Below are 209,381 nucleotides of genomic sequence, written 5' to 3'. Positions count from 1 at the left end.
TCTTTTTCAAGGCATATTAACAGTAAGGAGAACCATGAAATGCTACTTCAAATCTTTATTAGGGGAAAGATTTTGAAAAGCTTAACATACATCTATTTTTACATAAATGTAATATATAGTGAATTGATAATGTTTATACTTACTATTACTAATATTCAATTAAGATAGTTAACGCTATGTGTATAGTGTTAATGAACGTTTAATGCAGTATACATTTAAAAATATGAGTAAATAATAAATTGTCTTACAAATATCTTGTTTTTTAATACTTATATCTATAACGTTTATCAAGATGAAAATTAACACATGGATGGCTTTAGGATTTACGTTGGTTGTAATAGAAAAAGGTATTAAGGCAGGATATGACTTTTACAAACATGATTACTATGGTGTCAGTTGGAGTTTAGCTATCATTGTCTATTGCATATATGAGATGAAAAATTATCATATTGAAACAAATAAATAGCCGCAAAAAAATAAGGTTTTAGTAGGCGAAATGCTTATTAAAATATACAATAAAGAATGGGGAAAAGTGTATTAGTTTTAGAAATTTGAGTTGAAAAGCGGCTAACAAAAGCTAAGAGTGATTAGAGCATTCATAGATGTAATAAAAAGAGGTTAACCCAAGTAGCTATTCAGCTATATTTGAGGCAACCTTCTTTTTATATTTATTTGTAAAATCCCTGTCACTCTTCTCGGTATTCTTCAGCTAAGTGAGAGGGATATGATGAAATAGGAGGACCAATCTTAAAGTGGGCTAAATTGGTCTTTGAAATTGCTATACAGTTCTTTAATAAATAAAGTTTTTGTAATATATCTTTATCTATTGGATGAAGCATGTGATTTGTCATAATGAAATAATTGTTATGATAAATAAATACTTTTCCTTCAGGGAGGATTGTTTGATTGGATAAATTCGGATGAATAGGTGGTCCATCTGAAAATTGATCTAAACTATTTTGTGAAACTTTAATAATTTCTTGAGCTGTAAATTTAAATTTGCGAAATGCTATCGTGTTAATGAAAAGACGTTTTTGATTATTTTCTATATAAAACAACTCTTTTTTTTCGTTTTGTACAACCCGTAAATTTGGAATTGATTCTGCAAGGGTTATGGGGGGACCTTCTGTATATTTGTAGATGAATGGATCGGGGATTAAGACAATTTCATTTTGATTATATTTGAAGTAGGAAATCATGTCTTTTGAAATGAGCCTACGTTTAAAATTATCAATCAAAAATACTTCACCTTGTGAATTACTAAACAAAATACCATTTAAATCTTTTGAAGGGAGGTTAGCATATAGGTTTTGGAAAGAAAATGGTGTCTTAAAAGTAATATCGAGCACTTTGCTAATAGGATAAAAAGGTTGGAATGTATTTAGGCGTTTCCAAAACATTGCATCTCCAACAAACCAATATATAGGGTTTGTATCCCAATATTCGCAATATTTTTCATAAACCTGTAATAATATTCTTCTAGTATGCATAACTGAACAGTGATCTACAACATTTGCAGCTGTATATAAAATTTTTGAAGCTTCTCTCACAAATTCATGTATAGGCTGTAGGTTGTAATCAACATATTTTACGTATTGAGAAGAGTACACTACATCTATTTCAGGATGTTTTTCTAAGAAAGATAACATTTCAGCTAATCTATTTGGAAGATACATAGTATCATCCGTTAAATAACAAATATAATCTCCATGGGTTAATGGAAGTGCCTCATTGATAAGAGTTGCATATCTTGTGGTTTTATATCTCTCATTATCTTGTATAATACTATTTTTATAATTAATTCGAGGATCATCTAAATAATTTTTTATAATATTTATAGTTTCCGGACAGGAGTTATCATCCATAATAAAAAGTTCCCATTCTTTATAAGTTTGCATTAGGACACTTTCAATAACTTGATTAATTAATGTTGGTTTATTGTAGCTAGTAAGGATAATTGATATTAGGGGTTGCAAAGTCTTCACCTCTTTTGAGAATATTGAATGTGGTTTTTCTAGTGAAATCTAATAATTAAACCTGTATTGATACTTTCTTATTTATACTTGAATAGTTTATTACTTTGTAATAGATCTGGTATGGATTATAGTGGAGTGGAAAAATACATGCTGCTATAAATTTTAATAGATATATAAATCTTTTTAAAAATTATCGGAACGGATTGTCCTTCTTGTTTATATAATAACGTAACTGTTTTTGTATTTGTTGATAAGGAGGAGAGGGAGATTTGCCTAAAATTTCAGTTATAATGACAAGTTACAATAAGCCTACGTTTGTTGAAAAATCAATATTAAGTGTATTAAACCAAACTTTTCAAGATTTTGAACTTTTTATTATGGATGATGATTCTAATGAAATGACCCAGAAGGTTATTCGATCATTCATAAATAAGGAAAATGTACATTTTTATAAAAGTAATGTGGCTCATATTTCTGAACGCACAAAAAAAGTCAGATATGCGGCTTTAATTAATGAGGCACTTAAGCAGGCGAAAGGGGAATATATAACTTATATTACAGATGATAATCAATATGAAAAAGAACGCCTTAAAAAGATGTCTAGTTATCTTGATGAGAATAAAGAGGTTCAAATTATTTATTCTGCATCAAAAACGATTCATGTAGATGAATCAGATTTACCTATTAAAACGGTTGAAAGACCTGCTAAAAAAATTACGAATAATGCCCCATGTTCAATTGATCATTGTTCTATTATGCATAGAGCCTCTGTTTTACCAATTCTTGAAAAAAGGTGGAATTCTTACTGGGATGAAGATCCTCAGTTTTATCGGATAGGAGATGCCCGCTTTTTTTGGAGATTAAATCACTATTGGGATTTTTATCCCTTAGATGAAATTTTAGATATTAATTATATTACTCCTCATTCAATACATGCGCAGTTATTTGCCGAAGAAAAAAATGAATTTGTACAATTATTACCACCACAAAGAACATGTAAAGAATTAAGAGAAGACCTAAGAAGAAAAAGAGGGTGAAAAATTGAGTGATATTTATTTGAAAAATTACTGGTTATTAAATCTAGAGTATATAAATGTTTTTTCAGAGTTAAAGCATTATAATATTCCTTTACCATTACTGAGTAATTTTTATCAATATTTAGATGCAGATGTAAAAAATAAAATGAAAGAAAATAATTTTTATAAGCAACTGTCAATCGAGCCCATAGAGGAAATGCAGTTACAGTTAGAGTTTGAAAAAATAATGTCTTCATTTCAATCAAAAATAAAAAGCAAGAATCGAAATGGAACAATTCTCCTAAATTCAGATTATCTCCGTTTTTCAGTAAGTAACTTTACTCACTTTAACCCAAATCAAACAAAGATATTAACAAGATCAAAAAAGACAGAACTTTATGGTCTTCCTACAATTTGTGCACCAGATTATATAAATAAAGCCTCTAATAATGCACATGTTTTTATAGAAAAAGCTAAAGAAATCTTTTTAAAGTTTAATAAGCACCCACTATTTTCAAACATGTTTTTTCAAAAAAAATTAATTAGTGATCTCCCTATCATGATTGAGAAACTTAATATGGCCTATTTCATTTTTAAAGAACAAGATATTTCTGGTGTGATTGTTGGTACTACGGAAGATATAGCAAGTCGAGCTCTTACTTTTCTTTCTAGAAGTGAGGGGATACCAAGTTATTGTCTGCAGCATGGTGCAATAATGGGAGAAGAGGCATACTTTCCGGTTTTTGCAACAAAGCAGGTCGTATATGGAAAATATGAACAAGATTGGTACCTTCAAAGAGGAGGCAGTGAATCTCAAATTGAGATTTTAGGGCACCCCAGATATGATGAAATCTTCAATAGGACATATATGGATAAGAAGGAGCTTTTTAAAACATTAAAAATAGATCCCACTACAAAAGTGATTTTTATTGCAACCCAGCCATTTAAAACTTCATTTTATACTGAACTGACAGAAAAATTAGTGAAAGACAAAAAAATTACGGTTATTATAAAGCCACATCCTTGGGAAAAAGGACGTAACCTAGTGGGAGAATACATTAAGTTAAGTAACTTATATCCTAATGTTAAATATATAACAAATGAAGTAAATATGTATGATGTTATTTTACATGCAAATCTTGTGGTTATCTCAAATTCAACAGTAGGGTTAGAAGCAATGTTATTAGATATACCTGTAGTTGTTTATAAATCGCTATTAGAAGATAGAGATTATAAATATTACGATACACTAGATGGGCTTGTAAATCACTCTATTGAGGATTTGCTTAGCACGGTTGAAAAGGTTTTAAATGATTCTTCACAATCAAGTCTAGCGAAAGAATTAAGAAGAAAATTTATTAATGAAAACTATCCGCAAGAAGCATGCACGAAAAGATTAATAAATTTAATTCAAAGTGAAAAAGATTGAGCCCATCATCACTTATTTTTTTGGAAGTAAGGGATTCCTAAAACAACATCATATCCTCAGATTTCAATAAACAATATGAAACATAAATTTGTAATAAAAATGTATGTTTCAATATGCAAAAAGCTAGTTTATCTCTCACTTAATTGTTTGCCAATAGAATTACACCAGAATTAAGGAGAGATTGTTCTTGGCTCAAAGTAACTTTATAAGAGGAGGTATACATTTCTATGTTTTTTAAAGGTAAAAACGTTTTAATTATTGGTGGAACAGGAACAATTGGAAAAAGCATTCTTTCTAAAGTTCTACAGGAAAAGCCAAAAGTGGTAAGGGTTTTTAGTAGAAGTGAATATAATCAATTTTTATTACAAGAAGAATTCAGGGATGAAAATCAAAATATTCGTTATTTAATTGGGGATATTCGCAATTATGATCGAGTGTTTAGTGCGATGGAAAATATTGATTATGTGTTTCATGTGGCCGCAATGAAGCATGTTTCTTTTTGTGAATATAATCCGTTTGAAGCAGTTTTGACCAATATTTTTGGAACACAAAATGTAATAAAAGCGGCAATTGCTCAGAAAGTAAAAAAGGTGATTTTTACAAGTTCTGATAAAGCAATTTCACCAACAAATAATTACGGTGCAACAAAATTGACTGCTGAGAGATTGATTACGTCAGCGGAATATTCAAAAGGTTCAAGTGAAACGATATTTGCCAGTGTTCGTTTCGGAAATGTTATGGGGTCAAGAGGCTCTGTCATTCCTTTATTTGAAAATCAAATTAAACAAAACCAAAAAATAACCGTAACGGACCTTAGTATGAGTAGATTTATGATGACACTGAACCAAGCTACTATGTTAACAATTGAAGCGATGAAAATAGCAAAGGGTGGTGAAACTTTTATATTAAAAATGCCAGTTATTTTATTAAACCATTTAAGTGAAGTGATGATAGAAGAAGTCACAAAGTTATATGGGTTGCCCAAGGAGAATATTAAAATTGAAGAAATTGGGTTAAAACCTGGTGAAAAAATGTATGAAGAACTTATGACACATGATGAATCTTTACAGGCTTTTGAATTACCAGATATGTTTATCATTCCTAGCCCATTAAAAAAGGGTACCCAATATGAAAATGCAAAAAGGGCGAAGGCAGGATTTTACCGTTCTGATCATCAAAATGCAATTACAAAAGAAGAGCTTAGAAATTTAATATTAAACCAGCAACTACTAACAGGAGGGGATAAACTATGAAAATATTAGTAACTGGTGGTGCGGGTTTTATTGGTAGGTGGGTTGTAAAGAGATTATTGCAGGATAAGCATGAAGTATGGATAATAGACAACTTAGCAAATTCAACTACTGTAAATATTACCGAGTTTGCACACGATCTAAATTTAAAGCAATGCATTCAAGGAGATATTAAAGATAAAAAGTTAATTGCTCAATTATTTGAAAATAATTCATTTGACCTTTGTTATCATTTAGCAGCGAGTATTAATGTTCAAGATAGTATAGATGATGCTAGAACAACTTTTGAAAATGATACAATAGGTACTTTTAATTTGTTAGAACAATGCCTTAAGTATCATGTCAAAATGGTCTTTATGAGTACTTGTATGGTTTATGATAAAGCTACTAATATACAAGGGATATCAGAATTAGATCCGATTAAACCAGCTTCTCCATATGCTGGATCAAAAATTGCTGCTGAAAACATGGTTTTATCTTACTATTATGCTTATAAGCTACCTGTAGTGGTTATTCGCCCATTTAATACGTATGGCCCATTTCAGAAAACAGGTGGTGAAGGTGGGGTCGTTGCTATTTTTATAAATAATAAATTAGATAATGTACCACTAAATATTTATGGGGATGGAAAACAAACGAGAGACCTTTTATACGTTGAAGATTGTGCGGATTTTGTTGTGGCAGCAGGATACTCTGCAAAAGCAAATGGTCATATTATCAACGCTGGAACAGGACAAGATATATCCATTAATAAATTAGCAGAATTGATTTCGGGAAATCAAGTAAGTATTCATCATATAACTCATATCCATCCACAAAGTGAAATTCAAAAATTATTATGTAACTATGAAAAGGCAAAAACAATATTAAACTGGGAGCCGAAAGTTTCTTTAGAAGATGGAGTTATTAAAACAGAAGAGTGGATCAAATCTTTAAAAATTGCCCCTAAGGAGAAAAAGTGATGGTAAAGAAAATTCTTGCTATACACGGAGGAAAGCCTGTTAGAGAAACATATTTACCATATGGTCAGCAACAAATTGATGAACATGACATTCAGGCGGTTGTAGATATATTAAAAGGGGATTTTTTAACGACAGGCCCAACGATTCAACAGTTTGAGAAGTCTATTGCGAAATATGTGGGAGCAAAATATGCTGTTTCTTTTTCAAATGGCACAGCTGCATTGCATGCTGCCTGCTATGCAGCTGGCATAACTGAGGGAGATGAGGTAATTACAACTCCAATGACATTTGTAGCAAGTGCAAATTGTATTTTATACCAGGGTGGAAAGCCGGTCTTCGCCGATATTGACAATGAAACATATAACATTAGTCCTAAATCAATAGAGGAAAAGATTACAAACAAAACAAAAGCCATCATTCCCGTACACTTTACTGGGCAGCCTGTAGAGTTAGATGCAATACAAAAAATAGCAAAAAAAAATAATTTGATTATCATTGAAGATGCAGCCCACGCATTAGGAGCCACATATAAAAATAAAAAGATTGGTTCTATTGGTGATATGACAATGTTTAGTTTCCATCCGGTGAAACATATTACTACCGGAGAGGGTGGAGTAATTACCACAAATAATCCTCTGTTTTATGAAAAACTTGTTCAATTCCGTACGCATGGAATTGAAAGGAATCCTCAAAAACTCCTTGAAAATCATGGGCCTTGGTATTATGAAATGCAATTCTTAGGTTACAACTACAGATTAACGGATATACAAGCTGCTCTTGGTTTATCACAGTTAAGTAAATTAGACTCTTTTATTAAGATTCGAAAGAAATATGTAGACATCTATAATAAAGGATTTAGTTGTTTATCTGAAATCACAGTACCAAAGCAATTGCCTCAAACCGATTCAAGTTGGCACCTTTATATTTTTCGTTTAAATACTAAATTATTAAAATGTAATCGAAAAGAAATTTACGAGGCATTACAAAGAGAAAATATCGGTGTGAATGTGCACTATATACCCGTACATTTACAACCGTTTTATCAAAAGTTAGGATATGGAAAAGGTATTTGTCCACAAGCAGAAAACGTATATGAGGAAATTATTACGCTACCTCTATTTCCTAAAATGACGGAAGCTGATGTGTGGGATGTAATAAAGGCAGTAAGAAAAGTTCTTTCGTTTTATAGAGTTGCTAAAAATTAAATGAAAGGGGTGTTATTAAAATTGCAAAACCAAAAATTATTAAGAGCAGTTACAAAAGTTGATATTAGAAAAGGAGAGATTATTACAACTAATAAAGTAACTATGGAATTAGATGTTGTAGAAAATGCGCTGAACGAGCTTGAAGCAGAGGGATTATTACCTCAGGTAGCTCTATATAATTTGTCTGCAGGTACCCCATTAACAAAAGAGGTTATTGAGCCTCCAAAGGTAGTAATAATTGTACTTTGCCGGTTAAAATCTACTAGGTTACCTTTAAAGGCGATATTGCCAATACACGGAGTTCCTTCCATTGAACGATGTCTTATAAATACATTAGCTATTCAAGGAAAACACCAGATCATACTTGCTACTTCAGATATTACGCAAGATGACCCTTTGGAAAAATTTAATTTAGACGGGAAAGTTAAGATTTTCAGAGGTGATCCAGAAAATACTGCTGATCGCATGTTCCAAGCTGCAAAACAAGAAAATGCAAACATAGTCATACGGATTACAGGGGATTGCCCAGCTGTGTCACCAGAAATTAATACTTTTTTACTAGATGAACATTTAAAAAGCGGTGCAGATTATACACAGGCAGAGTTAAGTACGTTACCTGTCGGAACAGCAGGCGATATTTTTACATTAGAGGCAATCGAACGACTACTACAAACCCCAAAACCTTTAACCTATGCAGAATACCTTCCGTTTTATTTTATAAATAATCCACACTTATTCCGCGTCAATATAGTAAAACTCCCTCCATCATTTTGCTATCCTTCTTGGAGGTTAACATTAGATGAACAACCAGATTTAGATTTGTTCAATGAACTTTATAAAGGTCTGAATGTAAAATCTAAACCATTATTTTTTCATCAAATAAAAGATTACATCTTTCGAAATCCTGAACTTATTGAAATTAATAGTCATGTGAAATTGAAATGGGCAAATCAACAATCTTTAGTAGATGAGCTAAATAGAGAAACGATATTATAAATTATTAAATTGTAGTGCTTTTAGTGAGGAGGGAGTATTTTGCTTGAGAAAAAAATTGCCTTTCGCGCCGACGCATCTATTGAAATAGGTACCGGTCATATTATGCGTTGTTTAACATTGGCCCATGAGTTACGGAATAAAGGTGCTCAAGTATATTTCATTTGTCGTAAGCTGCAAGGTGATTTACATCAATATATTTTAAATAAGGGATTTCATGTGTTTGTATTAGATGGAGATGGTGAGAATACGAATTTCTTAAGGACAGAACACGGGAGTTATTTAAATTGGCTAAAATATCATTGGTTTGTTGATGCACAGCAGACCAACGATATTTTATCGCAACTTCCCAACTTTGATTGGTTAATTGTTGATCATTATGGATTAGATAATAAGTGGGAGTCTGCTTTAAGAAAAAATGTAAGAAAAATAATGGTAATCGATGATCTTGCAAATCGAATGCACGACTGTGATTTGTTACTAGACCAAAATTTATACAATAACCTTAATGACCGCTATAAAGATTTAATACCAGAGCATTCATTAGTAAAACTGGGACCTAAATATGCTATATTACGGCCAGAATTTCATGCCGCTAATAAATTTTCACGAAAAAGGACAGGAGAAATTGAAAGGATCTTTATTTTTTTTGGTGGACATGATGTAACAAATGAGACATTAAAAACGTTAAGAGCCTTACAAAATATAGATAAAGATAACTTAAAAATAGACGTTGTGGTAGGAAGCCAAAATCCGCATAAAGAGGAGATTCAAACTTATTGTAAGAGTGTTTCTAACGCTTCGTTTTATTGTCAAATAGAGAACATGGAAGAGTTTCTCATACGAGCGGATTTAGGGATAGGAGCTGGGGGCACAACCACATGGGAACGATGCTTTCTTGGATTACCTTCTATAACAATTACAACTGCCCAAAATCAAATTGAAGTAACCAAGACTGTAGCGAAGGTTGGAGCTACATGGAATATTGGTACAGCTGAAAGTGTTTCGGATAAAGCAATTACGAAATGTCTAAACAAACTTTTATCAGATTATAAAATAGTGAAAGAAATGTCTAATAAAGCTCTTTCTATACAGTGTGCGAGTAATTCAAATGAAATAGCAAAACTTATTTTAGGAGGATAGTATGTTAAATATTAGGGATTTTCAATTGGAAAGGTTAGAAAAGAAAGATTTAGAACTTATTTTACAGTGGCGGAATACAAAAGAAATTCGCTCGGTTATGTATGAAGATCATCAAATAACAATAGACGAACATTTAAAGTGGTATGAAAAACTAGTAGTGGATGATACAAAAGTTGCAAGATTATTAACATATAAAGAAAAACCAATTGGATTTGTTAATTTTACAAAAATAGATAAATTGGATCGGACTTGTTATTGGGGATTTTATATAGGTGAAAAACAAAGCGTAAAACGTGCTGGAACGGTATTAGGTTTATTAGCATTAGACTATATTTTTGAAAAAAAAGACATACACAAAGTGTGTGCAGAAATAATAGAATCAAACCGTATTAGTTTAAATTTCCATCAGAGATTTGGGTTCCAAGAAGATGGAAGATATGAAAACTATATTTACAGGGATAATGATTATATTGATGTTATTACAATGGCCCTGTCTCATGAACAATGGGCGGAAAGGAAAGAAGCAATAAAAAAAGAACTTGAAGGTGAAAAAGATGAGTAATGTATATATCAGAGGTAGAGAGATTGGCAATAGCTTGCCACCATTTATTATTGCAGAAATGTCAGGGAATCATAATCAATCATTAGATAGGGCGTTGCAAATTGTAGAGGCAGCTGCGGAGGCTGGGGCACAAGGATTTAAAATTCAAACATATACACCAGATACAATGACTTTAAATATAGAAAATGGTGATTTTTTAATTCATGATACAAAAAGCTTATGGAAAGGTAAATCACTTTATCATTTATATAAAGAAGCTTATACACCATGGGAGTGGCATAAACCCATTTTTGATCGCTGTATAGAGTTAGGGATGGTACCATTTAGTACGCCGTTTGATGAAACAGCTGTAGACTTTCTAGAGTCATTAAATGTTTCTTGTTATAAAATCGCATCTTTTGAAAATACTGATATTCCCCTCATACGTAAAGTAGCAGCAACAGGAAAACCAATAATCATTTCGACAGGTATGGCTTCGATTGCTGAACTAGATGAAGCAGTAAGAGCTGCGAGAGAAGAGGGATGTAAAGAATTAATTCTATTAAAATGTACAAGTACGTATCCTGCATCTCCAAAATCTACAAACATAGTTACCATACCTCATATGAAGGAGTTATTTAAGTGTGAGGTAGGTTTATCTGATCATACACTTGGAGTAGGGGTATCAGTAGCGAGTGTTGCCTTTGGGGCAACAGTAATTGAGAAACATTTAACGCTCTCGAGATCGGATGGAGGAGTTGACGCTGATTTTTCAATGGAACCAGCTGAATTTAAATTATTAGTAAGCGAAACTGAAAAAGCATGGGAATCTTTGGGGAATGTATATTATGGCCCTACTGATATAGAAAAAGATTCGTTAAAATTTAGAAGATCATTATATGTAGTAGAAAACATAAAAGCGGGAGAAGTCTTTACAAATGAGAATATTAAAGCTATTAGACCAGGGAATGGTTTATTGCCAAAACACTTATCCAAAATTATCGGAAAAAAAGCGAGTAAGGATATTAAAAAAGGTACACCTATTTCGTGGGATTTAATTGGATACTGAGGAAATTAGAGCATTTATAGAGGGATTTATAACAAAAATGCTATTTTAGTAGAGAATAAATTTTAAAGGGACATTTAATAACTGAAGGTACCTTTATATTACTATTAGTGGAATATGGATACCATATGTTGGGTGTTGAGAAATAAAAAATTCATTCGGCACAACAAAGCAGTCAGCGAAGTTAGCTAACCACCTGTTGAACAAAAGGAAATTAGGCCCTGCAAGTAATAGATGTGTAACCTAAAGTTACATTTATAGTGTAAACAAGATTGCATATGGTATACGAAATTGTATGTAATAAAAATTTCATTTTGTAGAAATAAAAAAGGCAATCGTCGCCGAATCGCCTTTTGATAAAACAGAGCACTTTCAAACATAATGTATTCGAAGTCTTACGATATGTGTAAATAAAGGAGCAGCTAGTAAAAGCTAACTGCTCAATACAGAAAAGAGAAGAACTACAGGGACGGTTAAATTCGCCTATCTTTATTATTGACGGAATGTTTAGTTTTATTCTGATAAACCTAAAAAGAGCACATTTAAAAAGTGCTCTTTAAGGAAAAAGTGAGATATCTCGAAGTAAATTAGGGTTTTTTACTTGGAAATAATATATGATTAATTCATCATAATGTTACTTCTTGTTTATCTATGAACATTATCTGTAGAACGAATAGATTAATTTGAAAAAATCCCCTTGTGCACCTATATGCAGAAGGGGATTTTTATTTTAATGAAGGTGTGATTGTAAAATAGTCGTTATAAAATGGATTCTCTCATGAAAAGTATGCTGGGTAATAATTTTTGTATGAATTTTTCCGACCATTAATTCTTTTAAAATCGTATCATTCAAATGAAGAGATACTTTATTTAAACAGTCTTCAAAGCTGTTATAGGATATAATTTCATCTTTATTGAAGAAAGATGAAAGGTCAGGTTTTTCTTCAATAATTTGAAATCCTTGGCAAGCTGCAATATCAAAGGTACGATTATTAATAGTATTATTTTTCACTCTATTTTTATTTTTATTCTGTGGAAATAGATGACTACGATGAGGATTTAATATAAGACTAGCGTTATTATAATAGAGAGCAACTTCTTGAGGTGGAATCCATTCTTCTATAATCTTAATTCTTCGGTGATTCTTCCATTTTTTTAATAACTTATTTCTCCAGTGCTTACCAATAATGGTATAGTGATAAGGGGTTTTTTCCAAAAGAAACTGTATCAATTTCACACGGATTGGATAAGGATATCCAATGAACAAAACTTCACTTTTATATTTTGGATTTTTTAGACTAGGTTTAAATACATCTATATTAGTTGCTAATGGTAAGTGATATACATTGATATATCCTAAAGCTGTGTAATATTTAAGTGCTTCGCTATCAATAGTAAATATAAAATCAAAGTTATTTAATAGAAGAAGCGAAGTATCTATATAAAATGGATCCTCAGTTAACCAGACAGCTAATTTAATGTTCCTTTTTTTAAAATAATGAATTGCTTTTTGTGGTAGATGATTCCCTAATAAGGTGAATACAATATCAGGATGAAATGTTGCCGTAATGAAATCCAATTGTTCGAGTAATTCACACGGCTGTACTACTAACCATTCAAAATTTTGATCGATAAATGCTCTCTGTATGCTTTGATCTAAATATTGATAGATTTTTGAGTAACCAGAAGTAATGTATAAGAGTTTCATATTTCAATCCCTGCTTTAGGTTTAAAATATATTATGAGATAAACGTAACACTTTCTATTTCTTTACAACTGATCTTAGTAATACTTGTAGTAGGAGGAGTAACTGAATTTTCCTCTTCTAATGTGACAATACAAGTATTAGGATTGAAATTTGTAAAAATAGCAGGTCCAATAATATTTCCAGATTTACCAGTAACAGTAACGACTTCGCCTGGTTGTAAATTTTTAAAAATACTACATACTCCACCTGAACAACCAAATAAATTGCATAAGAACAAATTTATCCCTCCTTTAAACAATATACTATATCATATGAAAGTTTGTAGAACGATGTGTAGACAAGTAACCTTTAGAAGAGAAAAAATTGAAATTAAAGCAATTTATTGAAACAATATAATGGTATATTTTGGGGTAAGTTGATTAGATTTTTCATGAAAAAAGACATTCATTAGAATGTCTTAAATATGGATTAAGCTCGAACCATCTGAATCATCTTAAGGAGTGGCTAAAGTAACACTTTCAATATCTTCACAACTTATAAATATAGTATTGGTAGAAGAGGGGGTAATCACATCTTCTTCAACTAAAACCACCGCACAAGTATTCGGAATGAATTGCGAAAAAGTAGCAGGCCCAATAATTTGACCCGATCTAGTAGTAACTGTAACAACTGTTCCCACTGGCCATACAGAGAATATAACACAAGCTAAACCTTCACATGCTGCCATATTAAACCCTCCTAACTCTAAGTATTAATAATGTATTAAATTCCAAACATTTTATAGTGTATGTGATAGTAATGTGAAGTGTTTGGACTAATAGAAGTCTTATCCCTTCATAATCAATTTGATAACTATTAAACCAATACAAAGGCTTAAAAATACAATATGGTTAGAAGGTTTATATGTAACTATTTTTAAAAGGGCTTGTTAAGGGGAAATAAATGTTTTAAAAATGTGGCAAAAAATTGAACAAAAGCGTTATCTAAAAAAGAACACAAATCAGTGCTCTTAGAAAGTAGACTATATGGTTTTTGGATTAGTATATAATATCATATGCTAGTTTCTTTTAAGTGTGTAAATAAAATTAAATAAAAAGAACCAAAATACATATGTGCTCCATAAAAAGGTGACAGCTCACAAGGACTAATTTGCAAGCTGAATATAGATGCCAATCCAACTAATATATGCATTTTCCCATGCAGAGTTAAAAGATTCTATTATTTTCTCCGATAGAAGTACCCTTTCTCAAAAATTGAGTTTAATAGTGAAAGTGAAGCTCTAAAGAGCTTGAAATAATAAGCAGAAGGAGAATGGTTTTCAACCAATTATTTATCGTAACAAATAGGGGTTGGATGAGTTATTGCCAATTTTCACCCCAAAGCTTAAGCAGAGTTTTTAATAGAGGGAGTTCTTAATTGTTTTGTAATATAATGGGCTCCTATCCGAGGAGCTTTTTTTATTACAATTTAACAATTTCATGTACCGTAATTATTAATAATAAAATCAAATATCTACAACAAAGGGATTCAGTTAAAGCTAGGTCAAACTAGGCTACAGTACTACATTAATATATAATGCATAAAAAGCTTATATTCATCTTTTTTCTTACCGTAGGTAAATAATGTAATTTTATAATAAGTGTTTACACAGCAGCTCAATTATTATATATACCGACTGCTCACATTATTGAGGGACTGGAAAAACAACAAAGACGTTCTCAAATGCATGTATAGATATTTATAATAAAGATTCAAAAAAGAATAGGTAATATAGCTATTGGAATAAGATTGTTTTTGTCTATCTCCTGAAAAGGAAGATGGACAAACCATACCAAAGAAACTTGCATTTCATTATCTATAGAAGTGTAATGTCATTAAAGTGAGATAGAATACAGGCTAATATTGAGAAATGTAAAGTTTGTAGAGTTTGAAACAAATTAAAGAAGTAACATAAGGGATTTAAGCATATAGTAATGTCGACGGATAACGTTAACGGAATATTCTTTTTAATAAGACAAAATAATAGTATTTTTATCTTATAATATTGTTACTACGATGAAATAAGGCTAATAATTAGTTAACTTAAAAATTAAATTCAGATAGGAAGAGGATAATGAAGACCAGAGATAATTATAAAATTATTGTGATTGGCGCTGGGACTGCAGGACTATCTTCTACTGCACATTTGTTACGAAATGTACCCCTATTGAAAGAAAGTATAGCTATTATTGATTCATCTAAAAAACATTACTTCCAACCATTATGGAGTTTAGTTGGGGGAGGAATTGTTTCAAAGGAATGTACGATGCGTGATCAAGAAACACTTATTCCAAAAGGAGCAACGTGGATTCCTAAAAGTGTTATTAAGTTGTTTCCAGATCAAAATAAGATACTTTTAGATGATGGAATGCTACTTGAATATGAGATTCTTATTGTGGCAGCCGGTATACAAATAAATTGGGGTGGTATTAAAGGCTTAAAGGAGTCTATTGGGACTAATGGGGTTTGTAGCAATTATTCTTATAAATATGTTGATTCTACTTGGAAAGAAATCGAAAAATTCAAAGGAGGAAATGCGATTTTTACCCACCCCAATACTCCTATTAAATGTGGTGGCGCCCCACAAAAAATTATGTATTTAGCAGAAGAGTATTTTTGTAATAGCGGTTTGAAAAATAGAAGTAAAGTAATGTTTTATTCTGCGAACGCTAACATATTTCAGGTACCGCGTTATGCTGAAACATTAGAAAAAGTACTAGAAAGAAAGCAAATTATAACGAACTATAATAAAAACTTAGTAGAAATTATCGCTGAAAAGAGAGAAGCAATTTTTGAAGATACGCAAACACTGAAACGAGAAACAGTACCATATAGTATGATACATGTTGTTCCACCAATGGGGCCACCTAATTTTATTAAAGAGAGTGAGATAAGTGATCATCAAGGCTGGGTTAATATAAGTCCTTATACATTGCAGCATGTACAATATAAGAATATTTTTGGACTTGGAGATTGTACCAATTTACCTACATCTAAAACTGGAGCGGCAATTCGAAAACAAATACCTGTTTTAAAACAAAATATTTTGGACGTACTTAATGGAAGAGACTTGCAGGCTAATTATGATGGGTATACATCCTGTCCGATTGTTACAGGATATAAAAGTCTTATACTCGCTGAATTTAACTATGAACATGAGCCTCAAGAAACGTTTCCGTTTAATCAAGCGAAAGAACGGTATAGTATGTTTTTACTTAAAAGGTATATGTTGCCCTATATGTATTGGAATTTAATGTTGAAAGGGATTCTATAAGGAAAGATAGAGAGTTGTTGTAACAACCGAGAAGTAATTTGAAATAAGCATTTGGAGGGAATAGCTATGCTTTTAAAATATTTTTATGATGAAAAATTAGCTCATGCTTCCTATTTAGTCGGTTGTCAGAAGGAAGGCGTAGCAATTGTTATTGATCCCAGCCGCTATATAGAACAATATGTAGAATTTGCTAAGAAAGAGGGATTGGAAGTAATTGCTGCGGCTGAGACTCATATTCATGCAGATTTTCTATCTGGGTCTAGAGAACTTTCCCTTCTTTTTAATGCAAATTTATATGTATCAGATGAAGGAGATGGTGATTGGAAATATCAAAATCTTAACGAGGGCCGATACAATTTGGTTAGAGAGGGAACAGAGTTTAAGGTTGGTCATATAAAATTCAATGTCATTCATACCCCAGGGCATACGCCTGAAAGTATTTCCTTTTTAGTAACCGATACAACTCAAAATAATTATACGAATGATAAACCGATAGGAATATTCACAGGTGATTTTATATTTGTAGGAGATATAGGTAGACCTGACTTATTAGAAATTGCTGTTGGTATTAAAGATACCGCAAAAATAGGAGCGAAACAATTATTTGATTCTATACAAAAAATAAAAATACTCCCCGATTATTTGCAAATATGGCCATCACATGGTGCAGGAAGTGCATGTGGAAAAGCATTACGAGCAATTCCAACTTCCACATTAGGTTATGAAAAGATGTTTAATTGGGCGTTTCAGAGTAATGATGAAGATAATTTTATATCGAATGTATTAACGGGACAGCCAGAGCCTCCAAAGTATTTTCCATTAATGAAGTATTTAAATAAGTATGGTCCACCAACTCGTAAGAAGAGAGAGATTACTGCTATTTATATAATAGAAGAACTTCAAGAAGTGATGAGGGGTGTTCAGCAAATAGTTGATATAAGGGATGTAGAGTGTTTTGCTGCTGGCCACATCGAGAAGTCAATTAACATACCGTATAACAATTCTTTCACAACTTGGTGTGGGGGGATATTAGATTATAAAAAAGAAACTTTAATAATTTTAGATGCGGAAAATGTTAAAGTGGAGGAAGTTATTAGAGACTTTGAGTCCATTGGCTTAGATAATATTATTGCTTTTGCACCTTCAAAGGTAATTCAAAGATTCCATAGTTTAGAGATTTATAAGGAAAAAACATCAAATGAATTATATCCGTTAATAAAAGATGGAAGTGTAAAAGTTATCGATGTGCGTAGTAAAAAAGAGTGGGATGAAGGACATCTTCATGATGCAATACACATTACTTTAGGTAATTTACTTGAACGGCTAGATGATGTACCGAAAAATTGTCCAATAGTTTTACAATGTCGAACGGGGTTACGCTCCGCTATAGCAGCTAGCATTTTACAAAAAGCTGATATAAAGAAAGTAGTTAATTTAAAGGGGGGATTTCTTGCGTGGAAAAAAGAAGGGCTCCCCTATACAACATGTAATCAAGAGATTTGAAATATATCAAAAGAGTCAAGGGGATAAATAATAAAATTCAATTGCTATCAGTATGGGATATATAAACTAAAAATGATTTATTAAAGCCGCATTAAACGATAAAATTAAGCACAAATATGCTAATGTGTATCTATTCTATCAAAGTAAATAAATAAGGTATTCGAACGAACTCAAAAAGCCGAAACCCCTTAACTTAGGAATTTCGGCTTTGATGTTAAATCATGGAGTTGCTATAGAAATGGTATCTGGCATGTTTACTGCAATAGAGTTATAAGTTCTTAAATCCCTTAAATTAGAAACTTGTTCTTGATTACCGTAGTTAAATTGTTGCCCTTTTAAAAGAACTGGTTAGATAAAAAAGAAAAATCTATTGGTTAGCATTTAACCGAAAGATTTTTCTTTGAATTAGCGTCTTTTTCATAATAATTATTGAGGAAGGGAAATTCGACTGAGAAATGCTGTCAAATAAAAGAATCGGCTAATCTAATTTCTAATGGTCCCAGTATCTTTTATTTTGACGTGTGTTTTTACAGTTATTTTAGCCTCTGCTAACGCTTGCAACCAATCACCTTTTAGTTTTTTCCACTCGTTATATTGAAAAGCTCTAGCATATAACGATAATCCGATAGGATCAATTTTATTCTTTTGTAATTCATACAACATATTTTGTAATTTCTTATTAATTTCTTTTTGAACCTCATTTTCTAAATTATGTATGTTTTTTTTATTATCATAATGCTCCTTAATTAAATGTGCATTAGTTTTTTCTATTACAGCTACATTAGCGTTTATATCGAAATTAAATACAAACTTTCCTTTTTGAAAATTAACCTCTATTTTCCTAGTCGCATTCTGTATTAATATAGAAGTGTTTGGTTTTTGGCTGGATTTTTTAGGTGGAAGCACAAGGTGTAGTATCATCCGGCCTTTATTTTTGGGCTTATTTAAAAGATTGAAGAACTTAACATTTTTTTTAGGGATACGGCTTAAATATTTACCTTGTCGATCTAAAAGTGCAATTCCTACTGTGTCGATTTCATTCATTGTTTTTTTGATAATTGGAACAGTTTGTGTCATTCCTTCTTCATTTTTTTCTCTCATTAATTGTTGAATCGTGGAAGAAACGGATTGATTATTTTGAATGGAGGATTCGATTACACTACTTATGTAAGATGGTAGTGATGGTTTATCGGGCTTATTAATTGTGAAAATTTCTTCTACAGGTCCATCAACAAGTACTACTTTAGCATTAATGGTGGCGTAAGGATCACGGTAAGAAGAATCAAGCTCCTGCATCCAATTTGCTTCTTGGGCCAATTTTTTCCCAATTAAAATGATTTCAGCTTTTGAGGCTGTCATATAGCCCGTTAACTTCGTATCTATTTTACTGAATCCATTATATACAGTGGATGCCTGCGCCCATTGCTCTATAGTACTTCTTTGCTGTTTATGATGAAAGAGTGGTATGCTTGTGCCCACTTTTATATCTCCATTAGAAGTTCTATCTAAGGCGATTAACAGGATTAATGAAACCTGTTCAAGAGGGATTCTTTGACTACAACCGATTAAACATACACAACAAGTTACAATCCATATCCATTTTCGAATCAAAGTTGTTTCCTCCTAGTTAACCAAGTGAAAAGAATGCTGTATGCGAAAAAAAAGATTGGTAATAGAATAAAGAAAATGATATTTAAGATATCCATAAGAGAATATATAAACAAATATTGATCTACGTCGGGATTTAGAAAAATAAATAAGCCGACTATTAAAAACATAAAACTAACGAGCACCCAATTGCGAGCATTTTTTTGAAAAAAAATGGTTACAGATTCAAAACTGAAAAATAAATACGGATATATTGTAGTAGAAAATACAATCAAATAGTAAGCGATATATATAATTTCTAATCGTTCTATGAATGAAAAACGAACCCCTTTTAACAAATGAAATACTGGCCAAATTACGTCTTTTATCCCCTCCGGACTAAAGTATATATAAGAAAGAATAGTCACATATAGATAGAAAAACATGGTTCCAGTATTCGCTATTAGTATTCCTTTTAGGGCTTTTTGTTTTTTTTGTAAGAACGGATAAATAAAATATGCAATTTCTAAGCCGGCATAAGGGGTAATTGTTTCTTTTGTTGCCTTTACAATAGGGGATATGCCATCTTTAAAAATAGGTAGTAGGTGTAAAGGATTGTAGTTACTCTTTAATGAAAACAGAAGAAATAGTGGCATCCAAGCAGTGAAGAAGAAAACAAGCATAGAATAACTAGTAAGAGCCCTTATCCCACTCAATGATAAAATAATAAAAGGCAATAGTAATAATATGGCGATTTGATAAACAGGAGTGGAAGGGAATATCCACACTTTTATAATGTCAGTTGCCTTTAATAAAGTATTAAAACCAGCAAAAAATAGATAAAAGGCATATAAAAGAAGAAAAATTGTTCCTAGCCATTTACCAAAGTATGCTTTTAAAATCTGTGAGAAACTTTTGCTAGGACTTTTTTGTAACATTAATACAATAAATACGCCAATTATAGAAGTAACCATCCATCCCAGAATGATAGAAATCCAGCCATCTGTGCCAGCGGTAGTAGCAAGTGGGCTTGGCATAATTAACATACCTGATGCAAGTTGCAGTGAATGGATGAAAACAATAAATTCAAATAAAGTTATGTTTTGAAATTTAAGATTCCCCATGCGAACCACCTTCTTTTTTCTTTTTTTGTTTCGGCTGTCCTGTACTCGAGCGGGTGGTGATCATAGAAATAGGAAATCTTACAAAAGAATCTTTTAACTCTTGGAGACGAAATGGTGCTATTGGCAATCCGTATGGTGAACCATAGGAAGTTAATGAAACAAAATGAGCAAATAAGAGCATTAATCCACTAACAATACCTACAATCCCATAAAAATAGGCCAATAACATCATTGGAAAACGAATAAGCCGAATACAACTTGATAAATCATAATTAGAAACAATAAATGATGCAATGGCGGTAATAGATACGATAATAACCATAACGTTACTCACAAGACCAGCTTGAACAGCCGCCTGCCCAATTACAATCCCTCCAACAATTCCAATTGTTTGTCCAATTGGTTGTGGTAAGCGAATACCAGCTTCACGTAGCATTTCTAGTGTGATTTCCATTATAAAAGCTTCCAATAAAGGAGAGAAAGGGACTTTAACTCTTGACGTTGCAATAGAAGTGTATAGATCTAAAGGAATGATTTCAAAATGAAAAGAGACTATAGCAATATAAATTGCAGGTAAAAAAATAGCTATAATAAATCCTGCAAATCGTAATAAGCGAAAAAATGATGCAATGAGCCAATGTATATTATAATCATCTGGAGTCTGAAAAAATCCAATTAAATTCATTGGGACAATCATCGCACCAGGAGATCTATCAATTAACACTGCTACTTTTCCATCAAGTATATGATTAGAAATGGCATCAGGGCGTTCACTTAAATAAGCCTGTGGAAAAGGAGTCCAATTTTGATCCTTTGTAAAATTAGATAGTTCTCCAATGCTCAATATCGCATCCGTTTTAATTTTACAGATTCTAGTTTCTATTTCTTGGACCACATCTTCGTTTGCTACATCCCCTAAGTAAATTAAATAGACTAAAGAAGTGGCGCGTTCTCCAATTGTCAATTTTTTAATTTTCAATTCAGTAGAAGGAATATATCGACGAATTAAGCCTATGTTTTTTGTGGCATTCTCAATAAACCCATCATGTGAGCCTTTAATAGTAACTTCTGAAATTGGTTCTTGAATCGCTCTCTCTGCCCAACCTTTTGTATTTATTAGAAGGGACCTCTTTTCTCCTTCCATAAACAGTACACATTGTCCCTCAAGTAATCCTTCTTTAATTTCATTCCACGTATGTACTATTTTGGTATGAGTAGCAATAATATTAGAATTAAATATTTGGCTGTCCTCATTCACTTCTTGTAATAATGGTGTAACAACATTTCCTTTTAATGCAACACCATCTGTAAGGCCTTCAAAATAATATAGTAAAATATTCGTGTTTGTTTTTAATTGCAAAGGATGTTCGATTAAATCTGCACTAATATTAAAGATGTTATCTAATGTATTTTTAAGTTCTTTTAAGTTACTTGTTTGGATTTTTTCAATGGTTTTATCTGTCTTTGTTTCTAGGGTCTTTTCATTTAAGGACAAAATTGACACCTCTTTAATATATAACGATTAGTTGTAGTTATTATTTTTATATGTTTGAATTTTATTCACTAATTTAAACGGATTGAGATCAAGAATAACTAAAATTGAACTACTATATTATAAATTCAATAATTGAGAGTAAAAAAGTAGATGTAATTTGTGTAGAAATCTAAGTATCAAGATAGAAGTGAAATTTGAATGATTATAATAAAAAAGAACCCTTGATAGGTTCTTTTTAATAGTTGGTAAATATGTTGTCAACAATAGATGGCGATAAAGGTAGTAATTTAGATGTCTTTATGTTATTCAGCTGAATTTTGTAGGAAGAATTATTTTTTCATACCTCAATGCTCAATAAAAAAGGACATTTCATTTATTTGGGTGTTTTAGTGTATTTGAATTTTGCACGCTAACAAATTTTGTTTAGGGACAAAATGTGAAGTTTTATTCTGAAATAACAGAAAGTTAATGCGGCAAAATTCCTATTGGTAATTTGGATAGGTATCAAATATTCCTTTGGCCTTATTTTCTTGATATGACCGTACGTTTATATGTTTCTAAGGGAAAGAAATATTTTCATTTTTATTACCATCTATTGTTTGATTAAGATGGTAACACGAAAATGAAACGTTTACAACCAGAAAATAAAGAAAAAATATTAAAATACGACTTTTTTCGACAAATATTCCTATAAAACGTTTTGTAGGAATTAGAAATAACTAAATTAGTAATAATAGCTTAATATATTAAAGTGAAATTCAATGAATAAGAGTCCAAAGGCATGAATTTAAATGATAAAGTTATAATTTTCTTTTTTGAACTGTAAGTGTTTTACAAGCATAGTTAAACTTTAATCCAACTAGCATTTCTTCCTTTTGTCACTAGCTTAATATGGCCAAACAATTGCAAGGAATTTAAAGCCTTACTGATTGTACTCTCTGCTATGTCTGGATATGTGTTACGAATACACTCCTTAGTAAAGGGTTGTTTTTGTTTAAGTATAAAATCCTGAATTCTCTCCACTTTAGTATGCTTACATATAGAATCTAGAACTGTATTATGAAGATCTTTGTACGCCTCTAATATAATAGTTAAAAACGTTTTTAACCAAAAGCTACTATTATGTTCCTCGCAGTACCAATTTACCGAAGATTTATAAATCGAATTGTAATATTCAGATTCATTTTTCTTAATGTATTTATCCAGACATACATATTTTACAAATGTATTTCCACTCTTAATTAATAGCAATTGCATTAACATAAGTGCCAATCTGCCGTTACCCTGATTAAAAGGAACTATGCAATAAAAATTAAATATAAAACGAGCTATTAATAAAAGTGAATGATAGCCCTTACTAGAATTTAATGAGTTATATTGATCACATAATTGTTCCATTACTTGTGGAATAAGCTCATGTGGAAGAATGCGGTAACTATTTAAGTGCATTCCGTTTTCAGGAATACCTGGAATAGTAAACGGTTTTTCGCGCCATTTGGCACTGTCAGAGGTAAGGTAATGTATTAATTGAAAATGTAATTCCTGTATAGTCTCTGGATTGATTAATAAATCACAGGAATTCTTATGTACAAAAGTAAGTGTTTGATAAAAACAAAAGATAGCATCTTCCGAAATATTTTGAGGTACTATATCATCTAAAATAAGTTCTTTTAATCTTTTATTTGGGACTTTTATATCTTCATAGGTAGTAGTAAAGTTTTTTATGTAATGAAGTGGTATGGTTTTTTCTAAGCTAGTAAATATATCAGGATTTTGTTCCTGATAAGCAGCTAATTTTCCTTTTAATTCACTAATTTCACTGATTATATTTAATAGTCTCCTTTTTAATTCAATATTTTTATACTTGTCATCGAAAAAATTTCTCATTTTTATTCCCCCTGTACCCCCTTAACATGCTGTTACATAAATCTTTCCATTCTAAAGATAGTTTACAACATTATTTTGAAATAACAATATATTTATTTTGATTTTGAACTTATTTTAGAATCAAAATTGTTATTTAAATTTGATTAACGAGTTAGAACTTATGATTAATCATGTTTGAATAAAGAATGAATATACACAGATAGAAAATATAGTTTGACGTAAATTCCTTTTTATGAATTTACGAGATGAAAATATAATTTTAGAATTATTATTAGTGTAGTTTGCTGTATGATTGCTGGGAATTTACTAGAAAGTAACTAATTTTCACAAATAAAATAAAGAAATCTTAAAGAGGAATCAATAGGATCTAATTTGAATAGGCATAATCCTAACATTAAATGTGTAAATGTACAATAATTAAATGAAAAAAATATGAAAATATCGACTTTTTTCGACAAAATAAATTAGATAGAAAAACAATCTAATGTAAGAAAATTGTTGCTTTAGATGGTCTCTGCATTTCATAAATTAATATTGAAGGAATTATCAAATGATTTTTACGAGTAATAAAAGAGTAGATATATAGATTAAATTGTGACAATTATAAAGTTAGTATTCTCCATTTTCATTATTTAATTTAACAAATTTAATAATAGCAAGGTAACTTTTCTATATTTAATATAAGTATTTGATGGGTTATGCTCATAAAAAGTGTCATTTTCTATATATCCATGTAGCATTTAGTACTTGTATTGCGAAATATTTTGACATAAGTTAATTTAAATATTAGGTACAGAAACATTTTAAGGAAAAGAGTCAGTATAAAAGTACCCTGAAAAACGTTTCACCCTAAAAACGTTTTTCCTCAAGAGGTTTTCTCAGGAGCACTAAAGGTTTTTAATTTGTTTCTGTGCCTTATTAGATAAAAATAATATAATAAGTTATTTAGAAAAGGTGAAAAATTCCCCCATTATAAAGAACCTTTCATATCACTTAACGTCCGTATGGTCTAGTTAAAGTAGGAATTTAAAGAAAAGGAAAGGGCTAGATCTAGTTATAATTAGTGCAATAAATAGGGGGCTACTCAAATTTTTTTGTTTGATTTGGTAGGAGTAATATTTACGTTTGTTGGACTAGGTGTATTAAAGTGCATACCTTTTTGATTCAACCGATGAGGCGCTAATCAAGGATTTAATCATCTAGAATTTAGAAAGGTTAAATGTGGAACTGAAGTCTCTACTAAATTAGTAGAGACTAAAACAATCCCCTTAAATTGAACTATTCACTACTTAACGTCCTGTTAGATTGTTTGAAGTGTTAGTAGGAAAATCTAAAAATAAAAAAGGATATTCTACTCTTCTTTTATGTATATAAAACAAAGTGTAAGGTAAGTTCCAGATCCAAAGTGTTTTATTTAATATTCATTCAATCTCATGCGTACTACTTTTATTTTCTTAAGAGCATGTATTTGCGTGGATGCTCTTAAGAGAATAAAATGTCTAAAAAAATAAGTATAAGCATACATTTTAAAAATTGATATATCGTATATTATAAAAAACTCATTGTTCTTCAAATAACAAACAATACAATGTGAATGAAACTCTTAGAAGAATTTATATATAGAATTCACCTTAACTTAAAAACCACATTTTATGCAAAATTATATTTGCTGCTATAGAAGGGTGGGGGTTAACATGACCAAAACTGGGTGTAGGTTCGTATTCCTTGTAAAATAAGTGATTCTTTACTGTTTTCTCTAGTTGTATCTATTAATGATTCATCAGGCTTCCTTCCAGTGGAAGGGACATAAGTTGTTACTATCCTTGGAAATATATTAATAAACACCCATTCAAATTTATCGATATTTCTATTTCCAAATTCTAACGTTTCAATTGGCTTAATTGTATTTTCTCTATCAAAAAATTTTATTATGTAAAACCTTTTTGAGAGGTCACTACTATGTTCAATAGTCCAAATTAAATTTTCCATTTTCTTGATTTGCAACAAGTCCATTTCCAAAAATCCTTTCATACATAAATATAGCGAATGTTCCTATTCTATACTAAATATTTTTAAATTTAAATAGTTATCTTATACGATAGAATAAAAAGAAGTTAATACTCTAAAATTTATCTGAGAAAAGGACACACCTACGCATACATATGCTATAGGTGTGTCCTTTTTTAGTTGTTTATAAGTTTCCTACAGAGTTATTATGAAGTAAAGTTTCAACAGTTTCACCATAGTGAAGTGAGATTTATTTAAACCGTATATTAAGTTAATATGAATCGTATATTGGAATTGTACAATATGTGTGTAAGGCGTTTCTGGAATTATATTATTTTGAAAATATAAACTTCAATATACCAAAAAGTAAGAATATTAAACCGTAATCGATATTTGGATTTTTTGTGAATCTTTATTGGTTTTTTATAAACTCTTTACTACATAATGTTACAAAATAGAATTAATTTGCTTAATTTAGCCCCATATCAGGTTAATAAATAAACTAAATGTGTTTATGTTATTGAACTATTAATATATTAGTAGGTGATTTGTTCGTTTATCCCTATATTGCTATTATATTAGTGTAAACAATATATTGGGGGGACAAGTATGAATTTGAAATTAACATCTAAGTTAGAAAGATTAAGAAAAAGTAAAAAAGGAATTGGTGCTTGTGTTTTAGCTGCAGGAGTGACGGCAATTACAATGATTCCTCAAAGTGCATATGCACATGGGTTTGTTGAAAAGCCGAGTAGTCGTGCTGCTTTATGTAGTCAGAATTATGGAGCATTAAATTTAAATTGTGGAAATGTAATGTACGAACCTCAAAGTCTAGAAGCACCTAAAGGATTCCCAGATGGTGGACCGATTGATGGGAAAATTGCTTCGGCAGGAGGACTGTTTGGAGGGACTCTTGACCAACAAACATCAAATCACTGGTTCAAAAACACAATAAAGGGGGGAGCAAATACATTTACATGGAAATACACAGCGGCACATTCTACAAGTAAATGGCATTATTACATTACAAAAAAGGGATGGGATCCTAATAAACCATTAACACGTGCTGAGTTAGAACCAATTGGAACTGTGAACCATGACGGTTCGGCCGCATCAAATAATTTAACACATACAATTAATGTACCAACTGATCGAAATGGTTATCATGTTATTTTAGCTGTATGGGATGTAGCAGATACGTCAAATGCGTTTTATAACGTAATTGATGTAAATTTAGTAAATAATGAAACTCCCGACACAGTAGCTCCAAGTCAACCAACGGGATTAAATGCGTCTAAAGTATCTGCCAATAGTGTTGAACTAACATGGAAGGCCTCTACTGATAATATAGGCGTAAAAGAATATCAAGTGTTACGTAATGGAGAAGTAATTGGGACGGTACCAGGTACAACTTTTACTGATAAAAAACTAAAAGCAAATACGGAATATACCTATACAATAAAGGCATTAGACGCTGCTGGAAACATATCAAAAGAAAGTGAAAAACTAAAGGCTAAGACAACAAATGAAATTCCAGATAAAGAGGCTCCGACTCAACCAAAAGGATTACATAGTATGAGTACAACAGCGACAACTGTTAATTTGATGTGGAGTCCGTCTGAAGATAATGTAGGTGTTGACCATTATATTGTATATAGAGAAAGCGCTGGGGTTATGAATAAAATTGGGGCAGCTGATAATACATCATTTATGGATAAAGATTTGAAGGCTAATACATCGTATAAGTATGTAGTGACGGCGGTTGATTTAGCTGGAAATGAATCTAGTAGAAGTGATGTTTTGAATGTAACAACAAAGTCAGGGGATTCCACATATGAAAAATGGGATGCAAGAAAGGCATATACTAAAGGTGATAGAGTAGTACATGAGGGAAAAGTGTATGAAGCGGTTCAAGATTATCAAGGGAACGGCGACTCAAATTGGATTTTTGCCCTATCACTTTGGAAGCCAGTTTTGAATAAATGATAAGCTGGAAAAGGTAGTTAACATTTTGGGATTTCTTTTTGAAAATTCAAGGTCGTTCCAAATACAGATTATCTAATGGTTTAAATGATATGTGAGTAAATTTAATCACCATCTTAATGTTTACGTAATGAAATCAAAAAAGAACTCCAATGGTATTCCATCAAAAAGGAATTCCATTGGGATTCTTTATTTTTTTAATTTGTAATAGCGTATATTTTCACTGTGAATTTGTTAGTGGCACCAATTGGACTTGCAATATAATATTTAGTATTTGTGTAGGCTTCAGTCCTAGATCCATGTGAAATATTTTTCCAAAGAGTAGAATCTGTACCTAGGGAAACGTCGATCATTACATTGAAAGAAATAGAAGAAGGATAATCTTTTTCTGAAGGTTCAATAACCCATTTTAATTCCTTAGTACCTACAGGTAAACTATCAATTTTAAAGTTTTGACTGGATCGGTTTTTTTGTCCGGATAAAGGACTAGATTCGGATGAAATCTGCGAAATTAATACTTCTTTTTCATTCGAATGTATACCATTTAATTTAATGATACTATCAATTAAACCTGGCCCAGGAAAATCAGCTGCGATGATACCAGAATGTTTAATTCCACCTTGTTGCAAGAGTTCGGTCCCAAGTGTATTCATACCACCATAATATACTTGTCCATTTTTATCGCGGGGGAAATCACTCCACGCATTAGTGAAATTCGTTTGAATCAACTTAGGATTACTATCAGTATTTCTGTTCTCTTTTCCACTTGCAACAAACCATGGATATACATTATTTAAAAATGCAGCTGCACCACCTGTACCGCTAAAATGGTTGAGATATATTTTTCCATTATTAAAGTTAGTATTTGCATTTTGTAGATGGGTTTTTACCGCATTCCATTTTCCATATATTTCGTCTGGACCGCTTCCAATTTCAAATTTATCTTGTATATTCAAACTTTCGTAATCAACACCGTAATATTGAGAGGATGTAAAGTTTTGTAAGATTACAATTTTACCCCGGATATCTCCTAAAGTAGGGTTGTTTCTATCTGTAGTTGGTACGGAATTAGGGTCCCAAAAATATGAAGCATTAACGTTTTTATATTTTAAAAATATCTCCTCAAATGATAGTGATCCACTTTCAGGAGTAGTTTCTTCTTTTAAGCGCATTAAAATTGTTTCTGTCGGATAATCTTTTAAAAATTGAATTGCCTCTTTTAATACATCTTCAAACACTGCTTTTTGATTTGCAATACCATGGTACATTGCAAAAGAATCTTTTACACGTTTAACACGCATATCTACATATCGAATTCCAGAGTTTAATTGTTGGGGTAGACTCATAGTTTGATTTCTTGTCAAATTTTCATCAAGAAAACTTGCGCCATGTAAAGCCATTGTACCGTGAGTCCCTGGAATAGATAATTCACTTAATTTTATTGAATTTGCTACTTTCGACATCCAAGCTGGATTTTGATAGCCTATATTGGATTCATAGGAATAACCGGGATGACTATCAGCAAAAATAGTAGATGGTGTACTTAAACTTACTAGTGTAAAACAAGTAAGGATGCTAATTTTAAAGAAGTTGTTCATTTTATCTCTCCTGACCTTTAAACAATAGTTAAAATAAGATGGTTTTTTACTATATTTATTGTTGTCATTCTTTAAATAATGAATTGTTGTATTTGAAAAAAATTAAAAAATAGGAGGTGTAAGTTATTTGAGACTTTAATAATTTGTTGTAATGAATTGTACCTAATAGTCAAACGGATTCTTAAAGAATCGAAGTATGGACTCGAAAAAACAACCTTTTATCGTATTGTATACAAACAAAACAGAAGCCTTAAAAAAGACTTCTATTTTATGACATATAATGAATGATAAGCTGGTTAACAAATCAAGATAATGTGACTGAGTGGTAAAAATCTATTAATAGCTGTTTCAGAATTTCTTATAACAAGGCTACTTAGGAAAAGTGGATCTCTACAATGCTAATAAAAATTTAAAAATTCTATTCATTAAAACTTAAACTAACTACAGTTGCGATAGATTGGGCTGCATGTTCCCAGCTGCCATCTATAACTTTCCCAATCTGCTGACCAAGTGCATTTAAATCATTTGGATTAACTGGGATCCCATTATAAGCAGCAAGAATTGATAAAAGTGGAGCAGCAAATGGTGTCCAACCACCTCTATCAATATTAAATACAGGCTTATCTATTACCTTTCCATCTTGCACTGTAAACTCATAATAAAATTGATCATCTGGACGAAAACTTAAATGATGAGAAATTTGTCCCTTAACATATGTTTTACCGCCACCTAAATTTACTACTTCAATTGGTTTTACATTAAATTCATGCTCAAATACTTTAATTTTTTTAACTTCTGGACCATTTAAGGCAGCCTTAACCGCTGTTTCCAAATTATTTTGTGCGAATGGTTGAATACTCATTTGTACCTCTTTTTGTTGGATAGGAGCCTCTTTTTCTGCAGCAAACACCGATGTAGTCGGTAGTGCACCTGTAGCTAATGTAGCTGCAAGTGCTGTCGTCATCATGATTTTTCTTTTCATCTTCATAGTTTTCTTCCTCCCTTAAAGTAATGATATATAATTTTTTAAAGACTGACATGGGGCAATATTTTATTTCATAATGCACGCAAAAACTAGGTTAAGAATTATGTCAGAAAATCAAAATTAATTATATATTCATTTACAATGATATCTATCTACACATGTTTTTTCAATTTTCTAACAAATGGCACAATAATAACTTTTCATAAGGTAATTTAGTGTTTCAATTCTCTCTATGCACGTTTTAAACAAATTAAAATCGGAGTGGTAATAATATATTTACAAGCAAATGTCGTATATAATTTGAGAAAAGTACACAATTTTTTTATAAAAAACTATAGGAATTATCGTTATATCGTTATCAAACTAAGTAAGATAAATAATAATATGATGAAGAGCTTCCAGTGATTCGCTATAAATTCACTGAAAAATGAGCATGACATCATACACTCATGCACGACAACTAGGATATCAAAGCTCCACTTTATAGCGAATGAGCTAATACGAATGAGATTGAAAAATTTTATTAGTGGCGTATAAAACTATAACAAATACTACAAATCAATTAAAAAATTTCAGTTATTCTGAATGCGAAGGGCACGTAATATTTATTGTGAACTGTAGTACTGATCAAGATTTTAGGAGGAAATATGAACAAAAAGACTAAAAGAATCATATTACTTATTAGTATTTTAGTAAGTTTTAGTATCTTTTTATATTCACAAAACAATTTAATAAGTATAATTGAAGTTAATATAACATCTAATAAAATCCCCTCTTCTTTTAAAGGTTTTAAAATTCTACAAATTTCAGATTTACATAATAAAAAATTTGGCGACAATCAAGAAACTTTAATTCAAAAAGTAAAAAGCATAAATCCAGATATTATTGCTATTACGGGTGATCTAATTGACAGTAAATCATACGATGCAGAAGTTAGTCTGGAATTAATACGAGGGCTTGTAAAGGAGTATCCTATATATTTTGTGACAGGAAACCATGAAAAATGGTCAGGAAAATATAATGATTTAGAGAAAGAGTTGAAGCAACATCATGTTACTGTTTTAAGAAATGAACATGTAAGTATTCAAATAGGGGGACAAGACATACATATACTTGGTATTGATGATCCGGAATTTGTTACTGGAAACCGTGATGAAGGAAATGTTGTAAAAGATGAAATTATAAAAGCGAAATTTGAAATGCAGCCGGATACATATAATGTATTACTATCCCATAGGCCTGAATTTTTAACAGAGTATGCTGATGAGCAAATAGATTTAGTGTTATCAGGGCATGCTCATGGAGGGCAAGTTAGATTGCCATTTATCGGAGGTTTAGTTGCGCCAAATCAAGGGATTCTCCCTACATATACAGCCGGTTTATATGAAAAACAAAATACGTCTATGGTAGTAAATAGAGGACTAGGTAATAGTATCATACCGCAAAGGATTTTCAATAGACCAGAACTTGTAGTCGTACAGTTAAATTGAACTGTACGATTTTTTGTATAGAAAAATAAGCCATATGTAATTTATACAAGTTAACATTACAATTTTGTTAAAAATTTTCTACGTTACATAAAGTAACAAAATTTGACCCAGAGAGTTTGTTATAGTGTAAATAATCAAAAAACTTAAAAATTAGTCGAGTGAAAAGTGTGATAAGTAATTCATGAAAAAACTTAAAGGGGTGTACACATGCATAAAGAATATGAAATTGAAGAGTATACGGCGATTGAGGAACAAATACATTATTATTGTAAATGTTTATTAGTAAGTCATCCTGATCAAATTATAAAGTATTTAGAAAAAAGGTTAGAAAAATATGCAGAAACATTACAATATGCCCATTTATATCCCGACACAGTTATATTACCGTTACAGCAATTAGTTATCGAATATTCTTTAGATGTAGCTAGAATTAGAAAATATATGAATTTAAAAACGTAAAATGAAATATATAATTTAAATGAAACAGAGTCGACTTTAAGAAATGATATTCTAATGTCGACTCTGTTTCATTGTTTAAGATTGAAAATACATACTAATCAATGAATTTTGACATATAATTACGCAAGAGTAAAATGAAAGTGAGTACTCACTCATTTTTGAAAAGGAGGAAGAATACGTGCAGCAACCTGCCATTATTTTACGGACTGTATCAAAAAGTTTTGGAAAAAAAGAAGTAATACACAATCTTTCATTGCAAGTTGAAAAAGCAGAGATATTTGGTTTAGTTGGGCCTTCAGGTTCAGGGAAAACGACTCTTATTAAATTGATTGCAGGTATTAATGAGGCAACAGAAGGTGAAGTGCTTGTTTACAACACGAACATGCCTAATTTAAATGAAATGAAAAGAATTGGTTATATGGCTCAGGCTGATGCATTATACGAAGAGCTATCAGCATATGAAAATGCAGATTTTATTGCAACGATGTATGGATTAAAGGGAAAACATAAAAAAGAAAGAATCGAAGAGGTTTTTGACCTTGTACAATTATCACAACATATAAGACAGCAAGTGCAGCATTTTTCAGGTGGGATGAAGAAGCGTTTATCATTAGCGATAGCACTCCTTCATGAACCTGAAATATTAATTTTAGATGAGCCAACAGTGGGGATAGATCCACTTCTTAGAAAAACAATCTGGGAAAAATTTTATGATTTGAAAAAGAAAGGCACAACTATTATTGTAACGACGCACATTATGGATGAAGCTGAGTTTTGTGAGCGTCTAGGGTTGATTAGAGAAGGAAAGCTAGTTGCGACTGGAATACCTGAAGAATTGAAAAAACGGGTATCATCAGGACGGATTGAAGATGTCTTTTTGTTGGAAGAGGTGGCCCTATCATGAGAGTTACTGGTGTAATCATTCGTATTATTCGCCAATTTTTTCGAGATAAACGTTCGTTAGCGATGATGTTTGGGGCACCCATGTTATTACTTTGGTTATTGTCTCTAGTGTTTACACAAAAAGACTATGTACCGCATATCGCTGTAGTTGATGTGCCTGCTCCTATTGTAAAAACAATGAAAACTCAAGAAGCCTCAATTTATGAATACGGCAAAGAGAAAGCAATTTCAGAGTTAGAACTGCAAAAGGTAGATGCAATAATTTATTTAGAGAATGGGAAAATGAATCTTTTATTAGAAGGAAGTGATTCATCAAAAAATCGTGCTGTACTTCAAGTTTTACAAAAGAGTTCAGAAAAGAATGATGTATCAGTTATGAAGCCTGAAGTAAATTACTTACATGGCTCTAAAGACTTTACAATGTTTGATGGGCTTGGTCCCGTATTGATTGGTTTCTTTACATTTTTCTTTGTATTTATATTGTCTGGAGTTTCCTTTGTTAGAGAACGTTTAAGTGGTACATTAGAGAGGTTATTGTCCACTCCAGTGAGAAGATGGGAAATAGTTGTAGGATATATTATTGGTTTTGGAATCTTTGCATTTATACAATCAATTATAATCGTGAATTTTTCAGTTTATATTTTAGACTTGTATGTAGCTGGCTCCATATGGCTAACGCTACTTATTACATGCATGCTTTCTTTAACGGCATTAACTTTAGGGACGTTTTTATCAGCATACGCAAATAATGAATTTCAAATGATCCAGTTCATACCGCTTGTCATTGTGCCACAAATTTTCTTTTCTGGGTTGTTTCCAATCGAATCTATGAATAAGTGGCTACAAATGTTAGGGAAATTATTTCCACTCACATATGGAGCTGACGCAATGAGACAAGTGATGATTCGAAATCAAGGATTTACAGAGATCGCATTAGATCTTACTGTATTACTACTTTTTTCTCTATTATTTGCAATAGGGAATGTATTTGCATTAAAGAAACATCGGAAAATATAATGATGATACAAAGGGGCATTGTAGATGAAGAAGGATTGGCTGGATGAATTAATTGCCGCAACTAATACGGATAAACGAAATGAACGTCAAATGCGTATTTTAGAGGCAGCTGTTGATATGTTTGGAGAAAAAGGATATGCATCAACTTCTACAAGTGAAATTGCAAAGCGTGCTGGTGTAGCGGAAGGAACAATCTTCCGCTACTATAAAACGAAAAAAGATTTATTGTTAGCGGTCGTCATGCCGACATTAACAAAGTTTGCTGCGCCATTTTTCGTACAAGCCTTCGCAAAGGAAATATTTAAATCGGAGTATGAATCATATGAAGGGCTTCTAAGAGTTGTTATTCATAATAGATTTGAATTTGCAAAAAAGCATTTTCCAATGATAAAAATATTAATTCAAGAAGTGCCATTTCAGCCAGAATTAAAAAATGAAATACAACATTTAGTAGAAACAGAATTACTTTCACATTTTAAAAAGTTAATTGTAAAGTTTCAAGAGGAAGGGGAGATTATTGAAATACCGCCATCTTCTGTATTACGTCTTACTTTATCAGCTGTATTAGGTTTACTATTAACAAGGTTTTTATTATTGCCTGAAGAAAAATGGGATGATGAAGTGGAAATTGAAAATACGATTCAATTTATATTGTACGGATTAACACCACGGAGGTAATGTGATGCGCCAATTTGCTAAACCGAAAATTATTGTAAGTAAATGTTTAGAATTTGATGCCTGTCGTTATAATGCAGAGATGATTCCAGATGTAACAATACGAAATTTGCAACCATTTGTTACATTTCTCCCGGTTTGTCCAGAAGTAGAAATTGGTTTAGGAGTACCTCGCGAAACGATACGAATGGTAGAAGAAAATGGCGTAAATAGACTTGTGCAACCGTCGACACGAGAAGATGTAACTGAAAAAATGGAGCAATTTTCAAATGACTTTTTACAAACGATATCCGATGTGGATGGTTTTATTTTAAAGAATCGTGCGCCAAGTTGTGGTACGCGCGATGTGAAAATTTATTCTGGTTTTGAAAAAGCGCCAGTAAAAGGAAAGGGATCTGGCTTATTTGGCGGAGCAGTAATAAAAAAATTTTCGCATCTTCCAATTGAAGAAGAGGGTAGATTGTCGAATTTTATTATTAGAGAACATTTCTTTACAAGACTGTTTACAATCGCGCATTACAAAATGATTAAACATACTAAAAACATAAAAGAACTCGTATCATTTCAATCAGACTATAAGTATTTATTTATGGCATATAATCAAGTGAAACAAAAAGAATTAGGGCGTATTATTGCAAATCAAAAAAATGAAACGATTGAAGTTGTATTTGATAAGTATGAGAAGACTTTATATGAATTATTTATGCGCACCCCCCGCTATACATCGAATGTAAATGTATGTGAGCATATTTTTGGATATTTTAAAACAAAGTTGAAAAAACAAGAAAAAGATCATTTTTTAGATTTGATACAAAAGTATATAGAAAAGAAAGTCCCGCTTAGTAGCTTACTTACAATTTTAAAATCATGGGCCATTCGATTTGACGATAAGTATTTATTAAGACAAACATATTTTGAACCATACCCTGAAGCTTTAGTAGAAATTTCGGATTCGGGAAAAGGTAGAGATTATTAAACAATAAATTACATAATTCGACACAAAACTTCCTATGTTGTTGTAGAACAATGTAGGAATTTTTTTGTGCATTGGTACAGAATCTGTTTTAAAATTAAGTTATGACAGAATTGTAGAAATTATCTAACTAATATTCGTGTCTTTTAAGAAGCAATGTTTGTAGTAGAAACTCGCACGCTGTCGAAACTCAATATTCGATAAGGGGTGTGTAGCGGAATGGAATTTACTCTAACTCGCGAAAAACAAATGATTAAAGAAATGGTACGTGACTTTGCTGAAAAGGAAATCGCACCGAAAGCTGTGTATTATGACAAAACTGCGGAGTTTCCATATGAAACATTTCAAAAAATGGGCGAACTAGGATTATTAGGTATCCCATTCCCTGAAGAGTATGGAGGTTCAGGTGGCGATACTGTATCGTACGCGTTAGCAGTTGAAGAAATTGGTCGTGCTTGTGGTGGGACAGGATTAAGTTACGCTGCAACAATTTCATTAGGTGCTTCTCCAATTTATTATTTCGGTACAGAAGAACAAAAACAGAAATATTTAGTTCCAATGGCGTCAGGTAAAACATTAGGTGCTTTCGGATTAACTGAGCCGAACGCTGGATCTGATGCAGGCGGCACACAAACGAAAGCTGTATTAGATGGAGATGAATATGTTATTAGTGGTGAAAAGTGTTGGATTACAAATGCAGAGTATGCAAATACAATTATTGTAACCGCTATCAATGGTGTTGAAGATAATGGTAGAAAACGTATTTCGGCATTTATCGTACCGACTACAAGTGAAGGATTAACGATCTCAAGTCCTTACGATAAGATGGGTGTTCGTGCTTCTAATACATGTGAAATCGTACTTGATGGTGTACGTGTACCGAAAGAAAATATTCTTGGTGATGTAAATAAAGGATTTAAACAATTCTTATATACACTTGATGGAGGACGTATTTCAATCGCAGCATTAGCAGTAGGTATTGCACAATCTGCATTTGAACGTGCGCTGCAATATGCGAAAGAACGTCAACAATTTGGAAAGTCAATCTCTAATTTCCAAGCGATTCAATTTAAATTAGCTGATATGGCGACTGAAGTAGAACTTGCACGTAATTTAGTACATAAAGCGGCTTGGTTAAAAGATAATGATAAACCTTTCGGTAAAGAAGCGGCTATGGCAAAGTTATTTGCATCTGAGGCGGCTAGTCGTATTGCAAATCAAGCGGTACAAATTCATGGTGGATACGGCTATATGCGTGAATATGAAGTGGAACGACATATTCGTGATGCAAAACTATTAGAAATTGGTGAAGGAACTTCTGAAATTCAACGTCTCGTAATTGCAAGACATTTAGGATGTAGATAAAAAGGAGGAATCACTATGTTTCAAAAAATATTAATTGCTAATCGCGGGGAAATCGCAGTTCGTATTATGAAAACTTGTCAAAAACTTGGCATTCGCACTGTTGCTATTTATTCTGAGGCTGATGAAAATGCCCTACATGTAAAAATGGCAAATGAAGCTTACTTAGTAGGTGGACCGCGTGTCCAAGAAAGCTATTTAAACCTTGAAAAAATTATTGAAATAGCTAAGAAGACAAATGCTGAAGCAATCCATCCGGGATATGGATTATTATCAGAGAATCCATCCTTTCCGGTTCGCTGTAGAGAAGAAGGAATTGTATTTATCGGTCCATCTGAAGAAATTATTACGAAGATGGGAAGTAAAATCGAATCTCGTATTGCAATGCAAGCTGCAGATGTCCCAGTAGTTCCAGGTATTACTACAAATATTGAAACTGCCGAAGAAGCAATTGAAATTGCAAAACAAATTGGTTATCCATTAATGCTGAAGGCATCCGCAGGCGGCGGAGGCATTGGAATGCAGTTGATGGAAACTGAGCAAACGCTCACCAAAGCATTTGAAAGTAACAAAACAAGAGCACAAAACTTCTTCGGTAACGGAGAAATGTATTTAGAGCGCTATATTGCAGATGCACATCATATTGAAATTCAGCTTTTAGCAGATACACATGGTAACACAGTGTATTTATGGGAGCGTGAATGTTCCGTGCAGCGCCGAAATCAGAAAGTAATTGAAGAAGCACCTTCACCATTTTTAGATGAAGGTACGCGAAAGGCGATGGGAGAAGTTGCTGTACAAGCTGCTAAAGCTCTAGGCTATACAAATGCAGGTACAGTTGAGTTTCTTGTAGATGATCAGAAGAACTTTTATTTCTTAGAGATGAATACGAGATTACAAGTAGAGCATCCAGTTACAGAAGAAATTACTGGTTTAGATCTTGTAGAACAACAACTTTTAATTGCATACGGTGAGAAACTATCATTTACACAAGATGATGTAAAACGTAGTGGTCATGCCATTGAGGCACGTATTTATGCAGAGGATCCGAAAACTTTCTTCCCATCACCTGGGAAAATTACAGATTTAACGCTTCCATCAAATGTACGTATTGATCACTTTTTGGAGAATCAAGTCACGATTACACCTTTCTACGATCCAATGATTGCGAAAGTCATTGCTCATGGTGAAACTCGTGAAGAAGCAATTTCAAAATTACATGATGCTTTAGAAGAATTAAAAGTAGAAGGTATTAAAACAAACACGCCAATGCTACTTCAAGTATTGGAAGACGATGTGTTTAAAAGTGGTATTTATACAACGGGTTTTGTAACGAAACAACTTGTTAAAAAATAAGATTTAACAATATTAAGGGGGAAAAAATGATGACGAAGGTTTATGCATCGATGGCAGGAAATGTATGGAAGATTGTTGTAGGAGTAGGAGATACAGTAGAGGAAGAGCAGGATGTCGTCATTTTGGAATCTATGAAAATGGAAATTCCAATCATTTCAGAAGAAGCTGGCACAGTTATGAAAATTAATGTGCAAGAAGGCGATTTTGTAAATGAAGGAGATGTATTACTAGAGATTGAATAGGGAGATATAGGGGGAAGCGAATTGAAACTACCTAATTTTGCTGTCATTAAAGAAGTCGGGCCACGTGATGGCTTACAAAATGAAAAAAAGATTGTTGGCACAAAAGATAAAGTAAAATGGATTCAACTACTTACAGAGGCGGGATTATCGTATGTTGAAGTTTCCTCATTCGTTCACCCTAAATGGGTCCCTGCATTAGCAGATGCAAATGATGTGTTTTCTGAGCTGAAAAGGGATCCCAATGTTACTTATGCAGCGCTTGTTCCAAATCAAAATGGTTTGGAACGAGCTTTTTTGCAAAATGTAGATGAGGTGAATGTTTTTTTATCAGCAAGTGAATCTCATAATAAAAGTAATATTAATAAATCAATTAAAGAAGCATTAGTTGTAATTGAAGATATAACAAAACAGGCATTATTCGAAGGGAAAAAGGTAAGAGGCTATGTTTCTACTGTATTTGGCTGTCCTTATGAAGGAGATATAAGTGCCACAGCAGTTGACGAATTATGTAATCAACTATTTTCATACGGCATTTATGAAGTATCTCTTGGTGACACGATTGGTGTAGCGAATCCGTTACAAGTAGAGCAAGTTTTAGAACATTTATTGAAGAAATATGATGCTTCGCAGTTTGCAATGCACTTCCATAATACGTATGGAATGGCTCTGGCCAATGTAGTTAAGTCATTAGAATATGGTATTACAACATTTGATAGTTCTTGTGGTGGTCTTGGGGGCTGTCCATATGCACCAGGAGCATCAGGCAATGTTGCAACCGATGACTTAGTTCATATGCTCCATAAGTTAGGAGTCCAGACGAATATTGATGAAGAAAAGTTATTGAGAGCAAGTCAATTTATTCAAAGTAAATTAAATATTCAATTACCGAGTCATGTGTATAGAGCGCTTCAACATAAAACGATAAGTAGGTGAGAAGATGCTACAACTACAAAACATTTCAGTTAATTATGTAACACCTCACGTTGTAAAGATTTCGTTATATCGTGAGAGACAAGCAAACTCATTATCTTTAGCGTTATTAGAAGAGTTACAAAACATATTAACTCAAATAAGTGAAGAGTCCAATACTCGTGTAGTTATTTTAACAGGTGCTGGTGAAAAAGCGTTTTGTGCTGGTGCTGATTTAAAAGAACGTGCTGGTATGAATGAGGAACAAGTTCGCCATGCTGTTAGTATGATTCGCACTACTATGGAGATGGTTGAACAATTACCACAGCCAGTTATTGCTGCTATAAACGGAATCGCCCTTGGTGGCGGTACGGAATTAAGTTTAGCTTGTGATTTTAGAATTGCGGCTGAATCTGCAAGTCTTGGACTTACTGAAACTACACTTGCAATTATACCAGGAGCAGGTGGTACGCAGCGTTTACCAAGATTAATTGGTGTTGGTAGAGCGAAAGAATTAATTTATACAGGCAGACGTATTTCAGCGCAAGAAGCAAAAGAATATGGTTTAGTAGAATTTGTTGTACCAGCTCATTTACTTGAAGAGAAAGCGATTGAAATAGCAGAGAAAATTGCTAGTAATGGTCCTATTGCTGTTCGATTAGCAAAAGAAGCAATTTCAAACGGTATTCAAGTTGATTTACATACCGGATTACAAATGGAAAAACAAGCGTATGAAGGTGTAATCCATACGAAAGATAGATTAGAAGGATTACAAGCATTCAAGGAAAAACGCACACCAATGTATAAGGGGGAGTAAATATGTTAGACCAAAAACAACAATCGAATACATTTGAAGAACGAGTTGAAACGATTAAACAAGGCGGCGCACCAAAGTATCACGAACAAAACAAAGAAAAAGGAAAACTATTCGTTCGAGATCGCTTAGCTCTTTTATTTGATAATGGTGAATATGTAGAAGATGCATTATTTGCAAATTGTGAACAAACAGGATTACCTGCTGATGGTGTTATAACGGCAACGGGTAAAATACATGGTCGTACTGCATGCGTAATGGCAAATGATTCAACCGTAAAGGCTGGATCATGGGGTGCACGTACAGTTGAAAAGATTTTACGTATTCAAGAAACGGCAGAAAAATTACGTGTTCCGTTATTTTATTTAGTTGACTCTGCTGGAGCGCGTATTACAGATCAAGTAGAAATGTTCCCAGGGCGCCGCGGTGCAGGAAGAATCTTCTACAATCAAGTGAAATTATCAGGTAAAGTTCCTCAAGTATGCTTATTATTTGGACCTTCGGCAGCTGGTGGCGCATATATTCCAGCTTTTTGTGACATTGTTATGATGGTAGAAGGAAATGCATCTATGTACTTAGGTTCTCCTCGTATGGCGGAGATGGTTATCGGCGAGAAGGTAACTTTAGAGGAGATGGGCGGAGCTCGTATGCATTGCTCTGTATCAGGATGCGGAGATGTTTTATGTAAAACAGAAGAAGATGCGATTACACAAGCAAGACAATACATTTCATATTTTCCAAACAACTACTTAGAGAAGACTCCATTGGTTACACCTCAAGAACCGAAACAATTCGAAAAAACGTTAGAACAAATCATTCCAGAAAATCAAAATGCTCCTTTCAATATGAAAGATCTCATTAATAGAGTTATTGATGAAGGTTCTTTCTATGAAGTGAAAAAATTATTTGCTCAAGAACTAATTACAGGCTTGGCACGTATTGATGGTAAGCCAGTTGGTATTATTGCAAATCAACCGCGTATGAAAGGCGGCGTATTATTCCACGATTCAGCGGATAAAGCAGCGAAGTTTATTAATTTATGTGATGCATATCATATTCCGTTGTTATTCCTTGCAGATGTACCTGGATTTATGATTGGTACAAAAGTAGAGCGTGCTGGTATTATTCGTCATGGTGCAAAGATGATTTCTGCAATGAGTGAAGCAACTGTACCGAAAATTTCTATCGTTGTTCGTAAAGCATACGGTGCTGGTTTATATGCAATGGCAGGTCCAGCCTTTGAACCAGATTGCTGCCTAGCATTACCGACAGCTTCTATTGCAGTAATGGGTCCAGAAGCGGCAGTCAATGCTGTATATGCAAATAAGATTGCAGCTTTACCAGAAGAAGAGCGTAATAGCTTCATTGCTGAAAAACGCGAAGAGTATAAGAAAGATATTGATATTTACCATTTGGCATCAGAGATGGTCATTGATGGTATTGTTCATCCAAACAATTTAAGAGAAGAGTTAAAAGGACGATTCGAAATGTATATGAGTAAATATCAAGTATTTACAGATCGTAAACATCCTGTTTATCCAGTTTAAAAGCCCTATTTAGGGCTTTCTTGCTCAAAAAGTCAAGGAGGGGAAAACATTGAAACAAGCAGTTTGGTTTCCAACAGAAGAGTATAAAGAAAAAACGCGTTTATATGGTTGGATGAAATCATTGGGCTATGAAGATTATGAAACGTTTTATAATAAATCTATTGAAGAAACAGATTGGTTTTGGGGAGAAGCTGAGAAAGCGGTTGGTTACCAATGGATGAAGCCTTATACAGAAGTGCTAGATTTAGAAAATGGTACACCGTTTGCACAGTGGTATAATGGCGGAACATGTAACGTTGTAGAATCAGTTTTATCACGCTGGCTTGCAGATGATGAAACAAGAACGCAACCAGCACTACAGTACGAGGGAGAAAATGGAACTTCAAAATCATTTACATATGAAGATCTTGACAACTGGGTAAGTCGCGTTGCAAACGGTTTGAAACATGCGGGTATTGAAAAAGGTGACCGTGTAACAATTTATATGCCGATGATTCCAGAAACAGTTGTTGCAATGTTAGCTGTTATGAAAATCGGAGCAATTATTTCACCAATATTCTCAGGATTTGCGTCTGATGCAGTCATGACTCGTGTACAAGCGGCAGGATCAAAAATGATCATTACTGCAGATGGTTTTTCACGCCGAGGTAAAGTTGTTTCATTAAAAGACGAAGTAGATAAAGCTTGCGAACATTGTCCAACTGTTGAAAAAGTTGTTATTGTTCGTCATGCAGGAAATGATTTTACACCACATAATTATGATTTCCCATGGAGTGCACTAGAAAAAGAAAAACCATTTACACATGCTGAAGAGATGAATAGTGATGATCCGTTAATGCTCATTTATACATCAGGTACAACTGGGAAACCGAAAGGAACAGTACATACACATGCTGGTTTCCCTTTGAAATCTGCATTTGATGCAGGATTTGGAATGAACATCAAACAAGGTGACCGCGTATTATGGGTAACTGATATGGGCTGGATGATGGGACCGTTTTTACTATTCGGCTCTCTCATTAATGGAGCAACGATGGTTATGTACGAAGGTGTTCCAGATTTCCCAGAAGCAGATCGTTTATGGGAGACCGTTGATAAATATGAAATTACACATCTCGGTATATCACCAACATTAATTCGTGCGTTAATGGCAAAGGGTGATGAGTATGTAAATAAACATTCGCTCAAGAGTTTAGAAGTATTCGCATCAACAGGTGAACCTTGGAATCCAGATCCTTGGATGTGGCTATTTGAAACAGTTGGAAAAAATAATGTACCAATTTGTAACTATTCAGGCGGAACTGAAATTTCTGGTGGGATTTTCGGAAACGTCCTTATTAAACCGATTGCACCGATTAGTTTTAACGCATCTTTACCAGGAATGGCAGCGGTTGTGCTCAATGATCAAGGCAATCCAATTCGTGATGAAGTTGGAGAATTATGTTTAGAGAAACCTTGGGTTGGTATGACGAAAAGTTTCTGGGAAGACGATGAGCGTTATGTGAACACGTATTGGTCACGTTTTGAAAATAAATGGGTTCATGGTGACTGGGTGATTTATGATGGTGAGCAATATATTATTACAGGACGCTCAGATGATACGTTAAACATTGCTGGAAAACGTATTGGACCTGCAGAATATGAATCTATTCTTGTTAAGCATAATGATGTCATAGAAGCTGCCGCGATTGGTGTACCTGATGATGTAAAAGGTGAAGTTTGTCATTGTTTTGTAGTATTAAGGGACAATGTAACATTCACAGGAGAGTTAAAGAAAGAATTAATGAGTTTAGTAAACTCTCATATCGGAAAAGCATTGTGTCCAAAAGATATTCACGTTGTAGAAGATTTACCAAAAACACGTAATTCTAAAGTAATGCGACGCGTCATTAAAGCTGCTTACTTAGGAAAAGAATTAGGGGATTTATCATCACTTGTAAATCCTGAAGTAGTTCCATTTATTCAGGGGTTACAGTCTAGTAAACTATAAAATTACGAATGAGCTCTATGTAAATAGAGCTCATTTTTAATGTTTACAAAAAGGTAAGAGAGAAAAAGTAAATTTGAAGTTAAAAAATCTACTATTAGTGTTAAGTATGTCTGTTTGTTTTTAGTTTTTATCAAAATAGGATACTGTTGCATATCTATCCAATGGAGTAATTGAATTTTGTTAAGAATGAAAATTTAGTGAAGAAAAAAGTAATGAATAAAAGGAGAAATCCCTGGGGGACAGGGATTCAATAAAGGAGATATCATTGTCGTTCAATGTCGAAATTTGGCGTATTCGACAAATTAATATTATCACGAATTTTCAGGAGATTGTGATAGTGGATGTGTCAAAAATGTGTACGGGTTCCATATAAAAGTGTTAATTAAATAGGAAAAGGGAAAAGAATTAAGTTCACTCGTTCTTAAGATTTTTCCCTTTTAAATTTACTGCTTGTTCGTTGTTCTATATACATCTGAAATTGGTAAATCGTCGCCATGTAAAGCTTGAGTACTGTCCTTTTTGTTTGAATCATGTGCCTCCTGAGATGTTTCTTGCATTTGCTCTTGGGCTTTACTAGGGGTATTCAGCGCATCCGATGACACATAATCAAGTTGTTGACTTAATAGATTTTTTTTATCCATGTTATGTAGCTCCTTTTTGAATTTAGATATAAAAACGAAGTGTTTTTAAATAGTTACGTGGGTATTATGTATCTTTGAATGGAATTATATACATAAACTATATTGAGAATTTAACTAATTATAAAAATCACTTGTGATGACAAGTTTAAGAAATATAAAGATCATTAGTTCTTAATAAAAGCTTTATTTTAGTAGGGTGTTTCGAAATTTCATTTGAAAGGAACATCCCAATGATAAGATGAGCACTGTAAATCAGTGCTCATCTTATCAGAAATTGCTTAGTACTTAAAGATAAAACCATTACGGACAATTCACAATGGTAATAGTGACGCTAGCCATTGTTCCAGGAGAATCAAGAAGTGAAGCAGTAACGGTTACTGTTCCAGGCCCATTAGCGGCTAGAAATACAGCGGTAAAGTTACCTGAAGCATTTGTAATGACAGCAAGAGGAACCATGAAAGCAAGAGAAGGATTACTAAATGAAAAACTGACCACTACTCCTGGAGTAGGACTACCGTTTACTAATACTTGACCCGAAAAAAATAAAGTATTATTTCCTTGAGTGGATACACATGTCGTGGTTTCGTTAGAAGTCAAAGTAATAGATGCAGGCCCAGCAGGAAGATTAAATCCAGTTGGTCCAGTTGATCCAGTTGATCCAGTTGATCCAGTTGGTCCGGTTGGTCCGGTTGAACCCGTAGCTCCTGTAGAACCGGTGGGACCAGTAGGGAATTGAAAGGGTTGAACAGGTGGAAGTGTAGGTCCAATAGAACCCGGATTAAGTGCAGCAAAAGATAAAAACTCGTCCATTATTTATCACCTCTAAAAATCGTATTACTAATAGTAAATGTAATGATAGAGCAAAGTGAAATGGACAAGCGGTTGTATTTTAATAAATTAAACAAAATTTTTATTTGATAGAAAGAGAGATTAGTACGATTCCTTTAGAAATTAAATATAAAAAGGCGAGTATTTTCAAATCGCCTTTTGGGTAATGCAGTGTAATTTTATTCAGTTATTTGAAAAATAGTTTCATTCGGTTTGGAAAATCCATACAGTTTCCTTGCGAATTTTAAAATTTCTTCTTCACTATCTGTTAAAGTTTTAACATCATTTTTAAGGGAATGACCATCCTTCTTTAAAGAAGATAATTTTTGTTGCTCCGTATTAAGCGTGATTTGTTTTTCTTTAATCATTTCTTGTTGGTTATTAAGAGAATATTGAAGGACAAAAATTATAGGTAATATTAAAACCAAAATAGTTATAATACGGCGTCTTGTTTTTTTATTACTACCTTGTTGGGTGTTAGGGTTCACTTGCTGTGAGGGTATATTAGGATTTGATTGTTGGGATGATACTTTTGGGATGTTTCCCATTAAAAGGCCTCCATTACTGATTGTAGAATTTAAACTATTTAAAAGTATTATAAATGTTCAATAAGGATTTTAGAAGATATTTTAATATAGGTGAGTTTTGTAAAGTTTAAACAAAATTTTTATTTAAATAAAAGAACTCCCGATTGTCCGCGGGCTCCTAAGGGAAATCGTCAAATAATGAAGTACTCGACTAATTAATGATATCATGAATTTTTTGGTAAAAACACTGGTAAATTCATCCGAATTAATGAGAGCATCATTTGAAACAAAAACGCTATTTTAATAGGGAGGGGAATAATGATGATGCCATGGGACAAGCGAGTATACATTGTATCAAGGTGATCATTTTATTACAGAGGGGACAATTTTTGAGGTTAGTGAAAAGGCGAATAAATCATTATATTGGCTTCGGTGCATGTTAGTTCCAAGCTATGAAAAAGTGTGCGGTAATAGTACAAAGCGACTTTGGTTGATTCGGATAGATGATGACGAAGAATGATGTGAAAATTTCATTTCGTAGAGAAATAAGGTGATTAAGGATGGGCATAGAATATGCCATACTTGTATTAAAAAAGAGCAGAATTTAGCCTATATATAAAGATGTTGGAATTGTTCTAAAGGGGGGAATATCTGAAATATAAATAATTGAGGGGAGTGAACTAATAATGGAAACTAGTACTTTTTTAGGATTGTTTTGGGGATGGGTAACGGTTATTGTATCGGGAATACTTTTCGTACGACCATCGGTACTACGTGAATTGAAAAAATTAGTGGTTGAAGACAGAGGATTTGGTATTATGTATGGTTTTCTATCGATTTTCCTAGGGTTAGGTAGTGTAATCCTACATAATGTATGGGTATTCAACTGGCAGGGGTTCCTAACGTTTATTGCATGGCTTGCATTATTAAAGGGAATCTACATAATTGTATATCCTGAACCTTCCAAGAAAACAGACTTTGAAGTAAGGGTACTATCTACACGTATAGCGCTCGCTATCATTGGCGTCTTGGCTTTATGGATGCTTATAGTAATCTATATAAAATAATCTTTTTCTAATAAGGAAGTTAATAAAATATGAGAAAATTCCATTATAATACTAATTTTAGAATGTTGCATTGCGAAATGGTCAGAAATTCTTGCTTACAAATCGTCCATTCCCTAATTTACATGCTCAAAAATTTATAGGAGCATTAGAATTTGCGAGTATTCGGGATTTTGGTGTATGTGGTCTTTTAGTTAGACAAAATGGTGCGTACATTTTTAAAACTCATAGACGGCTGGTTGAATCTTGGCGAAGAGCAATAGATTAAATACGATTCTTTTATGTGAAGTTCGATAAAAAAGTACAGTAGATTCATCTATTGGAGGAAAACGTGGTGTTTCTAAAAGAAATAATTTATGTTTCTATGATTCACCAACTTGGCAGGATAAAGACGTTGCTGGTTCTGTTAATGTATGATTAGAGTTTGTTATTGATGCAAAAGTAAGTGTTAAAGGAACACTACAATACAAGGTGCACAATAGCAAAGGAAAAACATACTGCTGTAAATAAGCTTATTTGTATGTGAAGTAATTAAAGAGTCGATTTATAAGAGTCAGCTTATTTTTCAATACTCCACTCAACTAGTAATTATAGATGCCAGTTTAAATCTCTACGTGTTAATATATAAAAAGCTGACTATATTTAGTCAGCTTTTTATATATTCTAGTATTTATCGGTCCCAAAAGACATATTCTTTCCTTTAATTTGACATTTAATATATTACCAATGTTTTCTTTTACAATGACAACAAATAAAGAAACATTTACAGCGACACTTATTTCGTTTAGAACGCCAATCATCATCACAATGGTGTTGTTCTTTAGATTTCCACCAATCATCATTGCAATGCTTTTCTTTAGAACGCCAATCATCATCACAATGGTGCTGTTCTTTAGATTTCCACCAGTCATCACAACAATGCTTTTTCTTAGAACTCCAGCAATCATTTTTCCAGGACATTTTTTATACCTCCCTTCAATTAGGGTTCATATTATTCTATGTTTTAGTAAAAAAATGGCTTGTTTATTAACCTATTATTTTACCTTTATATGATAGAGTGCTTTCTACTAAATATAGAATTCATACAAACTATGCTTAATTTTCAAAAGGTAGTGGAGAGAACTGCTGGTTATGATATTAATCAACAAACACTTGTTGAAGAAAACGTTCTGATTTTAAATAATATCTTATTTTGGAGTACGCTTTTTTTAATGTATATTTCACAACAGCAAAGGCAAAACATACTATATTACTGCAAACAAAGCCTATGTATATGTGAAGTAATAGGAAAAGCTGGTCCCTCTTAAAGGAGCCGGCTTATTAAAAAAAACAGGTTCGTTTGAGAAAGAGGTTGTCTAAATTTTAAATTCAGCAGAATTAAATCCAAGTCCAATCATTAAACAGGCCTTTAATTGTTAGAGGTCCGTTTTGTTATTAATAAAGAAAAGAATGTTATTGTCGTTGAAAGCACGTTTATACTAATAATGCTACATATTTGGAGTATTTGAATTGAGTATTCATACAGTAGTATATTCGTCTTTAATATATATATAAAAGTTTAGTACAAGTGTTTGTTTTTTTGTTTCTATGCTTTTGTCTCGTACACTTTTAAGCTATTGGACATACTTTACTAATAGAAATGATTAGGGGGTGAGGATTTGGGTTCTCGATTTAATAATTGTAGAAAAAAATGTACGTGTAAACATGATGATTGTTGGGATGTTTTTGAAGAGTGTAAAAAAGAACAGCATGAGAAATGTGACAGCTCTTGTGTACAAGGAATTAGAGACGAACTTAAAAAATTAATTAATAAAACAGTGCGAATTAACACTGAAGGACGTACTTATATAGGTACTGTTTCTTCTGTAACTTGCGATGTTGTTAAGCTGGCTGCTATTCCTGGTTCAGTTGCAGCAATTATATCTCTTTGTAAAATTGAAGCGATTTTACCACCTGCTACAACTGTTGTTGATGAGTTTGATTTTAACGGTGTTGACGTAGCAAATAAAGAGTAATTATGCTTTATTGATGCTAAGCCATTCTTATGAATGGCTTTTTATTTTGTTTAAAAGGGAATATATTTTTCATATAGAAATAAATTTGAAGGTGTATAAAAGGTTGTGTGAAAGGAGAATGAGAGTGATCAAGCTGAAACAATTTACAAGAACTGATTTCAAACAATTAATAAATTGGATTGATTGCGAAGAATTTTTAATACAGTGGTCAGGAAATGTATTTACATACCCTTTACATGAACAACAATTAGAAAAATATATTGAATGCAAAAATACGCTTGCATTTAAAGTAATAGATGAAGAGACTATAAAAGTAATTGGTCATATTTCACTTGGGCAAATTGACAATATAAATAAATCTGCAAGAATTGGAAAAGTGTTAGTTGGTGATACGAAAATGCGAGGGCGTTCTATAGGGAAACATATGATAAAAGCAGTATTACAAATTGCATTTAAAGAATTAAAACTACATAGAGTAACTCTTGGTGTTTATGATTTTAATACGTCGGCCATCTCATGTTATGAAAAAATAGGATTTGTAAAAGAAAGTTTATTAAGAGAATCCAAAAAAGTAGGAGAAACATATTGGAATTTATGGGAAATGAGTATGTTAGAATATGAATGGAGTGATAAAAAATAATAGTTTTTTATAATTATGTTATGTCAATTAAAAGGGGTATGGTGGGAAGTTATGAATAAAAATACTAAAGTAATTTCAGTTGCAGCTGTTTCAGGAGGAGGTAAAACTACTGTTACAGAAAGTTTAACTCACAAGTTAATGAATTCAAAAGCACTATATTTTGATAGCTATGACTTTGATAATTGTCCTGCTGATATTTGTAAATGGATTGATGATGGAGCAAATTATGATGAATGGTTACTTACACCATTAATTAAGGATATTCAGCATCTGTTACAAAATAGTTATCTAGATTATATTATTGTAGATTATCCTTTTGCATACCTAAATAGTGAAATGCGACAATTCATTGATGTAACCATATTTATCGACACACCTTTAGATATTGCGATGGCTAGAAGAATTTTGCGAGATTTTAAGGAAGATACAATGAGTGAAATACAAAATAATTTAAAACACTATATAACATATGCTAGAAAAGCATATTTAGAGGCACTTCATACCGTAAAGCCAAATTCAGATATTGTTTTGGATGGATCTTTATCTGTCGATGAAATAATTAATCAAATTTTAGAGTCACTTAATCGGAGAGAAGTAATCGTCAATGGTTAAATGTATAGAGGAATATGTACAAGTTGATGATTTTAAAATGTATTCAAAAGTATTCCAAGGAAAGCAGTTGCAACCTGTTATTATAATGGAGGCAGGCTATGGCGATTATTCAAAGACATGGGATCATATCGCTAAAGAGTTGACGGAATATGGGACGGTACTTACATATGATCGAGCGGGCGTAGGAAAAAGTGGGAAGAGTTCCAAGAGACGTATTAGTTCTGAAATGGTAAAAGATTTAAGGTGTTGCTTGGCGCAATTACAATTGAAACCACCTTATATTTTTGTAGGACATTCTTTTGGCGGTATAAATGCACGTTTATTTGCGACTTTTTATCCCGAAGATATGTTGGGAATCGTTTTGGTTGATTCGACACCGGAAAATTATAAAGAAGATTTTCTGCCAATCATGTCTCCAGAATTTCAAGAAGCTTACTATAAACAGTTTGTATATGAAAGTTCTTATGAAGAGTTTACATTTAGTTTAAGTGAAGTAGATAGACATTGTAAATCAATGAATGATATTCCACTTGTCGTGTTAGCTGCTGGTAAAAAAACTTTTTATTCGCAAGCTGCACAACTGAAGTGGTTACAGTTGCAAGAAGAATTATTACGATTATCATACAATCATAAATTTGTAATTGCAGAACAAAGCGGTCACTATATTCAAAAAGATGAACCATATTATGTAATAGATGCGGTTAAGTGGATTGTTGAGGTAGGGGAGAGATAAATATGTACACGTTATTTCAATACAATTGGCAAGTAAGAGATGATTGGTTTAAGTGGTGTGAACAACTTTCAGAGAAAGAATTACTCCGCAAGCGTGTAGGTGGTGTTGGGAGTGTTTTAGAAACATTATTCCATATTGTCGATGTTGAGTACAGCTGGATTAGTGCGCTTCAAGGAAAAGAAGATAATGAACCGCAGTTTAAAGATTATCAATCCATCCAAAAAGTGAAAGCGTTATCTAATTTATATATACGAGAATTAGAAGATTTTTTACAGTTGTGGTCATTTAGCCTAGAATGTAAGATATTAAAAGCTTCGTGGACAGATAAAACATATACATACGGTGAAGTTTTAAGACATGTAATTGTACATGAAATTCACCATATCGGTCAGCTATCTATATGGGCGAGAGAATTAAATCTTCAGCCTGTTTCAGCGAATTTAATTGGAAGAGGACTATAGATTTAGAAACCGGCTTGCACTGTGAATGCAAGCCGGTTTTTATATATAAGAAGATTTCTTAGTTGAAATCCTCGGATTTTTTCTGACGTATATGTAAAAACATTAAAATTGTAATAATGAAGAAAATCAATAATGTTTGTATAATCAAATTTTTAAACTGAAGTAAAACTGTCCACGATGTAACAGTATCTTTAAAAGCTTGGAGTGCAGAGTACGAGGAAGGATCAAAACCATACTGTAGTAATTTTTTTGTTTCAATAAAAGTACTGTTTTCATCGTCGGCGTCTAATATTACTGAAATAAGTCTAGTATCTCCTCGTTTTGCTGTACTGACAAAACTATAATTACCATTAGTTGAAAAACTAGTTTGTAAGCCATCAACACCTTGGAGTTTAATGTTTTTATTAAGGGAATAAATCATTTTATTTGTGTTGAAAACTTTTGAGTCTTTGAAGGTAAATTGGTAAGAGGTTAGTTTCGTAATGTTCAATACATTAGGAAAGTCTTTTACTAATTGTGTTGCTAGTTTAGCTACGTCTATAGCTGTTGTAGTTGATTGTTTATTTGTATCGTTATTCATTCCAGTAGCATTTAGAAACGGGGATGGTTGTGATAACTTTAGTTGTTTTGCTTTCTCATTCATTACAAGTGTAAAGTTATCTTCGTTTCCAGCAATCTGTTCTGCAAGGGCAAGTGCGGAACGATTATTCCCTGTCAAAAACAATGCATGAAGTAAATCACGAACTGTCGTTTTATCTTTCGAAGTTACTTGTATAGGGCTCGTTTCTGCTCGGAAAACTTCGTTATTTATTTTTACTAATTCATCTAACTGTATTTTCCCTTCATTCAGCTGCTCCATTGCGATATACTCTGTCATTAATTTAGATAAAGTAGCTGATTGTATAGGAATTTCTTCATTTTTTTTATAAACAACTTCACCTGAATTAGCATCTATTAAAATAGCTGATTTAGCTTGAATAATTGGACCATTTACATAAAGGTAAAAATATAAAACGATAAGTGCTGTAATAACAAAAGATAATAATAAAATTGTGAATTTTTTCAAGAATTGCATAAGCGATCCTCCTACTATGACATCAATAATAGTATTGTAAAAAAGAATGCTTAATTAGGAAGAAAGAAAAGGTAAAGAATTTCTAAAGAATTATAAAGGATTATTTAATTTTGGATATTGATGGAAAATAAAAGGTTCAATTTCTTATATGATAAGAAATTGAACCTAAAATTAAATTGTATTAACATTTATATGGTTGTAGTTTTATAGTGAAAGTTGTTCTTTTCTCATCACTATATACTTCAATTGTTCCTTTATGCAATTCGACAATACTTTTTGCAATTGCCAATCCGAGTCCAGATCCACCAGTGTTTGTCGAGCGCGATTTCTCCACGCGATAAAAACGTTCAAAAATATGAGGTAAATCGGTACTCGGAATAGGCTGGCCGTAATTTGTAATATCAATTGCAATCATATTATTACTTTCGTAAGCAGTAATATCAATATACTCACCATCGCTACCATAAGCGATAGCATTAATAATTAGATTTTCAAATACGCGAACTAATTTATCACCATCAGCTAATACCATGAGTTTTTGAGATGGAAAAGAAGGTCGACATTCTATATTAGCTTCTTGAACCTGTATGCGGAATTGAACAGTTAATTGTCCAAGTAGCTCTACAATATCAATAGGAGCAGAAAATAAACTTAACTCTTTATTTTGAACACGTGTATATTCAAACAAATCATTCATTAATGCATTAAGACGGGTTACTTTATCGTAAATGACTTGTATGTAATAGCGTAATTCCACTTCATCTCTATAATTATCATGGTGGATTAAATTCACGTATCCAACTATAGAGGTAAGAGGAGTACGTAAATCATGCGATACATTTGTAATAAGTTCACTTTTAGCTTGTTCCGCCTGTCTTTCTTCATCAATTGAGACTTTCAATTGTTCAACAATTTGATTAACACCGGTCGCTAACTCTTCCAGATAATTATGATGTACGATAGAAATTTTATGATTGAAGTTTCCATCTGCAATATAACGAATCTCTTCTATCATTTTTTTAATACAAGTTTCATAGTAAAGCTTTCTTTCATGACGATAAAAAATGTATAGGTAGGATGAAAAAATAGAAAATAAAAACAAATAAGATACAATCATCATCCAGAGAGATTCTTTTATTCCTTTATATTTTTCATATCCAAAAATTCTAATGAATTCTTTGCCGAGTTCGCTTAATGTAAGTGAACTTTCAATTACACTTGTAACAAGACGATATATTATTAATTCAGTAATAGGAGTAAGTGTGATGGCTAACATAAACCAAAAAATCAACTTCCATTTTGGGATATCTTTTAATATATCAAATGCTTCATTTCTCAATTTTATAGCCTACTCCCCAAACAGTATGAATAAACTTCTCTCCATTCATTCCTGTTTCAAGTTTATCCCGTAAATTACTAATGTGGACCATTACAGTTTTATTTGAGCCATAACCATCTTCATTCCAAACGCGTTCAAAAATTTCTTCGGAACTAAATACTCTTCCGGTATTACTCGCAAGTAAATATAAAATATCAAATTCAATAGATGTAAGTTTAATATATTCTCCATTTACTTTAACAGTATGATTATGTTTGTGTATTTCAGCAGAACGAATACGAATAATACCATCTTCATTTTTGGAGGAAGTGGCATTTTGGAAAGATGATCTTCGTAACAAAGCTTTCACTCTAGCTACTAATTCTAATGGATTGAATGGCTTAATCATATAATCATCTGCACCTGTCATAAGACCTAATATTTTATCCATATCTTCGGCTTTTGCACTCAGCATAAGAATAGGTACAGTATTATTCTCACGAACTTCCTGGCAAACTTCTAATCCGTTTCGTTTTGGCATCATTATATCCAAAACCATAAGGTCAACTTCATATGTAGAAATCATTTGCAATGCCTCATCGCCATCGTATGCTTTATAAATGTTATAGCCTTCATTTCGCAAATAAACAGCAAGTAACTCAACAATTTCTTTATCATCATCAATAATTAATATGTTTTTCTTCATTATGTAGTTCCTTTCCTAACAAATCATTAACATTACTATAATATCAAACATTTATGTATTTTGTAGCCATGATTCCACATAAAATTTCATGTAACGTATAAAAAAGGGATTAAAACATTCATAACGAATACAAATAAAAAGGATATTTAAATACAACGTTATATTGAATGTTTGGAAGAAGGGGGACTTATGATGTTATATAAAGATATTTATTCATTTACTCCGACTGGAAAAATTGAAAATAATATAAAAGTTTTTCTATTAAAATACAATAAAGAACTTACATATAAGCATTCAATTCGGGTAGCAAATGAAGCCCAGAAAATTGTGATTAAGTATCATGAAAACGAGGAAAAGGCAGCAATGGCAGCATATTTACATGATATTAGTGCAATCTTTCCGAATGAAGAGCGGGTTGCAGTTGCTGAACAATTTGGAATAGAGATATTACTAGAAGAACGAGAATTCCCGATGATTATTCATCAAAAATTGTCGAAAATAATTGCAAAAGAGATATTTAAAGTGGAAGATGAAGAAATTTTAAATGCAATTAATTGTCATACTACACTACGTAAGCATGCAACGAAGATGGATTTAGTGTTATTTGTTGCTGATAAAATAGAGTGGGATCATAATGGGACACCACCTTATTTAGTAGAAGTAAAAAAAGGATTAGAAAAATCTTTAGAACATGGTGCTTTTTCATATATTTCATATTTGTGGGATAGAAGAGACACGTTGAAAGTTTTACATCCGTGGCTAGATGATGCATATTGGCAGTTAAAAAAAATTGTAGAGTAGAAAGGGTATAAGAATGCAATTAAAAGAATATATGAATCAAACATTTCCTGGAGTTACATTAGTACCACATATATACTTTCAGTGGAAAAATCATTTGCATTTTCATTTTGGGAAAGGGAAATGTCCAAATGTCGAAATGTCGAAAGAACCGACGATGTAAATATGGAATACTTCACTCAACTATATACATATAATAAATACTTATTTGAAGATATATTTTCAAAAGAAGATGAAGTGTTTTTAGTAATAAATGTTTATCGATTTAAAAAGGAAAACGTGAAAAATTCGCAGAAAATAAATGTATATAATCGATTTATTAAAAAGAGGGATTTAAAGTTCCAAATAAGACAAGAAACAGTACCTTTTCTATTTGAAGATGAAGAAGCTAATTTATATTGTACATATCAACTTTCGTTAAAATGTTTTGCTAGCGATATAAAGTATAAACCGCTTATTCAAGCTGCGAATCATGAAGATTTTCCAGGTCTTAATCCTCGTTTTGGACGTAAGGAAGAGATTTCTTATCCAGATGTATTTCTCATAAATGCAACGAAAGATATTATCATGTTTGTTTATGATGATAGAGGATGTGAAGTAATTGCGAAGAATAAAGAAACAATACGAAATTTATATGAGAAATATAAAGAGTGGATTCCAGATTATGAACGAGAAAGTATAGATAACTTATTTACATGACAACAATGGGGGAAGTGAAGCGTGTAATGAAACGTATTGCAATCGTAGCCGCATGGGAACCAGAACTTACGTATTTGCATCAATATTATCCAAGTGAACGCATTGAAAAAAGAGCAGCTTGGGAATTTCATTTTCATTATATCAATGATCTGGAAATTATTTCTGTTATAACTGGAGTTGGGAAAGTAAGCTGTGCTAGTTGTGCGCAATTATTAATTAGTGAATTTCAGCCAGATGAGTTGTTTATGACAGGTATATGTGGAAGTCTATCAAATAAGGTGAAAAATGGACATATTGTAGTAGCCCTTAATGCAATACAACACGACGTTACTGCTGCTGGTTCGGGGGAAGATGTTTTTAATTTATATAATGGTAGAACAGCACCTATTGAAACAACAAAGTCACTTGTAAGAAGAATAAAAAAGATACGATCTTATGATCCGATTCATTATGGTACATTTTTATCTGGAGATCAACGTATCCGTAGTTCAGAAATGAGATATTTACTCCATACTGTATATGGAGCATTGGCGGTTGATCAAGAAGTGGCAGCTTTTGCTTATGTGTGTCAAATCAATAAAAAACCTTTTCTCATTTTAAAAGCTGCTTCAGATCAAGCAAATGATAAAACGAAAGAGGAACAAAAAATCTTTAAAATGTTAGCGTGTGAACGAGCGTGCGAGCATTTAATTGCTTTTTTACGTGTGTATGAGATTAATGTAGTAAATAATAGATAGTAAGAGGGATTAATATTGGAAAGTACAAATAAAATAGCTATTCTGGGTGCAAACGGGAAAGCTGGGAAATTCCTTGTAAACGAAGCATTAGAAAAGGGATATCAAGTAAAAATATTAACAAGAAATTCTAATAATATGACGATAACTAATGAAAATTTAGAGACTATTATTGGAGATGCACGTGATTTTTCTTCAATACGTGAATTACTTCAAGGGTGTCAAGCTGTAATTAATGCGGTAGGTCAACCAAAAAATGAATCTTATATTTTTAGCACAGTAACAAAGCATATTTTAGAAGCAATGAAAGAGTTTGAAATAAAACGATATATTCTAATTTCTGGTGGTTCTTTAGATGTTACAGAAGATCAAAAGGGAATTGTAAATAAAATAGGAGCTACCTTGTTTAAAGCATTTTTATCAAAGATGATGCAAGATAAATATAAAGAATTGCAAACTATTCAAGGTAGTGATGTAGATTGGACAATTGTTAGATTACCATTTGTTATGGAAGGGAAGAGCATTGGAAATATAAAGGAGAGTTTAGTAGATATGCCAGGAATCAAAATTCAAAATAGTGATATTGCACCATTTGTGATAAAACAAATTAACAGTGAGAGATATGTAGGGAAGTGCCCGTTTATTTCAAATTAAATGGTTTAATTAAAAGTTAAAGAATGATGGGTAGATTGGCACTAGTACATTTTACGTATTTGAATGCTAAGTTTAACACGAGTAAGTGGGGGAGAATTTTATATGATTCAATACAAAAGATGCAGTGAAGTAAGTATAGATTTAGTGTATGAAGCTTTTAAAGATGGATTTTCAGATTACATTATTAAAATGGAAGTTTCAAAAGAAGATTTTATAAAAAGGTTTTTGGGACCAGAAGGGAATTCACTAAAACATTCCTTTCTTGCTTTAGACGGTAACAAATCTGTTGGTGTAATACTTGGCGGGATAAAGGATTATGAAAACATAAAAACAATGCGTTGTGGAACATTAGCGGTTCATCCTAATTACCGCGGTATTGGTGTGAGTCAAAAATTATTTGAACTGCATAAGGAAGAGGCGCTTCAAAATGAGTGTAAGCAACTTTTTCTTGAAGTCATTGTAGGCAATGACCGAGCGATTCATTTTTATACGAAATTAGGCTATGAAAAAGTGTACGATCTATCTTATTATAATTTAAAAGATATGACTAAAATAATAAATAAAGATTGTAAGGAAATTGAAGTAAAACAATTAGAATTTCCAGCTTTTAAAGTTGAAATTCAGAAATGGTTACACTTCCATATAAATTGGCAAAATGATATGGATTATATCGAAAAAACAAATAATACATTTTACGGTGCATATGTCGATAATGATTTAAAGGGTTCAATATGTATGAATGAACAAGGTAAAATTAGTTTTATATTCGTAGACAAAGACTATAGAAATCGTAGTATTGGATCAAAATTATTACAAGTAGCAAGAGAAAACTTACATGTATCAAGTTTATCAATTGGGTTTCCAAACAACAATTTACTGGAAGGGTTTTTAAAGAAAACTGGATTTGAAAAGAATTCATTAGCACAATATGAAATGTATGTATTGTTATAAAAAGCGAAAGGAGTCATTATTTCGCTTTTTATTTTTGTGCTATATTGATATTTTATTTTGTATAATATTCTTTTTTTATGTAAAATAGATAGGATGGGAGGGGATGAAATGAATAATGGATTAAAGTTTAAGATTTTTGAATTACATTGTTTCGTTCAAAAGACTTATTCTGATATTAAAATAGCATGTGATATTGCCATTTATCAAGAAAACACTTCTAAATATTTAATTTCATTAGGGTTTTTAAATAAATCATATATGACTTATATAGAAGCAAAAAGATTTTATCGTGAAAATGAAGAACTTATAAGTGTAGAATTTGATAATTTCTTTGATACATATGATAAATTAGAACAAGAATTAAAAAAAGTTATTTCAACTGAAGATAAGAATCCTTCATTGCTACATAACAGGCTTGATCAGTTTCAGCAAAAAGTTGAAAATATAAATGACCTAATAAAAGTATTGCAAAATGCTCGTTAAAGAATACTTTTTCTTTTTCATATAGAAAGTATGTATTAAAAATATATTAGGGATATGACATATTGAAGAGGTGACTTTTGTTGATTACAGAAGTCATCTTTTTATAATACAGTTTTGCGTAATGTGATGTACTTTTTATTTTTTCTATTTTTGATAGGAATACATTGAAGCAGTTTCATATTTTAGGAAATTATACGAGGAAAATAAAATGAAGAATAAAAAAGAAATAGCTATAGTTGCATTAACAACAGGGTTAGTTTTAACAAGTGTAACACCATATGGAATAGCTTATGCAGAAGAAACGGGTCAAATGCAAGTTGAAATTCATGAGGATTCGTTCCGTACAGGTGCACTTACACAACCATCACAAAAGATGCCTGAGAACGTAGTGAAAGATGCACTTAAGGAAAAGGCGGAGCATGCTTTGTCTCCAAAACAAGTTAGTGGGGACAAAGGAGTAGATTACAAAGTTGTTCAAAAACGTGCTTCTTATGATGGGACTACACTTGTGCGTATGCAACAAATATATGAAGGTAAAGAAGTATATGGACACCAATTGACTGCCCATGTAGATAAAAAGGGTATTATTAAAAGTATTTCAGGAGAAAGTGCACAAAATTTAACACAGGTAGATTTAAAGAACACTAGTACTTTCTCAAAAGAAGAAGCAAAACAATATATTTATACGAAATACGGGAACGATATTAAATTTATTTCTGAACCAGAAGTTAAGGAAGTTATTTTTGTTACTGAAAATAATGGGCAGGCTAGCAATGCATATCAAGTTACATTTGCTGCTGCAACACCAAACTATGTAACTGGAACTTATTTAGTGAATGCTCATAATGGTGATATGTTGAAAAATATGGTGCAAGAGTCAGATTTAAAAGTAAGTGAAGAGCATGTTGAAGCTATTAAGGAGAGTAAAAAAAGCAATTTTAAATCATTAACCGGAACTGGAAAAGATGATTTAGGTATAACTCGTACATTCGGTATTTCTGAACAAAGTAACGGGAAATATGCGCTTGCTGATTACACAAGGGGGCAAGGAATTGAGACGTACGATGTAAATTATAGAGATATTACTTTAGAAGGTAAATATTATCCTGGTATATTAGCAACTAGCACTTCAACAACATTTAATGATCCAAAAGCGGTAAGTGCTCATTTCTTAGCAACAAACGTATATGATTTTTATAAAGACAAATATAAGCGTAATAGTTTTGATAATAAGGGGAAAAAAGTAGTTTCAGTTGTACATGCATGGGATTCTGGAGAAATAGATGATCCTAAAAATTGGGGAAATGCATTTAGTGCTAATGTTAACAATGTTAGTATGCTTATATATGGTGATCCAATGGTTAGAGCGTTTGATATAGCGGGCCATGAATTTACACATGCGGTTACATCTAGCGAATCTAATCTTGAATTTTTCGGAGAATCTGGAGCAATTAACGAGGCATTATCTGATATTATGGGAACGGCTATTGAGAAATATATAAATAATGGAGAATTTAATTGGACAATAGGAGAACAAACTGGATCAGCTCTTCGTAATATGAAAAATCCATCTGCAGTCAAATTTTTTAATGGAGTACCGTATCCAGATGATTATAGCAAATACAGTGATTTAAACGGAGAAGATAATGAGGGCGTTCATTTCAACTCAAGTATTATTAATAAAGTCGCGTATTTAATTGCACAAGGTGGCACTCATAACGGTGTAACTGTAAATGGTATTGGTGAAGATAAAATGTTTGATATTTTCTATTATGCAAATACTGATGAATTGAACATGACTTCTAATTTCTCTGAATTAAGATTAGCGTGTCTTAAAGTTGCAACAAACAAATATGGAGCGAACTCAATTGAGATTGAAGCGGTTCAAAAAGCTTTTGATGCAGCAAAAATTAAAGGAACAGTGAAAGAAAACGAAAAAAACGCAGAAAACGAAATCCCAGAGCTAACTGTACCGTTTACAATTACACTGCGTATAGGTGATACGTTTGACCCGATGAGTAACGTAAAAGCTGTTGATAAAGAAGATGGTGATTTAACAAATAAAGTAAAACATAAAGGCGATGTAGATACTTCTAAACCAGGTACATACATTGTGGACTACTCGGTCGTTGACTCTCAAGGGGGACATACAGCGGCTACACAGACTGTAATTGTAGAGGGAAATGGAGAAACATTAGATTTAAACCCTACATTAACAGTGCCTACTGCAGCGACAATTCATGTAGGAGATTCATTCGATCCAATGGCAAAGGTATTAGCTATTGATAAAGAAGACGGCGACCTTACTTCTAAAGTAAAAGTTAATGGTGAAGTAGATAGCACTAAAGCCGGTACTTACGTATTAACGTACATAGTTACAGATTCTAAAGGTCATAAAGTAACTGCGGAACAAACTGTAACGGTCAAAGTTAGAGATGAAGTTAAAAATGAAATACCAATACTAAAAGTACCTGCTACAACTACAATTACTGAGGGGGATCAATTCGATCCAATGGTAGGAGTATCAGCTACTGATAAGGAAAACGGTGACCTTACTTCTAAAGTAGTTTATGAAGGAGATGTAGATCCCTCTAAAGCTGGTACTTTTAAAATAATATATAGTGTCACAGATTCTGTAGGTAATGAGATACATGCAATACAAAAAGTATTAGTGAAGGATAAAGATACTAGCAAAGCTAAAGGTCTTACTAATAACAGTAATATCCCGAACAGCATTAATTCTGATAAAAAAGAATCTACATATAAAGAGCTTCCCAACACGGGTGCAAGTGAAACGAACAGTACAGCAATGGGCATATGGATGATTATTGTCAGTACAGTACTCACTTTGGTTCGCAAATTTAGAAAGATATAAAAATAATAGTAGGGATTATTTCTCACACAATAATTATTAGATGAATTTTTTACTTAATAAGATTTTAGTATTTAAGTAGTGTATTTGGCTTCTATAAAACTTTGTGCCTGGACACTGTTTTGCCTACAGACCTACATTACATATAAAACACGTTACTATTCTCATTCAAATAAAAGAATAGTAACGTGTTTTTTTGATTTAAAAATAGCCTAAATTCAAAAGGCCATGAGTGTGGAAGTAATTCTAATCTGCCATTGATAAGTTACTAAAAACACTTTGTTTTAATGAAAGTTTAACTCTATATGACAACATGAGATTTTCGGTATTTACCAGGTGTTTCGTTAGTGAATTTTTTAAAAATTTTAGTAAAATAGCTTTGATCACTAAAGTTGAGCGAAGCACATATGTCTGATAAGGGATAGGTTGTGAAAGTTAATAACTTTTTTGCTTCTTCGATTCGTTCACGTTGAATGTACTCAATTAATGAAATACCGACTTCTTTTTTGAATAATATAGATAAATAATCTGAATTTACGTTTGCAAATTTAGCAAGTTGTTTAACAGATATTTGATTGTAAATATTTTCAAAAATATAGTTTTTGCAAATAGCGATTGTCTTTGAGTGCTTCTGTACTTTTTGTGCTTTTACACAGTCTGCAAAAGTACAGAAAACATTTCTTAATAAATCCCAAACAGATTGTGTGTCTTTTAAATCCTCTGTCTTTTGAATGTGTAGATCGTAAATCTTGTAAGCGATCCCGGAAGGAAGTCCTCCTTTTATAGCATATCTAGTAGCAAGTGTGATGGATGAAATACAAATGTTTTTATGACGTCTTAATTGATGAAATGAAGATAAGGATGAAAGAGTCTCTTGTTGGAATTCGTAATAATATTTGAGTGCGCTTTCTTTATCCCCGTTTTCTATAGCTCCAAGTAGTTGGTTCTCTATATACAAATTATGACAGATAGATTCGTTTTTTTGCATTGAAATATATACATCCTCGTTTAAGATACTGCTATGACTTACATGAAATGAGTCACTGTTATTTGAAAAGGTACTTACATCTGAATTTTTTTTATAGAGAATATTATAGAACAATATTGCTATATTTACAAAGAAATTTTGATCTTTGACTGACAATGAAAAATAATGGTCTCTTGTTCTTTTATAATTCGAAATAAAATTAAGGTTACTATCCGTTTTACTTGTAGAAAAATTTACATGTGTCAAGGGCCCAATAATAACAGTACCGTTCACTATATAATGGCTCTTTATGTGAATTAAAATGAAGTGCCCTAAATATTGGTGAATTCTGAAGATAGGCGAATTAAATGAATCATTTTTTTGAAAAAGCACATGTAACTGTTCTATTTTTGATTTATAGAACGAATGTGAATCATCTTTTGATGTAAATTCTAAAAGAATATTTTTGTTACAATCTAAAAAACAAACTGGAATTTCAAAAGATTGGAAAAACATATTACAAATGTACTCTATCTCAACTAGACTGAGCTTTTTAGTCATATTATTCCTCCTTACAGTTGTGTGTAATAGTTGAATGTTTATATATTCCCTTTTTTCATAATAAGTAGAAACGGAAAAACTTTATCTATAAAAATTATAAACTTCTAAGAATAATACCATAATTTAACATGGTTAGCACATATTATTTGAATATACAGGTAATAGTTTTAGGGGGGAACGTAAAATATGAATTGTCACACTTATTCGTTGTTCATTGCTTATATGTATCAAAAATGATTAAGATTGGATTTTAAATAGGGATAGGAAGGGAGAGATTAATGAATTGAAGTTAAGTAATTAATGTGAATTTTCGATAGAAGTTAATATGTAACGATTTTCGAAGTAGAGATATAAGTGTAATTCAGGGGGAAAACTACATATATCATACGGAGAGACAACGTAATAATAGAAAATAAGAAGAGTGAATAAGTGATTGTAAACAATGGATTGTTGGACGACTATGTTTTAGGTTACTCGTTTAAATCTGGTACTTGGCACACTATTGCTTTTAAGAGGGTAATAGTAATAAAGAGATTTTTAAAATGATAGAAGTAGTAAAGGGGATAAGAGAAATGAAAAAAATATTTAGTGTGCTTTTAGTATTTTTCTTAACATTTTCTACATGGTCTAGTGTATTAGTAAAGGCAGCTTCACCATCCAAAGGTACTTTAACGATTCATAAATATGAACAAGAAAAAGAAAAAGAAAAAGATGGCGCACCGGGGCTAGAAGGTGATGGCTCTGCAAATCAAGAGGTACCAACAAATGCGAAACCGTTAAAAGGTGTAACGTTTGAAGTGAAAAGGGTTGCATCGTTTGAAAAAATTTCAAACGATGGGAAAATCGTGAAAGAAGATGTGAAGCCTATAATGGGAGCAACTCCAACTCAAGTAGTAACAGATAATAACGGACAAGCTGTATTAAAAGATCTTCCGCTAGGACGTTATGAAGTGAAAGAAGTGGCAGGACCTCCGCATGTTAACCTAAATCCAAATACGTATACAGTGGATATTCCATTAACGAATAAAGAGGGTAAAGTGCTAAACTATGATGTTCATATGTATCCGAAAAATGAGATTAAACGTGGTGCAGTTGATTTAGTAAAGACTGGTGCAAATGAAAAAGCATTAGCAGGTGCAGTATTCTCTTTATTTAAAAAAGATGGTACAGAAGTGAAAAAAGAGTTAGTAACAGATGGTAAAGGGCATATTCGCGTGCAAGGATTAGAGTATGGGGAATACTATTTCCAAGAGACAAAAGCGCCGAAAGGGTATGTACTAGATCCGACTAAACACGAGTTTTTTATAAAGAACTCCGGAACTATTAACGAAGATGGAACAATTACTTCTGGTACAGTAGTTAAAGTAGAAGTGCAAAACTATGAAGAACCAAATATTGATAAAAAGATTAACGGGGATTTGGAAGCGTTACCAATTAATCCGTTAACTAATTACAATTATGATATCAAAACATTAATTCCAGAAGACATTAAAGAATACAAAAAATATGTAGTAACAGATACTTTAGACAATCGTTTAATGATTCAAGGAAAACCAGTCGTGAAAATTGATGGAACGGAAGTAAATGCAAGTATTGTAGAGGTAGCTGTAGAAGGCCAAAAAGTAACAGCTACAGTAAAAGATTTCACAAAGTTAGATGGTAAAAAAGAATTTCATTTACAAATTAAATCACAAGTAAAAGAAGGAGTACTATCTGGTTCGGAAATTTTAAATACAGCAAAAATTGATTTTATAAATAAAAATGATGTAATTGGAGAAAAGGAATCTAAACCTGTAGTTGTTGTTCCGACAACTGGAATTATCGAGTTAACAAAAGTTGATGGTGCTGATAAGAAGAAATTAAAAGGTGCGGAGTTTGTACTTAAAGATAAAAATGGAAAAATAGTTGTTGTGGCAGGTAAAGAAGTCACAGGTGTATCAGATGAAAATGGTGTTATTAAATGGACTAACATTCCGTATGGAGACTATCAAATTTTTGAAACGAAAGCACCAACTTATAAAAAAGAAGATGGTACAACAGCTTCATATCAATTATTAAAGGACCCTATTGATGTAAAGATTAGCGAAAATAATCAAACGGTTAAATTATCGATTGAAAATAATAAAAGTGGATGGGTTCTTCCTGTAACGGGTGGTATCGGAACGACTCTATTTACTGTACTAGGCCTTGCGTTAATGGCTACAGCGGCATTTGTTTTCTTTAGAAAAAAGTTTGCTAATAATTAAGGTTTTAGGAACATGTAACCAAGTGATGTGAAAAGGGGAGAAGCAAAATGCTCCCCTCTTTTCAATATTTTAGTATATGCAGAGGTGGAAATATGAAACGAAATCTTGTTTTAGGAGGTATTTTTTTATTTGGATTAGCTATTTTTTTATATCCTACTATTAGTAATTGGTTGGCGACTCGTGCACATTATTCTGAGATTAGCTCCTACGATAAGAAGATCAAAGCACTACAAAAGAAAGAAGTTGAACGTAGGGAAAAAGAAGCAACCGAATATAATAAACAAGTTCAAACTTCCATGAAAACATTTGCAGATCCATTTTCTGAAGAAAAAAATAATCATCATCAAGCGTATGTCGATGCGTTAAATTTAGGTGATGTAATGGGGTATATTGAAATATCGAAAATTAATATAAAACTGCCAATCTATCAAGGGACCTCTGAGGAAGTTTTGAGTCGCGGGGTAGGTCATTTAGATTATTCTTCACTTCCGGCAGGTGGAGAAAATACGCACACTATTTTAACAGGGCATCGTGGTTTACCATCAGCAAAATTATTTACAGATTTAGATAAATTGAGTGAAGGAGATCTTTTTTATATTCATTCTTTAGACAAAATTCTTGCTTATAAAGTAGATCAAATTAAAGTAGTGTTACCACACGAAACGGACGATTTGAAAATTGTGGAAAATAAAGATTATATAACATTAATTACATGTACGCCTTATGGAGTAAATACAAATAGATTACTGGTTCGAGGTGAGCGTGTGGAGTTTAACGAGAAAGTAAAACAAAAAATGCGTAAAGAGATATTTATGTTTAATAAGTGGACCGTAGTAGTCTTAATCCTATTATTCTGTGTGTTACTAGTCGCAATTTATAAGAAAAAATTAACTCGATAGAATGAAGTTATTTATCCTGTATTAATGGGCAGTGGGACCGAAAATCCAGAGATAAGCAAAGAAGGTATATAGGGGATGAAGTAAATCCTCACGGAAAAAAGTTTCACTTTATTCGACTGTAGAAAAAATACGGTAAAGGTGGGAACAAAGGAATTGAGGTTACGATTAAAGTTGGTAAGTATTCATTTTATGGTTTTGTTAATGTTATGTGTAAGTTTTGTCGTATATGCACCAAAAGAAGCATATGGATCCACGACTAACTTAGAAGGTCTAGGGGATATATCGCGTTATAATGCTGTTGTCTTTGGTAACCATATAGCAGTAGGTGGAGACATTGAAGGAGCAATTGCAGTTCAAGGTGATATGGATGCATCTGGTTATACAATTGTAGGTGCAGCAGCGGGAACATCTAATATAGTTGGGGAAAAATGGGATGATGAGGGATATCCATCCTTGTTATTGTCTGGAAAATTTAAAAAATCAAGAGAGGAATCTTTTATCATTCAAAATGGAATAGTCGTAATGACAAAAGAGAGTGATCCAGATCGTATCATACAATCTTCTTATGATCGTATCGTTTATAAAGAAAAACTAGAAATTGACGCGAAATTTAATGAATTTCACAACATAGTGAACCAAGTCAGTAAAAATGCAGGTCAATATAAAACGAATACCCCAATTCCAAATATGAGTTATGGAATTGGAAAAGATATAAACAATCCTAATATTTATGTTTCATCAGAATTGGTAGGGAAAATCAATTTAGATATAAGAGATGTCTTTTTACCTAATGCTAAAGGAAAAGATTTTATCGTTATGTATTCAGATGCAAAAGAGGTTACATTTAAAAATGGTGCTATCTTATATGACACGAACAATATTGGTAGGGCTACAGATATAATTCCTACATCACAACCCTATTCTCCTAATTCACCGTTCACTGAGTTATACGGGAAGGTGATTTGGGTTTTTCCTAATGCAAAAAAAATCACAACAGAGGGATATGGTGTCGTTGGGAGTGTGTTTGCTCCAAATGCTGTATTAGAAACAAAAGGCGGTTCGATTAATGGACAAGCATTTGTCGGTGCAGTACAACAAACTGGTGGATTTGAATTTCACAATTTCAAATTTAATTGGCAACATTGGTACAAGCCTAGTACAGGAAAAGTAAAGATAAAAAAAGTAGATAGTAATAATGATAATAAAGAATTGATGGGGGCAAAGTTTCATATTGAAGATTCAAATAAAAAAGTAGTTGGTGAGTTAGTAACAGATGGACAAGGAGAAGCGATATCAAAGGAATTACCAATAGGTAACTATACCCTAGTGGAAGTAGAAGCACCTAAAGGTTATGAATTATTAAAAGATAAAATAGCTGTAAAAGTAGAAAAAGATGTAGTAGTAGAAATTAAAATAGGGAATAAGAAATTACCAGATCCAATGGGGAAAATGAAGTTAGTAAAAGTAGATACGAGCGATAAAAATAAAAAGCTAGCAGGAGCAAAGTTTCATATTGAAGATTCAAATAAAGAAGTAGTTGGTGAGTTAGTAACAGATGGACAAGGAGAAGCGATATCAAAAGAATTGCCAATAGGTAACTATACCCTAGTGGAAGTAGAAGCACCTAAAGGTTACGAATTATTAAAAGATAAAATAGCTGTAAAAATAGAAAAAGATGCAGTAGTAGAAATTAAAATAGGGAATAAGAAATTACCAGACCCGACTGGGCAATTTGAAATTGAGAAAGTTGATGATAAGGATATTAATTTAAAACTAAAAGGTGCTGTATTTCAAGTATTAGATAAAGAAGGTAAAGAAGTTACTAGATTAACAACGGATGAAAAAGGAAAGGTGATTTCCAACCAGTTAGTAATTGGAAAGTATACGGTTAAAGAAATAAAAGCGCCAAACGGATATATGTTACTTAGAGATCCAATAGAAATAGAAATTACAGAAGCGGTAAGGACACAAAAACTAACAGTGAAAAATGTGAAAAATAATTGGGTAATTCCTAATACTGGTGGCAGCGGAACAACAAGTTTTTACGTGACTGGTTTTGTGCTAATGTTTGGTGTGCTATATTTCTGTAAGAAAAATCGTTACATTAGATAGTTTTTAGGGGATGAGTTCGGCATTGTACTAGATTCATGCTACTAAATTTGTTGAAGAAGGAAGGATAATAGTAAACATAGAATATATTAATAATTAAAATGTTTACGAGGTGAAAGTGATGGCAATAAAACAAGATGAAATTAAAGTAGTAGTCGGAGCTGGGGTGTTTAATAATAATCCAGGTTGGATACAAACGCAAGAAGATGAACTTAATTTACTAGATAAAGTTACGTGGGAAGAAAGATTTGAATACAATTCTATTTCAGCTATTTTAGCTGAGCATGTATGGGAACACCTTACGTTTGAAGAAGGTGTAAGGGCAGCAGAAATTTGTTATGAATTTTTAAAGCCAGCAGGGCACATTCGGTGCGGTGTTCCTGATGCATTTTTCCGAGACGAAGCATACCAAAATATAGTTCAAATAGGCGGACCTGGTCCGAAAGATCATCCAGCAGCAAGTCATAAAATTGTTCATAATTATAAAACATTAACGAAAATGTTTGAAACTGCTGGATTTGAGGTAGTTTTACTTGAATATTGTGATGAAAATGGTCAGTTTTATTACAACGAATGGGATGCAAATGACGGTGTTATTTTCCGTTCGAAAAGGTATGATTCTAGAAATAAAGGTGATAAACTTGGTTTTCCATCTTTAATTGTTGATGCGATTAAATGATAAATTTTTCAAGCAAGTAATTATAAAAAGCAGAAAGTGTTCTTTCTGCTTTTTATTTTGCAAAGGGGATGAATATACTATGCAACCTATAAAACAAGTGGCATTAACATGCATTACTCATGATCCAACAGGGAGCTTATTATCTACAATAAAAGAACTAAAAGAGGAATTGTTAAATTTAAATTATGATAAAAAATATATAACAATTAGTAATGTAACACCTAAAGAGGTTGTAAAAGAACTAGCAGAATGTAACTTCCATATAAATATAGTAGAAAAATTAGGAGTAGGGAACGCACGTAGGGATTCTTTGAAGTTTGTTAGTAACTATAATCATGATTACTATCACTATTGTGATTTTGATCGTTTGCTAACTTGGATTAAAGAATATCCAGCTGAGCTTAATTCGTTCATTCAGAATATAGTTGATGTAGATTACTTAATCATTGGCAGAACGGAGAAAGCTTTTCAGACACATCCTGAAGAATGGAAAATTACAGAAACAGTATCGAATAAAATTATGTCATTACAATTAGGGAAACAAGTAGATATTACAGCTGGTTCATGTGCGTTATCCAAACGAGCAATTGATTACATAATAAAATATTCTAAATGCAGAATGACTGATGGAGAATGGCCGATGATTATAAATACTTTTACAGATTTTAATATTCGTTACACTGCGGTAGAAGGTTTAAAATACGTGAACAAGCTTAACCAAGATAATATTATTGACCCGATAAAAGCATGGTCAACTAGATTAGAGCTCTTATATATAATAAGTCGATCAATTTTGGAGTTAACAAAAACCTCTTAAATTAATGGGATGTAATAGTGATTTCCTTTTTAATTGAAATCATGTAAAATAAAAATAGAACGTACATTCGTTTAGGCGAAAAGGAGGTTAATTTATAATGTTAGCTGTAATAGATAAACAAGGTAATGAATATGTAGTACAATTTGAGCGTTATTTTTCATATTCGATAGAGGAAGTTTGGTCTGTTTTAACAGAAAACAGTAAGCTTAAAAAATGGATGTCTAATTTACAAATTGAAAGTCTTAAAACGGGTGGAATAATAAAGTTCGACATGATGGACGGTTCATTTATAAATATTGATATTTTAGAGTGTCAAGTAAATTCAGTACTTGAATTTACTTGGGATAAAGATCGTGTCCGATTTGAAATACATAAAGAAGAAAGTGGGACTCTTTTACTTCTTAAAGAGTACATTCATGTATTAACTGATCATACACCGAAAGATATAGCTGGTTGGCATATTTGCTTAGATCTTTTTTCTTCCGTACTAGAAGGGAAAGAAAAAGAATTTTCTAAAGATGAATGGCAACAATGGTTTGAAATATATAAGGATAAGGTTCTTGAAGTGAGAGGATAATTACGTAAGATAATATATTTATTATATAATTATTATATTGTAAAAATGGTTTTCATGAAAAATAAGAATAGAGGTTAATATGAAAGTAAATCAATTAATTGCTAATAACATAAATAAATTAGATACAGCTATTCCATTTAATAAGTCGTTTGGAATTGCTGGTTTATCAGGATCAGGTAAAACAACCTTTTGTCAAACGATTGGTGAAGAATCAAAAAAACGATTAGTTTCTTTATTGCCAAAGGCTGAATATCAATATTTATTTCCTAACATTATGGAAACGAATTTTAGTGCTATTAAGATAGAAGATATGCCTTTAGTTCTTTTTCTAGGAAAATCATCGATTTCTTCCAATCCACGTTCAACAATCGGTACACATACTGGTGTTTTCACAGAGGTACGTGAAAAACTTGCTGATGTATTTCATCTTTCACCTGAGGTTTTTTCATTCAATAACCAGTTAGGCTGGTGTACTGGCTGTAAAGGCCGAGGTACTACTAAAAATATTGAGTGTAAAAAATGTAAGGGAAAACGTTATAGCGAAGAAATCGAACAACATACGATAGATTTATTTGCTAAACCACATACAATTTCAAATATTAATGATTTAAGTGTTGAGTCTATTCTTTCGTTAGCGGAAGAGTTAAATATTAGTGAAGCAAAGCAACATATACTGCAAAATATAATTAATATGAACATTGGTTATTTAACATTAAATCGAATTATGGGTACGTTGTCAGGTGGAGAGTTAACAAGACTATATTTGGCTGAATTTATGGCAGTAAGCGAAAATGCTGTAATTATTATTGATGAGATTTCAGTTGGACTTGATCATGAAACATTATTACAAATATTAGAAGAGATTAAGCAGTTAGGGTGTAAAAATCAAATTTGGCTCATTGATCATTCAGATACTGTACTGGATACAACAGATGAGCAATTGTTCTTTGGACCTGGTAGCGGAAAATATGGTGGACAAATTGTGAAAGAATCGCCAAGACCAAAACCAATACTGTCGGATCTAAATAAAGAAGTACCAACAGAATATTATACATTCCATGAATTAAATTGCCGTAATATCCAAATGGCGGAGTTTCAAATCCCTAAAAATAGGCTTGTGACGGTTACTGGAGAATCTGGATGCGGGAAATCTACACTTGTCAATGAATGTTTAGCTACAGATTTCTTGAAACGATATCCAAAAGATAAATTAGTTATGGTAGGACAAGATCGAAATCAATCCATTACAAGTCGATCAACTGTAGCCACTTTCCTAGATATTAAAAAGAAACTCACAAAGTATAGCGAAGAAATTGATGATATTTTTGAGCGTTCGATTGAGGATATTATAGATGAACTCCCAAATGAAGATATTGCGTATAAACGCTTGAGTCTATTAATTAAATTAGGACTAGGTTATTTAACGTTAGAACGAAAAACACAAACATTATCAACAGGTGAGTTCCAATGTGTTCATTTAGTTTCGGAGTTATTTGCAAACACAAGAAATCCACATACATTATTTATTTTTGATGAGCCTTCAAAAGGTTTATCACAAAATATTTTAAACCAATTTATAGATAGTGTTAGAGGGATATTACAAGATGAATCAGTCTCTATCATCATGATTGAACATAATAGTTATATGTTAGAAAGCTCTGATTATATTGTAGATTTCGGGAAAAGACAGCTTGAATCTATAAAGCATCTTGATGTAGTAAGTCATGAAGATTATTATCGTCAAAAAAGCAGTGTGAATAATGCAGAGCAAATACATATTTCTTCAGCACTTAAGCATAAAGAAGGCGTTCACTATTTAGAAGAAAATCATATTCACTATTTTAAAAATGCCGAAAATATTTATAAGGGTGGTATTTTAAAAAGTTTATCATCAATGGCCCGTTTAATTTATAGTGAATATGAATCTGATACAATTGCACCTGTTGTTGCTATTGATCTTGAAAGACATTTATATAGTCAATATAGTTTCTTATATGAAATTGGTGGACTAATTAATCATATTGTAGCTGCTCATCCAACTAATAAAGATACGAGAAGTTTTGATTTCTATTCACAGGACAATCATTGTCCATCTTGTTCTGGACGCCTTCAAATTGAAGTTTTTGATAAAGATATTGCAATTCAAGATAAAAACGTTCCATTTTGGGATGGTTTATTTGATCCGGAAATCATGAAAGTATTAAAATTTTATCAATATGAAAAAATAGAATTTTTATTTGAAGAAATTAAAAATGAGCTTGGTCACGATTTATCAAAGAGCTATAATGATATGTCAGAAGAAGAAAAGCATACGTTTTGGTACGGATATTTTGAAAAATCATTTTATGATAAAAAAGGAAAGACACGCAGAACATGGGTAGGATTTAATACGATTATTGGTGGATATATTGTTATTTCAAAAGCAGCTATTAAAGAGGAAATTAAGACTTCTAAAGAATTGATAACATGTCCAATTTGTGAGGGAACGGTATTAAATCATCAAAAACCGCTTAAATTTGCTAACTTCGATATTCGTGAAATTATCAATCAACCTATTGATGAAGTGTTGAAGATAGTCGGTGATTTACCTGCACTTCAAAAATTGAAATCTATTGTTGGTGGCGATATGAGATTGACAGAAGATGTTTCTTTATTGCCAAGAAAAGCACAAGTTGCACTGAAAATGTTTGAATTAGAACAGGCAAGCTTTTCAAACTACGAAATGGTGTTACAAAATGTCTTACCATTCTGGGACGAAATAAAAGGAAATATCGAATCCATTAGTGTTAATAATCAAGTAACTGTTTGTGATTTCCCTAATGTTTATGAAACGAGAGAAAACATTATAGATAAGTATTTCACAAATGGTAAATATAAAAAACTTACGTATGTATACGAAGCGTTTGGATACAAAAAGTTAGTTACCCAAATTAATAAAATTAAAAAAAGTAATCCATGTCCATTCTGTAAAGGAAAGAAAGTTATAACGGAAGATAATCTACATGATGGTGTATTTAAACTAACAATTCCATGTGTAACTTGTACTGCAACTGGTATTAATGACGAAGGACTAAAAGAAGTTGTTGAGAGCGTGGATGTACAAACATGGTTAACTGGAAAAGTTTGTGATGTTGTGGATGAAAGCTTATTAACAGAAGATGTTTCGCAAATACCAATTTTTAATCGCATTCGTGAATTGGATAAACAAGATATGATGGCGGTTTATGAATGTCTGGAGATACATAATTAAGCGAAACAACTAATATGTTGATTAGCATAATTGATTATAAAAACGAAAATATGCAATTTTAATTATATAAATATAACGCATTTAATTATTATTTAAATCATTAAAAGTAGTTGACTCTCACACAATGTCATTGTTTAAGATGAAGTTGAGCTTCGAAGTAGATGTAATTCATAGGAGGAAAACATGTTTAAAATAGGGGATTTTTCAAAACTATCTTCCATTAGTATACGTATGTTGAGACACTACGATAAAGTGGAATTATTACAGCCAGTAAAAGTCGATGAACAAAGTGGATATCGATATTATTCAGCAGCCCAATTAAAGAAAGTAAATCAAATTCAAACATTAAAAGATATGGGGTTTAATATTGCTACTATTAAAGAAATAGTAGAGAGCGATAATATGGAAGTAATAAAATTACAATTTGAAAATCGTAGTGCTCAAATAAAGGATGAAATGGATGACCTCCAAAAACAATTACGTCTTCTCGAAGCCTCAATGAAAACGATGAGAGAGGATGTTGTTGAGATGAACTATCATGTTTCAATAAAAGAAATTCCAGAAAGAAATGTAGCTAGTGTTAGAAAGGTTATTCCATCTTATAATCGCGAAGGGGATTTATGGGGTATATTAATGCAAGAAATACAAATGAAAAATATTAGCATTGCCCATCCGAGTTATAGTATTGCAGTTTTCCATGATCGTGAATACAAAGAAAATGATGTAGATGTAGAAATACAGCTAAGTATTTTAGGGAAGCACGAAAAGACAAAAGACGTTACATTTAAAAATATTGAATCAACTAATGTAGCTTCCATAACGGTTAATGGAAGTTATGAACAAATGACAGCTGTAAATGAGGCTGCAGCAAAATGGATTGAGACAGAAGGTTACGAATTAGCAGGTCCAATGTATAATATTTATCATGTGAGCCCAGCGATGGAATCGGATCCTAATAAGTGGGTTACAGAAGTTTGTTATCCAGTTAAATGATGATAAAGAAAAAAGGCATATAATTAATGCCTTTTTTCTTTATGGGTACCGTCAGGGAAATGTTACAATGCTAAACCTTTTTTTCTGACGATTCTCCCGTTTTTAATAATGTTAAGAAAGTTTCAGTGGCCTTAAAGAATCTAATGAGATCACTTTCTCTGAATTAAAATGGTATTCTCCTAGCAAATTAATATGTTCCCAGCAAAAAGGTGACATATGGTGCAAGATTACGGTTATGGCGGGTGTAAACCAACCAGAACGTGATCTTATCCGTATGCGGTAGCGTGAAGGAATTGAACTGGCTAAGAAAGAAGGAAAGTTTAAAGGTCGGTTAAAGAAGTACCATAAACATCATGCAGTAAAGCTTAATAAAGAGGGAGATATGACTGTAAATCAAATTTGTGAAATTACAAATGTGTCTAGGTTCTCATTATATAGAAAGCTATCGGAAAGGAACAGTTGATGAGTTATACTAAAAATAGGAAATATTACAATAGAAAATAAATTTCATATAGAGGTGGAATTATATGCCTAAAATTGACAATATGTTAGCAATTCTATGGATGCTTCGTTCAGGTGAAAAAATTACTGCAAAACAAATTTCAGAAAAGTTAGAGATGAATATAAGGACTGTGTATCGTTATATTGATACAATTTCAACAAGTGGCGTACCTATCATTTCAGAACCAGGACATAATGGTGGATACACTTTATTGAACAATTTTATTGAGGCTCCTCTTTTTTTTGATTTTGAGGAGCAAACTGCACTATTTCACGCTGCTGTTTTTGCAGAAGAAGCGGGATATTATGGAGGTGAAGCACTAAATAGGGCCATTTCAAAACTAAGTAAATACTCAAATCAAGAGCAGGAAACAAAGATAAACCAACATTTAGCTAGTCTTGAAGTAATAAGTCGATTAAGTTCGCTCTCTATGGAACCTTTTTTGAAGGAGTTGGAGCAGGCGGTAGCTGACGGGTACTCAGTAAAAATTATTTACCATAAAAGTGGTGAAAAGCAATTAAATTATAGATTGGTCGATCCGTACAAAATTATCTATTGGAATAATAAGTGGTATGTGATTGGATTTTGTCATCTTAGGAATGATATCCGTAGTTTCAGAGTAGATCGAATTGAAAGTCTAATGCTAACAGAAAATAAGTTTAACCGACCAGAAAATTTTTCAGCACGTGACTTTTTTATAAAAGGTCTTCTTCCAACTATAGAAGATAAGGAAGGGACTATTTCTTTGGTTATTAATGGGGATAAAAGTGTATTGGCTGATATTTGCCAACATTGGTTTTTAGGACATTATTTACAAGAACGGACTTCAAATCAAGCAGTTTTTCTTCTTGAAAAAGATATAATACATACATATGTACCTTATTTACTTTTGCCGTACAATAAATCTATTAAAGTTATTGAGCCAATAAGTCTTAAGAAAAGACTTATTGAAGTTCTTTCAGAATTAATAAAATTTCATCAAGTAATATAACTTCCCTGACGTTAACTGTCAGGGAAGTTATATTATAATAGCTATATAAATTGTGATTGGAGTGTTATTGGATGCAAACAAAAAAAGTATTTCTATATGTATTTAACACAATGTCGGACTGGGAATATGGATATTTAATTGCAGAATTAAACTCAGGAAGATATTTTAAAAAAGATTTAGCACCTTTAAAAGTAATTACAGTAGGAGCTAATAAAGAAATGATTACTACTATGGGAGGACTGAGTATAAAACCAGATATTTCCCTTGATGAATGTACTCTTGAGAGTAAAGATCTTTTAATTTTACCAGGAGGGACTACTTGGAGTGAAGAAATTCATCAACCGATCTTGGAAACAATTGGCCAAGCTTTAAAGCTTGGTACTATTGTTGCTGCAATTTGTGGTGCAACTGAGGGCCTCGCGAATATGGGATACTTAGATACTAGAAAGCATACAAGTAATAACTTAGAATATACTAAAATGGTATGTCCTAACTATAAAGGAGAAAAATTCTATGAGTCGGAATCTGCGGTATCTGATACGAATTTAGTTACTGCATCAGGAATAGCTCCTCTGGAATTTGCAATGGAGGTACTGAAAAAAATAGATGTATTTACACCAGATGCATTACATTCATGGTATAACCTAAATAAGACTCATAAACCTGAATACTTCTTCAAGTTAATGAATTCAATAAATAAATGAAGTAACTGAAAAGCTCAATTTCTCTATTTTGATTTGTAGAGAAGTTGGGCTTTTTAATTTGGAATTTTCTTATCGTTGTAAATTCGTATTTTCCTGACGCTACCCTTTTATCAACTTATCCGTAAATATCAAGAGAAATTACTTCTTGATTCGATTCGTCAACTACTGTCAAAATTTTATTTAAAAATGTACAAAATGAGCGGAGTGTAATGGATATTTTCGTTCTTCAATTTCAATTAACCAATCATACATAATTATCTTTCCATCCATAGTAACTTTTTTCGATCGTATTGATCAATCATTACACCAACTAAAGGGCCGAATAAAACAATTGGCAAATTAATAGTAAATAAAGAACTCATAATTACAGCTGAACCGGTTAATTGATAGGCAATCCAAGGCAATGCAAAAGTATATAGTGAATCTCCAATTCGTGAAATGAGTAAACCAAAAATGAAAATCTTGTATTCTTTTGAGAAAGTTGTCTTAATGGTAAGCCTGCGTTCTAGTATAAATTTCACAACTGTTTGAACCACCTTTATTATAGAGGAATTTGAAAATCATCCGTCCAATACTTGTTATATATAGAATTCTGTAATTTTTAGATGAATCCTACTTTTTATAGGTATTTTTAAAATCTAAAGGAGGAAATAAAAATGAGGGCAGTATTATGAAAAAGATTTAATTGCGAACAGGATGGGGAGAAAATTCATTAACAAAGTATAGACATTCGTGGAAAGAAACAGTACCTGAGTATATAGCGCAAAACCTACTTGATGCTGTGTGTTGGATTGAAGATAATTTAAATACATAATAAAATTATAGTAAACTATTTTATTCAAAGGTCGTTAGGAGGGAAAATATTGATACATATAGATAAGAATGTGCGAACAGCTGGTGCGTATGTAATATATAAGAATTTATTTGTTTTTCAAGTTGGTCCAACGAATAAAGGTGATACATTAGGTGTAGTAAGGCTCGGAGGACATAAAGAAGGGGATGAAACAGCAGTAGAAACAGCTAAAAGAGAAGTGAAAGAAGAAGCTACTATCGATATTGCTATATTGAGTTCACCAATTACATATTATAAAGAGAATTGGAATGCAAAATCAAAGAAAGTAAAAGTAGAAAATGAAGTCAATCCAATTTTAATTATTGATAGTCCAGATGAAACTTTATCTATTATGTATATGGCACATGCAGAAAATGAACCAACTCCATCCTCTGAAACGAACGGGCTCTTATTACTTTCAGTAAGTGATATTAGGCTAATTTGTAGTAAAAAAATAACACTAAACGATTATATTAAGCAAGATGGAATAGCTGTATTGAAAGAAAAAATGAATAAAGAGTTAATCTTACAACCTTTTCCACAACTTATGTTTTTAGCAGGAATTTTAAAAGAGGATCCTTTATTACTGCAGCAGTTTCTAAATTAGCAACAAAAGCCACCTTAATAAGGGGCTTTTGTTTTAAATAATTTAATGGTATGTGTATCCTCCATCAGGAAACAATACATTGCCTGTAGTAAAACTATTTTGCATTAAATATAGAACAGTATGTGCAATTTCATCATTATGCCCAGGCCTCTTTAGAAGAGAAAGAGATTTATAAGCTTCATAAGCAGCTAGTCTATTTTCGTTTTGTTCATTTTCCCTCCGTATCGTTCCAGGGGAAACAACATTAACTCTTATAGGAGCTATTTCAACAGCTAAAGCTTTCCCTAAACTCTCAATAGCACCATTACAAGCTCCATAAGCAGGTGCCCCTTTAAGCGGTTTTTGACTAAATGCACCGGACATTAATACGATAGATCCGGAGTCTGAAAGAAAAGGAATTGCATATTTTACGGCATAATATTGTGGCCAAAACTTGCCGATAAAGCTGCTTTCAGCAATATCATCAGTAGCGGTTATAGGTCCAAGTGTGTAAGAGGCTCCTGGTGTGAACAAGTGATCAAAATTCCCAACTTTCTTGAAAAAATCTTGTAATTGGTTTTTATTTTGGTTATCCAATACATAAGTTTGAAGATGAAGGTTATTTATTACTTCTTGAGCAATCATTAATTTTTCAGTCGAACGCCCTGCAATAATAACATGTGCTCCTTGTTCAATTGCTTGTTTTGCTGTTGCAAACCCAATACCAGAACTCCCACCAATGATAACGATACGGCTACCTTTTAATGTAGTAATAGACATATTTAAGCCACTCCTTTAATAAAAACGTTAAAATAAAACTATTATTTCTTTATTATTCGCTAAAAGATAGCAAGTGAAAAGTACGCACTTTTTATGTACATAGTCGCATATTTCGTACTAATCACTATTCATGCGGATATGCAATGTGAAAAAAGATTTGTGATGTCAGAGGAGAGGTGTGAAAAATGGATTTACAAGAACCGAAGTTAAAAGGAGTAATAGCGACATTACAAATAATTGGTGGGAAATGGAAACCACTTATTTTGTTTATATTATTAACAGACGGAACAAAACGGTTTGGTGAATTAAAGCGATTAATACCAGATATATCTCAAGGGACTTTAGCGAAGCAATTGCGTGAATTAGAGCAAGATCAACTAATAAAACGAGAAATTTATCAAGAAATACCACCTAAAGTGGAATATAGTTTATCTGAACATGGAAAAACAGTAAGTACTGTGTTAGATAGCATGTGTGGTTGGGGAAGAAGACATTTAGAATATATTAATGAAGATGAACTGTAAATATATTATGTAAACTGAAATGTATAAAGCTGCTATTTCGATAATTTGTATTTTATAATATACTGAATTAAATGATGTTATCGTACATATTTTCTTTTAATTGTAGTGGGATGAATTTATGTATTACTCGAAGTAAGTAGTCGTTTGGGATTGAAAGATGCGTACCAGATATAAAAGGAGATTAATAAGAATATAAACTATGAGTCTATTTCGATGATGATCAGAATTAAACATTTCATGCACATTAACAAAGGGGAAATAATGAAATGAACGAATTAGAGTACAAAAACTTTTATGATAAAGTAGGAAGATTAAATGGATGGGATTTTAGTAAAATAAAATGTGAAACTGTAGGAGATACATGGGACTTTTATGGAGAGGTAAAAGAAAGATGCAAGCAATCACATATATTACTTGATGTTGGTACAGGTGGAGGAGAGAATGTACTTAACATAGCATCTTCGGCTAAATTGTTAATTGGAATAGATAATTCTAACGGAATGATAGAAACAGCACATTCTAACTTGAAAAAATCAGGTGTACAAAATGTTGAGTTTCTTCAAATGGATTCTGAAGCTTTAGTGTTTCCGCATGCGCATTTTGATATAGCTTCAAGTTGTCATGCACCGTTTATAGCATCTGGATTAGCAAAAGTAATGAAAAAAGGTGCTATTTTCTTAACACAACAAGTTAGCGAACATGATAAATTGAACTTGAAAGAAGCATTTGGAAGAGGGCAATGCTTAGGCGAAAAAGATGGAATTTTAAAAGAAAAGTATATGAGGGAACTTATTCATGCAGGATTTGAATTCGTGCAAGTACGTGAATATAATATTACTGATTATTACAGTACGCCTGAAGATCTTATTTTCTTGTTAAAACATACGCCTATTATTCCTAGATTTGGAGAAGAGGAAGAGGATTTTACTATTTTACAAAAGTTCATTGATGCAAATAGTTCTGAAAAAGGGATTCGTACGAATTCAAAAAGGTTTATGATTATTGCTGTTAAATTATAATGTGTTATAGATTAAAAGCTGCTTTTCTTTAAAAAAAGCAGCTTTTTGTGTGGAAAAGAAGGTTATACAAGATGGTCTTCATTACTAGAGATTGGAGTTAAGGACCTGGGTATAGAAATAAATTATAAAGTCTGCTGGCATGCGAGAGGTACAACAACGGTTAATATTGTAAGAGGTATGCATAAGGACGAAACATTGGGATTATCCGAAAGTTATAGTAGAAGAAATAAGAAAACATCGGTAAAGTTAAATCCAAAAGGTTGATTTTTGTAATATATAAAAATCAACCTTTTGGAGCGTATGTAATATAGAAATAACGTATAGAGTAAGTAAGATTTTTACTTACAGTTTTATTTTTTAGCAGGTGTATTTCCCATCGCGATAGAAATTCTATTCCAACTATTAATTTGATTAATAATCAAGACAAGGTCAATATATTGTTTTTCATCATAATGTTCACATACTCGTTTATATAGGGACTCAGGAACTCTTTTAGTAGGAATAAGTGTAATATGCTCAGCTAGTTCAATAGCGACTTTTTCTTCTGTTGTATAAAAAGTACATTCATCCCAAGTACTTAAGCAATAAATTCTTTGTTCAGTTTCTCCCATTTTTCGTGCATCAGATGTATGTAAATCTATGCAGTAAGCACAGCCATTGATCTGAGAAACTCTAATTTTAATAAGCTCTCTAGTCATTCGATTAATCGTTGATTGCTTTGTGTACTTTTCCATGTCCATCATAATTTTCATAGCATCAGGTGCAGCATCATAGTAAGAAATTCTTTGGTTCACAAAACATCACTCCTTTAGCTTAAGATATTGTTCATTATATCTTGATATGGTCGTTTATACCAATTATTTGAACTATAGCGCAAAACGCTTGAAGTTAAAATTTTATTGCATTAGCCGGAAATGTTAGCGTAACTGCTCTAATACAAAAGTATTATTTTGTTAATTAAAGTTTCAATCTCCAGATGGATTCTTCCTGTTAGTTTTTGAAATACAATACTAATAGATATTATGAATTTGGAGGTTTATTACAATGATTACACATATATCAGATATAAAACTACAAACGGTTTCCATAGAAGAGGTAAAACAAGTTTATAAGGACATATTATCTTTTCCAATAAAAAAAGAAATAGCATCATTTATTCAATTTGAAGTAACACCTTATACAACAATTAGTTTTCAAGAAGTATATGAACCAATTGCACCTGCTCACTTTGCTTTTGAGATTCCATATTCAAAATTTCTTGAAACAGTAAGATGGCTAAAGGATTCTGGATTACTCATTGTGAAATGGCAAAATGGAAATGTAATTGGTGAAGAGAATGGTTTATACAATGTATACTTTAAAGACGGGGATGGAAATCTACTCGAAATTATCGCACATAGTTATGTTAAAGAAGATGTATTAGTACCGCAGTCCCCTTTAAATATTTTATATGTAAGGGAAATCGGACTTCCTGTTAAAAGTGTACCTGTATTTACAGAATGGTTAAAATCCAATCTAAATATGAAAACGATGAAAGATGGGGATATTTTCAACTTTGTTATAGGTGGCACTGCATACATCGTTGCAACTTGGTGGCAGCGACCTTGGATCCCGATTGCGATGAAAGCTTTACCACCAAAAGTACACGTATCTTTCGGAACAACAGATCAAGCATTTTTACAGCAAATCCAAATTAACTTTAAGAAAAATAGTGTCCCATTTCAATGTAAACATAATGAAGTATCATTTATTGAGCAGGGATATGCATTTTCAATTGTGCATACACCAAATTTCCCTTCCGATATTCCTAGTAAATTAAACTTACCACTTTCTATTTAAGGATAGAAAGTGGTAAGTTTTTTATATTTTCGTGGAGAAGGGTTTCAGCATAATTACACTGAATTTATAGGGGAGTATAATGTGTCAGCTTAATTTACAGTAAGGAGAGAAATGAATTGAATTTAGGAAATCCGATAGCTAAAGGGAATACAGCAGAAGTCTATCTCTATAATACTAAGGTTGTAAAATTATTTAATGAATATCTGCCTGATACAGAGTCTATGAATGAAGCAAAAAAACAAAAATATGCTTATTCATGTGGACTATCAGTTCCGAACGTATTTGAAGTGACAAAGATAAAAAATAGACAGGCAATTATTATGGAATACGTAAAAGGTGACAGTATGGGGGATCTCCTGCTTAATAATCTAAATGAGGCAGAGCATTACATAAATATTTGTGTTAATGAACAAAAAAAGATTCATGCCATACGTGTGAATACGGATGAAATGGAAGCGATGGGGGAAAGGTTAGAGCGCCAAATTAAATATGTACATAAATTGGATGAAAAACAAAAGGAAAGTATATTGAATAAGTTATATTCAATCAAATTTGAACCTAGATTATGCCATGGTGATTTCCATCCATCTAATCTAATTTTGAGTGAAAAGAATGTAAATATTATAGACTGGGTAGATGCTTGTTCAGGTGATATTCGTGCAGATGTGTTTCGTACATATTTATTGTATGCGCAGTCTTATATAGAATTAGCGGAAATGTATTTGCGAATATATTGCAGTAATACCGATCTAACAAGAGATGAGATCTTTCAATGGGCTCCTATTATGATTGGAGCTAGATTTTCAGAGAAAGTATCTCCGCAAAATGAAGTGGATTTAAACAAATTATTGAATCAGTATTTATAAGTAATAAAACAAAGGTTGTCTAGTAGCCAATTAATAAATGCTGTTGTTAAACTAAGTTTCCTTGTAGTTAAACAATAGCATTTTTAAACATTGATATAGGTATATTTAGTTTCGATCTTCATCCTATAAAGATTTATTATCCGTATTTGTTCCTCAGTTAATTCTTCTTTACCCCAATACATATGCATTAAGCTATATTCAAAAATCTCCTTTAATTTTATAAACAATGGAAACTTGTCTATCATCTCTTTAGGGAGTTCATTTTCTTCTTGATATCCTTCAAATAGTGCTTTTGTAATAGAATGCTCATAGTTAACGATATTCCCATTTCCAGCAAATGAATATTCTATCGCACTATAAATAGGAACGGCTAAATCAAATATGTAAAAATGTTTTTCGCAGTCTTGAAAATCAATCATTGTTATGTTTGAATTGTTTTCAACTAATATATTTTCCAGCCATAAATCTCCGTGAATTAAGCCGTAATTGGAAGTGGATTTTTGTAGCTCTTTTATAGAAGTTAAAACGTCAGATGCAATTTCTCTTATAGTAGTTTCTTCTTTAGAGATATACTTAAGAAAATTATATTCTTCATTTTCATACCAATCGTTTATATGTTTAACCGGATGAGTCTGTTCAAAGCTTTTAGAAATGCGATGTAATTTTCCAATTTGTTTACCAAGCTTTTTAAATATATTTGAATTCCAATCACACCTCGGTAAATGTATACCAGGAGCAGCTTTATATAATACAGCAAAAATCTTCTTGTCTAATGGAAACTTTTCTACAAAATTTCCTTGTAAAGAAGGGATTATTGGTGGAACACCTAAGCCATTTTGATATAAAAAATTCGTATATGTAACTTCTTCTAATTGTTCTGCATATGTTTTGTAGTTTGTAATTCTAATGAAATAAGTACCTTGTTGTGCGTTACATTGATACATTTCATTCGTTATGGGTTTAATGTTAATAAAATTTAATGGATATCGTTCATTTATTAATTGGAGTATTTCTTTTTCTAGCTCGTTCATTGTAACTTCCTTTCCAAACTTTAATTTTTTATTTGAGAACTAAAAGATTCTTAATATACAACATTCGTGTTTTATTTTTGATATCCTTTAAAATGAAGCATGAAGTAATGAATGGCTCATGTTATAAAACACAAGAAATATCAAAAGAAAGAAATGACTCTCTTTTATACTTATAAATAAGGAGTGAAGGAAATGAATGAACATATACAGCAAATGATTGATTGGATTGAGAGCAATTTAAAAGAAGAATTTTCATTAAATGAATTATCGCGTTATATGGGTTATTCTCCGTATTACTGTTCTTTTAGATTTCACCAAGTAACAGGCATGAGTATTAGGCGTTATATTCTTTTAAGAAGACTGTATTTATCTACGGGGGATTTGAAGAATGATAGAAAGATAATAGATATTGCATTGGATTACAATTATTCTTCGCAAGAGGCTTATAGTAGAGCTTTCAAAAATGTTTTTGGAATGAATCCAAGAGAATTCCAACTTAACAAAATGCCTATTCAATCATTTATTAAACTAAAAATAGAAGAGGAGTTAAAAATGAATATTTCTAGAAAATTAGAGGTTGAGCAGTTACGTAGCAATAATAATGAGTTGTTTGATAAAGATGTATTAAACATATTGAATGGTCAAATGATGTATGAAGAATTTAAAACGGAGAAGCTAATGGGTGAGTCTGATTATGCCCCATTTAACGAAGCGATGTGTGTAAACACGGCTACTACACAAGTTTTTAATGAAGAATTTATTAAAACAAGAGCAGAAGGACATAATAGTTCAGTAGAAAGTTATACAAAAAAAGTTATAGATCCGTTAGAAAATCTTTTTACGAAAAAGTATAAATGCATTGTTTTATGGTTTGGTGAAGATATGTTCTGCCAAATGAACTTACTTACCATACTTTCATACTTAGAACAATCTTGTTATGAAGGGAAGGTTTACTTAAATAGCTTCAGAGAAGATGAATTTAAAGTAAGTCAACTTGAACTGGAATTAGGAAATTATTCTTCTATATACGATGAAGTAGTAGTGAATCATAAAAAAACATCCTATAAAGTACCACCTGTAATCTATCAAGCTATAGACTTATATTTAAATATGTTAAAAGAAGATAATATCTTAGTGAAATTCATCTCCAAAAATAAAGATTTATCAACTCAAGAATTATTAACAAAATTGTTTCAACTTTTTCCAACAATCGGATACGGTGATTCTCAGTACATAGAACTAATAAATAAAATAAAGAAGGAAGCTGAACCTAAAATATAGGAACAGCTTCCTTCTTACAATTGTTCAAGTAACGCTAATTCGCCCTCTACAAATAACATTAGTTCTTTAATTGTTTCGCCAGAAAAATCAAAACGAATACCGGCTGCTTCATATACTTCAGTTAAAGATCTAGAGCTACCTAATGATAAAGCTTTTTTATAATTTTCTATTGCTTGTTTAGGATTCTCTTTATATTGTTTATACATTTGCAGTGCACCAAGTTGTGCGATAGCATATTCGATGTAATAGAATGGTATTTCGAATATGTGTAGTACAGGTAACCAACCAGTTGCAATCCAATTTTCATACCCTTCAATATTTACGACGTTCGATTGGTAAGTGTTATGTAATTCTAAATACTTTGCATTTCTTTCTTTAGCAGTATGATTAGGATTCTCATACATCCAATGTTGGAATTGATCAACGATAAGCATTTGTGGTAAGTACTTAACAATATCTATAAAGAAATCTAATTTTGCTTTTATAAATTCTTCAGTATTCTCATAAAATGTATCCCAATACTCCATCGAAAATAATTCCATTGTCATGCTAGCGAGTTCTGCTGATTCAGAAGGGATTTCCAAATATTTTTGAAGTTCTAACTGCTTCATACATTCATTATGAATACTATGCCCCATTTCATGGAGGAAAGTAGTAACATCATAATGTGTATGATTGAGATTCATAAAAACGAAAGATAATCGAGAAGCAGGTAAATATTCGCAAAATCCTCCTGGTCCTTTTCCTTTACGACTTTCTAAATCTAAGCAATTATTTTTACGCATACGGTCCAGTAACCTAGAAAATTCAGGATCTAGTTTGTGTAAAATATGAGAACTTTTTTCGATTAATTCATTGGCGTCTTCGATAGGTTTTAATGCTTTTTGATTTGGTGCGGTTGCTTTTAGATCCCATGGACGAAGACTATCTACTTGAAGTTCAGATGTTTTCTCATTAAATATTTTATTGATAAGTGGTACTACGTATTTACGAATAGATTCAGCAAGTTCATAGCAATCTTCAGGTGTATAATCAAAACGTTCATGTTTTTTAAACATATAATCACGATAATTATCTAATTGAATGTTTTTCGCTTTTTGGTGACGTATTACGATTAATTCATTTAATATCTGTTGTAATGTATCTTCAACAGATAAGAATGTTTCAGAAATGAGTGTTTTCGCTTTTTTTCGTATATGACGATCCGGATCTTGTAAGTAAGACTGTAGTTCAGTAATTGTTTTTTCTTCACCGTCCCATAGTGCAGTTAAACCACCTGTAATTTCGAAGTACTCGGTTACTAGTTTGTCTTCGTCTACTTCTAAATCAATGTTCTTTTCACAAAATAAAGTCTGCGCATTCTTTATTTTTTTATCTAGTAAGCTATACGTTTTTGGATCAAGTTCCATTCGAAAAGGGGACTCTAAATATTTATTATCAAATGAATTTTGATAACGTTTCAAAAGAGGCCTGACAAATTGTTGGTCATATTCAAAAGTATCTTTTATTTTTTTATTATCTGTACTACATTGAAAGGCGATATAGTGAGATGTTAATTGTTCTTCAATTTCCCAAATGAATGTAGATTGTTTTTTTAACCAATTTTCGAGTTCTAGTTTTGAAGAAATCACTTCATTTTCTAAAGTAGAAAGAGTGTTTTCTAATTCTAGAACGTTACTAATATCAATCGTATTTAAGCGCTGCATGACATATCCCTCACTTTTTATTTATTCATGGAGATATTCTTCTTTTTCACTGTAATTCCTTTTTTACCCAAAAAATTTGTGCCTATTACACCAAAAATAATCATTATTGTACCAATGATATGAAAATAAGAAATTTGCTCGTGTAAAAAAATAACGCCTGCGATAATTGTAATAAGTGTAGATAAGTTACTAAAAACACTTATTTTAGCGGCTTCAATGTATGATAAGGAATAATTTAATAGCAATGCCGTCAGCAAGGAAGATAGTAATCCTAAATATAAGATGGAGATAAGAAATGTTCCATTCGTAAACGGTTTAAAGTATGCCGTTATTGTACCTTTGCTTATATGGCTGGCGATTGCGATGAAATTAAAGCTAATAAAGCCGATTACTGTCATTGTGTAAGTTAAATCCATTAGTTTGAATTTTTTCGTCAATTTTCGAGCTAACACATTATAGAAAGCAGATGATAATGCCGATAGCAAAATAAGAATAACACCTATGAAACTAGTTTCATGAGTCCTTATACCATTCATGATAAATATATAAATGACACCGATAACAGAAATGAGTACAGATATTTTTTGCCATGTATTTGTATACTCTTTTAAAAAATAGGAAGCTAACATCATCGTAAATATAGGAATAGCCGCTTGTATAATTCCAGCTTCGGATGAACTTGTATACACTAAGCCAAATGCTTGGAAAGCAAAAAATAGTGCTGGATAAAATATTGCAAGTGGTAAAAGGGGAAGTATATTTTTGAATGACATATTTAACTTTACGAAACCGAAAACAATGGGAATGCTTGCAGCTACGAAAGCAATTGTAAAACGATGAGCAAGGGTATCAAGTGGGCTCGTAACGGTTAATGCTAATTTCACAAACATAAAGGAGAATCCAATAATAAATGAATAGAGTAAAGCTGATAAATATGCCTTTGTTGTAAGTTTCATAATTTCACCTCATAGTAATTGATTTCTTACTGGCCAGTATACGTACATAGTAATCTTTATGATCTAGTGCTACAATGTGAATAATCACAAACTGTACCGGTACAAATTAAATGTTGAGGTGGTAATGATGTATAAGTATTTACATGTTTTTAACGACTTAGAAAGTATGATTCAAAATGGGGAGATAAAAGAAGGAAAGAAACTACCGTCTATTCGGACACTCGTTACGAAATATGAATGCAATAAGGCGACAGTAATACGAGCGCTACATGAATTAGAAAAGCGTCATATTATTTATTCCGTCCCTCAAAGTGGATACTACGTTGTTCGAAAATCAGGGGAGGTTGTAGAAAATGAAGAGATAATTGATTTTGCTTCCTCAGCACCAGATCCAGATGTTTTTCCATATTTAGATTTTCAACATTGTATAAATAAAGCCATTGATACATATAAAAATGACTTGTTCGTATATGGTACGCCAAAAGGTTTACCGTCTTTAATTCCGGTTATTCAAAAACAACTGGTAAACTATCAAGTCTTCACTAAAGAAGAAAATATTTTTATAACGTCAGGTGTACAGCAGGCGCTAGCAATATTAACTTCTATACCATTTCCAAATGAAAATGAAACGATATTAATTGAACAACCAACATATCATCTATATATTGAATATCTAGAAATAAACAAAATTCCTGTAATTGGTATTAAACGTACGAATGAAGGTATTGACTTAAATGAATTGGAACGCATTTTTCGAACAGGTAAAATAAAATTCTTTTATACAATACCAAGATATCATCATCCGCTCGGAACTTCTTATTCTAAAGATGAGAAAGAAAAAATTGTGTTATTGGCTAAGAAATATAATGTATATATAGTTGAAGATGATTATTTAGCAGATTTAGAAATGGATTCAAAAGCAGATCCGTTATATAGCTTGGATAATGGGAATCATGTCATATATTTGAAAAGTTATTCAAAGATTATTTTTCCAGGTTTACGAGTGGGCATAGCAGTAATCCCACCGGTAATAGCGAATGCTTTCCATACATATAAAAAGATTTTAGATATCGATAGCCCGATGATATCCCAAGCTGCTTTAGAAATTTATATAAAGAGTGGCATGTTTGAACGTCATAAAAATAAAATTAAATCTTCCTATCACGATAGATCTAAAAAACTAGCAGAAACATTAGAAATAACTCATAGTGAAAACCCGCTTTTATTCACATATAAAAAGCAAAATACAATTGGAATCCACACTTGTTTAAAATTATACAAAACGAGTATTTCCGAAATGTTTTTCCATAGATTAAATGAAATGCAAATAAGTATTGATGCGATTGATAAAAATTATTTGAGAGGTTTTCCGAAAGATAGACTATTAAAGTTAAACGTATCGAATGTGAAGGAAGATAGGATTGAAGAAGGAATTCGTAAAGTAATTGAGGAAATCAAACAAGTGGAACGTATAACCTTTCAATTTAAAAAAGAAAAAAATGAATAAGGGGGTTTGTTGTGAGACGCAAAATAATTCTCTTGTTTGTGTGTATCGCTATAATAATTGGAGCTATAGTTGTGACTAAATATTATAAAAAAGATGACCAATGCATTGCGGTTGGTAAGTATTCAAGAGGTATTATCGTAAATCAAAATAACGAACCTATATCTAATGTGAAAATTTATGAAGATTCAATCGAAAGTAAGGAACGCAGTATTTCAAATACACAAGGCGAATTTGAAATACTAAATGGAGTTTGTGGTGAGATTGTATTACAATTAGTTACTCCAGATGGTGAAACCTATACGAGGAAATATGATAGTAATCATATACCGGAAGTGATAGAACTGAGTAATAAAAAGTAATAGAAATTATATGAAATCATTACAAGGAAAATGTGTAGAATTAATATTTTTTAGAGCACTCAATAGCTGAGTGCTCTTTTTATTTAGGACATAAGTAATTTAAATGGAAATAAATTACCAATAAATGATAACTTTAAAGTGTAGCATTTATTTTGAATAGGAGGGTGATCGAGTCTATGGCAGTACGTTTAGTCGATGATTTACAGCAACTATCGTTGTTACTAATGTTTTTAAGTACATTTATATTTTACAGATATTTAAAAAAAGTAAGACGAGAGAGAAATTTGACTGGTTTTGAATGGACAATGTATTTTGTCACTCAATTTGCGACAGTAATTTGGACAATTACTTATTTTATTAAACACTTAGCTGAATCGTAATTTCTATTCATTCAATCTAGTTTCCTGTTATCTATTAGGGATATAAATATAGTCCGTATCTAAATCAATGACAACATCGCTCATGACGTCTTCTTGTAGTAATTTTGGGGGTTTTTCATAATGGTACTGTACACAAAATAAGCTTAGAAGATCTTCATTAGATATCTCTTCATTTTTTACATGTAAATACATTCTTCTTAATTCGTTTAGAGAACAGTTACGGCCAATAACATACTCATTTATTCTATATCCATCAAATTCAATTATCATATTATCACTGTTGGTTGCTAGCCAACATTATAGCTTGAATTTTAGATGAATCTATTATACATTGTTTGAAATTTAGTGAGAATATATTTTTATATAATGTGAGGGTTATAAATGGAACAAAATAAATTAGTTTTAGTAGGATCAAAACGTCTTAAGTGGGAAACATGTAAAATTAAGTCTATACAGGATGAGGAAATTATTATTAAAACAATTGCAGGTGCAATAAGTATTGGAGCAGAGTTACCGCAGTATAAAGAATCTGATGTTACAGATACAAATCCTATGTATCCAAGAAAAACTGGATATGAAAGTTATGGTGAAGTTATTCAAGTTGGTAATAAAGTAACAAATTTAAACGTAGGTGATAAAGTAATTCGAGTGCCTAGTTATATAAAATCTAAAGTTGCTTTATTATCTATTCTTTCGTGTGATGTTGCTAAAGGGGTATTGAAGCTAGACCCGCGACGGGATGAAAAAGTACTCATTACTGGAATGGGAGTTATCGGTTTACTCGCTTGTTATTTTTTAAAATACTATGTAGGTGTTGAGCATGTGGATGTTGTTGAGCCTAATAAAAATAGAAGAGAATTTGCAAAGAAGTTTGGTGCGAAAAACCTCTTTGATTCGGAAGAGAAACTTATAGATACGTATAATTACGGTTTGGAATGTTCTGCTACAAATAGAGGGTTTCACACATTGCAAAAGGTTATTAAAAGTAATGGGGCTATATGTATTCTTTCTGATGGTAATATAGAAAACTTAACATTAATCGCCGACTTTTATCGAAAAGAATTGCAAATCATTGGTTCAAGTGACGGATATGATTATCAAAAACATGCAGATTGGTTTTTTAATCAAATAGAACAGACGCCATGGATAGAAGAGATTTTTCAACATGAAATTCATTATACTGCTCTTGAAAAATGTTTTGAGGAATTAAGTGAGCGGATAATTACTCCTTTAAAAGTATTTGTCTCATATGAATAAAATGACCACGTACTGGTCACGTAGCTCACATATATTTCGTCACTAATATGATAACAAAACGAGGAGTAGCATGTACGGGGATTTTTATTGGGTACAACGGGTTGCGTAAACAGAGAAGGATTCTTGCTCTTTCATTATGTACAAATAGTATATTATCTTTCTCAATGTACATATTAAGTAAAGTGTTTAATATCATGTACATAAAAGGCGGGGTAATATGGATGAAAATAAGAAAAATGAAGAATTGAGTAAATTTAAGAAACAATGGTTTAATGAAGATAATCAACCAGTAGCTGGTATAGAGTTAGCATTACCGCCTGATATAGGCAGCATGTTAGACTCCAAATCAGTTGATGATAAAAGTGGAGAGAGTAATAATGAATAAGTTTAATCTATGCATCCATGTGGGTGCTTTTTATTTTTTTGACAATGGAAGATGGATCATCAAACCCTTATTGAAAAAAGATTGATCAAAATAGATTGTTTTTCAGTATATGTAAGTTTGATTTTTACAAAAAAGTTTAATTAAAATGCATTTAGAATGCTATATGAAATGGGAATGCTAGTAACATTCACCATTAAAGGATTGGGCAATTATGAATATAATTTGGGAAAGTATTATTTTAATTCTTACTGGAATGATTGCATTAAAAATGACAGGTAGTAATTCTGTTAGCCAAATGACGAGAGCTGAAATAATTATAGTAGTTTCCATTGGACGTATTATTGTAGAGCCTGTATTAAGTAGGAAAGTAGTCCCATCTATATTTGCAGCTGTAATATTTGCAAGCATACTTCTTATCATTCATTTTTTTGAATTGAAATCAAAGAAGGTGGAGCAATTCCTAAATGGCAGTAGCATTGTAATTGTTGAAAACGGAGAAATTGTAAAAGAGAATTTGATGAAAGCAAAAATGTCGGAACAACAACTGTATATGCAATTAAGAGAAAAAGGAATTCATGATTTAAAGAGTTTGCAGCAAGTTACAGCTGAACCGAATGGGCGTATTGGTTATCAATTAATAGAGAAAGCTCAACCGATAACTTTAGAAATGTTAGAAAAAATATTAGATCAATACAATATAAAAAGATAATTTCTCTTGAGAAAAGCTAATACTACAACGGAAGTATTGGCTTTTTTGTTTTTCTACAAAAACATAAGGGTTAATAAAAAAGAGTGGGTTTTACACCAATCTTTAAAATAGATATAGGCCTATTATTATGCTATATTCAATGGAGCTATAGTGACTATGGTAAATGTTTTGAATAGAAGAAAGAACAACTGTATATTAACAATACACATACTATCTTGTATTAGAATCGTAAAAATTAAATTGGCACAGGGAGCCGTATTATATAGGCCTTTTATGTGATACTAAAAATGAGATAAAAATAAGGAGATAGAAACATAATGGAATTTTGGGAATCAAGTTTTATTGAGAAACAAACGATGTGGGGATTTGAACCTACAGAATCTGCAATTTTGACAAAAGATTTTTTTCTGGAAAAGAGCGTTAAAGATATATTAGTTCCAGGTATTGGATACGGTAGAAACGCAAAGGTGTTTATCGAAAATGGTATAAATGTAACAGGTATTGAAATTTCAAAAACAGCCATCGATTTAGCAAAACAAAACGGACTAGAAGATGTTCGTATGTATCACGATTCGGTAAACGAAATGCCTTTTGATAATAAACTTTATGATGGGATATTTAGTCATGCACTTCTTCATTTGTTAAATGAGCAGGAAAGAGAGAAATTTATTAAAGATTGTTATAATCAATTAAAACCAGGTGGATATATGGTTTTCACAACTGTTTCTAAAAAAGCTCCAATGTACGGAAAAGGAAAACAGTTGGATAAAGACTATTATGAAGTAATGGAAGGCGTAAAAATGTTCTTCTATGATTCTGAATCTATAAAACAAGATTTTAATAAATATGGACTAGTACAAGTTTCAGAAATTGATGAGCCAAATAAGATCATGGAAAATAAACCTTCAATCAATTTTTTAATGCTCCAATGTAAGAAAGAACTATAAATAAAAGTTATTAAATATTATTAAAGATGTTTATATATTGATTATGCACAATTAAAAAGGACAAGCATATAATATAAATACCTATTAACTTTAAGTAACCTTAACTTTCGTTAATAGGGCATCTCAAAATCCCCAAAAAGAGCACTTGCGGAAACAAGTGCTCTTTTATTTTTTTGTTTATTGAAGAAGATTATATTTCGTTCAACTAATATGGAATTTAAAACCATAAACTTTTAATAAAATGGTAAAATTAATAGGAGGATGTATAAAGGGGGCGAGGGATTTGAAACTAAAAGAGCTGGCGGATTTGTTTTTGATTAAAGAAACCATTGGAGATATGAATGTAGAAATTACGGGATTAGAAATGGATTCTAGAAAAATAACTAGTGGAAATTTATTTATATGTGTATCAGGTATCGATGGTTTTCTTGAAGATCGACATCAATTTGTTGAAAATGCAGTGAAAAATGGCGCTGTGGCGTTAATTGTAGAAAGAGATATAACTATTGAAATACCTAAAATAATTGTTAAAGATGCTAGGTATGCTATGGCAGTTATTGCGTCACATTTCTATGGTTACCCATCTAATAAAATGAAGCTAATTGGAATTACAGGAACAAATGGTAAAACAACTACTTCCTATTTACTTGAAAAAATTTTAACTGATTATGGATTTCAAACAGGGCTTATGGGGAATAACGGAGTCAAAATTGGTTCGAAATGGTATCCTACTGATATTAATACGCAAGAACCACCGATACTTCAGCGGAATTTGCAAACGATGAAAAATCATAATACAGATTATTGCGTTATGGAAGTTACGTCACAAGGTTTACATATGGAAAGAGTTAAAGGATGTAACTTTAAAACTGCGGTTTTCACAAATTTAACGCAAGATCATTTGGATTATCATGGTACATTTGAGGAATATAAACATGTAAAAGGTCTTCTTTTTTCAAGATTGGGAAATGATTTTTCTACTACAGATAAAAAAATTGCTATTTTGAATGCAGACGATCCATCGGTAGAATACTTTAAAAAAATTACTTCAGCTGAAGGTATCACATATGGAATACATAATGAAGCAGATGTTCAAGCGAAGGATATTACTTTAAGTTCAAAAGGAATACAGTTTTTAGTTTCTGCCTTTAATGGAGAAATAAAAGTTAATCTAAATCTCGTAGGCCGCTTTAATGTTTATAATGCATTAGCAGCAATAACAGCTGCATTGGTTGAAGGTATTCCGCTTACAAATATTAGTGACAGCTTATCTGATTTAAAGAGCATTGAAGGTAGAATGGAAATTATAGACGAAAACCAAGATTTCCTTGTAATAGTGGACTATGCTCATACGCCCGATGCGTTAGAAAATGTCCTTACTACAATTAGCGAGTTTTCAAAAGGTAAAATCATTCCTGTTTTCGGCTACGGTGGGGATAGAGATGAAAAAAAACGACCTATAATGGGTGAAATTGCTGGAAGTTATAGCGATTTTGTTTATATTACTTCTGATAATCCACGTTCGGAAGACCCGCAGTCAATAATGAAAGATATTGAAAAAGGATTTTCACAGAATAATAATTTGAATTATAAAGTAGAAGTAGATCGTGAACTTGCCATAAAACATGCAATAAACATGGCATCTTCTAATGATATTGTTTTGATTGCAGGGAAAGGGCATGAAACATATCAAATTTTAAAGGATTTGACTATTCATTTTGATGATAAAGAAAAAGCTCGACAAGCAATTATAAATAATAAATAGATTATCTTTTAGAAAAGACTAGATTAGATTAAGTTGTGAATGGAGTGTTATTGAATGCAAACTAGAAAAGCTTATTTATATGTATTTCATACGATGTCCGATTGGGAATACGGACATTTAATTGCTGAACTTAATACAGGTAGATATTTTAAAAAGGGTTTAGCACCTTTTAAAGTAGTTACAGTTGGAATAAATAAAGAAATGGTTATTTCAATGGGAGGCTTGAACGTAAAGCCAGATATTTCCCTAGATGAATGTGTACTTGAGAGTAATGATTTATTGATTTTACCTGGAGGAAATACTTGGACTGAAAACATACATAAACCCATATTGCAAAAAGTTGAAGAAGTTTTAAAGATTGGTACTATTGTGGCTGCAATTTGTGGTGCAACAATAGGCCTTGCAAATTACGGATACTTAAATTCTAGAAAGCATACAAGTAATAGTTTAGATTATATGAAAATGGTTTGTCCTACATATAAAGGGGAAAATTTATATGAAATGGGACCTGTAGCGTCTGGTGAAAATCTTATTACTGCATCTGGAGTAGCTCCTTTGGAATTTGCAATGGAAGTTCTAAAAACATTAGATGTATTTGCGCCAGATACACTCCATTCATGGTATGAATTAAATAAGACACATGAACCTGAACATTTCTTCCAGTTAATGAATTCATTAAATAGCTAAGCAATTTAGTATGATCAATAATAAAAACCATGTTTCTAATGATACTGAAGCATGGTTTTTGTGTTTTGATTAATAAATATATAAAGTAACAAATTTTGTACAATAAAAATGAATTTGAGAGAAAGAGTCACTTCTTTATTATACTATTATTTCTGAACGACAAAAGTAATGGCATTTGTTTTTAATTGAATGTGTTTGCCATTTCGGACTATATTATAAGCTAATTCTTTTATTTCAATTTTTATTTCTTTCCATTTCTTATAAATGTTTTTTAATAGATATATCATATGTTCAGTTGGAAGGTTAATTTCAATTAAAGCATCTAATTCTTCTTTCGTATGTAAGTCAATTTCTTGTATGTTCGAGTTTATAATTAAACAATTGATACCACCAGTTTTTGTACCTTTTTTCATAGAATGGAGCAAGTTTGTTAAATCTTCTTCTGATTTAACATGCTCTAAACTTGATACTGCAACGATATAATCATAGGTATCAGGTTGGATGTAGTAATTTTCAATTGCCGCTTGTTCTGTTTTTATAACTTCAAATACATCATGTTCTTTACTATAAGTTTGTAATTTTGTTAACGCAGAATCCAGTAAGTCCACACATGTAACAGTACCATTAGCATTTTTTATTTTTTGTGCAATTGGAATACTATTTCTTCCAACGCCAGAGCCGAGATCAAGTACTTGCAAGTTATTTTGTCCTTCAAAGTAATTCATCAAGTCCATAACTGTTTTAACCGGTTTGTAAAGCCAAGAGCCAGTTTCAAATAGTTTGTATTGTTCATAGCAAAGGTCATGATATTTCTTTTCTTCGTTTCTTATGTGATCGATACGGTTCATATAGTTTCAACTCTAATAGTTTTATTCCAACATGTTCCTTCAGCTAAACTAGCTTTAGCTTCTAAAACCAATTCTATATTACTGATCAAGATGTTCACCTCAACTTATAAGATATTTATATAATTCGATAAGAATGAAGGTAAACCTTTTAGTAAGAGGATATTAAGGTTTTACTGTAGAAAACTGACTATCTTAAGCGATTAAAAAAATGTATAAACATGGAGAGGAAACTGCATATGATGTTTTATGAAATTGTTTGCTTTTCTTGTAAAAATATATTCCGTGTATACGAAGGAAGCGAAAAATATAAGCGATTTAAAGAGAAACCGAAAGGGACATATTGTTGTGATGAATGTAGTCATAAAATTCAATTAGAAGCAATAAAGCATTTATTTAGATAACTTTTTTGTCCGGAAAAGTTTGACAATAAAAGTATTATAAATTATCATATGAAAAAACTAATATTTAAAATGGCATGGAAGAGAAGAGTAGTTAAGAAAGAATACGTACAGAGAGCTCTGGTAGCTGAGAAAGAGCAGTATACATCTTAATGAAAAAAGACTTGGAGCTGCGCAAGGAACTAATTTGTTTAGGGATGGTGCGACGGGTTCTCTCGTTATAGAGATAGGGTATAAGCATATTTTGCCGTACCTGAAGAGGTTAATATGGCGACGTATTAACAAACTGAGGTGGTACCGCGAAGCTAACAACTCTCGTCCTCAAGATGAATAATCTTGGGGGTGGGAGTTTTTTTATTGCATAAAACTGAAAATGTGAAAACAAAAAATCAATTGAGGTGAGTAATATATGCATTGGGCGTATGAAGTAGCACATGAATTAATTAGAAAACACCCAAACAAAGAAACGTTTGTTTGCGCATCTGGAATAAGTCCATCTGGTTCTGTTCATATCGGGAACTTCCGCGAAATAATAACGACATATTTCGTGGTAAAAGCACTACAAGATTTAGGGAAAAAGACTCGTTTTATATTCTCATGGGATGATTATGATAGATTTAGAAAAGTTCCTAAAAATATTGATCCATCTTTTGCAAAATATATTGGTATGCCATACTGTGATATTCCAGATCCATATGGCTGTCATAATTCGTATGCAGAGCATTTTGAAAAAGAGTTTGAGAAATCTCTTCAAGCATTTGGGGTTGAGGTGGAATTCATATATCAACATGCTGAATATAGAAGTAGAAGGTATAACAAAAATATATTAGAGGCTTTATATAAAAGAAAAGAAATATATGATATTTTAATGGGATTTAAAACTGGAGAGTGTAGTGAAGAAGAGCGAGAGAGCTTTTATCCAGTTACATTATATTGTGAGAAATGTGGGAAAGATGCAACAACGATTACACATTTTGATGAAGTATTAAAAACAGTTCAGTATGAATGTGTATGTGGAAATCAAAATGAATTATCAGTATTAAATACAAATAAAATGAAACTGAATTGGAAAATCGATTGGCCGATGAGGTGGATGATAGAGGATGTTATTTTTGAACCGGGCGGAAGAGATCATTCATCAGAAACGGGTAGTTATAATGTATCAAAGGAAATTGTGAGGGAAATATTCAATCGTGAAGCTCCTCATTACGTTGCTTATGATTTCATTGGAATTAAAGGGAATCATGAAAAAATGTCTAGTTCATCAGGGAATAGTATTACACCTAGCGAGTTGTTAAAAGTGTATTTACCAGAAGTGATTCTATTTATGTTTGCTAAATACAGACCAAACGCAGCTTTTCATATCGGTCTTGATGAAGATGTGATTCGCAATTATACAGAATATGAACGATTGAAAGATGATTATGAGAATAAAACGCTCAAAAATGAAGATTTATTTGATGCAATTAAACTCTCTAAAGTTGATGGCAGGTTTAAAGAATATCCAAAATTTAATCAAGTAGCAGGAACGTTACCATTATTAAATTTTGATTCATCTATTTTACAAGGTATATTAGAAAAAACAGATAGGAGTTATGTATTAGATGATATGATAGCGATATGTAACCGTGCAGAGTATTGGATAAGAAGCTTTCAATCTGAAAAACTAATTTCGGTAAATCAAGAAAGAAATACAGAGTTTTATAACACATTAGATGAAAGACAGAAAGAATGGCTAGTAGAAGTTTGCAACATACTTCGTTCTAACAAAGATTACTCTAACTTAATGGAACAATTGTATTCGATTTGTCATCATGAAAATAAAAAAATAATGAAAGAAAATCAAAAACAATTATTTCTTATTATATATAGGCTCATTATAAATCAGTCTAGCGGCCCACGTATACCGTTATTAATACATGTAGTAGGCATTGAAAAGTTCATCGCATTATTAGATTTCTAAAAATGCTAAAAGAAACGCAAGTACTCAGAAATCTAAGTACTTGCGTTTCAAATTTTGCTACCGTGAATACATTTTCGGACATTCATCACCACGTGGTTCATAAAAGCAATGACTTTTAAATTGTCCCGCAAATGGCTGGTTATACCATTCAGGCGGACAAGATCCAACTGGACGGAAATACCAAAGAGCCCATCGTGCTGGCCAGCGCCATTCACCTTGTAAAACTTTTCTTGCAATTTCTTTTTCAGAATCACGAGCACGCTGATAAAAATATCCGTATTGCACTGCTTCAAATCCACCGGGACTTTGATATACTGCGTCACGTACAGAACGAAGCTGTTTAAAATCTAAGCAATCACAAAATACACGATTTACTACTACGCAGCCAACAAGTTGTTCACCTTGTCGACCTTCTCCTTCAGCTTCTGCACGAATTAAACGAGCTAGTAAATCAACATCACTTTCGTTATATGGAATAAGGGGCATAGTGCTACCACCTTTCTTTATCTGTTATAGTAAAGAGTGTATGTATGAAAATAAGCTAAGTGCTTTTCTATATGTAAATTCATTAATTTTCACAATTAGCTTTTATGAAAAAAGCTAATTAGTAATTGTAGACTAATGTAAAAGGGGAGAGATAACGTGTATCGAATTCATAAAGACCATATTATTTACGCAATGTCACCAGAAAATAAGCCGTGTATGGAAGTAGAAATTGGGAGTCGTCTTGTATTTGAAACATATGATTGCTTTGAAAATCAAATTGAATCTGAAGATGTTGCGTTTCAAGAATTAGATTGGAACCGAATTAATCCGGCGACTGGGCCTGTATATATTAATGGTGCAGAACCTGGTGATATATTAGTTGTAATGATTGAAAAGATTAAAATTGCAGAGCAAGGTGTTTTAACTACAGGAGCGAATCTTGGCGTAATGGGTGAAGATCTAAACGAAAATACAGTGAAAATCGTCCCAATACATAATGAACATGTTTTGTTTTCAAATGAACTACAAATCCCGATTAATCCAATGATCGGTGTTATTGGTACTGCGCCGAAAGAAGAGAGTATTTCATGTGGCACACCGCATGATCACGGCGGGAATATGGACTGTAAAGAAATAAAAGAAGGGACAACATTATTATTACCTGTAAATGTTCCTGGTGCCCTATTAGCATTAGGTGATTTACACGCGGCGATGGGTGATGGTGAAATTGGTGTTAGTGGAGTAGAGGTTGCTGGTGAGGTAACTGTTACAGTTCAAATTATAAAAGGAAAGAAATGGCCACTACCAATGGCGATCCAAAAAGAAAAAATAATGACGATTGCTTCAGAGAAATTGTTAGATGATGCAGCGAATCGCGCTGTACGTAATATGGTGACATTTTTACATAAGGAATTAGAAATGTCTAAAGCTGATGCAACACTTTTATTATCAGCTGCAGGCGATTTAAGAGTTTGCCAAGTTGTAGATCCACTGAAAACAGCACGAATGGAACTAAGTATGAATTATGTGGAGAAGCTAGGTTTTAGTTTGAGTAAATTTCATCTTAAATAAGAATGATAGAAGAAGGATGCTGTTGTATAAAAGTATCCTTTTTTGATTTACGGATGATATAAAAACAGGTAGTATTTATTTTATATCATTGAATATAAGATTGTGGATTAAAAAAGGAGTAAAATGATGGTTAAAATTATGATTGTAGAAGACGATATGAAAATTGCAGAACTATTATCAACACATGTCGCGAAATACGGGTATGAAGGAATTATTGTATCGGATTTTCAAAATGTATTAAACATTTTTTTAGAAGAACAACCAGAGTTAGTTTTATTAGATATTAATTTACCAAGTTTTGATGGGTACTATTGGTGTCGTCAAATTCGCGGAGTTTCTACATGTCCGATATTATTTATTTCGGCTCGTGAAGGCACGATGGATCAAGTTATGGCGCTTGAAAACGGTGGCGATGATTTTATTTCAAAGCCCTTCCATTACGAAGTGGTAATGGCTAAAGTTCGTAGTCATTTAAGACGTGCTTATGGAGATTATGCACCGAAAATAGAAGAACGGATGGTTGAGCAACAAGGTCTTTGTTTATATCCTGAAAGGCTTGTATTGAAATTGCGTAATCAAGAGATTGATATAACGAGAAATGAAGCCATTTTATTAGAAATGTTAATGAAAAATTATCCGCGTGTTGTGGGTAGAGAAGTGTTGTTGAATAAATTGTGGGATAGCGAATCCTATGTTGATGATAATACATTAAGTGTAAATACAACACGTGTGCGAAAAAAGTTAAAAACTTTACAGATTGAAGATGCGATTGAAACAATTCGTAGTGTCGGTTATAGATTACATATTACTTGGGATACTGGTATGGAGAAATGATAAGATTATTTATTCGTGATCATATACCACTTATTTGTTTTACAGCAATCCAATTACTAGCCATATTTCTTGTATATTGGTTTGATGGGCATAACCATATTGCAACGGCATTATATGCAATGTTTTTAGGTGTCTTTTTTATGGTAGGCTATTTAGTATTTCGTTACTTTACTCATCGTACGTTCTATGAAAGATTAGCAAATCCGTTGTACTCTTTGGATGAATCTGTTCAAAAATCAGATTTTGCAGTTTTATCTACTGCGCTTCAAGAACTACTTGAGGTACAATATCGCCATTATCAAAATCAGCTCCAGATACAAGAGAGAAAAAATAATGATCATTTAACTTTTATGAATCAATGGATACATCAAATGAAAACACCTTTATCTGTAATAGAATTAATTACACAAGATGAAGTCGATCAGCGTTTTGAAAGTATAAATGAGGAATCAGATAGACTGAAAAAGGGATTAGAGATGGCTCTGTATGTCGCACGTTTAGAGGCATTTACACAAGATTTTTATGTGGAAAAAGTACAGCTACATAAAATAGTAAATGATTCTGTACATGAACATAAACGCTTCTTTATCCGAAATTTTGTATATCCAGAGCTTAAAATTGATAAGGACATTAGTGTAGAAAGTGATGCGAAATGGTTACAATTTTTAATTGGACAAATACTATCGAACGCGATTAAATATTCATCTGGTAGTCGAGAGAAGATTAAAGTAAAAGCTTGTAAGGAAGATAACAACGTTATACTTGAAATCATCGATTATGGCGTAGGGATACCGAAGCAAGATTTACCTAGAGTATTTAAACCTTTCTTTACAGGGGAAAATGGCAGAGATTTTAAAGAATCAACTGGAATGGGGCTATATCTTGTATATGAAATTACGAAACAATTAGGGCATAGTGTAGAAATCCATTCAGAAGTTGGTAAAGGTACCGTTGTACGAATTATATTTTTTAATGTGTAAATAAGTGATCTAGGCTAAAGAACTTTGGAGATAAGTTTTATAGACTTATTTTATCCCGCTTTAATGGGCAGTAAGACCCACACCTCAAAATTCAGCAAAAGCAAAGAAGTTAGGGATCAACTGCCCATTAAAGTCCAATTGGTTCAACTAATAATCAGTAGGGGATGGAGAAAACCCCCATTGATTAAAGTTTCACTTTATAGCGATTATATGAAATGGTAAAAGGTAATCTTAGTATGTATAATGACACGCTAATAAATACGATTGTTAAATTAGAAGTATTTAATAAAAAGCTGATAAATAGTTTTTGTAAGAAAAAAGCCACCCCTTTGAAAGAGATAGCTTCATGAATACATCCTATGAATAAGTGTATCAACCTTAATAAGTATAATGTTCGAATTCGTGATATGTTTTGTGGATTATAATAGAATTAGTCTTTTGTTTTTTCATGATACAGTATTGTAATTAAGTAAACAAACTTAATAATGTATATCCAATTAATCCTAAAATAGTGATAGGAACCATCATTAAGAAAGAAGAAATTCGATTAGCATTAGAGCGTTCTAACACAAGAATCAAGATAATCCCCACTATCACTTCGGTATATCCAACAGGTAACATGTGACTATAGTCTTCAAAATTTAAAAGAATGTGAAGTCCATCCGTTACAAAAACTCCACTAATAAGCGCGCTTCCGAATTTATGAAGTGGATTTGTAGTATCTTTCCATAGAAAACCTGCGATTCCAAAGATAGTTCCTCCTATAAATGCACATACAATCCATACAGATATAAAATAAATAGAGTGAGCTACATTTTTAATAGCTATTGCATAACCATAGTAGCCTAATATCATACCGAGTAGTGCAAGGGTGCCTGAAAGTATAGCTGTACGCTTAGAATAACTAAAGCTAGCCACAAAAAAGGATGGAACTAACCAAACGCTTCCTAGATTAGCTAATGAATTCCAATGTCCTGGAAGTATACTTTGCCCCAATTTAGTTAGTATACCAACAATAATCCCTACTATAATTGGGATGAGAAAAATCTTTAAAAACATAGTTAACTTTGTGATTTTTAATGTCCTGTCCATAAATTCAATCCTTACATTAGTATTTTCTGTAAACATATAATAGCTTATTGTAGGGGGATAATCAATAAAAATTTATCGAAAAACAATAAGAGATTGTTGGGTAACGAATAACATTTTGTTTTTATAATTAGGTGAATAAAATATCAAGAACTCGTTACTCAACCAAATGGTAAATCAAATAATATATGCAAGTAATGAAATTGCCCAAAACATGTAATTCAACTTAGTATAAATCTCTCGTATTTTGATGAAATGATTTATGATAAAAAAGAAACGAAAAGGGACTGATATAGTTTCTTCCTGTTTTTATTTACAATTTATTAGAAGGAGATATTTTTTACTAGTTGTGAATGATAGGGGGATTGTAATGGATATTCGAAAAATGAAATATTTCATAACGGTGGCAGAAGAATTAAATTTTAGTCGTGCAGCAGAACGTCTTATGATGGCACAACCTCCTTTAAGCCAAGAAATTCGTAAATTAGAAGATGAATTAGGGGTCCAACTTTTTCATCGAACAAAAAGAATAGTTGAGCTTACCGATGCTGGCAAAATATTTTTAGAAGGCGCGCGACAAACACTGCTTCAAGTAGATAGAACTATTAAGGAAACACAGCTTGCGGATGAAGGAAAGGTAGGACATTTAATCATCGGTTTTGTCGATTCTACAGAAACTGTTATAGACATATTAAAAACATTTCGAGAACGGTTTCCAAAAATTCAGCTTATATTACGCGAGATGACAACAGACCAGCAAATAAAAGCACTCTATGAAAAACAAATTCATATTGGATTTATTCGTTCTAAGCAGAATAATGAAATATTGTCTTCCGAAGTTTGTTCTAAAGAACGTTTAAAATTAGTTTTATATGAAAATCACGCATTAGTTTCGTTACCTAATATTTCTATTAAAGAACTAGTAGATGAACCATTTGTTTTATTTCCTCGTCATTTCGGTACTAACTTTTATGATTTAATTATTAGTTACTTTTGGGAACATGGAGTAAGTTTAAATATTGTTCAAGAAGCAATTCAAATGCAGACGATTGTTAATTTAGTTGCAGCAGGAATGGGGATTTCTGTCGTTCCATCATCGGTGGAGAGTTATAAAAAATCGGGAGTCATATATAAAGACATTCAGGAACATACACCGGAAATAAACTTATACGCTGGATGGAGGCAGGATGAAAAGTCTGTCGTGCTCGAGAACTTCTTATCAGTTGTTAGAGAGATTTATACGACTTCACAATTTGAATTTGAAAAGTAAAGGCCCATCTTGATTGGATGGGCAGTAGTGATTTGGGAAAGGTACTATATTTATTGTTAAGTCACTGACGATTTAACCTGTTTTACTTGGGTCATACTCAATGAAACCTTGTAGCACACTATCAATTTGACCCATAATTTCAGGTGACAATGTAATACTAGAAGCAATTACATTTTCTCTTATTTGCTCCGGATTGGAAGCGCCAATAATAGCAGAGGAAACAGCTGGATTTTGTAGTACCCAAGCAACTGCAAGTTGAGGTAGGGTGAGATGATTTTCTTGTGCAATAGGATTAAGTTTTTGTATAGTAGTAAGTACATTATCACTCATCCAACGTTGTACGAGTTTGTTAAAAAACGGTTTTCCCGCATCTGAATTAGCACGTGATTGGGAAGGAATTGGTTTACCTGGTTGGTATTTTCCAGTGAGAATACCTTGTGCGAGGGGAGACCAAACAACTTGACCAAGTCCTTCACGTTGACATGTAGGTATTATATCTGTTTCGATCACTCGCCATAACATCGAATATTGAGGCTGGCTAGCGATAAGAGGAATGTTCAATTCTCGGGCAAGTGCTGCACCGCGTGTGATTTGCTCCGATGTCCATTCACTTACACCTAAATAAAGGACTTTACCTTGTCTTACAAGATCTGAAAAAGCTAACATCGTTTCTTCCAGAGGAGTTGTTGTATCGAATCGATGTGCATAATAGACATCAATGTAGTCTGTATGTAGCCGTTGTAACGATGCATTACAATTTTCTATAATATGTTTTCGTGATAATCCACGATCATTTTTTCCAGGTCCGGTCGGATGGCATACTTTTGTACAAAGTTCTATACTTTCTCTGCGTATTCCTTTCAAAGAGCGACCAAGTACTTCCTCGGCAATAGTGTCCGAATAAACATCTGCAGTATCGAACGTTGTAATTCCAACATCTAATGCGGCTTTCACACATTCATTTGCAGTATCTTCATTTACTTTTCCGCCATGGTTTATCCAGTTCCCGTATGCAATCTTGCTTACTGTTAATCCACTGTTTCCTAGTTTGCTAAATTCCATTGTAGAATCCCTCCTTAAAAATGATAACTTTATTATAAGAACTGAAATGTAGTCTGTATAATATATAATTAATCTTAAATTTATATAAAAATTATATAAGAGGGGGTGCTTAGAAGTTTCTTGCTAGGGAAATCTAAGGCAAGTAGTACAACAAATGTAATTTGTGCTTGTTCAATTTGAAGTTAAGAAATGATAAATAGCCCTTGAAGAAAGTAAATTTTATAATAGCACATATAATTGCATTTACTCATAAAGTACTATCATGGTACAATATGGTTACTAACGACGGAAAGGAATGATGGGTGGACGATGATTAACTAATCTTATTTTTAAATGTTGAAATTCAATAAATTTCAATTTCTAAAAAATAGGATTAGTCTGCCCAATTTCCATACAACGGTATTGCTATTTATGTTGTGCAATAGCTTATTTGGGTATGAATATTTTAACGACTAATCCTGCCAAATTTATTTGGGAGGATTTTTTTATTCTCCCTTAATGAAAGGGATCGGTATTATGAAAGAACTATTAAAATTAAATGATGTTTATGTTGAAATAAAGGAAAACATTTTGTTAGAGAAAATGAATGTGACAGTAAAACAAGGGGATGTTATCGGATTAATTGGTAAAAACGGGGCTGGTAAATCAACGTTACTTCAATTAATAAATGAGAAGATTGAACCATCAAAAGGTACTGTTGAATGGATGCAAATGAATATGACAACAGCATATGTTGAACAAGAAAAAGAATTTTTCGTTAGTAAGGATATGATTGCAAAAGAAGCGGAACTTCTTGCAAGGTGGGGCGTGCCAACGAACGATTTTCTAAATTTAAGTGGTGGTGAAAAGCTAAAAGTTCGATTAGCAAAAGGATTTGCTGAAAATCCTAATGTATTAATATTAGACGAACCGACAAATCATTTAGATGAGATGAGTACGAAATTTCTCATTAAACAAATAAAAAATATGAAAGGTACAGTTATCGTCGTATCGCATGACCGATACTTTTTAGATGTTGTCGCAACTAGAATATGGTCAATTGAGGATAAGAAATTAATTGACCATAGCGGGAATTATACGAGTTATATGAAAGCACGTGAGCAGAAAAGAATGACGCAGCAGCGTGAATATGAAAAACAACAAAAAAAGATAGAACAAGTAGAAACGCATATAAAAGAATTAAGTTCATGGTCACAAAAGGCACATGCGCAGTCTACAAAACAAGAAGGAGTGAAGGAATTTTATCGTGTAAAGGCGAAGCGAATGGACGCGCAAGTTAAATCGAAACGAAAACGTCTTGAAAAAGAGTTGGAGAAAACGAAAGTAGAACGTGTGAAAGAGGAGTATTCAGTTGAATTTTCTATTCAAGCGAGTAAAAAAGTAGGAAAACGTTTCTTAGAAGTAAAACAATTGCGGAAAGAATTTAATAGACGAACATTATTTGAAAACGTTAATTTTACAATTCAGCACGGTGAGAAGGTTGCGATTATTGGACCAAATGGCAGCGGGAAAACAACTTTACTGAAGATGATTATGGGAACAGAAACTGTTGAAGGAGAAGTATGGATTTCACCTTCAGCAAATATCGGCTATTTAACACAAGAAGTATTTGATTTACCACTTGATAAAACACCAGAAGATTTATTTTATAAAGAGACATTTGAAGAAAGAGGAAAAGTCCAAAATTTAATGAAACGTTTAGGATTTGAATCTTCCCAATGGAAAGAGCCGATTCGACATATGAGTATGGGTGAACGAGTAAAGTGTAAGCTAATGGCTTATATTTTAGATGAAAAAGATGTACTTATTTTAGATGAACCGACGAATCACCTTGATCTTCCTTCACGTGAACAGCTTGAAAATACATTAGCTGAGTATAACGGAACACTTGTTATCGTTTCTCACGATCGATATTTTCTGGAGAAAATAACTAATACAAAACTCGTGTTTTTAAACAATACGATACAAAAGCAGCTCGATGAACCTACGAAAACAAGAGATGAAATTGAAGAGTTACGTTTAACGTTAGAAACAGAAAGACAAGAAGTATTAGGGAAATTAAGCTTTTTAACTTCTAAAGACAAAGAATATAAAGAACTAGATGAACGGTTTATGGACCTTACGAAGCAGATTAAGGCGCTTTAACGTAAGGAAGGGGGATTAAAATGGGAGAAGAGAGCTTGACTAAGTTATTTAAAATAGATTGTGGTGATATATACCTACAAGAGTTTGCGGTCAAAGATGCAGAGAGTATTTATAAAATATCAAATGAACCAGAAATAGAAAAGTTTTTACCAGACTGGAAATCAACGATAGAACAAAGAGTTAATTGGGTTACAAATGATGAAATACCAGAAAACAAAGCGTTTCTTCATGCTGTTAGAACTAGGACTAACATAGATGATCACATATTAAGACTAGGAATATTTAAGAAAACCACAAATGAATTTGTTGGATGGTGCTGCACAGGTATGAAAGATGAGCTTCCTTCACCGAACAGAGAAATTATGTATGCTGTTTCAAGTGAATATCATAATAATGGTTATGCAACGAAAGCGACAAAAGGCTTGATCGGTTATTTGTTTGAAAATACAAATGTGGATGTCCTTAACGCAATTGCTTTAATTAAAAATGTGCCATCAAATAAAGTTATTGAAAAATGCGGGTTTACTTATTTGGGTCAACAGATGATAGAAAATCAAATTTATAATCATTATGTATTGAGTAAATCCGGATGGATAAAAAATAGTGCTCTTTAAAGGGAGCGATTATGCAATGCAAAAAAGCTTAGAACTAAAACTCTAAGCTTTTTTGCATTTATATAATAAAGATTTGATATACAATTGTATTTTCTACCACTATACAATTATTATAAGATAGTTATGCGTTAATTTTAGTTTGAAAACAGTTTTATTGTCAGTTTTTTTAGAAATCTTACAAGCGTGTAAGATAAATGAAAGATGAATCAATATGAGCATTAAGACAATTCATTTACACTCTATTGTGAGAAGTGCAAATGAAGGGAGAATAGAAATGGAAATTTTACATGCGAAAAATATTAGTAAAGTATATAAAGGGAAAATACCTTTTAAAGCATTAGTAGATATTGATTTATCAATTCAAGAAGGTGAATTTATAGGGATCATGGGGCCATCTGGTAGCGGGAAAACTACATTATTAAATATGGTATCTACTATCGATTCTCCGTCCTCAGGAGAAATATTAATAAACGGTACAAATCCTTTCCAGTTATCATCAGAAGATTTAGCTTTATTCCGTAGGAAACAATTAGGATTTGTTTTTCAATCATTTAATTTACTTAGCACGCTTACAGTGAAGGAAAATATCGTATTGCCGATGACATTAGATGGCGTTTCTGTGCAAGAAATGAACAAACGCGTACAAGAAATCGCAGAGAAATTAAATATTACAGATATATTGAATAAAAGAACGTTTGAAATATCAGGAGGCCAAGCTCAAAGAACAGCAATTGCTCGTGCAATTGTTCATAAGCCGCAATTATTACTTGCAGATGAACCAACAGGGAATTTAGATTCTAAATCTTCAAATGATGTAATGGAGATGTTAGATACTCTAAATAAGGAAGAAAAAGCTACGATGATGTTAGTGACTCATGATCCGTATGCAGCGAGTTTTTGCAGCCGAGTAATCTTTATTAAAGATGGTCAACTATATAACGAAATTTATTGTGGCGAAAGCAGGCAAACATTTTATCAAAAGATTATGGATGTCCTTTCTTTGTTAGGAGGGAAAAGGCATGACTTTTCGTCAGTTCGCATTTAACAATATTTTTCGCAATAAGCGTACATATGCTGCCCATTTTTTAAGTAGTGCATTTTCTATTATGATTTTCTTTACGTATGCTCTTTTATTATTCCATCCTGATTTACAGGGGGAGTTGAAATCGACAAGTAAAACAATAAGTACATTTGGTACATTAGGATTTGAAGTTTCTCAAGGTTTGATTTTTGTCTTTTCATTCTTCTTTATTCTATATTCAGTGAGTTCGTTTTTAAAAACGCGTAAGAAAGAATTTGGCAGTTTAATGATGCAAGGTATGTCAATGAGACAGCTTAAGAAGTTATTGTTAATTGAAAATATGTTAATTGGACTTGGTTCGATTTGTATTGGGATTCTTATCGGCCTCGTATTTTCTAAACTAGTTTTATTAATAAGTGCCAGTGTATTAATGATTAGTAACGGCTTACCTTTTTATATGCCAGTGAAGGCGGTATTATTAACTGGCATCACGTTTCTATTCTTATTTTTAATTGTTTCGCTAGTTACTTTTAAAATGATAAAAGTAACAGAACTTGTGGAACTTATTCAAGCAGGGGAAAAGCCAAAGCCTGAACCGAAATCGTCAATTTTATTATCAATTTTTTCTTTATTTAGTATAGGATATGGCTATATTTTAGTATTTCGCTTTATCCCAAGTTATAGTTTTATTACGCTCGGAATGGGTGTGCTCCTAGTAATTATAGGAACGTACTTTTTATATACACAGTGTAGCGTTTATATATTGCATCTTGTGAAAAGGAGTGAATCTTTCTTTTTAAAGAGAACCAATATATTAACATTTTCAGAATTAATATACCGTATGAAAGATAATGCAACAATGTTTTTTATAGTATCTATTATTTCAGCAGTTGCTTTTACAGCAATTGGCACGACAGCAGCTCTTGGAAACAAAGATTTGGTAAGGATGACAAACCCGTATACATTTCTGTATACAGCTCCTGATAAAAATAAAATAACGGATAAACATCTCTCGATTATAAAAAAACATCTTGCTGATTCTAATATTCCATATCGAATGGCTTCCACTTCAGATATTTATACAGAAAGTAATGTAAATGTAATGAAGTTAAGTGAATATAACGAACTTGCGAGAGCACTCGGGTACCAACAAGAAACGATTGAAAAAGAAGATGAAATGTTATTAATCCCTGGAGTTGTATCACAAAAACAAGAGTTTAAAAATGGTGATTATAAAAAGAATATTGAAGTCATTCAAGGCGATTGGACAAAGACATTTCATGTGAAAAAAACTGTAGATAATTTAGTTTTGCCACACGATACGGAAGGGATTAATATTGTGATTCAAGATCATGTGTATGATGAAATTCCGCTTAATAGTAATCTAGATTTTGAAAATATTATTCAATATCGAACTTATGGATTTGTTGTAGATGATTGGATAAAAACAAAAGAGATTTCAAACCAATTAAGTGACATATTCGATCAAGATCCTAGAGACATACATTTTGAATTTAGAGCACTAACTATAGAGTTGTTAAGTGCAAAACAAACGAATGGGTTATTACTTATGGCAAGTGTTTTAGTTGGAATCGTCTTCTTTACTTTCGCTGCTAGTTTTATTTATTTCCGGTTATATACTGATTTGGACCGCGATCAGCAGCAATATAAGATGATTTCGAAAATGGGATTAAGTAAACGAGAGTTGAAAAAAGTTGTAACAAGACAATTAGTATTAATGTTCTTCTTACCGATTGTTATTGCAGTGATTCATACTGTGGTCGCTTATTTGGCATTACAACAATTAGTCGATTTTTCTATTATGAATAGCTCTATCATAATTTTAATTTCATTTATATGTATACAAGTTTTATATTTCTTTATAACTCGTTGGCGTTACTTACAAAAGCTTTATAAAACTATGGAACAGTAGAGAATATCAGCAAGTAAGATTGCAGAAAAGCATGTAAAAAAACATTTTGAGTTATGAAAGGAACTGTGATGAAAAAAACACTCTCTATTTTCATATTAAGTATATTAATTTTAATAAGTTTAAGTGCATGCTCTAAAAATGAAAACAGATTTCCAACTAACGGCGTATTAATCATTGGAGATGAGAATCATACTTCAACAATTATGAATCGTTATAAGGAAAATACGAAAGAACTTGAAGTTTTTTCGGTGAAAAAAGGTAAATTTGACCAAAAAAGGGTTTTAATGTTAAATGAATCTACTGCAAAAGCGATGATTAAAGCAAAAATTTTTCGTAAAAGAGATCATTCATCTCATTCTAAACCTTTAGATACGTTACCGAATTTTCCAAAAGAAAGTTCACTATTATTTATAAATGAAGAAGAAAAGAATATAAAAAGTATTGAAATAGAAGGAAAAGTGATACCAGTTACATATGATAGTGATGCTTGGCTTGGTAATAATCGAAATTATGGAACACTATGGTATGTAATTGTGGCGAGCAATAGTGTATATAAAGAAATACAGGCAAATGAAACAAAAATGCAACTTCTTCATCTGAAAAAATCTTTAGGTGACGAAAAACCTAAAATGTCGACAGATAATATATTGACTAATGAATATGTAAAAGTAAGAAAGTTAATTAAAGATTTTGAGGAAGAAGTATCAGTTCAATTTGTCACGATTGGAGAAAAATCATAAAAAAGGGTTCAAGGTTGATAGGGATTTTATCAGTCTTGAACCCTTTTTTATTTTAGACCATTTAGATAACATAATTTACATTACTTCATTTAATCGCGTCTCGCTCGGTTCTTCAATCGCATTTGAATTTTGAACTGAATTATTTTGAGATTCTTTTTCCTTACGAGACCTTTGTAGCATTTCAAGTATGATCCATAAAGGAACACCTTTATCTTTTAACATCTTCCATAAATCTAATTCGTTAAATTTATGCTCAGGTTGTTTCATTTCTTTTTCAGATGAACGAATATCAAACTTGATTGGATCATTTGATTTTTTATCTTCAAGTTTACTAGAAGAGATAATATTACGCTCAAGAGAAGTAGGGGTTAATTTAGTAGGTTGAGGTAGTGTATGAGTATTTATTCCGATTTGCATGCTTTTTCCTCCTCCTTAAGTAATGAAATTAGCTTTCTTATAATTTTTAAAGCTATTTAACTTGAGGAAACTAAACCTAATTATAAATTCAAATAATAAGATTTACAAGTTGTATTGTAAAAGGTAAATGCTTACTTGGATTAATATTTATCAACATTTGTGTATGTTTTCTGTATATACAATGTATATAAAATACTTTACATTATGTTTAAGTTAAAAACTTATTTTTAATAGAAATATGTAAACGTTTTATTAAGGGGGAGAAAGAATGGGGAAGTTAATTTTAAAAATATGTTTTTTCGCATTAGTGACTGTTTTTTCGTTCACAGTAAAAACAACATACGCTGAAGAGAAGCAACAAAATAATTACCCTATCATACTAGTGAATGGATTTGCAGGGTGGGGTAGAGAGGAAATGTTAGGGGTTAAATATTGGGGTGGTGTTCATGATATACAAGAAGATTTAAAAAGAAGTGGCTATACAGTACATACTGCTGCTGTTGGACCTGTTTCTAGTAACTGGGATCGCGCATGTGAATTATATGCGCAAATTAACGGTGGTACAGTAGACTACGGTGCCGCACATGCTGAGAAACATGGACATAATCGTTTTGGCAGAACTTATAGTGGTTTTGCATCGAATTGGAGTGAAACAAATAAAGTTCATTTAGTTGGGCATAGCATGGGTGGACAAACGATTAGAACATTAGTACAGCTATTAAAAGAAGGTAGTTTTGAAGAAAAAAATTATGTGAAAAATCATCCGAACACGAATATTTCACCACTATTTGAGGGCAAGAAATCATTTGTTCATAGTGTGACAACATTAGCAACTCCTCACAATGGCACGACACTTGCGGATGGTAGTCTTCTAGTACCGTTCGTTAAAGATTTGCTTATTACAGCTGCAAGTTTTGGAGGGAATAATAATTTATCGTTATATGATTTTAAATTGGATCAATGGGGTATAAAAAAGAATACTGGAGAGTCTTTTTTCCAATACACTGATCGTATTGTAAATAGTTCACTTTGGAAAGATACAAAAGATATAAGTCAATGGGATTTAAGTACAGATGGTGCAAAGGAGCTTAATAATTGGGTAAAGACGCAATCAGATGTGTATTACTTATCCTATAGTGGACATGCATCACAAGCAGCACCTATTACAGGTTTACATCTACCTCATATAACGATGAATAAAGTGTTAATGGGTAATGCATTTTTCTTAGGTTCCTATGCAAGATATGAAGAAAACCGTCCATTCATTGATACTTCTTGGTGGCAAAATGATGGTGTAGTAAATACAAATTCTATGATCGCGCCTTCTTCTAACACTTCGGTAAATAATACTGAGACTTTACAGATTGGAAAATGGAATCATATTGAAACGAAAGCAAATTGGGACCATCTCGATATGGTAGGACTTAGTGTTTCAGACACGTTAGGTTTTTCTAGCATTCAAGAGTTTTATAGAACAATTGCAGAAAAGTTATCAAGATTACCAAAATAGGTAATAATAAAGCGCTCTCGATGGAATTCGAGAGCGCTTTATATTATATTGAAAGAGGGATATGGTAGAAAATATGGGGGGTATATTATGAAAATAAAAGTTGTATTATCAGGATATGGAACAGTAGGAAGAGAGTTTATAAAATTATTAAATGAAAAAAATTTATATATAAATGAAATATATGGAATAGATTTAGTGGTAAGTGGTGTATTAGGTAGAAATGTTGCAATACATAATGAGGACGGATTATCTATTCATCACTTATTAATGTATGGTGGCGGTAGCGCTGCAATTGAAGAATATATTGAACATCATCCGAAGGAACGAGCAACAACTAGCATAAGTGGAACTGTATTAGTAGAATCAACAGTTACAAACCTTAAAGATGGAAATCCAGGAAAACAATATATAAAACAAGCGATTGAGAAACATATGGATATTGTCGCAATTTCAAAAGGCGCACTCGTTACAAACTGGAGAGAAATAAATGAAGCAGCAAAAATCGCAAATGTACGAATTCGATATAGTGGTGCAACTGCTGCGGCATTACCGACACTAGATATTGGGCAATTTAGTTTAGCTGGATGCCATATTGAAAAAATAGAAGGAATATTAAACGGGACTACAAATTATATTCTTTCAAAAATGAATGAGGAAGATATTACGTTTGAAGAAGCACTGAAAGAAGCGCAAAGTAAAGGAATTGCTGAAACGAACCCAATATTAGATGTAAGTGGTTCTGATAGTGCGTGTAAATTGTTACTTTTGACAAACAGTTTAATGGGAACAGAAAATACGCTTACCGATATACATATAAAAGGAATCGAACATGTTACACAACAACTAATTCGAAATGCTAAAGACCATAATAAATATATTAAATTAATAGCTTCAGCATATACGGATAAGGATGGTAAAGTGGCTCTTCATGTGGAACCACACGAAATAGATAAAGATCATCCGCTAGCAAATGTAAATGGGACAGAAAAAGGAATTACCTTCTTTACTGATACGATGGGGCAAGTTACTACAATTGGTGGTGCATCAAATCCACGCGGAGCCGCAGCAGCAGCTTTAAAAGATATAATTAACTTATACCGTAAAGATTTATCACTTAGTAACAGGCAGTAAAACACCTGGTTCGTGAGGGATAATAATCAGTGGGCGATAAACAGCCCATTGATTAAAGTTCCACTTTATAAGACCGTACCGCCCTTTATAAAAAATACATATGTAGTGGACCTTTTGAGAAAGAAATAAATATGCAAAAATGATTGCAGGGGGTAAGGAATTGTTTAAAGATTTTAAAGTTGTGAAAGATCGTCCTGTTTATATTCAATTGAAAGATTATTTGAAAAAGATGATTATGAAAGGTCATTTGCTCGGGGATCAAAAAATCCCTTCAACTAGGGAACTAAGTGAATTACTAAGTGTGAGCAGAAATACTGTGCTCGCTGCTTATGCAGATTTAGAGCAAGAAGGACTCATTTATGCAGTTAAAGGTAAAGGGAATTTTGTAGCGAAGGTTGATATATCGAACACTTCGTCTGTTGAAATAGATTGGAAAAATAAACTTAATACAGTTACCTTATTAGCGGATGAATTAGATTTAATGAAACATGGTGTTCGCTGGGAAAAAGGAATGATTGTTTTTAATAGCATTGCTCCGGACGAAAAGCTATTTGATGTGGAAAATTTCAAAAGAGCTTTTCTTACTCGTATGTCCATTGAAGGGGATGTCGTATTAAACTACGGATACGCAAAAGGTTATAGACCTTTAATGAATTATCTACTTCATTATATGGAAATGAAAGGTGTAGATATTTCGAACAAAGATATTTTAATTACAAATGGATTTACAGAAGGATTAGACATCGTACTATCCTCGTTATCGAAGAAATCAGGGCGGGTTATTTGTGAGAATCCAACTCACCATGCGGCATTGAAGCTTTTCCGTTTACATGGACTTGAAGTTCACGGAATTAATATGAATGAAGATGGCATCGATACAAACGAAGTAGAAAAAAGTTTGCGTGAAAAAGAGTTTGATTTCGCGTATTTAATTCCTTCCTATCATAATCCAACCGGTATTGTTACGAGTTCGGAGAAAAGAACGGAACTGATGAGATTATTCTCAAAATATAAGGTTCCTATTATAGAAGATGGATTTAATGAGGAGCTACGTTATTCAGGTTCGCATTTAGCACCATTATTAACTTTTGCTGGAGCTGGTAATAATGTAATTTATATTAGTAGCTTTTCAAAGGTACTTTTCCCTGGTTTACGTGTAGGCTGGATTATCGCAGATAAAGAACTGATTCATCATTTAGAAAGTGTAAAAAGAGCAAGAACGATTCACACATCTACGTTAGATCAAGCTGTTCTATTTCAATATTTACATGAAGGATATTTTGAAAAATATTTAAAAAAGGCAAGATCAGTTTATAAGAAAAAATATGAGTTAGCTGTTGGGGCGTGTAACGAGTACATTCCGTTTCAAAGAATGACCGGTGATGGTGGACTTCATTTATTTATAGAGTTAGAAGAAAAAATTCATGCCCGCACACTTTTACAAAAGTGTTATGAGCAAGGGGTTACATTTTCTCCTGGAGATGTTTTTTATTCTGATGGAGGAGGAGCGACTACTTTTCGATTAGGGTTTTCACGTCTGAAAGAAGAAGAAATAGTTCGTGGAATAAAAATAATCGGTGATACAATAAAAAATGAAATTTGGAGTTGAGGAAATGAGAATTGGCGTTATTATGGGTGGAGTATCCTCTGAAAAACAAGTATCAATTATGACTGGAAATGAAATGATTGCAAATTTAGATAAAAATAAATATGAAATCGTACCAATTACATTAAATGAAAAAATGGATTTAATCGAAAAAGCGAAAGACATTGATTTTGCGCTCCTCGCATTACACGGAAAATACGGGGAAGATGGGACGGTTCAAGGCACGCTTGAAAGTTTAGGGATTCCTTATAGCGGGAGTAATATGTTATCTAGCGGTATATGTATGGACAAAAATATTTCGAAAAAGATTTTACGCTATGAAGGTATAGAAACACCCGATTGGATTGAACTTACAAAAATGGCGGATCTAAATCTTGATGAATTAGATAAGTTAGGATTTCCGTTAGTGGTAAAGCCCAACTCTGGCGGATCAAGTGTTGGGGTAAAGATTGTATATGATAAAGATGAATTAATTTCAATGCTGGAAACTGTGTTTGAATGGGATTCTGAAGTAGTAATAGAGAAGTATATAAAAGGTGATGAGATTACATGTTCCATTTTTGATGGAAAACAGTTACCTATTATTTCAATCCGACATGCAGCTGAGTTCTTTGATTACAATGCAAAATATGATGATGTTAGTACAATTGAAGAAGTTATCGAACTTCCAAGAGAATTGAAGGAACGTGTAAACGAAGCGTCACTGGCTTGCTATAAAGCATTAAAATGCAGCGTTTATGCAAGAGTGGATATGATGGTGAAGGATGGTATTCCATATGTAATGGAGATTAACACATTACCAGGGATGACACAAGCAAGTTTACTACCGAAAAGTGCAGATGCAGCTGGTATTCATTATAGTAAACTATTAGATATGATTATTGAAACTTCATTGAGAGTAAGAAAAGAAGAAGGATTTTAAGTAGCGGTATCATGAATACTTTTGACAGTAACATGAAGTATGTTATGATGAATACAATACGAAAACTTAATATTTATCCACTAGGGGGGCCTAATATAGGCTGAGATCAAATGAGAATTTGAGACTCTTAGTACCTGATCTGGTTAATGCCAGCGTAGGGAAGTGGGAAAGACATTACTATTTTATGAATAAATACTGTCAATTTCACTTTCTTTACGTCTGTAAAGAAAGTTTTTTTATTTTAAAGCGTTAATAACTGTGGATAAATACGTATAATAAATAAATTACTTGGAGGGATTTAAATGACTTTTTCACAATCATTACGTAAAGAAGTAGATTCAATTTGGGAAGCTAGTTTTCATCATCCTTTTGTAAAAAAACTTGGCGAGGGAACGTTAGATTTAGCTAGTTTTCGCTATTACGTGCTTCAAGATTCATATTATTTGAGTCATTTCGCTAGAGTACAAACTTTAGGAGCTGCAAAGGCTCTAGAATTAGAAACGACAGCTCGTATGGCACACCATGCTCAAAATACATATGAAGCAGAATTATCTTTACATGAGAATTTTGCGAAGAAACTAGGGATTACACAAGAAGAAAAAGATAATTTTATCCCTGCTCCAACTGCATATGCGTACACGTCACATATGTATCGTGCTGCGTATGAAGGACATTTAGGTGATATCATTGCAGCAATTTTACCTTGCTATTGGTTATATTATGAAATTGGTGAGCGTTTAAAAGAGTGTCAGCCAGAAGAGCCAATTTATAACGAATGGATTTCTGCTTATGGATCTGATTGGTTCCGTACGCTAGTTGAAGAGCAAATTACAAGATTAGATACTATCGCTGAAAACGTAACAGAGTCTGACCGTAAGCGAATGAAACAGCATTTCATTATTAGCAGTCAATATGAATATTCATTTTGGGAAATGGCTTATACTTTAGAAAAGTGGCCAGTGAATACAGAAGTAGAAGATGTCATTGGATAATGAGTAGGGGTATTGCTATACATAGGTATGGATAATACCTATGTATATGATTTCATAAAAGAAGTATCGCAAAAAGACGCATCAATCTAAGTGCGTCTTTTTTCAATTTATAAAAATGAGCCTATGGAAAAATAACCTAAAAATAGGTATATGAACAAGGTGCATTATCTAGTGATAGGTCATATTTTGTAGGTGTACGTATTGAACTTAATTTATCCCACGTTAACGGACAGTAAAACTCCCACCTCAAAATTCAGTTGGAGCAAAGAAGTTAAGTGGGAGATCAACTGTCCGTAAACGTCCGATTGGTTCAACTAATAATCAGTGGGGGATGAACAAAACCCCCACTGATTAAAGTTTCACTTTATAGCGCTATTTCTACTTAGATTGAACGAACAGAAATATAGGGAAGCATTGAAAAGGTTGAAGTTTATAAACGGAGGTCATGAAAATGAATAAGTTTCAACAAGAACTACAAGCGTTAAGCCTTAATGATTACCAATCTGGAAATATTGTGTATTGGGACCAGCAAAACCAATATCCATATTACTATATTGAAGATGATGCTCGTCGCTGTGGCGGTTGTGGTCGTTGTGGTGGTTGTGGCGGTCGCTGTGGTGGATTTCGTTGTGGTGGATTCCGTTGTATTGGTTGCTTCGGTTGTTTTGGTTGTGGCGGTTGTGGTGGCTGTGGTAGTTGTTCTAATTGTTTTAGTGGTTTTAATGGTACTACTGATACAACTGGTACTATTGTAACATATGAATATTGATAAGAGAAAAAAGGAATCCATTAGTGAAGTATTATACAATTTTTGTAAAAAATCAATCAAAACACATGTAGCATCCTTTCATTTAAAGAAACAAGTTATCCCACCTTTTTATAAACATTGTGACTTTATTTCAAATCAACAATCAAATGTCTTTTTTATGTTCTATACCCTTTACGCGATCTTGGACTTTCGTAAGTAAATTTATTGCACCAGAACCAAAAAGAAGGGCTGCTATCAGCCCTTCTTTCTTTTTTCATATTTCTCATATAATTAAACTTAATCATAAAAAAAATCTTACCACCTTATAAATTGTTACAACCAAGGCTAAGAATCCATTTCCACTAAGAACAAAACCAATCCAATGAAAATATTTACGTTTCTGAATTAAACATCTCGATCCAAAAAGAATTTTAAATTTTATTTTACTTTATATTACGATTTATAGACCTGAAACCATTTTATTGTGATATAATTTGTTTTTGTCATTATGAATGTATATATGTTAGGAGTTTTTTTATGGAAATCGGTTCTGAATTAAAAAATGGTCGCCACTCATTTTTTGATGGTGGATTATTCAGCTTTATTGGTTGGAGTATCCTTGGTGTACTTATTACAGTTTTTACCCTTGGTATTTGTTACCCTTGGGCTTTATGTATGGTTTATGGTTGGAAAATAAATCATACAGTAGTTAACGGGCACCGTATGAAATTCAATGGTTCTGCTGTAGGCTTGTTTGGTAATTGGATAAAATGGTTGCTCTTATCAATTATCACTCTAGGAATCTACTCATTCTGGGTTTTCATTAAACTTGAAGACTGGAAAGTAAAAAATACTACATTTATAAATTAAAAAACATTAGCTTTATAATACCAGTCTATAACGACTGGTATTTTTATTTATGGTATGAAAAACGAAAATATAGATAAATAGCCCATGCTCATTCAGTTAACAAATATGAATACCTCCAGAACAAAAATTCCATACATTTTGAAAGAAACCTTTTTATTTTTCGCTCTGAAGAATATCCGTTTCTTAAGTTAATGGTTTTGAAGTCATCCTTAAATGAAAATTTTCTGTTTCTACATTTAGTTATTTTGAGACTTTTCTTTTTCTTAAACTGTTGGATATGAGTACCTTCTAGTATAAATTTACCATTTAAAAAAGTGATTCTAACAACATTAGGATTGTATCATATAGCACAATGTAATTTGTGTTACATAGCAAGAAAAATAATCAAAATTTAAAGCCTGAAAAAGAAGCACCAAAGCAAATTACATTGGTGTTTCTTTTTTTGCGCTTTCGGGCACAGTGGTTCCTGCAGTACTATTATAAAAGCAATTTCGGATGTAAGGAATTTGTAAGTAATAGGTAAGGAAAAAGAGATTTTCATTGTATATGAAAAAATATAAAGTGGCGCGAAGGGGGAAAAGGGTACGACTTATATATGAAAAACAAACCAGTAACAAGAGTGTTTTAAAGAAAATAAGTAATTTCTAGAGTTAACATACATGTGGAAAAGAGAGCGAAGGCATTTTAAATTGAAGTTTGTTTATAATAGTTTTTTAACCTGTTAGGGGGATCGTAAAGTAGATTATTAATCGCCTTGAAAATATCTATGACCTTATAGTACTAGGCATGCTGTATTAAAAATTTTAATTTTGAAGGGAGAATTAATATATATGAGTACGAAAAAAAGAATGGGTAGTAAGTTATTACTTGTCAGTGCAATTTGTGCGATAACTATTCCTTCGGTTTCATATGCGGAGGAAGTAATGTCACCTAAAAATTTTGAGGATTATTCAAACTTGTTTGAGGGACGGAATAAGGACGTATTGAAAAGAAGTTTATATCCAAATACATACAATAATCCGTTTAGTCACCAAATTAAATCGACATTAAAGGAAACAAACACAAATATAAAAAAAATAGACAATATTGAAGAGGGAAATCCCGTTATATCTACTGCTTTTTCATTTGTCTGTTCTATGCATACTGAAGATTATAAATCTGCATTTGATTTAACTTCTCGATCATTACAGAAAATAATATCTGAAAAATGGTTGAAGAACTATTGGGAAGAACTTCCTACGCAATTACAAAAAGGTTCTTTTATAGAAATTGGAGAGGTTACACAAAAAGAGACAAATTCTGTTCATACAAATGTAGAGATTAACTTAGTTTTTGAACAAATTACTGTACCTTTACTAATAAAACTAGATCCATCTGGAAAAATAGATGATTTTCAACTCAGTATGCCGTTTAGTCCTGTTGCAGATCGGCCATCATATAGTAATCCTAAATCATTTGTTGATAAAGAAGTAGTAGTTGGAAGTGGTGCATTTCCATTACCAGGAACATTATCTGTTCCAAAGGGAAAGGGTCCTTTTCCAGCGGTTATTCTTGTTCATGGAGCTGGAGCAGCCGATCAGGATTCAGCAACGTATGCTTTAAAACCATTTCGTGATTTAGCTGAAGGTCTTGCCTCGAAAGGAATTGCTGTTCTTCGCTATAATAAACGAACCTATGAACATAGATTGAAAACAGAACTTAGTCCTTTTTATACAGTTGATAAAGAGACAACAGATGATGCACTTCTTGTGACTCATTTTCTTCAAAATGAACCTATGATAGATAAGAATCAAATTTATATTCTTGGTCATAGTCAAGGTGGAATGATGATTCCGAGGATAATTGAAAAAAATCAAAATCAAAATATTGCTGGGGCAATTGTGATGGGAGGAGCGGGCAAGGCATTCACAGACAATGTTTTAGATCAACTGGAGTATCGTCTTTCTATTGGAGAAATGAAACCAGAAGAATATAAATTTTACAAATCGCAGTTTGAATTATTAAAGGATCCTAATTTCTCTAGTCAGAATCCGCCAAAGGGTTTTTCTTTAGGACCACCAGTATATTGGGATTCTATCCGTAAAATTAAAGCAGCAGAAATGTCAAAAAAACAAAAAACACCGCTTCTTATTCTTCAAGGAGAAAGAGACTATCAAGTTCTATCAAAAATTGAAATTCCTTATTGGAAAGAACAATTAAAAGAGAGAGATAACATTGATTATCGACTATATCCAAAGTTAAATCACTTCTTTACAGCAGGAGATGGAGAATTAAGTAAACCGGATGAATATTATAGTCCCGCTAATATCCCTGAGTATGTTATAAATGATATTGCTACTTGGGTGCAAGGAAGATCGAACTGAAATTAGCAGCCATATTTTTAAATAGCTATTTTCAGTTCTTAAGGTAGAAATAATAATAATATATTATGATGTGAATAACTATAACGAACGGAGTAAAGTTTCTTATTCAAATACTTTAGATTCTCAAACCTTGGGGCATGATCTATGCCTAGCGTCTTAATATTTTGAAGTATATACAAATACTCTAAACGAAAAAACGGTATTCTTTCTATCTATGATGTAGAAGGACTATCGTTTAATAATCGCTTATATGTCATCTTCAATAATAGCCATTATCATTTAGAACACACTAATACCAAATAATCATAAAAACATTCTTAATATCAAGAGTTTAACCAATCAGATATTTTTTTACTATTGAGTCGAAACCGGGGCATGATATTGATTTCTACTCAATTGATGAATGTTTAAAAGAGCGTCAGCCAGAAGAGCCAATTTATAAAGAATGGATTTCTACATCGGGTTGGTTCCGTACTTTAGTTGAAGAGCAAATTACACGATTAGATGCAATAGCTGAAAAAGTAACAGAGGCAGACCGAAATCGAATGAAACAGCATTTTATTATTAGCAGCCAATATGAATATTCATTTTGGGAAATGGCTTATACTTTAGAAAAGTGGCCAGTGAATACAGATGTAAAAGAAGTAATTGGATAAAAAAGGTATTGTTGAACATAGGAATGAACAATACCTTTTTTATCGTTATTTTTGTAAAGTTATTGTAAATTGCAAATACAATACACTATTTATATTGTATAATTCGAATGTACTATATTTAATATTAGTAGGTGGTGATGTATATGTTGTGTTTTATAAAGTATAGAAGATAAACAATTATTATTTTTTAATTATAATGTATTATTTGAATAAATTAATAATAATTAAATTTTAAAGAACTGGGTTTTAATTGATTAGATTATGTAACGTAACGGTTTCTTCTAGTTTTTAGATGATCAAGGCAAATGAAGAAAGGAAGTATCCATTACATGGAAAAACTACGGTTATTAACATTTGAGAATATTGTAGAGCCGCTTTTAAATGAAAGTGTATCATTTATATACTTTCCTATCGAATGGCTTGATATTGTAGAAATACATTATAAGACATTTTTATTAACAAGTAAGTTAAAAAGATTGAATGAAAGATTATATGATATGTTTTCTGATATATTATTTATTCAGCACAATCCATATGTATTAAATGAAAATACACCATGGATTGTATGCAAAGAACCTATTAGAAAAGAACAACTCGATTATATTTTCCAAAGTTGGTATGAGGTTATACATGATTGGAAACCTAATAAATTAATAGAATCGCCAAAATATGAATGGCATTACGATTTAATTTCTAATTTAACAGTACTACATGATAATGAAGTATATTCTAAGTGGTTGCCCGCTTTAATTTCACATATTTTTTGTGAACAATCTGTACGATTAGAGAATATTAACGAAGAAGATATATATTTTTCTCCGCTTAGATCACAAAATATTTGTGAGGCAATGTCAGAGCCTATTAAAGATGAAAAAACACAAGATTATTTCGCCTACGTATATCGGTTCGAATGTATCACGCGCGGTGGCGAGAATATTCCGTTATTAAATGTTTCAATAGGAATTCGGAGGTTTTATCAAGAATATAAGATGTTGAGTCAAACAAACCTTGATATAACAGCTTTTGTTTGACTTGTTTTTATAAAATGCAAACATTTTGCAAACATAAGTTATCCAAAGATGCTTTTACCGAAGTTTTTAACAGCCTCTTCTTGCATATTCGGTAAAATATGCGAATACACACTTAATGTCATTGAAATGTCTGTATGACCTAATCGCTCACTGATAATTTTAGGGTTAACTCCTTGTTTCAATAGTATGGTAGCGTGTGTATGTCTTAAATCATGGAATTTAATTTCTTTTATACCCGCTTTGTGTGTATCTCTAATGAAACTCTTTCTGAAATGTGCTTTTTTTATAATTCTTCCAAACTCATTACAATGAATTAAATCTTGATCTTGATAAGCAGAACCAAACCTTAATTTTTCTTTATTAATTAAAATCTTATGTCTTTTTAAGGATTCTATAGTTTCTTTAGGTACAGGAATGGTACGCTTTGATGAATTTGTTTTTGCTGTTTTTTTGATTTTATTGTCATGGCCAGATGTTTGGTTTATTGTAACGGTGTGTTTTTCAAAATCAACGTCCTGCCATCGTAAGCCTAGAACTTCTCCCATACGCATACCTGTAGTTATTGCAAGTAGATATCCAATGTGATATCGTGATTCTTGTGAATGCAAAAGAAACTTTTTTACTTCTTCCTCTGTCCAAGTCTGGATAGAGGTTCTTTCTTTTTTTGGTATCTCAGCAAAAGCGGCCGGATTTCGAGAAATAATATTTTGTTTTACAGCTAGATTTAAAGCGCTCTTTAAGATTCTATGCATAAGCAGAATAGAATTGTTTGCAATACCTTTATCTATCGCAGTTTTATAGCATTTTTGAATGTGCATAACATTTAATTTATGGAGTGCAACCATTCCTATACTAGGTATAACATGTTGGTTGATAAATGCCCTATAGCCGACAAAGGTACTCCTTTCTATACTCATACTTTTAATTTCTAGCCAATGATTTAGATATTCCTTTAACGTAACTTTAGACGGTTCTATAAAAGTTCCTTCATTTAATTCTGTAATCTTCTTCGCAACATCAGCCTGTGCTTCTTTTTTTGTCTTATATCCAGAAAACCACTTCTGTCTTCTTTTTCCTGTCTCTGGATCAGGTCCAATGTCGACTACAATACAATATTTATTACCTCTTTTTCGAATATGTCCTTTCACTTAAAACACTCCTTCAGTTATTTTTGAATCAAGTTGTATAAGTCTAGTTGTAATTTTGCTGCTATGAAAATTACATAGTTGGACATATCAGCGATGGATACATTTTACCATATATGAACAAATTCAGTTATAGGATATGATTGTCAGTCGATGTTAAATAATAGTAAAATATTAATAGATTCGGATAAAGGGAGGGGAGAATATGGGAGAATTCACAAAGGACCCTGGTGGTCACAGGGTTACTGATCCTGGTGTAGGTTGGCACAACGAACCAGGCGGCGCAGGTGGAAGTCCATTAGTACTTGATCCAGGTAATGGGGGCGCAGGATTAAAAATAGAACCAGGTGGACATAGAATGAACGAGCCAGGTGGTGGAGGTTTAAAAAATAATACTGATCCAGGAGGATGGTAATTATGTTATTACACTATAAAGAATCACAGGAAACTGGTACAGGAATAGGTATTTTCGATCCAGGACCGGGCGGAGGATATACAAAAGGTCCTTGGCGGTGGAATGGGCATGTATAATCCAAATCCAGGTGGAGGGTACATGAGAGACCCAGGAACGGGAATATAAAAAAGAGAGCGTAATGCTCTCTTTTTTAATTGGTAAAAGTATGTTGTTTTTAATCGTTGCGATTGGAAATCGGTTCTTCTAAAGTCAAATCATAACACTCTTTTATTATTTAAAAACAATTAGAATAAATGCTCTTATAATAGTGAGATATTCTTAGTAAGAACATGGATTTTTCGAAAAAAAACTTTCTCAACATGAATTTACTGTTAATGGAATGAATGTTCTAAATCTTGTGATAAACTGATTTTAATGAAAAATAAGAACAAAAAAGACCCATAGCGCAGCAAAAGTAGTGTGCAGCCACTCTTTCGCTGTTCCCTAATACGGATAGGGAAAACTTTTGTCATGAGTCAGCCCAAGTATAACATAATATTCCAAAAGAAATCCCCTATGGTACAGTTTTTCTATTGAGAAAATTCGGGTAGGTGTCTCGCGTTCAAGGAGGCTTTAGTATGAATAAGGCAATTGGCTTTGGAGGTATTGTTTCAAGTGATGATTTGAATTCAGCGAAATTATCAAAAATAACAAATTTATCGCAGTCAAATTTATGGAAAACATTGAATGGAAAAGTTCCTATGACTTTCACAAAACTAATGAAAATCTTGGGTGGACTTGATTCTGAAGAGAAGAAAATGGAAGTGGTTCAGGAATTTTTAAAGTGTACTGATAAAGAAGCTGATGTACGGCTTGCTATGTATTACTTATATTTATCAGGTTATACAGAATTACTGCATGATCTTATTGGGAAAGAGTATAAACAATCAGTTACTAATAATTATAAAGAGATTTTTCGCGTTTGTTTAGAAAGACAAACTCGTTTATTAAGGTCAGGAGAATTTCTTAAAGAAATAGAAGAGTTACGCACAAAAGTCAATTTAAATAAACCAGGGGTGAGCATACTTGTGAACACCCTAAGTATATATGGTTATTTTGATTTAGGAGCATACAATGTTTTAACAGTGTTACAAGGGATGATACAAGATAAAATAAATGATATGCCAAAAGGTTTGGAAAGAACCTTAAATGAGGTAGAGTTAAACATAATATGCTCATATGCGTATTTAATGCAGGATGAAGTAGATATGGCTAGAGAGTTATTAAAAAAAGTGCTAGAAGAAGCAGGGGTTCCAAGTTTATTAAAAGCTACAGCATTAAGTATATTTGCGGAAAGTTATATTTTCTGCGACCCTGATAAGGCATTGTATTATTTTGAGCTTTCACTTGTAGAATTGAAAAAAATAAAAAATAGCAAATCATTACTTAAAAGAAAATTAGTGGAAAATACTATCTCTTTTTGTTGTATTATTCATAATTTTCCCTTAAAATCAGAATATGTACATCATAACGCTGAAAGGGCGTTACAGTATATTCGTCAGAATAAGAATAGTAAAGCTTCTGCAATTTTACATCAAATTGATAATCGGACTGCAATTCAAGACTTTTATTTATCAATAGCAACAAAGGATGAAGTATTGCGCAGAAAAGCATATCATCGATTCTTAAAAGACGGCAATTTATTCTATATAAAAATCTTTGATATCTTAAAGTGAGGGACAATGAGAATGAAAAAAATAGTAGCTAGTTTAGTTATTGCATGTACGCTTACATTATCAGTGTTATCTGTTAGTTCGGTATCAATTAAAGATAATCAAGCCACTGAAAAAGTAAAAGAAGTACAAATGATGAGAATGGACCCAGGCACTTTAGGATAATAAATGATTTAAAAATGCCATTGCATCTAAAGATGCGATGGCATTTCGTACGTTTAGGGGATTATTCATTTTCTTCATTTTGGCATTTTTGAATAATTAAGGGCGATGGGGGAAGGGTTATATGGGGCATCTAACAAAAGGAAAATCAGAAATGATTATTGTTGAAAAGAGAATGGAATCATTATTAAAAAAGGTTTATCAAGGTGATAAAGAAGCTTTAGAAAAGCTGAATAAAATAAAAAAAGCGATGGTTAGCAATTAAGCTATCTATCGCTTTTTTCTTATAACTCATTTTTGATCATATTAATTATTTCTTCACGTTTCTTCGGATTCAGGTCATTTATCTGTTGCATTATTTCTTTGAGGTCATCTTTTATTGATTTCGAATCTGTTGAATTTAAATTTTTATATTCAGAAATCCCCATGATGTAGTCTGCTGACACTCCGGATATACGAGACATCTTTTCAACGGTCTCTCTAGATGGGTTTCTGTGACCATTTTCATATAAAGAAATCATTGATTTTTTAGCATTTATAGCTTCTGCGAATTCAAGTTGACTCATTTTAAGAAGCTCTACTCGTATCTCTTTAATTCTAATACCAATTATATTTTCGCTCATTAGTAAATCCTCCCCTAAAAATTCATTGAGTTCAGTCAATGAATTCCCTATATAGAATGTAACAAAAAGGTTTGCTACAAGACAACTAAAATTTTTTGAATAAAAAGGTTGCTTGAAGCAAACCTTTAATATATAATCAAATTAACAAACAAGATGAAGGTGATAAAAAATGATGGTACTTGATACCGAAAAAGTTAAAGCCTTACGAACACAGCTTGGATTTAGTCAGAGTTATGTTGCTGAAAATGTTGGTTATCGAAACAAATCAATCTACTGCAATTTGGAATTGGGTAACAGACAGCCAAGCATTACAAAGTTGGTTAAAATAGCAAAATTGTTAAATGTAAACACTGAAGAAATTTTAAAGGAGTCAGTTTAAGACGACTTTATTTTTTACCCAAAGGTTTGCTTGAAGCAAACTTAATAGGTATATTTTATGAGATATTTTTGCCTTAAATAAAAATTTCATAAGTAAATCACAGTTATAAAGGAGCGAAAAAAATGGGATTAGATCAAATCATTAAAGAGTCAATCCGTGAAGTGATTCGTGAAGAAATCAGATTAGCATTAGCTGATTTACACCAACAATCACAACCAAACAAGGTATTGCGAGTGAAAGAAGCAGCTGCTTATCTCAACATCGCAGTTTGCAGAGTGTATGAACTTGCAAACCATCCGCAGTTTCCGGTTATCCGAGAAGGGCGCAAATTACTCTTCTTACAAAAAGATTTGGAAGCATGGTTAGAAGCGCAAAAGGAGGAACCGTACGTTGGTTGAAAGTACATTCAGCCTTTTAATCACAGCGGTGGTTATCGTGTCATTCGTAGGTGGCGTAGCGCTATTTGATACATTTGCAAAGCTTATCAACGAGAACGAGCAGCTCAAGCAAGAAAATCAGTAATTAAGGAAGGTGAAAAGAATATGAGCATTACAGCGCCAGTTTTACAAAAGGACATGCAAAAGAAACAGGTGTTAGATGAGTTCTTAAAATATTGTAATCAAAGGCAAATTGAAGCATTAATGCAACATAATCCAATCGCACTATGTACTTGGATTAAGGAAGCACGATTAGCAAGAAGGGAACTTGCAGCACTGTATCGAGCGAAAGAAAAACATGATGATGAACGTGAAAGAGATCGTAAAAACATCTTAGGGATTATTAGGCGGTTAAGAAGCCAGGGAGTAAACGCGGACGTGGTGGAAAGAGCTCATTACATTACTCTTTCAGAGGAGGTGAGTTGAATGTTAGAAAATCCAATTGTATTAGGAAATCAACAAGATTCATGCAAAAAAAACTTCGAACATTATTGTAGCGATTGTGAAGGTGAATTGTATTTTGGAATGACCTATTACGAATTCGAAAGAAGTTTAATTTGTGAAGAATGTGCCAAAAAGTTTTTAGAGCGGCACGCAACGAGGTTTGTTGCAGGTGAATAAAAAAGAACCCACGGCAATGGGTTCCCTTTGAAAAATAAGACAGAGCTAGTATATCACAGGAAGCGAGTGAATAGAACATGCAAGCAAAAGTATTGGTTAATACACTTAACATGGACCGCGCTCAGTGGCTACAAGCACGTACACAAGGTATTGGTGGTTCAGATGTTTCTGCTATCGCAGGTTTAAATAAATGGAAATCAGTGGTTCAAGTATTTTTTGAAAAAACACAAGCGATTGAAAAAGAAGATATACAAAGTGAATCGGCATATTTCGGAAACGTTTTGGAAGAGGTGGTGGCAAAAGAATTCTCCAAGCGTACGGATTTAAAAGTACAACGCAGAAATGCAATCCTTCAGCATTCTGAGTATCCTTGGATGTTAGCGAATGTGGATCGATTAATTGTAGGGGAAAAGATTGGCCTTGAGTGCAAATCGGCGTCGGAATATTTAAAAAAAGAATGGGAAGGTGAGGAAGTTCCAGCAGCTTATCTTCTCCAGTGCCAACATTACATGGCTGTAACTGGTTATGAAGCATGGTGGATTGCAGTACTCATCGGTGGTAATAAATTTGTTCATAAAAAAATCGAACGTGATGAGGAATTGATTCAGTACCTTATCGATATTGAAAAAGACTTTTGGCTCAACAATGTTGAGAAGAATGAGCCACCGATGTTTGATGGTTCGGATGCATCAACAGAATTACTTAAACATTTATATCCAGAATCCATTACGGATAGCTTTGTAAGTCTAAGCAAGCAAGAGGAACTTCTCATTGAGGCGCGTGATCAAGTTGATAAGGAAATTAAAGTCCTGCAAGAGCAAAAAGCAGAGTATGAAAACAAATTGAAAGCCAAGCTTGGCAAAAACGAAGCTGGCGGAACTGAGAACTACAAAATTTATTGGAAGTCATATACAACTAATCGGTTTGATGGCAAGCGATTTAAAGCAGATCATCCTGATTTGTATGAGCAGTATGTTAAAGAATCTAAATCAAGAAAATTCACGGTTAAATAAGGGAGGAAATAAAAAATGGCAACTAACAAAGATGTAAAAAATCAATTAGCAAATCGTAAAGCAAGCGCGCCAGTAACACCTGAACAAACAGTAGAAGCGTACATGAAGAAGATGGCTCCACGTTTTGCGGAAGTATTACCAAAGCATATGAGCATGGATCGTATGAGTCGAATTGCATTAACAACAATCCGTACAAATCCAAAGTTACTTGAATGCAAAGTACCGTCACTGATGGGAGCGGTTATGCAAGCCGTACAATTAGGGCTTGAACCTGGGTTACTAGGACATTGCTACATCTTACCGTATAAGAGTGAAGCGACTTTCATTATCGGATATAAAGGGATGATTGATTTAGCAAGACGTTCTGGACATATCCAAAGCATTTATGCACATGCAGTGTACGAAAATGATGAGTTTGAATACGAGTTAGGTTTACACCCTCAACTGAAGCATAAACCATCATTTGGTGATCGTGGCGAGTTTATTGGAGCGTATGCAGTAGCTCATTTCAAGGATGGTGGGCATCAAATGGAGTTTATGCCAAAGAGTGAAATTGAAAAACGAAGAGGGCGTTCAGCTTCAGCAAATTCCAACTATAGCCCGTGGAAAACAGATTATGAGGAAATGGCCAAGAAAACAGTGGTTCGTTACATGTTTAAATACTTACCAATCAGCATTGAAGTACAGTCGCAAGCGCAGCATGACGAAGTGGTTCGTAAAGACATCACGGAAGAACCAGAATTCATTGAAGCTGATCCAATCGAAGTGGATCAATCAGCTGAAGGGAATGGACAGGCAGAATTCGTGATTGAAGGTGAGTAACAAATCAAAAGTGCTTCTCTCTCACAAGTTGTGGGAGGGGGCACAATCAAAAGAAGAATTAAAACAGTCGATTGCACGTTATATACAAACTGGTTATCCGGGTTATCGGATAGAGAAAGTCATTAAGGAAAATGGGTCTTACATCGCGATTTGCACAAGGGGGTCATAAGATGGGCATCTTTCGAGTTAAGAAGGACACAAATTACTCGGTGATACACAACACGCCTTTACGTGATGAAAATCTAAGTTGGCGGGCAAAGGGGTTATTAGCATACATGTTATCGTTGCCGGATGATTGGACTTTTCATGCAACAGAGCTAAGTCAACATGCCAAAGATAGTGAAAAAATAACTACAAGTACTCTTAAAGAATTAAAAGCAGCAGGTTATTTAAAACGTTACCCAGTTCAAAATCAAGAAACAGGGAAAATCTCACATTGGGAAACTGCTGTTTATGAAGTGCCAACCATAGATAAAGAAAACCACCCTATGGAAAAACCACCTAGTGGTAAAGCCACTGACTGGAAAACCACACGTATGGAAAACCACCCAGTGGAAAAAGGCGAACTACTAAATACTAATGATTTACTAAGTACTGAAACACCAAGTACTAATCTAACTAATGATGATGTAGATAAGCATCCACTGATAGATGAAGAATTTCAAAAAAGTTATAACTACCTTTTACAAAACAACATTCCATTAAGTGAAACGGCTATGCAGGACCTTGGAGAATTCAGTGATGTATTAGGAAGCCAAATCATTATGGAAGCTGTCGATAGAGCAGTGGATCAGAACGCCAAACGGTGGAAATACATTAGCGGTATTTTATTCAACTGGCAAAAAAGCAACGTGAAAACATTGGCAGATGTAATCAAGCTTGATGAGGATTATAAAAACCAAAGAGGTGGTGTTGGAAATGCAACACGTGGGGCACGCATTGGCAGAGGTTATGGTACGAGCAGAAGCTATGAGGAAGAAAATGCAAGCCGAGAGCGCAACATGCCAAGCTTCATTAAACGAGTATAGATGTTTAAAAAGTCAAGATTCAGAAGTAGTTTTTTACGAAGAAGTGAATGAATTCGGTATGAGAGTGTCTATGCAAAAAGATTGTAAGTGCAAAGCGCAACGAGTAATGGAACGCAGATTAAAAAACGCGATGATTCCAGAAGAATTTACAGATGCTCGGTTTGATTCATACAAGCGAGAAACAGAGGAACAAAAGCTTCTATATAGCACGATGAGTAAATACCTGCAGAATTTTAAAGAGATCAAGGAATCAAAACAAAATAGCTTGGGATTCATTGCAACATTTGGTGAGCTACGAATTAAGCAACTTGAACCTGCAAAACGAGCACAAGCGAAGAGAGAACATAATAGTTTCGGACTTGGTAAAACACATCTTCAAGTAGCTGCAGCAAAATATCTCATGAAGCGTGGGTATAGCGTACTACTTATATCAGACGGAACTTTCATGGATGATCTGATTGCAGCGAAGATGATGAACGATGACAAAAAGGAATTTAATCGATTGTTAAACCACGCAAAAAAAGTAGAGGTTCTCATCTGGGATGACTTAGGAAAATCGAAATGGTCGGAAGCTAAAGAGAACCTCTACTATCAAATCATTGATTATCGGTATCGTCATAATTTGCCGATTTTATACAGCTCGAATGAAGATGACGAAACATTACCTGAAAAGATTGGTTATGCAGCCAAGAGTCGATTGTTTGGAATGAGTAAACATTACCTAATCGCTGTAGAAGGCGAAGATTATCGTGAGAAGGAGTGAAGAAAATGTGCATGACATGCAGTAATACTGGTGTAGTTCATAAAGAAATTTATCCTGGGATGATAACAATTGAAGGTTGTACTTGTGAGGTAGCAAAGCAACAAGAAGCTTCATACCAAGAACATTGGGATACTTGGATACAAAAATTTGAAGGATGGAAAAGGGGGTTACTGCATGAGCATCGTGTCGGTTGAGAAGAAGCGTGAGTTTATTGAATGGTTTAAAGAGCATTACAAAATGAAATGGAGAGAGTGCCTTTGGATTCTGGAATATTTACTGAAAAATGAAGGGGCATTAAAAAGGGTTCATTTTGTAGAACGAGTTAAATTCGATAAACCAATTTCATTGTTTATGTCTACACAGTGCACAAAAACAGTACCATTTAAATTTTATAAAAACAATTTAGTTTCTGAAGATCCAGACAAAGCTTTTGATCAGATCCGTTTTAATCTAAAAGAAGCAATTTTTATTGAATTAAACTTCGCTGATAAATTCAGATATCCGTTATTCATTGAGGTATTAGAAGATGAAGCATCTGATGAAACAAATCTACCTTTTACTGAAAGATTGGAATTAGCACAGGTAGTTAATGATTTAGAAAAACTAGCTAAAGCACAACTCATCGACCATGCACTGGACACAAGAAATGAAGAACTGTTCCGCAAGCTGATTGCGAATTAAGAGGGAGGTGGAAGGATGGCGGTTCTATACAAATTCAAACTCACAACCATTTTCGAACATTGGCCAAACGAAAAAATTATTGTTGCAGAAACCGAAAGCAAAGCAAGTTATCTGTATTGGCAGCAATTCAGAACAAAGTTTTTAACGATGTCGATGGCAGAATTCATGAAGTTTGTAAAGTGCGAGAACGAAGGTGTTTTTGACATCAAGCGCATGTACAGCGCAGAAAAAGTATTTAAGAAAATGCAGAATTACCGCAACCTCCATTTCGCTTACATGGGTATGCGAGTAAACATAGCTGGCATGTGGGGTACGATCGTCGGGAACTGGAAAACTCATTTATTCGTTTTGTTCGATGGAGAAATTGAGAAATACAACTGTCATCCTTTTTGGGAAATTGCTTACTACGATGATGAGGGGAATGTAGTTCGAGATTATCAGAAGGGGGAATATGCGATGTAAATAAAAAAGGACGAACAGTCGTACCTGTCGTCCTTTATAGGAGAAAAATTATTCTGGATTAGAACTACGAATAACCAGAAAACGCGCTTTAAAACAGTGTTGTCAAAGATGTAATAATCTATGCAACAAAAACGCTTAGTCGGAATTCAAAACACCAAATGGCTTGCATTGGTAACAGGCTCAAAAGTAGTATATGTAAAATGAAAAATTCCATACAAAAAGCAGACAACATTTGCGGTTGTCTGCCAGTTAGCCGAATGAGTTAGCTAATTGTGATATATTGCATTCCCATTACGAGAAGAGTGAAGCTGCTAGTTCAAACAGCTTGTTGGTATTATTTTCGATATTTTTAAAAATATACAGTAAGAATTAGAAAAGTTATGAACCAATCTGCCTCTTACTGTAAAGAGAAGGAAGTACCAGCCGTGGATTAAGCGGCTTGAAAATATTCAAGGAGGGAAGAAATATGGAATGTGCACAAAATGCTGTATATGAAATCACTCAGTTAATTAGTGAAGCGAAAGAGAAAAGTTATGAGTAAATATAACAATAAAAAAATTGAGCTAGACGGCCATGTATTCGATAGTAAAGCAGAAGCCCATTATTACTCTGGATTAAAAATACGGCAAGCTACAGGTGAAATTACCAGCTTTGAATTACAGCCAAGATTCACTTTGCAGCCAGCATTTATAAAGAACGGCAAAAAATATCAAGCAATTACATATAGTGCAGACTTCATGGTCTATTTGCCGAAAGGTGATGTGGAAGTCGTAGACATAAAGGGTATGGTTACCCAAACATTCGCGGTGAAAAAGAAGATGTTTGAATACAAGTACCCACATCTACAGCTCATTCTTTTAAAGCATGTTATTAAATACGGTGGCTTTATAACACTTGATGAGTACAACAAATTAAAACGTGAAGAGAAAAAACTAAAACAAGCAAAATAAAGGGAGCGGATCATATGTCATATATCGAATTTAAACCAACGTTAAAGAAAGTGAATCTTAAGCCGGATGGTAAGAAAGAAATCGTCTTGGAAGTAACGGATTCATCATTACGCGGTAAATTGGATGTACTTTCAGAAATGATTGATACAAAGGTATTTATCTCACTGGAATCCATGCAAGTTAATTTCAATGTTACTGTAAACGCGAAAACGAACGAACCATTAACACAGTATGAAGTTGATGATAAAGGTGTTGTGAAAGAAGTAAAGGCATCGTTTGAACAATTAGAAGCTGATTTCGATATTCCAGAAGAGAAAATTCCTACACGTGAAGAAAGAGAACAAGCGGATCGTGAAACCATTGATGCATTTATCATTAGTGGTCTTGCTCCAGGTTTAGATGATTTACCACATGATTTTGCTTACATCGTAAAACGAAAACTTGAGGGAGAGTCTTATCTGAAGTTAGCAAATGAGCTGAAAATTTCAAATGTGAAGCTGATTGAAATGATTGATGATTATCGTGCGCGTATTGCACCGATGGCGATTAAATGGCACGAATGGAAAGAGAAGCAGCCTGATGTATCAGAGCAGCCAAAGGCAGAAGAGAAACCGAAGGAAGAAACAGAGACAGAAGAAGCGGTAACAACAGAGGAAGAACAGGTACAAGAAAAAGAAACGCAATCTTCTGAAGAAATCGAAGTCACTGATGAGGATAAGCCGTTTGATGAAACATTAGAAGATTAATAAATACAGGTTGGTAGTATGACAGTTTCGTTGTACTACCTGCCTTTCAATCTCATATGGGGTGATGGATTGAGTAAAGCGGAGAAACGTCAAATCCGACTCAGGATTTTAAATATACAGGATGATCAGTGCAAGGGGTGTACGAAGGTTCCGACATACAGTAATGCCTGCAAAAATCATAAAACTTCATGGTGCGCTGAGAATTGTGAAGTTGGTAAAAATCTAAAAAACTTAGGTGAAAGCCTACTCGAGGGGAGAACGGAACAAATGGCTGAACAAAGAAATTGGGATCAAATATGTGCGACTGCTGAAAAATTACGTGCTTCTGATGAAAAGAAATGGACTTGGGGGAAAATCGGAGCAGAGTTTGGAGTAACAGAAGGTAATTTGTATTATCACGTTTCTAAAAGACGTGAAGCAAACGGAACGCCTAATAAGCGTGTAGGCGTATCAAAGAAACCTCATAACACAAAACCATCGACACAACCTCAAAACGTCAAGAAAACGGAATCTGAACCGCCAAAATTAAATTCTGTAGTATCTAATCATATCGAGAAAGCAGAAGTGTTAGATACTTCCTGGAAAGAGCAATTAAATACAATTCTAGATGGAAAAGATGCACTTCAAAAAGAAATAAGTGAAGTGACAGAAATGTACGAAGGATTGAAAGGATTAAAAGAAAAACTAGCACAAGATTTCATCGCAGAAACAAAAGCTCGACTGGAAGCGGAAGATGCACTCAAACTCATGCAAGATCAGCTTCAATCTCGTGATGAGGATTACAACACATTACTTAATGAATTTAATGCAATTACGGAAAAGAATCATGAATTAGAGCATGATCTTCGAAAAATGCATATTCAAGTTGGTGCTGCAAATGAAACAGCAGAGATGGAAAGAAAGCATCGTATTGAGCTGCAAGGTAAAACGCAAGCGCTTGGTATGGCGCTCAAAGTAGTTTTATAGGTGAACGGTATGAAACTGACAAAAGAAGAACGAAAAGAGATCACATACCAAATTGGCGATATTATCGAGCAGAAATGCAGACGTTGTTATTATAATCGATCATCTAATGAAAGCTTTAGTGTTAATGAGTGTAAAGCATGCCCCACTGGTGATGAATTACGCCAGTTGGGTAGGTATTTTGATACACAACCTAAAAAGAACGGTGGGCCAAGAAAGAGGGTTCCAGTTGGATTAACATCTGAAATCGTTAGAGGTTTGAATCAGCAGGGAATTCCGGATAAGGAAATCAGCATTATGTATGATCGTAGCTTTACTTATGTTGGAAAGCTCAAGAAGAAATGGGAAAGTGAAGGGAAATGGCAAGGGCCAACTGATATGAGAGAAATAAAAAAGGCTAGGATTTCTCCTAGCACTCAAGCATAAGTCGCATGGAAAGGACGTATTTTGCAAACTGGGTATTTGCAAGTTCATTATATAATGATTATCGGGTGTATAGGTTGAATCACAGCAAGCTTAACATTGTTTTTACGTTACATTCATATATTTTAAGTTTTTTATAAATCTTCGAATTCGTGTATAGGGGGCGTTACGTGATGTTCTGGTTAGGAATCATTATAGGATTCGTATCAGGTTCGTTTGTTACTTGTGGATTACTCTATTTTGGATTTAAATCTGAGGAAAGTAAAAAAGCTGATATGCAAAGAAGAATTATTGATGAATCAGTAAAGAAGGAAATGGAGCAACTGAGAGAGATAAAAAAGGATGAAAAGAAAGCTCAATAAAAATGCTATTTGGAGAAATAACCTAGGCAAAGGAATGCATCATTAAACATACTGTCATAGCAATATATTTGGTGATGCACTCCTAGCTTTAAGCCTTGACGCACTTGCTATTTTACTACCCCAACCGACTTGGACCCCCAAGGAAGTGCCAAGGCACCTAGGATTACAGCTGAATTAATATTCATAAGCATTCCCTCCGATAATAATTTGTTGCTCACTAAGTAAGCAAATAATGCAGAAATGGAGTAGGAGACTTGACCAGCATACAAGACACCAGCAAACCATCCTTTGCTCATCAGCCACGATTGTAAACGGGACAGGGGTGATTGACTTGAACAAACGGCAGTTAAAACCAATTTGATTTACGTAAATATACTACTGTTTTTGTTAAGATATGTCAATTGAATGCTTGAGTAGAAAGGAGATTCGAAATGGAACGTATTGAAGCCACTGAAGAATTACTTGAGGAGATGAAAGAATGCTTTTTGAACGGAACATCTTTAAAGGTTGAAGCTAATGATTTTAATCTCGTATCTTGGTTGATAGAAGAAGTGAAACGTAAAACAAAATAAAAATTTCATTTTGTAAATAGGGTAATGACTATATAAAAAGACCTAGTATATATTGTGAAAATGCATACTAAGTCTTTTGGGATTAAATGATAATTTGTTTATTTCGAAGTCATGATTCTATACATGTCAATGTAAGAATTGTCTTCATATGAAATATCTAGTTTGCTGCCATCTAGAAGCTGATCACTATGTTCGTCATTATATAGTCGTCTGTTTAGACAGTAAATATAATATTTTTGATTCTGGTGTGTAGAGCTGCCATTTTCTTCGATTTTTTGGATATCGTTGTACGTGTACGTATATTGTTCTTTTGTTGCTAGGTTTTCTAAGTTTAATTCTAATAGATAACCTGAAACAGTTTCCTTTAAGTTATAAGAAACTAACTTATGAGTTACAGTCTCATCAATACCAGGTAAATTTGGAATTAGACTTAATTGCAATGTCTTGCATGTACTTAATGATGATTCGAAAAAGCTATCAATCTTGTTCATAAAATCAACTCCTATTGTTAGAATATGTTAATTATAACACTAATAACTTATAAAATTAATATATAAATATACAATATTTATATTATTGATAATCAAAAGTAAAGTAAGTAGATCGAACGGAGGGGAACCGTATCGTATGAATCAATTGTCGTTTTTTGAAGACATCGATGAAAAGGAGATGCGAAGACTTGTGGTGAAGGAGCTGAAAAACTACAAAGCATTGTGCGTCCGGATGAAGAATCAAGAAGAACAGGCTCAAGCTGGGTGTGTTGTTCTTTTTCCTAAAATGAAAGGTGACGATAAGAATCATGAGATACGTTTTAAACAAATTGAACGGACGTTACAGAATGCACTTGATAAAGATCAGCGACAGATTATTGAGTTGAAATATTTAGGGAATGAGAAGGTGAAAGATTCTTATGTTTATAACGAATTGATGATGAGACGTGATAATTTTTATGAGAATAAAAAAGTAGCTATCCGTTTGATAGCTACGGCTTTGGGGATTATATAAAGTGGTATACAATACATGTAACCAATCTCATTTTAAAGTTTTGCTCAACAGCAAAGTTTTTTTTAATATGTAATGTATTTTCCATATTAATTTGGGCACGTTATTATCGAGGTGATAATATATGAAAATCAAAGTAGTTACTTTAGATGAGAATTTAAATGAAATTGAAAAAGAGTACGATCTAAGCACCCTTGAATTAGCTAACGAAGAAGAGAAGCAAATGGTAGCAGAGAAAGAGGGAGAGAAAATTGCAACAGAGATTGGTGAGATGCATACTGAAGAAGCGAGTAACAAATGTGAAAAACAGACAATAACCTCATTTGATTTACCAGATGGGCTAAGTTGTAGTATCCGACGAGGTTGCAGAGTATTAATGAGAAGGCATCGACTTTTTGCAGAAGTTTGCTATCCTGCAGATGTAGATGGAGCACTTGAAGAAGCGATTAGAGACTGTTTCAATAAAGGCCTTAGAGCAGCAGTTATTTCTGCTGGGGTTGGAATATTTACTCCAGCAGGTTTAGCCGCAGCGATACCGGCTGCATTAACTGCATTCACTGGTTCATTTACAGAGTGTATGGGAGATAAGTTATCCAGTGCTATTTCATATAAAATTGATGTTGAAAGTTTCCGTGTATAAAGAGAAGTAATGTTAAGGCCCTGTTATTAAACGTAAACAGGGTTTATTTTTATTGACAAAAAGCCAGACAAAATGAGGGATAAAAAAAGGACATTTATAGGGATTTTTCAAAACAGAATAAATATTACGCTATACCTATACAGTTCTTTGAAAAAAGAATACTATGGGGATAGCGTAACCTCTTTATCAAAACGTTACCGAAGAACGGGCGAGGGCGGTAAGAATCCGCAAAAAGGACGAAAAGACCAATTACATTTATATATTCAGCCGCGGTGCGTTTGTGTCGTGGCTTTTGTGTTTCTTATTGAGCCCAGTAAATTTTCTGGGTTGATTGGTGATACAAAAAAATTTTCGTAAAATAACCAAAAAAACAGTAAAATTTAACATTTTTATATTATGATGTTTTTATAATATAATTTATTAGGAGTTGTTTTTTATGAACAGAGGTATTTACAGAAGAAATAAATTTTTTATGCAAAGTACTGCTATTCTTGCAGCGATGACAATAATCGCTGTAATGTCCAATGTATATAAAGATATAGAAAAATTAAGGGAATTACTTACTTCAATCTTTCAACAAGGAACAACAGTAATTATTGCTTTAATAGCGGTAACAGTGGCATGTATTTCATATCAAAGTAGTCAAAAAAGACATGAGAACAAAGATGTTTATTTAAATTACTTAGCGTTAATGTTTTTGATGATAATATTTATGCTCGCTGGCTCAATATTTAAGTATTTACCGATAACTTCTGAAATTTACTTATTAGTTTTTGTATTTTATTTTTTATTGGGAATGCTTCTAATTGTTAGTGCTTTGATAGAGACTTATAGAATTATTAGGAAAACATTCGAATAGAGGGTAAGAAAAAAGCGCTCATAGAGGTGCTTTTTCTTTTGCACAAAACAAATTTGAACGTGAGTGTCGTGGCTTTTGTGTTGCTTATTAAGTTTAGTAATATGTTAGGTTCAATAAGATATACAAATGGTTAACTCACCTCCTAATTTATTATGATATAATGATTTCATGATTAAGGAGGATGCAATTATGGATAGTTTTTTATCGCTTTTAATTTTTACTTTTCCAGGATTAATAGCATATTTCTGGATTCAATTATTTGGTATAACTCCTACAGTTAGATACCAGGGGACTGAAATGTTGGCAATAAGTGCAATTTTGTGGATACCAGTAAATATGGTTGTACTTTCAATTTATAATGTTGGTATTTATTTAGTTAAAACCAATTTATATGAGAAGCTAAATCTATTTAGTATATACAACATGAAGTCATTAAATGAGTTGTCGAGTAACTTTTATTTTTTATTGTATTATGTAATTGCTAGTACAGTAGTAAGTTATTTGTTAGCAAAAATAGTATCAGGAAAAATTTATGACAAGATGCTAGCTAGAATAAACGAAATAAGAGCTAGGAATAAAAAAGCCCCAATGTCTAGGGAGTCTAGTGTATGGGATGTTACTTTTTCGCATAATAAACCACAAGTTGTAAAAGTTATGAAAATAGATAACTCTACAGAGTTTTTAATTGGTGAGATTCAAAATGTTTCTAGAACATACGAATTAGAAAAAAATATTGTACTAAAGAATACTGAAATTTGGACTGAAGTATTTGAGGGATATGACATTGCGCTTGAAAAAATATTTGTAGATGTAAAAACCGGAATTAAAATAGAGATTTATAATAATGACGAATGTATTCAAGCATACAATTCATATCAACAATCGCAACAGGCTACATCGAATCCATAAATTTTTAATTTAATATTAAGAAAAAAAGAAGTAGAAATTTCTACTTCTTTTTTGGTGTTGGTCCTTTGGATGGTGGTTTTTGGATTAAAGATGGTTTATCCAAAGAATGTTTAATATATTTTTTCGAATCTGTAAGCGAAGGCTTATTATAAGACTCATTTAAATTCTTTTTTTCATACATGATTTTAACTCACCCCCCTACTCTATAATTATAATAGAAAGTTATCCTTATATAAAGTGATTAGATTATTATGTTGTCAAAAAAGTTATTTCATTTTTGAAGGAGGTAGGTGAAATGTAGATGGCGAGACAGCGTAGTCCAGACCGTGATAAAGCATTCGAAATATACAAAGCAAGTAATGGTGAGAAGCCACTTGTTGAGATCGCGAGAGAATTAAACTTAAAGCCATCTCAAATCAGAAAGTGGAAATCACAAGACAAATGGGACGAACAATTAAAAGGTAACGTTACTATTGCGAAAAGGAGCGTTACTAATGTTAAAAATCCCAAGACAAAAGCCAAGTTAAAAAAAATGCTAGATGATGAAGAGCTGACGGAACAAGAACGGCTCTTTTGTTTGTATTACGTAAAATATTTCAACGGTACGCAAGCTGCACTGAGAGCTGGTTACGCAAAGAACAGTGCTCATGTAACGAGTAGTCGGTTGTTGCGAAGAGAACGTGTGGCATCCTACATTCGGGAGATTAAAGGTGAAATGGTTGAGAATGTTTTTGTTGAAGCGATGGATGTATTGAATGAATACATTAAGATTGCTTTTGCTGATATTACGAATTACGTAACCTTTGGCCAAAGAGAAGTAGAAGTTATGGGCCCGTTTGGACCTGTAAAAGATGAAGACGGAAAACCAGTCATGAGAACCATTAATTACGTTGATTTTAATGAATCGGATATGGTTGATGGTTCTATTATTGCAGAAGTGAAAAAGGGAAAAGAAGGTGTGTCCATCAAGCTTGCTGACAAGATGAGAGCACTTGATAAATTAGCAATGTACTTCGATTTAGTGCCTGATAACTTCAAACGAAAAATTGAAGAAGAGCGTCATAAGATGCAAAAAGAAATGTATGATGCTCAGATAAAGAAAGCTAATGCTGAAACTGAAGCGCTAACTGGTAAAGGAAAGAATGAGCCAATCGAGATTAAAATCACCAGAAAGAGTGAGCGATCATGATTGTTGAAAAAGAAGTGAATCCACGTTTTGAAGACTTTCTGTTTGATTGGAATCATAAAAATTACTTTCTTGTCGGTGGTTACGGTTCATCAAAAAGCTATCACGTTGCGCTGAAAATTGTTTTAAAGCTGTTGGAAGAGAAGCGCAAATGTCTTGTAATACGTGAAGTATACGAGACAATTAAAGAGAGTTGCTTCGCGCTTTTTGTTGATATCATTGAAGATTTAGGGCTTTCAGATACAATCAGAGTCACTGAATCGCCAATGAAAATCAAATTTCCGAACGGAAGTACAATCATTTTCCGTGGTATGGACAAACCTGCGAAATTAAAGTCTGTTCATAATGTATCAATGGTGTGGCTAGAAGAAGCATCAGAAATCAAGTACGAAGGATTTAAAGAAGTAAAGAAACGTATGCGTCATCCATCATTAAAACTACACATGATTCTCTCGACCAACCCTGTCAGCATCGATAATTGGGTTTATTTGCATTTCTTTAAAGATGAAGTGAATGAGCGGATTGTGTTAGATGATGAGGAACTTTACGAGAAGCATACGGTTGTTGTGAAAGATACGTATTACCATCACAGTACAGCGGATGATAATTTATTCTTATCTCAATCGTACATTGATGAATTAGATGAAACGAAAGAGTATGATTCAGACCTGCATCGTGTTGCAAGATACGGTAAATTCGGTGTGAATGGGGTCAAAGTATTACCGCAGTTCGAAATGATGGAAGCTGAAAAGATGGATGAAATCATAAAGAACCATCGCAAATTGATGTTCCGCGTTGGAATGGACTTCGGTTTTGAAACATCATATAACGCAGTGGTGCGTATGGCCATTGACCATGAGAAAAAGTACCTGTACTTGTATTGGGAGTACTACAAGAATAAGCAAACGGATCCGCAAACTGCAAAAGATTTAATTGAGTTTAAGGAATCAGGTGAACACATTAAAGCGGATAGTGCAGAACCGAAAACCATCGCTTACTTCAGGCAAAAAGGCTTTGAAATGAGCGGAGCTAAGAAATTCCAAGGATCACGATTAGCAAATACCAAGAAGGTAAAGCGATTCAAGAAAATATTCTGCTCCACTGCTTGCCCGAATATGAAGCGAGAACTGAAGAATTTAACATACAAAAAAGATAAAAACGGAAATATCATCTTGGATGAATTTAATATTGATCCACATACTTTCTCTGCTATTTGGTATGGATTAGATGGCTATGAAGTATCTGACTTGAAAGAGCTGAGTCACGCTAGTGCATTTGATCGTGTATTTTAGGAGGTGCGTTATGTTTGAACGCTTAAAAGAGTGGTTCCGCACCCTTTTTAAACGAAAAGGAGGTGTGAGTGTGCAGGAGAATTATACAGAAAAGCTAAAGCAGAAGGATTGGGAATTGCTGAATGAAATCTTGAAAGAGCACGATAAGCTTTTGCTTGATGTTGAAAAAAGGCAGAAGGTATTTGATGGTGATTTTGATATTTTAAAGCGAGAACCGAAACGAGCAGATGATCCGAACCATCGAATTGTAGTCAATTACTCCAAGTTAATTTGTGGTATGCCTACTTCATATATGCTAGGGAAACCAGTAAGTTATGATGTACCAGATACAGTCATTGATAACGGAGCAAGTAAAGAAGTAGTTGAACAATTTAGGGATGAATTAAAGTATGTACTGGAAGAAAATGATGACCATGCGGTTGATTATTTGAATACGAAACGAGGATTGATTGCAGGAGCTGGCACAGTCCTTTTTTATTTTGATGCGATGGGCGAGATTAGGTACAAGTCTTATGTTATCAATGAATGCTTTCCTGTGTTTGATCATAAAGGGGACATGCTTGCTGCTATTCATCGTTACAAAACCAAAGTTGGCGATGAAGAAATTGAACATGTGGAAGTGTACGATGATACGACAGTAACGTATTTAATCAATGAGAACGGTACTTTTAATTTGAATAGTGATTATAAAATAAATCCAATGCCACATTCGATTCCAATCGTACCTGCTGCGTATTTTCAAAATGGGGAATTCGCTAAACCTAGAGGTGGGATGGTTCAGTATGGCCCGAGTAATTTATCGGACGATATCATTTCACAACTTGAAGAATTAGCACGCTTGATATCGGATAACTCAAATCGATTAGACGTATTCTGTGATCCGTATTTATTGTTCAACGGGGTTAAAGTTGCTCCGGAAGAAGGAATGAAAATGCGTCAGGCTCGTGCAATTAGTATAAAAGGAGAACCAGGAGAACCAGTCGATGCAAAATATCTAATTGCTGATATGAAGAACGAGCCAATTGAATGGCAAGCGAAAACAATGATTGATTCAATCTTTGAAACATCGCAGTTACCTAAAATATATAAGCAGGAAGCGCTTGGTGATTTATCCGGCGTGGCGATAGAGCAATTGTACGCTCCACTTGATTTACAAGTGAATGAGAAGGAAATATACCTGCTACGATACATTAGACGTAAGTTTATGATCATTACTTTAATGCTAAATGCACAGAAATTAATTGAGAATGGTAATAAGAACCCGGCAGAAGTGTTAAAAGAAATATTGAATCCACGAAATGAGAATAACGAATTATACAATCATAAGTGGATCTGGTGGGAGATTCACCGTAATAAACCACAAAACGTGAAAGAAATCATAGAGATGCTTAATAAGTTAGAAGGTCGATTATCAAACTTTACATTACTTCAGCAGAATCCACTTGTTGAGGATGTACAAGAAGAACAGAATCGATTAGAACAAGAAGCAGCAGAAAGTAAAATCGTTGACTTGAAGAACATTGATAACCACATCAAAAACCGTGATAAACGCATGCAGAAGAGCGATAAAACGGACGATGAGTTATGAATCATGAAGAACTAAGAAAACTTCAGGAAATGGCAATAGAACAGCAGAGAAAGCTCATTCGTTTTAAGGATGAGCATATTCGTATGCTGCTTGAAGTGTATGCAGAGTTCTTACAAGACATTGAAAAAGAACTATCATACCTATATACAAAAACAAGCTTAGGTTCTCCTAAAGATGCATGGGATTGGGATGAAATCAGGAGAGGGAAAGATTTAGAAGCAATCCTAAAGCAGATGGAAATGAGTATTGATCGTATGAATGGAGAAGTAACGGGTGTAATTACTAACTCTATAAAAACGGTCGGTGTTGTTGATTATGCATTTGCTTCTTACATCGCTGCTGCTCATATACAAGGATACATTATTGTTCCTCCCGTAATACCGGAACGTGCTATTAAAGTACTGTTAGAAAAGGATTGGGGTCACGGTCATTTTTCGGATAATTTGTGGGGACAAACAGAGAACTTTAAAGAGCATTTACGTACAACATTAGTTAATTCTATGCAGCGTGGGGAGAGTTTTCGTACAACTACAGTTAAGCTGCAGAAGCGAATTGGTCAAGAAGCATATAAGAGCGAACGTCTTGTACGTTCTGAAATTATTACGGCTAGTAATGAAGCGAAGAAAGAATACATGACTGATTTTGATAAGCGCAGTAATGAAATGGGTATGGAGTTACTCAAGGCTATGAAGGTGCTTGAAACGCTGGACAGAAGAACGTGCCAAAAATGCCAGGCGATGGATGGTAGGGAATTCTCTGTAGAAGAAGCAAAAAGCATTCCAGCTACAGAACACCCGAATTGCAGGAGAACGTTTGTAGCGGTTATACGAGGTTTTGATAATTCAAATCGTAAACGTGCTGCAAGAAGTACGAGTACTGGTAAAACGTATCGTACGGATGCGAAGAACTTTGAAGAATATGCAGAAGAACAAAAACTACTATATTCTGATAAATATAAAAATAAAAATATGAATATATAAATATTTATGATGACTGAAAATGGTAAACATTACCATTAATTAATTTAATCTAAAGATTTATAAGAATATCAATTTATGAATTTATTTTTTTACTGCATATAAATCTATAGACCTGCCCATAATAGTTTTGATTTTCAATTAAAACTATAGGAGGTTTTTTTATGCCATGGAATGAGATTTGGAAAGCTGATATGGAAGATAGTGGTTTGTTACCGTTCATTAAGGGAAGAGAAGGAAATGGTGTTGAGGATTCACAAGGTTATTTACTTGTAGATTTAGATCCGTTTGATTCTCCGAGTGGAAATCATGATCTTAATGCACGTAATGAAGTAAATGTTCTTACAAATGTTCATATTAAGAAAAAAAAATCATATGAATTAATCGAGAAGCTATTTGATAATTATGTTGCAAAGGCTAAAAAGGAAGAAGTATTTGATCCGCAAGAAATTAGTGAAATAGAAGAGTTTTTAAAGTATGCGATAAATACCGAACCTATGAAGGTTGCAAGAAATTATTTAGAGGGACAATATGATATTGGTTCTTCAGATGATGAGTGGATAGAAAAATTATTTAATATCTGGTTTAAACCACGTAAACATGGAAGTACGTCTGTGTTTGAACATGTCTTTTTAGGTGAACAATCTATGAGACGTCGTGGAGTTCTAGATGGGCATCATTTCTGGTATAACTATTATTTAAATGATGGCCCTTATGATGTTACAAAACATGAAGATCGAATCTATTTCCTTAAAACTGTACAAGTTCAGGCAACTGAATTAAGTAATTATGCAGAAGCAATTACTATAAGTTATAATTATTTGTTAAAAGATAATGATGATCAGCGTGGTTTAGATTTGCATAAAAAAATTGGTGGCTTCTTTGTAGGATTAAGTGCAGAGGGATTATTAGCTATGGGCACAGTAGGTTATTTTATGACACTTCCACAAAATAATGACAGATGTGGAGAATTTGTAAAGGACCTGCCTATGACTATAAATGGAGAAAAATATAATTTAAAAGTTGTGCTTCAATGTGGAGAGGGAGAAACATTCTATAGAACATTTTATCCTATGATTCCCCGTTAACATTAAAAATCCATAACTATATCTAATATATAATTGTTTCATTTAAACAAAAGACTAGCCGTTTAGGTTAGTCTTTTGTTTTTCGTATATTTTGATATAGATAAATAAATATATATCTATATAGTATTTTAGGAGGTTGATTATTTTGAAAATGATTAATACAAATAAGTTTTTGAGATTACGTTTAGGAAACTTCCAATACTTTTCGGAACCGAATCCGCCAGCTGATCCACCACAAGACCCACCACCAACAGATCCACCTGTGACATATACGCAGGAGCAATTGGATACACAGCTTACTGATGCAACAAAAACGGCAGGACAAAAAGCAAAGCAAGAATTGTATAAAACGTTAGGTGTGGAGTCATTAAAAGACTTACAAGATAAATTAGGCGCTTCGAAAACGAAAGAAGAAGCTGATGCTGTATTACGTACTACTAATGAAACACTGTCATCAGAAAACGGCGGCTTGAAAACAGAACTTGCATTTGTAAAAGCTGCTGCTTCATATAAGCCACATGATGCAGATATTCTATTTGCTACAGTGAAGCCTTTATTACAAACGGATCCTGATAGTGGTGAAATCACGAATATGAAAGAAGTACTGGAACAGGTAAAGGCAGAGAAGTCATTCCTGTTTGAAAGTGAGGAAGCGGCACCAGGCGGTCAAGGAGGTGGGGGGCAACAAAGACCTGGAAGTACTGCACCAGGCGGTGGAAATCCACCTGCATCGAAAACAGACTATGATTTGGGTGCAGAGTTAGCAAAACGTCGTAGTCAAGCACAACAAAAATAAGGAGTGAAGCAAATTGAATCTAAATATACGTAAAGATACTGTTGTTTCTGGCAAAGAGATCCTACGTGATGTGGTTGGTTTAAAAACAGTCACAGTAACACTAGATTACACTGCATTTACAGCAGGTATTATTCCTGCCGGCACATCATTAATCTTTGATGCAACAACAAAGAAAACGCGTCCTTTTGACAAAGTGAAGGATGTAGCATCAAATGAACAAGTTTCATTATTATTCCGTGATATTCGCATCGATACAAATGATATGCAAACAGTGGGACTTGTTGGTGGCTATGTGAAAGAATCAAAATGCCCTGCGATTACACCGGAATTTAAAGCAAAAGCAAAAATGTTAGACATTCGATAAGGAGAGTGAAGCTGAATGAGTATCTTACAATTAGATGAATTTAAACGCGAAACCTTAATTGGTTATGTAGAAAATTTAACAATACCATTTGAATCAAAAACACTACCGTTCTTACCTCGTGATAAGGATGTATACGGACTTACATTTGCATACGACATTTTTAAAAAGAACAGTAATGTCGCAGCGAACTTAGTGGAATTTGGTACGCCTGCACCATTACGTGACAAGCAAGGCTTAGAGCGTGCAGTTGGTGAAGTTGCGAAGCTTTCACATCGTTACCGTTTTGATCAAAAAGACCAATTAACAATCTTAAATACAAAGTTTGATAAAGAACGCCAACAAGTTATTGATCGTGCTTTTAACCATATCGATAACTTAAAGTTAGGTGTGGAAGAGACAGAAGAATATCTACGTTCGTCTGTATTATACAAAGGTAAAATTAAATATGATTTAGATGGATTCTCGTTAGATTTAGCGTTTGATGTACCGAAAGCAATCGCTGCAACGAAAAAATGGAGTGATCCAGAGATATCAAATCCAATTAAAGACCTTGTAGATTGGATTGAGAAGTTCAAGAAAGCAAACGCAGGTCGCCGTCCATTAGCGATTCATATGTCTAACTCAGCTTACCTTGATATTCTGCAAGCTAAATCAACAATCGGGAATATCAAAGGGGTAGCAGGTGGTATGGTAACACCTGATGAACTAGCGACTTACTTATCACGTTGGAACATCCCACCGATTACAACAAATGATTTAGAAATCACGTTTGAAGATGGGAAAACAGAGCGTTATTTACCAGAACGTCGTGTTGTATTCCTTGGTATTGAAGGTAAGACTACATTAGGTTCTACAGTTCAAGGTCCAACAGTTGAAAAACAAGGACAACCTGGAGTGTATGTGAAACCTTGGAGAGAACAGAATACAGAAAACGAATTCATCGAAATCGGAAAAGCTGCATTCCCTGAGCTTTCATATCCTTCAGGCGTAATGCAAATTGATGTGTGATGAAGAGCTTAATTACAGCAGATGAAGCGAAAAGCCTATTTGCTGAACTAAATAACGTGAGTGATCTGGAAGCCGCATTGTTACGAGCTTCTATTTTTGTGCGCTCAAAAGTGAAGAAAATAGATGAGCAAGTCCCTGATGATATCAAACTTGCCGTCTGTTATCTTGTGAAAGACGAGAAAGAACCGCAACAGGTGAAGAGTATTGAGCGTTCTGATTACAAAGAAACATTTGCTGATAAAGGTACATCTTATCGTGGCCTTGCAATGGATTTACTTGAGCCATATATGCAAACAGAGGACGAGTCAGGGGTGTTTTTCTTTTGATTAGATATGAATCGATACTTTTTCACCGAATGACGGTTTCTCGTATTGTTTCTGATGGGAGTGAGTATGACAGTAAGCAAGTATTAAAAGAACTTGCTACTGATCAGCCATGCGCTCTTGTTAAGAAAAACCAAAGCAAAGTGAATGAAGTAATTGGCAGAGTCGAAATTGATAATGTCGTCTTCATTCACACGCTTTATCCTGGCATAAAAGCAGGAGATACAATCGATATATACGAACCGAAGACAAAATATGTTTTAGGCCGCTATATCGCTTCACATCCATATCCAGTAACTGACCGGTTAGGCATTCATCATTTTGAGATTGACCTAAAAGGTGAGGTAACAGTATGAGTGGTGGTATGGAAGGTGGATTTGTTCTTGAGGGATTCGATGAATGGATGCACCAAATGAAAAGCGTTATTCAAGGTAGGTTGCCGAAAATGCTTGAATTATGGGCTGAAGCATTAGCACTACAATTAATGTCGATGGTGGCAGAGAAAACGCCAGTTGATAAAGGAGCATTGCGAAACTCTTTTTTATCTGCTGGTGCAGGTGTAAATGGTGACGGTTCCGTTTTCTTGAAAGTAGGTATAGGAGAAGGAATCGAAATTGTTGTTGGTTCAAACTTATTCTATGCCGAATACGTGGAAGCGGGGCATCGTACAAGGCATAGTGGAATGAGCCGAGAAACCGCTAAACAAGCAGGGAAATGGGTAGAAGGTACTCATATGTTAGAAGACTCTTGGCATGAATTTGAGCCGGAAGCATTACGCTGGCTTGAAGACAGAGTGGGAGAGATTATGAATGAACTTGGTTTCGTGTGATTTAACTAGTGTACTAAAATTCATTCAAACTACCACTGGCATAAAAGGATATACGACAAGAAGGAGGCAGGAAACAGAGCTTCCTTTTTTCTATTTACAAACGCCAGTCGGTAAACCGTATCAGGATTCAGTAGGGTTTCATCGTTATCGACCACTGATCCACGGTACATTGTTCCTGGATAAAGAAACACCAGAAACACAAGCGCTGCAATTTCAAACGAAGTTGCAAGTTGCATTAATGGGATGCAAATATGACATTCCATTAGTAGATGAGAATTTCAAACAAACAAAAGGCCGTTTGGAGGATGTTGAGTTTGAAGCAAAGCAAGCTGATGTTGATGTGTGGACCTTCACTGTAAAAGGTGAGCGTTTCATTGAACTTGTGGAGCACCATGAAATCCTGCGTAAAGTTCATAACAATATCCGATTAAGTGAGAACTGAGGTGGCTGTAATGGCAAGTAAAGAAGAAAAACAAGCTGCTCCTGTTGTTCTTTACCCGGTAAAAGAGGTAGTGGAGAAAGCAGAAGAGTTATTTCATGTTCCAAATTATGTTGCTGGTGCTGCGCTTTCTGACTTAGAAGAAGTAGATGTGAATACAGCACAAAAGAAAATTACTGCATTTTTAAATAGAGAGGTGAAGTAGCATGGCTAAACCGTTTAAAGATGGGAAACACGAACTGGAAACAGGTTTTTATTCTTATGCAGAGCTGACAGTAAAAGGCGCAGTTGATAATACGGCTCGTGGTACGTTAATCATGCCAATTAAAGCGGATTGGGGTCCTGAGAATGTAATGATTGAATTAAATTCATTCGATGATAATCCGTTCTTTGGACAAACTGCACATTTAGTGGATTTAGCACGCAAAACAAAGCTAAAAACATTAAAAGTCATGCGTTTAGCAACTGCTAGTGCGAAAAAGGCAACAGTTGCGTTAGATACAGTTAATGTGACTGCGAAGTATGCAGGTACTCGCGGAAACGGTTTTAAAGTCACTGTTCGTCCACAGTTAGGTGAAACGGGAGTAAAACAATTGATTCTAACTGAAGGTACGAATGAGCTAGATCGTGTTAGCTTTGCTACAATCGATGAACTAATTACGAAAACAAAATTCAGCTCATACATTACAATCTCCAAAATTGATGGGAAAACAGAAACAACAGTTGGAGATGCGAATAATATCCCTCTTGTTGGTGGTAATAGTGGTGAAGTAGTAAAAACAGAAAACTACAGTGACTTTTTAAATCTAGCAAAAGCAGAAGTGTTTGATGGTATTACATTTGATGGTATTACAGATGCAGCATTAAAAACAATGCTAGTACAATTCGTTCAAACTTCTCGTGTATCTGGTCGTTTAATCACAGGTTATACAGCTGGTGAAGGTTCGACAGATATTGATTATTACGGTATCGCGAACTGCGTACAAAAAGCAAAAATTGATGAGCGTTTATATACGCCACATGAAGTTGCGGTATACATGGCTGCAGCTCTTTTATCATGCCCACTTAATGAGAGCGTGGCACAGAAAGCAACGCCGTTTACTTGGGTTGAGAAGCTTTCTGTTGAGGAAACAAAAGGGCGTATTGCTACTGGAAACTTAGTATTCTTCCAAGAAGGTAAGAAAGTACGTTTTAACACGCCAGTTAATACAATGACGACACTTAAAAATCTTGATGCAGTAATCGGTATGTCGGAAGAGTCTGATCCGGCTGCAACAATTCGTACACTGCAAAAGGTGAAGGTCGTACTTGGTATTGATTACATTACGAATGCACAAGAAGTTATCTTTAACCGATACATTTCAAAAGCGAATACGCAAGCGAAACGTATTGCTGCAGCTCAAGCAATTAAAGATGAGTTATTAGAAAGATTAGCGCAAGAAGAAGTCATTGAATTAGGCTCATTCAATTGCTATGAAGATCCACGCCATACGCAAGACCTTGGCAAGCCGGTGTATAAAGATGAAGCGTTCTTTATCACTGAGTACACAATTGTTGATGCGATTGAAAAAGTGTACAACAAAAACAAGGTATCCTAAGGAGGTCTGCTAGATGTCTTTGTATGATAACAATTTACCAGTCGTAAACCCTAGAAGCATTGTCCGTGGGAAGTACGGTGCAGTATATGATGATTCAGGAGAACAATGGGCAGGAGTATCAGAATTTGAAGGGAAAATTAAGTTCGATAAAAAGAAAGTGGAACGCGCAAATGCTTTCTTAGATGGAAATCGTATCATGGGTGGTAATGGTTCAGGGAAATTAAAAATGTATCACAATGAAGATGCGAAAGCCTTAGCGATACGCATTCTAAAGAATCCTGACCAAACATTCACATTGATTGGAGACTATCATGATCCTGATGAAATGGCGCAGGGTGCAAATATGAAAGTGGCCTTTAAAGGTGTGAGCTTTGATGAAGTAACTTTACTAGGCTTTAAAGTAAAAGACTTAGTTGATGATGATTTTCCGTTTACGTTTGATGATTTTGAAATTATTGAGTAAAGAGAGGGATAACCTCTCTTTTTTCTTTGCACATAAAATAACGCGTGAAAAACGCTAGGAGGAATACTTATTATGACTGAAATTAATGGTGGGTTAACAAAAGTTCAATACGCAAGTTTAGATGATTTATTTGCAGTTAATACAGATGATCGTGTCCGCGGTGACATAACAGTACAAACAATTGATGGTAAATATCTTAAATTACCTATGAAGTCTGTAGATGCTGAAGTGGAACAAAAAATTCGTAAAACATCTACTACAAAAATCCCTCAAAAGAAAGGTATGCCACCTCTGGAGCAAATGAATGAAGCGAAATACAATGCTTTAATGATTGCTGCAGCTACAGACGAAACAAAAACGAATATTAATTGGAGTTCACCAGAGTTACAGAAAAAAGTGGGAGCAGCTGTACCAAACCCTGAGTTTATTGTACCGAAAATTTTATCATTAGGCGGTATTGTAAAAGCAACACAATTTATTGTTGAATTATCCGGCTTAGGTCAAGATTCAATGGAAGAAGAGATTGATGCAGTAAAAAACTAATTAAAACCGATCCTATGGCTTCATGGGCCCACAGGCTTTTTCAACACAAGGATATTGATCCAGAAGACTTTTTTCTTATGAACCGTAAGAAGAAAGTCTTTTTAATTGCTTCCTGCTTGTATCAAGACGAGCTAGATGAAAAAGCCGCTGCGGCCCAAGAATGAAGGGCGGTGACTTATGAGTGAAAAACAGGTAACAGGTAAGATAAGTTTAGTGGATGCGATGTCTGCCCCGTTACGTCAAATGACGCAACACATGGAGCAAACAGCAAGAGCAGCAAGAGAATTAGATACAGCGTTACGGTTTCAAGGAACAAACGTTGTACCGCTTCACCAGGCAACACAAAGCACATCGCAGTTAGATCATAATGTTGTGCAACTAACAAACCATTTGCACCAATCAGCACAAGGTACAACGCAATTTGGTAATAATCTGCAACATTTGAATACAGATTTAAATCAGTCTACGCAACGTGTAAATCAGCTTGAGCACGAAATGCAACAATTACGCCAAGAGTTTCAACAATCTGCACAACAAGTAAACCAATTAGAACAACATTTACAGACGATGGAAAGGGACTTACAACAATCTGCTCAAAGAATTAATACTCTAGAAACGCAAGTAGAGCAATTGACCAGGGAAATGCAACAAGCAACCCAACAGATTAACCAAATGAACTCTGCGTTAAATCAAAACGCCACTAGTGCGCAACATGCTGGAAACAGTATGGCTGCGCTGCGTGATAGGTTTGGTGGAGTAAGCGAAAGACAAGCAACAATGCTACAAGGGCTAGATCAAGCCAGCGGAGCTTTATTTGCGACAGGTGCAGCCGCCACGATTGCAGGTGGAGCCATTGCAGCAGGACTTGGTTCAAGTGTAAAAGTAGCAGCTGATTTTGAGTCGCAAATGGCTAAAGTTGGGGCGATTTCTGGTGCGACAGGAAATCAGTTAGGTAGTTTAACTGAAACTGCCAAAGAACTAGGAGCATCCACTACAAAGTCAGCCAGTGAAGTTGCAGTAGGTATGCAGAACTTAGCCGCTTCAGGCTTCGAGGTAAATGATATTATCGGTGCAATGCCTGGTATTATCGCTGCTTCTGAAGCCGCACAAGAAGATATGGCAATGACCTCTGAAACGGTAGCCGCTGCTTTAAATGCTTTTGGTATGGAAGCGAAAGAGTCCTCTCATATAGCGGATGTACTTTCTCAATCTGCCAATCAATCAGCTGCAGGTATCTTGGACATGCAGTACAGCTTTAAATATGCAGCAGCAGTTGCGAAAATGCTTGGAATTTCTTTAGAAGAATTAAGTGCTGCAACTGGAATTATGGCTAAACAAAATTGGTCGGTTACTGAGAAATCAGTAGCATAAAACAGTGGGAGAATTCGGTGAAACTCTAAGGGTAATATTATATACCTAAGAAAATACCGAGCCGAGCCTATTAGAAATGGTAGGAAGGTGTAACGACTAGGTGAAGTAATCTAAATACATCGTATATGATGAAACACCCACGAGAACCCACCACCTAAACAATATGGTTGTAGGTGAAGATATAGTCTGAACTTGCAGGAAACTGTAAGAGGTACAGGATAAAGAGCCTGTACGATAACAATTTGGATTCTGGAATTAAAGGTGAACAAGCAGGTACTTCGTTACGTGCTGCGCTATTACGTTTATCTGATCCACCTAAATCAGCCAGAACAGCTCTTGCTGATTTGGGTATTACAATTCAAGATTCATCAGGGAAAATGCTTCCTTTTCACGATATTATCGGTCAGGTTGGTAAATCGACAAAAGATATGGGGAATGCACAGAAAGCGGCAGCTTTATCAGCGATTTTCGGTACAGAAGCGGTTTCTGGTATGTTGGCAGTGGTAGAAGCAGGACCGGATAAACTGCAAAAGCTAACGCAAGGGTTGAAAGATTCTGGCGGAGCCGCTGCTGATACTGCAAAAAAAATGCAGGATAACTTAAATGGTTCACTTAACCAGTTATCCGGTTCTTTTGAAACGCTACAAATTTCAGTAGGTAATGCACTTATCCCTATGATTCGTATAATTGCTGATGGGCTAGGCATGCTGACAGATGCGTTTAATGCGTTACCAGGACCCGTACAAACGGTATTAACGGTTATCCTTGCTCTTGTCGGGGTGTTTCTGTTATTAGCAGGTCCAGTTCTTTTAATACTTGGTTTCTTACCAGGTATTATTGAGGGGTTTGCATTACTAGCTGGTGCAATGGGAATGACTTCAGGGGCATTGCTAGGTGTAGCAGGAACCGCCTTGACCGTAATTGGTGTTATAGCCGCAATAGCTATAGGAATCGCACTTCTTTGGTCATACAGTGAAACCTTTAGAAGTATCGTTTATGCTGCGATAGATGGTGTGAAGGCTGCATTCGATTCTTTGATGGTGAAAGTAAATCAGGTAAAAGCATTCCTTGCAACTGCCTGGTCTGGCGTACAGACGATATTTGGAGGAAATGAAGGTAAGGGTGTTTCAATTCTTAGTCGTTTAGGGTTCACACCTGAAGCTACAAAAACCATCGTCACAGTAACAAATGGGATTAAAAACGCTATTAATCAGATCAAACAACAAATGTCCAACTTAGGACAGTTTACAAAAGGGATCGGAGCCTTATTCGGTGGAAATACCGGAAAAGGTGTATCCATCTTAGGTTCTCTTGGACTCTCACCACAAACCATTCGTAGTGCCGTTACCATCATAAATGGTGTCAGAACGGCCGTTACTAACGGAATGAATGGAGTCATGTCAACGGTACGTACTATCGGTGCTGGTATGAGCCGTTTTTGGTCTCAACACGGTCAACAAATTGTCCAGTATGCATCCGGAGCATATAGAGTATTGAAATCAATGGTTAGTACGTACCTAACCGGAGTCGGTTCTGTTGTTCGCAGTCTTTTAACCGGAATCGCAAATTTCTGGTCCCAACACGGCGCTCAAATTATGAAATTTGCATCTATGGCGTGGCGCGGAATTTGGACGACAATTAGCACGGTAGCTAGCGTTTTATGGAAAATAGTGAGTACTTGTCTATCTACAATTTCTGATTTCTGGTCCCAACATGGCTCGCAAATCATGTCGATTGCAAGTAAAGTTTTTGACACAGTAGCCAAAATCGTTGGAAATTGTTTAGATTTTATGTCTGGCCTTTTCCAAGCGGTAATGCCAATTGTGTCTGGCGCAACTGAAATTGCGTTCGGGCTAATAAAAACGGCAGTTCAAGTTGGAGGCCGCATAATTGAAGGCGTTGTTAAAGTTGTATCAAATTTATTCCACGGAGAATGGCGTGCGGCGTTTGACGCAGCATGTCAAACGGCAGTGGATATTTGGAACATCATTGTTGACACATTTAAGGGAATCGACTTATTCCAAATCGGTAAAGACATCATTAATGGGTTAATCAATGGTATTTCTTCTATGGCTTCAGCGGCATGGGATGCGGTAGGTAATATTGCAAGTGGTATCGCAAGTACTGTAACTGGATTCTTTGATATGCATTCACCATCAAGATTAATGTTTGAAAAAGGGGAGTTCGTAACAGAAGGTATTGCGCTTGGTATGGTTCACAAAACGGATATGGCTGTAAAAGCTGCAGAACATGTATCTGAGAAATCAAGCATTCCTTTTGCAACTGACGGAAAAGGTAAATCCTACACATCAAACAACGTAAACAATTCTAATAAGAGCAACGTGAAAAATGAGTTCAACGTAACTATATCAGCAGATACAGCAAGAGCGATGAATGCAGATGATGCAACATTTAAAGAATTAGCAGATAAATTCCTCAACTATGTAGCGGATAAAATGGATGATGTAAGCAATGCAAGAACAGATGTAAACTTAGGGGTGATGGAACAGTGATTTTTATTATAACGAAGGATGCAAAGCTGACCTTCCCCGTAACTCCTTCAGGTATTGGCCCAAAAGGAGGGGACACCCAAATTACAGAAGTACAAACATTACATCGGGGTGTTATTCCCTTTACCGATGGAACTGGATTAGAGGAAGTCTCCTGGACTTCCTTTTTTTCTTTTAATAAAGTGTATGGCGAAGAAGTCCGGCATGATCCGTACAAGGCGATAGCTGCACTTGAAAAGATAAAGAAAGCAGAAGAACCGGTTGTTCTTTATATTACAGAACTGAATTACCAAAAAGAAATGTTATTGAAAACCTTTGATTACTGGATAGAGAAGCCAGGGTATATTGAGTTTTCAATTGCATTTAAAGAATACCGAGATATTAAACTTGGTGTTTTAAATGGGAATGGTGAAGTCATTCGGCCACCATCAAATAATATGGAAAACTACGTGCTAAAAACGGCAAAAGTAACAGGTGACGCCTATATGATAGCAGTACGTGATGTTCCCTCTCATAATGGAAAGGTTATCGGAACTGTAAAGAAAGGTGACACGGTTACACTTGTGCGGAATCAACAGGGAGAATGGTTATTCATTCAAATGAGCAATACTCACGGCTATGTATTAGCTAGTAATTTGAGTTAGGAGGGATTCTATTGCTTCAAGTGCTAATAGGCAAAATGGACGTAACAGACGCCGTTATCCCTCCAATTCAATTTGATGATGATTATGAATCGGGTCCAGTAAAAGTAGAATTCGCACTCGTACACCAAAAAGATTTTAAAGATTTAGACGGGAAACCGTTGCAGATAAAAGTGGGAAAGAAAGTTTGGTTTAAGGGGCTTATCCGGTCATATCAAGATGCAAATGGAAAAGATGTGAAAATTACAGCGTATGATCATTTGTTTAATCTAGTGAAATCCGATGATGAGTTTGCTTTTCAAAATCGAACTGCTACACAAATCATGCGAGAAATTTTAGATAGATACAGTTATCCGGTAAAAGAAATGGTAGATATAAACTTTGTCTTTCCGCTCATGTATTTAGAAAAAAATAATGCGGAAAGTGTTTATGAAATGTTAATTATCGTTCTGCATGAGAGTAAGCTTCGTACAGGAAAGAAATATTGGGTACGCTTTGAACCTGAAGGCTTACGTGTCTTTGAATGGACACCGCCTAAATTAATTCCAGTGCTAGGTCCTGGAATAACGAATGTAGAGAAAAAAGTTTCCTCTGAAAATATAAAGAACCGGATAAAGGTAGTCAATCGTGAAAAAAACATTGTGGCATTTCAATCTGATAGTGATTCCATAAGAAAATATGGTCCATTGTCAACGGTAGAAGAGTATGGTGCTGAAACGGAAGCAGCTGCTCAAAGTCGAGCCGATAGTATGCTCAAGGTTCAAGGATTGCCAGATGTATCGAGATCCATTGAGCATGTGCATAGTCTGGAAGAACAACGATTTTGGTCTGGTGACTATATTTATTTAGAGGACCCTACAGAAACAATTTTAGGTGGCTATTATATTAGGAAAGCTACTTATGATGTCTATAAAAACCGAGTTGTATTCAAAGCGGATTTAGCAAAAACAGCTGCTTTACCAAATAAGGTGTATGTTCCGCCAGAAGAAACGCAAAAAGATGAAGGGTAGGTGAGGAAGTGAGAGGGGCCGAGCGGATATTAACACATATACAGAATGGTAATAGCAAAAAAGAAGAGAGCATGTTTTCTCTTGGTAAGGTTATTACTGGTGAGCCAAATGTAACGATTCAAATACATGGTTCATCAAAGGTGTTATCAAGTGCGTTTTTTGTTATGCCATATACAAAGTTTAGAAAAGAAGAAACGGTACTTGTGCAACGTATCGCCGGAACAAGGGCCACTGATCGGCAGTATGTAGTAAGGCCATTGCATGATATGGTGTCTGTTTGTAAATACACTGGTTCCGATTATGTTTTATTGGCAGACAGTTCTATAAAATATCCTGCTTCGCAAACATTTTGCCCCTGGCCGATACCAGCCGGAATGAATGTGTTATTACTTCGGAACCGATTCCCTACAAAAGATGCAATATGGGTGGTGGTGAACACGTATGTCTAATTTATTACCGAAAATTGATTGGTCATTTGGTAGCGATGAGGAAGAGCATAATAGCGAAGAAATCACAGGCTATTTAACTCCTTTATTTGATTTCCGAGCAGGAGAATTTGTATCGGATAGTAATGGGGTTGTAGAAGTAGAAGAGGGCCAAATTGGCATGGCAAATCTCATTGAGAAAATTCACCTTGTTCCTAGAAACACTTACCGTGTCTATACGGACGCTTACGGTTCTGAAGCACGTAATGTACTCATCGATAAGGAACTGAATGAGGAAGCGAAAATACTACGCTTAAAAGAAGTAATTCGAGATAGTTTGATTTACGATGAACGGGTTGTGGATGTAAGTGTCATTGAAATTGAGCGACAAAGTGATGAGAACGATGTATTTGTTGCTTCTTACATTGTTAACACCATCTACGGAAATATCCCTATAAGGGAAGTGATGTATTGAGTATACCTACATGGTGGAGAGAATCAGAATCCGATATTATGAACCGAATGCTGAGTAAAATCGATAAAAAATGGGACAAGAGACAAGGTGGATTTATTTATGATGTGCTAAAACCAATTGCAGTAGAGCGTAAAGCAGGAAGAGAAGAGTTTCTGAAATGGCATCAATCCAATTTTGCTCAATATGCAACTGGTATTGAACTAGATATAGTTGTAGCAGATAAAACGCCTCTTACTCGTTACCCAGCAAGAAAAGCAAGAGGCCCTGTGATTGTGGAAGGTAATGAAGGGACTAAGCTTATTAAAGGCGCTACGTATATTTCCATCCGCTATGAATTAAACAATAAGATCATCGAATATAAGCAGCTTGAAGAAGCTGTAATTGGTGCAGATGGAATTGCAAAAGTAGAAGTTGAATGTGTTACGCCCGGTATTATCGGAAACACATCAATCGGAACAGTCGATTTGGGTGAATCTATTTTCGGTGTTTCTAGTGTGCGAAATCCTGAAAAAATAGCAGGTGGAGAAGAAGCGGAAAGTGATGATGACTTTAGATCTCGTTACTTTGCTTATTTAAGAGAGTCATCAAATAGTGGTAATATCGGAGATTACATCCGCTGGTCACTTAGTGTGAAAAATGTGGGTGGTGTGCTCGTATTCCCAGTAGCAAGGGGAAAAGGAACAGTAGAAATTATGTTATGTGATTATAGTTTCGTTCCGGCCACGCCAGAACTGATCCAACAAGTTCAGCAAGTCTTAAACCCAACAATTGAAATGGGAGATGGAAAAGCACCTGTAGGATCGAGTGTTTTTGTCGTTCCTGCCATACCTGTGAAGATAAATATCACTGTGAAAGTACCACCAGGAGGAAATACAGAAGTAAATAAGCAGAATCTCATTAAAGAAGCTAACGAGTATTTAAAAGAATGCAACAAAGCATATTGGCGTGATGATGCAAGCAGACAATCGATTTTAAAAGAGTCATATGTTGTCAATTATTTAAAGCTTGGAGCAGTTGTGGTAGATGTTTTTAAACCGTTGAGAGTCAATGAAATGGTGCTTAATGGGTTGCAAAAAGATGTTGTTCTTACTTCAGGCCAAATAGCAGTGATAGGCGAGGTAATCATTAATGAGTCGCCGTGATGAAATAGTAGAGCAACTGCTTGAGCATTCCATGAAAGAATACCGCAGCTCTTATTTATTTAATAGCTTAATGCAAATCGCTGCTGATGAGAAGATTTCAGAAGAACAAGAATTTGAGGATACAAAAGCTCAAATGCGTGTGGAAACTGCTACCTGGGGCATTGGTGATTGGGAACGAGAATACAGTATTCGTGTTGATGAAAATAAGCCGCTGAATCAAAGGATATCATTCGTATTAAGTAAACAACGTAGTGCAGGTGTAACGAGAATCCCTTTAATTAAAAAAGTTGCAGAGTCATTTGAATATGGAGAAGTTGATATACAACAGGATATCCCAAATTACACGATAAATATTTCTTTTGTCGGTAAGCTTGGGATACCACCAAATATTAATGATATTCAGTTTGCGTTGCGTAGCATTGTGCCAGCTCATATCGATATTAACTATGTCTTTACGTATACAACTTGGAATGAGTTTGAAGGATACAAAATGACATGGGATAAAGTAAAAGAATTACAGTTAACTTGGGATGATATAGCGAAATGTAAACAGTCAGGAAGGTTGTGAAAAATATGCCTATAATTACAGATCGTTTGAAAATGTCACTACCTCTTGGGAATGAGTTTGTTAGTAGGGAAGTGCTTGTACAGGCGTTTCTTGATATTGATCGTTTAATTATGCTGAGTGGGAACTTAGATGAATTAAAAAAAGCGGTCAACAAGTATACAGATGATGCTATTAAATTATTAAAGCAAAATACGGAAGATAAAATTGGTAAACCTAATGGGATTGCAACTCTTGATGGATCAGGAAAAGTACCTACAACACAATTACCAAAGAGAAATGCAGCAGATATTAACTTGTCTGATTCGAAAAATTACTACACGGAGGATACCGTTGAAGCTGCATTGCAACAAATAGGCGATATATTAAAGAATCTGCAACTTAAAGTGAGTGTGTACCGATCAAATAAAACAGCAAACGGAATTTTTGCAACAGTAGAATGGAAAACAAAAACTGGTGTACTAGCGAGAAAAGCAGTATTAAGTGATTCAGATACAAACGGGAGTTACAGAAAACAAACCATTACTTTCTATGCGGAAAACGGATCAACTGTAATCGGAACAGATGTATATGTCATTACTTATGATGCTGATGGTGATGTGACAAGTGAGGTGCTGCAGTAGTGCCTTATTTAGATTTACATTTTGCACATAAACAAGTATCAGAGAATTTATTCCCACATGGGATTGGTAATAAGGAAAGAATGTGGGACTTACAATTTATTTATCCTGATCACAGAATATACGATAAGAATTTGCAGTTAGTATACAGTGGGGGAAAGACATTAATACCACAATCTCTTAGTATGTCTGTGGCACCATTTGTGAATCTTGGTGTTTTTGAAGAATATGAGTCAGATAGGAAGTTTCTAAAATTACATCTAGTTGATATGAAAACTTTTACTAAAGTAGCGGTAATCCAAGAATCGACACTTATACCAAATACGAGTCCTGCTTTATATGGAAACTGCGATTTCTCAACATTTCCAAATGGAGATATTGTAGTCATGAACTATCCAACTGACACAATGACTTTGTACGATAAAAAAGGAAAATACAAAAAATCTATTACTGGTGTTGTAAATGTGAAAAATCAAAACAAAGGCTATATGGAAGTTCATCAAAGAAAGGGCATCATTGCGCTTCAATATGAAACTGGGTTTAAATTCTATAATAAAAATTTAGAGTTTTTATTTGAAATCAGTACAAATAACATTAAGGATAGTTTTAAGAGGGCAGGATTTTATTCAAATGGCGACTTGCTAATAGGTAAGCAGAATCAAACGTATACAAGGTTAGTCATTGATTACACTAGTAAAAAGCTAGTAACAACGTATACGACACCATTAACAAGTAATCAAAGGGATGAAATTTACCTAGCCAGAATAGAAAAAGATAAAACATTCTTCCGCAGATACTACAGAGGATTAGGAAATAATACCCTTTTAGAGTTCGACAAGAACATGAAATTGACTGCCGAAACAACACCACCATATAATTTATCAAAATTAGTATCTTGGGATGGAAAATATTATCATACAAAAGAGGAAAATGGTGCAGGTGGACTATATAAATCTTTTGAGGTAGCAACGAATAAACTTGTACTTGTATACGACATGCCAAAAACAGCACCTACTGTTTATGGATCATTACGAGGACAAAGCGAAACATATGAATCGTATCAGTGAAAAGAGTTAAGCGCACAATAGTGGGCTTTTTTATTTTGCTCAAAATTGAGGTGGTTTTTTGTATCAAATTTACCCTACTGGTGCAAAAGCAGATGGCTCAAATGATAGTCCTGCTTTTGACGTAATGCTCGAAAAAGCAAAAACTTCTAAAGTGAAAACTATTTTTATACCAGATGGTGTGTATGGGATTAGGAAAACAATTGTTGTACCACCGAAAGTAAGAATGATTTTTGCACCAAATGCAGTTTTAATGCCATTAGCTGATATTAATGTAATCCAATTAAAACCAGAGTCCTATTTAGAAGGTGCAAACATTGATTTGAGATATATGAGGGTACCATTCACGAAAGCTGGTATTTACTTAAATGCATCTGATATTTTTCAGTTCTATGAGCAAACGCACATGATGAAAGATATAAATATTCTTGGTAAACGAGCAACTGAAGGATGGACAGGTACAGGGATTCTTATGGAAGCTACTGAACCAATGACTTACATCGATAACGTAAAATGTAACAACATTACGATTACAAACATGCAGAAAGGTATTCATTTACGTGTTGATCCAAAGATAACAAAAGAAGCCGATATGGCTTGGGTAAATGCGAACTTCTTCCATCAAATCACGCTTATGAATTTCGAATACGGATTATATCTTGAAGGAGATTCAAAAGTACCACGCGATGTAGGTGGAAACCTGTTTGACCAAGTGCAGTTCCAAGCAGAAGCAGGAACAAAACGTTTGATTTACTGCGAAGGTGGTACAAATCGTTTTGATATATTCGGCTGGGATATACACAAATTAAAGCCTACAGAAGCAGCGTATGAGTTTACGAAGTCTGCAAGGTTTAATCAGATTGTAAGCCCAATGGCCGCTGAAATTACAGAAGCGTGGATAGATAACGGGTATATGAACAGTTTTCCAAGCCCAAACAACTACGTATCGGATAAGCGAATCAATGCATTGCCGATTAGTTTACCGTATGTACCGAATTTCATTGGAAATCAGGATGACTACTTAGTAAATGGTCATAAGCGAGGGTACACCGTTACGCAAGTTTCAACGCATCCTATTGTAGATGGCGAACTGACGGATATATTCACGTTTGATACAGAAGCAGGGATTACTTTTGATGCAAAGAACGCCACGTATGAAAATCCAATTGTGCTTGAAATTAATACATTTTCCGATCCAATTATTTACGCAGCTTTTCTTACTGTCATGAGTTCATGGGGGAGCCAACCGCAAGGCTTTGAAATGGAACTATATGATGAACTAAGTAAGCAATGGATTGGTGTACACTGGACCAAAAACAATAAAAGCCAAGCTATTGCCGTATCTGCACCTTGGGCTTCCGTTGATAAGTGTACAAAAATCAGGATTAAATGTTGGGGAAGTAATCTAGCTAATAAACAAATTGGTATCAGCCGAGTGATGATGACGAGTACAAAACACGGTGGAAAAGCGTACCTGCCTTACACAGAATATCAACGGGAACTACCTGAAATTTCATTCCCACCAATATTACCAAATAAAAAGATTATGGTGGGAGATCAAGACGATGTCCTGCTCCTTGCCGATAAACGATACAAGGTAAACCTGCCAGGCACTCCAAAATCAGCAGGGAACATTTGGGCCATGTTTAGCATGAGAAGGGAGCAGTTCTGCCGATGGACAAACCCTACAACCGAACAACCAGCCATTATCGAAATAGATTTCGGTGATAAACCACTACAATTCCTAGAATCTGTTGGCATTGAGTTTGGATGGACTGAAACGCCGAAAAATATAAAGATTGAACGTGTTACCAGCTTAAACGGTGCATACGTTCAACTATCAAATATTAACGGAAATACTTCAGATGTAATTCATGTCGCAGCAAGATCCGCAAACACATTTAAACTACGCTTTACCATTTCCGTTTCTAATAATCAAAACACTCTTGTCCGGGTGAATCGGATTTTCGCCACGACTGGCGATGATTACCCAAAAGTATTTGTAAATACAGAATCAGATAATACCGTTTATGGAGATTTGCGATTCGGTGATAAAACAAAAGGGATTATTCTGCTAGCGGATGACGGTTCTTATTGGAAGTTAGGCGTTGATAATTCGGGTAATACAAAATGGACTAAATTATAACTTGTCTTTGTTGGATTTATAAAACCCAGTCCATAAAAAATTAAAGAGGATATCATTCCCATTTATATATATGTAATATATAATAGTTTATAATATATATATAGGGGGAGAACATAGTGTACCTAAATTTAATTGGCTCATTAATAGGATTTGAAAATACTAAGCACGAACAGGCCTTTGGTGATTTTAATGTAACAAATGAAGAGAAATTTTTAAATGATAATTTCTTAGATGATTACTTTGTTAAGCGTATTGGAGAAATTGAAGTTGATAGTCTAATGGAGCATGCGTACATTTACAGTTCTCTAAATATAGATGAAATTCCAGCTGAATATCAGCCTGTAAATATTCCTGCGATAATTTCAAATAGCATAGCAATGCTTGACGGTTGGTTAATGGCACTGTGGTTTGTTAAGGATAATAGTGTAAGTAGAAGGAACATCTACATTATTCAAAAACACGAAAAAGGACAGGCTGTGGCACTACGCTCAACAACTGATTCAAACACAAATGCCTTAGGGGAACAATGTCAAACTGTTTTTTCAAGTGAAGAGTTAGATGAAGCACTAAAATGGATGGGTTTAATTAGACCGCATTTAACCGGGAAGGATAGAACAGGTGAAGAAATTGAACAAGGTTTTATAAAAGATGATAGCCATGAGATTTATACGAAAGACCATAGATTCCTCAGAGCATTGCGATTTATATTTTTAGCTAGAAGACAATCTTTTGTTCCTGAAAAAATAACATCACTAATAAGTGCAATGGAAACATTATTATCTACATCAAACAATGAATTGAAGTTTCAAGTATCATCACGGGCTTGTAAAATTATAGGTGGTGATTTGGAAGAGAAAAAGAACAATTATAATATCATTAGAGAAGCTTATGATTTAAGATCAGCATACGTTCATGGAGCAAAGCTTGTCGGTAGATATAGTAGAGAAAATGGTAAATTAGCAAGTTTAGCTACAAATATGGATAATGTCATAAGAAACTTAATGAAGGAATTATTAGAGAAATATCCGGAATTGGCTGAAAAGGATAATGATGGATTAGGGGATTGGTTTAGAGATTTAATTCTTGAATAATCTTTAACTGTAATTAATTCCTATTTAATATATTTAGCGTTGGTAAAGGAAAAATAGTTTTATCTAGTAACAATTCATAATGCCATAACTTTATAGAGCATAAGGCTTTATAAAAGAAGAGAGCTAATTCCGCTCTCTTCTTTTATTTTGGAAAGGAGCGGAATAATGGATCGCATTGATGTAATGGGAAAAACATTTATAGCTGCTTTTGGTGGCTTCTGCGGATACTTTTTGGGAGGGTGGGATACAACATTGAAAGTTCTTGTTATCATGGCAGCAATTGACTATATTACTGGTGTATTCGCAGCAGGAATTAATGGAGAGCTAAAAAGTAAGGTTGGTTTTAAAGGCATCGCCAAAAAGGTGGTGCTTTTTCTTTTGGTCGCAGCAGCCACACAAGCTGATGCAGTTATGGGAACAAACAGCGCAATTCGTGAAGCAACAATCTTTTTCTTTATCGGAAACGAGTTGTTATCTCTTTTGGAAAATGCAGGACGCATGGGAGTTCCGCTTCCACAAGCATTAACGAATGCCGTGGAGATCTTGGGTGGTAAACAAAAAGATAAAAAAGGAGATGAGCAATAATGGGACAAATCGTAGATATCTCAAAATGGAACGGTAATATTAACTGGCCAGTAGCAAAACAGTATTTGGATTTTGTAATTGCACGAGTACAAGATGGTTCAAATTATGTGGATCCACTTTATAAAGGGTATGTACAAAGTATGAAGCAGCATAACATTCCTTTTGGTAACTATGCATTTTGCCGTTTCGTTTCTATCGCTGATGCGAAGAAAGAAGCACAAGATTTCTGGAGTCGTGGTGATAAGAGCGCTACAGTTTGGGTTGCAGATGTAGAAGTAAAAACAATGAATGATATGAGAGCAGGAACACAGGCGTTTATCGATGAGTTATACCGATTAGGGGCTAAGAAAGTCGGTTTATATGTTGGGCATCATATGTATGCACCCTTTGGTATGGTGAACGTAAAAAGTGATTTTGTATGGATTCCGCGTTATGGCGGTAATAAGCCAGCGTATCCTTGCGACATTTGGCAGTACACAGAAACAGGAAATGTACCTGGTATTGGCAAGTGTGACCTTAATTCACTTATTGGAAGCAAGTCATTATCTTGGTTTACTGGAGCAGCACAAGAGCAAATGCAAGCGGAAGAAACTAAACAAAACATCATCCAATCAGGTGCTTTTTCACCGTATGAGGTTCAAGATGTTATGCAAGCTTTAACATCTGTTAAAATGACAGCGAACTTCAAATTACAATCTGATGGATTAACGTATTTTGTTTCTGAGCCAACATCAGATGTACAGATTAAAGCGATAAAAGGATACCTTGACCGTAAAGGTTGGTGGTATGAAGTTAAGTGAAATATACTATGTAATAGCAAATGAAACCTATGTATATGTGAGTGAAGTGAAAAAGGTTCTCTTAACTGAGAACCTTTATATTTATCTCCAACGCCATTCTATTTCATTTGAATCAAAGTAGACGGCAGGTATTCCAATTCTCTCTAATTGATTATTTTTAGATACAAACCAATTATTTTCATCCAATAGGATTGGATTTACATCATCTAAAGGCGGATTATTTTCATCTACCATTTTGTTAAGAAACTCTTTGAAATCAGAAATGTTATTAGTGAAATTAATATTTCCATACATCCAAAAACCATCACCATTTGCATTTGAAATGTCTCCTAAATGTATATCTTTAAAGTATAGTTTCATAGCGAATATCCCTCTCACTTCTTAATGTTAAAATATTTACTAGGAATTTCTCCTCTAATAAGGTATTCAGTATCCCTTTTAGTCCAATTTAAAGCGAGATTTTTCCAGTGATCTGTAGTTGCGGAATCTTGCTTTATTAAACGCTCTATTTGCTTAGGGCTTAAAATAGCAACATCTTTTACTTCACCTTCCCTAATCCCCTTTCTTAGAGCAGGTAAATCAATATCAATAATATTTTTACCATAATTACTTGCAACCTCAGGTTTTATCGAGAAACTAGTATAAGGACTATTATGTTTTGCTCCTCTGCGATATCCACCTAAGATATGTTCAGTTACAGTTACTTGTCGGCCTTTATACACCCCTTCTTTATTTGCTGGGATTAAGTTTCCGTTCTCACCAATATGTGGTTTACCGATACCATTTGGTCTTGTTGCTGCTTTTAAGTAATCTTCTCCTCGTAAAAGGTTTTTACTTTCTATTGCAGCATGCGTCATCTTAACGCCTTTTCCTACTTTAGCAAGTTTCCCGACTGGTGTAAGACCAGCTACGGCCATTCCACCTGCAAAGATTCTATCCCAGGTTGATAGTTTTTCGCCAGTAGATGGATCAACTCCATCCCATGCTCTTTTAATATCATACTCACCACTTATTTCACCAGCTATATCTCGAGCTAGTTTACCGCCATCAAAACCTTTTTCTTCAGAGGAAGGTTTACCACACATTGCACCTTCTTCCATTGTAACATCTTGATTATCTGCATTGCGGAATTTTTCAGCAATTCGCTTCAAATCTTCTTCTACTTGTATAAGTGAATTGATAGATGTAAAAGCTTTTGGTCTTGCATCATTAAACATTTGAATGAACTGTTGATTAGAGGCTCCAATCCATTGAAAACACAACTGATCTATTTCGTTACATAAATTATTATGTATAGATTCTAATGCGATTCTGGTATTATTTGCACGATTAGCCACTTCTTCTAGCATTTCAGGTGTTACTTTGATTTGAACCATTTTTTTCCTCCCTTTCCCAATTAAAATTATGAGATAAAAAGAAAAAAATGTAAACATGGAAATTTTAGATTAGTATAATAATATTTATGTGAACTAAAATCTGCTTAATTGTAAATAAAGCCTATGTGTATGTGAAGTAAAAGAAGCCGTCCTGTTGGGCGGCTTCTTTTAATATCTATTAATTATTTTCTTTTAACATTTATGGATATTGATTCATAACCATTTGATGCAGGCATTGTGCTTAACTCCATTTTGTAGTTACCCTTATCTAAGTTTGTGTGATAATCTCGCTCGCCTGAATTTTTGAAAGGTAATGTAACAATATCGTTAATTTCTTTATCTAGATTTAAATCTGGATTTATTAAAGTAATCCAATTTTTTGCTAACTCTACAGTAGCTTTATCAATTATAAATGTAATCATGAAATCATTTTCATTCTCACCTACTAAATAGAGTTGCCCTTGTCCATAATCATAAATCTTTCCTAAATTAGGATTAGAGGAAAGTAATTCTACCCTTTCACCATCGCCCATCTGGCCGCCGTTGATATATACGCTTTCGTATTTGAAATCTTCATTATAATTCTTGTTTATTTTAGTAATTAGATTTTGAGCTTCTTTAGATACAGATTTTAGTAGCAACGGTGAACTGTTTATCCAGCTACTACTGTCGTAATGAAATTCACTTGTAATCATAGAGCTTGGGAGATCAAACGGTGGTAATTCAGGTTTTGCTTCTACAAAATTAATTGCATTATATAGAAACTGTGCATATTGCTCACGAGTTACAATTTTTTTAGGTTCAAACATATTATTTCCTGTTCCAACTACAATTTTATTTTCTTGAAGTGCACTGATTGCGTCAGTAGCCCAATAATTTTTTTCAACATCTTCAAATGTAGTTATAGATGATGTTCTTAATCTGAAAGCCTTTTTTAATACAGCAGCCAACTGTTCACGAGTTAAAGTATCATCTGGGCCAAATTTACCATTACCATATCCATTCATAATTCCAGCTCTAGCAATCGCTAAAATTTCTTTTTCAAACATAGTACCTTTCACATCATTGAATGGATTTTTGAAAGGAGGGGCAGTAGGATCAGTCACTGGTTGTATATAATTATATAACAATCTAGCAACTTGACCTCGTGTGATGGGATCACCAAAACCAAATATACCATTTCCATAACCAGCAAAGATCTGTTTCTCTTTTAAATCCATAATTGCATTATAAGACCAGTGATCTGTAGGAACATCGCGAAATCCAGTCTCAGCTTGTGCATTTGTTAAAGAGGTAAATGTTGATGTAGCAAGAACAGCGCCTGCTAAAATAATTTGTTTGAATTTCATTAGTAAGCTCCTTTTAATTAATTTTTAACAAATTAATTAACTTATTTTATTAATAAATAAAAATATAACAATTAACATTATAGTTAGGTGTGTAAATTAAATCAATATTTAGTTGTAAATGGATATTGAGATAGATTACAAAAAATTTCGATTACTATCCATAACTACTAGGAAAGGCATACTATGTAAGTTTGATTGAGTGCAGAAACTTGAATAAAATCAGTGTTAGCATTACGGAATAAAGATCCAGATGTTAACGTTTGGTAGCGAGGTTCACAATGACAATAACAGTCGCATTTTTTCCGTTTCTTACGATAGCATTTATGTGAACGGTCGTAATAATAGTTTGACATATTAAGTACGAACCTCCTTTTTAGTACATGCTATGCGAAGTGTTGTAGGGAGGATTGGGCATAATTTAAGTGCTCTCCATAATAGAGAGGGATGTTTTGTGAAATCATATTCTACCTTTGTTTAATACCCGCACTTTATCCGCGGTATATAACATCGCCTGCCATTCCGAGTGCTCTAGTCCATCTGGATACCATTCTTTCATCAAGTTTGATAGACGAGATGTATCTTGTTTTACGGCAGAAAGCATTGTTTCAGCATTCGCTACAGTTAAAATTATATATTGTTTAACCCATTTAAAGTCGTCTATTTTATCAGGATTATCCCCTGAAGAATCTGGATCATTTGGCGCATATTCTAGTAACCAATCTTGTAATTGTTCCATGTTTGACAACAATACAGACGTCATCATATTGGCATCAACCTTCTATTTCTATAGGATACATCTAAAATGAAATAAGAACGAAAAAATTAAAAGAATTGTTTTCTTATAACAGGGAACACTCCTTAAGGAAGACTGACCAAAATGCTAAGGAGTTGTACACGATATGGAAAATGCAATTGGGATTGTATATGATGGGCAATTTTATCAACTTTTACTTCATAAAAGTCCAACTGTTTTTAAAGAAAATATCAGACCGATGGAAGGACGCGCACCATCACTTTTGACTTTCTCAGATGATCAAAATGGAAAAATCGTAAATGTAGCCTATGTTTCTAATAAGCCTAATAAGCCTAAGGTAGTAGGGGATACCATAGCATTATCAAGTGAAATGTTAGAGATTTTACGTGGTAAAAGTACAGAGGAGCCATGCTCTTTCTTACCAGATACTGTTGGCGGGTCGACAAACGTTCGTACTTAATATAAAGAACTGTTGATTGAACTAAACCGTACGGGAAGGAAGCAAAATTTACATGAGAAAATTACGATTAAACAGATTTTTAGTACCGCATGGATTGAATACCGGTAGATTAGAAAAATGCTTACGCGACCCTAAAAAATGTGCAGAAGGTGTGGTACCTAGCACAAGAGATATTTCGGAACTTACATTACCTAAAGGATTTCAAATTGACCGAATGCCTCCAGGATTTAATTTAAATAACATTCTATCTATGGATTATAAAAAATTAAGTGCAGATAGCTTGTTTGTAGCAGCGGATACCCAATTGCAAGTTTTAGCTCAAGATGAAATACTTGGAAAAGAGGGAACTGAATTACTAAACAAAATTGAAGAGGTAAAAGAACAGTTGAAAGAATTAAGGGACCCAAAAGAAATGCTCAAAAAATGGCGTGCATTGGTTCTTGGGAAAGCAGAAGAGGTAGCTATGGTATACATAGATGAAGAGACAGCACCTTATGAAACAGATCTTTATCAAATTGCACCACTTGTCATTCTTGAAATGGATAACTTGACTGTTAAAGCCTGGATATATATCTACATTTCAGATCCCAAAAAAGATACAAAGGGTATGACGAAAACAAAGCAATTTAAAGAGATTTCATATGCTGTATTGAGTGCGAATTTTGAATACAATACGACAAAACCATTTGATGTTAATCAAGTTAGAAAAGACATTGAAAGTGCTCGTTTTAAAGTATTAGAAGACTCAATTAGAGAACAATTGACAAAGCATTTAGAAAATGAATTGGAACAAATTGTTTTAAACATGATGGAACGAAAATTCACGTCTGCATTTCATATATTTAAATCATTCCAAAAGAATGCAGAACTTTTTACATTCTAATCGTAAGCATAACAAAAACCAACCCCTGTATCTGAATAGAGGTTGGTTTTTAATATTCAAACTACAATTTTTAATTTGGTTACAGTAAGATTTATACTGGCGGTTTCAGAAAAATTCATACTATAAGATGACTGGCAATTGTAAATAATATTAATGTGAATTTTCAGTAAAAAACAAAAGCAAGCCACTCTTTTTATAGAATCAGCTTGCTTGAGAATTATGACTTCATCATGTTAATAAGAGAATCACCATCAATCAACTCAATGTTTTTATTCGCAGCGTATTGCCTCGCATTCTTATTGAAATGACTCAGTGTAACGAAATACCCTCCAACAGCATCCGCATCCACAATAGCGCTATGAAGCTTCTGAATAAAAGGCCTTCCAATGGAGCTTTTCGTATAGCGTTTTACCTCAACGAATTTCATTTCATTCCCTTTATAAAGGATAATGTCTTTTCCACCATCATTAGAACCAGAAGTCACCTGAACTTTATAACCAAGAGAGCGAAAGAAATCAGCTACAAAGTATTCAAATTCTCTTGGATCCATTATCTCTAAATTACCACGAGTTGCAGCTTGTTGTACTCGGTGTGTCCTAATTTCTTCAGGTGTTACGTGTGGACCCCTCATGACAAAACAGATGAGAAAAACAAGTAAAAGCAATGCTATTGCCCAAATCATAGAATTCACCTCAGTATGAGTATGTCCTAAATGAGATTAATTAAAATTCTTGTAGTCACTAATTTTGTTTTATGCTAAAATCCATTGGGTATTTATTATTAATAATAATTTTGGAGGATTTATGAGCAATCAGAACGACAACAAGACAAGTAGTGTTATAGCAGTGCCGGTAATAATTTTAGGATTATTCTTACCAATCTTTCTTCCGGCTTTATTCATGTTGGGGTTAGGGAAATGGATGCCGAATGAAATTCAATATTCAGGAACAATGTCATTATTCATTTTATCTATTGAAATGTTTATAATAGCGGCTCTTTTTACGAAGATTTTAAGTTTGGTTGGCTTGTCTGAAAAGAAGTTAGACGAGTTAGGGGTTTTAGGGTTTACAATATCAACGGTTACTTCATTCTTAGCAATATACGTCGGGTATTTTTGGATGACTAAAAGTGGTTTAACATCAGTTGAATTAACGTCGAAAGGTATCTTAGTTATTGCTATTATGGTAACTATTATTTTAGCAATTTTATTAAAAGTTTTAGAAAGAATTGACAAAAATGAAGTGAAACAGTGAAAAAGACGGTGAATACCGTCTTTTTTTATTTTATATCTTTTTCGATCCAAATTTCTTCTAATTTCATTTCCAGTGCACGAGCAATACGATATGCAACAGGCAAGGTTGGAAGTCCCCCTTTTACTAAATTAGTCATTGTAGAAGTTGCAATTCCAGCTTTTTTAGCAATAAAACTGTATTTAATCCCGCGTTCATCTAAGATTTCTTTCAAACGACTTTCCATATTCTCACCCTTTTTTTGTTTGTCCTACGAATTTTTTCTCGAAGGACAGGCAAAATCCTTCTTTCTAAGTCATATACCTTTATCAAGACGATGAGGAATACCAAGTGGAATCAAGGACATCAAGAGGGGAGAGGGCGCATATGCGTTGGCAATATTCACATTTAAACGAAACACCTTACCTGTATCCATCAAAAGAATTAAGAGGTATGTATAGGGATTCAAATGGCAAAAAAGAAACAAATGCAATTGTGGACCACATGGAAAGACATGAAGTTTTTAATAATCGTGAGTACAAAGGCTATTACCGTTTATCAAACGATATCATGGATGATCTATATGAAGACGAGGATGAAGTGCTTGATTGGGGAGATGTCATCAATGAGTATCAACCAGTTATGACATCTAAGGGATTACAGCTCATTCGAAAAGAGGAATTCAAATGACAATCGTAGGAGAAGCGATAGTGGTATGGACGGCAACTGGCTTGTCAGTGATTACAATGAAGGTTGCAGAAAAAATGGGGCAGAGTGTTCCACGTTGGCTTCCACGTATGACCATGTACACAACGCTCACAGGCTCGTTCTTGTATCTTCTACGTTATGTGCTTTTCACGTTTCTATAGGGGTATACCAATGTGGAATTGTAGGACATTTACAGGTCATTGATATAGAACATGTACGGGAGTCTTCCAAAAATAAGGGATATATACCCTTATAAAGGGTATATGGGGAGTGGAGAAAATGATTGAATTATTACTCGTTCCAGCTGCAGGTTTAACAGTGGCGTTATTCGGTGAAAAGTTCAAAAGTAAAAATGATGATAAGCGAAAAATACAAGTGTTTTTTGAGGTAGCTGGTATTGCGATCAAAAGAAATAATGTAGAAAAATTACAATATCCAAAGTTTCAAAAACAAATTGAGGATGATCGTAGTACGACTTATGTGTATATCTTACCGCTTGGCATGCCGAGTAAAATTATTCAAAAGGTAGAGGACGTTGTTTCTGAGGGGTTAAATAAACCAGTACGTATTCAGTACGATAATTATAAATTGAACATTCGTGTATTCCGCAGAGAAATACCGAAGAACTGGTCATGGTCAATGGATTTAGTAACGAAAGGGAAATGGCGGATTACAGTTGGCCAGAGTTTAGAAACAATTGTTTACCACGATTTTGATGAAACACCACACATGGCTATAGGTGGATTAATTCGTATGGGGAAAACAGTTTTCCTTAAAAATATGTTTGCTTCCTTATCATTAGCAAATCCAGATCATGCGCATTTTTATTTAATTGATTTAAAAGAAGAAGGACTCGAATTTAGCGAGTATAAAAAGTTGAAACAAGTTGAGAAAATCGCAGAAACATCAGAACAAGCACATGGCATGTTGTTAAAAGTAATGGAGAAAATGCATGAACGTGGGAAGTACATGAAAGAACGTGGTATCAAGAATATTGTTCACACGAAAGAAAAAGACCGATATTTCATTGTAGTGGATGAAGGAGCAGTACTCGCGCCTGCCAAAGGATTACCGAGAGCTCATAATAAAATGCTGGAAGAGTGTCAATACATGTTGAGTCACATCGCTCGTGTCGGAGGGGCACTTGGGTTTCGTATTGTCTTTTGTACACAATATCCGACAGGAGACACATTGCCGAGGGTAGTCAAACAGATGGCGAATGCAAAACTCGGTTTCCGTTTACCGACTCGTACCGCATCAGAAGTTGTAATTGATCAGTCTGGATTAGAACAACTACCATCTATTCCAGGAAGGGCTATATATATGAAGGAAAACTTCACTGTACTGCAAGTGCCATATATCGATGACAAGGTCATGTGGGAACATCTAAAAGAATATGAGGTGGAAAAACATGAACATCCAGAGCCACATAAAAATCAACCGTCAGATGGCGATACTTGCGACGATTAGAAAGCTGCAGTTTGCAACGAGAAGACATTTGATGAGTGTGCATGATATGGGTGGTATTCGAAATGCAAACAGAATTATGAGTGATTTGAAGCCGTATTTGAGTAAGACAATGCAAGGGAAAGAGTATGTATACTATCTCAATAAAGAAGGGCATGCTTTGTTTGGTGATGATGGAAAGGTTGTTTCAAGAGGGAAGCTTGTGCATGCATTATTGCGTAATGAAGCATGGTTGCATTTATTTTGTCCGGATGATTGGCAGATTGAAACAGAAATCCGGTATAAAAAAAATGGTGAGAAAAAGAAAATCATTCCTGATGTGAAGTTTCGTGATGAAGAAAATATACTTCATGCGGTTGAAGTGGATCGCTCACAGAAAATGAAAGTGAATGAAGAGAAGTTAAAAAAATATGAAGAACTTACGCAGATTTATAAACAGAAGTATAACGGGAAAATGCCAGTGATTTATTTCTTTACAGTTACCAAATATAGAGAAAAGAAACTGGAAGAGTTAGCGGCTAAGTATGATGTATTTGTAAAGGTTTATGTAATAGAGGAATTTTAGCTACAAAAATATTTATGGGTATATAAAGAGAGTGATTATTTTTAACCACTCTCTTTTGTACGATTCAATAATATATAATTTGTTAGTATTGTTATTGAATTTTTACTCATTAATGGATGTGTTGAGCTTCTTCAACTGCTTTGAGTGCATTTACACGACCGTATCCATAAAATGGACTATGTTGTCCAAGTGGAGTATTTTGATATGTGCTCAAATCTCCAATTTGATTTGCGGTATGTGCTAAGATTTCTCGAACTTGCTTCCACTTTAAACTTGGATTAACTGAAAGCATTAAAGCTACGATTCCCGCAACAAGTGGAGTTGAAGATGAAGTGCCACCAAATGAATTTGTGTAATCGCCCATATCGTCTCCATGGTCTGAATTCCCACGATTATAGCCATCGTCTCCTAGAATATCTGTTGTAAAGATTCTTTTCTTTCCTCGATCACTAGAAGGAGCACAAATCAATACTTCCTTACCAAAATTACTGTAAGAAGAACGGTCTTCATCACTATGTGAAGCGGCAATGGACATAGTATAAGGGTTGGTTGTATAGCCATTTAGGGAAGTATCTTCATTATAGTTTCCGGCTGCAAAGAGGATAATTGTTCCTTTTCCATTTCTACCATGTGTAGTACAGTGTTTAAGTGCTGCAAGAACATTTGGGGTAATGTCATATTTTACACCTTCACGTTCCCCAGGTCCCCAACTACAACTAATGATATCCGCACCATTATCAGTAAGTTTTTCAAACATTTCTCCTTCTTCTATAGTACCTAAAAATTGAGGTGTACGAGCAACCATTAGTGAACAATTCGGTGCAGCGCCATATGCTTTTAATCCGGCCGCAGTTGCTACGCCAGCACAAGCAGTACCATGACAATCATCGAATTTACAATTATCATTATTTAAAATTTTCGGATTACCATCAGGTATATCTCTTTCAAAATCATATTGATAAACGATTTTATTTTGAAACTCAGGGTGTTCAGTAAGGACTCCATCATCTGCAATTGCAATTTTGATATTTGGATTTCCTTTTGTAATTTCCCAGGCTTCTATGACTTTAGCAGTTTGAAGGTGCCATTGTTGAGAAAGGAAATTCTCGGTATCTTCTGTAACAACGGGTGTTTCTCTTGTGGATCCATTCATACTTGGCATCTTGTAGCGCTCACGAATAAGGTTAGGATGTGCGAAGAGAGTTAGTCCAGATTCGTAGTATGTGTTTGCAATATGAATAACATCTGTTGAGTCTTTTTCGTCATTAACTTGTAATATAAATCCATTTTCAGCATAGCCTAAAGGTTTTACGGTTTTAACATTGTGCTTTTTATTTAATTTATCAATTTGTTCCATAGTCACATCAGGTTTAAATTGCACTATAAATTTATTATCTACAAGTATTAAATCTGTACTATTTGGGCCTTGTTTAAAAATAGGAACAGTATCTGTTGTTATTGTTTCAGCTTCATTAGAGAGAGGATGAAGCCTTTCATTATCATTTTCTTTTTCGTAAACCTGGATTCCGTATTTTTTAACAGTAAATAAAGGTTTTTTAACTTCATCTTCAGTGCTTAATAAACTTACAGGTTCGGGATTATTTGGAGAAGTTTTAATTGCGACTAAATCTGTTACAGGAATTAGAGGTATCTGCATCCCATCTGAGTAATAGAAAGTATTTTTTTTATTTGACATTTGGATTTCCTCCTTTTGTAACAACTAACAAATAATTTTCGTGTGTAGTTTATCCGTGATTTTGCTAATAAATACAAAAGCCTTATTATTATTTAAATCTAGGACGATTAGGTGAATAACATTTCAATTAGATTTTTGAAATTTGCGAACAATAAAATTGAACAAAATGAAATCTTTTTTGTTTGAAAATAGTTTGTTTAATAAATTATGGAACATGATAAATTGGATTGTAATTTACTTTATCTGATAGTAAGGAGACAGAATTAGGAGGATGAAATTTATTTTATTACAAGACAACTGGTAAAAAATGTGAATTTCTAAGAGTGTGTAGAAGTGAACGATTTTAATTACAAACAAATATAATAGGCATATATATAAGAAGAGAGTAGCGCATAAAACGACCACTCTCTTTTGACCACATTGATCACAAGTAGGAAGGTATATTTTCCGTACAAAAATCCCAAAATCGGAACATAGTCAGTATATAAGAAGGAATGCGTGTATTATCTAAACAAAAAAGTGCTAACAAGTTTGCAAACGAACTTGCTAACACCTATTCGAAATAGACATAAATTATCGCTGATATGTCTTCTTTGAAAATAGCTTTAATTAGTTAAATCACGCTTATACGAAATACTCATAAAAACCGTCTTAATATCAAGAATATAATCATCCAGATATTCCTTTGCTATTAAGACGAAAACGGGGCATGATATTGGTTTCTACTCCAGAATTTTCATCAAATAATACAAAATTACGATTTGTAAAACTAAAAGTACAACAAGCTACAAACGGCATAAAATGGATTAAAATATTTAGAAGTTTAAAAGATGATTTTCATATAGGTGGAGAAGTTGAATTAGAGCATATTCTTCAATATCCGAAAGATTATATGCTAGGAGCAAACATTAGGGTGTTGCTTCCATACAATGAGAGAATATATAAAGTTCAAGGTACAAAAATAAAACCTGGTATAAAAGTAAAGGAAAGTGAGTATCTTTTTAAATGGTTTCAGCAAAAATTCTCTCATTTCACATTACTACCAGAATGTAATAAGCTAGCAACAAATAATGAAAATGAATTATTCCCTTTAATTGCACCAAAAGGATTAGAGACTATAACGTTAGAACTATGGTCTGAAAAAATATCGTTGGAAGTTGAACAAGCGTTATTTGAAAATGAAATTGTGTTAGCTCAAATTGGCGAGTCATCATATGTATTAAATGCAGATTCTCCAGTATTATTAAAAATAGTAAGATATAATATTGAAAAAGTATTGCAAAATCCATATAAAATGCAATATTGTCAGAAATACAAAACAAATTTAGTAGAGGATGTTATGAAAGCCGTTTATGCTACTGCAGGTGAGCGCAATGATGCGACGTTGGCGTTAATCGCAATGAAAAATTGTGATGGGCGTGAAAAAATTGATCCAAAGCAAATCGTTAGAGAAGGGTTTGCACGAACTAACCGTATTTCAGCATTTATTAATTTATTTATTGGCCAAAGTGTATCTCGTAAAACAATTATTAATTGTATCCTTAGTTTATTAGAACAAAAAGGATTTTTGAAACGTAGTTGGAATAAAATAAATTTACCTTGTACATATGTTAATTTATCAATTGAGCGAATCTCGAAATTTGATTTCTTACCTATTTTTTCACAAATAAAAGGAAAAGAAATTTCATATAAACTATATGGGAATACAGAGTGGCAAACGATTGATCGTTTATTATTAAATATAAATAAACATAATGCCTTTTTACCGCAGCCTTCAAAAAGAAATGATATGGAGATTCTATTTAAACAATTTGTTTCTGAAACATTATCAGGAATTTTACAACATGTAAAAGAGCAAAATGAACAAGTGTATTTCATTATAGATGCGAATTTAAGAAAACATTGGATAAAAGAGTTACAAAATAAAAAAATTGATATAGATACTTTCCCTGAGATTGTTCCTGATGTGCTAAAGGTTCCAAACTTAAATATTATAAGAATAAATAAAGCTTTTGATACACCAAAATACGGTGTGATAGAACGTGATGATGTTCCGGATGGCACAAGTTTATATACAGATCAAAAGGGGATGTATTATAGCGCTGGTGAATATTCTTTGAATGATAGTGAAACATTGCAGCGATACATACTTGAAATTTTACCTTTAGGTGTAAAATCTGTAGAAAGGAATTATATCGCCAAAATGATACATTACATGTGCTGTAATTCAAGTATGCTGTTAGAAAAGGATGTACACATGCCGTATTCCATGCATATGGCGAAAGTAGTAAAGGGCTATATGACGGATATAGATGCAAGAGAGTTTAAAGAGTTTGATGATGAACTGGATGTAGATATTATGAAAATAGAAAAGAAAGATTCAATATTCTGCTCTAAATAATAGTAGACAAATCCTGCTCATTATATCGGTCAGGATTTGTCATTTTTCCATGTAAATAAGGATATCTTTTGTCATGTATCTTCTCTTTTACGTATTTACTTTATTTACATACAGGATTAAGATGTTTTTTAGAAATAAAAAACTACATCATTTTGGAAAGCAATATGAATTGATTCAAAAGAAATTTGAAAGGAATGAGGAATTGTGAAGAAATTAGATGTGTTATTAATGCTATTGAGCGGCCTCTTTCCGGTTGCAGGAATTATAAAGCAAATCCCACTAGAACAATCTTTATATATCGGGGGCCTTTTATTTTTTACTAGTTTTGGTAGCTATTTTGCGAAAAAAATATATTCACGTATATGTAGTTGGATAGCGTATGCGCCATTTATAACACTACTGTTAGTCATTTGGCATCAAGATATTTCAACAAGTTCAATAATAGGGAATGCGAAAATCGCCGCTTGTATCGCTTTAATTCCATGTTTATTCCGTTTTCGTACATATGGACTTACTTTCGGTTTATTCTCATTATGGGCCGCTTTACTTTGGGATATTAAAGAAGTACAGTCTTTAGTCATACTTGAACGTATGTCGAGTTTAATGACAAGTCATTACTTATATCTTCTACTGTTAGTTGGAGGACTTATATTAGGTGGATTACTTGCGATGTTATTACATCGTAAAGAGCAGGATGATAATAAAGAAAATATAAATCTATTTCAACAAAAAAAGAAGCGCAAAAAATTATCATTTAAGATTCCACTTCCTAGATTACCGAAATTAAAGATCAAATTATTTAAGTTTGGTGGAAAAGCATCAAAACGAAAAACGCCAGAAAAAATACGTGAGCATAATTACGAAGAACCAGCTTCAGCTGCAACATATGAAATGGCAGAGCAAATACAACAAGGTACTGCTCAAGGACAAACGAGGATGGAACGTCGTAGAAATAGGTATAATGTATAAGAAATTTCAGTAAACCCTTTAATGATGTATCATTAAAGGGTTTTTTTATGTAATTAAATATAGATTGCCAATACGGAATTCATAGCATACTCTAAAGATGAGCAATTAAATAAAATAATGGGAGGACAAAATGTTGATTATTACATATATTTCTGTCTGTATATTATTTTTAGTTAGCTTTTTACATGTTTACTGGGCTTTCGGAGGTAAGTGGGCGACAAATAGTGTCATTCCAACAAAATCTGGAGAAAAGGCATTTATACCAGGTGTAGGGATGACATTGTTCATTGCGTTATTATTAAGTATGGCAGCAATGATTTTATTACAACAAACAAATGTTGTTCATTTCGAAGTTCCTAATAGTATTGTTCAATTGGGCTCCTGGATTTGTATGATTGTTTTTTTATAAGAGTAATTGGTGAGTTTCATTATTTTGGCATCTTTAAGCGAAAAAAAGATACGCGTTTTGCTAAAATGGATACTGTTTTATATATACCACTTTGTGCATTTTTATCTTTATCGTTCTTACTAGCAATTATAACGTGAACATAAAATAGTAGCTGCTTTTTCTAAAATAAATAAACGTGAATTAGCAAGGAGTAAAAGTGAGAAATCTAGTAGTAAATAAAAAGGATGTAAGCGTCTTCTTATCGAAATATAGATTATTATGAAAGGCGGTGACACTATGAAGTATGTAAAAGTCTGTATGAATGGCGGAAGTGAACACAAATTCTCGATGACTTTAGATCGGTTTGAAGAACTTATTACTACAGAGAATGGACTATTAGAAAATAAATTAGTTAGTATTGAAAATGTAATGATTAATCCTACTAATATATCTTCTGTAGTTGAAAAAATTGGTGTACCGGCTAAGTTTATGGAAGCTTAAAAATCGATACATAAAAAAACATCCATAAGGATGTTTTTTATGTGTAAATATAATAATTACACAATTAATAAATGAGCAGAATTTTTAGCAATACGTATACATTTGATGTTTAATAGATGCACAATAAAATAAGTACAAGCATATATTATATTGTAGGACAAGACCTTCGTGTCCTACTTAATACTCAGAAAAAACCTCTATCACATGAGAGCATCCAATTGCAGGTTGCTCTTTTTTTATCCCGTTCTTTAACTTTCAATTTTAAACATATCTTTGATGTTAATAAATATTAAAAATAATATAATAGCAAAAATTAAGTTTGATAAATAGAAATCTTGATGAAATAGTAGTTCAAAGATGACATCGAAAACATATAATATGGCGATAGTAGGTAATATACAAATAAATATAAATCTCCAATTTTTTAAATAATGTTTATAAGTAGTAATCGCTTTCTCCATGCATATAGCTCCTGTATTTTTTATTTTCTATATAATTATACATTTAAATAAAGGGATTTACAAAAGAATATTTAGTAATTAAGAATTGTAGGAGAGATTTTGTTGAAAATGTGGATAGCTGTAGCAATCTGAATAATAAATGCTTTTACTTAAAAAAACTTTAAAAGAATGATACTAAAATGATACACTATAATATACGTTATTTATGAAATGAATAGAGGGATTTGTATGATAGACAAAATCAAAAATGTTGTAGAGGATATGTATGAAGATGAAGCAAAACATTTACTTCAAAGTATTCTAATTCAGTTAAATTTGTTAGAAGAAAACTATAGTGAAGATGCAATTAAAAATTTGATGGATATTCCTAAGCAACTAACGAGTAATACATCATATATAAGAAATGTAAAAGAAAGCACACACGTACATATTGCGTTTGATGATTCAACAGCTGGATGTTTAAAATATATGCTTAGTCAAGAAGAACAATTGGAAGAGAGGGTTGTCGCTTTTTCTGAATTTTTTTCAATTGGGCCGATAAACAAGTTACATATGTATGAGGGACAACTTGCAAGACAGAAATGGTTAGTAAACAATTTAACTGCTTATGATAATTATTTTGAAGTAGAGTATTTACCAAGGTTTTTAGAAACTATGGAAGAACTACACACTATTCCTATTGAAACACCTATTACAATTTGGAAAGCTAATAACGCACATGAACATGTAGGCCTATGTTTTGTAATGGCGCAATTAAAAGATAAGAAAAACATTCGCGTTATTAATACGTCTGAAGCAAGTAAAGAAATATTAAAAAAAGAGTATGCTATTCGTGGAACAGGAGAATTATCGCCTGACAGTTTAGCTCTATTGCAAAAAAGTTTTGCAGCATTTCCGTATGTAACGAAAGAAAAGCGAATGGAGTATGAATATGAATGGGATAAATTATCGAATAGTACGGAGTTTTTAAGAGTTTGGAATGAAAATGAAGTGTATTCGGTACAAGAAGATTATTTTGATCAATTTATTATTGAATGCGCGAAAAGTGTAGGTGCTGATTGTGAGTTCCTAAAAGCTCCTAGAGTAATTGGTGAGGCACTTGGTCTTGCTGATCAGTTGGTTGGCGATACATTTTTAGAATATCGTTTAAAGCAATTAATTAAAAAAGAAGTTTTTGAATTTGAAGGTTCGTTAAATGAAATGCGTTTTTATAGTGTGAAGTTGAAATAGCATTTAAACAAAAATCCTCTTCTAATAAAGAATTAGAAGGGGATTTTTTGGGGAATAAAAGAGAAGTTTTTCCTTTATGGAAGTTTTATATAAAAAGAAAATTCATATATCATATAGAATTTATTAATAATTAGGAGGAGTAGCTCATTGAACAATCAGTTTTGTTCATGTCAATTAGATGATGCACCAAAGTTACTACCTCCATCGAACCTCCCCAGTTTACCTTCTGCATTTGCTACTCCTGTACCAACATCTCAAATGAGATCATGGATGTGCAATTGTTTAGGAAGATGGGCTATTTAAGGTTAAATATACCTGCTACTTTTGGAAGAGATTTATGGTTTTTCCCAACAGAAGTTAGCCGGTTTGATGTATCAGGATATACTTGGCAAGATGGTCATCGTTTTAAGGTAACTTACCAATATAAACAAATTAGTAATTATATGTGCTTTGCATAGTGGCAAATAGGAGAGATTTATTTTTGATCTCTTCTATTTGTAGTTTGCAACATTTTTTATGAATTTAGGCTATACATAAGCTTCCTATAGGGGGCATATCACATATGAATGTTAAAGGTACTAAATGAAAAGTAGGTGATTTGTTAATATGTATAACCAGCAAAATTATCCATATGATCAAGGGATGTATTATAATCCGCAAAACTACGGGTATGAATCTGTAAATGAAATGAGAGAATTGGAACAAGAAGATTATAGACCAGATGATGCGGAAGATGCTCCAACGTCACCACCACCGTCACAAGCGCCGTCGTTACCGTCTACATTTGCTTCTCCAGCTCAAGCAGGGAATATGAAATCATGGATGTGTAACTGTCTAGGAAGATGGGGCTATTTACGTTTGCATCGTCCTGGACCTTTCGGAAGAGACTTATGGTTCTTCCCGACTGAAGTGAGGAGAAATGGGGTTTCAGGTTACACTTGGCAAGGTGGTCGCCGTCGTAAAGTAAGTTATCGCTATCAACAAATTAGTAATTTCATGTGCTTTGCGTAAAGAAAAGTGAGAGAGTAAAAGCATTTTACTCTCTCACTTTTTATTTTTCAATATAAGAAGTAAGATTTCGAATGAAAATTTACAATTTTCTCGTTTTTATTAGAGTATAATGCATATGTTGGTTGGTTTTCAAAAACAAATGAGAGTGAGGGAATACAATGTCAATGAAAAACAAAGTTGGGCTAAGAATAGAAGATGGTATTAATTTAGCTTCAGCTCAGTTTAAAGAAGATGCGTATGAAATTTATAAAGAATCTAGAAAAGTGCAACCTATCTTATTTGTGAATAAAACTGAATTAGGTGCAGAGTGGCTTATTACAAGATATGAAGATGCTTTGCCACTATTAAAAGATAATCGCTTAAAAAAAGATCCGGCCAATGTATTTTCTCAAGATACATTGAATGTCTTTCTTACTGTTGATAATAGTGATTATTTAACGACGCACATGCTAAATTCAGATCCACCTAACCACAATCGTTTACGATCACTCGTACAAAAAGCTTTTACACCGAAGATGATCACGCAATTGGAAGGAAGAATACAGGATATTGCAGATGATTTGTTAAATGAAGTCGAGCGAAAAAGTTCATTAAATCTTGTTGATGATTACTCGTTTCCTTTACCGATTATTGTAATAAGTGAAATGCTAGGCATTCCAAAAGAAGATCAAGCGAAATTTAGAATTTGGTCTCATGCTGTCATTGCTTCCCCAGAAACACCAGAAGAAATAAGAGAAACTGAAAAGCAACTATCTGAGTTTATTACATATCTTCAATATTTAGTTGATAATAAACGAAAAGAGCCAAAAGAAGACTTGGTGAGTGCATTAATACTTGCGGAAAATGAAGGGCATAAACTTAGCGCCCGAGAACTATATTCAATGATCATGTTACTAATTGTGGCGGGACATGAGACAACGGTAAATTTAATAACAAATACGGTATTAGCACTTCTCGAAAATCCGGATCAATTACAGTTATTAAAAGAAAATCCAAAATTAATTGATGCAGCTATTGAGGAAGTATTACGATATTATTCTCCAGTTGAGGTTACAACTTCAAGATGGGCAGATGAACCTTTTCAAATTCACGACCGAACAATCGAAAGAGGAGATATGGTTGTCATTGCATTAGCTTCTGCAAACCGTGATGAAACGGTATTTGAAAATCCGGAAGTATTCGATATTACTCGGGAGAATAATCGTCATATTGCTTTTGGCCATGGTAGCCATTTCTGCTTAGGTGCTCCGCTTGCTAGGTTAGAAGCAAGGATTGCCATTACTACTTTATTTAATCGAATGCCTGAACTACAAATAAAAGGGAAACGTGAAGACATTAAATGGCAGGGGAATTATTTAATGCGTTCTTTAGAGGAATTACCATTAACATTCTAGAATATTTATTGTAGACATGCATACATAGAAAATGATTTACATAGAGTATGTATGTGTTATTTAAATTCGAAACGGAAGGGTGAAAACATCCCAATGATCAACTAATTCTATTTGTAAGAGATCTTCGTTAAAAAACGAAATATTCTTCTGAATAGGATTAGTCTGTGCATTTATAGAAAAGGGATGTATTTCGCTCTGCGAAAATATAGTCTTTTTATATGATTTGTGCTGCCTCCTGTTCAGAACATGAAATAGGGGGCTTTTTTATGTCGACAAATGTAGTAACGAAACAAAACAATGGGGTATCACAAGTATTAAAAAATCGGTTTGTGCAAGGAATTCTTGCATCAGCATTATTTTTACAAATTGGAATATGGGTTCGGAACTTTGCGGTATTACTATATGTAATGGAAATGACGAAAGGTGATGCTTTTGCTATTTCGATGATTTCGGTTGCTGAGTTTGCTCCAATCTTCATCTTTTCCTTTATAGGTGGAACCTTTGCTGATAGGTGGAAACCAAAGAAGACAATGATATGGTGTGAAACGTTAAGTTCCATTTCAGTATTCGCTGTATTAATTACACTTATGTTTGGAACATGGAAAATCGTGTTTTTTGTTACACTTATTTCTGCAATCCTTTCGCAGTTTTCTCAACCATCAGGTATGAAATTGTTTAAACAGCATTTATCAACGGAACAAATCCAATTAGCGATGTCTATATATCAAACAATATTTGCGATTTTTATGGTGTTAGGACCGATTCTTGGAACATTTATCTTTCATAGTTTTGGAATTTATATTTCAATTATCATAACAGGTATCGCTTTTTTACTGGCAGCAGCTGTGTTGTTATTTCTCCCGAAAGATCTTGAGAATAAAAATGAGAAAAAAGAAATCACGTTGTTACAGGAAATGCTAGACGGTATTAAATACGTAAAAAAGAAAAAAGCATTAACTTTGCTAGGGCTTTGTTTTATGGCAGCAGGACTCGGTATTGGTTTAATTCAGCCACTTGGTATATTTATTGTAACTGAGCAGTTAGGACTATCAAAAGAGAGTTTACAATGGTTACTAACAGTAAATGGTGCAGGAATGATTGTTGGCGGCGCTTTAGCGATGGTATTTGCGAAAAATGTTGCTCCGCAAAAGATGTTAATTGTAGGGATGTTCGGTCAGGCGATCGGCATTGGTATTATAGGTTATTCGACGAATTTATGGGTGACACTTACAGCACAACTTTTTAGTGGGTTAGCTCTTCCATGTATCCAAATAGGTATTAATACGCTCATTATTCAAAACAGCGATACAGATTTTATTGGTCGTGTAAATGGCATTTTAAGTCCACTATTCACCGGTTCAATGGTAGTAACAATGAGTATTGCTGGTTCATTAAAAGAGGTGTTCTCATTAAGTACGATGTATGAGGGCACAGCTTTACTATTTATAATTGGATTATTATTTATTTTACCTATATACAATTTAAAACCAGTAATAGCTGTAGAAAGTGAAATAAATGGTAAAGGAAGTGCTGTACAACATGAATCCTAATCCAAATGTTAAATATCCTATTGAAGGAAATCAAAATGTCCATTTTATAAAAAATACAATAACGAAAGCTAATATACTTGTTGGTGACTATTCTTATTATGATGCGAAAGATGGAGAAACATTTGAAGATCGAGTATTACATCATTATGAATTTCTTGGAGATCATCTTACTATTGGAAAGTTTTGTTGTATTGCAAATGGAGTTAACTTTATTATGAACGGAGCGAATCATCGGATGGATGGATTTTCGGCATATCCATTTAATATATTTGGAAATGGGTGGGAGAAGTATACACCTAATTTGTCTGATTTACCTTACAAAGGTGATACAGTTATAGGAAATGACGTTTGGATTGGTATGGATACAACTATTATGCCAGGAATAAAAGTAGGGGATGGTGCAATTATTGCAGCTAAATCTGTTGTGACTAGAGACGTAGCACCATATACAATTGTTGGCGGAAACCCTGCAAATAAAATAAAGGAACGATTTACAAATACAATAATAGAAGAATTATTGCAAATTCAATGGTGGCATTTTGACATTGAAAAAATAACAGAAAATATAGATGCTATTGTACGAGGAGATATTGAACCATTAAGAAAGCTAAAAAGGTAATAAAAAATGCATGACAAAGAGTATCATACCTCCGAATTTTGTTAATGATAATAGAACAAGGAGGTGTGATACTATGGCACAAGACGTTTTATGTGAAGTAAACAACTGTAAATTTTGGGCTAACGGCAATAAATGTAGTGCAGATGCAATTTATGTAGTAAGTAATAAAGGGAAACAAGCATCAACTACGGAAGAAACAGATTGCAAAACTTTCGATCCAGAAATATAAACTTTTAAAGGGTAGCCAAATCGTGGTTGCCCTTTTATTAATTATAGTATTGATAATAAATATCATTTTCATTCATTGTTTTTAACTTTTCTTGTTATTTTTTCATATTTTGTTCATAAGTGATGTAATCCAGAGCAATTCATGTTCAATACGTGATTTACTAAATGCAATGACTTCTGTAATAAAAGATGAGCTAACATCTAAAGATTGAATAGCAGTAAGCTGTTTATGTAGTACGTCTTGGCGTATTGTTAAAATTTCTTTTCTACCTTCGTAATCAAGTTTTTCAAATAGAGCGATACGTACAAGGAACTCAGCGTTATTTGTCGCAATTTTTTCAGGAAACTCTCTTAACATTTCTGAAAAAATTTCTTCACCTGTTTCAGTTATATCGTACATATTTCGGTTTGGCTTTCCGACTTGTTTATGTATTTTTTTCGTTATAGCACCCATATTTTCGAAACGCCGAAGAGCGGGATAAAGTGTGTTATGATTTAATTCGAAATTCTCACCTAACCGGTTTTGAACATTTTTCTTTATTTCATATCCATGTTTTGGTCCAGTTGTTAATTCTGCTAATAGTAAAATGTCAACGTACATAAAAATCCCCCTTATATATTTCTCAAGTTCCCCAATGAAAAATCTCCTTTTGTATATGTTAAAATAACATATGTTAGATTATACAACTTTGAACTGCCGACCTATCACTTTTATTGTAAAAGAAAAGGGAGGAAAGAACTATGGCTTCGCCGGAAAATGTGATTTTAGTTCATGAAATTTCAAAGCTGAAAACAAAAGAAGAATTGTGGAATCCGTATGAATGGTATCAATTTATGAGGGATAATCATCCGGTTCATTATGATGAGGAGCAGGATGTATGGAATGTTTTTTTATACGATGATGTAAATCGAGTTTTATCGGATTATCGCTTATTTTCAAGTAGAAGGGAGCGAAGGCAATTCTCAATCCCTCCTTTAGAAACTAGGATAAATATAAACTCTACTGATCCACCAGAACATCGCAATGTACGTTCTATCGTTTCTAAAGCATTTACTCCAAGAAGTTTAGAACAATGGAAACCTCGAATACAGGCTATCGCAAATGAACTTGTACAACATATTGGAAAATATAGTGAGGTTAATATCGTTGAAGAGTTTGCTGCACCTTTACCTGTTACTGTCATATCCGATTTATTAGGAGTACCAATAACTGACCGTAAAAAAATTAAAGAATGGTCTGATATTTTATTTATGCCATATAGTAAAGAAAAATTTAACGATTTGGATGTAGAAAAAGGAGTTGCGTTAAATGAATTTAAAGCATATCTTCTTCCAATTGTTCAAAATAAAAGATATCATTTAACCGACGATATTATCTCAGATTTAATACGAGCTGAATATGAAGGTGAAAGATTAACCGATGAAGAAATTGTTACTTTTTCTTTAGGTTTATTAGCGGCTGGTAATGAAACAACTACAAATTTAATTATTAATAGCTTCTATTGTTTTTTAGTGGACTCGCCTGGAACATATAAAGAATTAAGGGAATCACCTAAATTAATTTCAAAAGCGATTGAGGAAGTATTACGCTATCGCTTTCCCGTTACATTAGCTAGGAGGATTACAGAGGACACAAATATATTTGGACCTTTTATGAAAAAGGATCAAATGATTGTTGCATGGGTAAGTGCAGCAAATGTAGATGAGAAAAAATTCTTACAAGCTTCTGAATTTAATTTACACAGAATAGGAAATGAAAAGCATTTAACCTTTGGTAAAGGACCTCACTTTTGCTTAGGGGCACCACTTGCACGTTTAGAAGCTGAAATTGCATTAACTACCTTTATAAATGTCTTTGAAAAAATAGAGTTATCTCCATCGTTCAATTTAGAAAAATGTATATTGGAAAATGAACAAACATTAAAATACTTACCTATTCTTTTGAAAACTAGGTAAGACGTTGAGCAAGGTGCATTGTATTGTACCTTGTTTTTCATTTCTCAATTGTAAAATTCTAGTGTGTTTTATAGTATGGAAGTGTGTGAAAGAAGAGTAGAGGAGGATACTTATGTTAACGTGTAATGGAAGCAAAACGTTTCAAGTATTTATTAAAGCTGTAACCGATTTAATAGATAGTAATTTATCCGAAGAGAAAATGGTTTGTGCAATTGAAAAATTACTAGGAAAACTATTAGAAAAGAAAAGATGGCTTCCGTTAGAGAAACAGAAGGTGAATTCGACTCAATATGCACGACACTTGCTATATGAAGATCCTTTAAAGCGTTTTGAAGTATTAGCTCTTGTATGGAAAGATGGTCAATCTACACCTTTACATGATCACGATGGCACATGGGGAGTAGAAGGCGTTTTTACAGGAAGAATAATGGTGCAGAACTTTATACAAACTAAGCAGCTTGAAAATTCACTTGTTTATTTAAGGCATACAGGAAATCTTTATTTGGGAGAAGGTGAAACAGATAAAGTCATTCCACCAACTGATTGTCATATTCTTGAAATAGAAGAAAATGAAAGCGTCATCACTATACATATTTACGGAAAACGTTTAGAAAAGTTTAAAGTATATGTTCCAACTGAAGAAAAAAATGTGTATATGTGTGAGACAAAATATATTAGTTATAGTTCATAGTTTAAAATCAAAAGCTTTTCTTTAAAAAGAAAAGCTTTTGATTTTATTTTTAATTATTTCTTGACCTGAAACGCTTTTCATAAATTATAAATAAAGGGTACTTCACGAAATCAGTATGAAAACGATACCTTTCGTTCAATATAAATTCGTGTATATATAGAAAGTGGTGAAGAAATAATGAAATTAATCGCAATTGATTTAGATGGAACTCTTCTTTCGGGGAATAAAATGATTAGTAAAGAGAATGCAGAAGCAATTCGAAAATGTCAGGAAGCGGGTCATGTTGTAGCAATTTGTACAGGACGTTCTATCGTTGACATTGAAAGATTGTTGTTAGAAGTTAATTTAGAGTGTCCAATTATTGCAGAAAATGGTGCGCTTATATATAAAGATAATAAAATGATGAAGAGATATCCAATTCAAAATATGCAAGCACTTGAGATTGTGAATTATCTTGAAGAGAATGGCTTATATTATCAGCTTTATACTAATAAAGGTGTGTACGTACCGGATTATGGAGTAGAGAGTGTACGTAATGAAATCGAGTATGTGAAAAATTCAAAAGAAAATTTCGACTTGAAAGAATTAGAAACTATCGCAGCTTTATACCTGGAGCATACAGCGTTTCATAGTGCAGAAAGTTGTAAACCGATTGTAGAAACAGATATACATGTGCATAAACTTTTACCATTTTCTTATGACATAGAAAAATTAAAAAAATTAAAAGAAACGTTTCTGCATAATACTGATTTAGCAATTACATCTTCATATTGGCATAATTTAGAGATTAATCATCGAGATGCTCAAAAAGGAAATGGATTATATACTTTAGCAGAACACCTGAATATTCCAGTCGAAAATACTGTAGCGATTGGTGATGGGCTAAACGATGTTTCCATGATGGAAAAAGCGAACATATCAATTGCAATGGGGAATGCTGTGGAAGAAATAAAAGCGATGTGTCAATACGAAACCTTATCAAATGAAGAACACGGTGTTGCACATGCTTTATATAAATATGTAATGTAATATAAAAAGAAAAAAAGAATCCAAATAGATTCTTTTTTTCTTTTTATTAGGGGTAAGGTATTCTATGAGATTCATAGAAGCCTTATTACATTTTATTATATAGAATATATTGGAATAAATGTTTATATTTTTCATATTAATTGTGAAAATTTTATGAACTTTATATTTTTTGTATTTTTATACTACTACAAGCGATATGAATAATGCTATTGTCATAGTTAAATCTATGCATGAGGGCGCGTTATCGGTTGCTTGTCAAATTAAAATTGGTGTTTGATGGAATACATAATGATTAAAGTTTCATTTTATACGTAAATTCTTCTCTTTTTTAATTGAAAAATAAAATTTGTTCGAATAATTATTCTGCAGCTATATACCTAAAGGCACATTCTTCGTATAATGGAGAAGTATAAATTTTGAATTTGTATTAATTTTACATATTGAGGTGAAAAAGGAATGAATGCGCGGCTAATGGAACTTATTGATGTGAGTACAATAGAAACCATGGCAGAACAGTTTTATAAATTAACCAACATATCACATCAACTTCTTGATGCTGAAAAAGAATGTATATTTTCTTTTGGAATAAATGAGATGAAAATATGTAAACTTCCCAAAATTGAAATCCCCATTTTTTTATACAATCAACATTTAGGATCTTTTGTAGTATGGTCAAACAAAATTGACATTTTCAATTGTCAAAAATACTTTGAAATGCTTTCAAATCTAATTATAGATGGGGCGACAAAAGTATTTCAAAGTAAAAATACAACGTTACTTTCTCGAAAAGAGGAGGAACTGCATACGATTTTACAAAACATGCCTGTTATGGTTGATGCGCTTGATTATAATGGAGATTTTGTTTTGTGGAATCGGGAGTGTGAAATTGTAACAGGTTATACCGCTGAAGAAATAATAGGAAATCCAAATGCCCTTCAATTATTGTACCCAGATCATAATTATCGTCACCAAATACAAACGAAATTTTTAACTTGCGGAAAAAATTTCAGGGATTGGGAAATGCACTTAACATGTAAAAATGGTGAAATCAAAACAATCATGTGGTCCAATATATCAGAACAGTTTCCTGTAACAGGATATAGCTACTGGGCTGTCGGAGTAGATATTACACATTTAAAAGCGATAGAAGAGCAGTTAAAACAACAAACGTCTGAATTGGAATTAATTTTTAAGGCTTTACCAGATTTATGTTTCTTAACAGAAGATGATGGCACAATTATAGATTATAAAGCAGGATCCCCTTCGAAATTTTATGTACCGGCACAAGCTTTTATGGGAAAAAAGTTTTTTGAAGTATTACCATCTCCAGTAGCACAGCAGTTTCAGGAAGCAATTCATCAAGTGAAGGAAAAAGGAACGAATGTAATTGTTGAATATCCACTTACAATTAATAGGAGTATCGATTTCTTTGAAGCTAGATGCTTACCATTATTACAAGATAAAATTATGATCATTGTACGCGATATTACAGAACGGAAAAAGACAGAAGAATTGCTAAATAAATCAGATACACTTGCAGCAATTGGTCAATTAGCAGCTGGTGTGGCTCATGAAGTGAGGAACCCATTAACTGTCATTAAAGGGTTTATACAGTTATTTCAAATTAATAAAGAAGATCAAGAAAAATATTTTGATTTAATGCTTTCTGAAATTGAAAGAATAGAAGCGATTCTTCAAGAGTTTTTATCAATTGCTAAAACAGATGAGATAAATACAGAACAAAAAAATATTTATCAAATTTATAATAATGTCGTATCGTTAATGAATACAAAAGCAATTATGACGAATATTCAAGTGGAACTATATGCAGACACCAAAGACATAAGCATTGAATGCTCAGAAAATCAATTGAAACAAGTGTTTATTAATATTTTGCAAAATTCAATCGAAGCTATGCCAAATGGTGGGAAAATTACAATTCATATTAAAGAGATAAACGATGAAGGTGTTATTATTCATGTAATTGATGAAGGAATAGGGATACCTGAAGATAGAATTAAGAGATTAGGTGAGCCTTTTTATAGTACAAAAGAAAAAGGTACCGGTATCGGATTAATGTTAAGTTATAAAATCATTGAAAGTCATCAAGGGAATATAAGTATTATGAGTGAAGTTGGAGTCGGGACAACAGTAACGATTTACTTGCCGAAAGCTCAGAGTGAAAAATCTCTATCAAATTATGATGATAGATTCGAATCAATACGTCCAATTATTAACTCTTAAATTACTAAATCCCCAATAACCAAAAGTTAAGCTTTCGGTTATTGGGGATTTTTATATTTAATTTAGTAAACTTTACCTTTTCTTAACCTTTGTTTTAATTTTTATTAAGTTTTTATCAGTATATTAATATTTGTGCAAAGTACTGTATAGAAAATGTGCATTACTTTTAATATATAGATTCAATTATTATTAGGAATTCTGTAAGGAGGAGATTATGACAAGGTGACAAAGCATGAGAAAAAAAGTGGTAGAGCAATACCGACGCGGTTAAATATTTTATTTCTTTGTGTATTTTTATTATTTTCTGCAATGATTATACAGTTAGGTAAAGTGCAAATTTTCGATGGAGAGACTTATAAAAATGAAGTAGAAAAGAGAGAAAATGCAACTGTGAGTCTATCTGTCCCACGTGGAAAAATATTTGATCGAGAAGGGAATCCAGTTGTTGATAATACATCTTTACGCACGATCACGTACACAAAGATGAAAGGTGTAAAATCAGAAGATATATTAAAAACCGCAAGACAACTTGTAGACATAATTGAAATGCCGCAAGAAGATATAGATAAGTTAAATGAGACAGATAAGAAAGATTTTTGGATGCAATTAAATCCGAAACTGGCTGAAAATCTAGTATCGAAAAAAGAAATAGATACATTTAGAGAAAAGGATATTAGCGGCAAGAAGCTAGATAAAAAAATAGAAGAGTTAAAAAGAAAACGGGTTACAGATAAAAATCTTCAGGAATTAACAGAGAAAGATATAAAAGTGTTAGCTATTAAAAGTAAGATGACTTCTGGTTATCAAATGGCCCCTCAAATTATTAAAAAAGATGTTAGTGAAAAGGAATTTACTATAATTAGTGAAGGTTTAGCGAATCTCCCAGGTGTAGACGTATCGGTGGATTGGGAGAGAGTGTACGTAAATGATGGATTATTCCGATCTGTTCTTGGAAATGTTTCTAATTCCGATGAAGGATTACCAAGCGAACGATTAGATTACTACTTGGTACGTGATTATAGCCGAAATGATAGGGTTGGAAAAAGTTATATCGAGCAGCAATATGAAGATGTACTTCATGGTACAAAAAAAGAAGTAAGAAGCGTTGCAGATAAACAAGGTAATACAATTAGAACGGAAACCGTTTCTGAGGGAAAAAGCGGTAAGAATTTAACTTTAACAATAGATATGGAATTACAGAAGGAAGTAGAAGAAAGTATTGAAAAAATATTAAAGGCATATAAAGGGTCAGAATCCATGTTGGACCGTGCTTTCGTTGTGATGATGAATCCGAAAAACGGACAAGTATTATCCATGGCCGGGAAAAGACTTGTAGAAAAAGACGGAAAAACAGAAGTTGAAGACTATGCATTAGGCACAATGACTAGTTCTTATGAGCTTGGATCAACAGTTAAAGGTGCGACAGTTTTAACTGGATTTGAAACGAACGCTATAACACCAGGTACTTATTTTTATGATGCACCTATGAAGTTTAAAGGAACTAAGGAAAAAAAGTCTTGGAAAGAGTTTGGAAATATTGATGATTTAAGAGCGTTACAAGTCTCTTCAAACGTTTATATGTTTAATACAGCATTAAAAATTGCAGGTGTAGATTATGTGAAAAATAGTTCATTGAATATTAAACAGGAGTACTTTGATAAAATGAGGTATTATTTCAGGCAATTTGGATTAGGTGTTCCAACGGGTATTGATTTACCGAATGAAACAGCTGGACAAATTGGTAAAAAAGATAATCAACCTGGTTTCTTACTAGACTACTCAATTGGTCAGTATGACACCTATACACCACTTCAGCTTGTACAGTATATTTCAACAATCGCAAACGGTGGATATCGAATGAAGCCACAAATTGTTCAAGAGGTAAGAGAGCAAACGTCGCAAAAAGATGAGATTGGTAAAGTGGTGCATGCAGTAGAACCAATCGTTTTAAATAAGATAGATATGAAAGAGGAATATATAAATCAAGTAAAAGAAGGATTTAGAAGGGTATTCCAGGAAGGTGATGGAACAGGAGTAAGGGCGTTCCAAAAAGCATCTTATAAGCCAGCAGGTAAAACAGGGACAGCACAGACAGTATACGGTGGAGAAAGTGATATTGGAAGAAATGAAAAAGGTGAGCGAAGAGAATGTTATAATTTAACGTTAGCAGGATATGCGCCGTATGATAATCCTGAAGTAGCATTCTCTGTAGTTGTGCCGTGGGTTATTAATGATAAATCTGGTATTAACTCTGATATTGGAAAAGAAGTTTTAGATGCTTATTTTGAATTAAAAAATAAGCGATTGACTGGAGAAACTACAAAAATAGATAGCTCTCAAGAAGGTTAAAACATATGAAATGTTATAGAAACTAGAGTCGTCTTATTTATGAATAGATTCAAAATGGATGATAGAGAAGGATAAAATCATTCTATCAACTATGCACACTTTATAAAATAAAACATATATTGATAGCATAGGACAAGCTGAAAAGCTTATTCTAACCTCGCAGAACACTCCTTATCACGGTTAGGCATCTACTTATGTAGATGCCTTTTTTAATTTATTAACTGACAATTATTTATCAATCTAAAGTAGTAAGTATATTAGGACTATTAGGGGAAGATGGACGGTAATAATTACAGTATGATTAATAAGAGTATTGAAATGTAAGGAGTGAGAAATAAGTGCTAAATATTTTAGTGGTTAATTTTCCAGCAGAGGGACATGTAAATCCTACATTACGTTTAGTCAAAGCTTTTACTGAACGGGGTGATCACGTACATTATATTACAACAGAACACTTTAAAAGCAGAATTGAAGATTTGGGAGCAACTGTATATACTCATCCAGATTTATTAAAGGAGATTTCTATTGATACTGAAACCTCACATGGGCGGAATTCTTTCTTTCATGTACATGTTCAAACTTCTTTATATATATTAGAAATTACGAAACAATTATGTGAGAGCATCAATTTTGATTTCGTAATTTACGATATATTTGGTGCTGGAGAGTTAGTAAAGGAGTATTTACAAATTCCAGGCGTACTTTCTTCTCCTATATTTTTAATTCCTCCAGAATTTTTGGAGACTTTACCTTTTCATCCAAATGCAGAAATACAATTCCGACCCGATGAGTTTTCTGGAAATTTACTACGTCAAATGGAACATGAATTTGGAGTAAAGCTTAAAAATAATCTTCAATTTATGCATAACAAGGGAGATATTACTCTTGTGTACACAAGTCGCTATTTTCAACCTAATAGCGATTTATTTGGAAGAAATAACATTTTTATTGGTCCTAGTATTTCAAAGCGTAAAACAAATGTAGAGTTTCCATTTGAATTGCTTAAAGGTAAGAAAGTTATATATATTTCAATGGGAACACTGCTTGAGGGGCTCGAACCATTCTTTAATACGTGCATTGATACTTTCTCTGATTTTGATGGAATAGTTGTAATGGCAATTGGTGATAGAAATGATCGTTCTAAAATTAAGAAAGCGCCAGACAATTTTATAATTGCTTCATACGTACCCCAATCAGAAATATTAAGTGAAGCAGATGTTTTTATTACACATGGTGGCATGAACAGCGTACACGATGCTATTTATTTTAATGTCCCATTTGTTATAATTCCACACGATAAAGACCAGCCAATGATAGCACAAAGATTAACAGAACTTGAAGCAGCACATCGATTATTGAAAGAACATGTTAATGTGCAAACTTTAAATGAAGCGGTAACAGACGTTCTTTCAAATGAAAAGTATAAACATGGTATACGAAAACTGAATGATAGTTTTTTAGAATGTGGTGGTACTAAAGAAGCAATTGCAGTTATAAAATCTCTTTTAAATAAATAGTGTGGACAATATAAAAGCATAGAGGATTAACCTTTATGCTTTTATATTATTATACTGCAAACTGCACAGCAGTATTTGCATGTAAAAGCGCGGTATCAAAAACAGGTACAGTAAGGTCGTTTTGGGAAATGAGCAATGGTATTTCAGTGCATCCTAGCAATATACCTTCTGCGCCGTTTTGAATTAATGAGTTTGTAATTTGTAAAAGTTTTTCTTTTGATGTTTCTGAAATAATTCCTTTACTTAATTCATTTAAAATAACATGATGAATAAAATTTCTTTCCTCTTCATTTGGGATGATTGTCTCAATATTAAAATTTGCTAGACGTGATTTATAGAAGTCTTGTTCCATCGTTTGTTTCGTACCCAATAGTCCGATACGCTTTATATTCTGTTCTACCATTTCTTTAGCACTTACATCACCAATGTGAAGAAGTGGAATAGATATTGCATTTTCTACTTCTTCAGCAAATAAATGGACCGTATTGGAACACATTAATAAACAATCAGCTCCGGATTTTTCAACCTTTTTTGCAACTGTGACTAATTCGTTTTTCACTTCTTCGTATTGATGATTTTGTAATAAAGTAGTTACTTCACCAAAGTCCATGCTATATAAAACAAGCTTTGCATTTTGATCATGTTGAGAGAGTGTAAGTGTATTAATATATTTATAGTATAACGATGTAGATTCCCAACTTAGTCCACCAATTAAACCGATTACTTTCATCGTACATTCCTCCCGTAACTATTTTGAATTTATTATTTCATAATTCCGATAAGAATACAATGATTTAAATGTACCGTTAAACAAAAAATAAAAATAATTAGAAAAGTGTTGAAATTTATACTTGTTAGTGCCATAATACGAATTACAAATTAATACTTATCCAGAGAGGTGGAGGGAACGGCCCTATGAAACCTCAGCAACCCCTATATAACTTTATAGGAAGGTGCTAATTCCGCAGAGGACACAATGTGTTTTTTGGAAGATAAGAGGATTCTTGAACGTGAAAGAAAATGACCTCTTATGTAAGAGGTCATTTTTTGTTGTATAGAAAGGGAGTGTTGATGCATAATTCATTTTCAAAATAAATATAGAGTAATAAAAGTTGACTAATATAGGAGGGGAATTGTAATGAACAAATTATCAACAAAGTTAGTAGTAGCAATCGGAATTGGAGCAGCATTATACGGGATATTAGGACTTTGGGGATTTTCTATTGCACCAAATACATTTATTAAACCTGCATTAGCTATTTTAACCGTTTTTGGAGCGTTATTTGGTCCAGTGGCAGGACTTTTAATAGGACTTATCGGTCATACCGTAACAGATACAATCGCTGGATGGGGTATTTGGTGGGGGTGGGTTATTAGTTCAGGCATTATCGGCTTTGCAATGGGACTCATTCAAAAAAGAGTTAGCTTTAGTGTGAAAAACGGGACGTATAATAAGCGGGATATTTCTTATTTAGCCATTACTGGGTTAATTGGTATTGTCATCGCTATTATATTTGCTGGGGCATTTGATGTTATTGTGATGGGAGAACCATTTGACAAAATTGTTATACAAGTATTAGGAGCAACAATTGCTGATGTTATTGTATTTCTAGTTCTTGGATTGCCAATTACAATAGGCCTAGCTAAATCTAATAAGAAACACACACATTTAAAAATTGAAAAGTAGGGATGTTAACATGAAACCAATCATTTCTTTTGAACAATTCAGCTTTCAATATGAACATGCTGCGCAGCCTACTGTAAAAAACATTACATTTCATATATACCCTGGAGAAAAAGTACTAATTGCTGGACGAAGTGGTTCAGGGAAGTCAACGTTAGCTCATTGTATAAATGGGCTAATCCCGTTTTCTTATGAAGGGATTAGTACTGGTAATATTTTAATTGCCGGAAAAGACCCGAGGAAAGAGAGTGTTTTTGAACAGAGTAAACAGGTAGGAACAATTTTGCAAGATCAAGATGCTCAATTTATTGGTCTTACAGTAGAAGAGGATGTAGCTTTTTATTTAGAAAATGAATGTGTGGTTCAAGATGATATGAAAAAGATTGTTTCGGACTCATTAAAAAAAGTAAAGATGCATGATTTTCATAAACAAAGTCCACATGAATTATCGGGAGGGCAAAAACAAACTGTTTCTTTAGCAGGTTTGTTAACAACAAATGCTGATATATTATTGTTCGATGAACCGTTAGCAAATTTAGATTCAGCAAGTAGTTTACATACGATAGAACTTATTAAAGGTATACATAAACAATATAATAAAACAATTGTAATTATTGAACATCGAATAGAAGAAATGTTAAACCTGGATTTAGATAAAATCATTTTAATGGATGAAGGAGAAATTGTTGCAATAGGGACACCAGAAGAAATTTTAGCGTCAAATATTTTACCATCTATCGGCTTAAGAGAGCCTATGTACATAGAAGTATTAAAGAAATTACAGTTTGATAGCAATCAGGACGTAATATACTACCCACTTCAAAATCTTCAAAGGGAAAGTGTTCGTAGCATAATAAATGAGTGGATGGAGAAGCAAGTTTCTTGTAAAGGTACTCTTACAAAAAAAGAATTATTGAAAGTAGAGAATTTGTCATTCTCCTATCCTAATAAACAAAAAGTATTGGACAATGTAAATTTCTCCATATATGAAGGCGAAATTGTAGCACTTTTGGGCCATAATGGAGCCGGTAAATCAACATTAGCTCATAGTCTTATAGGCATAAACAAAACAAAAAATGATAGGATTGTATTTGATGAAGTAAATATCAATTCTTGGTCTATTCGTAAACGTGGAGAGATTATATCTTATGTGATGCAAAATCCAAATCATATGATTACACAACCTACTGTTATAGAAGAGGTTTCATTTTCATTAAAATTAAAAAAGGTTTCAAAGGAAGAAATTAAGCTTAGAGCAGAAGAAACATTAAAACTTTGTGGTTTGTATCCACTTCGAAATTGGCCAATTCAGGCATTAAGTTATGGACAAAAGAAGAGAGTAACGATTGCATCTGTACTAATAGCAAATCCGAAACTTATCATATTAGATGAACCGACAGCGGGACAAGATTATTATCATTATAAACAGTTTATGTCGTTTATTAGAAAACTAGCTGTAAAGGGAATATCTTTTATTTTTATTACACATGATATGAATCTCGCTTTAGAATATGCAGACAGAGCGATTGTTCTAGATGAAGGGGAAATTATTGCGAATAATTCCGCGCCCATTGTATTAGGGGATACAGAAACGCTACAAAGGGCGAACCTAAGGGAAAGTTCTTTATTCAAACTAGTTAAATTTAGTGGAATTTCATATTCTGAAAGGTTTATGGAACATTATTTTGAGGATATTAGGAGGGAGGAAGGTGTATAGTACATATTTTCATCGCATGGATGGAGCAGTGAAATTGTTGTTATTTATTTTTTGTATGACACTTACTTTTTTGTTTTTCGATTTTCGTATATTGCTATTTATATTTATAATTGGATGTATCGGACTATTTATTGCTAAAATTCCATTTCGTAAAATTTGCATTGTTTTTACTGTTATATTTACATTTAGTTTATTAAATTCTGTCATGATTTTATTTATTACACCAACTCATGGATCTGAATTAACCGAATCATATACTTCGTTTTTACATATCGGATATGCAACAATTACATATGAAACATTATTTTATGCAGCGACACTTTCATTAAAATATTTTACGTTATTACCATTTACACTTATTTTTATATATACGACTGATCCAAGCAAATTTGTGAGTAGCTTAAGTAAATTTCGAATTCATTATAAGATTACATATGCAATAAATATTGCATTACGTTACATACCTGATATTCAGTCCGAATATAAAGTTATTAAACATGCGCAAGAGGCGAGAGGAGTAGCTTTTGAAAAAGGAGAAGCAAGTTTATGGATTCGTATGAAAAACCGTGTCTTAATTTTTTGGCCTTTAATTATTCATTCACTAGATAGAATCGATACAGTTTCAAATGCAATGGATTTAAGAGGATTTGGAAAGAAGAATACACGAACTTGGTTTTATACAAATAAAGCGAAAAGCGGGGATTTCATTGCTTTATTTGTAGGTGTTTTTATTTTAATTGTTGCAGTGTATTTAAAGTTACATGTATTTCAAAACTTTTGGTATCCATTTTAAAGCGCTCTTAAATGAGTGCTTTTACTTATTTTTATGTGGACATGCTCAAAAAAGGGATATTTACATAATGTATAATACGAACCAGTTAAAATGATCAACTACCTATTAGTTTTCAAACCAAAAGGAGGAGAAAATATGAGTTACGGTGGTTCTTGTGGTTTTGGTGGAGGTTTCGCGTTATTAGTTGTGTTATTTATTTTATTAATTATCGTTGGATGCAGCTGCTGGGGCGGAGGGTACTAATTTCTAATTAGTCTCCACAAATGTAAACTTAAAAAACATAGAAGATACTTATGTATCGAAACAAATAAAAAAGGAGCAATTATGCTCCTTTTTTATTTGTTTTCAGATGAGTTCATATTACATTTCGGCAATGTAATTGTCAAAGTTGTACCTTTATTAATAACGCTTCGGATTTTCAAACTACCTTGCATCGTTTCAATGATCTTAACAGCAACCATTGTACCTAAACCTGTACCTTTTGTTTTTGTACTAAAATATGGTTCACCAAATCGATTTACTTGCTCTTGTGACATACCAATTCCGCTATCCTCAATTAGAATAATAACTTTATTATTACTAATAGATGAGGAGATATGTAAAGTACCACCATTAGGCATTGCTTCAATCCCATTTTTTATTAAGTTTAAAAAACATTGTTGAAAGTGCTGTTTATTGCCTACAATTGTTGCCGTGGAAAAATCTTTTGTAATATGTATTGTATTCATATTACATAATGGTAAGATCATATTAATAACTCGGTTCAATTCTTGTTCTACTGAAATATGATCTGATTTTTCTGAAGCAGGTTTGGCAAACGTTAAATAATCATCAATAATTCCTTGTGCACGATGTAATTCTTCAAGTATATGTTCAATATACTCGTCTCTTGATTCTGGAGTTAAATTAGGTGTTTTTAAAAGTTGAGTAAATCCTTTTACGACAGTTAAGGGATTTCTTACTTCGTGCGATATACTAGCAGCAAGTTGGCTGACAATCTCCATTTTTTCCATTTTAATGATCTTCGATCGCATACATACTGCATCTTTTAAAACTTCATTAAAATAAATGACAAACAACATCAAAATGGTTGGTAATATTATGAAATAAATAATGTACAAATTATTCACTTCAAAATCTGATAAAGTTAATACAATTACAGTTGTAAATATTGCTAGAAAAAATGTTAAAAACATTCCATAAGCTACTTTAATTTTTCTATTATACTTATTAAATTTTGCGGATGCGAATGCTGTAACGATAAACATTGTGCCATAAACTATTATTGTTAACATACTAAATCCATAAAATAAAAATCTTGTAATTAATAAAATAGCAAACAAAATGATACCAACAGGGAAGCCACCATAAAGTGTGCCTATTATAACTGGTATTTGTCTTAAATCATGAATACAATTTTCATCCATATAGATTGGATAGCGCATACATAAAATAAGAGGGATACTCGTACAAAGGATAATAAGTAGTTTTTTATATTTCTTTAAATAGCGTCCGCTATCATATATAAAATAAAAAATAAATATACTACTTAAAATGTAAAGAAGATTATTTAATACGTTTTGATTAATATAAACAAAGTTCATAATATTTTCCTCGTTATTTTGAATTTCCATTTTATATGTATTATACATGATAACATGTATTAAGCTGAACGAACCTTGATAATAAAGGTTTTGTTTGGATTTTTATTGCAAATTGCAAACATTAGCTAACCAAAGATACTTTTACCAAAATTTTTTACTGCTTCTTCTTGCATATTCGGTAAAACATGAGAATAAATTCTAAGCGTTAATGAAATATCTGTATGACCTAATCTCTCACTGATAATTTTAGGATTAACTCCTTGTTTCAATAATAAAGTTGCGTGTGTATGTCTTAAATCATGAATTTTAAATTTTTTCACTGCTGCATTTTTTATTTCTTTATAAAATTTTAACCTGAAAGTATTTCTGTATAAAACCTCACCAGATTTATTACAATTAATTAAATTAAAATCTTGATAAGCAGAACCCATTCGTAATTTCTCTTTATTAATTTGAATTCGATGTTTTTTTGCTGCTTCTATTGTTTCTACAGGAACAGGGATTGTACGGTTTGATGCACTTGTTTTCGCGGTGTTTTTAATTTTATCATCACCACCAACAGTTTGATTGATGGTAACTGTATGATTTTCAAAATCAACATCCTGCCAACGTAAACCTAAAACTTCTCCAAGACGCATCCCTGTAGTAATTACTAATAAGTAAGCAATGTGATATCGTGAGTCTTGTGAATGTAATAGAAATCTTTTTACTTCTTCCTCCGTCCAAGTCTGGATGGGGCTTTTTTCTTTTTTGGGTAACTCAACAAATTGAGCGGGATTTCTAGAAATAATATTTTGTTTTACTGCTAGATTCAAAGCTGTTTTTAGTACTCGATGCAATTGGATTAAGGAATTATTTGAAATACCAGTATCTAATGCTGATTTATAGCATTTTTGAATGTCCATAACATTTAATTTATGAAGTGCAATCATTCCTATACTCGGTATAACATGATGGGTTACATTGTTATAATAAGAAACGTAGCTATTTCTTTCTAAACTCATCCTTTTAATTTCTAACCACTGAACCAGATAGTCTTTTAAAGTAAGCTTAGACGGCTCCACAAAAATCCCTTCATTTAACTCCGTAATCTTTTTCGCCACATCTTTTTCGGCTTCTTTTTTTGTCTTATAACCAGAAAACCACTTCTGTCTTCTTTTTCCTGCCTCTGGATCAGGATCGATATCAATAATGATACAGTAATTATTTCCTCTTTTTCGAATATGTCCTTTCACTTAATACACTCCTTCATTTTGTTTTGAATCATGTTGTATAAGTCTAGTTGTAATTTTGCTGCTATGAAAATTACATGTTTGGACATATCAGCGATAGATACATTTTACCATATATGAACAAATTCAGTTATAGGGTATGATTGTCAGATAATACTAATTTCATCTTTACAATATACAGAAAATTCGGTAATATAATCGATGGAATTATAAAGCGATTCAAGGGGGAGGAAGAAAGATGAAAAAGTTATTAGCAGTATTTTTCGCACTAGCATTAGCATTTACGGCTATTGGTTCTACACCAGCTATGGCAGCGGGGAATTCTGATGCAAGAATTGTAACTTATGTCGGAGTACTACAGAACTATATTTATGGTAAAAAGCCACTATTCAATAGTCCAAGTGATCCAACAGTAGTAGGGTATGTAGCTAATCAATATGTAACAATAAAGCAACCATGGTTTATTGTTAATACATCTTTAGGGGAAAAATGGATGGGATTCAATCAATGGGAAGTTTCACTATGGCGTGATTTTGATGCAGGTGTGGGACGTTTATATGTAGACGGAAAAGTGGCAATACGTAATGATCCGGGCTCTCAACCAGTAGGTTATGTTGCTAATCAAAACGTTACAGTAAAACAAGCTTGGTATTTAATTAATACATCTTTAGGACAAAAATGGATAGGTTATAATTTGTAAAAAAGCGCTCATTATGAGTGCTTTTTTATTTGTATATATTGAGATTTCAGCAGGATTTTCAGGAGGCAACACGTTCGCATTTTATAAACCGAATCTAACTGGTACGGAAGGAATAGCTGCATATAACCATTTCAATGCGAACGATGTTCCAATTTATATTCAAATCAATTTCAAAGGTAAATACAAGGAGCCTTTATACATGGAAGTACTTGAAGATGGTGACTGTTCACTTGAAACACATATCGACGGGGAAGATCATGATGAAATT

General features: G+C 33.2%; 215 protein-coding genes, 12 pseudogenes, 2 riboswitches and 1 other annotated feature (1 of these 230 running past the window's edge). Of the genes and pseudogenes, 181 read left to right on the top strand and 46 right to left on the bottom strand.

Annotation, left to right across the window (positions count from 1 at the left end; genetic code table 11):
- Window positions 1-231: 231 nt before the first annotated feature.
- A pseudogene (locus DN393_RS31990) lies at window positions 232-466 on the top strand (hypothetical protein); the annotation flags it as partial.
- 220 nt (window positions 467-686) lie between these two features.
- Here DN393_RS31990 and DN393_RS14620 read toward each other — a convergent pair.
- Entirely contained in the window at window positions 687-1,976 is a 1,290-nt protein-coding gene (locus DN393_RS14620) for a glycosyltransferase family 2 protein (protein ID WP_064475259.1), read from the bottom strand.
- A 269-nt stretch (window positions 1,977-2,245) separates the two neighbouring features.
- On the opposite strand from DN393_RS14620, the gene DN393_RS14615 reads away from it, so the two are divergent.
- The 9 genes from DN393_RS14615 (at window position 2,246) to pseI (ending at window position 11,584) form a co-directional block, all read left to right on the top strand.
- Window positions 2,246-3,013, top strand: coding sequence for a glycosyltransferase family 2 protein (locus DN393_RS14615; protein WP_064475260.1), 768 nt, complete (start codon window positions 2,246-2,248; stop codon window positions 3,011-3,013).
- Between the two features lie 4 nt (window positions 3,014-3,017).
- Window positions 3,018-4,421 (top strand): CDP-glycerol glycerophosphotransferase family protein, encoded by a 1,404-nt coding sequence (locus DN393_RS14610; protein WP_064475261.1) that lies wholly within the window; start codon window positions 3,018-3,020, stop codon window positions 4,419-4,421.
- 227 nt (window positions 4,422-4,648) lie between these two features.
- Window positions 4,649-5,674 (top strand): SDR family NAD(P)-dependent oxidoreductase, encoded by a 1,026-nt coding sequence (locus tag DN393_RS14605; protein ID WP_064475262.1) that lies wholly within the window; start codon window positions 4,649-4,651, stop codon window positions 5,672-5,674.
- Entirely contained in the window at window positions 5,671-6,633 is a 963-nt protein-coding gene (locus tag DN393_RS14600) for an NAD-dependent epimerase/dehydratase family protein (RefSeq protein ID WP_064475263.1), read from the top strand. Before DN393_RS14605 ends, DN393_RS14600 begins: the two co-directional genes overlap by 4 nt.
- Window positions 6,633-7,838, top strand: a complete 1,206-nt coding sequence (pseC, locus tag DN393_RS14595; RefSeq protein WP_064475264.1) for a UDP-4-amino-4,6-dideoxy-N-acetyl-beta-L-altrosamine transaminase — start codon at window positions 6,633-6,635, stop codon at window positions 7,836-7,838. Before DN393_RS14600 ends, pseC begins: the two co-directional genes overlap by 1 nt.
- Complete coding sequence (locus DN393_RS14590; RefSeq protein WP_064475265.1) at window positions 7,839-8,834, top strand: cytidylyltransferase domain-containing protein; 996 nt, start codon at window positions 7,839-7,841, stop codon at window positions 8,832-8,834.
- A 39-nt stretch (window positions 8,835-8,873) separates the two neighbouring features.
- On the top strand, window positions 8,874-9,974 hold the full coding sequence (pseG, locus tag DN393_RS14585; RefSeq protein ID WP_064475266.1) for a UDP-2,4-diacetamido-2,4,6-trideoxy-beta-L-altropyranose hydrolase: 1,101 nt from the start codon (window positions 8,874-8,876) through the stop codon (window positions 9,972-9,974).
- Between the two features lies 1 nt (window position 9,975).
- On the top strand, window positions 9,976-10,536 hold the full coding sequence (gene pseH / locus DN393_RS14580; protein WP_064475267.1) for a UDP-4-amino-4,6-dideoxy-N-acetyl-beta-L-altrosamine N-acetyltransferase: 561 nt from the start codon (window positions 9,976-9,978) through the stop codon (window positions 10,534-10,536).
- Window positions 10,529-11,584, top strand: a complete 1,056-nt coding sequence (gene pseI / locus DN393_RS14575) for a pseudaminic acid synthase (RefSeq protein ID WP_064475268.1) — start codon at window positions 10,529-10,531, stop codon at window positions 11,582-11,584. The genes pseH and pseI overlap by 8 nt, the downstream gene beginning before the upstream one ends.
- 727 nt (window positions 11,585-12,311) lie before the next feature.
- On the opposite strand, the gene DN393_RS14570 is transcribed toward pseI, so the two are convergent.
- The 3 genes from DN393_RS14570 to DN393_RS14560 form a co-directional block, all read right to left on the bottom strand.
- Complete coding sequence (locus DN393_RS14570; protein WP_149173641.1) at window positions 12,312-13,289, bottom strand: CgeB family protein; 978 nt, start codon at window positions 13,287-13,289, stop codon at window positions 12,312-12,314.
- A gap of 31 nt (window positions 13,290-13,320) precedes the next feature.
- Window positions 13,321-13,566: a hypothetical protein gene (locus DN393_RS14565; protein WP_000477970.1), complete on the bottom strand. Its 246-nt coding sequence runs from the start codon at window positions 13,564-13,566 to the stop codon at window positions 13,321-13,323.
- A 216-nt stretch (window positions 13,567-13,782) separates the two neighbouring features.
- Window positions 13,783-14,016: a hypothetical protein gene (locus DN393_RS14560; RefSeq protein ID WP_064475270.1), complete on the bottom strand. Its 234-nt coding sequence runs from the start codon at window positions 14,014-14,016 to the stop codon at window positions 13,783-13,785.
- A gap of 1,386 nt (window positions 14,017-15,402) precedes the next feature.
- Between DN393_RS14560 and DN393_RS14555 the strand changes: the two genes are divergently transcribed.
- A complete protein-coding gene (locus tag DN393_RS14555) occupies window positions 15,403-16,602 on the top strand; it encodes an NAD(P)/FAD-dependent oxidoreductase (protein ID WP_064475271.1) in 1,200 nt (399 codons plus the stop codon).
- Between the two features lie 66 nt (window positions 16,603-16,668).
- Window positions 16,669-18,105: an MBL fold metallo-hydrolase gene (locus tag DN393_RS14550; protein WP_098103459.1), complete on the top strand. Its 1,437-nt coding sequence runs from the start codon at window positions 16,669-16,671 to the stop codon at window positions 18,103-18,105.
- Between the two features lie 483 nt (window positions 18,106-18,588).
- Here DN393_RS14550 and DN393_RS14545 read toward each other — a convergent pair whose 3' ends face one another.
- The 5 genes from DN393_RS14545 to DN393_RS14525 form a co-directional block, all read right to left on the bottom strand.
- Window positions 18,589-19,716, bottom strand: coding sequence for a Ger(x)C family spore germination protein (locus tag DN393_RS14545; protein ID WP_064475273.1), 1,128 nt, complete (start codon window positions 19,714-19,716; stop codon window positions 18,589-18,591).
- Window positions 19,713-20,816, bottom strand: a complete 1,104-nt coding sequence (locus tag DN393_RS14540; protein ID WP_098112079.1) for a GerAB/ArcD/ProY family transporter — start codon at window positions 20,814-20,816, stop codon at window positions 19,713-19,715. The genes DN393_RS14545 and DN393_RS14540 overlap by 4 nt, the downstream gene beginning before the upstream one ends.
- Window positions 20,803-22,311, bottom strand: coding sequence for a spore germination protein (locus DN393_RS14535; protein WP_064475275.1), 1,509 nt, complete (start codon window positions 22,309-22,311; stop codon window positions 20,803-20,805). The genes DN393_RS14540 and DN393_RS14535 overlap by 14 nt, the downstream gene beginning before the upstream one ends.
- Window positions 22,312-23,154: 843 nt before the next feature.
- Window positions 23,155-24,198, bottom strand: a complete 1,044-nt coding sequence (locus DN393_RS14530) for a Fic family protein (protein WP_064475276.1) — start codon at window positions 24,196-24,198, stop codon at window positions 23,155-23,157.
- A gap of 1,689 nt (window positions 24,199-25,887) precedes the next feature.
- Complete coding sequence (locus DN393_RS14525) at window positions 25,888-26,211, bottom strand: hypothetical protein (protein ID WP_064475277.1); 324 nt, start codon at window positions 26,209-26,211, stop codon at window positions 25,888-25,890.
- A gap of 603 nt (window positions 26,212-26,814) precedes the next feature.
- Here DN393_RS14525 and DN393_RS14520 point away from each other — a divergent pair.
- Window positions 26,815-28,191, top strand: coding sequence for a lytic polysaccharide monooxygenase (locus tag DN393_RS14520; protein WP_064475278.1), 1,377 nt, complete (start codon window positions 26,815-26,817; stop codon window positions 28,189-28,191).
- Between the two features lie 194 nt (window positions 28,192-28,385).
- Here the strand turns inward: DN393_RS14520 and DN393_RS14515 are convergent, their stop codons facing one another.
- Together DN393_RS14515 and DN393_RS14510 are read right to left on the bottom strand one after the other, a co-directional pair.
- Window positions 28,386-29,786, bottom strand: coding sequence for a phosphatidylinositol-specific phospholipase C (locus DN393_RS14515; protein WP_098103461.1), 1,401 nt, complete (start codon window positions 29,784-29,786; stop codon window positions 28,386-28,388).
- A gap of 418 nt (window positions 29,787-30,204) precedes the next feature.
- A complete protein-coding gene (locus tag DN393_RS14510; RefSeq protein WP_064475280.1) occupies window positions 30,205-30,774 on the bottom strand; it encodes a hypothetical protein in 570 nt (189 codons plus the stop codon).
- A gap of 644 nt (window positions 30,775-31,418) precedes the next feature.
- Between DN393_RS14510 and DN393_RS14505 the strand changes: the two genes are divergently transcribed.
- The 13 genes from DN393_RS14505 (at window position 31,419) to DN393_RS14445 (ending at window position 44,508) form a co-directional block, all read left to right on the top strand.
- Window positions 31,419-32,261: a metallophosphoesterase gene (locus DN393_RS14505; protein ID WP_098103460.1), complete on the top strand. Its 843-nt coding sequence runs from the start codon at window positions 31,419-31,421 to the stop codon at window positions 32,259-32,261.
- A 207-nt stretch (window positions 32,262-32,468) separates the two neighbouring features.
- Complete coding sequence (locus tag DN393_RS14500; RefSeq protein WP_000548621.1) at window positions 32,469-32,720, top strand: hypothetical protein; 252 nt, start codon at window positions 32,469-32,471, stop codon at window positions 32,718-32,720.
- Window positions 32,721-32,898: 178 nt separating this feature from the next.
- Entirely contained in the window at window positions 32,899-33,624 is a 726-nt protein-coding gene (locus tag DN393_RS14495) for an ABC transporter ATP-binding protein (protein WP_064475282.1), read from the top strand.
- Window positions 33,621-34,640, top strand: a complete 1,020-nt coding sequence (locus tag DN393_RS14490; RefSeq protein ID WP_098103539.1) for an ABC transporter permease — start codon at window positions 33,621-33,623, stop codon at window positions 34,638-34,640. Before DN393_RS14495 ends, DN393_RS14490 begins: the two co-directional genes overlap by 4 nt.
- 24 nt (window positions 34,641-34,664) lie before the next feature.
- Window positions 34,665-35,318, top strand: coding sequence for a TetR/AcrR family transcriptional regulator (locus DN393_RS14485; RefSeq protein ID WP_064475284.1), 654 nt, complete (start codon window positions 34,665-34,667; stop codon window positions 35,316-35,318).
- 4 nt (window positions 35,319-35,322) lie between these two features.
- Window positions 35,323-36,291 (top strand): YbgA family protein, encoded by a 969-nt coding sequence (locus DN393_RS14480; protein WP_098111368.1) that lies wholly within the window; start codon window positions 35,323-35,325, stop codon window positions 36,289-36,291.
- Window positions 36,292-36,507: 216 nt separating this feature from the next.
- Window positions 36,508-37,653 carry an acyl-CoA dehydrogenase gene (locus DN393_RS14475; protein WP_000397276.1) on the top strand — a complete coding sequence of 382 codons (1,146 nt, stop codon included), beginning with the start codon at window positions 36,508-36,510 and terminating at the stop codon, window positions 37,651-37,653.
- A 15-nt stretch (window positions 37,654-37,668) separates the two neighbouring features.
- On the top strand, window positions 37,669-39,006 hold the full coding sequence (locus DN393_RS14470) for an acetyl-CoA carboxylase biotin carboxylase subunit (RefSeq protein ID WP_000486754.1): 1,338 nt from the start codon (window positions 37,669-37,671) through the stop codon (window positions 39,004-39,006).
- Between the two features lie 26 nt (window positions 39,007-39,032).
- Window positions 39,033-39,248 carry an acetyl-CoA carboxylase biotin carboxyl carrier protein subunit gene (locus DN393_RS14465; RefSeq protein WP_001987345.1) on the top strand — a complete coding sequence of 72 codons (216 nt, stop codon included), beginning with the start codon at window positions 39,033-39,035 and terminating at the stop codon, window positions 39,246-39,248.
- A 21-nt stretch (window positions 39,249-39,269) separates the two neighbouring features.
- Window positions 39,270-40,181, top strand: a complete 912-nt coding sequence (mvaB, locus tag DN393_RS14460; RefSeq protein ID WP_000775428.1) for a hydroxymethylglutaryl-CoA lyase — start codon at window positions 39,270-39,272, stop codon at window positions 40,179-40,181.
- A 4-nt stretch (window positions 40,182-40,185) separates the two neighbouring features.
- On the top strand, window positions 40,186-40,974 hold the full coding sequence (locus DN393_RS14455; RefSeq protein WP_048546966.1) for an enoyl-CoA hydratase: 789 nt from the start codon (window positions 40,186-40,188) through the stop codon (window positions 40,972-40,974).
- A 2-nt stretch (window positions 40,975-40,976) separates the two neighbouring features.
- The gene (locus tag DN393_RS14450) at window positions 40,977-42,518 is read left to right on the top strand and encodes an acyl-CoA carboxylase subunit beta (protein WP_064475286.1); all 1,542 of its coding nucleotides are present in this window, start codon (window positions 40,977-40,979) and stop codon (window positions 42,516-42,518) included.
- A 49-nt stretch (window positions 42,519-42,567) separates the two neighbouring features.
- Entirely contained in the window at window positions 42,568-44,508 is a 1,941-nt protein-coding gene (locus DN393_RS14445) for an AMP-binding protein (protein ID WP_064475287.1), read from the top strand.
- A gap of 443 nt (window positions 44,509-44,951) precedes the next feature.
- Here DN393_RS14445 and DN393_RS14440 read toward each other — a convergent pair whose 3' ends face one another.
- From DN393_RS14440 to DN393_RS14430, 3 genes are all read right to left on the bottom strand, one after another.
- Window positions 44,952-45,149, bottom strand: coding sequence for a hypothetical protein (locus DN393_RS14440; RefSeq protein WP_000358738.1), 198 nt, complete (start codon window positions 45,147-45,149; stop codon window positions 44,952-44,954).
- Window positions 45,150-45,449: 300 nt separating this feature from the next.
- Window positions 45,450-45,959, bottom strand: coding sequence for an exosporium leader peptide-containing protein (locus tag DN393_RS32410; protein ID WP_149173640.1), 510 nt, complete (start codon window positions 45,957-45,959; stop codon window positions 45,450-45,452).
- Window positions 45,960-46,156: 197 nt separating this feature from the next.
- Window positions 46,157-46,525: an FtsB family cell division protein gene (locus DN393_RS14430; RefSeq protein ID WP_064475289.1), complete on the bottom strand. Its 369-nt coding sequence runs from the start codon at window positions 46,523-46,525 to the stop codon at window positions 46,157-46,159.
- Between the two features lie 328 nt (window positions 46,526-46,853).
- Between DN393_RS14430 and DN393_RS31575 the strand changes: the two genes are divergently transcribed.
- The 4 genes and pseudogenes from DN393_RS31575 to DN393_RS31970 all read left to right on the top strand — a co-directional run.
- The gene (locus DN393_RS31575; protein ID WP_000284253.1) at window positions 46,854-47,024 is read left to right on the top strand and encodes a hypothetical protein; all 171 of its coding nucleotides are present in this window, start codon (window positions 46,854-46,856) and stop codon (window positions 47,022-47,024) included.
- A 166-nt stretch (window positions 47,025-47,190) separates the two neighbouring features.
- The gene (locus tag DN393_RS14425) at window positions 47,191-47,571 is read left to right on the top strand and encodes a hypothetical protein (protein WP_064475290.1); all 381 of its coding nucleotides are present in this window, start codon (window positions 47,191-47,193) and stop codon (window positions 47,569-47,571) included.
- Window positions 47,572-47,628: 57 nt separating this feature from the next.
- Window positions 47,629-47,797, top strand: a pseudogene (locus DN393_RS31975) (terminase large subunit); the annotation flags it as partial.
- A 1-nt stretch (window position 47,798) separates the two neighbouring features.
- Window positions 47,799-48,078 (top strand): annotated as a pseudogene (locus DN393_RS31970) (N-acetylmuramoyl-L-alanine amidase); the annotation flags it as partial.
- Between the two features lie 107 nt (window positions 48,079-48,185).
- Here the strand turns inward: DN393_RS31970 and DN393_RS14410 are convergent.
- Complete coding sequence (locus DN393_RS14410) at window positions 48,186-48,515, bottom strand: hypothetical protein (RefSeq protein WP_064475291.1); 330 nt, start codon at window positions 48,513-48,515, stop codon at window positions 48,186-48,188.
- Window positions 48,516-48,659: 144 nt separating this feature from the next.
- Here DN393_RS14410 and DN393_RS31570 point away from each other — a divergent pair, with 144 nt between their 5' ends.
- From DN393_RS31570 to DN393_RS14385, 6 genes are all read left to right on the top strand, one after another.
- Window positions 48,660-48,875, top strand: a complete 216-nt coding sequence (locus DN393_RS31570) for a hypothetical protein (RefSeq protein ID WP_142315109.1) — start codon at window positions 48,660-48,662, stop codon at window positions 48,873-48,875.
- A 351-nt stretch (window positions 48,876-49,226) separates the two neighbouring features.
- Window positions 49,227-49,583 (top strand): hypothetical protein, encoded by a 357-nt coding sequence (locus DN393_RS14405; RefSeq protein WP_064475292.1) that lies wholly within the window; start codon window positions 49,227-49,229, stop codon window positions 49,581-49,583.
- Between the two features lie 118 nt (window positions 49,584-49,701).
- On the top strand, window positions 49,702-50,223 hold the full coding sequence (locus DN393_RS14400) for a GNAT family N-acetyltransferase (protein WP_149173639.1): 522 nt from the start codon (window positions 49,702-49,704) through the stop codon (window positions 50,221-50,223).
- A gap of 51 nt (window positions 50,224-50,274) precedes the next feature.
- A complete protein-coding gene (locus tag DN393_RS14395; RefSeq protein WP_142315382.1) occupies window positions 50,275-50,835 on the top strand; it encodes a nucleoside/nucleotide kinase family protein in 561 nt (186 codons plus the stop codon).
- Window positions 50,828-51,568: an alpha/beta fold hydrolase gene (locus DN393_RS14390; protein ID WP_064475294.1), complete on the top strand. Its 741-nt coding sequence runs from the start codon at window positions 50,828-50,830 to the stop codon at window positions 51,566-51,568. The genes DN393_RS14395 and DN393_RS14390 overlap by 8 nt, the downstream gene beginning before the upstream one ends.
- Before the next feature lie 2 nt (window positions 51,569-51,570).
- Window positions 51,571-52,029, top strand: coding sequence for a DinB family protein (locus DN393_RS14385; RefSeq protein WP_064475295.1), 459 nt, complete (start codon window positions 51,571-51,573; stop codon window positions 52,027-52,029).
- Window positions 52,030-52,087: 58 nt separating this feature from the next.
- Here DN393_RS14385 and DN393_RS14380 read toward each other — a convergent pair whose 3' ends face one another.
- From DN393_RS14380 to DN393_RS14370, 3 genes are all read right to left on the bottom strand, one after another.
- Window positions 52,088-53,104, bottom strand: a complete 1,017-nt coding sequence (locus DN393_RS14380) for a D-alanyl-D-alanine carboxypeptidase family protein (protein ID WP_064475296.1) — start codon at window positions 53,102-53,104, stop codon at window positions 52,088-52,090.
- A gap of 181 nt (window positions 53,105-53,285) precedes the next feature.
- Entirely contained in the window at window positions 53,286-54,443 is a 1,158-nt protein-coding gene (locus DN393_RS14375; RefSeq protein WP_064475297.1) for a sensor histidine kinase, read from the bottom strand.
- Complete coding sequence (locus DN393_RS14370) at window positions 54,433-55,128, bottom strand: response regulator transcription factor (protein WP_064475298.1); 696 nt, start codon at window positions 55,126-55,128, stop codon at window positions 54,433-54,435. The genes DN393_RS14375 and DN393_RS14370 overlap by 11 nt, the downstream gene beginning before the upstream one ends.
- A 192-nt stretch (window positions 55,129-55,320) precedes the next feature.
- On the opposite strand from DN393_RS14370, the gene yqeK reads away from it, so the two are divergent.
- The 7 genes and pseudogenes from yqeK to DN393_RS14335 all read left to right on the top strand — a co-directional run bounded on the left by yqeK (window position 55,321) and on the right by DN393_RS14335 (window position 62,322).
- The gene (gene yqeK, locus DN393_RS14365; protein WP_149173638.1) at window positions 55,321-55,929 is read left to right on the top strand and encodes a bis(5'-nucleosyl)-tetraphosphatase (symmetrical) YqeK; all 609 of its coding nucleotides are present in this window, start codon (window positions 55,321-55,323) and stop codon (window positions 55,927-55,929) included.
- A 13-nt stretch (window positions 55,930-55,942) separates the two neighbouring features.
- Window positions 55,943-56,625, top strand: a pseudogene (locus tag DN393_RS14360) (DUF3885 domain-containing protein).
- Window positions 56,622-57,362, top strand: coding sequence for a 5'-methylthioadenosine/S-adenosylhomocysteine nucleosidase (gene mtnN / locus DN393_RS14355; RefSeq protein ID WP_098102356.1), 741 nt, complete (start codon window positions 56,622-56,624; stop codon window positions 57,360-57,362). The pseudogene DN393_RS14360 and the gene mtnN overlap by 4 nt, the downstream one beginning before the upstream one ends.
- Before the next feature lie 15 nt (window positions 57,363-57,377).
- The gene (locus DN393_RS14350) at window positions 57,378-58,013 is read left to right on the top strand and encodes an SDR family oxidoreductase (RefSeq protein WP_064475300.1); all 636 of its coding nucleotides are present in this window, start codon (window positions 57,378-57,380) and stop codon (window positions 58,011-58,013) included.
- A 102-nt stretch (window positions 58,014-58,115) separates the two neighbouring features.
- The gene (locus DN393_RS14345) at window positions 58,116-58,964 is read left to right on the top strand and encodes a GNAT family N-acetyltransferase (RefSeq protein ID WP_000617082.1); all 849 of its coding nucleotides are present in this window, start codon (window positions 58,116-58,118) and stop codon (window positions 58,962-58,964) included.
- Between the two features lie 108 nt (window positions 58,965-59,072).
- Window positions 59,073-59,447, top strand: coding sequence for a hypothetical protein (locus DN393_RS14340; protein WP_001059012.1), 375 nt, complete (start codon window positions 59,073-59,075; stop codon window positions 59,445-59,447).
- A 208-nt stretch (window positions 59,448-59,655) separates the two neighbouring features.
- Window positions 59,656-62,322 carry a M4 family metallopeptidase gene (locus DN393_RS14335; RefSeq protein WP_064475302.1) on the top strand — a complete coding sequence of 889 codons (2,667 nt, stop codon included), beginning with the start codon at window positions 59,656-59,658 and terminating at the stop codon, window positions 62,320-62,322.
- A 298-nt stretch (window positions 62,323-62,620) separates the two neighbouring features.
- Here the strand turns inward: DN393_RS14335 and DN393_RS14330 are convergent, their stop codons facing one another.
- Window positions 62,621-63,847 (bottom strand): AraC family transcriptional regulator, encoded by a 1,227-nt coding sequence (locus tag DN393_RS14330; RefSeq protein ID WP_064475303.1) that lies wholly within the window; start codon window positions 63,845-63,847, stop codon window positions 62,621-62,623.
- Window positions 63,848-64,419: 572 nt separating this feature from the next.
- On the opposite strand from DN393_RS14330, the gene DN393_RS14325 reads away from it, so the two are divergent.
- From DN393_RS14325 to DN393_RS14275, 11 genes and pseudogenes are all read left to right on the top strand, one after another.
- Window positions 64,420-66,093 carry an LPXTG cell wall anchor domain-containing protein gene (locus DN393_RS14325; protein WP_081257312.1) on the top strand — a complete coding sequence of 558 codons (1,674 nt, stop codon included), beginning with the start codon at window positions 64,420-64,422 and terminating at the stop codon, window positions 66,091-66,093.
- Window positions 66,094-66,185: 92 nt separating this feature from the next.
- On the top strand, window positions 66,186-66,992 hold the full coding sequence (locus tag DN393_RS14320) for a class C sortase (protein WP_081257246.1): 807 nt from the start codon (window positions 66,186-66,188) through the stop codon (window positions 66,990-66,992).
- A 153-nt stretch (window positions 66,993-67,145) separates the two neighbouring features.
- Entirely contained in the window at window positions 67,146-69,104 is a 1,959-nt protein-coding gene (locus tag DN393_RS14315; RefSeq protein WP_149173637.1) for a SpaA isopeptide-forming pilin-related protein, read from the top strand.
- 118 nt (window positions 69,105-69,222) lie between these two features.
- A complete protein-coding gene (locus tag DN393_RS14310) occupies window positions 69,223-69,780 on the top strand; it encodes a class I SAM-dependent methyltransferase (RefSeq protein WP_000985677.1) in 558 nt (185 codons plus the stop codon).
- 79 nt (window positions 69,781-69,859) lie between these two features.
- Complete coding sequence (locus DN393_RS14305; protein ID WP_149173636.1) at window positions 69,860-70,597, top strand: hypothetical protein; 738 nt, start codon at window positions 69,860-69,862, stop codon at window positions 70,595-70,597.
- Window positions 70,598-70,694: 97 nt separating this feature from the next.
- A complete protein-coding gene (locus tag DN393_RS14300; protein ID WP_064475309.1) occupies window positions 70,695-71,174 on the top strand; it encodes an SRPBCC family protein in 480 nt (159 codons plus the stop codon).
- 79 nt (window positions 71,175-71,253) lie between these two features.
- A complete protein-coding gene (locus DN393_RS14295) occupies window positions 71,254-74,424 on the top strand; it encodes an ATP-binding cassette domain-containing protein (protein ID WP_149173635.1) in 3,171 nt (1,056 codons plus the stop codon).
- Between the two features lie 183 nt (window positions 74,425-74,607).
- Window positions 74,608-75,417 (top strand): MerR family transcriptional regulator, encoded by an 810-nt coding sequence (locus DN393_RS14290; protein ID WP_098111713.1) that lies wholly within the window; start codon window positions 74,608-74,610, stop codon window positions 75,415-75,417.
- A 226-nt stretch (window positions 75,418-75,643) separates the two neighbouring features.
- A pseudogene (locus DN393_RS14285) lies at window positions 75,644-75,880 on the top strand (helix-turn-helix domain-containing protein); the annotation flags it as partial.
- Window positions 75,881-75,944: 64 nt separating this feature from the next.
- Window positions 75,945-76,910 carry a helix-turn-helix transcriptional regulator gene (locus DN393_RS14280; RefSeq protein ID WP_064475312.1) on the top strand — a complete coding sequence of 322 codons (966 nt, stop codon included), beginning with the start codon at window positions 75,945-75,947 and terminating at the stop codon, window positions 76,908-76,910.
- 71 nt (window positions 76,911-76,981) lie between these two features.
- Window positions 76,982-77,614 (top strand): type 1 glutamine amidotransferase family protein, encoded by a 633-nt coding sequence (locus tag DN393_RS14275; protein WP_064475313.1) that lies wholly within the window; start codon window positions 76,982-76,984, stop codon window positions 77,612-77,614.
- A gap of 269 nt (window positions 77,615-77,883) precedes the next feature.
- Here DN393_RS14275 and DN393_RS14270 read toward each other — a convergent pair.
- Window positions 77,884-78,135 (bottom strand): annotated as a pseudogene (locus DN393_RS14270) (MFS transporter); the annotation flags it as partial.
- 164 nt (window positions 78,136-78,299) lie between these two features.
- Between DN393_RS14270 and DN393_RS31790 the strand changes: the two are divergent.
- Window positions 78,300-78,428: a hypothetical protein gene (locus DN393_RS31790; protein WP_255449769.1), complete on the top strand. Its 129-nt coding sequence runs from the start codon at window positions 78,300-78,302 to the stop codon at window positions 78,426-78,428.
- A 49-nt stretch (window positions 78,429-78,477) separates the two neighbouring features.
- A complete protein-coding gene (locus tag DN393_RS14265) occupies window positions 78,478-79,053 on the top strand; it encodes an NUDIX hydrolase (protein WP_103655353.1) in 576 nt (191 codons plus the stop codon).
- Between the two features lie 42 nt (window positions 79,054-79,095).
- Here DN393_RS14265 and DN393_RS14260 read toward each other — a convergent pair whose 3' ends face one another.
- Window positions 79,096-79,812 (bottom strand): SDR family oxidoreductase, encoded by a 717-nt coding sequence (locus DN393_RS14260; RefSeq protein ID WP_088047090.1) that lies wholly within the window; start codon window positions 79,810-79,812, stop codon window positions 79,096-79,098.
- Between the two features lie 185 nt (window positions 79,813-79,997).
- On the opposite strand from DN393_RS14260, the gene DN393_RS14255 reads away from it, so the two are divergent.
- From DN393_RS14255 to DN393_RS14245, 3 genes and pseudogenes are all read left to right on the top strand, one after another.
- On the top strand, window positions 79,998-80,336 hold the full coding sequence (locus DN393_RS14255; RefSeq protein ID WP_064469748.1) for a winged helix-turn-helix transcriptional regulator: 339 nt from the start codon (window positions 79,998-80,000) through the stop codon (window positions 80,334-80,336).
- Between the two features lie 266 nt (window positions 80,337-80,602).
- Complete coding sequence (locus DN393_RS14250; protein ID WP_098102348.1) at window positions 80,603-81,355, top strand: class I SAM-dependent methyltransferase; 753 nt, start codon at window positions 80,603-80,605, stop codon at window positions 81,353-81,355.
- Between the two features lie 42 nt (window positions 81,356-81,397).
- Window positions 81,398-81,565: pseudogene (locus DN393_RS14245) on the top strand (alpha/beta hydrolase); the annotation flags it as partial.
- Between the two features lie 140 nt (window positions 81,566-81,705).
- Here the strand turns inward: DN393_RS14245 and DN393_RS14240 are convergent.
- Window positions 81,706-82,149 carry a carboxymuconolactone decarboxylase family protein gene (locus DN393_RS14240; RefSeq protein ID WP_098102347.1) on the bottom strand — a complete coding sequence of 148 codons (444 nt, stop codon included), beginning with the start codon at window positions 82,147-82,149 and terminating at the stop codon, window positions 81,706-81,708.
- A 250-nt stretch (window positions 82,150-82,399) separates the two neighbouring features.
- Here DN393_RS14240 and DN393_RS14235 point away from each other — a divergent pair, with 250 nt between their 5' ends.
- Together DN393_RS14235 and DN393_RS14230 are read left to right on the top strand one after the other, a co-directional pair.
- Window positions 82,400-83,194, top strand: a complete 795-nt coding sequence (locus tag DN393_RS14235; RefSeq protein ID WP_098102346.1) for a VOC family protein — start codon at window positions 82,400-82,402, stop codon at window positions 83,192-83,194.
- Window positions 83,195-83,310: 116 nt separating this feature from the next.
- Window positions 83,311-84,060 carry an aminoglycoside phosphotransferase family protein gene (locus tag DN393_RS14230; RefSeq protein ID WP_098102345.1) on the top strand — a complete coding sequence of 250 codons (750 nt, stop codon included), beginning with the start codon at window positions 83,311-83,313 and terminating at the stop codon, window positions 84,058-84,060.
- A gap of 83 nt (window positions 84,061-84,143) precedes the next feature.
- Here the strand turns inward: DN393_RS14230 and DN393_RS14225 are convergent, their stop codons facing one another.
- Entirely contained in the window at window positions 84,144-85,091 is a 948-nt protein-coding gene (locus tag DN393_RS14225; RefSeq protein ID WP_098102344.1) for a phosphotransferase enzyme family protein, read from the bottom strand.
- Between the two features lie 192 nt (window positions 85,092-85,283).
- Here DN393_RS14225 and DN393_RS14220 point away from each other — a divergent pair, with 192 nt between their 5' ends.
- Complete coding sequence (locus tag DN393_RS14220; protein ID WP_142315025.1) at window positions 85,284-86,372, top strand: helix-turn-helix domain-containing protein; 1,089 nt, start codon at window positions 85,284-85,286, stop codon at window positions 86,370-86,372.
- Window positions 86,373-86,386: 14 nt separating this feature from the next.
- On the opposite strand, the gene DN393_RS14215 is transcribed toward DN393_RS14220, so the two are convergent.
- A complete protein-coding gene (locus tag DN393_RS14215) occupies window positions 86,387-88,078 on the bottom strand; it encodes a M3 family oligoendopeptidase (protein ID WP_149173634.1) in 1,692 nt (563 codons plus the stop codon).
- Between the two features lie 17 nt (window positions 88,079-88,095).
- On the bottom strand, window positions 88,096-89,034 hold the full coding sequence (locus DN393_RS14210) for a DMT family transporter (RefSeq protein ID WP_098102341.1): 939 nt from the start codon (window positions 89,032-89,034) through the stop codon (window positions 88,096-88,098).
- A gap of 127 nt (window positions 89,035-89,161) precedes the next feature.
- On the opposite strand from DN393_RS14210, the gene DN393_RS14205 reads away from it, so the two are divergent.
- The 3 genes from DN393_RS14205 (at window position 89,162) to DN393_RS14195 (ending at window position 91,280) form a co-directional block, all read left to right on the top strand.
- Window positions 89,162-90,541 (top strand): aminotransferase-like domain-containing protein, encoded by a 1,380-nt coding sequence (locus tag DN393_RS14205; protein WP_098102340.1) that lies wholly within the window; start codon window positions 89,162-89,164, stop codon window positions 90,539-90,541.
- Between the two features lie 11 nt (window positions 90,542-90,552).
- Window positions 90,553-90,900 (top strand): hypothetical protein, encoded by a 348-nt coding sequence (locus DN393_RS14200; protein ID WP_064475324.1) that lies wholly within the window; start codon window positions 90,553-90,555, stop codon window positions 90,898-90,900.
- 176 nt (window positions 90,901-91,076) lie between these two features.
- Window positions 91,077-91,280 (top strand): hypothetical protein, encoded by a 204-nt coding sequence (locus DN393_RS14195; protein WP_064475325.1) that lies wholly within the window; start codon window positions 91,077-91,079, stop codon window positions 91,278-91,280.
- 27 nt (window positions 91,281-91,307) lie between these two features.
- On the opposite strand, the gene DN393_RS14190 is transcribed toward DN393_RS14195, so the two are convergent.
- On the bottom strand, window positions 91,308-91,550 hold the full coding sequence (locus DN393_RS14190) for a hypothetical protein (RefSeq protein WP_081257247.1): 243 nt from the start codon (window positions 91,548-91,550) through the stop codon (window positions 91,308-91,310).
- 111 nt (window positions 91,551-91,661) lie between these two features.
- Here DN393_RS14190 and DN393_RS14185 point away from each other — a divergent pair, with 111 nt between their 5' ends.
- The 6 genes from DN393_RS14185 (at window position 91,662) to DN393_RS14165 (ending at window position 97,030) form a co-directional block, all read left to right on the top strand.
- Window positions 91,662-92,537, top strand: coding sequence for a zinc-dependent alcohol dehydrogenase (locus tag DN393_RS14185; RefSeq protein WP_098112183.1), 876 nt, complete (start codon window positions 91,662-91,664; stop codon window positions 92,535-92,537).
- A 217-nt stretch (window positions 92,538-92,754) separates the two neighbouring features.
- A complete protein-coding gene (locus tag DN393_RS31565; protein ID WP_048560991.1) occupies window positions 92,755-92,922 on the top strand; it encodes a hypothetical protein in 168 nt (55 codons plus the stop codon).
- 211 nt (window positions 92,923-93,133) lie between these two features.
- A complete protein-coding gene (locus DN393_RS14180; RefSeq protein ID WP_064475327.1) occupies window positions 93,134-93,631 on the top strand; it encodes a DUF421 domain-containing protein in 498 nt (165 codons plus the stop codon).
- Between the two features lie 317 nt (window positions 93,632-93,948).
- Window positions 93,949-94,578: a class I SAM-dependent methyltransferase gene (locus DN393_RS14175; RefSeq protein WP_064475328.1), complete on the top strand. Its 630-nt coding sequence runs from the start codon at window positions 93,949-93,951 to the stop codon at window positions 94,576-94,578.
- Window positions 94,579-94,861: 283 nt separating this feature from the next.
- Complete coding sequence (locus DN393_RS14170; RefSeq protein ID WP_149173633.1) at window positions 94,862-96,343, top strand: UDP-N-acetylmuramoyl-L-alanyl-D-glutamate--2,6-diaminopimelate ligase; 1,482 nt, start codon at window positions 94,862-94,864, stop codon at window positions 96,341-96,343.
- A 54-nt stretch (window positions 96,344-96,397) separates the two neighbouring features.
- Window positions 96,398-97,030 (top strand): type 1 glutamine amidotransferase family protein, encoded by a 633-nt coding sequence (locus DN393_RS14165; RefSeq protein WP_064475330.1) that lies wholly within the window; start codon window positions 96,398-96,400, stop codon window positions 97,028-97,030.
- 146 nt (window positions 97,031-97,176) lie between these two features.
- Here the strand turns inward: DN393_RS14165 and DN393_RS14160 are convergent, their stop codons facing one another.
- Window positions 97,177-97,878 carry a class I SAM-dependent methyltransferase gene (locus DN393_RS14160; RefSeq protein ID WP_149173632.1) on the bottom strand — a complete coding sequence of 234 codons (702 nt, stop codon included), beginning with the start codon at window positions 97,876-97,878 and terminating at the stop codon, window positions 97,177-97,179.
- Between the two features lie 236 nt (window positions 97,879-98,114).
- On the opposite strand from DN393_RS14160, the gene DN393_RS14155 reads away from it, so the two are divergent.
- Window positions 98,115-98,279 carry a DUF2197 domain-containing protein gene (locus DN393_RS14155; protein ID WP_064505453.1) on the top strand — a complete coding sequence of 55 codons (165 nt, stop codon included), beginning with the start codon at window positions 98,115-98,117 and terminating at the stop codon, window positions 98,277-98,279.
- Window positions 98,280-98,345: 66 nt separating this feature from the next.
- Window positions 98,346-98,602 (top strand) — a binding site (T-box leader).
- Window positions 98,603-98,685: 83 nt separating this feature from the next.
- Window positions 98,686-100,239, top strand: coding sequence for a lysine--tRNA ligase (lysS, locus tag DN393_RS14150; RefSeq protein WP_149173631.1), 1,554 nt, complete (start codon window positions 98,686-98,688; stop codon window positions 100,237-100,239).
- A gap of 57 nt (window positions 100,240-100,296) precedes the next feature.
- Here lysS and DN393_RS14145 read toward each other — a convergent pair whose 3' ends face one another.
- The gene (locus tag DN393_RS14145; protein ID WP_064475333.1) at window positions 100,297-100,725 is read right to left on the bottom strand and encodes a cell wall hydrolase; all 429 of its coding nucleotides are present in this window, start codon (window positions 100,723-100,725) and stop codon (window positions 100,297-100,299) included.
- Window positions 100,726-100,881: 156 nt separating this feature from the next.
- Here DN393_RS14145 and DN393_RS14140 point away from each other — a divergent pair, with 156 nt between their 5' ends.
- From DN393_RS14140 to DN393_RS14130, 3 genes are all read left to right on the top strand, one after another.
- The gene (locus tag DN393_RS14140) at window positions 100,882-101,796 is read left to right on the top strand and encodes an acetamidase/formamidase family protein (protein WP_098111717.1); all 915 of its coding nucleotides are present in this window, start codon (window positions 100,882-100,884) and stop codon (window positions 101,794-101,796) included.
- Between the two features lie 126 nt (window positions 101,797-101,922).
- Window positions 101,923-102,630 (top strand): response regulator transcription factor, encoded by a 708-nt coding sequence (locus tag DN393_RS14135; RefSeq protein WP_088046637.1) that lies wholly within the window; start codon window positions 101,923-101,925, stop codon window positions 102,628-102,630.
- Entirely contained in the window at window positions 102,627-103,610 is a 984-nt protein-coding gene (locus DN393_RS14130; protein WP_064475336.1) for a sensor histidine kinase, read from the top strand. The genes DN393_RS14135 and DN393_RS14130 overlap by 4 nt, the downstream gene beginning before the upstream one ends.
- A 465-nt stretch (window positions 103,611-104,075) precedes the next feature.
- Here DN393_RS14130 and DN393_RS14125 read toward each other — a convergent pair whose 3' ends face one another.
- Window positions 104,076-104,702 carry a DUF6518 family protein gene (locus tag DN393_RS14125; protein ID WP_098111716.1) on the bottom strand — a complete coding sequence of 209 codons (627 nt, stop codon included), beginning with the start codon at window positions 104,700-104,702 and terminating at the stop codon, window positions 104,076-104,078.
- A 367-nt stretch (window positions 104,703-105,069) separates the two neighbouring features.
- Here DN393_RS14125 and DN393_RS14120 point away from each other — a divergent pair, with 367 nt between their 5' ends.
- Entirely contained in the window at window positions 105,070-105,969 is a 900-nt protein-coding gene (locus tag DN393_RS14120) for a LysR family transcriptional regulator (RefSeq protein ID WP_098111715.1), read from the top strand.
- Window positions 105,970-106,041: 72 nt separating this feature from the next.
- Here DN393_RS14120 and DN393_RS14115 read toward each other — a convergent pair whose 3' ends face one another.
- The gene (locus DN393_RS14115; RefSeq protein WP_064475339.1) at window positions 106,042-107,031 is read right to left on the bottom strand and encodes an aldo/keto reductase family protein; all 990 of its coding nucleotides are present in this window, start codon (window positions 107,029-107,031) and stop codon (window positions 106,042-106,044) included.
- A 516-nt stretch (window positions 107,032-107,547) separates the two neighbouring features.
- On the opposite strand from DN393_RS14115, the gene abc-f reads away from it, so the two are divergent.
- The 5 genes from abc-f (at window position 107,548) to DN393_RS14090 (ending at window position 113,484) form a co-directional block, all read left to right on the top strand.
- The gene (abc-f, locus tag DN393_RS14110; protein ID WP_149173630.1) at window positions 107,548-109,176 is read left to right on the top strand and encodes a ribosomal protection-like ABC-F family protein; all 1,629 of its coding nucleotides are present in this window, start codon (window positions 107,548-107,550) and stop codon (window positions 109,174-109,176) included.
- A 20-nt stretch (window positions 109,177-109,196) separates the two neighbouring features.
- On the top strand, window positions 109,197-109,790 hold the full coding sequence (locus tag DN393_RS14105; RefSeq protein WP_098102334.1) for a GNAT family N-acetyltransferase: 594 nt from the start codon (window positions 109,197-109,199) through the stop codon (window positions 109,788-109,790).
- A 274-nt stretch (window positions 109,791-110,064) separates the two neighbouring features.
- The gene (locus DN393_RS14100; RefSeq protein ID WP_098102333.1) at window positions 110,065-110,835 is read left to right on the top strand and encodes an ABC transporter ATP-binding protein; all 771 of its coding nucleotides are present in this window, start codon (window positions 110,065-110,067) and stop codon (window positions 110,833-110,835) included.
- Window positions 110,810-112,744, top strand: coding sequence for an ABC transporter permease (locus tag DN393_RS14095; RefSeq protein ID WP_149173629.1), 1,935 nt, complete (start codon window positions 110,810-110,812; stop codon window positions 112,742-112,744). Before DN393_RS14100 ends, DN393_RS14095 begins: the two co-directional genes overlap by 26 nt.
- Window positions 112,745-112,812: 68 nt before the next feature.
- Window positions 112,813-113,484 carry a lipoprotein BA_5634 family protein gene (locus DN393_RS14090; RefSeq protein ID WP_149173628.1) on the top strand — a complete coding sequence of 224 codons (672 nt, stop codon included), beginning with the start codon at window positions 112,813-112,815 and terminating at the stop codon, window positions 113,482-113,484.
- A gap of 75 nt (window positions 113,485-113,559) precedes the next feature.
- Here the strand turns inward: DN393_RS14090 and DN393_RS14085 are convergent, their stop codons facing one another.
- Window positions 113,560-113,901: a DUF3914 domain-containing protein gene (locus DN393_RS14085; RefSeq protein WP_098102331.1), complete on the bottom strand. Its 342-nt coding sequence runs from the start codon at window positions 113,899-113,901 to the stop codon at window positions 113,560-113,562.
- A gap of 268 nt (window positions 113,902-114,169) precedes the next feature.
- Here DN393_RS14085 and DN393_RS14080 point away from each other — a divergent pair, with 268 nt between their 5' ends.
- From DN393_RS14080 to DN393_RS14035, 10 genes and pseudogenes are all read left to right on the top strand, one after another.
- Complete coding sequence (locus DN393_RS14080; RefSeq protein ID WP_149173627.1) at window positions 114,170-115,411, top strand: esterase/lipase family protein; 1,242 nt, start codon at window positions 114,170-114,172, stop codon at window positions 115,409-115,411.
- Between the two features lie 87 nt (window positions 115,412-115,498).
- Window positions 115,499-116,542 (top strand): homoserine dehydrogenase, encoded by a 1,044-nt coding sequence (locus DN393_RS14075; RefSeq protein WP_064475345.1) that lies wholly within the window; start codon window positions 115,499-115,501, stop codon window positions 116,540-116,542.
- Window positions 116,543-116,702: 160 nt separating this feature from the next.
- Window positions 116,703-118,151 (top strand): MocR-like pyridoxine biosynthesis transcription factor PdxR, encoded by a 1,449-nt coding sequence (gene pdxR / locus DN393_RS14070; protein ID WP_000471626.1) that lies wholly within the window; start codon window positions 116,703-116,705, stop codon window positions 118,149-118,151.
- A 4-nt stretch (window positions 118,152-118,155) separates the two neighbouring features.
- Window positions 118,156-119,070 carry a D-alanine--D-alanine ligase gene (gene ddlB, locus DN393_RS14065; protein ID WP_064475969.1) on the top strand — a complete coding sequence of 305 codons (915 nt, stop codon included), beginning with the start codon at window positions 118,156-118,158 and terminating at the stop codon, window positions 119,068-119,070.
- Window positions 119,071-119,142: 72 nt separating this feature from the next.
- Window positions 119,143-119,248: riboswitch (TPP riboswitch) on the top strand.
- A gap of 124 nt (window positions 119,249-119,372) precedes the next feature.
- On the top strand, window positions 119,373-120,062 hold the full coding sequence (tenA, locus tag DN393_RS14060; RefSeq protein ID WP_098112046.1) for a thiaminase II: 690 nt from the start codon (window positions 119,373-119,375) through the stop codon (window positions 120,060-120,062).
- A gap of 445 nt (window positions 120,063-120,507) precedes the next feature.
- Complete coding sequence (locus DN393_RS14055) at window positions 120,508-120,831, top strand: heterocycloanthracin/sonorensin family bacteriocin (RefSeq protein WP_141669115.1); 324 nt, start codon at window positions 120,508-120,510, stop codon at window positions 120,829-120,831.
- Between the two features lie 516 nt (window positions 120,832-121,347).
- Window positions 121,348-121,680, top strand: coding sequence for a DUF898 family protein (locus DN393_RS14050; RefSeq protein WP_000402399.1), 333 nt, complete (start codon window positions 121,348-121,350; stop codon window positions 121,678-121,680).
- 830 nt (window positions 121,681-122,510) lie between these two features.
- Window positions 122,511-124,043 (top strand): alpha/beta hydrolase, encoded by a 1,533-nt coding sequence (locus DN393_RS14045; RefSeq protein WP_098102274.1) that lies wholly within the window; start codon window positions 122,511-122,513, stop codon window positions 124,041-124,043.
- Between the two features lie 386 nt (window positions 124,044-124,429).
- Window positions 124,430-124,699 (top strand): annotated as a pseudogene (locus DN393_RS14040) (thiaminase II/PqqC family protein); the annotation flags it as partial.
- 329 nt (window positions 124,700-125,028) lie between these two features.
- Entirely contained in the window at window positions 125,029-125,730 is a 702-nt protein-coding gene (locus DN393_RS14035) for a pPIWI_RE module domain-containing protein (protein ID WP_142289282.1), read from the top strand.
- A 38-nt stretch (window positions 125,731-125,768) separates the two neighbouring features.
- On the opposite strand, the gene DN393_RS14030 is transcribed toward DN393_RS14035, so the two are convergent.
- Entirely contained in the window at window positions 125,769-126,878 is a 1,110-nt protein-coding gene (locus DN393_RS14030; RefSeq protein ID WP_149173626.1) for a site-specific integrase, read from the bottom strand.
- Window positions 126,879-127,080: 202 nt separating this feature from the next.
- Here DN393_RS14030 and DN393_RS14025 point away from each other — a divergent pair, with 202 nt between their 5' ends.
- From DN393_RS14025 to DN393_RS31555, 4 genes are all read left to right on the top strand, one after another.
- Window positions 127,081-127,290 (top strand): hypothetical protein, encoded by a 210-nt coding sequence (locus tag DN393_RS14025; RefSeq protein ID WP_149173625.1) that lies wholly within the window; start codon window positions 127,081-127,083, stop codon window positions 127,288-127,290.
- 617 nt (window positions 127,291-127,907) lie between these two features.
- A complete protein-coding gene (locus DN393_RS14020) occupies window positions 127,908-129,005 on the top strand; it encodes an AimR family lysis-lysogeny pheromone receptor (RefSeq protein ID WP_149173624.1) in 1,098 nt (365 codons plus the stop codon).
- 12 nt (window positions 129,006-129,017) lie between these two features.
- On the top strand, window positions 129,018-129,167 hold the full coding sequence (locus DN393_RS31560) for a hypothetical protein (RefSeq protein ID WP_088046583.1): 150 nt from the start codon (window positions 129,018-129,020) through the stop codon (window positions 129,165-129,167).
- Between the two features lie 121 nt (window positions 129,168-129,288).
- On the top strand, window positions 129,289-129,429 hold the full coding sequence (locus DN393_RS31555; RefSeq protein WP_176373009.1) for a hypothetical protein: 141 nt from the start codon (window positions 129,289-129,291) through the stop codon (window positions 129,427-129,429).
- Between the two features lie 19 nt (window positions 129,430-129,448).
- Here DN393_RS31555 and DN393_RS14015 read toward each other — a convergent pair whose 3' ends face one another.
- Entirely contained in the window at window positions 129,449-129,787 is a 339-nt protein-coding gene (locus tag DN393_RS14015) for a helix-turn-helix domain-containing protein (protein WP_088060324.1), read from the bottom strand.
- Between the two features lie 169 nt (window positions 129,788-129,956).
- Between DN393_RS14015 and DN393_RS14010 the strand changes: the two genes are divergently transcribed.
- From DN393_RS14010 to DN393_RS31545, 20 genes and pseudogenes are all read left to right on the top strand, one after another.
- The gene (locus tag DN393_RS14010) at window positions 129,957-130,166 is read left to right on the top strand and encodes a helix-turn-helix domain-containing protein (protein ID WP_088046585.1); all 210 of its coding nucleotides are present in this window, start codon (window positions 129,957-129,959) and stop codon (window positions 130,164-130,166) included.
- Between the two features lie 122 nt (window positions 130,167-130,288).
- Window positions 130,289-130,564 (top strand): helix-turn-helix domain-containing protein, encoded by a 276-nt coding sequence (locus DN393_RS14005; protein ID WP_088060326.1) that lies wholly within the window; start codon window positions 130,289-130,291, stop codon window positions 130,562-130,564.
- Complete coding sequence (locus DN393_RS31965) at window positions 130,557-130,688, top strand: hypothetical protein (protein WP_255449763.1); 132 nt, start codon at window positions 130,557-130,559, stop codon at window positions 130,686-130,688. Before DN393_RS14005 ends, DN393_RS31965 begins: the two co-directional genes overlap by 8 nt.
- 20 nt (window positions 130,689-130,708) lie before the next feature.
- Window positions 130,709-131,029 carry a hypothetical protein gene (locus DN393_RS14000; RefSeq protein ID WP_149173623.1) on the top strand — a complete coding sequence of 107 codons (321 nt, stop codon included), beginning with the start codon at window positions 130,709-130,711 and terminating at the stop codon, window positions 131,027-131,029.
- On the top strand, window positions 131,030-131,224 hold the full coding sequence (locus DN393_RS13995; protein WP_149173622.1) for a hypothetical protein: 195 nt from the start codon (window positions 131,030-131,032) through the stop codon (window positions 131,222-131,224). It begins immediately after the preceding gene.
- 77 nt (window positions 131,225-131,301) lie between these two features.
- Complete coding sequence (locus DN393_RS13990) at window positions 131,302-132,237, top strand: YqaJ viral recombinase family nuclease (RefSeq protein ID WP_149173621.1); 936 nt, start codon at window positions 131,302-131,304, stop codon at window positions 132,235-132,237.
- 15 nt (window positions 132,238-132,252) lie between these two features.
- Entirely contained in the window at window positions 132,253-133,059 is an 807-nt protein-coding gene (gene recT / locus DN393_RS13985) for a recombination protein RecT (protein ID WP_073535957.1), read from the top strand.
- Window positions 133,052-133,228, top strand: a complete 177-nt coding sequence (locus DN393_RS31550; RefSeq protein WP_179958506.1) for a hypothetical protein — start codon at window positions 133,052-133,054, stop codon at window positions 133,226-133,228. Before recT ends, DN393_RS31550 begins: the two co-directional genes overlap by 8 nt.
- Window position 133,229: 1 nt before the next feature.
- On the top strand, window positions 133,230-134,087 hold the full coding sequence (locus tag DN393_RS13980) for a DnaD domain-containing protein (RefSeq protein WP_149173620.1): 858 nt from the start codon (window positions 133,230-133,232) through the stop codon (window positions 134,085-134,087).
- Window positions 134,041-134,850, top strand: coding sequence for an ATP-binding protein (locus tag DN393_RS13975; RefSeq protein ID WP_255449762.1), 810 nt, complete (start codon window positions 134,041-134,043; stop codon window positions 134,848-134,850). The genes DN393_RS13980 and DN393_RS13975 overlap by 47 nt, the downstream gene beginning before the upstream one ends.
- A gap of 5 nt (window positions 134,851-134,855) precedes the next feature.
- On the top strand, window positions 134,856-135,044 hold the full coding sequence (locus DN393_RS13970) for a hypothetical protein (protein WP_149173619.1): 189 nt from the start codon (window positions 134,856-134,858) through the stop codon (window positions 135,042-135,044).
- Complete coding sequence (locus DN393_RS13965) at window positions 135,025-135,531, top strand: YpiB family protein (RefSeq protein WP_149173647.1); 507 nt, start codon at window positions 135,025-135,027, stop codon at window positions 135,529-135,531. The genes DN393_RS13970 and DN393_RS13965 overlap by 20 nt, the downstream gene beginning before the upstream one ends.
- 15 nt (window positions 135,532-135,546) lie before the next feature.
- Window positions 135,547-135,993, top strand: coding sequence for an MFS transporter (locus tag DN393_RS13960; RefSeq protein ID WP_255449760.1), 447 nt, complete (start codon window positions 135,547-135,549; stop codon window positions 135,991-135,993).
- 533 nt (window positions 135,994-136,526) lie between these two features.
- The gene (locus tag DN393_RS13955; protein WP_149173618.1) at window positions 136,527-136,943 is read left to right on the top strand and encodes a DUF1064 domain-containing protein; all 417 of its coding nucleotides are present in this window, start codon (window positions 136,527-136,529) and stop codon (window positions 136,941-136,943) included.
- Window positions 136,944-136,957: 14 nt separating this feature from the next.
- Window positions 136,958-137,689, top strand: a complete 732-nt coding sequence (locus DN393_RS13950; protein ID WP_149173617.1) for a 2-methylcitrate dehydratase — start codon at window positions 136,958-136,960, stop codon at window positions 137,687-137,689.
- Window positions 137,690-137,707: 18 nt separating this feature from the next.
- Window positions 137,708-137,923, top strand: a pseudogene (locus tag DN393_RS31960) (hypothetical protein); the annotation flags it as partial.
- Window positions 137,924-137,956: 33 nt separating this feature from the next.
- A complete protein-coding gene (locus tag DN393_RS13945; RefSeq protein WP_255449774.1) occupies window positions 137,957-138,655 on the top strand; it encodes a hypothetical protein in 699 nt (232 codons plus the stop codon).
- 9 nt (window positions 138,656-138,664) lie between these two features.
- A complete protein-coding gene (locus DN393_RS13940) occupies window positions 138,665-139,078 on the top strand; it encodes a hypothetical protein (RefSeq protein ID WP_149173615.1) in 414 nt (137 codons plus the stop codon).
- Between the two features lie 170 nt (window positions 139,079-139,248).
- Complete coding sequence (locus DN393_RS13935; RefSeq protein ID WP_149173614.1) at window positions 139,249-139,437, top strand: hypothetical protein; 189 nt, start codon at window positions 139,249-139,251, stop codon at window positions 139,435-139,437.
- 431 nt (window positions 139,438-139,868) lie between these two features.
- The gene (locus tag DN393_RS31545) at window positions 139,869-140,009 is read left to right on the top strand and encodes a hypothetical protein (RefSeq protein WP_179958514.1); all 141 of its coding nucleotides are present in this window, start codon (window positions 139,869-139,871) and stop codon (window positions 140,007-140,009) included.
- A gap of 98 nt (window positions 140,010-140,107) precedes the next feature.
- Here DN393_RS31545 and DN393_RS13930 read toward each other — a convergent pair whose 3' ends face one another.
- A complete protein-coding gene (locus DN393_RS13930) occupies window positions 140,108-140,500 on the bottom strand; it encodes a hypothetical protein (RefSeq protein ID WP_149173613.1) in 393 nt (130 codons plus the stop codon).
- A 136-nt stretch (window positions 140,501-140,636) separates the two neighbouring features.
- Here DN393_RS13930 and DN393_RS13925 point away from each other — a divergent pair, with 136 nt between their 5' ends.
- From DN393_RS13925 to DN393_RS13760, 35 genes are all read left to right on the top strand, one after another.
- The gene (locus DN393_RS13925; protein WP_142313625.1) at window positions 140,637-141,014 is read left to right on the top strand and encodes an ArpU family phage packaging/lysis transcriptional regulator; all 378 of its coding nucleotides are present in this window, start codon (window positions 140,637-140,639) and stop codon (window positions 141,012-141,014) included.
- Between the two features lie 121 nt (window positions 141,015-141,135).
- Complete coding sequence (locus tag DN393_RS13920; protein WP_149173612.1) at window positions 141,136-141,651, top strand: hypothetical protein; 516 nt, start codon at window positions 141,136-141,138, stop codon at window positions 141,649-141,651.
- Window positions 141,652-142,087: 436 nt separating this feature from the next.
- Window positions 142,088-142,510, top strand: a complete 423-nt coding sequence (locus tag DN393_RS13915) for a hypothetical protein (RefSeq protein WP_098102651.1) — start codon at window positions 142,088-142,090, stop codon at window positions 142,508-142,510.
- 189 nt (window positions 142,511-142,699) lie between these two features.
- Window positions 142,700-143,419, top strand: a complete 720-nt coding sequence (locus DN393_RS13910) for a hypothetical protein (protein ID WP_098102650.1) — start codon at window positions 142,700-142,702, stop codon at window positions 143,417-143,419.
- A 301-nt stretch (window positions 143,420-143,720) separates the two neighbouring features.
- Window positions 143,721-144,608, top strand: a complete 888-nt coding sequence (locus tag DN393_RS13905; protein WP_149173611.1) for a terminase small subunit — start codon at window positions 143,721-143,723, stop codon at window positions 144,606-144,608.
- Window positions 144,608-145,897 carry a PBSX family phage terminase large subunit gene (locus DN393_RS13900; RefSeq protein WP_149173645.1) on the top strand — a complete coding sequence of 430 codons (1,290 nt, stop codon included), beginning with the start codon at window positions 144,608-144,610 and terminating at the stop codon, window positions 145,895-145,897. Before DN393_RS13905 ends, DN393_RS13900 begins: the two co-directional genes overlap by 1 nt.
- A gap of 10 nt (window positions 145,898-145,907) precedes the next feature.
- The gene (locus tag DN393_RS13895; protein ID WP_149173610.1) at window positions 145,908-147,485 is read left to right on the top strand and encodes a phage portal protein; all 1,578 of its coding nucleotides are present in this window, start codon (window positions 145,908-145,910) and stop codon (window positions 147,483-147,485) included.
- Window positions 147,482-148,465 carry a minor capsid protein gene (locus tag DN393_RS13890; RefSeq protein ID WP_149173609.1) on the top strand — a complete coding sequence of 328 codons (984 nt, stop codon included), beginning with the start codon at window positions 147,482-147,484 and terminating at the stop codon, window positions 148,463-148,465. Before DN393_RS13895 ends, DN393_RS13890 begins: the two co-directional genes overlap by 4 nt.
- Before the next feature lie 161 nt (window positions 148,466-148,626).
- Window positions 148,627-149,550 (top strand): hypothetical protein, encoded by a 924-nt coding sequence (locus DN393_RS13885; protein WP_088046735.1) that lies wholly within the window; start codon window positions 148,627-148,629, stop codon window positions 149,548-149,550.
- A gap of 151 nt (window positions 149,551-149,701) precedes the next feature.
- The gene (locus DN393_RS13880) at window positions 149,702-150,346 is read left to right on the top strand and encodes a phage scaffolding protein (RefSeq protein ID WP_242069224.1); all 645 of its coding nucleotides are present in this window, start codon (window positions 149,702-149,704) and stop codon (window positions 150,344-150,346) included.
- Between the two features lie 13 nt (window positions 150,347-150,359).
- Window positions 150,360-150,710, top strand: a complete 351-nt coding sequence (locus tag DN393_RS13875; protein WP_088046733.1) for a hypothetical protein — start codon at window positions 150,360-150,362, stop codon at window positions 150,708-150,710.
- Window positions 150,711-150,725: 15 nt separating this feature from the next.
- Window positions 150,726-151,718: a major capsid protein gene (locus DN393_RS13870; RefSeq protein WP_088046732.1), complete on the top strand. Its 993-nt coding sequence runs from the start codon at window positions 150,726-150,728 to the stop codon at window positions 151,716-151,718.
- Window positions 151,718-152,044 (top strand): hypothetical protein, encoded by a 327-nt coding sequence (locus DN393_RS13865; protein ID WP_098102645.1) that lies wholly within the window; start codon window positions 151,718-151,720, stop codon window positions 152,042-152,044. The genes DN393_RS13870 and DN393_RS13865 overlap by 1 nt, the downstream gene beginning before the upstream one ends.
- On the top strand, window positions 152,041-152,397 hold the full coding sequence (locus tag DN393_RS13860) for a hypothetical protein (protein WP_088046730.1): 357 nt from the start codon (window positions 152,041-152,043) through the stop codon (window positions 152,395-152,397). The genes DN393_RS13865 and DN393_RS13860 overlap by 4 nt, the downstream gene beginning before the upstream one ends.
- Window positions 152,394-152,870, top strand: coding sequence for an HK97 gp10 family phage protein (locus DN393_RS13855; protein WP_149173608.1), 477 nt, complete (start codon window positions 152,394-152,396; stop codon window positions 152,868-152,870). The genes DN393_RS13860 and DN393_RS13855 overlap by 4 nt, the downstream gene beginning before the upstream one ends.
- Window positions 152,851-153,312, top strand: a complete 462-nt coding sequence (locus tag DN393_RS13850; RefSeq protein WP_098102643.1) for a hypothetical protein — start codon at window positions 152,851-152,853, stop codon at window positions 153,310-153,312. Before DN393_RS13855 ends, DN393_RS13850 begins: the two co-directional genes overlap by 20 nt.
- A gap of 10 nt (window positions 153,313-153,322) precedes the next feature.
- Entirely contained in the window at window positions 153,323-153,514 is a 192-nt protein-coding gene (locus DN393_RS13845) for a YqzN/YkzM domain-containing protein (protein ID WP_088046727.1), read from the top strand.
- A 1-nt stretch (window position 153,515) separates the two neighbouring features.
- Window positions 153,516-154,907: a phage tail sheath N-terminal beta-sandwich domain-containing protein gene (locus DN393_RS13840; protein WP_149173607.1), complete on the top strand. Its 1,392-nt coding sequence runs from the start codon at window positions 153,516-153,518 to the stop codon at window positions 154,905-154,907.
- Between the two features lie 13 nt (window positions 154,908-154,920).
- Window positions 154,921-155,370 carry a phage tail tube protein gene (locus DN393_RS13835; protein WP_088046725.1) on the top strand — a complete coding sequence of 150 codons (450 nt, stop codon included), beginning with the start codon at window positions 154,921-154,923 and terminating at the stop codon, window positions 155,368-155,370.
- 72 nt (window positions 155,371-155,442) lie between these two features.
- The gene (locus DN393_RS13830; RefSeq protein WP_149173606.1) at window positions 155,443-155,913 is read left to right on the top strand and encodes a phage tail assembly chaperone; all 471 of its coding nucleotides are present in this window, start codon (window positions 155,443-155,445) and stop codon (window positions 155,911-155,913) included.
- 14 nt (window positions 155,914-155,927) lie between these two features.
- Window positions 155,928-156,077 carry a hypothetical protein gene (locus DN393_RS31540; RefSeq protein ID WP_179195063.1) on the top strand — a complete coding sequence of 50 codons (150 nt, stop codon included), beginning with the start codon at window positions 155,928-155,930 and terminating at the stop codon, window positions 156,075-156,077.
- Between the two features lie 13 nt (window positions 156,078-156,090).
- Complete coding sequence (locus DN393_RS13825) at window positions 156,091-157,284, top strand: phage tail tape measure protein (RefSeq protein WP_218944223.1); 1,194 nt, start codon at window positions 156,091-156,093, stop codon at window positions 157,282-157,284.
- A 242-nt stretch (window positions 157,285-157,526) separates the two neighbouring features.
- On the top strand, window positions 157,527-159,797 hold the full coding sequence (locus DN393_RS13820) for a phage tail tape measure protein (RefSeq protein ID WP_179958512.1): 2,271 nt from the start codon (window positions 157,527-157,529) through the stop codon (window positions 159,795-159,797).
- On the top strand, window positions 159,794-160,438 hold the full coding sequence (locus tag DN393_RS13815; RefSeq protein WP_149173604.1) for an SH3 domain-containing protein: 645 nt from the start codon (window positions 159,794-159,796) through the stop codon (window positions 160,436-160,438). Before DN393_RS13820 ends, DN393_RS13815 begins: the two co-directional genes overlap by 4 nt.
- A 20-nt stretch (window positions 160,439-160,458) precedes the next feature.
- On the top strand, window positions 160,459-161,445 hold the full coding sequence (locus tag DN393_RS13810; RefSeq protein ID WP_472926285.1) for an XkdQ/YqbQ family protein: 987 nt from the start codon (window positions 160,459-160,461) through the stop codon (window positions 161,443-161,445).
- Between the two features lie 8 nt (window positions 161,446-161,453).
- Window positions 161,454-161,894, top strand: coding sequence for a hypothetical protein (locus DN393_RS13805; RefSeq protein WP_149173602.1), 441 nt, complete (start codon window positions 161,454-161,456; stop codon window positions 161,892-161,894).
- Complete coding sequence (locus DN393_RS13800; protein ID WP_149173601.1) at window positions 161,887-162,345, top strand: DUF2634 domain-containing protein; 459 nt, start codon at window positions 161,887-161,889, stop codon at window positions 162,343-162,345. Before DN393_RS13805 ends, DN393_RS13800 begins: the two co-directional genes overlap by 8 nt.
- Window positions 162,342-163,487, top strand: a complete 1,146-nt coding sequence (locus DN393_RS13795) for a baseplate J/gp47 family protein (RefSeq protein ID WP_149173600.1) — start codon at window positions 162,342-162,344, stop codon at window positions 163,485-163,487. The genes DN393_RS13800 and DN393_RS13795 overlap by 4 nt, the downstream gene beginning before the upstream one ends.
- On the top strand, window positions 163,474-164,055 hold the full coding sequence (locus DN393_RS13790) for a putative phage tail protein (RefSeq protein WP_149173599.1): 582 nt from the start codon (window positions 163,474-163,476) through the stop codon (window positions 164,053-164,055). Before DN393_RS13795 ends, DN393_RS13790 begins: the two co-directional genes overlap by 14 nt.
- Before the next feature lie 5 nt (window positions 164,056-164,060).
- Window positions 164,061-164,675, top strand: coding sequence for a hypothetical protein (locus tag DN393_RS13785; protein WP_149173598.1), 615 nt, complete (start codon window positions 164,061-164,063; stop codon window positions 164,673-164,675).
- Entirely contained in the window at window positions 164,675-165,739 is a 1,065-nt protein-coding gene (locus DN393_RS13780; RefSeq protein ID WP_149173597.1) for a hypothetical protein, read from the top strand. Before DN393_RS13785 ends, DN393_RS13780 begins: the two co-directional genes overlap by 1 nt.
- Window positions 165,740-165,797: 58 nt before the next feature.
- Window positions 165,798-167,882 (top strand): hypothetical protein, encoded by a 2,085-nt coding sequence (locus DN393_RS13775; RefSeq protein WP_218944222.1) that lies wholly within the window; start codon window positions 165,798-165,800, stop codon window positions 167,880-167,882.
- A 116-nt stretch (window positions 167,883-167,998) separates the two neighbouring features.
- The gene (locus tag DN393_RS13770) at window positions 167,999-168,973 is read left to right on the top strand and encodes a HEPN domain-containing protein (protein WP_149173596.1); all 975 of its coding nucleotides are present in this window, start codon (window positions 167,999-168,001) and stop codon (window positions 168,971-168,973) included.
- A 165-nt stretch (window positions 168,974-169,138) separates the two neighbouring features.
- Complete coding sequence (locus tag DN393_RS13765) at window positions 169,139-169,558, top strand: phage holin family protein (protein WP_149173595.1); 420 nt, start codon at window positions 169,139-169,141, stop codon at window positions 169,556-169,558.
- The gene (locus DN393_RS13760; RefSeq protein WP_149173594.1) at window positions 169,558-170,358 is read left to right on the top strand and encodes a GH25 family lysozyme; all 801 of its coding nucleotides are present in this window, start codon (window positions 169,558-169,560) and stop codon (window positions 170,356-170,358) included. Before DN393_RS13765 ends, DN393_RS13760 begins: the two co-directional genes overlap by 1 nt.
- A gap of 81 nt (window positions 170,359-170,439) precedes the next feature.
- Here DN393_RS13760 and DN393_RS13755 read toward each other — a convergent pair whose 3' ends face one another.
- From DN393_RS13755 to DN393_RS13735, 4 genes are all read right to left on the bottom strand, one after another.
- Complete coding sequence (locus DN393_RS13755) at window positions 170,440-170,718, bottom strand: hypothetical protein (protein WP_149173593.1); 279 nt, start codon at window positions 170,716-170,718, stop codon at window positions 170,440-170,442.
- Between the two features lie 14 nt (window positions 170,719-170,732).
- Window positions 170,733-171,734 carry a WXG100 family type VII secretion target gene (locus DN393_RS13750; protein WP_149173642.1) on the bottom strand — a complete coding sequence of 334 codons (1,002 nt, stop codon included), beginning with the start codon at window positions 171,732-171,734 and terminating at the stop codon, window positions 170,733-170,735.
- 182 nt (window positions 171,735-171,916) lie between these two features.
- Window positions 171,917-173,083 (bottom strand): S-layer homology domain-containing protein, encoded by a 1,167-nt coding sequence (locus tag DN393_RS13745; protein WP_149173592.1) that lies wholly within the window; start codon window positions 173,081-173,083, stop codon window positions 171,917-171,919.
- A 457-nt stretch (window positions 173,084-173,540) separates the two neighbouring features.
- Window positions 173,541-173,819, bottom strand: coding sequence for a hypothetical protein (locus DN393_RS13735; RefSeq protein ID WP_179958510.1), 279 nt, complete (start codon window positions 173,817-173,819; stop codon window positions 173,541-173,543).
- A gap of 163 nt (window positions 173,820-173,982) precedes the next feature.
- Between DN393_RS13735 and DN393_RS13730 the strand changes: the two genes are divergently transcribed.
- Together DN393_RS13730 and DN393_RS13725 are read left to right on the top strand one after the other, a co-directional pair.
- The gene (locus tag DN393_RS13730; protein ID WP_074571125.1) at window positions 173,983-174,297 is read left to right on the top strand and encodes a hypothetical protein; all 315 of its coding nucleotides are present in this window, start codon (window positions 173,983-173,985) and stop codon (window positions 174,295-174,297) included.
- 52 nt (window positions 174,298-174,349) lie between these two features.
- Window positions 174,350-175,180, top strand: coding sequence for a hypothetical protein (locus tag DN393_RS13725; protein ID WP_074571127.1), 831 nt, complete (start codon window positions 174,350-174,352; stop codon window positions 175,178-175,180).
- A 217-nt stretch (window positions 175,181-175,397) separates the two neighbouring features.
- Here the strand turns inward: DN393_RS13725 and DN393_RS13720 are convergent, their stop codons facing one another.
- Window positions 175,398-175,862, bottom strand: coding sequence for a restriction endonuclease (locus DN393_RS13720; RefSeq protein ID WP_149173590.1), 465 nt, complete (start codon window positions 175,860-175,862; stop codon window positions 175,398-175,400).
- Window positions 175,863-175,983: 121 nt separating this feature from the next.
- Here DN393_RS13720 and DN393_RS13715 point away from each other — a divergent pair, with 121 nt between their 5' ends.
- Window positions 175,984-176,433 (top strand): epimerase, encoded by a 450-nt coding sequence (locus DN393_RS13715; RefSeq protein ID WP_149173589.1) that lies wholly within the window; start codon window positions 175,984-175,986, stop codon window positions 176,431-176,433.
- A gap of 25 nt (window positions 176,434-176,458) precedes the next feature.
- Here the strand turns inward: DN393_RS13715 and DN393_RS13710 are convergent, their stop codons facing one another.
- Entirely contained in the window at window positions 176,459-176,656 is a 198-nt protein-coding gene (locus DN393_RS13710; protein ID WP_098858475.1) for a helix-turn-helix transcriptional regulator, read from the bottom strand.
- A 140-nt stretch (window positions 176,657-176,796) separates the two neighbouring features.
- Here DN393_RS13710 and DN393_RS13705 point away from each other — a divergent pair, with 140 nt between their 5' ends.
- The 4 genes from DN393_RS13705 (at window position 176,797) to DN393_RS13690 (ending at window position 179,149) form a co-directional block, all read left to right on the top strand.
- Entirely contained in the window at window positions 176,797-177,099 is a 303-nt protein-coding gene (locus DN393_RS13705; RefSeq protein ID WP_149173588.1) for a hypothetical protein, read from the top strand.
- Window positions 177,096-177,278: a hypothetical protein gene (locus DN393_RS13700; RefSeq protein WP_149173587.1), complete on the top strand. Its 183-nt coding sequence runs from the start codon at window positions 177,096-177,098 to the stop codon at window positions 177,276-177,278. Before DN393_RS13705 ends, DN393_RS13700 begins: the two co-directional genes overlap by 4 nt.
- Window positions 177,279-177,396: 118 nt before the next feature.
- Window positions 177,397-178,587, top strand: coding sequence for an FtsK/SpoIIIE domain-containing protein (locus DN393_RS13695; RefSeq protein WP_149173586.1), 1,191 nt, complete (start codon window positions 177,397-177,399; stop codon window positions 178,585-178,587).
- Window positions 178,529-179,149, top strand: a complete 621-nt coding sequence (locus DN393_RS13690) for a replication-relaxation family protein (protein WP_149173585.1) — start codon at window positions 178,529-178,531, stop codon at window positions 179,147-179,149. Before DN393_RS13695 ends, DN393_RS13690 begins: the two co-directional genes overlap by 59 nt.
- A gap of 109 nt (window positions 179,150-179,258) precedes the next feature.
- On the opposite strand, the gene DN393_RS13685 is transcribed toward DN393_RS13690, so the two are convergent.
- The gene (locus DN393_RS13685) at window positions 179,259-180,845 is read right to left on the bottom strand and encodes a S8 family peptidase (RefSeq protein WP_149173584.1); all 1,587 of its coding nucleotides are present in this window, start codon (window positions 180,843-180,845) and stop codon (window positions 179,259-179,261) included.
- Window positions 180,846-181,500: 655 nt separating this feature from the next.
- On the opposite strand from DN393_RS13685, the pseudogene DN393_RS13680 reads away from it, so the two are divergent.
- The 4 genes and pseudogenes from DN393_RS13680 to DN393_RS13665 all read left to right on the top strand — a co-directional run.
- Window positions 181,501-183,246, top strand: a pseudogene (locus DN393_RS13680) (RNaseH domain-containing protein); the annotation flags it as partial.
- Between the two features lie 204 nt (window positions 183,247-183,450).
- Complete coding sequence (locus DN393_RS13675) at window positions 183,451-184,215, top strand: DUF3959 family protein (RefSeq protein WP_098102617.1); 765 nt, start codon at window positions 183,451-183,453, stop codon at window positions 184,213-184,215.
- Between the two features lie 130 nt (window positions 184,216-184,345).
- A pseudogene (locus DN393_RS13670) lies at window positions 184,346-184,761 on the top strand (DUF3995 domain-containing protein).
- A gap of 139 nt (window positions 184,762-184,900) precedes the next feature.
- Complete coding sequence (locus DN393_RS13665) at window positions 184,901-185,104, top strand: hypothetical protein (protein WP_000878362.1); 204 nt, start codon at window positions 184,901-184,903, stop codon at window positions 185,102-185,104.
- A gap of 248 nt (window positions 185,105-185,352) precedes the next feature.
- Here the strand turns inward: DN393_RS13665 and DN393_RS13660 are convergent, their stop codons facing one another.
- Complete coding sequence (locus DN393_RS13660; RefSeq protein WP_000409414.1) at window positions 185,353-185,565, bottom strand: hypothetical protein; 213 nt, start codon at window positions 185,563-185,565, stop codon at window positions 185,353-185,355.
- Window positions 185,566-185,793: 228 nt separating this feature from the next.
- Here DN393_RS13660 and DN393_RS13655 point away from each other — a divergent pair, with 228 nt between their 5' ends.
- From DN393_RS13655 to DN393_RS13620, 7 genes and pseudogenes are all read left to right on the top strand, one after another.
- The gene (locus tag DN393_RS13655; protein WP_149173583.1) at window positions 185,794-186,795 is read left to right on the top strand and encodes a DUF1835 domain-containing protein; all 1,002 of its coding nucleotides are present in this window, start codon (window positions 185,794-185,796) and stop codon (window positions 186,793-186,795) included.
- Between the two features lie 177 nt (window positions 186,796-186,972).
- A pseudogene (locus tag DN393_RS13650) lies at window positions 186,973-187,253 on the top strand (hypothetical protein); the annotation flags it as partial.
- Between the two features lie 148 nt (window positions 187,254-187,401).
- Window positions 187,402-187,806 (top strand): hypothetical protein, encoded by a 405-nt coding sequence (locus DN393_RS13645; protein WP_064475354.1) that lies wholly within the window; start codon window positions 187,402-187,404, stop codon window positions 187,804-187,806.
- A 158-nt stretch (window positions 187,807-187,964) separates the two neighbouring features.
- Window positions 187,965-189,200, top strand: a complete 1,236-nt coding sequence (cypA, locus tag DN393_RS13640; RefSeq protein ID WP_064475355.1) for a cytochrome P450 — start codon at window positions 187,965-187,967, stop codon at window positions 189,198-189,200.
- A 266-nt stretch (window positions 189,201-189,466) separates the two neighbouring features.
- A complete protein-coding gene (locus DN393_RS13630) occupies window positions 189,467-190,750 on the top strand; it encodes an MFS transporter (RefSeq protein WP_064475356.1) in 1,284 nt (427 codons plus the stop codon).
- Window positions 190,740-191,369 (top strand): Vat family streptogramin A O-acetyltransferase, encoded by a 630-nt coding sequence (locus DN393_RS13625; protein ID WP_149173582.1) that lies wholly within the window; start codon window positions 190,740-190,742, stop codon window positions 191,367-191,369. Before DN393_RS13630 ends, DN393_RS13625 begins: the two co-directional genes overlap by 11 nt.
- Before the next feature lie 73 nt (window positions 191,370-191,442).
- Window positions 191,443-191,598: a DUF1540 domain-containing protein gene (locus DN393_RS13620; RefSeq protein ID WP_000046093.1), complete on the top strand. Its 156-nt coding sequence runs from the start codon at window positions 191,443-191,445 to the stop codon at window positions 191,596-191,598.
- A 102-nt stretch (window positions 191,599-191,700) separates the two neighbouring features.
- Here DN393_RS13620 and DN393_RS13615 read toward each other — a convergent pair whose 3' ends face one another.
- On the bottom strand, window positions 191,701-192,198 hold the full coding sequence (locus DN393_RS13615) for a PadR family transcriptional regulator (RefSeq protein WP_064475358.1): 498 nt from the start codon (window positions 192,196-192,198) through the stop codon (window positions 191,701-191,703).
- A gap of 140 nt (window positions 192,199-192,338) precedes the next feature.
- Here DN393_RS13615 and DN393_RS13610 point away from each other — a divergent pair, with 140 nt between their 5' ends.
- From DN393_RS13610 to DN393_RS13585, 6 genes are all read left to right on the top strand, one after another.
- Window positions 192,339-193,553, top strand: coding sequence for a cytochrome P450 (locus tag DN393_RS13610; RefSeq protein ID WP_064475359.1), 1,215 nt, complete (start codon window positions 192,339-192,341; stop codon window positions 193,551-193,553).
- Window positions 193,554-193,665: 112 nt separating this feature from the next.
- The gene (locus DN393_RS13605) at window positions 193,666-194,244 is read left to right on the top strand and encodes a cysteine dioxygenase family protein (protein ID WP_064475360.1); all 579 of its coding nucleotides are present in this window, start codon (window positions 193,666-193,668) and stop codon (window positions 194,242-194,244) included.
- 177 nt (window positions 194,245-194,421) lie between these two features.
- Complete coding sequence (locus DN393_RS13600; RefSeq protein ID WP_064475361.1) at window positions 194,422-195,273, top strand: Cof-type HAD-IIB family hydrolase; 852 nt, start codon at window positions 194,422-194,424, stop codon at window positions 195,271-195,273.
- Window positions 195,274-195,729: 456 nt separating this feature from the next.
- Window positions 195,730-197,517 (top strand): PAS domain-containing sensor histidine kinase, encoded by a 1,788-nt coding sequence (locus tag DN393_RS13595; RefSeq protein WP_064475362.1) that lies wholly within the window; start codon window positions 195,730-195,732, stop codon window positions 197,515-197,517.
- Window positions 197,518-197,739: 222 nt separating this feature from the next.
- A complete protein-coding gene (locus tag DN393_RS13590; protein ID WP_098101527.1) occupies window positions 197,740-199,866 on the top strand; it encodes a peptidoglycan D,D-transpeptidase FtsI family protein in 2,127 nt (708 codons plus the stop codon).
- A gap of 338 nt (window positions 199,867-200,204) precedes the next feature.
- On the top strand, window positions 200,205-201,383 hold the full coding sequence (locus tag DN393_RS13585; protein ID WP_064475364.1) for a macrolide family glycosyltransferase: 1,179 nt from the start codon (window positions 200,205-200,207) through the stop codon (window positions 201,381-201,383).
- A 49-nt stretch (window positions 201,384-201,432) separates the two neighbouring features.
- Here the strand turns inward: DN393_RS13585 and DN393_RS13580 are convergent, their stop codons facing one another.
- A complete protein-coding gene (locus DN393_RS13580) occupies window positions 201,433-202,113 on the bottom strand; it encodes an aspartate/glutamate racemase family protein (protein WP_149173581.1) in 681 nt (226 codons plus the stop codon).
- 153 nt (window positions 202,114-202,266) lie between these two features.
- A riboswitch (SAM riboswitch) is annotated at window positions 202,267-202,382 on the top strand.
- Between the two features lie 139 nt (window positions 202,383-202,521).
- On the opposite strand from DN393_RS13580, the gene DN393_RS13575 reads away from it, so the two are divergent.
- From DN393_RS13575 to DN393_RS13560, 4 genes are all read left to right on the top strand, one after another.
- Window positions 202,522-203,070: an ECF-type riboflavin transporter substrate-binding protein gene (locus tag DN393_RS13575; RefSeq protein ID WP_001038206.1), complete on the top strand. Its 549-nt coding sequence runs from the start codon at window positions 202,522-202,524 to the stop codon at window positions 203,068-203,070.
- 10 nt (window positions 203,071-203,080) lie between these two features.
- Window positions 203,081-204,784 carry an ABC transporter ATP-binding protein gene (locus tag DN393_RS13570; protein ID WP_098101530.1) on the top strand — a complete coding sequence of 568 codons (1,704 nt, stop codon included), beginning with the start codon at window positions 203,081-203,083 and terminating at the stop codon, window positions 204,782-204,784.
- Window positions 204,777-205,577 carry an energy-coupling factor transporter transmembrane component T family protein gene (locus DN393_RS13565; protein ID WP_064475367.1) on the top strand — a complete coding sequence of 267 codons (801 nt, stop codon included), beginning with the start codon at window positions 204,777-204,779 and terminating at the stop codon, window positions 205,575-205,577. Before DN393_RS13570 ends, DN393_RS13565 begins: the two co-directional genes overlap by 8 nt.
- A gap of 135 nt (window positions 205,578-205,712) precedes the next feature.
- Window positions 205,713-205,820, top strand: coding sequence for a YjcZ family sporulation protein (locus tag DN393_RS13560; protein ID WP_000120182.1), 108 nt, complete (start codon window positions 205,713-205,715; stop codon window positions 205,818-205,820).
- 92 nt (window positions 205,821-205,912) lie between these two features.
- Here DN393_RS13560 and DN393_RS13555 read toward each other — a convergent pair whose 3' ends face one another.
- Complete coding sequence (locus DN393_RS13555) at window positions 205,913-207,181, bottom strand: sensor histidine kinase (RefSeq protein ID WP_098101531.1); 1,269 nt, start codon at window positions 207,179-207,181, stop codon at window positions 205,913-205,915.
- 125 nt (window positions 207,182-207,306) lie between these two features.
- On the bottom strand, window positions 207,307-208,416 hold the full coding sequence (locus DN393_RS13550) for a site-specific integrase (RefSeq protein ID WP_149173580.1): 1,110 nt from the start codon (window positions 208,414-208,416) through the stop codon (window positions 207,307-207,309).
- Between the two features lie 235 nt (window positions 208,417-208,651).
- On the opposite strand from DN393_RS13550, the gene DN393_RS13545 reads away from it, so the two are divergent.
- Together DN393_RS13545 and DN393_RS13540 are read left to right on the top strand one after the other, a co-directional pair.
- On the top strand, window positions 208,652-209,113 hold the full coding sequence (locus tag DN393_RS13545) for a hypothetical protein (protein ID WP_064475369.1): 462 nt from the start codon (window positions 208,652-208,654) through the stop codon (window positions 209,111-209,113).
- 13 nt (window positions 209,114-209,126) lie between these two features.
- Window positions 209,127-209,381: the 5' portion of an IDEAL domain-containing protein gene (locus DN393_RS13540; protein ID WP_081257252.1), read on the top strand. It continues 84 nt past the right edge of the window; 255 of the gene's 339 nt are visible here — the first part of the coding sequence; the start codon lies at window positions 209,127-209,129; its stop codon lies off the right edge, out of view.

The sequence above is a fragment of the Bacillus sp. BPN334 genome, from assembly GCF_008368885.1.
Taxonomy (GTDB): Bacteria; Bacillota; Bacilli; order Bacillales; family Bacillaceae_G; genus Bacillus_A; species Bacillus_A wiedmannii.
The sequence above is the reverse complement of the archived record's forward strand: the minus strand, read 5'-3'. Positions and strand labels throughout refer to the sequence as shown.

Bases quoted from the DNA above. Each gene is read 5' to 3' on its own strand.
- DN393_RS14605 (WP_064475262.1), top strand. From the start codon at position 4,649: ATGTTTTTTAAAGGTAAAAACGTTTTAATTATTGGTGGAACAGGAACA.
- DN393_RS14600 (WP_064475263.1), top strand. From the start codon at position 5,671: ATGAAAATATTAGTAACTGGTGGTGCGGGTTTTATTGGTAGGTGGGTT.
- pseC (WP_064475264.1), top strand. From the start codon at position 6,633: ATGGTAAAGAAAATTCTTGCTATACACGGAGGAAAGCCTGTTAGAGAA.
- DN393_RS14590 (WP_064475265.1), top strand. From the start codon at position 7,839: ATGAAAGGGGTGTTATTAAAATTGCAAAACCAAAAATTATTAAGAGCA.
- pseH (WP_064475267.1), top strand. From the start codon at position 9,976: ATGTTAAATATTAGGGATTTTCAATTGGAAAGGTTAGAAAAGAAAGAT.
- pseI (WP_064475268.1), top strand. From the start codon at position 10,529: ATGAGTAATGTATATATCAGAGGTAGAGAGATTGGCAATAGCTTGCCA.
- DN393_RS14570 (WP_149173641.1), bottom strand. From the start codon at position 13,289: ATGAAACTCTTATACATTACTTCTGGTTACTCAAAAATCTATCAATAT.
- DN393_RS14560 (WP_064475270.1), bottom strand. From the start codon at position 14,016: ATGGCAGCATGTGAAGGTTTAGCTTGTGTTATATTCTCTGTATGGCCA.
- DN393_RS14555 (WP_064475271.1), top strand. From the start codon at position 15,403: ATGAAGACCAGAGATAATTATAAAATTATTGTGATTGGCGCTGGGACT.
- DN393_RS14550 (WP_098103459.1), top strand. From the start codon at position 16,669: ATGCTTTTAAAATATTTTTATGATGAAAAATTAGCTCATGCTTCCTAT.
- DN393_RS14540 (WP_098112079.1), bottom strand. From the start codon at position 20,816: ATGGGGAATCTTAAATTTCAAAACATAACTTTATTTGAATTTATTGTT.
- DN393_RS14530 (WP_064475276.1), bottom strand. From the start codon at position 24,198: ATGAGAAATTTTTTCGATGACAAGTATAAAAATATTGAATTAAAAAGG.
- DN393_RS14525 (WP_064475277.1), bottom strand. From the start codon at position 26,211: ATGGACTTGTTGCAAATCAAGAAAATGGAAAATTTAATTTGGACTATT.
- DN393_RS14520 (WP_064475278.1), top strand. From the start codon at position 26,815: ATGAATTTGAAATTAACATCTAAGTTAGAAAGATTAAGAAAAAGTAAA.
- DN393_RS14515 (WP_098103461.1), bottom strand. From the start codon at position 29,786: ATGAACAACTTCTTTAAAATTAGCATCCTTACTTGTTTTACACTAGTA.
- DN393_RS14510 (WP_064475280.1), bottom strand. From the start codon at position 30,774: ATGAAGATGAAAAGAAAAATCATGATGACGACAGCACTTGCAGCTACA.
- DN393_RS14505 (WP_098103460.1), top strand. From the start codon at position 31,419: ATGAACAAAAAGACTAAAAGAATCATATTACTTATTAGTATTTTAGTA.
- DN393_RS14500 (WP_000548621.1), top strand. From the start codon at position 32,469: ATGCATAAAGAATATGAAATTGAAGAGTATACGGCGATTGAGGAACAA.
- DN393_RS14490 (WP_098103539.1), top strand. From the start codon at position 33,621: ATGAGAGTTACTGGTGTAATCATTCGTATTATTCGCCAATTTTTTCGA.
- DN393_RS14485 (WP_064475284.1), top strand. From the start codon at position 34,665: ATGAAGAAGGATTGGCTGGATGAATTAATTGCCGCAACTAATACGGAT.
- DN393_RS14480 (WP_098111368.1), top strand. From the start codon at position 35,323: ATGCGCCAATTTGCTAAACCGAAAATTATTGTAAGTAAATGTTTAGAA.
- DN393_RS14475 (WP_000397276.1), top strand. From the start codon at position 36,508: ATGGAATTTACTCTAACTCGCGAAAAACAAATGATTAAAGAAATGGTA.
- DN393_RS14470 (WP_000486754.1), top strand. From the start codon at position 37,669: ATGTTTCAAAAAATATTAATTGCTAATCGCGGGGAAATCGCAGTTCGT.
- DN393_RS14465 (WP_001987345.1), top strand. From the start codon at position 39,033: ATGATGACGAAGGTTTATGCATCGATGGCAGGAAATGTATGGAAGATT.
- DN393_RS14455 (WP_048546966.1), top strand. From the start codon at position 40,186: ATGCTACAACTACAAAACATTTCAGTTAATTATGTAACACCTCACGTT.
- DN393_RS14450 (WP_064475286.1), top strand. From the start codon at position 40,977: ATGTTAGACCAAAAACAACAATCGAATACATTTGAAGAACGAGTTGAA.
- DN393_RS14440 (WP_000358738.1), bottom strand. From the start codon at position 45,149: ATGGATAAAAAAAATCTATTAAGTCAACAACTTGATTATGTGTCATCG.
- DN393_RS32410 (WP_149173640.1), bottom strand. From the start codon at position 45,959: ATGGACGAGTTTTTATCTTTTGCTGCACTTAATCCGGGTTCTATTGGA.
- DN393_RS14430 (WP_064475289.1), bottom strand. From the start codon at position 46,525: ATGGGAAACATCCCAAAAGTATCATCCCAACAATCAAATCCTAATATA.
- DN393_RS14425 (WP_064475290.1), top strand. From the start codon at position 47,191: ATGGAAACTAGTACTTTTTTAGGATTGTTTTGGGGATGGGTAACGGTT.
- DN393_RS14410 (WP_064475291.1), bottom strand. From the start codon at position 48,515: ATGATTGCTGGAGTTCTAAGAAAAAGCATTGTTGTGATGACTGGTGGA.
- DN393_RS31570 (WP_142315109.1), top strand. From the start codon at position 48,660: ATGCTTAATTTTCAAAAGGTAGTGGAGAGAACTGCTGGTTATGATATT.
- DN393_RS14400 (WP_149173639.1), top strand. From the start codon at position 49,702: ATGAGAGTGATCAAGCTGAAACAATTTACAAGAACTGATTTCAAACAA.
- DN393_RS14395 (WP_142315382.1), top strand. From the start codon at position 50,275: ATGAATAAAAATACTAAAGTAATTTCAGTTGCAGCTGTTTCAGGAGGA.
- DN393_RS14390 (WP_064475294.1), top strand. From the start codon at position 50,828: ATGGTTAAATGTATAGAGGAATATGTACAAGTTGATGATTTTAAAATG.
- DN393_RS14385 (WP_064475295.1), top strand. From the start codon at position 51,571: ATGTACACGTTATTTCAATACAATTGGCAAGTAAGAGATGATTGGTTT.
- DN393_RS14380 (WP_064475296.1), bottom strand. From the start codon at position 53,104: ATGCAATTCTTGAAAAAATTCACAATTTTATTATTATCTTTTGTTATT.
- DN393_RS14370 (WP_064475298.1), bottom strand. From the start codon at position 55,128: ATGAAGAAAAACATATTAATTATTGATGATGATAAAGAAATTGTTGAG.
- yqeK (WP_149173638.1), top strand. From the start codon at position 55,321: ATGTTATATAAAGATATTTATTCATTTACTCCGACTGGAAAAATTGAA.
- mtnN (WP_098102356.1), top strand. From the start codon at position 56,622: ATGACAACAATGGGGGAAGTGAAGCGTGTAATGAAACGTATTGCAATC.
- DN393_RS14345 (WP_000617082.1), top strand. From the start codon at position 58,116: ATGATTCAATACAAAAGATGCAGTGAAGTAAGTATAGATTTAGTGTAT.
- DN393_RS14340 (WP_001059012.1), top strand. From the start codon at position 59,073: ATGAATAATGGATTAAAGTTTAAGATTTTTGAATTACATTGTTTCGTT.
- DN393_RS14335 (WP_064475302.1), top strand. From the start codon at position 59,656: ATGAAGAATAAAAAAGAAATAGCTATAGTTGCATTAACAACAGGGTTA.
- DN393_RS14330 (WP_064475303.1), bottom strand. From the start codon at position 63,847: ATGACTAAAAAGCTCAGTCTAGTTGAGATAGAGTACATTTGTAATATG.
- DN393_RS14325 (WP_081257312.1), top strand. From the start codon at position 64,420: ATGAAAAAAATATTTAGTGTGCTTTTAGTATTTTTCTTAACATTTTCT.
- DN393_RS14320 (WP_081257246.1), top strand. From the start codon at position 66,186: ATGAAACGAAATCTTGTTTTAGGAGGTATTTTTTTATTTGGATTAGCT.
- DN393_RS14310 (WP_000985677.1), top strand. From the start codon at position 69,223: ATGGCAATAAAACAAGATGAAATTAAAGTAGTAGTCGGAGCTGGGGTG.
- DN393_RS14305 (WP_149173636.1), top strand. From the start codon at position 69,860: ATGCAACCTATAAAACAAGTGGCATTAACATGCATTACTCATGATCCA.
- DN393_RS14300 (WP_064475309.1), top strand. From the start codon at position 70,695: ATGTTAGCTGTAATAGATAAACAAGGTAATGAATATGTAGTACAATTT.
- DN393_RS14295 (WP_149173635.1), top strand. From the start codon at position 71,254: ATGAAAGTAAATCAATTAATTGCTAATAACATAAATAAATTAGATACA.
- DN393_RS14290 (WP_098111713.1), top strand. From the start codon at position 74,608: ATGTTTAAAATAGGGGATTTTTCAAAACTATCTTCCATTAGTATACGT.
- DN393_RS14280 (WP_064475312.1), top strand. From the start codon at position 75,945: ATGCCTAAAATTGACAATATGTTAGCAATTCTATGGATGCTTCGTTCA.
- DN393_RS14275 (WP_064475313.1), top strand. From the start codon at position 76,982: ATGCAAACAAAAAAAGTATTTCTATATGTATTTAACACAATGTCGGAC.
- DN393_RS14260 (WP_088047090.1), bottom strand. From the start codon at position 79,812: ATGTCTATTACTACATTAAAAGGTAGCCGTATCGTTATCATTGGTGGG.
- DN393_RS14255 (WP_064469748.1), top strand. From the start codon at position 79,998: ATGGATTTACAAGAACCGAAGTTAAAAGGAGTAATAGCGACATTACAA.
- DN393_RS14250 (WP_098102348.1), top strand. From the start codon at position 80,603: ATGAACGAATTAGAGTACAAAAACTTTTATGATAAAGTAGGAAGATTA.
- DN393_RS14235 (WP_098102346.1), top strand. From the start codon at position 82,400: ATGATTACACATATATCAGATATAAAACTACAAACGGTTTCCATAGAA.
- DN393_RS14225 (WP_098102344.1), bottom strand. From the start codon at position 85,091: ATGAACGAGCTAGAAAAAGAAATACTCCAATTAATAAATGAACGATAT.
- DN393_RS14220 (WP_142315025.1), top strand. From the start codon at position 85,284: ATGAATGAACATATACAGCAAATGATTGATTGGATTGAGAGCAATTTA.
- DN393_RS14215 (WP_149173634.1), bottom strand. From the start codon at position 88,078: ATGCAGCGCTTAAATACGATTGATATTAGTAACGTTCTAGAATTAGAA.
- DN393_RS14210 (WP_098102341.1), bottom strand. From the start codon at position 89,034: ATGAAACTTACAACAAAGGCATATTTATCAGCTTTACTCTATTCATTT.
- DN393_RS14205 (WP_098102340.1), top strand. From the start codon at position 89,162: ATGTATAAGTATTTACATGTTTTTAACGACTTAGAAAGTATGATTCAA.
- DN393_RS14195 (WP_064475325.1), top strand. From the start codon at position 91,077: ATGGCAGTACGTTTAGTCGATGATTTACAGCAACTATCGTTGTTACTA.
- DN393_RS14190 (WP_081257247.1), bottom strand. From the start codon at position 91,550: ATGATAATTGAATTTGATGGATATAGAATAAATGAGTATGTTATTGGC.
- DN393_RS14185 (WP_098112183.1), top strand. From the start codon at position 91,662: ATGGAACAAAATAAATTAGTTTTAGTAGGATCAAAACGTCTTAAGTGG.
- DN393_RS31565 (WP_048560991.1), top strand. From the start codon at position 92,755: ATGGATGAAAATAAGAAAAATGAAGAATTGAGTAAATTTAAGAAACAA.
- DN393_RS14180 (WP_064475327.1), top strand. From the start codon at position 93,134: ATGAATATAATTTGGGAAAGTATTATTTTAATTCTTACTGGAATGATT.
- DN393_RS14175 (WP_064475328.1), top strand. From the start codon at position 93,949: ATGGAATTTTGGGAATCAAGTTTTATTGAGAAACAAACGATGTGGGGA.
- DN393_RS14165 (WP_064475330.1), top strand. From the start codon at position 96,398: ATGCAAACTAGAAAAGCTTATTTATATGTATTTCATACGATGTCCGAT.
- DN393_RS14160 (WP_149173632.1), bottom strand. From the start codon at position 97,878: ATGAACCGTATCGATCACATAAGAAACGAAGAAAAGAAATATCATGAC.
- DN393_RS14155 (WP_064505453.1), top strand. From the start codon at position 98,115: ATGATGTTTTATGAAATTGTTTGCTTTTCTTGTAAAAATATATTCCGT.
- lysS (WP_149173631.1), top strand. From the start codon at position 98,686: ATGCATTGGGCGTATGAAGTAGCACATGAATTAATTAGAAAACACCCA.
- DN393_RS14145 (WP_064475333.1), bottom strand. From the start codon at position 100,725: ATGCCCCTTATTCCATATAACGAAAGTGATGTTGATTTACTAGCTCGT.
- DN393_RS14135 (WP_088046637.1), top strand. From the start codon at position 101,923: ATGGTTAAAATTATGATTGTAGAAGACGATATGAAAATTGCAGAACTA.
- DN393_RS14130 (WP_064475336.1), top strand. From the start codon at position 102,627: ATGATAAGATTATTTATTCGTGATCATATACCACTTATTTGTTTTACA.
- DN393_RS14125 (WP_098111716.1), bottom strand. From the start codon at position 104,702: ATGGACAGGACATTAAAAATCACAAAGTTAACTATGTTTTTAAAGATT.
- DN393_RS14120 (WP_098111715.1), top strand. From the start codon at position 105,070: ATGGATATTCGAAAAATGAAATATTTCATAACGGTGGCAGAAGAATTA.
- DN393_RS14115 (WP_064475339.1), bottom strand. From the start codon at position 107,031: ATGGAATTTAGCAAACTAGGAAACAGTGGATTAACAGTAAGCAAGATT.
- abc-f (WP_149173630.1), top strand. From the start codon at position 107,548: ATGAAAGAACTATTAAAATTAAATGATGTTTATGTTGAAATAAAGGAA.
- DN393_RS14105 (WP_098102334.1), top strand. From the start codon at position 109,197: ATGGGAGAAGAGAGCTTGACTAAGTTATTTAAAATAGATTGTGGTGAT.
- DN393_RS14100 (WP_098102333.1), top strand. From the start codon at position 110,065: ATGGAAATTTTACATGCGAAAAATATTAGTAAAGTATATAAAGGGAAA.
- DN393_RS14095 (WP_149173629.1), top strand. From the start codon at position 110,810: ATGACTTTTCGTCAGTTCGCATTTAACAATATTTTTCGCAATAAGCGT.
- DN393_RS14090 (WP_149173628.1), top strand. From the start codon at position 112,813: ATGAAAAAAACACTCTCTATTTTCATATTAAGTATATTAATTTTAATA.
- DN393_RS14085 (WP_098102331.1), bottom strand. From the start codon at position 113,901: ATGCAAATCGGAATAAATACTCATACACTACCTCAACCTACTAAATTA.
- DN393_RS14080 (WP_149173627.1), top strand. From the start codon at position 114,170: ATGGGGAAGTTAATTTTAAAAATATGTTTTTTCGCATTAGTGACTGTT.
- DN393_RS14075 (WP_064475345.1), top strand. From the start codon at position 115,499: ATGAAAATAAAAGTTGTATTATCAGGATATGGAACAGTAGGAAGAGAG.
- ddlB (WP_064475969.1), top strand. From the start codon at position 118,156: ATGAGAATTGGCGTTATTATGGGTGGAGTATCCTCTGAAAAACAAGTA.
- tenA (WP_098112046.1), top strand. From the start codon at position 119,373: ATGACTTTTTCACAATCATTACGTAAAGAAGTAGATTCAATTTGGGAA.
- DN393_RS14055 (WP_141669115.1), top strand. From the start codon at position 120,508: ATGAAAATGAATAAGTTTCAACAAGAACTACAAGCGTTAAGCCTTAAT.
- DN393_RS14050 (WP_000402399.1), top strand. From the start codon at position 121,348: ATGGAAATCGGTTCTGAATTAAAAAATGGTCGCCACTCATTTTTTGAT.
- DN393_RS14045 (WP_098102274.1), top strand. From the start codon at position 122,511: ATGAGTACGAAAAAAAGAATGGGTAGTAAGTTATTACTTGTCAGTGCA.
- DN393_RS14035 (WP_142289282.1), top strand. From the start codon at position 125,029: ATGGAAAAACTACGGTTATTAACATTTGAGAATATTGTAGAGCCGCTT.
- DN393_RS14025 (WP_149173625.1), top strand. From the start codon at position 127,081: ATGGGAGAATTCACAAAGGACCCTGGTGGTCACAGGGTTACTGATCCT.
- DN393_RS14020 (WP_149173624.1), top strand. From the start codon at position 127,908: ATGAATAAGGCAATTGGCTTTGGAGGTATTGTTTCAAGTGATGATTTG.
- DN393_RS31560 (WP_088046583.1), top strand. From the start codon at position 129,018: ATGAAAAAAATAGTAGCTAGTTTAGTTATTGCATGTACGCTTACATTA.
- DN393_RS31555 (WP_176373009.1), top strand. From the start codon at position 129,289: ATGGGGCATCTAACAAAAGGAAAATCAGAAATGATTATTGTTGAAAAG.
- DN393_RS14015 (WP_088060324.1), bottom strand. From the start codon at position 129,787: ATGAGCGAAAATATAATTGGTATTAGAATTAAAGAGATACGAGTAGAG.
- DN393_RS14010 (WP_088046585.1), top strand. From the start codon at position 129,957: ATGATGGTACTTGATACCGAAAAAGTTAAAGCCTTACGAACACAGCTT.
- DN393_RS14005 (WP_088060326.1), top strand. From the start codon at position 130,289: ATGGGATTAGATCAAATCATTAAAGAGTCAATCCGTGAAGTGATTCGT.
- DN393_RS14000 (WP_149173623.1), top strand. From the start codon at position 130,709: ATGAGCATTACAGCGCCAGTTTTACAAAAGGACATGCAAAAGAAACAG.
- DN393_RS13995 (WP_149173622.1), top strand. From the start codon at position 131,030: ATGTTAGAAAATCCAATTGTATTAGGAAATCAACAAGATTCATGCAAA.
- DN393_RS13990 (WP_149173621.1), top strand. From the start codon at position 131,302: ATGCAAGCAAAAGTATTGGTTAATACACTTAACATGGACCGCGCTCAG.
- recT (WP_073535957.1), top strand. From the start codon at position 132,253: ATGGCAACTAACAAAGATGTAAAAAATCAATTAGCAAATCGTAAAGCA.
- DN393_RS13980 (WP_149173620.1), top strand. From the start codon at position 133,230: ATGGGCATCTTTCGAGTTAAGAAGGACACAAATTACTCGGTGATACAC.
- DN393_RS13975 (WP_255449762.1), top strand. From the start codon at position 134,041: ATGCAAGCCGAGAGCGCAACATGCCAAGCTTCATTAAACGAGTATAGA.
- DN393_RS13970 (WP_149173619.1), top strand. From the start codon at position 134,856: ATGTGCATGACATGCAGTAATACTGGTGTAGTTCATAAAGAAATTTAT.
- DN393_RS13965 (WP_149173647.1), top strand. From the start codon at position 135,025: ATGAGCATCGTGTCGGTTGAGAAGAAGCGTGAGTTTATTGAATGGTTT.
- DN393_RS13960 (WP_255449760.1), top strand. From the start codon at position 135,547: ATGGCGGTTCTATACAAATTCAAACTCACAACCATTTTCGAACATTGG.
- DN393_RS13955 (WP_149173618.1), top strand. From the start codon at position 136,527: ATGAGTAAATATAACAATAAAAAAATTGAGCTAGACGGCCATGTATTC.
- DN393_RS13950 (WP_149173617.1), top strand. From the start codon at position 136,958: ATGTCATATATCGAATTTAAACCAACGTTAAAGAAAGTGAATCTTAAG.
- DN393_RS13945 (WP_255449774.1), top strand. From the start codon at position 137,957: ATGGCTGAACAAAGAAATTGGGATCAAATATGTGCGACTGCTGAAAAA.
- DN393_RS13940 (WP_149173615.1), top strand. From the start codon at position 138,665: ATGAAACTGACAAAAGAAGAACGAAAAGAGATCACATACCAAATTGGC.
- DN393_RS13935 (WP_149173614.1), top strand. From the start codon at position 139,249: ATGTTCTGGTTAGGAATCATTATAGGATTCGTATCAGGTTCGTTTGTT.
- DN393_RS31545 (WP_179958514.1), top strand. From the start codon at position 139,869: ATGGAACGTATTGAAGCCACTGAAGAATTACTTGAGGAGATGAAAGAA.
- DN393_RS13930 (WP_149173613.1), bottom strand. From the start codon at position 140,500: ATGAACAAGATTGATAGCTTTTTCGAATCATCATTAAGTACATGCAAG.
- DN393_RS13925 (WP_142313625.1), top strand. From the start codon at position 140,637: ATGAATCAATTGTCGTTTTTTGAAGACATCGATGAAAAGGAGATGCGA.
- DN393_RS13920 (WP_149173612.1), top strand. From the start codon at position 141,136: ATGAAAATCAAAGTAGTTACTTTAGATGAGAATTTAAATGAAATTGAA.
- DN393_RS13915 (WP_098102651.1), top strand. From the start codon at position 142,088: ATGAACAGAGGTATTTACAGAAGAAATAAATTTTTTATGCAAAGTACT.
- DN393_RS13910 (WP_098102650.1), top strand. From the start codon at position 142,700: ATGGATAGTTTTTTATCGCTTTTAATTTTTACTTTTCCAGGATTAATA.
- DN393_RS13905 (WP_149173611.1), top strand. From the start codon at position 143,721: ATGGCGAGACAGCGTAGTCCAGACCGTGATAAAGCATTCGAAATATAC.
- DN393_RS13895 (WP_149173610.1), top strand. From the start codon at position 145,908: ATGTTTGAACGCTTAAAAGAGTGGTTCCGCACCCTTTTTAAACGAAAA.
- DN393_RS13890 (WP_149173609.1), top strand. From the start codon at position 147,482: ATGAATCATGAAGAACTAAGAAAACTTCAGGAAATGGCAATAGAACAG.
- DN393_RS13885 (WP_088046735.1), top strand. From the start codon at position 148,627: ATGCCATGGAATGAGATTTGGAAAGCTGATATGGAAGATAGTGGTTTG.
- DN393_RS13880 (WP_242069224.1), top strand. From the start codon at position 149,702: ATGATTAATACAAATAAGTTTTTGAGATTACGTTTAGGAAACTTCCAA.
- DN393_RS13870 (WP_088046732.1), top strand. From the start codon at position 150,726: ATGAGTATCTTACAATTAGATGAATTTAAACGCGAAACCTTAATTGGT.
- DN393_RS13865 (WP_098102645.1), top strand. From the start codon at position 151,718: ATGAAGAGCTTAATTACAGCAGATGAAGCGAAAAGCCTATTTGCTGAA.
- DN393_RS13855 (WP_149173608.1), top strand. From the start codon at position 152,394: ATGAGTGGTGGTATGGAAGGTGGATTTGTTCTTGAGGGATTCGATGAA.
- DN393_RS13850 (WP_098102643.1), top strand. From the start codon at position 152,851: ATGAACTTGGTTTCGTGTGATTTAACTAGTGTACTAAAATTCATTCAA.
- DN393_RS13845 (WP_088046727.1), top strand. From the start codon at position 153,323: ATGGCAAGTAAAGAAGAAAAACAAGCTGCTCCTGTTGTTCTTTACCCG.
- DN393_RS13840 (WP_149173607.1), top strand. From the start codon at position 153,516: ATGGCTAAACCGTTTAAAGATGGGAAACACGAACTGGAAACAGGTTTT.
- DN393_RS13835 (WP_088046725.1), top strand. From the start codon at position 154,921: ATGTCTTTGTATGATAACAATTTACCAGTCGTAAACCCTAGAAGCATT.
- DN393_RS13830 (WP_149173606.1), top strand. From the start codon at position 155,443: ATGACTGAAATTAATGGTGGGTTAACAAAAGTTCAATACGCAAGTTTA.
- DN393_RS31540 (WP_179195063.1), top strand. From the start codon at position 155,928: ATGGCTTCATGGGCCCACAGGCTTTTTCAACACAAGGATATTGATCCA.
- DN393_RS13825 (WP_218944223.1), top strand. From the start codon at position 156,091: ATGAGTGAAAAACAGGTAACAGGTAAGATAAGTTTAGTGGATGCGATG.
- DN393_RS13800 (WP_149173601.1), top strand. From the start codon at position 161,887: ATGTCTAATTTATTACCGAAAATTGATTGGTCATTTGGTAGCGATGAG.
- DN393_RS13790 (WP_149173599.1), top strand. From the start codon at position 163,474: ATGAGTCGCCGTGATGAAATAGTAGAGCAACTGCTTGAGCATTCCATG.
- DN393_RS13785 (WP_149173598.1), top strand. From the start codon at position 164,061: ATGCCTATAATTACAGATCGTTTGAAAATGTCACTACCTCTTGGGAAT.
- DN393_RS13765 (WP_149173595.1), top strand. From the start codon at position 169,139: ATGGATCGCATTGATGTAATGGGAAAAACATTTATAGCTGCTTTTGGT.
- DN393_RS13760 (WP_149173594.1), top strand. From the start codon at position 169,558: ATGGGACAAATCGTAGATATCTCAAAATGGAACGGTAATATTAACTGG.
- DN393_RS13755 (WP_149173593.1), bottom strand. From the start codon at position 170,718: ATGAAACTATACTTTAAAGATATACATTTAGGAGACATTTCAAATGCA.
- DN393_RS13750 (WP_149173642.1), bottom strand. From the start codon at position 171,734: ATGGTTCAAATCAAAGTAACACCTGAAATGCTAGAAGAAGTGGCTAAT.
- DN393_RS13745 (WP_149173592.1), bottom strand. From the start codon at position 173,083: ATGAAATTCAAACAAATTATTTTAGCAGGCGCTGTTCTTGCTACATCA.
- DN393_RS13735 (WP_179958510.1), bottom strand. From the start codon at position 173,819: ATGGAACAATTACAAGATTGGTTACTAGAATATGCGCCAAATGATCCA.
- DN393_RS13730 (WP_074571125.1), top strand. From the start codon at position 173,983: ATGGAAAATGCAATTGGGATTGTATATGATGGGCAATTTTATCAACTT.
- DN393_RS13725 (WP_074571127.1), top strand. From the start codon at position 174,350: ATGAGAAAATTACGATTAAACAGATTTTTAGTACCGCATGGATTGAAT.
- DN393_RS13720 (WP_149173590.1), bottom strand. From the start codon at position 175,862: ATGATTTGGGCAATAGCATTGCTTTTACTTGTTTTTCTCATCTGTTTT.
- DN393_RS13715 (WP_149173589.1), top strand. From the start codon at position 175,984: ATGAGCAATCAGAACGACAACAAGACAAGTAGTGTTATAGCAGTGCCG.
- DN393_RS13710 (WP_098858475.1), bottom strand. From the start codon at position 176,656: ATGGAAAGTCGTTTGAAAGAAATCTTAGATGAACGCGGGATTAAATAC.
- DN393_RS13705 (WP_149173588.1), top strand. From the start codon at position 176,797: ATGCGTTGGCAATATTCACATTTAAACGAAACACCTTACCTGTATCCA.
- DN393_RS13700 (WP_149173587.1), top strand. From the start codon at position 177,096: ATGACAATCGTAGGAGAAGCGATAGTGGTATGGACGGCAACTGGCTTG.
- DN393_RS13695 (WP_149173586.1), top strand. From the start codon at position 177,397: ATGATTGAATTATTACTCGTTCCAGCTGCAGGTTTAACAGTGGCGTTA.
- DN393_RS13690 (WP_149173585.1), top strand. From the start codon at position 178,529: ATGAACATCCAGAGCCACATAAAAATCAACCGTCAGATGGCGATACTT.
- DN393_RS13685 (WP_149173584.1), bottom strand. From the start codon at position 180,845: ATGTCAAATAAAAAAAATACTTTCTATTACTCAGATGGGATGCAGATA.
- DN393_RS13665 (WP_000878362.1), top strand. From the start codon at position 184,901: ATGAAGTATGTAAAAGTCTGTATGAATGGCGGAAGTGAACACAAATTC.
- DN393_RS13660 (WP_000409414.1), bottom strand. From the start codon at position 185,565: ATGGAGAAAGCGATTACTACTTATAAACATTATTTAAAAAATTGGAGA.
- DN393_RS13655 (WP_149173583.1), top strand. From the start codon at position 185,794: ATGATAGACAAAATCAAAAATGTTGTAGAGGATATGTATGAAGATGAA.
- DN393_RS13645 (WP_064475354.1), top strand. From the start codon at position 187,402: ATGTATAACCAGCAAAATTATCCATATGATCAAGGGATGTATTATAAT.
- cypA (WP_064475355.1), top strand. From the start codon at position 187,965: ATGTCAATGAAAAACAAAGTTGGGCTAAGAATAGAAGATGGTATTAAT.
- DN393_RS13630 (WP_064475356.1), top strand. From the start codon at position 189,467: ATGTCGACAAATGTAGTAACGAAACAAAACAATGGGGTATCACAAGTA.
- DN393_RS13625 (WP_149173582.1), top strand. From the start codon at position 190,740: ATGAATCCTAATCCAAATGTTAAATATCCTATTGAAGGAAATCAAAAT.
- DN393_RS13620 (WP_000046093.1), top strand. From the start codon at position 191,443: ATGGCACAAGACGTTTTATGTGAAGTAAACAACTGTAAATTTTGGGCT.
- DN393_RS13615 (WP_064475358.1), bottom strand. From the start codon at position 192,198: ATGTACGTTGACATTTTACTATTAGCAGAATTAACAACTGGACCAAAA.
- DN393_RS13610 (WP_064475359.1), top strand. From the start codon at position 192,339: ATGGCTTCGCCGGAAAATGTGATTTTAGTTCATGAAATTTCAAAGCTG.
- DN393_RS13605 (WP_064475360.1), top strand. From the start codon at position 193,666: ATGTTAACGTGTAATGGAAGCAAAACGTTTCAAGTATTTATTAAAGCT.
- DN393_RS13600 (WP_064475361.1), top strand. From the start codon at position 194,422: ATGAAATTAATCGCAATTGATTTAGATGGAACTCTTCTTTCGGGGAAT.
- DN393_RS13595 (WP_064475362.1), top strand. From the start codon at position 195,730: ATGAATGCGCGGCTAATGGAACTTATTGATGTGAGTACAATAGAAACC.
- DN393_RS13580 (WP_149173581.1), bottom strand. From the start codon at position 202,113: ATGAAAGTAATCGGTTTAATTGGTGGACTAAGTTGGGAATCTACATCG.
- DN393_RS13575 (WP_001038206.1), top strand. From the start codon at position 202,522: ATGAACAAATTATCAACAAAGTTAGTAGTAGCAATCGGAATTGGAGCA.
- DN393_RS13570 (WP_098101530.1), top strand. From the start codon at position 203,081: ATGAAACCAATCATTTCTTTTGAACAATTCAGCTTTCAATATGAACAT.
- DN393_RS13560 (WP_000120182.1), top strand. From the start codon at position 205,713: ATGAGTTACGGTGGTTCTTGTGGTTTTGGTGGAGGTTTCGCGTTATTA.
- DN393_RS13555 (WP_098101531.1), bottom strand. From the start codon at position 207,181: ATGAACTTTGTTTATATTAATCAAAACGTATTAAATAATCTTCTTTAC.
- DN393_RS13545 (WP_064475369.1), top strand. From the start codon at position 208,652: ATGAAAAAGTTATTAGCAGTATTTTTCGCACTAGCATTAGCATTTACG.